Consider the following 212666-nt stretch of genomic DNA (forward strand, 5'->3'; position numbering starts at 1 on the left):
ATGCCATGGGCCTATGCCGCGCGCATCAGAGCCTCACAATGAGCTCGTCAGATACTCTTCGGTGAGCTCATTTGACGGCCCGTAGATCAACCGAAAAATCTATGGGGCGTGGACGTCGCATACGATTCAATCACGAGCCGGGCGGTCTCAGTCGAGATTAGTGATGTCTAGCGCTCGAGGATCAGAGTTGTGGCGCTATCGAAATAGGAAAACGCGAAGCTCGAGTTTTGCTGCTGTCGATAAGCTTTTTCAGACGCGAATCGCGTGCGGCGCGCGCACAGGTCAATAGCCTAACCATCCGCCGCGGCGCCCTTTGCGCCAAGGTCCCACAAGTAAAAGAGCGAGGGCGGCGAGCAGTGGCGCGGCGCCCATCACCAGAAATACCAGATCCGACACAGTCGTCTCTCCTGCAGAGCTCAATTAGAGCTCAACAAGGAGCGTGACTATTTGTTCCGCCTTGGGGTCGCGAAATTAGAGAATCAAGGGGGAACAGAACCTTCAATGCATGATTAGGCTTCACGTCGACAAACGTGCGACGGTTAACAGGAGGAAATACCGATGACTAATCAGCAACAAGGTGGTCAGCAGGGTGGCGGCCAAGGTGGTCAGCGTTAGCCTCGAGGTTCATTCGAGCAAGTTCTTGAAATGCGATTAAAGCTGTGGGATTAGCTCTCGCCGAGATCGGCGAGAGCTAGGAGGCGGCTAGTTGCCCGAGTTACTCGACAGAACAGACGCATTGCGCTTGATAATATCGAGCTGTGCCTGCGCCGTTTCCACTCTTGTCCGACCTGCCCGAAACGCTTCCTCTTGAAGGTGTTGAACCTGCCGTCCAAGGCATCTACCCAGGCATCTACGCAATCGAGCAGTCGCCTTGCGTACTGACCATTAATCTCAGGAGATTTCACCGGATGCGTATCAGAAGATCTTTGCCAGAGTTCGCAATTCCCTTTGGATTTAAACGCTCACGAAAGTAACCTCGCCTCACGCGCTGCGCGCTCGAAGACACTGCGGGCTTCTTCAACCGGGGTGACACCCTCTATCGCTTCCATGCAGGTTTCCTTGCACTTGGCGTATAGTTCGGTCTGACTCGTCGGCCAGATATACAACAGGTATTCAAGAGCTTCCCTGGGACCGGTTACCAGCACCGTTCCGCTGTCAGCGAACACCAGTTTAACTGGCTCTTCCCAACTATTTGTCATAGATACTCCATGGGTTGTTGCATTGATCGCGTGGAGCCGTGCCATCAATGCAGCAGCTTTGCTTCCTTCGCCGCGACGACGAAAATTTTGCGGGCGTCCTCGGCATCCTTATGGCCTGCGACGGCAGCGCGGCACATACTGCGGGCTCTGACATAACCTGATCCTCGGAGGTCCGGCCATTCCTCCAATAAAACAATCAGTGCTTCGAACGGGCCGTCGACGCGAACATCCCCGCTCACCGGAGCTTTGATATTTACGGGTTCGCGCCATCTTACTGGCATTATCGTCTCTCCCAACACCAAGGTATCTGCAACGGGCCTCCAACTTGTACATAGAGGTTTTGTTCCAGGAGTGGACATGAATCTTCGTTGGAGGGGCCGGAACGTGAACTGCGCGAAATCCTACGGTAACCGCACGAAACCTGTAAGGTGACCGGTTCTTGTTGGATTGATGCCAAGCACTGGGGGAAGGGACGCCATACCAATTAAATAGAAATGACGATGCGTCCGGCAATGTCAATTTCGAAGTATAGCCGGGGAGATGGCTGCGAGACTGCTGACAGAGCGGATAAAGTCTGTTTGGCGAGTAAGCCCCGTCTTCCGCAGCAGGCTTTTTACATGGGTCCGCACGCTCGAGACAGACGTGCCACGAACCCGCGCAATGTTGCCGACGGTCAAACCGCGCGACAGGTGGGCCGCAACTTCTGCTTCCGTTGGTGACAGGTCGTACAGCCAACGAAGCCACTCGGGATCAACGACAGAATTGTCCTTGGGCTGGGCGAGAACCAGAAACGTACCGCCCTCACCAAGTAAGTCACGAGCGTGATGGCATGCGGGGATTGCATGAAGCACTCCAATAACGCCGGCGAAACTATTGATCGGGATCGAGCGCACAGTGGTCGCAGCTCGCCCGTTGTCTGCAAGCGCCTGCTTGAGCCAACGATCGGCCCGAGGATCACCTAACGAAAGGCGGCCAAACGCCGATGCAATAAAGACCTCACCAATAAGGTCCTGAAATAACGCGTTTGCTGCATACAACGTGTGGTTTTTGCGCAGGACAGCCGCAGGGATGCCGATCATGGCGAGGGCAGCGGTGGCCGTTGCTGCCTGCTCCATTTTAAGGCGACCGGAAAGTGCAACAGCACGGGCGAGATGCGGACGAACGCGGTCGAGAAAAGCGATATCACCTGGCGTGAAATATCCGCCAGCGCGGCCACGGTCGATCGAAAAAACAGCAAGGTCGTCCCGGGCGCCCTTTATGACTGTAGCAGCGGTAAAGAGGATATCGCGTGGACGCAGGAATTCGGTAACAATCGGCAGACTGTCGTACTCTTTACCGGCTATATCGCGGTCCTGAATGAAACCTGGATGTGCACGTGCGAGAAGCGCTGAGAGGCGGGGGTTTTTCTTATCCCAGCCGCCTGCGACATATTCTTCCATGACGCTGTGGGTAGCCGGCGGCGCAGCCCATGACAATTGCCCATCCGCAAGGAGGAAGAGTGACCCGCCGCGTCCAGCCATTCGATTTGACAGGCGGTCGATCACGCCGGCCCACTGCTCGGGAATAACACTTGCTGTATAAATTCGTTCGATGAGATCGACATCGTAACTATCCATGAGGCCGTCTACCCCTACGCTTGCGCGACTGTACCGCCAAATCGAGCATCCGTGAGCTCATTTGGATGCAATATCCTTCTATATTGATTGCATTACCTTTAGCGTTACCTAATGCCGGCACTTGAATTGTGTAACAGCTTCCAAAATCAGCAATGTCACGTCGTTTACTTTTGAACCTTACGGCGTAAGAGCCCGAGCTCCATCTGAAAGGAGCAAAATGCTGGGGCTTAAGCAATATTATTTCCTGCAGTCCGAACCGGTCGCCGTTTGTCTCATCAATATTGGTGAGGCCGCTGACCTGAGACCCGAAACTTCCTCCAAATTTTGGTAGAGTCCGTTACTCTGAGGAGACGGACAGCATGAAGCATTCACGGTTCACGGATGAGCAGATCAGCTGAAGGCTTTGGAAGACGAGAACGCCAAGCTGAAGAAGCTGCTGGCCGAGACCATGCTGGACAATGCCATTTTGAAGGATGTCGCCTCAAAAAAATGGTGACGCCCGATGTGAAGCGGGACGCTGTGGCTCATGTCTGCATGCAGCATGGGGTGAGCCAGCGTCGGGCGTGCGAGGTTTTGTCCATCGACCGGTCAAGCGTGCGATACCGCAGCGTCCGGCCTGATGACGCTGATATCCGTGAGGCTATGAAGGCGGTGGCATCCGAACGCCGTCGTTTTGGGTATCGGCGTATCCACGTCATGTTGAATCGGCAGGGGATTGTCATGAACCTGAAGAGGCTTCGACGTCTTTATCGCGAGGAGAAGCTGACAGTGCGCAAGCGGGGCGGGCGCAAACGGGCTTTGGGAACGAGGCGGCCTCTGGCACTGCCCTCGCGCGCCAATGAGCGCTGGAGCCTGGACTTCGTCAGCGACGCCTTCACGGATGGTCGTCGCTTTCGGGTCTTGGCCGTTGTCGATGATTTTACCCGCGAATGCCTGGCGCTGGTCGCCGACACGTCGCTCTCAGGTCGGCGGCTTGCACGAGAACTCGATGCACTCATCGCCCGGCGAGGAAAGCCGCGAACGATTGTTTCCGACAATGGCACGGAGATGACGAGCATGGCGATTCTGGAATGGTGCCAAAATACTCACGTCAACTGGCATTACATCGCGCCGGGCAAGCCGATGCAGAACGGCTTCGTGGAAAGCTTCAATGGCAGCTTCCGCGACGAATGCCTCAACGAAACCCTTTTCTCTTCGTTGACGCATGCCAGGACGGAAATCACCGCATGGAAGGAGGACTATAACCGAAACCGCCCACATTCTTCGCTAGGCAACATCACACCCAGTGAATTTGCTTCGCAAATCGCTCTGGAAAAACAGGCCGCATAAGGCCAGATTGAAAACCGAAGACTCTCCTGAAAACTGGAGGGAAGATGGGTCTCACGTCACGAAAATAAATCTGTCTCGTGCTTATCTGTTGCGATAGTCTAAGCTAATGAAACTCGGGCAAACCATAGGTTTCTGCACGTCGGCGGATGGCACGCGCATCGCGGTTGCCTCTTGTGGGAAGGGGCAGGTGATCTTGCGCGCCGCCCACTGGCTCAGTCATGTCGACTACGATGTCCAAAGCCCGGTCTGGCGGCCTTGGCTCCACGCGCTTTCAGCCGGCAACCGGTTCGTGCGCTACGACCCTCGCGGCTGCGGCCTCTCGGATCGTCATATTGCCGATCTTTCGGTCGATGCCTGGCATGCAGACCTTGATGCCGTGGCTCAATCGATCGAAGAGCCTCGCTTTGTTCTTCTCGGCCTGTCCCAGGGCGGCGCGCTCGCCATCGCTTTTGCCGCGAGGCATCCCGAGCGCGTGTCGCATCTCGTTCTTCTGAATGCCTACGGGCAAGGTGCTCGGGTGAGAGCGCAGACGGACGTTGAGCGCCTTGAAGCTGAAACGCTCGTCAATTTCATCCGCGTGGGCTGGGGACGCGACAATCCAGCATTCGCCCAGTTCTTCACCAATCTGTTCATCCCGGATGGCACACCCGAGCAACATCGCTGGTGGGGCGATCTGGAACGCTTGACGGCAACGGGTGACGTCGCTGCGCAACTGCTTTGGAACATGCAGGGGATCGATGTTCTGGAATTGGCTACGTCACTGCACGTTTCAACGTTGATCGCGCACTGCCGTGGAGACATGCGGGTTCCTTTTGATCAGGGCCGCAAGCTCGCGGCTGCGATTCCGGGAGCGCGCTTCGTACCATTGGAGAGCAAGAACCATGTGCTTCTTCCCGATGAACCCGCCTGGCCGATCTTTCTAGCCGAACTGTCAGCTTTCCTGGGGCAGGACCGGTCCATGCTGCCGCGGGCGGTACGCGAAGCGGGTTTGACACCCGCGGAGACGGCACTCCTCGACCTGGTCGCAGAAGGGCTGGACAATCTCGCGATCGCCGCCCGGGCCGGCAAAAGCGTGAAAACTGTCCGCAACCAGCTGTCTGTTATCTTTGGCAAGCTTGGCGTGCGCAGCCGTTCGCAAGCTATCGTCGTTGCTTTGTCCGGATGAGAACTGTTGAGGAGTCTAGCCACCGTCCAGAAGAGCGGGACATTTGTCCTCCGGGGCGTTTGATTTACTTTCTGTCCTGGGACCCTCGCCTCATGCCGTCTGCTGGAACGGAGTTCATCCTTTGGCCGGGGGCGACAGAACGCCGTCGACATCAGGAGGATTGGAGATAACTGAACTGAACGAAGGAGCGCTGAATGAACTTGTGGGCCGCGTGCTTGGTGATCTTGGCGGCGCGGTCAGTGTGCCGCTGGTGCGGATCGGAGATGCTCTCGATCTATATAAAACCCTCAAGGACGTTGGACCGGCAAAAGCCGATGATCTTGCCGCAGCGGCGGCTTGCTCGCCGCGCTATGTGCGTGAATGGCTCGCGGCGCAGGCAGCTTCAGGTTACGTGCGTTTTGAGGACGGAAGGTTCTCGCTCACGCCCGAGCAGGCATGTGTATTTGCGGAGCCCGACAGCCCAGTCAACCTGATCGGCGCATTTGACACAGCGGCCGCTATGGTTGAAAACCAGCTGAAAGTGCAATCGGCCTTCAAAACCGGGCGCGGCGTAGCCTGGGGCGAGCAGGCGGGCTGCATGTTTTGCGCCGTGGCGCGATTGTTCCGGCCGGGCTATGTCAATGCTCTCGTGCAGACTTGGCTTCCAGCGCTGAACGGCGTCGTCGAAAAACTGAAGGCGGGGGCTGATGTCGCGGACGTGGGTTGCGGGCACGGCCTCTCCACTATTCTGATGGCACAGGCTTTCCCAGCCTCACGGTTCACCGGCTATGACTTTCACCCGGGGTCTATTGCCGCGGCGACCGCACATGCCTTGTCGCATGGATTGACGAACCTGCGCTTCGAAATAGGCCGCGCCCAGGATTTTGGCGCGCAGGATCTTGATCTAATCACGTGTTTCGATTGTCTGCATGATATGGGCGATCCGGAGGCCGCGGCAACCCATATTCGCAGCGCGTTGAAGAAAAGCGGCACGTGGATGGTGGTCGAGCCGATGGCCGGCGATAATCTGGAAGACAACATCAATCCGGTCGGACGGCTCTATTACTCGGCTTCTACGATGATCTGTGTCCCCACTTCGCTTGCGCAGGAGACGGGCCTCGCCCTAGGCGCTCAGGCCGGCGAAAGGCGGCTGACCGAGGTAATTCGCGCGGGTGGTTTCACCCACGTCCGGCGGGCGGCGGAAACACCACTCAACATGATCCTAGAGGCGACTTGATAGGATACCGGTGAGCCCGAATGAACATCACTGTCTAAGGCAGTGTGATCGGAGGGCACAAGTGAACGTCAAATTCGGTAGCGCGATTACTGCAGACGCGAGGGCCTACCGGATGCCGCGGTGACAATGGTGCCACCGCTAATAGAACATGTATTGGGTAACATGCTAAATTGTGGGCCGTGTGCTTTGCTTTTTCGCACGCGTTAGGTTCGGGCGGGTGCTTCTGGATGCTATGCGTTTATGCCTGCCCATGACGCATCCGCGGTAAGCAAACATGATGGTATGGAACCAACTATTGAAGTGGAAGTTATTTAGCTGCGAGAATTACCAAGGGATTGAAACATGAAAAAAATCGTCATCACCCTGCTACTCTCCCTCGCTGCGACCCCATCGCTTGCCATAACGCGCTTGAACCCGCTTTCGATGAGTTGCGAACAAGCTCGAGCGACGGTCCATCAACGTGGTGCTGTCATCTTCCGCTGGACTTCACCCCGAGGTCTGCCGCTCTATGATCGTTTCGTTCGCAACAGCCGTTACTGTGACACAAATCAGTATGCCGAATGGAAGAATATTCCCACACGCGACGATCGCAGCTGCCCTGTCTTGAATTGCCAAAACATCGACAACTACGATGGGTTGTTCATTGTGCCGGAGCATTCATTGTAGGAATTTTCACACACTCTAGAACGAAGTCTTCGTTGACCTGGGGGCAACGTCTCGGTTGGCGCTCGTCTTGTCCTATGAGAGGACCCGCTCCAAAGCGCAACTGTTTTGCCCCTTCAGGTTAGATGTAACGCAGTTGTGTGACCGGGGCCGCAGCCACTGCAATATCACCATCGGCACGAACTCGGCTATAGACAGTTGGGTGATGTCAGTTTCACTCACGGAGGACGCTCATCTTTCCGGAGTTTCAGCCATCGGCCCCACCAATGTCACCCCCTCTTTCAACCCGATAGCGTTGCGAACACCTTCTGCAACAGATCTAATGGGATGGGCTTTGTGAGATGGAAATTAAATCCGGCCTCCGTCGCCAATTCCCGGTCGCGGTCTTGCCCCCAACCTGTCTGTGCGATGATCGGTGTATCTTGAAACATCGCCTCCAAGCGAAATGCCCGGCAGACCTCATACCCGTTCATACCCGGGAGCCCGATATCAAGGAGTATGACGTCGGGCTGGTAATATTTTGCAGCGTCCAAAGCCTTGCGGCCGTCGTGAACAGATTCGAATTCGTGGCCGATGTCTTCAAGCATCATCCCAAGTGCATCGGCAATGAGTGGATTGTCGTCGACGACAAGGACCTTCAACGGCCGGAAAACCGGGGTTTCGGGTAGCGATTCCTCTGCTAATTGCGCAGTTGGCGATGGAGAGCTTAACGGAAGCCTGATTGAAAAGCGGCTGCCCAATCCCGGACCGGCGCTGTACGCATCGACAGAGCCGGCATGCATTTCGACAAGCCGCTTGACGAGAGCAAGCCCGATGCCAAGCCCACCCTGCGCGCGCTGTAGGTGGTCATCGATCTGGGTGAACAGCTGAAACACATTCGTCTGCATGTCAGTGGGCATCCCGACACCGTTATCGGTGACATCAAGGACAACATCCATCCCTTCCGTTCGAACGGTCAGACCGATTTGTCCGCCTGCCGGCGTGTATTTCGCTGCATTGTTGAGAAGGTTGGACACAATCTGAGATAGTCTAATTTGATCGCCGGCAACCCATAATTTGGCTTCAGTGCCCTCAATCGTCAGTGTATGCCGCGCCCCGTCTATCAACGGCAGGCTGGCCTCGGTCGCCGAACGGATGATGTCGTTGATGCCAACGATGTCATTCCTGAGTTCAATTTTTCCCTGGCTAACGCGTGAGACATCGAGGAGGTCGTCGATTAGCCTGACGAGATGGACCAGTTGGCGGTCCATCATGTTGCGGATTTCAGCCGCGTTCTCCCTATTCGGATTGTGCTTTAGGATGTCCAGACCATTACGCAAGGGCGCCAGTGGATTGCGTAGTTCGTGGGCGAGCGTGGCAAGGAACTCATCTTTCCGGCGATCGGCCTCCTTCAACGCTTTGGTGTGAAGCTGAAGTTCATCACGTTGTGAAGCGATTTGTTGCCGTTGACAATACAGCTCGAAAAAGACATCCGCCTTGCTGCGCAAAACATCCGGTTCGATCGGCTTTTGTATAAAATCCACCGCGCCAGCTTCATACCCTTGGAAGCGCCATCTGCTTTCGGTGCTACCTGCTGTTACGAAGATGATCGGCACGCGCCGCGTTCGCTCGTTGCCCCGCATCAGCTCAGCAAGCTCAAAACCATTCAATCCAGGCATCTGAACGTCGATCAGCGCCAGAGCCACGTCATGCTCGAGAAGCAGCTCCAGTGCTTGATCGCCCGAGCGCGCTTTGAGTAGGGTCAAGCCTTCCCGGCGCAGGAGCGCCTCAAGGGAAATAAGATTCTCGTCAAGGTCGTCGACCAAAAGAAACGTAACGTTGCCCATTCAGGCAATCCTCCTCAAATATTCGGATATGCCACCTAGCGACATAACCATCGCATCGGGGCACAATGCCAGGGCTGCTTCAGGCATCGCAGCTGCAAAGGCAGTGCCGGGGTCTTGTATGATCAGTTCTCCGCCCGCTCTGGCAACGGCTAACATTCCCTTCGCCCCGTCCTGATTGGCACCGGTGAGAAGGATCGCCGTAAGCCGGGGGCCATAGACATCGGCCGCACTTTCGAACAGGACGTCGATCGATGGCCGAGAAAACAGCACCGGGTCCTCGCTGGATAGTCCGAGCGTATTGTTGGTTTCAACCAACAAATGGTAATCCGGCGGCGCAAAATATGCGGTGGATGCCTCAAGCGGCTCCTTGTCTTCTGCCTCCAGGACATGGACATGGCATTTTGCCCGAAATAATTCGGACAGGACGCTGCGTTTGTCGGGCGGGATATGAACGACGATGATGATCGGCAGGGCGAAATCCTTTGGGAGCGAAGGCAGAATGACGGAAAGTGCCTCCAATGCTCCCGCGGATGCACCAATTACGATTGCCTCGGGCGCCGACCTATTCATTTGGCCGTACTCTGGTAGATCTTTTCCTCACGCACGAACTCTTTGAAAGAGTCTGCGTGGCTGCAGAAGCGAAGGCTCTCTTTGGCGCCGATACCGAGAAATCCTTTGCGGGTCAAAGAGTCCCTGAACAAACCAACAGCCCTGTCTTGCAGGGGCCGGTCGAAATAGATCATGACGTTGCGGCACGAAATCAGATGCATCTCGCCAAAGACTGCGTCGGTAACAAGGCTGTGGTCGGAAAATACAACTCGTTCCCGCAACGTCTTGTCAAACGAAACTCTGCCATAATCGGCGGTGTAGTAATCGGACAAAGAGGACTTGCCTCCGGACATGCGATGATTTTCCGTGAAATGCTGAATACGGTCGAGATCGTAGACTCCAGCCTCCGCAATCCGCAGTGCGTCCTGATTGATGTCGGTGGCATAAAAGATCGTCCGATCTTCCAACCCTTCCTCTCGAAAAAGGATAGCGAGCGAGTAAAGTTCCTCGCCCCCACTGCAGCCAGCGATCCAGATCTTCAGGGACGGATAGGTCTTTAGATGGGGCACTACCTTTTCTCGTATGGCGCGAAAGTATCCGGGGTCGCGAAACATCTCGCTTACCTGAACCGTCAAGTATCCCAAAAGGCGCGGCAGCATGGCCTCGTCATGAAGGACACGCTCCTGCAAGGCCGAGATAGTGGAAAAACCCATCTGCTCGCGCGCCTGCCTGAGGCGCCGCTTCACCGAGGCCATCGCATAATTGCGAAAATCGTAATGGTACCGGACATAGAGCGCTTCCAGCAGAAGCCGGATTTCAATCTCTTCGATCTTTTCGGATGGTTCGATCACCGCGGCATCCAGACACGTACGAGTGACAGCAGCTTTTCCACGTCCAGAGGCTTTGCCATATAGTCATTGGCACCAGCATCGACACAGCGCTGTTGGTCGTCCGGCATCGCTTTGGCCGTCAAGGTGATGATTGGCAACTTTTTCCAGTCCGGGTTCCTGCGGATCGCCCGGGTAGCAGTCAAACCGTCCATGACCGGCATCATCACATCCATCAGGACAAGATCGATCCCGCTTGATGGTTGGCTCTGGGTGTGTTCAAGCTTGTCGAGAGCTTCCTGACCATTGCGGGCAATTTCGATAACCGCGCCCCGCGGTTCGAGAATGTTCGTCAACGCATAAACGTTTCGGACGTCGTCTTCGACGATCAGAATCCGTCGGCCTTCAAGCAACGAATCCCTATTGCGCGCCCTGCGGATCATCTTCTGCTGCTCGTCGGGCAAATCGGAAACCACTTTGTGCAGGAATAGAGATACTTCGTCTAATAGGCGTTCTGGCGACTTGGCGCCCTTAATGATGATAGATTTGGAATAGCGGCGCAGCCGTTGCTCTTCGTCCGCGGACAGTACCCTGCCCGTATAGACGATGACCGGCGGGAACGAATGGCTGCTATCCTGGCTGATCGTTTCAAGCAGAGAATAACCGGATGCGTCGGGGAGGGAAAGATCGAGCACCATGCAGTCGAAAGTCTGTTCCTTGAGAAGCGTCAGGCACTCGGCCGCCGTGCCGGCGCTAACCGTTTCGACATCGTGGGATGTCAGCAGTTTGGCGACGGCATCGCGCTGGATCTCGTTGTCCTCAACGATCAGCACGCGATGGACGCCCTGCGAGAATTTCGCCTCGAGCTTTTGCAGGACCTCGACAAGCTGCTCTCGTTTAACAGGCTTCATGACGTATCCGACCGCCCCCAACGAAAGTGCGGTTTCGGAATAGTCGTTGGCTGAAACGATATGGATGGGAATATGACGTGTCCGTACGTCGCGCTTCAATCTGTCGAGCACTGACAGACCGGATTGATCCGGCAACCCGACATCGAGAACGACTGCATTTGGCATGAATTGTTTTGCAAGCTCCAGGGCATCATGAGCGTTACCCGCCACCAAAGCACGGAAGCCCATCTCGCGGGCGAGGTCGCGCAGGATCGCCGCAAAAGTGTCGTCGTCCTCGATCACAAGCAAGGTGCGTTTGCCATCGTTGGGCGTTGCCCGGTCGTCCTCAACGATCCGGTGGCGTTCCGCGCGTGCCGGGCGTTCGTCCACAATTGACGGCTGCGACGGCGCAACCATCCGATCTGACGGAGTCTCGCGGGAAGCAATTCTCGAAGGATCGTAGGCCTCAGGAATGACAACCGTGAAGATGCTTCCTTCCGCATCACGGCTGGTGAGATGAATTACGCCACCGAGCAAGCGCACGAGTTCTCTCGATATGGACAGGCCAAGCCCGGTACCACCGAACCGGCGGCTGATCGTGCCATCGGCCTGGTGAAAGGCGTCAAAAATGCTGCGCTGCTGCTCCTGCGGGATTCCGATTCCGGTATCGGAGACCGCCAAGGCAAGCTGACCATCACCGGCACTGCGAAGGGTCAGCGCGACCTTGCCCTTCTCGGTAAACTTGAAGGCGTTGGACAACAGGTTCTTGAGAACCTGTTCCAGGCGTTGAGGGTCGGTCTCAATAATTGCGGGGACCTGGGGGGCGATATCGATATCAAAGACAAGTCCCTTGGATTTTGCCACGGGCTCGAAGAGCTGCCGAAGTCCGCTGGCCAGTCTCTCGACGGCAACCGGCTCGGGCCTGATATCGACATGACCGGCCTCGATCTTGGACAGATCGAGGATGTCGTTGATCAGATTGAGAAGATCGTTCCCGGACGATTGAATTGTCTGGGCATACTTGACCTGCTCGGCTGTAAGATTGTCTTCCGGGTTGTCGGCCAAGAGCTTGGCGAGGATGAGCGACGAATTAAGCGGCGTACGCAACTCGTGCGACATGTTGGCAAGGAAATCCGACTTGTACCGGCTTGCCAGTTCGAGCTCACGCGCCTTGAGTTGGACCGATGCGTTAACCCGTTCAAGATCATCCCGTTGACCCTCCAACTGCTGCGTCTGTTCTTCCAGCTGCGAATTCGTCTGCTCAAGTTCGACCTGCTGCTGTTCAAGGCGGGCTTGGGATTCTTTCAGCGCGCGTCCTTGTTCTTCGAGTTCCTCGTTTGAAACGCGCAGCTCTTCGCCTTGGACCTGAAGTTCTTCCGCCTGCCGCTGGGTTTCACGCAGGAAATTCTGGAGGTCGCTGCGATACTTTGCCGAACGCACCGCCGTCGCGATTGATACAGATGCCTGCTCAAGAAGTGCCAGGATGTTTTCGTCGACCGGACGCAGGAAGCCAAGTTCGATGACGGAATTGACAGCTCCATCCACGCCTCCAGGGGAAATTACCAGATGCCTTGGTTTGTCGCTTCCAAGGGACGAACCAAACGCCAGATAACCTTCAGGCACGTCTGTGACGAGTATTGGCTTTGCACCAGCAACTGCCTGCCCCAGAAGGCCTTCCTTGGGTTGAAAGCGCAGCGGGACGTTTGCATTTGCTGGAATCCCGTAGGTGGCGGCGCGCTGAAAGGTATCCTCTTCCTTGACGAAAATCGCCCCTGCGACAGCACCCGAATAGTCTGCAAGAAACTGGAGAATTTTGTCGCCAAGTTCTTCGGTGAGGCGATCTCCCGCCACGGCCGAGCTCACTCCGACCTGCCCCTTTTGCAACCAGTCTTCCCTTCGCCTAGAGAGCGTGGCCTGGCGCATCAGAATTGCCATTGCCGCGGTCAGCAGGATACCGAGAAGCCCCGCCAAAATGCTGCTGACAAACGCGGTCGAATAGGCATTGGCCATCTCCGTCAGACGCTCTGTCCGGAGACGGGTTTCTTCTTGCCGCATCGTCGTCAGTTGCGAGCGAACGGCGTCCATTTCAGCCTTGCCACGGTCCGAATTGACCATGGCAAGCGCAGCGTCGGATCCCTGCGCGCGCCTCAAGTCTATCGTCTCGCGAAGTTCCCTTATTTTTGCATCGACATGCGACTTCAGGATCGCGAGCCGCTGCTCTTGCGAAGCATTGTCGCCGATTAACCCTGCTATAGATTCAATGCGGGCCGGAATAGCGCTGACTGCGGCGTTATACGGTTCGAGATATCGCTCACTGTTTGTCAGCAGAAATCCACGTTGTCCGGTTTCTGCATCCTGAATGTTGGAAAGCAACTCGCCAAGGCCGACGATGACTTCATGGGAGTGAACGACGCGCTCGTTGTTTGAACGCAAGGTCTCAACATTGTAGAAAGACACAGCCCCACTAGCGATGAAAAACAGCACCGCCCCCGCAAGACTGATAGCAACAGCCGGATCCAGCCCCAGGCTGCGGCGGGAAGGCGATGCGATATCTGTAGTGGTCATGAAGGTCTCGGCATGAGAGGAGGCGAATTGATCGCAGGCGCTGACCCGCTGTTCTCAGGAATAAAATGATCGCGGGAGCATTTGAGGGCAGGCATGCCTTTAGGTAACACCAAGTGGGCGGAAAGGCGGCCTGAGACAGCGGGGAATCCTGCAGGAACTCCCTTTGCATATGGGCCCGGGTTCGCCTGCGACTACATACGATTTAACCGGAAGACGGTTCCCCGCCCCGGTATTCAGGTTCACCTGCAGCATCAAGACGCGCCGTTCATTCTACATATCTGCCCCACATCGAGCCCGTAAACGCTTGGCCACGAATGTTGTTCCGTCGCCAAAACAAAATAATTGAATGCGCAAAGTGGGAACATATTGGCGTTCTAGAGGTTCGTGACAGTCGTCTTGGTGCCCATCCCCTCGATCGTGCCGGAGATCATGGCGGTGGGGCGGCAGCGCTAGGCATTCCATACTGCCGGTTTTCGGCTCGATGGTTATACTGTTTTTGAAAAACAGTATAGCGCCGGAGTTGAAATATCAAGTCGATCGACCTCATGTAGGGGCCGAGAGTTCGAATCCGTGCAACTGCACTGATATTGCCCGAGGGTCGTCTGCAGTCGGCGCAAAGACGCCATCATCACGCGTCCGGAGTGGATTGATAGCGCCCCAGCACAGCTAGCGCCTTTAAACTGCTAGAATCCTCAACAAAGGACAATAGCTTGTCGTCTGGTCTTGCAAACTAGCGGAGAAGGCCGTCACGGCCGAACTCATTCCAGGCTTCCAGCTCGGATGTCGTGTCATCGTGTTTGGTCGCAGACGATGATTGAGCTTTCGCGTGCTGTGTTAGAGACCTCGTCAATTTCGCCTTATACGCCGCCCGACGTCTATTTTCTGCCGCAGCGGCGGCGTCCTCTTCCCGCCATTCGTCAACGACACCCCTGTCAAGCAAGTCTTCAACGACGCGCGGATCGAAGACATGAAAGGTAATTTGCCGGGCGCGCCCCCGTAGGCGGACCGTTCGCGTGCCGGCACTGGGTAGGCGACCGTCGGCGAGCCAACGGCGCCTCTCGCTTTGTTTGATCGTGAGAATGTCCTGTATCTCGCGAGGGACGACTGGCAAGCGTTCGATGTTTGTGAGGGCTTCGGAGACGACGGCCACTGCGGAGGGGAATTCAGTCTTCACGGCCGACGGCATTGCCAGCACGATTTCCCCACTTTCGAGAACCAACGACTTCCTGGACGAAAGAGGAAGTTGCGCCCGCAGTTCCAGAAGGATGCCTTGGGCGCGCACTGCCGAACCTAGTGTCGCAGCGGAGGTCAAGGTCCACGTCTTCAGGAGTGCAATGTCGCTAACTTCGTGTTTCGGCATACGGATCAAATGGGAGCGGATCCAGTCGAAGTCAACGACAGGCCGCCGTGCTTTCGGGAAGCCGAAGAAGCTCTCGGTGAGTATTGAGGTCAGCACTGTTAATGTTTGCGGCCTCGCCCGGGACCCGACGCTTTCAGCGATTCTTTTGCGGAGTCGGAAAAGCCTGGATGCTTACCTTTTATCCATGCCACAAATTTCTGGATGGCGGGGTCCTCGAGGAGAGAGGCGATCGTGGAGAATTTCTTCGCAAGCTGAGAATCTGTGAAACTCGCGTGTATTTGATCGCGGCAAACACGATGCAGGGAAACGGTTTTCTTTCCGCCCTTGGTCTTGGGAATGAGAAAGTACTCTTCCCTCTGATCATCCGGGATCACGCGCTTGCACAACGGGCAAACCGCTAATTCCTCCGGTTCCACGTCCCACGAGGACGCGGATTCTCTGTTTTTGCGGGACATGGGTTCTCGATCTACCTCGACGTTTGTGCGGCGGCGCTTTTGCCATCATGGCATCGTATCACGGACCTCTTACAGAAGGATCGAGCGGAAGGTGTCAATCGTAGGCATTTTATTAAGTTTGTTGGCAAAGAGTCTTGATCGTGCCCGATCGAATTCGTGGGGAGCGCGTTGATAACTTAACGAACCTCGGAGGCAAGCATGTGCCCGCATACGGTCCTAGTCGTAGACGATGAGCCATTGATCAGGATGTCACTGGCAGACTGCCTTGCAGACGAAGGTTACGCGGTGTTGGAAGCAGCGAATGTCTTGGAGGCTGTCGCGGTACTCGGCCGACATCGCATCGACGCGCTGATTACTGATGTGGACATGCCAGGCGCGCTTAACGGCTTTGATCTAATGAGGTTGGTCACCAGCTACAGTGCAGGGGTCGCTGTGATCGTTACCTCCGGTGGCCATACGGCTGCCGAGATCGAGAAAGAACATGTCGGCTTTTTGGCAAAGCCATACAGTTTCGAAACGATCCTGATGGAACTCGCGAGCAGGATTTCGACAATTAACAACTCTATGCCGGAAGCACTGGGGAGCTGAGCCTCGGACTGGAATTGAATGGACACCCACAACGTATGGCGCGTCTTCACCGTCTCGCCGGATATGCTGACCAGACATGTCGATGTAGGGATCGAAATTCTGCCTACTGCCCATGATTGATGACGTTTTACACGTGATGCAATTCACCTCAGTGAAGTGACAGCAATCCGCCACGGCTCGTTCCCGTATCAGGACGGTAACAATGGGATCGCAGTTGGTACAGGATTTCCGGGTGACAGCAAGATGTTGGTGACCCGGCCTTTTATCGGACTGCGGAATTGCTTGCCGCATCAGAGATTGTCTAAAGCGTAAATCGGGACCCAGCATTATGCCGCGCTTCTTTTTTCACATGTGGACAAACGGTCACCTTGAGCGCGACGCAGAGGGGATAACCTTTGGTACGTTGGAGGCAGCGAGACTTGACGCAGAGGCGAGCCTGTTCGAGATGACACGCTCGTGCGGGGAAAGAAACCCGACACTCTAACGATCGACATATCGGACGAAACGGGCACGATCCTTGCGCACGTGACAGTCGATGCGGGGTCTTGAATTTTGCCGGATATTGCTCGCAAGGCATATTAGAACGTTTGAATTTAAATTAGTTTATTGACGTGCCCGTCAATCAGACTACCCTTCACTCATCGGTCTCACGAAGCATTTTCTCGGCAGTGACCGCTTGGGAGTTGACTGCTCTTGCCCAACTAGGGAGCGGAGCCGTCATGACCCTGCACAATATCTCTATGCTTAGACCTAACCTGGTCCTCATCGTTGAGGACGAACCCCTGATCGCGTTGGATGTCGAGCTAACGTTGGAAGAGGCCGGGTTCTCTTGTGAAATCCATACATCAAATGCCGAAGCCCTGCGGTGGCTTGAACACAACATTCCCGCCGCGGCTATTTTAGACATCGGCCTGAAAGATGGTCCCAGCGAGCAGGTTGCACGCTTGCTGGCCAATCAGAACATCCCCTTTATCGTCTGTTCAGGTTCTGCTCCAGAATATGCTGCTAGCGTCTTTGCCCATGCCACCTGGTTGCCAAAACCATTTGAGCCGTCGCGCCTTTTGGCGACACTGGCAGATGTGATGTCGCACCTAGAGTTCCAGGATGAATTGGCGCAACGGGCATGAACGTCGAGAAACATGAACGTCGTCCACGTGGCTCGTCTCCCCGCGGAGATTTTGAAATCTCCAAATCTTTCGCAACGACCAGCGAGGTCGCGCGAGTGGCTGCGGACAAGCGGAAGACCGAAGAGCTTCGGGAAGCACGGTTGAGGCGTGATGCCACATCTAAGCAAGCCTCAAGCTAGTGGGCTCATCAGCTATCGCGACTATGTACTAAGCCCTGGGACCACTTTTTGCGCAAACTACCAGCTGCCGCCTGCGGTGGCCCGAGCTGATCGCCGGGACCGCGGGCGACAGTTGGGGCCTCTACTTGGCTTAATGGACCGGCTGCTTCTCCGAGGGGGCAGTTTCATGCGCGTGCATGAATTGAATCCCTTGTTCCAAAAGAAGGCTAGCGGCCTCGACGTGCTCATCCGAGCGATCCGCCGCACAGCCGATAATCGAGTAAGCGATCGACACTGCATTCGCAGCTAATCTGGCGTCCCCCATCTCCATCGCATCAAACGCCATTGCGCGCAGGGCATCGACAACGCTTGTCATCATGCCGGCTCGTTCTATGGAACTCATTTCAATCAAGGTTTTCGGTATCGTCTGCATGACGTCTCCTCGCGCGCACTGGCTCGCACGGCATGAAGCTGCGGAGGCGCGTCAAAATTGGATGTTCAGTGAGTTTGCTTGCATCATGATATGGGGTTGGATGTTGCACCGTGCAATCAGCGCTGCGTGCTGCCTCCGCAAGGCTGCATCGCTTTTTCTGCAGGGCTACGACGATACGCTCGCGCAAGCAGTGCAACAGGATCGTCTGAGTGCTCCACCCCGGAAATCATTGGGTTGCGGTTGAGCCAAGCGAAAACTATTCTATTTCTAGCAGCGCGGACTGCCCAGGATAAGGAACCAAGATGGCTAGTGGCACGGTAAAATTCTTCAACGAAGACAAGGGATTTGGCTTCATCACCCCCGAGAATGGCGGAACCGACGTGTTCGTCCATGTGTCTGCACTTCAGAACGGTGGCTCGCTTCGCGAAGGGCAAAAGGTGAGCTATGAGCTCGGCCAGGATCGCAAGACTGGTAAATCAAAAGCTGAAAACGTCCGCCCGGTTTAACAGCAGGATGTTCGCGTCTGTATTTTGAAACCGCACAGCGGTGGAGAAATGCACACCCCATCAGCTCGGTCGTGAAAGCGGTTCAGGCAATCTCCAATCGCGACAAGGCACTAAGTCGATGGCACCTGGTTGATTGGAATATGAACCTTCACACAGTTGCGGCCGCTCTCCTTCGCACGGTAGAGAGCACCGTCTGCTCTGCGCTGGATTTCCTCCGGCGGGATATTTTCGTCCCTCATGGCCGCGACACCAATGCTCAGCGTGACATACGGCAAGACCCTAGAACTGGGATTTGGTAAAGATGCCGCTTCCACCCGACCGCGGATGTGCTCAGCTATGTCAAGCGCCCTGTCTTGGTCAGCGCCTGGGAGAAAGACAAAAAACTCTTCCCCACCGTAGCGGGCAACATTGAACAGCTCGTCGCTCATGCAGCTTTGGATAATTCCGGCGATTTTCACCAGACACCGATCCCCTTCAGCATGCCCCAGACTGTCGTTAAGCCGCTTGAAATCATCCACGTCACACATCAAGACAGCTGCGCGTTTTTCTTGTATGTGACCGTCTTTCCAGAAGCGTTCGAGTATTTCCGTCATCCACCGTCGGTTCGCAACGCCAGTCAGTGGATCGGTGCGAGCTAGTAGCTCGAGGCGGGTATTGGCATCGGCGAGATCTACAAGCCGACTTCGATCCCGTAATTCAAGAAGAAACGCTTTCTGTGCGAGGAGGGTTGCTGTACGCCGGGCGACGATCGTTGCGGCAACTCCGCTGGCGAAGAACAATGAACCCGCAAACGCACTTCCGGCTTCAATGGCTGGATTTCGGAGCTGGAACACCAGGTAAAGTCCAAGCGCAAAAGCCGCAATCGCCATCGCCCAACCGATTGGGACTGGAAAAATCACAATGGCAGTGACGGCAACGAAGAGCATGATCGTCAAGTGCCGTTCGTAAAACTCACCACCTGCATTAACACCCACGAGAGCGACGGACAGCAGGATCAGAAACATACTGGTGAGAACAATTGCGGCTTCCAGCCACAATTGCCGCTGCTTGCGAAATGTGATTACGGTGACAAGAGCTGCCGGCGGAAGGATCAAGCTTGGAAAGAGCATCGACGTTATCGCTTGGCTCGGCAGCAAGATAGCGTTGAGGCTTAAAGTTAGAATATCGAGCACAATTACCCACGTCATCCAGGCACGAACGATCTTGGCGGTTTGCCGCCAGGATCGATCACGGAAGAGGTCAGCCAGTTCGCCATTGAGACGGATATTGCGCGTCCGGTCATTCAAGAGGCGCTCGACCTGCTCGACCACAACGGGGTTCAACCGCTCTGGAAATTTTCTAGAAGCAGATGCCACCGGAAGGTCGGAATAGCTGGTGCGCTCAAGGGCCATACATTGAAGTTAGAGAGGGAACATTCTTCATCAAGACCCACTGGCCTAGCCTTCAAAAATGGTCTGACGAGTTCGCTACCGACATGAATGCCGGTGCGATCAAAATGCTGGCGGCCAGATGCCCCGCTGAAGCGCGTTGCCACGGCGGAAATTGCGAGTGGTTCATATCGTGCAAGCCCCGGAGCGCGTTTCAAGCGTAGGATTCATTCTGGGCAAGCGCGTTTCGGCGCTCAGCCGCTAACGCTTGCCCAGACGATGTTTTCGCCAGATGGCGTGCCGTCCAACTCGGTTGACTATTTGATGCGTCAACGAAGCACGGTTTTTGGTTCGAGAAAGGCAGAGCCGCAGATTTCGGTAACCCGTTATTTCGTAGGCCTCACAAGCGATACGACGCGAGGCTTAGATGGAGCATCCAACCACTCGATCCACTTGTCTCGCTCCTCGATCGTGTCGAAGAAACGCCAGCGTTTGAACTCTTCTTCAGTGGATTCCAGCATCTCGCCGATTGAAGCCAGTTCCAAAGGCAGCGGCACCTCGTTTCCGTCGAAACGGATAAAGTAGACGCCCTCGGCAGCAAGGCGAATGACCTGGCCTGTGCCGTAGCTTCCATCAGGATCATCAACCGTGAAGTACATGCCGGTCAGAGTGTCGAATACAGGTTTGCTCATAGGTTCAAATGCCAGTCGATAGAAATGCTCGGCCTTCAAAATTCGCTCAGGCACCCGTCAAATGCAATAGATCAATGTGGGAACTTAACCCGCAGTCCTCAAATGAACAGCTGGCTTAAGAGCCGGTTTGCCGATGCCCTCTGTTTTTAGATGAGAGTAAAGGTCGAAACATAATCAAGGAAAGCGCTCGTCGATATGCTCGACCGATTGGGCGATCACATTATCGATGACGACGTGCGATAGTAGGCGTGGTCCGACGTCCCAAAGTTCACGCATATGATCCGTGTCTTCGTGTCGACGGTGTGCCTCCTCGCTGGTGAAGGCCTCGCCGAGCATGATAGTATCTGGTCGATCAGGCATGGGTAGCAGTTCTATGTAGAGGCAGTCAGGGTCGAGGCGGCTCTTTTGCAAATGGTTTTGAGCCGCCGCCAGATATTCGTCTCGCTTGCCGGGTTTGGTGGTGAAGAACCCTACAATGACTTTCATCTCATTCCCCTCCCAAGGTGAGCCGCCGCCAGTCCTGAAAAAAACGCCTGGCACGAGAAGTTTGCACAGTTGCTAGCACAAGGCAAAACAGCCGACGATGCTTATGCACGGGCAGATTTTAAAGCGAACAGGGGAAATGCTGCCACTTTAAAGCAGAAACAAAGCATTCAAGAGCACGTAACGCAGGGTTTGGAATGGGAACAAACGGTGGAGCGCAAAGCCACCGAAAAAGCCATAGAGCTGCTTTTTGAGGGTGGATCGGGGCTATGTCTTGAGAATCATTAACTTCGCCGTCCGAAAATTATTAAGCGATAACCGCGATGCAACAGGCTCTATCGTAATTATGCCTGGGACAAGCCACCGGGACGACCGTTTTGATGACACGCTTCACTCATCTTAAGCTGGTAGCACCAGCTATCATGCTCATCTCTGTATTGATCGCCGGCCTGGCCGCCATCCCGTACTATGGCGTCGCAAGTCTGGACGGAGAAATACGCGAACGGCAAGAGACGTTGGTCAAACGCAACATTTCGATTTGGATCGCGGACGTTGAGTTCGCGTTGACCGCCTGGACGATCTGGGATGAGTCGATTGCCAAAATTGATAATGCATTCGACCCGGTATGGACCGACCGAAATATCGGCAGCTCCCTCATCGGGACGTCGCGCACGCGCTTTGTCGCCATTCTCGATGCCAAGGATGGCTTGATCTACCAGAAGACTGCGCCGGAAGTTCAGGGGCGGGTGTTTTTTCAACGCGGCGCCAAAACCATCGCAAATGACTCCCGCGCGCTTGTCGATCGCATACGCCAAATTGAACGCCGGGAAAGAGCCCGGGGTATCCCTGAACGCATCGCTGTCAGCAAAATTGAGGTGGTTGGCAACGACGCGGTTCTCCTGACGGCAAGCCTGTTCCAGCCCGACTTCAAGACGGCAATGCCTCGCGGGGACCGTGCACCGATCCTTATTTCAGCAATTCCGATCGCTGGTAGCCTCCAGGAGTTCTTTGGCAGCCGCTTCCTTCTGGACGACGCAATGGTGGGACCTCTCAACGCGGTCAGGTCGGGTCGGGCGCGCGCGGAGATTGCGGTCGGGCCGGATGGGAAAAGCGAGGTTTTGTCGTGGCGTTCTCCGACCCCGGCAAGAGACCTGTTTCACCAGTCTCTGCCTCTGGCAGCAACAGTTGCTATGGTTCTCATTGCCGGAGGCGTATTTGCCATGCGAACCACGCGTCGCGCACTGGCGTCGTTGGTTGAGGCGGAGCAGCGTATGCGTCACGCAGCCACGCACGACTTTCTCACCGGGCTCGCAAATCGGTCTCTTGTAGCCCCAGAGTTCGAGAGACTTTCTGCAAACGGGAGTGTGATTGTTGCCTGCATCGATCTGGATGGCTTCAAGTTGGTCAATGACACTCACGGCCATGCGGCAGGCGACGAATTACTGAGACAAGTGGCCGGACGCCTTAGGGCTGGCTGCTTGGACAGCGATGTCGTCTTTCGTTTGGGGGGAGATGAGTTTGTGATCCTGATGGCTGGAGTTCCCCTTCGTGAAGCCGAGTGGCGGTGTCGGCAACTGTCGTCGGCTCTGTCCCAGTCCTACTCTTTGGGGCATACGGTGGCAGTTGTGGGGGCCTCATTTGGGGTAGAAGAGATCGTGGCCGGCTCCGCCGAATCATGCGACGCCGCCCTGCGGAGGGCGGACGAGGCGCTTTACCTGGCGAAGGCGAAGGGCCGTGGTAAAGTTGTCGCAGCGCCCCACCTGCAAGCTGGCGCGATCCGCTCATGCGGTTGATTGCTGCGCCGGCAATCACGTTTATTTACTCCATCCCGGCTTTGCTATCTCTCCTTCAATACGCCAGGCATTTCATCGGCTTAGCGACGCAACAGCGCCATCCTCACCAACGTAGGCTTCAGCGGAAGGGTCAGTGCTGTGGCGATGCCTGGTTCACCACCCGTTCGCTTGAGCGGCTTATAAGCTATCAGCCTTCAAGGCAAAAAATGCCGGGTTTCGCCGAACTCGTCTTGGTCTAGCGACGGGTTTTAAGGTCACTTCCCTTGAAGGCGAGCGATAAAAACCGCTGCATCAAACTGGCAAGGCCGGTTCTTGATGCGGACTGGCCGGAAATTAAAGAGTCCGTCGCCAACTGCCCGGTGTTACGCCGACGATTGTCGAGAACACCCGGGTGAAATGGCTCTGATCCGAGAAACCGCAAGCGATCGCTACCTCGGCCAGCGAGCCGTTGGATGCCCGAAGAAGTGCCTGGGCGCGGGCCACGCGCTCGCTGAGAAGCCATTGGTACGGGGTCATGCCCGTCGTTTCACGAAACGCCCGAATAAAATAACCGCGGGATAGATTGCAGGCCTCAGCGACTTCAGAGATAGAGACGTCTCCCTCGAGGTTTTGGAGCAGAATCTCCTTCGCCATATCCTCGTGGACACGGGACAAGGTTCCTGTGCGGCTCGGGGTCGCCGGCGGTCGTCCGCCGTAGCGTTGAACGAGATAGGTCCCGATCGCTGTCGTCATCTGGTCGACGAACAGCGTGTTTGCTTCCTCCGGTCTTTCGAGTGACGGGATGAGTGCACGGGCAAGATTAGCAAGCACGATATCCTTGGACGCGGTTTCGGCGGATATGGTCGTCACGCCGCTCAGGTCGGCTTCATCGGCGAACCGGATGAGCGACGCTTGCGAAATCTCGAACATCAAAAAATCGAAAGGCGTGCTGAGGTCCGCCTTGTAGGCCTCGGAGAGGTCGCGGACATAGATCGTATTCTCGGCGAAATCGTGGGTTGTCGCGTGATGGGGATGGAAGATGCGGCGCCTGTGGCCGGCGGCCGACGAAACCCCGACGACGAAGCCACGATTACTTGCCGGTGTCGCGACCTGATCGAGACGAATGAGGTTCGTTGCCTTGCGGAAGATGGCGATGTCCGAGCCGGCCAGAGCTTGATTGACTGACAATTGCGAGAGGGAACACCCGAACCCGTCTTTCGCCTTTCCAGCGGGAGATTTGACGGCACGGTTGGGAGCCTCGATCAAAACGTGTATCTCCATATCGAATGCTGGATGCTCAATCCGGACCACCGCGGTTGCCCGGAAAGTTCCGCCAATTTCCTATACCCGTCAAATTTCCTCGACGAGGATGCTTTTCTACAAGATAGACGCCCGATTGACGGATAGATACATCCAAAAAGCGGAACTGAAATGCAATTATACAATCTCCAGTTCAGCTGATCGAAATGGGTGTGAGGGAACCGTTGGAGGCCGGCGACAGAATTGCGGCAAGTTTTGGTGTCGGGACAGCGAGGGCTCTTACGATCAGGCCGCTGCGGGAAGCGCTGCTGTCCGTCGTTCATCTCTATCACGACTATGAAGACGGCGGCGATCCGGTCGTCCTCGCCCCTGACGACGCGTTTCTGGTGATGCTGTATCTTATAGATGTCGATCATCGCGACATCTGGCCGGACCGCGCGCCCACATCCTTGAGGCGATACGCCAAGGGCTCGATCTGCCTGATTAATCTTAAAGACGGTGCATCAATATCCGTTCAGGGACGTTTCGAGGCGTTGGCATTTCATATCCCAAGTACCCATCTCGGCGAGCTTACGGAAGCGGGCGAGCCGCGGATCGATAGCCTTGTGACCTGCCGCGGCGCTGACGACCCGGTCATCCGCGATCTTGGTGCAGCACTGATGCCCATGTTCGACATGCCGGATGAGGTGCGGGATACGCTGCTTCCGCATGTGGGGCTGGCCCTCAACGCCCATCTCGCGCATCGCTACGGGCGGTCTCCTTCACAAAGCATTTCGCCGGCAGGCAAGCTAACGTCGATGCAGGAAAAACGCATCAAGTCGTACATCGCCGCAAACCTGTCGCGCCGGATCGATATCGACCAGATTGCCAAGGCGAGTGGATTTGACGTGGATGAACTATGTTCCGGCTTTATGGCGACAACCGGACAATCGGTACTCGATTGGATTTCGGCCTGCCGTATCAGCAAGGCAAAGTTGCACCTCAGCAGGACCGGCGACGCAATCGTTCGCGTGGCTGAAACCTGCGGGTTTGCGGATGAGAACGAATTCATCGAAAACTTCAAACAGGCCGAAGGCATCACTCCAGACATCTGGCGCTGGCGCAACCGGAATTGACCGATTTGATCCGATCCGGCTGAAAGCCGCCATATCCTGATTTTTCAGCATTTTCCGGTGCCGGCGGCGGGATCGTCGCCGGCACCATTTTGTTCGATCCGTTAAGCCTGGATGAAGGCGAGCAGGTCCGCATTCAGGACGTCGGCGTTGACGGTCAGCATGCCGTGAGAGAAGCCGGGATAGGTCTTGATGGTGCCGTTCTTCAAGAGTTTGATCGATTTGTGCGCAGCATCTGCGATCGGCACGATCTGGTCGTCTTCGCCATGCAGAACCAGCGTCGGTACGCTGATCGCCTTCAAGTCGTCAGTCTGGTCCGTTTCCGAAAAGGCCCTGATGCCGTCGTAGTGGGCGTTTGCGGCACCCATCATCCCCTGGCGCCACCAATTCTGGATCACGCCTTCATGCACCGTCGCTCCTTCGCGATTGAAGCCGTAGAATGGGCCTGCGGGAACGTCGCGGAAGAACTGTGCGCGGTTGACGGCGAGAGCCGAGCGGAAACCGTCGAAGACCTCGATCGGCAGTCCTTCGGGATTGGCTGATGTCTTCAGCATCAATGGCGGGACTGCGGAAACCAGGACAGCCTTTGCGACGCGGCCAGCCGGCTCGCCATGCTTGGCAACGTAACGGGCAACTTCACCACCCCCTGTGGAATGGCCGATATGGACGGCGTTCTTCAGGTCGAGTGCTTCGGCAACGGCGAAGGCGTCGGAAGCGTAATGGTCCATATCGTGACCGCCGGAAACCTGCGCCGAGCGGCCGTGGCCGCGGCGGTCGTGAGCAACGACGCGATAGCCCTTTGCCAAAAAGAACAGCATCTGCGCATCCCAGTCGTCGGACGAGAGCGGCCAGCCGTGATGGAACACGATTGGCTGCGCATCCTTCGGCCCCCAGTCCTTGTAGAAGATGTCGGTGCCGTCTGTTGTTGTAACGAAGCCCATTTTGTTTTCTCCTGTTTGTGCCGGGATGGCGGTCGAAGCGGTTGCGGCGAAAGTGGGCCGGATCGGTAGTGCGATGCCGGCGGCGAGGATAACCCCCGCACGAAGTGCGTCACGGCGGCTGATTGGCAAGGGTTGGTCGGTCATGTTGAATGAACTCCAGTTTCAGGTCGCCGTTCCGGGCTTGTTGATAGACAGCAGGTGCCGGACGGTAGGCTTGTCAGGTCCGCTGTGGAGGACCAGAACCTTGCTCTGCAGATCGGCGTCGGCTTTCGAGACGCGCTTATGCTGTCGCAGATGCTCTGCCCAGGATTCGACCATGAACCACTCGGTGATCTTTTCAGGATCGGCGGAGTCCTCTGTTACGCCCCAGCCATAGGCTCCGTCCCGCCGCCGCTCGGAGGACATGTCGTCGAGAGCATGCAGGAACTTGGCGCGATTCTGCTTCTCGACGCGATAGTCGATCAGGATGAGTACGGGGCCGCGGTCGTTTGCGACCGGTTCTGCAACGAGAGGCTCGGGCCAATGGTTGGACGACACCAGGTCGGCCTCACCGGACGGAAGCTTGATCCGGTGCATTATAAAGCCTGCCACCAGCAGTCCGGCCGCTCCGATCAAAAGGGTGCCAGGCACGCCGGCCGCTTCACCGATGGCCCCCCATCCAAGGCTACCGGCCGTCATCGCACCGTTGAACACGGTTAAATAGACGGCAAGGCCACGACCGCGTACCCAGTTCGGCAGGACGGCCTGAGCCGCGCCGTTCAGGGTGGTAAGGGCGGTAATCCAGGCAGCGCCGAGGAACAGTAGGACGACGACTGCCAGCCATTGCGGAGGAGCAAGCGAGAGTGCGGCCATGACGAGCGCCGTCACGACTGCCGAACCGAGAAGCAGTCCGTCGGCATCGAAGCGCTGGCGCAAACGCGGCATCACCAGGGCTCCGCCGATGGCGCCCGCCCCAACCGAACCGAGTAGAAGGCCGTAGAAGCTTGCGTCCCCGCCCAGAAGCTGCCGGGCGACGAGCGGAAGAAGCGCCCAGACCGCGCTGGCGAAGGCGAAGAAGATCGCTGCCCGCAGCAGCACGACGTGAAGCGGCCTGCTGGCGCGGGTGTAGCGCAGTCCGGCACGAAAGGCGCCGAGGAAGTTCTCGGACAACGCGTCATCGGCGTTCTTGGCGCGTGGCCACCAGAGGAGTGCGGCGATGACGAGGATGTAACTTGCAACATCTGCACCATAGGTCACGGCGGCGCCGAACGCGGCGAGCAACAGGCCACCGGCGGCAGGGCCAATCGAGCGCGCGATGTTGATACCAAGCGAGTTGAGCGCAACCGCGCTTTTTACGTCCTCGCGCGGTACCAGTTCCGGCACGATCGCCTGCCATGTCGGCCCCATCAGCGCCGCGCCGATACCGCCCAGAAAGGTTAGTCCGATCAGCGCGCTGACAGAGAGCATGCCCATATAGGAGAGGAGCATCAGCGATATGCTGACGCTGGCGAGCAGGAGCTGGATGGCGATCAGGAACTTGCGTCGGTCAAGGATATCGGAGAGTACGCCGGCCGGGATCGCCAGAAGAAAGATCGGCAGGGTACCGGCTGCCTGAACCATGGCAACAGCTGCGGGCGCCGCCGAAAGATCGGTCATCAGCCAGGAACTGGCGACGTCGCGCATGAAGCTGCCGGTATTGCCCAGCACTGTTGCCGCCCAGAGAACGGCAAAGACGGACTGGCGCAGCGGGGCGAAACTGCCGCCTGAAGGTTTCGTGGCGCTCATTTGGCTGCTCCCTTGGTAAGGTCGATGATGGCGACAATGACAAAGGCACCGGCAAGGCCGATATGCTCGAAGAAGGCGTTGGTCGCCATCATCCGTTCCACGCCGGAGGGCATTTCCCAGAACCGCAATGCGATGAACGTCGCAAGAAGGGTGAAGACGGCGAGCGCCAGCGCGCCAAGCCAACGCAGGAAACCAGAAACGATCATTGCGGAGGCCGTCAGTTCAAACACAATAACGGAGACGCCGACGAAGGCGGCCGGATGAAGACCGAAATGCTCCATTTCGCCGATCGCACCCTGGAAATCGAAAAGCTTCGTCAGCGGTCCCTGGATATAGGCCGCGCACAGGGCAAGCAGCGCAAGGGTCCGGGTGAGCGGCGCGGCGGCGATCCCGGCGAGGCGCTGGCGCCAACCTTTCGCGGAAGGTGTGTGATCAATCATGTCGGCTCCTGCAATGTTGGCCGCTTTCTCTATTCGGCGGCGTTGCTTCCATCTGATGGAGCGATTTTGGCCGCAAAGATTGGCGTCAACAATTGCATCAAAAATTGCGATTCTATTGCGATGTGCGCAATGGTCTTCTCTGGGGCAGCGATCTGATGCTGCCCCTCGACTAGGTTGAAAATTTACACCGCCCAGCAGGCGCAGCCCAGCGCGCCGAAGAAACCTTTAAGATCGGCAATCGGCAGCTTCGACGTCCAGGCGCCGGCGTGGTCGTGGCCGTGGACGTTGCAGGAGCTGGCACAGCCGCAGGTCGTGATCGCCGTCCGGCGTAGGGAGTTCAGACCTGCTCCCTGTGGTTCACCCCATGCTGCATAACCACCGAACGTGCGGACCGGCGACCAATCGGGCATGGCGGGCGGGACGTCGTTCTCATCGAGACCTGAGAAGTCGCCAGCACCGTAGACGATTTTGCCGCCAACCATGGTCAACTCTGAGGACAGGAACGAGATCTCATCTTCGGTGCAGGCGAAAAAATCCTTGTCCGGCACGACGACGTCGGCGAACTGGCCTTTCTCGATCCGGCCCTTCTTGCCCTCCTCATTGGAGAACCATGTGACTTTTTCCGTCCACATGCGCAAAGCCGTCTCGCGATCGATGCAATTGGCGCGCGGGTAGAGTTGCATGCCGCCGACCGTCTTTCCCGTCACCATCCAGGCAAGGGAGACCCATGGATTGTACGAGGCGACGCGGGTCGCATCGGTCCCTGCGGAGACGTTGACGCCCTTCTCAAGCATGCGCTTGATTGGGGGCGTGGCCTCGCCAACACCATGGCCGTAGCGTTCAACAAAATACTCACCCTGATAGGCCATGCGGTGCTGCGTGGCGATACCGCCGCCGAGCGCTGCGATCCGGTCGATGGAACGCTCGGAGATCGTCTCAGCATGGTCGAAGAACCAGTTGAGGCCTTCGAGCGGGATGTCCTTGTTGACCTTCTCGAAGACATCGAGCGAGCGCGAGATGGTCTCGTCATAGGTCGCATGCATCCGCCAGGGCCAACGGTTTTCGGCGAGAACGCGAACCACTTCCTCAAGTTCGCCTTCCATCTCCGGCGCCATTTCGGGCCGGGGCTGACGGAAATCCTCAAAATCAGCGGCAGAGAAGACGAGCATTTCGCCTGCGCCGTTGTGCCGGAAGTAATCGTTCCCCTGCTTGTATTTGACCGATTGGGTCCAGTTTAGAAAATCCTGCTTTTCTTCCTTGGGCTTCTGCGTGAACAGATTGTAGGCAAGACGCACTGTCAGCTGGTCTTCATCCGAAAGCTTCTGGATGACCGCATAATCGTCCGGATAGTTCTGGAAACCGCCGCCAGCGTCGATCACGCCGGTGATGCCCAGCCGGTTGAGTTCGCGCATGAAGTGGCGGGTGGAATTGACCTGGTATTCGAAGGGAAGTTTCGGTCCCTTGGACAGCGTCGAGTAAAGAATGCCCGCATTCGGCTTGGCGAGCAGAAGGCCCGTGGGATTGCCGTTGACATCGCGGGTAATCTCGCCGCCTGCAGGGTTTGGCGTGTCTCTGGTATAGCCGACGGCGCGAAGGGCGGCACCGTTCAGCAGCGCGCGGTCATAGAGATGGAGCAGGAAGACCGGAGTATCCGGTGCGATCGCATTGATCTCGTCGATCGTCGGCAAGCGCTTCTCGGTGAACTGGTGTTCCGTGAAGCCGCCGACGACGCGAACCCATTGCGGCGCTGGCGTGATCGCCACCTGCCGCTTCAGCATGTCCATCGCATCAGCCAGCGAGCGGACGCCGTCCCAGCGAAGCTCCATGTTAAAGTTGAGGCCGCCGCGCACGACGTGCGTGTGGTTGTCGATCAGGCCCGGCAGCATCCGCTTGCCCTTCAGGTCGATGATCTTCGTATCCCGTCCGGCGAGCGCCATCACTTCACTATCGTTTCCCACCTCAAGGAACAGGCCGTCTTTGACGGCGACAGCGGTGGCGTTCGGATTTACGCGATCGAGTGTCGTGATCAGCCCGTTGTGAAAAACAATATCGGCGTGCATGGAAGCGGCTCCGGTCTTGATGGGATCGGCGGCATTGGCCGGTGAAAAAAGGTTCGTAAAGGCGAGGCTCGATGCTGCGCCCAGGAATGTGCGGCGCGTGGTCATCAGCTTTTCTCCGATGCTGGATGTTCGCGGGGTGGGCTCACCGCCACCACGTTTGTTTCGCCCTTTGGAAGATGTCCGAACATATGCGGCTTTACCTGGTGAAGCCACGAGATGGCGGCCGGTTCGCGCGCCCAGATGCTTTTTGCCAAAGGCACCAACTGCTCGCCGACGAGAATTCCAAGCAGACCGATGAGGGCGACCACGGGCGGAGCGGGTGAGCGGACATTGAGCAGACTGTAGATCACGCCGACCAGCAGACCGGCGCCGAGGGACAGGAGATAGATTTTCATCGCTGATCACCTTCTTTTAGAGAAGCAATTCACTCCAGCAGATGGCGGGCTGCTGGAGTGATGACGATTTTACTTCGCGGGGTTGGGGCCGATCCGTTTGCCATGGTTGACCCGCTCTGCGCCGCCGTGGACGTGGGTGACGGCATAGTCGATGCCCATGCCGTAGGCGCCGGAATGCTCCTTCACCAGCGACGTGACGGCGTCATAAGTTTCCTTGCGGGCCCAGTCGCGCTGCCATTCTAGAAGGACCTGCTGCCAGGTGACGGGCACGACACCGGCCTGCACCATGCGATCCATCGCATACCTATGTGCATCGACGGAGGTGCCGCCGGAGGCATCGGCGACCATGTAGATTTCATAATCGGTGTCGTTCATGCAAGAGAGCGCGAAGGTCGTGTTGCAGACCTCGGTCCATAGACCGGCGACCACGACCTTCTTACGGCCGTCAGCGGCATGCTTGGCCAGCGCGTCGCGGACGTTCTGGTCGTCCCACGAGTTCATCGACGTCCGTTCAAGGATTTCGTTGTCGGGGACGACGGCGAGCAGTTCGGGGAAGGTGTTGCCCGAGAAGCTGTCGGTCTCGACGGTGGTGATCGTGGTCGGGATGTTGAAGATCCTGGCAGCCTTGGCAAGACCAACGACGTTGTTCTTCAAGACTTGGCGGTCGATCGACTGGACGCCAAAGGCCATCTGCGGCTGCTGGTCGATGAAGATGATCTGGCTGTTCTGTGGGGTGAGGACCTGAAGCTTGCTGGACATCTCGTGTCTTCCTTTGATTGGGTTGCAGGTAGGTAATGGGGCAGGCAGGGCGGCACGTCTTGAAAGTTATGCCGCCGTATTGTTGGAAAGCGACCTCAGGCGGCGAGCGGTGTCAGCCCGGCTTCGATCTGGTCACGATAGGGCTCGTAGCGAGCCGGCAGTTTCAACACCTCGCCGAGGTGCGCTGTGTCTTCGTCGTGGTCGAAGCCGGGTTCGTTCGTGGCGATTTCGAACAGGACGCCGCCGGGTGTGCGGAAGTAGATCGCCCAAAAGTAATCACGGTCGATGACAGGTGTTACCTGGTAGCCCGTATCCATCAGGGCCTTGCGGACCTCGAGCTGCTTTGCACGGTTTTCAACCGCAAAAGCGATGTGGTGCACTGATCCCGCGCCTTGCCTTGCGAAAGGCGTGTTCGGCAGGGCTTCGAGGTCGATCATATCGGCACCATTACCGCCGGGAATGATAAACCGGGTGACATTACCATCCGTCTCGGCGCGCTGGTAGCCCATGAAGCCGAGCAGTTCGGACGTGGCGACCGTATCATGCAGGCGGAACCTGGCTCCCGTAAAGCCACGGATACCAACGCTTTCGTCGATGCCCGCACCACTCCAGGCCTTGCGATTGTCGTCTTCCGCTTCGACGAGGGCAAACTCTTCACCGTCCGGTCCCTTGAAAAGCAGGCGGTTAGCGCCGAAGGCAGTATCCGCCCCTAGACTGCCGGCTCCCTTCGCCGACAGGTGATCCCGCCAGAACGATAATGAGCCCTTAGGAACAGCGAACTGGGTCTGGCTGACCTCGCCGACGCCGGGACGGCCGCGCATCACGTCGGGAAACGGGAAGTAGGTCATAACGGAGCCGGGGGTACCGGCCTCATCACCGTAATAGAGGTGATAGACGTTGGGATCGTCGAAATTCACGGTCTTCTTGACGCGGCGCAAGCCAAGCGTGTCGGAGAAGAAGGCATTGTTCTGGCGGGCATCCGACGCCATCGATGTGATGTGATGCAGTCCCTTGATATCCTTGATCATGATGCTGGCCCTTCTGCGGCTGCGCTGGTTTGTTTGGTGTGATTGAAAACCTAAGCCCGTTGATCCAATGAGAGAATTGCAATAATAATTGTCAATGAATTGTGCTGGGTGAAATAATCAATGAACGACTACAGGCTGCTTCGAACCTTTCTGATGGCCGCCGAGAAGCGGAACTTCGCGCACGTCGCACGCGAGCTCGACATGACCCCGGCCGCCGTCACACGGGCGATCGCTGCGTTGGAGGAAGATCTCGGTATGCAACTCTTCGTGCGGACCACGCGCCAGGTGTCGCTGACAACCGACGGCGCGATCTTCGCCGCCCAGATCCAGCCGGCGGTGCAGGCGATCGACACTGCGCGTAAGGATGTGATGAATACTCACAAGGCGGATCATGGCCGCTTGCGCATCAGCGCGCCGACCTGGTTCGGCCAGCAAGTCCTGCCGCCCATCCTGTCCGCATTCCGAGAGCGCTACCCGAAGATCAGCTTCGAAATTTCACTCGCCGACGGGTTAGTTGATATCATCGACGGCGATTATGATCTGGCAATCCGGATTTCCGCGGCCCCCTCGGACAAGTTCACGATCTGGCGCAAGATCAGCGTCGTTAACCGCATCCTCGTCGCAGCGCCTGGTAGTCGGTTCTGCGCTATGAAGCATCCGAATGAACTTGTTCCCGATGATTGCCTGGCCTACAGCGGCGAGAGCAAGCGGGAGGCCTGGATATTGTCGGATGGTAACGGCAGTGCCACGATTTCCGCGGGCCGCGTTTTCAGCGCCAACAGTGGGGAGGTGCTGGCGAGTATGGCGGCCGATGGCGCAGGGGTCGCGATGTTGCCTAAATTCCATGTGGCCGAGCATCTACGGACCGGACGGGTTGTCCATGTCCTGCAAGATTGGGCGCCGCCGGATCTGTGGCTGACCCTCTACTACCCCCCATATCAAGCACTGCCACCGCGTATCGCGTCGTTCTCGAAATTCTTTGAACAACAAATCCCAGCGTTTTTGTCGGCGATTGAATGACTCTGATAGGAGGGGCGGACGCAGCCGTTCTTGCTCGTTGTTCAAAAAAATCACAACACCCTTGAGGCCGATTTATGAGACAGCATGCAGGCGGTCAAAGAGGCCGATAGCTCGTAGCTCTTCAAGGCGAACGAATAAGTGTCGGACGACACGGCGCTATTATGAAGCCTGGGCTTGCGGCCAGCTTTTTGCGCTTCAGGAGGTGTGTCGTCGAGCGGCGGGTCAACGAAAAACTTCGCGATATCCACGCTGAGCGCTGTCGCTCAATGATCTAAAGATCCGCCGACATGTTGTGTTTTGTTCGTTCCAAATCACTGAAAACGGTCCGATCGACCTGCGCATCGACAAAAGGCTTTATTTCTCAATCGCAGGAGTTATTCTTTTCTCGAGCATGCGTGGGGAGATGCGCCGTTCAAGTTCTTTTCGAGATATCTTAGGGCACGTGAACGCCAATGAGTAAGTGTGCAAATCGTCAATCCGGCAATGTTGAAGCCGATCGCCTCCAGCAGCTGGAGGAAAAGCAAAGAGCTGCCCAGCCTGCGCACGATGCCGCACCATTCCTCGCCGCTATCGTTGAATCATCCGATGATGCGATCGTTAGCAAGTCGCTTCAGGGTATTATCACCACTTGGAACCGGGGAGCTGAACGGCTGTTTGGCTACACCGCGGAAGAGGCCGTCGGGCGGCCGATCACCATCCTTATTCCTGAGGATAGGCTCCAGGAAGAGCCCGCCATTCTCGCCCGCATTCATGCAGGCGAACGTGTCGATCATTTCGAAACAATACGGCGTCGGAAAGACGGCAGCCTCCTCGACATTTCGTTGACGATTTCCCCAATACGCAACCGCGACGGCAAGATCATCGGTGCATCGAAGATAGCAAGGGACATATCCGAGCGAAAGCGTGCGGCTGAACACCAGGATCTTCTGCTCCGCGAAATGCATCACAGGGTCAAGAACCTGTTTGCCATAACCGGCAGTATTATCACGCTCGCAGCTCGCACTGCGCAAACATCGAACGAGTTAGCTTCAGCGATGAAAGACCGTCTGGTCGCACTCTCGCAAGCTCACGAGATGACAATGCCGAGCTTTTCGGGGGAGGGTGCTTTTCAAGAGAAATCGACGTCACTGTTCCAACTTCTGTCTGGCCTACTTTCGCCATACGAAGAGCACGACGGTGGACGATGGCACCTGCACGGTGAAGACACCGCTGTCAGTGCCGAACGGGTGACCACCCTTGCACTGCTTTTTCACGAGTACGCCACCAATGCCGTCAAGTATGGATCGTTATCCGAGGCAGGCGGCCGACTGGACATCACCCTCAATGCGCGACCGGAAGTTTTCGAAATCCTATGGCTTGAATCTAGGGGCCGGGTTTCAATCAGCGCCTCACCAACGGATACTGGCTTTGGTACCAGGCTGGAAGAGATGGTAATCCGTTCACTCCACGCCGAAGTGTCCAGAGATTGGAAGCCTGAGGGGCTGCTGATTAGGCTTTTAATGCCACGTGACGCGTTCGCAGCGCCCGCTAAAGCGTAGGTTCTCGAGGGATGCTCGCTCCACGCGAATTGGGCCGTCGGCGCAAGAATTAGTCCACTATCAAGTGCCACGACGACTGACGGCAGAAGTCAGATCCAAACAGCCCACTCTCCATCCAGGATCCATCCCTTCAAGGCTCACCTAGTAGTGTATCGCCTCATTGAGGACGGCACTACATTCGTGATTCGTATCCGGCACAGCCATGAAGACTGGGTGGGATATTTCTTCTAATCAATCCGTTCGCCGAAATTATAACGCTAGTCGCGAGTTCGAATGTCGAGCGGCGACAGCGTTCAAAGCAGAACTTCACTTCGTCCCAAGTCTTTGCCCACTTACGTCGCCATTTGAGCGGCCGGCTGCAGGACATACACGTTTTAGTGGGGAGGTCCGTCTTTTTCACCAGGTCGGCCATCAGGGTGACCTTTCCAGTAACCGGCATCACAGACTGTCAAACCCGTCTCTTCCTGCATCTAGTTTCCGCAGGGATGACGCCGCACGTTTGCGATTTGCCGGCTCCTTGTGTGGTCCGTGCGGTGCGGGCTCCGCGAAAATTCCATCGCGCGCGGTAGTTCTGGATGCCGGAATCGACCGGCATGCCGTACAAGCACTATGCGCCCTGGGCACCGGCCAGCAATTCAATTATGTGCCGGGCAACCAGGCGCTGAGTTGCGGCGGGCTGAGACGCAAGCCAGCAAAATTGCGACGGCAAGTCTGTCCATTGAACTGGGCGGAGCTTGTGAAGAGCTTCATATACAAATGGCGTGGGCTAGCACCTGTCAAAGCGCACTGCGGCAACTATCTAATCGGTCTGGTGTATGACACCAAATTGAGTAGACGATCGAGGGGACGCAAATGGTAGGAAGTTCAAAGGCCAGAACGGGCGTTACCGGGCTCGACGACATCCTCGGGGGAGGTCTTTCAAAGGGCCACGTATTCCTTCTTGAAGGCAACCCCGGCACCGGAAAGACGACGATTGCCTTGCAGTTCCTGCGCGACGGGGCGGCCGAAGGCGAACGTGGTCTGTACATAACTTTGTCGGAGACCGACCAGGAACTGCGAGAGGGCGCGCGCTCGCACGGGATGGACATTCCCGACCTTATTGACGTGTTCGAACTTGTGCCGCCCGAAAGCCTTCTTGATGCCGAGCACCAACAGAGCCTCCTGTATTCCTCGGATCTTGAGCTCGGCGAAACCACAAAGCTGATTTTTGACGCATTCGAGCGGGTCAAGCCTGTACGCGTCGTGCTCGACAGCCTTTCGGAAATCAGACTGCTTGCGCAAAGCTCCCTGCGATACCGTCGCCAGATTCTGGTCTTAAAACACTACTTTGCCCGTCAGGGAGCCACAGTGCTGCTGCTTGACGACCTGACGGCCGATGTTCTTGACAAAACTGTTCACAGCGTTGTCCACGGCGTCGTCCATTTGGAAGAGCTTGCGCCTGATTACGGTGCGGAGCGCCGTCGGGTGAGGATCGTCAAATATCGCGGCCAAGCCTACCGGGGTGGCTACCACGATTTTACCATCAAAACCGGTGGCGTGGCGGTATTCCCGCGACTTCGCGCCAACGAACATTACACCAGCTACGACCGTCATCAGGCCAAGAGCGGCATAGCAGAGCTCGATGCCTTGTTGGGCGGCGGGATCGAGCAGGGTTCGAGCACGCTTGTGCTCGGCCCAGCCGGAACAGGCAAGACGATTTTTACAATGCAGTTTGTTGCAGCAGCGATCGCCCGCGGAGAAAAAGCTGCCTTCTTCGGTTTCGACGAAGAGCTTGGGCTTCTGTTTAATCGCATGCGCGGGATCGGGATTGATGTCCAGGCGATGTGTGAGAGCGGAAGGCTGCATATCGAGCAACTCGATGCATCAGAGCTGTCGCCCGGCGAATTCGCGCACCGGGTGCGCGAGCGTGTCGACAAAGCGCAGGCCAAGACGATCGTCATCGACAGCATCAATGGATATCAGGCGGCGATGCCGCAGGAAAATGCGCTGATCCTGCATATCCACGAATTGCTTCAATACCTCAACCGGCAGGGCGCCAACACGTTTCTGACCGTTGCGCAGCACGGCCTCGTCGGCGATATGAAATCGCCTGTCGACGTCACCTACCTCGCCGATAGCGTGATCCTGCTGCGCTACTTCGAGGCCAGGGGCAAAGTCCACCGGGCGGTATCGGTCGTCAAGAAACGCACGGGCCGTCACGAAACAACAATTCGCGAATATAACATCGGAGATGACGGCCTGATGCTCGGCGACCCGCTTGCCGGTTTCCAGGGTGTTCTGCGCGGAGTGCCGAATTTTGTCGGGGAGCAAAAAACCATGCTCGATATGGGAGGAAGTTCCAATTCTTGACCGAGAAAGCGTCGCGCTCATCTACGCCCCCGATGGTCGGGACAGTGCCGTGGCAGCCTCATTGCTGCTCGAACGCGGGATCGCGTCGCTCGCAATGGCAAGCCTTGACACGGTCGCAGCGCGTCTTGGGGAAGACGTCTTGTTTGTCGTGATGGTCGAGGAAGTTCTGCGCTACGCCAATCTCGGTCCGATCAACGCTTGGGTGATGGCCCAGCCAAGTTGGTCGGATCTTCCCTTCATCGTGCTGACCCACAAAGGTGCGGGACCTGAAAGGAACCCTGCGGCCAGCCGGGTTGCGGAGGCGCTCGGAAACGTCTCATTTCTCGAGCGGCCGTTTCACCCGACAACGTTTGTGAGCGTCGTGGAATCCGCACGCAAGAACCGACGGAGGCAACTTGAAGCGCGTAACCGGATTATCGAGCTGCATGAGAGCGAGCTCATCCTCAAGACTGCACTGCTCGCCGGGCATCTCGGTACATGGAGCATTGACCTTACGAGCTGGACGCTGGAATCCTCGCCAGAGTTTCGCCAGATATTCGGACGCTGCACAGACAAGGAACTGACTTACGACGAGCTGACCGCATCAGTGCATCCCGACGACAGGCAGGCGAGAAAAGACGGTCTTCGGCGCTGCCTGGACGTAGGTGACGACTACATTGCCGAATATCGTGTCATATGGCCCGATCAAAGCCTGCATTGGGCCGAGGTTCGCGGACGTCTTATACTTAACCAGCTAGGTGAGCCCGTCCGTCTGATCGGGGTTGGATCTGACATAACGCCCCGCAAGCATGCCGAGGCGGCACTTCGCTCGATGAACGAGACGCTGGAACGGCGGGTTGAAGAGCGGACAGAGGCACTAAAGGCCGAAATTGCGCAGAGAGAGGACACCGAGCGTAAACTGCTGCAGTCGCAGAAGCTCGAGGCGATCGGTCAGTTGACGGGCGGGGTTGCACACGACTTCAACAATCTGCTGATGGCAGTGCTTGGCAACCTGGATCTCGCCAAGAAGCATGTAGCTCACGACCCGAGACTGGCACGTCTGATTGACGGAGCGCTTCAAGGCGCCCGACGCGGCGCGTCCCTGACCCAGAGACTTTTAGCGTTCGCACGCCGGCAGGATCTTGAAGTTGAGCCCACAGATTTGTCCGAACTCGTTGCCAACATGAAAGAACTACTCGCAAGGTCGGTCGGCTCTTCTGTCGAGATCACCACGAAGGTCGCTAACGGCCTGCCTCTGGTTCTGGTCGACGGTAACCAGATCGAACTGGCTCTTCTCAACCTCGTGGTCAACGCGCGTGACGCCATGCCGGAGAGCGGCAAAGTGTTCATAAGCGTCCGCGCCGAGGTAGGTGTAATACCAGCTGACGGGCTCGCTCGTGGCACTTACTTGTGCCTCGCGGTTAGGGACAACGGGTCGGGTATGGATGATGAAACGATCCAGCGCGCGATCGATCCGTTTTTTTCCACGAAAGAACTTGGCAAGGGTACAGGGCTGGGCTTGTCGATGATTCATGGCCTGGCGGTCCAGCTCAACGGTGCGCTGACACTTACCAGCAAGGTAGGTGAGGGCACGTTAGCCGAACTCTGGCTTCCGGCGACCACAGAGGCTCGCCGTCAAGCACCTATGTCAGACATAGTCATCAAAAAGCAGCGAGGTCCAGCAACGATCCTGCTGGTCGACGATGACGCTTTGATTGCGATGAGTTCCGTCGACATGTTGGAGGACCTGGGCCATCGCGTGCGGGAGGCAAGTTCGGGGCAACAGGCCCTGGAAATAATCAGGAGCGAACCGGCCATCGATCTCCTGATTACGGATTTCTCGATGCCAGGCATGAACGGTGCCCAACTGGCAAAGGCCGCACGCGAATTGCGTCCGACCCTGCCGATCCTGGTCGCAACAGGTTACGCGGAACTGCCGGCAGGTACGGAAATGGATCTACCCCGGTTGGGGAAGCCCTATACACAAGAACAGTTGGAACGGGAAATCGCTCGCATTCTGTCTTGAGAGCAGACCGAAGCAGGAGTTCTCGCGACAGCGAGTGCTGGCCTACACCCGTGCGGCTGCGCGGGGAAGCTTGACCATTGCGAAACGCTGAGACAAGGGCAGTCCATTAGTTCCAGCGCAGCGCCCGCCATCGTTGCCGATGTTCGAGTAGGTTCAAGCATTTAGGGTGGAAGTGGCGTATGTTGATGGTTCGATTCCAGTCAAGATCTTGTAGGTTCACTGAACCAATGTCGGTGGCGTCGTTAGCAAATTCGGCAGCTATCGGATGTATAATCCGGCGAGGCGCATCATTGGCCCGGCTTTCTTTCTGAACGTTTTTGGAAGTCAATCAGGAGAAGTTTGCATGCTGTCGCGGCGTTGGCGGGTGATTTCCTTGGGTATCCTGTTGGCCTTTATCGGCGCCGTTCTTCCGGTCGCCGGAATGGCCTGGATGTCGCGTCAGATCGCGACCGCAAAAGAACTCGACGAACTGGACACTTTTGCGCGCAGAGCGTTGCTTCGCGCGACGACCACCTTCCAGGACGCGAAGAAGGTGTTGGATGCCATCGAAGTCTCCGGCTTCGAAAGCTGTTCACTGCAGCATATCGAACAGATGCGAGCGCTGACGATGAGCATCTCGTCCATCGAGGAGATCGGCTTCTTCGACGGCGGCATGCTGAAGTGCACATCCTGGGGAGAGATTGCGCAGCAGATCCACAAGCAGCCCGGCGACTACGTCACGAAGGACGGGATGGACGTGACTATGCGCCTTCGGCCAATTGCCAGCCGGGGGAGCGAGGTGACGGCCCTCTATCAGGGGAAACACAATGCTCTCGTACTGCCGAGCCGATTCACCGACATTGTGGCTAACGACATTTCTGTCGCCCTTTACGCAGACGGAGATAAGCTGCTCAGCAGCCTAAACGGTCCGGATCTGCCATTCGCAAACCTGCATCTTGCGACGGCTGGCCGTGGGATGGGGGAAGAATACCTTTTCGTCACGGCCAAACAGGAAGACATGACTGCGGTCGTGACCCGTTCGAGATCAGGCCTCAGATCGAAGATCACCGATGAACTCGCAGTATTTCTGCCGGTCGGCACCTTCATCGCGCTTTTTATCGTCGGCGTCGTCATCTGGCTGTCGCGGAAACGCCTCTCTCCCCATGCGGAGCTTGAGATTGCAGTCCGCAACAAGGAGTTCATCGTCTACTACCAGCCGATCGTCGAGCTGGAGACGGGCATATGCATCGGCGCGGAGGTGCTGGTTCGCTGGAAGCGACCGGATGGCTCGCTCGTACGGCCCGACCTGTTCATTCCACTCGCCGAGGAAACCGGACTGATTAAGCCGATCACCGATCAGGTCGTCGCGGCCGTGGTTGCCGACTTGAATGTGATACTTGCAAAAGACCGCACCTTGCACATCGCGATCAATCTGTGTGCCGAGGACGTAGAGACCGGACGCGCCGTTGAAGTCATTGATGAATGTCTCAAAGCGACAGGAATCCGGAAGGAGCAGATCTGGCTTGAGGCGACGGAACGGGGCTTCGTCAATGTGGAGGCGGCACGCGTTACCCTGAAGCAGGCACGTGATATGGGGCATTCGGTTGCCATCGATGATTTTGGCACGGGATACTCAAGCCTACAGTATTTGCAGGGGCTGCCGCTAGATGCGCTGAAGATCGACAAGTCATTCATCGATACGATTGGCCGCAACACCGCAACCAGCACCGTCATCTTACACATCATCCAGATGGCAAAGTCGCTCGGCCTTTTCTTGGTGGCGGAAGGCGTGGAGAGCCAGTTGCAGGCGGATTATCTCACCGAGCATGGCGTTGATTTCGGTCAGGGATGGCTGTTTTCAAAGCCCCTGCCGGCGGATGAGTTTATAGCCTACCATCGCAACTCGAAGACAACCAGCGGCGAAGCTCCGGAGATTATACAAGTTGCGCGGTAACCTGACTGTCCTATAGATGCCCGAGTGCTTGCCAGAAACGAGCATCTGGAAGAGGATTGAAACACCGCCTTGGGATGACAGGTTTCATCTGCTGCACTCCAAAAGAGGACAGGCGGCTAACGGCTCCTTACCGGCCGTTCGGCAAAGCAGGCAATTGGCCGGATTGGAAAATATAAGCCGCTGAACGACAGGTCGAAGGTTCGGATCCCTTCAAGGCGATGGCAGCTTTGCACCGTCATTCCAGCAGTCAGGCTTCATGATTGGACTCTGAAAGCGAAATTCGGTGGAGCGCGGCTAAACGACCGTTTTGCAGTGAACTTGAAGATCTATTATTCGCCGCTGAGATTTTCAGCCGTCCGCCTCCAGTAGGGATCTCGAGCGAACTCTTTGGCAAGAAATCCCATCAGTAGCGATATTCTATGTATGCCTCGAAGGTCTGGATGGGTGAGCACCCAGAGCGTGTTCGCGGGTGCCGTGTGATAGGTAAAACACCGCTTCAGGTCTGAACGGCGCAAATCGTCCGGCAAGAGCGCAACACCGCAGCCCTCCGCTGCCAGACGCGCCATGGCGGTGAGATCATCGCATGAGATCGCCGTCACAGGCGGGTCACTGTTCAACACGTCACGAAAAGCCGGATGACGCAGCAATTGTCCTGCCGGTGCGGCCAATTTATGGTTTGAAAGGTCGGGTGGGCCATCCAGCCGTGCAGCGGTATCGAGGTAGGAGGGAGCCGCGTAGACAGCCCAATCGATATCGAGAACACGCCGCCCCCAAAGATGGTCAGGCGGATTATGGGCGACTCGTAGAGCGACGTCCGCACCCCGGTCGGACATGTTCATTTCCTGATTTGAAACCAGAAGTTCCACCCGAACGTTGGGATGCGCCTCGCTGAAATTCATCAGATAACGCGGCAACACGGTGTCGGCAAAACTGCGTGGCGCGGTAAGGCGGACAATGCCCTCGGCATTTCCGTCCCTGCCGTTTACACGCCGGTCGATCGCCTCGAAAGAGCGGGCGATACCAAGACCAATCTCCCGCATTTCATTGCCAGCGTCTGTCAACACAAACCGGCCTTTGACACGATCGAACAAACGCGTGCCCATCTGTCCTTCAAGCAGGGCAATGTGCCGGAAGACCGTCGCATGGCTCAGTCCGGTAAGCTTGGCGGCGCGAACCTGAGAGCCCGTTTCGCAAACCGCGAGAAACACTTTGACGAGGTTCCAGTCCAATTCTGGCCAACTTCATTTCAAATTTGCAAGAGTATGTTTCACCAACGCATATATCCATCGTTTTTGCAACGTAATATCCTCAACTCGTACCGACACCAGCAATGAAAGATATGGATATGATTGGATACACTTCGCTTGGCACGGCCGATCTTTCCCGCGCGGAAAGCTTCTATGACGCATTATTGGCGGAGTTCGGCGCAAAACAGGTAATGCACATGGACGATTTCATCGTCTGGGCAGTCGAAAATGGCGGCGCGGCCTTTTCAATTCATGTTCCTGAAAACGGAAAAGAATACTCGGTCGGCAACGGCGTCATGATTGCGCTCGCGGCATCCGACCAGACACAGGTTAACCTGGTGCATGAGAAGGCTTTGAAATTGGGAGGCGTCGATGAAGGCAAGCCCGGCTTTCGGGCCGAGGCCTTTTACGCCGCCTATTTCCGCGATCTGGACGGCAACAAACTCAATGTCCACTGCATGGTTAGTTGAGCCATGGTGGTGGAACCCTACAAGATCGTAGGGCACAGATTGTGCCCCTATGTGCAAAGGGTCGTTATCGTCATGATCGAAAAAGGCATTGACTTTGAACGGATCGATATCGACCTCGACAATAAACCTGCATGGCTCGGCGATATATCGCGGGGCCGTCAAGTGCCGGTATTTTGGGCTGGGCGCGACGAATGGCTATTCGAATCCGGTGTTATCGCCCGTTATCTGGATGAGGTGACAGGAGGAGGTCTAACGCCCAGCGATCCTTGGGCACGCGCTTGTCATGAAGCCTGGATGGACTATGCGGATGGCATGCTGAATATCGTCGCCCGCATTATCTACCGCGATGTCGACGCATCCGCTTTCGCAATCTCGTTGCGAGAGCTTGAGGAGCGGCTGTGGATTGTAAACGGCCGATTTCAGCCGCACAAATACTTAGCGGGTGATGCTTTCGGCCTTGTCGACGGGGTGTTTGCAACACTTTTCCGGTATTTTTCTGTTTTCGATAGAGTGTCGGAAACGAAACTGAGTGACGCGCTACCACCAAAACTCACAGAATGGTGGGCTCTAGTAGGCAGTCATAAATCGGTGAAGAACGCGGTACCGCCAACCTACGAGGCTGAACTCATACAGTTCATCGCCCAAAAGGAAAGCCACGTCGCTCGGGTACTAGGCACGACAAGTGGGTAGAACTGTTGCTGCAACAATCAACATCTTGGATCACGCAACAATCAACATCTTGGATCACGCAACAACAGTATATTTCCCGAAGACGTGCAAGTTATCATGGTTTTCATGACAATCATCACGCGCGATCCTGCTGAAGAGGACACCCCTCCCGCGAAGTAGTTTAGGTCGGGGGTCGGTCTTAAGCATCTAACCTCAGTGTCGCCACACAGCGCGAATCGGCGCTAGTAAAGAACAGAACAGAATAGAAACGAAATTGGAGATTATGCATTGACTACGACCAAAGCCGCCATTGCTAAATTGGAGGAAATCACTGTTCTCGCAGATGACGTAGCCAAGCTCGCGACCTTCTACCGTGACGCGCTCGGCCTTCGCGTTGACATCATGGAGCAGGACTACGTCGCCTTTGGAGGCGAAGGCATCCGCCTTGCCATCTTCTCTAGGATCGGCATGAGCCCCAATACGCACGATCACCCTGAGTACCGCACGCAGTTCACTGGCCAAGCCTTCGAGCTCAATTTCGAATGTGCATCGACAGATGATGTCATCGAACGGTTTAACCACATCGTGGTGAATGGTGGGCGATCCATCGCCGACCCCACGAAGAAGCACTGGGGACACTTTGCCGGCTTCTTTGCCGATCCGGAGGGTAACATCCACAGCCTCTTCGCTGTACTAGCGGAATAGGGGTTCCGTATGCACAGGGTAACACCTTCTCAACAAGGCCCGGCGATCTCAGGGCAGGCATCCGCGAAGTGGTGATTAGCTTCATTAAGCCCTGAGGTCGGGAGGGGTTCGAGGTAATCAATCCGTCCGTGCTCAATCTGCTCAACGCCGTGGCGCGCGGCGCGCCGGATAACGCCGTCGACATGATCGAGGGGGCGGCGCGTTTCGGGCAGGTCACCGCATTTCAGATTCTCCAGCCTGCGTTCTGACGTCGGATAGTGTCCACCGGGGCAGACACGTAGTTGGCGAAGGTTCTTTTGTCTGAGCCCAAGGTGAAGGCCCAGCCGTAGCAATAGGAACGACCTGACGGCTTCGGCGGCCGGTCGTGGATATTTGCTCTCATCCGGCATACGCCTTACGATCTCGTCCGTGATCTTGCGATACTCAGCCAGCGGACTGTCAGCTTCAAGTACGCAATGTTGCCCCTTGCGAAATTGCTTTACATAGGCTGGGCCGAACTTCCGTCCTCATCGCCGGATTGTGTCATAGGAGACGACGATGCTCCAGGTAACGTTAATAGAGGGTAAATAAGAAACTCGTCATAAACCGTGTCATTCTGGACCTGTCGAGCGAGTGCTCGAAGCATTTGAGCACCTAAAACTTTGGCCCTCGCTGGCAGCGGGGGCCTTCGATTTTATCATTGTAGCCTTCTTACGCGAGCGCCGAACAGGATCAGCAATCAGTGAAAATTGTCCCCGGGGGACATCGCGATCGGCCCCGTTGCCAATTGTTGCTCGTCTGTCCAGCCGAGATGAAAGAGTTCCAACAATTGGCCGGCGGCTGAGTGGGCGGCAGCACCATCAGGACTTATGCCCAAATACTTGCATCGACGAATAAGGGCACGCTTAAGCAGCTCGATATCACTATCCGACAGAATACGATGGTTCATATCGCCTCACAGAAAATGTGAGCCCATGTGTCGGCAGTCTGCAGCGAATTTCAATATGCTTAATCTAGCCTACAACCGGGCGAGGTACATTTTCCACAGCAATAGTGCTTGTAAGTTAGAATGTGTTCACGCACAGAGCGATCACATACGCCGCCTCGATCTTTTTCCCAAACGGGTGACGACTTGAATAGTTTTTTCGTCGATTGGTAATCTTTAAAATGAGGGGGCGATTGTGACGGAAAAAGATCAATCAAAAATCAAATTCGACATACGATTTGATAAAAGCCTTTGGGTGGTCACCATTCTCAATAATGGTTCCACCGAACACCGGTCGTTTCGCCAGGAAAATGATGCTCGCGCCTATGCCGGCGCACGGGTTGATTATCTTCGCAAGCAATGCGGCGAGATCCGGATAAGCACCAAAGTCGACAAAACAGTTTAGAAAAACCCTCCCGCATTTCCGCAGGAGGGTCTGGGGTATATGTTTTCAGCCGCTTGAGAGTTCCGTTTTCAAGCTCACGCTAATATTGCCAGCAGGTAGTTAATGAAAAATTAATGCGATCAGTCGAAGACCTCCGCGTTTCCGTCAACCTTCGTCCACGTCAGCGACCATTCATCGACGCTACCTTCGTTGTGGATGTAGGTGCCGTGGTCGTGCACCTCAGCATCGAGCGTGACGAACTCCGGCGGCGCCACGCCGGGAAGATCCATGACGCGCAGATAATCGCATAGCTCAGCGAATTCGGTGACGTGCTGAACATCCTGGTGGCCCGGCACTTTGATGGTCCAAGCATAGATGGTCATGGCTTATCCTCATTACGTCGCGTGCTTGTGCAAAAACAAGCGGGCATCCATGATGGGTTCCTCTGCCGGGTCAGGATCTTCGGCGTAGGCGAGGCGAAGGTGTTTCATAACCTCGTCTATCGCGTCCATTGTCTCGACCGTACCCCAGCCTCTCATATTCGCTTTGTCGATAAGCTCGACTAAGTCGCGTTCGACTGCTTCTTGGCACGAAAGGTGCCGGTCCGGGTGGCTCACTAAATACCTTGCGGCTTCGATCGTCATGACGCAGTCCTATGGGAGAGAATAATGCGGTATGGCTCAGCGTCTCGAACAGCAACCCAATCGGTTAACGGCTGCTCTTGGTCTGGTTCTTTCCTTCAAGGCTCTTCTTCAATGCAGCCATGAGATCGACGACGTTGTTCCTGGACCCAACCGGCGCGTCTTTGGCCTTTGTCCTTGCGGTTTTTCTCATCTGCTTCTTTTTCTCGGCGATGAGTTCGACATACCGCTCCTGAATGGGATCAGTGATCGGTGACCATTTTTTTGTCTGCTGATTGATTAGCTGCTTCATCAGTGGCGCAAGACCTCCTTCAGGCTTCGCCTTGATGCCTGAGAAGTACTCTTCTTCCGGCCTCACCTCGTCGCCATAACGCAACGTCCATAGGACGATGCCCTCGTCACGGGGTTCCAGCATCACCGCACGCTCCCGCTGGCCGAACACCAGGCGGGAAATCCCGACTACGTTCTCCGCGCGCATAGCATCCCGAATGACCGCGAAAGCGTCCTCTCCAACCTTGTCGTTCGGAACGAGATAGTGCGGCTTCTCAAGCCAGATCCACTCGACGGAGTCGCGCGGCGTAAACAGCTCGATCTCGATAGTCCGGACGCTCTCAAGCGCCACCGCATCCAGTTCTTCCTCTTCAAGAATGATGTAGTCGCCTTCACCGCGCTCGTATCCCTTGACCTGATCGTCTGGCTCGACCTCCTTGCCGGTGAGACTGTCGACGTACCGCGAGGCAACACGGTTGCCGGTGGCACGGTTCATCGTGTGAAAGCGCACCTTCTCGGTGTCACTGGTGGCGGGGGAAAGGGCCACGGGGCAGGTGACGAGCGAAAGCTTCAGGTAACCTTTCCAGTATGGTTTGACGGCGGCCATGGCTTAACCTGCCTTCTTGCGTGCAGCCGGCCGTGGGGCAAGGGCTGCGCGCGCTGCTGCGGTGCGAGGTTTAGAGGCCCGAGCTGACCCAAATCCCGCACTCATCCGCAGCGCTTCCATGAGGTTTGTCGAAGGCTCGACTTTTGGCTGCTTCGTCACCTTGACAGCACGCCCCTCGATCTTGGCCTTCACCAACTCGGCCAGAGCGGCATCATAACGATCGTCGAAGGTTCGAGGATCGAACACTCCAGCCTTCGTCTTGATGATATGCTTTGCCAGATCGAGCATCTCGCCCTCGATCTTCAGTGCCGGAATGTCCGCAAAGGCATCTTTTGCAGAGCGAACCTGGTAGTCGAAGTTGAGGGTGGTCGCGATCAAGCCGTCGCGGTGAGCCCGGATCAAAACCGTTCTGAGCCGGCGAAAGAGCACCGCCTGCGCAAGCGCGCCAACATTGGATTCGCGCATCGCATCCCTGATCAACACAAAAGTTTCCTCTCCGAGCCGATCGGGCAGGAGGTAGTAAGGCTTGTCGAAGTAGAGGTCGTCGATCTCCTGGAATGGCACGTAGGACTGGATCCTGAGCGTTTTGTCGCTCGGGGGCACGACGGCAGACAACTCGTCAGGTTCGAACAGGATGTAGCGATTATCATCGACCTCATAACCTTTGATCTGGTCCTCTTTCTCAACCACTTTCCATGTGTTGATGTCGACGTACTCTCGCCTGACGCGGTTGCCGGTCATGCGGTTGAGGGTGTTGAAGCTTACGCGCTCCGAAGTAGAGGCTGCGCTATGGAGCGCTACCGGACAGCTGATCTCGGCAAACTTCAGAAAACCCTTCCAAAGAGCACGTCCCGCCATATTGGTTTCTCCCGATGAGCGCCGATTCAACGGAGGGAGAGTACGTTTGTTCCGGCTAATACGCGAATCAATTGTGGCATTTAGCACCTTGTCTATAGTAAGGTGAACTTATCCACGAGTTTTGCGTTGCGGGATTCTATTTCGAGTAGTCCCCTGACAGGAGGGTGATGCATGAATGCGCAACTCCATATCGACGGATCGTTTCAAGCTATGCGTCAGGCGCTGGACGAGGCCAATCGTGAATTCGCCAACGGGGGCGCCGATCGTCACAGGGATGCCCTGCAACAGTTTGGTCGCGTCATGATGAACGCCATTGCCGAAATCATCGAGACAGATGGCGGGACGGACGGGTATCTTTATGACGCGGACGGCATCGCCCAGGATATTGGCGATTGCTACCAAAAGGCAGTCATGGACGAAGATGCCGCTGAGCCAGACATGACGCCCCGGCAGTCGAGCCATGGAACGCTAAATCTCCGCCAGCAAGGGGTAGGGCGATGATCACTGGAACGGATCTACTGCATATTTCGCTTGCCCGCGTGAACATGGATCGCACCGATTTGGAAGCGGCCGGCGTGATAGATCGCGGCGAAGCCGGTGACAAGGCGTGGTCGAATTTTGGGCGAGACATGGATACGTTCATCTTGAAGCTGCCAGCGGTGCGCCGGGCCGCGCTAGCGGAAGCCATACAAGAGCAGGCGCGCCGCCAATACCGCGTGTCGCATTAGTTTAGAAATCGCGGTGGGCTGTCCCAATGTCGGCCGCTAAGTATTCGCTGCACCGCCACTCGGTGACGCCACGGCGATCCTTCCCAAATGTGCCCCATTATTTGCAGCCCTCATAACCACACCAATGATCACGTCTGAGGGGCGGCGTCCGGACAATGTAAATTCTCTCATCGCTCATTGTTGGTCCGCCCGTGATTTTGGTCGCGATTAACCACTCAGTTCGGCCAGCACTCGCACCCGATTGTCCGGCAGCAACTCAATGATCTTCTTCCGACCCAACGAGATTAGTAAGTTGACGATCTCGTCTTCACTGAGGCCCTTCGCGAGCATGGGCGCGCCCACGGAGTAAAGCCCTTTGGCTTCTTCGCCAAATCCCCGTAGAATCTCGGTCAGTTCAGCCTTGCTTTCCTCAAAGCAGCCCATTTCAATCCTGTGTGATTTGCATATTCAAGATGATACGCCGGGTCTGCAGTGCATCTTCGAGGGCGCCGATGGCGTCGTGCTCGCCCATTCCCTGCGCCATTAAGCTATCGATGGCTTCTGCGATTAGTATGGATGCCGTACTCCGGCTCTCCCACTGTCGATCCACGAACTCAAGGCTGTCCGGCATGACCATTCTCCTCCACGACTCCACGCTCGTAGCTTGGCTCCCATCCACGGGTGAAACCAATGCTCATCCCACTCTGTGTAATGGCGAGCTGTTGCTTCAAGAACCTTACGTCTGCCAGCAAGGTTCCAATCGTAGCCCGCGGGTCGCCGTCGTGAAAAGCGAGGGCAGCGGCGATCTCATCAATTGGGCGGGAATATTGGATGTCATACGCGGCTGCGCTGATCGTAGGCATGGCTTTTCCTTTTCCATCGCACCGAGGCAATGGATCAAACTTGCATTGATTTTCAGATTGGCGTTCCGCATCCGCCGTGCAAGTTCTTATTATGTTCTCGTCCGAACGAGAGTCAAGCCCAATGGAAAAGATGCTGGCCTGAGTTACCGCGACAGCTGCATGATGTTTCGGATTTCGAATTAGCGATCTGCAGCGTTTTGAATCCCCCAGTTGTTCTTGCGCTTCCAGAGCCTTCAGACGCGTTGCTTGCTCGTTCATGTCGGCGTCAACCAGGCGGCGCCTTTGTCAATAGTGTCTCTGTGAAACATCTGCAGATGCCTGCATGGATCGGGCATGTGACCGAAATGCAACCATCAAGGACGGGCAGATTGTGTACAGAACCTTACATCCGAGCTATTGCGGTGTCAGCTTGCCGTCGGGATCGACATCGGACCGCTGGGTTCCCCTATAAAAGTTTGCCAGTTTGGTCGTTGTCTCGAAAGGTGCCGGATCGCGGTATGACCCGAACTTGAAATACTGCCTGAGATGAGTGCCTTCTTTTTTGAAGCCGATCCTGCCGCTGGTCTTTCCAACGCGAGCGCCATCGGCCCAGATTTCAATTAACGCCGAACCGTTGGGCGTGAGTTTGAGATGGTAGACCATCGTCGTCCATCTCCCGAATGGATCGGGAAGTCGTCCATATTGCTGGGGAATGATTCCAACTGCGCAACCTTTGTCTTTTGCGACGACGGGGCTGTCGGTCGCTGAGTCAGCCAGGAGTGTAGCCACACTTAGAGGAGGCGGTGTTTCCCTGTCGCCATGCGGCGATCCCGCGGGCTTAGATGCTAAAGATGCCTGGTCTGCGATCAGCACTCGGCAGAGATTGTCGGCGTCGCTATGCCCCGAAGCTAAATTATCTTGTTCCACTGTCACGGAGAAATTCCGGCCGTTGAAACGCTGTGCCAACAATGGCGCATCGCGACCGGATCCTTCCTCTTTCCATTGGCCGATGACGAAGCGGCCAGTCGAGGACGTAATGCTGTCGTCAACGAACATGTCAAAACGATACCAGACATTGCTACCCAGTCCGACCCATCTGTCGCTGGCTTCCCAAATTTCGGACCGTTCGTCGCCGTCCGGCGTATGGTCGTTTGTATCTTCATCGATGCAACCGGTGTGCTTCTCTCGCAGCGCATGAGTCTTGGCCAAAGGAGCCACGACCGAGGTCATCGTTGTACGGCCATCGCTCACGTAGCCGAATGAAAATTTGTTCTCCGGTCTCTTGCAAACAAACCAGTGCTTGTCCGGAGTCTTGCTCGAGAAGTCATCCTGTATCGCTGCAGCGGAAAGGTCCGGCGCGATCCTGAAACAGCTCGACAGCAACACGAGTGTCAGAATGAAGCTCATTTTTCTTTGCTTGACATCCTCATTTCATTGGGGCTTCGCGCGCGGAAGTGTCTCATCGGAAAATATGAGAATGAACATGGATACGTGAAATAAGCCAAATGACAAATGCAAGATTAAAGTGTATCTCTAGGCTGTCAAGGCGACTTAGTATTTGTGCGGGTTATTCGAAAATTTGGCAGTTCGTGTGTTCAACGTATTCGTATCATTTACCAAAGAGCATCTAGTCTCGTGAACAAGATTCTTCCTCGTAGTTGAAGCCGAGCTCACAACATCTGTGCCTGTTTCTTTTGCAATTGTTCTCTTATTTGCCAGGGGGGCCGCATGCCTTGGTGGCATGGACCTACGACAAGCACCTTGATGGATGTCTTGGGTTTGCGGTTATTCAGATCGACGGAGAGGGAAAAGAACGCACTCTTCCCGCGATCGTCCGATTCAAAGGGCAGGATAAAGACCGTCCACGGCTGTGGTTCGATCCGAACACTGCGCCGAGGTACACGAGCACGATTGAGATTGATCTTGCCAGTGTCGAACCCAGCTTGGCAGGGCCAACCCGCACGCAGGACAGGTTGCCGGTGAGCGGCACGAAAGCTGCCATCGCTTCGATGAAGAAGAATGCGATCTCCATTCCGGACCAGCCAAACGATGGCGCGGTAGCGATTGCAGCCATCACTAGCTGCGCCAACACATCCGACCCGAGGCTGGTGATCGCGGCAGGGCTACTTGCTCGAAAGGCCCGCGCCTATGGTCTGCATCCCCCCCACTGGGTTAAGTCCTCGCTTGCGCCCGGCTCGCCGACGGCGGAGCGCTATCTTCGCCGAGTGGGTCTGCTGAGGATCTGGAAGCCGTCGGTTTTGGCATCGTCGGCTACGGCTGCACGACCTGCATCGGAAATTCCGGCCCGCTGACAGAACCGGTTACCAAAGCAATGAGTGAACGTGGCATCCTCCCTGTTGCGGTTTTCTCCGGAAACCGCAACTTTCCGGGCCGGGTTCATCCCCAGCTCGAAGCCGGTTTCCTAGCATCACCTCCCATGGTGATCGCCTTTGCCCTGGCCGGGACCGTCGAGATCGATATCATGAGCGACGTCATCGGTTATTCGTCGGATGCGGAGCAGTCACGCTGGCAATGCTCTGGCCGCAAAGTGCGGAGATCGACGAGGCAGCCGCACTTGCAACCGACAGCAACGATGTCACGCCGGCCTACGCCGAAGCAGAGGCCAGCCGCATGTGGCGGGACCTCGATGCGCCCGAAACAATGCTTTTCCCCTGGGATGACAAATCGACCTACATTCGCAGGCTGCCTTTGCCAGCTTCGGCAAAGGCAGCCTGCTCGGACACTACACGGCCCACCCATTGCTCGTCCTCGGCGACGATATTACGACGGATCATATCTCTCCGGCCGGCGCGATCCCGGCCGCGAGTGAAACGGGCAGATATCTAACCGCGACGGGCGACAATCCGAAGGACCTGAATGTCTACGCCTCCGGGCGTGGCCACTGGGAAGCCATGGTCCGCGGACTGTTCACCAACCGGGCTGTGCGAAACAGGCTGGGAGATGACATTCCTCCCGGTTTCACCATCCACTGGCCATCGCAGGAAATCCTGCCCTTGTGGGATGCGGCACAGCGATATGCCGTGGAAGGCCAGCGCGTCTTCATCGTTGCAGGCAATCGATACGGAATGGGCTCTTCACGGGACTGGGCGGCCAAGAGAGTTTCGCTCCTCGGTGTCAGTGCCGTCTTGGCCCTGAGTTTCGAGCGCATTCACCGCTCTAATCTTATTGGCATGGGTATATTGCCGCTGCGGCTCGCTCCAGAGTTCGGACCATCGATGCTTGATCTTAAATCCGGAGACACTCTGGAAATCGACGCGGACATTGATCGCGTTTTCCCCCGGAGCGCGATCCGTGTGACGATCCGGCGCGTTGGCCGCGGAGTTCTCTCCTTCGTCGCAACAGCCGCAATCGAGACAATGGCAGAGGTGGAGACGCTGAAAGCCGGGGGAATACTACCTGTCATCGTACGTGATAAAATGGCTTTATCGAAGCGCAAGGCGGAACATCAACTCGACACCGTTCCATAATTACGGCGACGTCTCTGGTTTAGATATTTCCACGATTTGCCTATTTTGAAATTATGGGTCGCGCTTCAGCACCTAATTACTAACCGATCCGGTATCTGAAACGTGTCGCAGGAATTGGGCCTGTGCTGCCGTCGGCATCCAGTTTGTTCGCAAGGTCAGGCCGATTGGCCGTGCTGTGTGCTTCAAATCAAAGGCGAGAGGCTTGAGAAGGCTACGCCGGAGTTCAGCCTCTGCTTGCAGGTAGGATAAGTGACAAACTTCCACAGCGCGATAAGGGCTTTGCGCGCCAGGGCAACTATCGCGGCTTTCTTTAAGCGGTCTGCACGCTTGCCAAATCTCTGATCCGACTGGCTCCAAAGTTGCTGCTGCCGCCGTAAGGTTTGCGGAAATGGATGATGGCGGTGGACAGGATTTTCTTCCAGGCGCTCTCTCGTGAGATGACGACCGTTTTGGAGTCCCTCCAGGTCGATACCATTCTTGTTGTCGAGGATGAGCCTTTTATCGCGATCGACATCGAGGCGACACTGAAGGATGCGGGGTATGCCGTGGAGGTCCACTCATTAAAAGCTCACGCGATGGGGTGGTTAACCGTCCGAAGTCCTTCGGTCGCTGTCCTTGACGTGCATTCTTCGGGATGGGGAGGGGACGGCTATCGCCACCATTTTGCAGGTGCGACATATCCCGGTTATCTTTTGCTCGGGCGGACATCCCGCCGATCTCCCAACAGATTTTCGGGCGGCTGCCTGGGTGCGAAAACCCTTCATCGAAGGAGAGCTCGTAAGGGCCGTGAAGCACTGCCGCTTGGCGTCCTGTTGGCTAGGCTAAGGTCCGGCGAGCGCGATCACCTTGTCGCGGTATTCGATCAAAATAGCCTTGCTTGCGACGTCATAAATGATGGCGGTTGAGTTTCCAGCCATGCCTAACTCCCTTCAATGCAGCACCGTGAGAAAGCCGCAGTGAAAGCCGGTGAGCAGTTCCCAGCGTGACATACGGATAGGCCAATGCAATTGTTCCACCCGCTGCCCAAATACGCCAAGACTTCAGCCCCCGCCATTTGCGACGGGAGCCTAAAGTCCTGGGTACTCAGATGCAGGGTCTGCACCCGGCATGATTGTTATGCCACACCGATCCACGGTTGTGTGAGAAGTCGAATATTAGGGTTATGTGGCAGGGTCAATCCGAGACGATCTCGGCTTAGATTATGACTGAGATGCGCGAGCCTGATGATTGATGATCGCTGCGCTTTGCAGCAAGGTTTCATGAGAGCAGGCGGGCAGCTTTTCCACTGCGTCGCGTTGCGTTGTTGTAGTAGCCTGACGCCTGTTGCAAAGAGCGATGTCTGGACTGCTCCATCGCCTCGGGCAGGGGAACGCCGCGATTGGCGGCCTCCGTGAGATAACCCGACCGAAGACCATGCGCGGAAAATTCACTCGGATCGAGCCCGGCCATTCCGGCCCGCAGCTTGACGATATCATTGATCGCCTTCGGATCGAGCGGCCGGCGGGAGACGTTTCCCCAGCGATCGATACCGCGAAACACGCTGCCATTTTCGATCTTTGCCGCGGTAAGCCAAGCATTGAGCGCCTCGACGGGGCGACCTGTCAGATAGACGATTTCATCGTCTTCCGTCCCGCTGGTCTTGGTGCGGCCGAGATGGATCGACAGGGAGGGCAGGGGAGGATCGTCCTCGACAGAGACCGGCTGCTCGACAGTCAATTGCTCTCTCCTCAGCCCAGCAATCTCGCTCCGCCGACGGCCGCCGGATGCGAAGCCCAGCATCAGGATTGCCCGGTCGCGCAGATCACGAAGTTCGGCGCGGGCACAGGTGGCGAGCATTTTCGCGAGGACATCGCCGGTGACAGCCTTGGCGCTCTTGCGCCGTCGTTTGCGCGGCGTGGCGCGAATTGCGAGGCGGATGGCGGACTTGACGGCGGGGGAGGAAAACAGGCCGTCGAGCCCCCGCCATTTCGTCAGCGTTGACCAACTGGCCAACCGGCGCTGCACGGTCGCCGGTGCATGCGGTCCGTCGTTTCGCAAGAAGCCCTGCTCACGAAGGCTGCGTTCAACGTCCGGCGGCATGCCGTGATCCGGATTGAGCTCTCGCTGCGCCCGATCCCACAGGTGATGGGCAACGAATTTGAGCAGCAGTGCTTCCGGCGCCGGCCATGGCAGGGCATTATGGGTGGCGGCGAGCGACCAGGTCTGCAGGTAAGCCAAGTCCGAAGTCAAGGCCCTGAGTGTGTTGTCGCCCATGCCTTCGTTGACCAGATGCCGCAGCGTCTCAACATCCTGGTCGGTCAGCAGCTCCGCCAGCTCTTCACGCCGCTCGATCGGCAGCACGGCGGCGATCGTATCAAGTTTGTGAGCACGGCGATCGACAGGATTTCGTCCGGCGCTTTTCATGTCATCGACGACGCGGGATGGAGTTTCAGATCCGTCTGCCCGAAACCGTGCCCTTTGAACAAGAGCGGCGCCTTGGCGATAGTGGCGATGGCGTAAGAGTAGCAGTCGCCCATGTTGAGGCTGGCCGGATGGCGGCCCTTACCAAACTGTTCAAATGCCTTCTCAGCGGCGTGATAGTGACGCTCTCCGAACGCCACTGCGGTCACGTTTGGCAGAGCAACGAGTTGCTCAATGATTGCCGAAGGGTTGGAAAAACCTCTACCGGCGAGCACCATTCTGGTTTCCAGAAGCGTCGGCCAGCCGATAACAATTTCCTCGCGGGTGACGAGCGAATGAAAGCGCTCGGCTTCAGGTTCACGCAACGAAGTCGCCAGGATCACCGACGTATCGATGGCGATCATTTCGGCAGGCCGAATTCGTCGTAGAAATCGTCATGGGCGGATGTGGTACCTGGGGGCACGGACCGGCGGCCTTCCGCCATCAGGTCCCAGAGAGCGTCACCGGGCGTTTTCGCCAGCTCGTCGCTCAGCTCTCGTTCATAACGCTCAAGCGCCAGTTCGACGAGCCGGTTGATCGGCTGGCCGGTGCGACGGGACAGTGCGTGAGCCAGATCGCGGGCCTTGCTGCTGCGAATGGAGAGCTGCGGTTCGGACATGGTGAGCCTCATCGGATTTCTGTGTCCAAGATAGCGATCGCGTGCCGAGATGGCAAGGATTTCGACGAAGATGGCTTATTTCCGATAAGACGTAGTTATCGGTAGTGAGCGATCCCGGAGTAACATGTGGCGGACAATAAATGTGTTGCCGCATGATCGCTGCCGGAGTTGACAAGCGGATTTGAGGTCAAATTTCGCCACCCGTTCCGACACTGTATGAAACGACACTTTGATCCCGCGTTCGGCAAGCAGGTCTTCGATATCGCGAAACTCAGCGGAACTCGATAATAAAGCCAATCGGCATCGGCGATAATCGCGGCTAGAAAACGACGGCGGTGGTGACGGGTAAGCGGTTTTTCGGTCATGCTGGCCAAATATCACCTCGATCGTCGTCCAACCATCGACAGGTCGGTTATGTTGACGGTGCGGTGCAGGGCGGTTTGGAGTATTCAATTGAGAGCGGCGCAATCGATGTCAACTTTTGCATGCTGAATAATCCAGAAAAGCTTGTGACAAACCTTTTTAACAATTCACTCCCCGCAATCCGGTGATTTAAGGGACGGTGACGTAAGTTGCTAAGCTGGAGTTGCCTGCCTTACCCGAACTCGTTATTCGAAGAATGCGTGGTTAGGAGTGTGCTGGTTAATGCCAAATCAATCGGAATTTCTAGACGACGATCTAGAGAGGGCGCGTGTCGCCTGGCTCTATTTCATCGGCGGACAGACCCAGCAGGAAATCGCCCAACGCATGAACATCACGCGTTTGAAGGTCAACAAGATCATCGGCCAGGTGCGTGAGTCCGGCAGCGTGCAAGTGAGGGTTTCTCTGCCTCTGACAGACTGCATTGATCTGGCGGAAAAGGTATCCGCACGTTATGGACTCAGAGATGCCGTCGTCGTACCGGATCTGGATGATTATCTCGAGCAGAAGCGCGTTATTGGGGAAGCGGCCGGAGCGCTTGCGAGTGAACTCATCGAAGATCGAGACATGGGGGTCGGCATCGGTTCCGGGCGAACCTTGAGCTTCGCCGTTCGCGCTCTTCGCGCCCGGCCGAGGACCGAGAGCTGGGTCGTGGGGCTCACCGGCGGCGTTACCAGCGGGTCATCGACCAACACTTTCGAGGTGGCGACGGCCTTTGCTCGCGCACTCGGCATCGAATGTCACTATCTGACAGCGCCGATCTATTGCGCCAATCCCGAAAGTCGCAACGCCCTATTACTCAATGACGAGTTGACTGACGTCCTTGCGCGTACGGAGATCGCCGATGTGGGCATCGTTTCCTGTGGTTCGCTAGCGCAGGACACCTCGCTCACCCAGATCCGCGTCGTGAAGGACAATCTCGATACAGTGCTGAAACGTGGCGCAGTGGGTGAGTTCATGGGATGGTTTCTGGACGCGCGTGGTCAGGCGATCGATCATTTCCTGAATGAATCTATCATTGCGCTTCCGCCGGACAAGCTCAAACTCAAGCCGATTTCCGTGCTGGTCTCTGGCGGAATCCGCAAGATCCCGATCATCCGCGCCATTCTTCGCGCCGGCTACGTCAACCGGCTGGTTACCAATGAAGGTGTTGCGCGGGCCCTCTTGCAAGGCCCGCGCTGATATCGGTCAGACGAGTGCCTTCTCAAGCGCCGCCGACATGGCGCGCAGCGTGAGAAAGGTCGAGGCAGCACCGGGGTCAATATGGCCAACGGAGCGCTCGCCGAGCTTGGCGGAACGGCCGCGGCGTGATTCCAGCGCAGCCGTTGCCTTCATACCCGCCTCGCCGCCGTCTCTTGCCGCGACCAGCACAGCAAGGGAGGAGCCACCATTGGCGGCGGCCTTTGCCGCGGCTTCGACGGCAGGCACCCATGCATCGATCATCGTCTTGTCGCCAGGTTCGGCTCGGCCACGGTCGCGAATGCCCTGGCAGGCGGCGTTCAGCCATTCCGCCATGCCGACGCCATCGAGATTGAGACGGTTGCCGACCGCCGTGCCCGCGCGCAGGAATGCCGTGGCATATAGCGGGCCGGAGGAAGCGCCGACGGCATCCAGAAACGCTTTTGCCATACGCTTGCAGATTGATTCGATCGTCTCGTCTTCTTGGGCATCCTTCAAAGCCAGTTGCACTGCTTTCCAGCCTATTTCCATAGTAATGCCGTGGTCGCCGTCGCCGATCACGCCATCGAGTTCGGAAAGCCAGTTCTTCTCGGCGATGATTTGCTCGCCGACCGTGTGCATCATCGCTTTGAAAATCGCAGGGGTCACGTCGCCTTCGGTGATGAGGATACGCGGCTTCTCTTGGGACGGCGCTGCGCCTTCAGCAGGTTTGGCTGTCTGGCGGTTACGTGAAGGGGTACCGCGGGTCTTCTCGAAAGCGCCGACGACGAGAGCCTGGGTGTGGCAGGGATGATCCAGCAGCGCCTGCAGCGTGTCGTCAAGCTTGATGAGCGTAACCGACGCGCCGGCCATTTCCAGAGATGTCGCGTATTCGCCGACCCACGAGGCATGGATATCGACGCCATGTGCATCCAGCCGCTGCTTGACGCGGCGGAAGATGATATAGAGCTCGATTTGCGAGGTCGCACCGAGACCATTGACCAGAACCGCAACCCGTTCACCCGCCTTGACCTGAAGTTCCTTCAGAATGGCATCGACAAGCTCATCGGTGACTTCATCGGCTGTTGCGAGCTGCTGGCGGCGAATGCCAGGCTCGCCGTGGAGCCCCATGCCGATTTCCATCTCGTCGTTGCCGATCGTGAAATTGGGTTTACCTGTCTGCGGCAGCGAACAGGGGCTGAGCGCGACACCCATGGAACGGGTGGCATCGTTTGCGGCATGAGCAAGCGCCTCGACGCGCGCCAGCGGTTCACCAAGGTCGGCGGCGGCACCGGCGATCTTGAAGACGAAGAAGTCGCCGGCAATACCCCGGCGTTCGGACTTGCGGTCGATTGGAGCGGAGGCAACATCGTCGGCAACAGCCACATGACGCACGGGAATGCCGACCTGCTCTAGCTCTTCCGCTGCCATGGTAAAGTTGAGAACGTCACCGGTGTAGTTGCCGTAGAGCATCACGATACCGACGCCGCCATCCACGGCGCGAGCCGCTTCGACAATGTGCGACGGGGAGGGGGAAGCGAAGATGTTGCCGACAGCCGCGGCATCGGCAAGACCACGGCCGACGTAGCCGGCGAAGGCAGGCTCGTGGCCTGATCCGCCGCCAACGACGATACCGACCTTGCCATCACGCGGACCATCGACTGCAACGACCGCGCGGCCGGTTTCCCCCTCGACGCGCAATATGTCCGGATGGGCGCCGACCATGCCCTCGATCATCTCGGCGATGATGTTTTCCGGCGCGTTGATCAGTTTCTTGGTTTTGACTTCCTGGTTCATTCTTTTTTCTTTCGTCAGAGCGAAGCAGCCGGATGCGTCATGCGTCGCGACGGAGATAGCGGCGGGAAATGGCGTCGAAGGAAATGGCGAGTACAACGATGGCGCCCGAAACTATACCCTGCCAGTAGGGCGAGACACCGAAGAGCACGATGATGTTTTCGATGATGGCGATGATGCCAGCACCGAAGATGGCCCCGATCGGGCTGCCGATGCCACCGGTCGTGGCGACGCCGCCGATGACCGAAGCTGCGATGGGAGCCAGCACCCAGGTCTCGCCGATCGACGGTTGCGCCGTGCCGAGACGGGCGACCATCAGTACGCCGGCCAGGGCAGCGATCGCGCCGGCGACCCCGAAGACGAGTAGGCGAACTTTGTCGACCTTGATGCCGAGCATGCGGGCGCCGGCTTGGTTGTTGCCGATCGCATACATGTAGCGACCGAAGGGCGTCTTCAGCATGACGAAGGTGGCGACGGCGAGCGCGACGAGCATGATCACGAAGGGTACGGGCATGCCGAGGAAATCGCCACGGCCCAGATAATGCACGTTCTTCGGGATGCCGGTGATCGCGACGCCGCGTGTAAGAACAAGGTTGGCGCCACCGAAGATGCCGGCTGTGCCGATGGTCAGGACCAGCGAGTGAAGCCGCAGCACTGTCACCAGAAGGCCGTTGAGAAGGCCCAGAAACGCGCCGAGCAAGATGGCGAGAAACATCGCTGAATAGGGCTCAAGCCCGAGCCGCACCATAAGGATGCCGGAAATGACGCCACACAGGCCACCGATTACGCCGAGCGACAGGTCAAGTTCGCCAAGCACCATCAGCATGGACTGTGCGATTGTGATAAGGCCGACGAAGGCGAGACCGCGCGCAATAACCGAGAGGTTATAGGGCGTGAGAAAATAGGGGGAGATCAGCGCCGAGAGCGTGAAGATGACAGCGAGCGCGACGAAAACGCCGGCAAGCGGGCTGCGCGTCAGGAGGGACAGGGAATTAGTTTGCATCGGCTTTCACCTCCGTGCCGAAAATGGCGCCTACGAGTGTTTCATTGTTCGTTCCGGCGGTGTCGAATGCGCCGGTGATGCGACCGTGGTGCATCGTGATGATGCGGCTGGCGCACTTCTTGAGTTCGTCGAGTTCCGAGGAAACGAGAATGACGCCGACGCCTTCTTCGGCCAGACCCTTCATGATCCTGTAGATCTCGGTCTTGGTCCGGATGTCGATGCCCTTCGTCGGCTCGTCGAAGATCAGCACGCGCGGCCGTGTCGCCATGGCTCTGCCAATGATGGCCTTCTGCTGGTTGCCGCCGGACAACTGCGAGATGCGCTTGCCCATGCCCGACGTGCGGATGCCGTAGTCGTCGATGATCTTCTGGACGGCCTCGCGCTCCCGCCCGCCGCTGATGCCGAGGGAACCCCTGGTCAGCGACAGGATGGAAATCCCGATGTTTTCGCGCAGCGAAAGCAGCGGGAAGATGCCGTGATGCTTGCGTTCTTCCGAGAGGTAGAGCATGCCGCCATCGACCGACGAGGCCGTATCGTTGAGCGTCCAGGGCTTTCCCTCGACCATCACAGTGCCTGCCTTGGCTTTTAGGAAACCGAAAATCGTCTGCATGATTTCCGAACGGCCGGCGCCGACGAGGCCGGCAAAGCCAAGAATTTCTCCACGGCGCAACTCGAAATTGACATCCCGGAAGCGGGACCCGGAAAGGCCGCGCACCGTCATGATCGTGTCGGTGGCAACACCTTGGGGGCGGAAATGGTCGTCAAAAGCGATGTCGCGGCCGGACATGGCGCGGATCAGATCCGCTTCGGAAATATCGGCGATCTTGCCACTTTCGATCTTTTCGCCATTGCGCAGCACGGTGTAGTCGTCGCCGATGGAGAAGACTTCGTCCATCTTGTGGCTGATGAAGACGATGGCGTGGTCGCGGTCGAGCAGGCCCCGGATGACCTTGAAGACCCGGTCTACCTCGACGCGCGTCAGGGATGACGTCGGTTCGTCGAGAATAAGCACCTTCATATCCGCGTTGGTGCAGGCGCGGGCGATCTGGAGGAGTTGCTGGTCGGAGACCGAGATATTTGCCACGAGCTCGCGCGGGTCTGCCTCGATGCCGAACCGTTCAAGATAGCTGCGGGCCTCCTCGACGAGAGCACTGCGGTTTACGAGAAGCCCGCCGTGACCTGTCCGGCTGAACGGCATAAACAAGTTCTCTGCAACGCTCATCTGCGGAAAGAGATTGAGCTCCTGAGGAACGTAGGCGACATTCTTGTAAAGAGCGGGATCGTCGACAGGGTTGCGGCCATCGATCAGGATATCGCCGCGCGAAGCCCGGTCGGTGCCGGTCAGGATCTTTACGAGAGTGGATTTGCCGGCACCGTTCTCGCCCGCGAAAATGTGCGTGCGGCCAAGTTCGATCGAAAGATCGACCCCGTTGAGTGCGGTGACGCCGGGAAAATCCCGGCCAAGGCCGCGGGTTTCAAGATAAGCCATGGGGCACCTCAGCGTCGTAGTGAGATGGAAGAGGCACGGAAATCCCGTGCCTCACGGCAGGTCCGGTCTTACCGGATCACTTGCCTACGTTTTCCTTGGTGAGGAAAGCGTTGCCGGTGTCGAGGTAACCCGGCACCTTGGCACCGGTTGCCTGCGCCCAGAGCAACATGACTGACCAATAGCCCTGCAGTTCCGGCTGCGAGGCCGACGAGCTGTCAGCAACGCCGTCGCGGATCATGTCGAGCATTTCCGGCAGGTTGTCGAGCCCAACGAGAGTAACCTTGCCCTGCTTGCCGGCTTCGACGATCGCCTGGCCGATACCGATCGGGCCGGCGGCATCGGATGCGACCCAACCCTTGAGGTTCGGGTTTGATTGCATGATGGCGGCTGCCTGCTGCTGCGCCGTCTCGATGCTGTCATTGTCGATGCCTTCTGCAACAACCTTGATGCCTGGATGTTCGGCAAAGATCTGGCGGTGGCATTCGGCACGGATTGAGTGGTTCGGCGCGGTCGGAACGCCCTGCATGATGGCGACTTCGCCTTCACCGCCGAGAACCTCGACGAGGCGACGAGCGGCAATCTTCGCCTGCTCGCAGAAGTCCGAACCAATATAGGGAATAGCCATGCCTTCCGGGGGAATAGAATCGAAAATGACCAGAGGGATATTCTGGTTCTGTGCTTCTTCGAGTGAAGCGCGGTTGCCAGAGGGATCGAGCAGGTCGAGCGCCAGTCCATCGGGTTGCGTCGCAAGGGCGCTGTCAATGATCTGGTTCTGCTGAACGACGTCCGCGGACTGCGGTGCGGAATAGATGACTTCGACGCTGGAGCCGGTCTGAGCCTTGATGGCCGCGGCCGCGGCCTGCGCGCCTTCATTCACCTTGTCGAACCACGGATGCACGACCTTCGGTACGACGACAAAGCGGTATGCGTCTTTCTTGATGGTGCCTTGCGCATCCTGAGCAGACGCGGTGACAGGCAGGGCAAGCGCGGTGGCGCATGCCAGCAATATGGCGAGTTTCTTCATGCTGATCTCCCTTGAGCTAGGCGAGGTCTCCTCCCGCCTGGACGGTGCGCGAGTGCTTCGAATGGATCTGGGTCCGGAAAATTCAAAGCCTGCGAGATGCAGATACACATGTAATGCAAAAAATACAAGAGTAAAATCGAAGCCTCGCTTCAGCTTTCGCAAGGGACTGTACGTCTCATAGACACTCATCTGCACGGTCCCGCGAGCCACCGGCAATTAAATTGGTCTGCAAGTTCCCATGCGGTGGTTATCCGGCCCCATTCATTTCAAGTCTTGCCCGAGAACGGCTTTCGCAGGGCCGGCTGTTGCCTTGACGACGATGTCGGCATCCTCGCGGATAAGGCAGAGCGGGGGGCCAAAGGCCGGAATATCGCCCTGCGTCATGGCGCGACCGACGTCTCGCTTTAGTAGGGGGGCAGGGCCTGCGGGCCGATTTCCTTGATGGGGTCGAAAAAGGCGCGGTCGCCTTTCTCTGCGACGAATCCGATGGCGGCTATCAGGCCGTCGCCACGCCGCCAGGAACGGGGCGCGAACTGAGATTGGCGACGACAAAACGCGCCTGGAAACTTAGCGCGCGGTAGGTTCAATCATAGTTGCGCTCACCGCCGACATTGTCGCGCGATTGCTCATGGAGTCCAATCCGGGCCATCGACAGCAACGGATACACGGTCGAGTTCTGGCTCAGCGAGCATCGTGACCTTTCTGCGCCCAAACGCTTCTTCAAAAAAGCGTTCGCTCGGCATGGCCGACGGGAACGCATCATTATCGACGGCAGTCAGACCAACCGGGAAGCGATCATTTTCTGTCCATCAGCCACCTCCAGGATCGGTCGCGCCGCCGGCTTGAACCCGTCCGCATCCGACAAAGTTCAGTATCTGAACAACCGCATCGAGCAGGATCACCGGCGGATCAAGCGACGCGTCAGACCGATGCTCGGCTTTAAGTCTTTCAGATCCGCAGTTGCAACATTGTCTGGTATCGAGATGATCCACATGCTGCGCAAGCACCAGCTACAAGATGCTCACACTGCCAGCTTGTCGATCGCCAAACAGTTCGAAACCCTCGTCGCTTCAATCTAAGCAGCCGCAGAAATCGCCCAGCCTCGCGGATATCTCAAGTTTTGCAACAGAACCATGGATGGTCGTCCGATCGCAGGCTACCAGCGTGAGGTAGCGGGAAGCCTTGCTGGTCATGGCGATGTTTTCCATGGCTCGACGCGCGGCTGTTCGAAGAACTTTAACAGAGCGGGCGCGCAGGATCGTGGCACCACATGTGGTGCGTGCTCGCTAGTGGCGAGGATAATAAGGGCCGAAAGTTTGTATCTCATCAAGAACGTGGGCATCTCAATTTCTCTGCACGGTTCCTTCAAGCTCAGTTGAAGGACGCCATCATGGCGTCCTCTCCGACTGCCTCGACGAGGAAGTCCAGCACTGTCCTAATGCGCAAGGGGAGATTACGGCGGGACGGATACACGACACTGATCGGCAGGCGGGTAGGTGGAAAGTCGGGCAAAAGCTTCACAAGACGTCCTGCCTTCACGTCGCCTTCGACCAGAATGTGGGACAGCACTGCCAGCCCAGCGCCCGATAGCACCGCCCGATGGACGGCCATGGCATTGTTGGCAATCAGCTTTGGGGCGATCCGAACTTGAAGCTCGTCCGCGCCGTTGGAAAAGGACCAGGACCGACCGTCGCCGGCACGTCTATAGCATATACAGTCGTGGCCGGTGATGTGCTCTGGAAAGTGTGGTGGCTGACGGCTTGCGAGATAGGTGGGAGAAGCGACAAGGGATGCCGTCGTCCAGCCTATCCGCCGGCACACGAGGCTACTGTCGCCAACCGATCCGATGCGTATCTCTAGGTCGATCGCCTCGGCGATCAAATCCGAAGGTTCCTCGCGCAAGATCAATTCGATCGTCAGATCGGGATGGCAATTGAGAAGTTTGTGCAGGCGGTCGCTCATGTAGAGACCCAATGGCGCCGGCAGGCTTAATCTGACTTTTCCAGAGGCGCGACCACCTTCCACACAATTTGTTCCGCCAATTGCATCGACGGCCTCAAGGACTTTCCGCGCCCGTGGGATCATCTGTTCGCCCTCGACCGTGAGAGCAAGAGCGTTCGTCGTACGATGCAGAAGACGGGTGTTCAAATGTGTCTCGAGCGCAGAAACTTGGCGAGACACAGCCGGTTGCGTGAGCCCGAGGTCGATAGCTGCCGCCGAGAAAGAGCCAGTGTCCGCTACGCGCAGGAATGTTCTCAACGCTGAAACGATGTCCATTCAGCCCCTCCCATATTTTTCGACATAAGGCTTATGTCGCGAGCTTATGCGGGAAATACTTGCCTGTCGAGATATTAAGGATATTGTGAGTCCATAAGGACATTTATTATCCTTAATAATGGAGCCAGTTATGACACAGCGACTGAATTATGCGCAGCAATCACCCGAACTGTTCAAAAAACTCATGGACCTTAGCGCCGCCGCAAATGGCGGGGTCATCGAACAGAAAATCCACGACCTCGTTCACATCCGGGCATCGCAGATCAACGGCTGCGCCTTTTGCCTTGACATGCATGTCAAGGAAGCAAAGATCCACGGGGAGAGCGAGCTTCGCCTCTACCACGTTGCGATCTGGCGTGAATCGAACCTGTTCATTCCACGGGAGCGCGCTGCTCTGGCATGGACGGAAGCGGTTACGAAGCTCCCCGAAGGCGGCATTCCCGATGAATTTTACGAGCGGGTCCGCGGCCAGCTTTCGGAAAAAGAAATGAGCGAACTGACGTTTTCGATCATGACGATCAACGCCTGGAACCGGGCCAGCATCGCTTTCAAGGCGGTGCCCGGATCCGCGGACAAGGCCTTTGGCCTCGATAAAGCCGGCCTAAACTAAGCTTTTCACCCCGACAGATCGATCAGACAACGCGGCGCGCTGGTGTCCGCGAACGGAGAAGACATATGAAAATCGTTATCATCGGCGGAACCGGCCTCATCGGTTCGAAGACTGTCGAGCGTCTTCGCAACCGTGGCCACGATGTGATCGCCGCATCTCCGAACACGGGCGTCAATACGATCACCGGGGAGGGGCTTGCAGAAGCGCTCGGCGGCGCTGAGGTGGTGATCGATCTCGCCAATTCGCCATCCTTCGAAGACAAGGCTGTTATGGACTTCTTCGAGAGATCTGGCCGTAATTTGCTAGCCGCCGAGAAAACAGCGGGCATCAAGCATCACATCGCGCTTTCGGTCGTCGGGACGGAGCGCTTACAGGAGAGCGGTTATTTCCGCGCCAAACTTGCCCAGGAGAAGCTGATCAAGGAATCGGGTTTACCCTATACGATCGTGCATTCCACCCAGTTTTTGGAGTTCCTCAGCGGCATCGTCCAGTCCGGAACTGTTGGCGACAGTGTCCACCTGGCACCGGCTTATGTCCAACCCATCGCCTCTGACGATGTGGCCGATGCGATGACAGACGTGGCGCTTGCTGCGCCGATCAACGGCACAATCGAAATTGCCGGGCCGGAGCGTTCGAAATTGACTGATCTTGTCGCCCGCTATCTCGTCGCGATGGGCGATGCGCGCAAGGTCTTTCCGGATGCAGAGGCTCGATATTTCGGCGCCCGTCTCGACGACGGCTCACTCGTTTCCGACAACAACCCCCGCCTTGGCCGGATCACGTTCGAGCAGTGGTGCCCAACATCGGCACGCAAGTAGATCGCAACACATGCGTCGCTTTCCGCAGCGCATTATCTCTCGATAAATAGGAGTTTTCGACATGATCAGATCAGTTTTCACAGCAACGGCCATACTGGCCGGAATGATTGGTACGGCCTCGTCCCATGACAGTGCCGGTGGCAAGGCCGCGACGGTTACCGTGGTGTACGAGCACGAACTTCCGAATGTTCCAGGCAAGAGCATCAAGGGAATTCTGGTCGAGTACGATCCAGGCGGTTTCTCAGATGCGCATACCCATCCAGATAGCGCCTTTATCTATGCGACGGTTCTGGAGGGCTCGATCCGAAGCCAGGTGAACGATGAACCGGTCAAGGTCTACAAGGCGGGCGAAAACTTTTCCGAGATGCCAGGCGACCGTCACGCAGTCAGTGCGAACGGCAGCACGAGCGAAAAGGCAAAACTTCTGGCGGTCTTTGTCGTCGACACAGTTCAAAAGGAGCTGACCTTTCCGATCAAGAACTGAACCTTCCAGACCGGGCGCTGTCAGCAGCGTCCGGTTGTTTCGAATTTGGATTTGGAGAAATGGTCATGCTTGACGATCCTGCCTTTCTGTCGCTTTCAGCGATCAATCTTCTGGGCATTGCCGGGATTGTCGTATGGCAAGTTCAGGGCCGCAATCGACCCAAGGCAAGGCTGATTATCCAAATCGTCTTCTTCACGGCTATGACGGCCGTGCTGGGTTTTGGCGATATACTGCCTTATCGGGTGGGCGAGACATATGCGCATAATGTCCCGGCATTCCTTGCCACCTCAGCCAGGGTTCTCTGGTGGATCCATCTTGCGTGGTCAATGATCGGCGTCGTGCGGATCATCGTGCTTGACCGTCGACCGACGCAAGCAAGGCTGCTGCAGGATCTCATGGTCGCGGTGGTCTATATCGGGATTGCGCTATCGATCCTTGCATTCGTGTTCGACGTGCCAATCGGAACACTTGTCGCCACGTCCGGCGTCGTTGCTGTTATTTTCGGCCTTGCACTGCAAAACACGCTTGCCGACGTCTTCTCCGGCATTGCTCTCACGCTCGGGCGGCCATTCTCAATCGGTGATTGGATCCAACTTGCCGACGGAACCGAAGGTCGCGTCGTTGAAAACAACTGGCGTTCCACGCAAGTGCTGACGCCTGCCAACAATCTGGTGGTCTTGCCGAATAGTGTGCTCGCGAAAGTCGGGTTGACCAATCTGACGCGCCCCGATGAAACGCATCTAATCATCCTCACAATGCGGGTCTCATCCGAACATCGACCTGGTCTTGTGGAGGATGTCATGCAGACGGCGCTGAAGGGCTGTAGCTGCATAGTCCAGCATCCACCACCTGTCGTCGCCCTCAAGTCCATAGATGCGGTGGCAATCGAAGCCGAACTGCAGTTCCGGGTGACAAGTCCTTCCGGGCGCACACCTGCAAGGAACGAATTGATCGACACCATTCAACAGAGTTTTGAGTCAAACGAACTGGCGTTTGCTCCGCCTGCGCAAAGCTATGTCCACATTGGCAGTTCCGGCCTTCGAAAACATGCCGATCTCGCAGCAATCCGCTCAACCGGCACGCTTTAGCACCCAGTCAAAGGTGCCAGCCCAGATGGCGGGATCGACTTCTTTTGACAGGGTCATCCCGAGGTCTGCCAGCGTCACGCTACGCAAGCTGGACCGCCAGGCCTCATCGGCCTTCCACATGACCCGCGCGATGGCACATGGACTACTTTCGCAAAAGCCCTTGGGTCGGCAAGGATTGTTGGCACGGATGTTGTTGCACACAAACGTCCTGCTGCTGCCTTCCACTGCCTCAACGATATCCAGGAATGTTAGGTCGGCGGACGGCTTGGCCAATCGGTATCCACCTGAGGGACCAAGTGTCGTGTGTACGAGGCCCGCTTGCGATAGGCTTTGCAAAGCCTTTGAGAGATATTCCTTGGGCAGGCCATGAAGCTCTGCCAGCGCTTTGGTCGAAAGGTAGCGCCCTTCGGGCAGGCCGGAAAGAATAGCGCAACAGTGAAGCGCCCATTCGACTTGGCTTTTCAGGATCATGGATAGCGGCTCAGCGTGCGACGTTAACAAATAAGGATATTTTATATCCGTATTCGAGCATCGTGTAAATCCGTTTCGTCTATTCTGGCGATTGGGGGAAGCCTCGGAGGCCGTCAAGGCGAGCGGCCATATTCCCGTCTCTACCTCCCTCGACAAAATACTGGAAAGGGAAAAAGCACTTGCTGGTGGATCGACCTGAGTAGGCTCGTAACCGAGCACTTCACTCACTCTCTCTAAAGGTTCGGTGGAAGCAACGATGAAATATCCGCGAAGCGGGTTACGTCTGCTCCAAATATTAGCAAATATGTTATTATACTATTTTTACAGGCGCTCCGTAATGCCAAGTAATTTTTTTCCGGCCCTTTGGGGCAGGTGTATAAATCAATGGGATCTTGGAAACCCTTTAAACGATAGCTTCCTTCAAAATCGGTCGACGTCTCCACTGCTTCGCTAAACACCTGGGACATCAACAAAGGAAGCTTCAAATCCCCGCAAGTACCTTGGATTCGGCTCAACATGTTCACGTCGGGGCCGATCAAGGTGAAATCGAGACGTCGGACAGAGCCAACATTGCCGTAGCAGCATGCAGGACGCCCGCAATCTTATCCGCCAGGGCGGCATGCGGTCCGATCGCGACTGGCTGCAATTCGACTGCGCGCTTTCGTACGGTTTGGTCGAATACCTGCGCACACTCGACATGCTGAAGGCCCACGGCTGGTCGCCCTCGCGCTGCATTCCGCACGGTGGTCATCAGATGTCGCTCAACTTCGCAGCCGGCCTCGGCCTTGGCGGCAACGAAAGCTATCCGGACCTGTTCCAACCCTATGGTGGTTTTCCAGATGGGGTGAAGGTTGAGGACGGCCACATCATGATGCCTGACATTCCGGGCATCGGCTTCGAGGGGAAATCCGATCTCATTCGCGAGATGCACGCCCTGTCTGCATAAAAATAACCAGCGCAGCCTCTCACAACCCATGAGAGGTTGCTTTTACATGCGTAGCGGCGATCCAACGGACGTTCGCCCAAGATGATGTTTCGCCAGATAATCAGTTGCCGATTGAAGCGACGCTGAGCGTGTCGCGTGTCCTACAAGGCCCTAAACGCTTGCCTCCCTGCGTTAATCCCGTGACTTCCGGGTTCCCCTTGGAGCAGCCCTTAAAACAGGCCATCAGCGATTTTGACCAGATGGGCGACCGATGTGGCTTTCATCTTCCCCATCATGTGGCCCCTGTGAAGTTTCACCGTGGGCTCCGCAAGGTGCAGCTCTGTCGCAATTTGCTTATTCAGTTTGCCGGTGATCACCAATTTCATAATCTGCCGCTCACGCTCCGTGAGCGTGATGTATCTCGAACGAATGGCAGCTTTCGCGGTTCGCTCTTCTCGACGAGCGGCGTCATTGGCGATCGCGCGGTTGACGGCTTCCAGCAAATCCTGCTCCCGAACCGGCTTGGTGAGAACGTCAATTGCGCCTGCTTTCATTGCCCGTACCGCCATCGGCACATCGACATGGGCGCTGATGAGAACGACGGACCGAGGGAGATTACTCTTTACCAATGCCTCCTGAAATTCAAGCCCGCTTTGCCCGGGAAGGCGTATGTCAAGAACGATGCACCCAGCCTTCTCAGGATCATCTGCTTCCAGAAATTCTCTGACGGAACCATGTGTCTCAGCGATTAATCCCACGGACTCGAACAGCCCTTTAAGAGCTTCGCGGACGCTTTGGTCATCATCGATCACGATGACAGTTGGCCGCCTGTTCTTCTTGTCATCAATCAACGGCTGTCTCCTGGAAGCGAGAAAGCGTGAACCTGAACGAGCTTCCGCTAGGATGATTGGTTGTTGCCCAGATGCGCCCTCCATGAGCTTCGATGATGGAACGGCAGATAGAGAGACCAATCCCGATCCCATCGGACTTCGTGGTGAAGAAGGGTTCGAATACCCGGTCGAGCTGTTCGGGCGGTATTCCTTGCCCCGTATCGGAAACGCTGACCTCGATTTCGCCCTCGTTGCCGAGCGCGCAGCCGACCTTGATCACTGCGTCTGCGCCTCGACGCATTGCCTCGGCGCCGTTCATGATCAGATTGAGGAGAACCTGCTGAAGCTGAGTGCGATCACCAAGGACATCGACAGTTTCCGGCGTGATATCCGTTACGACCTGCAAGCCTCGGGACTGCAGCTCTTCCCGCAAAAGAAAAAGCACGTCGCCAAACGCTTTTTTGAAGTCGGTTTTCTCCATTCGTACAGGAGATCTTTGGGCCATTGCACGTATGCTGGCGACGATTTCGCCGGCGCGGTGCCCATCATTTACGACGCGCTCCGCAGCCAATCGAGCTTGATCGAGATTGATATGCCCTTCCTGCAGCCAACGCAGACATGTCCCGGCATTGGTCACGACTGCCATGAGAGGTTGATTGATCTCGTGCGCGATGGAGACCGCAAGTTCGCCGATCGTTGTAACGCGGGTGACTTGCGCGAGGTGGCTTTGGCTTTGTCGTAGGGATTCCTCGGCGCGTTTTCGGTCTTCGATGTCAACGACAACGCCGTACCACCGCACGACATTCCCCTGAGCGTCAAGCAATGGGCTTTGCTGCAGATTGAACCACCTGTACTCACCGTCGAACCGCCTGATGCGGGCGTCTACTGGATCGGGGCGTTTGGTGGCAACGATCTCCTCCCAACTTATGCGCATACGTTCGACGTCGTCAGGATGAAATACGCGATAAAAGCCAAAGCCCTGGAGCTCTTCGATAGGCAGGCCGACAAAATCGATGAAAATTTTGTTCCAATACTCCAGCTGCCCATCCGGCGTGCAGGACCAGGCCATGGCGGGGATGGTATTAATGATGAGGTTGAGCTTGTGTTCGCTTTCTCTGAGAGCTGCTTCACTCGCCCGCAGAGCATTTTCGGCGTACTGCAGATTTTCAATGTCGATGTTGACGCCGAACCAGCGAACAATGCCGTTGGCATCGGTGAGCTTGCGGCCTGAGAAATAGAACCAGCGGTATCGCCCATCTCGACCGCGAATGCGACCTTTCAGGTGAGTGTGGTCAGAATGTTCGAGGTCGCGCTTCCAGATTTCCACCATCTCCGGAATGTCGTCGGGATGGTAAAGGTCGAGAAAGCCCCATTCGAGGATACTGTCGGCCGGTAGCCCGGCATAATCCAGCCAACTCTGGTTCACGAAGTCAGCGCTCCCATCGGGGCGCGCAGACCATACGAGAACAGGAAGCGAATTGATGATGAGCCTCAGATTCTCTTCACTGGCGGCGAGTGCCGACTTGGCCTCTTTTAGCGCATTTTCGGCTTGTTTTCGGTCTTCGATATCGAGGACGACCCCATACCACTTCACGACGTTTCCCTCAGTATCGAGCCGAGGCTTCTGTCGAAGGCTACACCAGCGATAGTCGCCGTCGGCACGACGGATCCGACCTTCAACTTCCCTTCCTATCTTGGAAACCATGATGCGTCGCCACTCCGAGCCCAGGTGGCTGACATCATCGGGGTGAAAAAGCCGGTAGAAGTTTTCACCGGCAATCTCGGCAAGCGGCATGCCGATATATTCAAGAAAGTGCTGATTGGCGAAATCGAGCATACCATCAGACGTTGTCGACCATGCCATTGCAGGGATCAGGTCGATAATCGCGTCGAAGTCCCTCTGTTTTTCCAAGTCGATTCCCTCAGATATTCGCGCCGCCTGCAACTGACTGGAAACTACGCCTTTTCTCGCCGAGGCGTTAGGCGAGATTGATAGACGAAAGTCTATTTTTACAGTGCCTTCGGCTAGTTGCCTGTGACCTAGATCGCAATTGCGGACGGGCTTGAACCAACCTACCCATAGCCTGAAGCAGCGCTTGAGCGCCGGCGTATGACCGAAGAAGCGCAAAGCTGACGATATTATCAATCGATCACAAGGACGACGTCATGCCTCAGCTCTCACGCCGCGCTTTTGCCGGCGCTTTGCCTCTCGGCCTCATCGGAGGAAGTCTTTTCGGTGGAAACCTGCTAGGCAGCGCTTCCGCCCATGCCGCAACGCAGGCCGCCGCCGCTGCGCCGTTTACGGTAACTCCGTTCGCACAGATCCGCATCGGTCGCTTCACCGTCACGGCATTGACGGACGGGTATGCCGATATGCCCTTCGACTACTTTCCGGGACGCTCAGCGCCGGAGGTAGAAAAGGCCGCGAACGCGCAGTTTACCGCTCGGCCGAGTGGGGTTCGTTTCCTCTTCAACCAGTATCTGGTCGAGGATGGTCAACGCCGAGTCCTGATCGATGCCGGGGCGGCGGGTTCGATCGGGCAGACGGGGCAACTGCCCCAGGCACTCGCCGCACTTGGTTTGGAGCCTGATCAGATCGACGCGGTCATCGTGACGCATATGCACCAGGACCACATGGGCGGACTGGTTCTCGGAGGCAAAAACAACTATCCCAACGCTGAGGTCTATATCGATCGTCGCGACGTTAACCACTGGACTGATCCTGCAAAGCGCAACGGAGCGCCTGATTTTCTGCAGCCCAGCTTCAAGATGGCGGAGGAGGTCGTGCGGTTGTATCCGAGGCTGCAGGCGATCGACGGGCAGCGCGAGATATCGCCGGGCATTTCGATTGTCGACCTGACCGGCCATACGCCCGGCCATATCGGCGTGCGGATCGAAGATGGCGGCAAGAGCCTGATCATGGTTTCAGACATGATTTTCCCCGTCGTGCATCCGGCCGCAACCGATGTATTCTTCCTGTTCGAGCAGGACCAGGCCGCTGCTAAAGCTATGCGGGATCGTTTCTTTCCGCTCGCTGCGTCCGAGGGTGCGCTGATCGCCGCCACGCATATGCCTTTCCCCGGGCTGGGACGGGTCGTTGCAGATCGCGGGGAAATGCGTTGGCAGGCTGCAGACTGGGCATTGCAGGACTAATGCCCGCTTTTCGCGAATTAGAAATTTTCCTGGCATTGAGTTCGGCCAGCCCAAGATAGATCAGGCCCCGCACCGGGAGACACCGACGCGGGCCTGACGAAGCACGGAGATCAGACATGCCCTATCATTTCCTTGAGGTGGCTGTGACGCCGAGCGTCAGAGCCGCTCAGGCCGCAATGGGCGTGGACCAAATCTGGTTGGGCGCAGAGAACCGGCCTTCCGAGACCTTCACAGAAGAAGAAATCGCCTTTATTGCCTCACGTGACAGCTTCTATATCGCATCCGTCTCCGAAACCGGCTGGCCGTATGTTCAACATCGTGGAGGAAAAGCCGGCTTCCTCAAGGTCGTCGATCAGCAAACATTGGCCTTTGCTGATTACAGGGGGAATCGTCAGTATATAAGTGTCGGCAATTTCGCCACCAACGATCGGGCCTGTCTCTTTTTGATGGACTACGTGCGACGGGCCCGGCTCAAGATATATGTCCATGTTGAGCGGCTCGCTCTCGGTGTTGACGAGGGTCTCAGCGCACTCGTGTCCGATAACAGCTACAAAGGCAGGGCAGAGGCGATTTTCAGGCTTCGGCTTGAGGCGTACGATTGGAACTGCCCTCAGCACATCACCCCCCGCTACACCGAACAGGAGGTTGAACACGCAGTCGCTCCTCTTCGTGAGAGACTGCAGCGATTGGAAACTGAAAACGCGACGTTGCGAGCTCAACTGGAGGGACCTAGAAGATAACCGAAGCTCAGCGACCACCATTTCCCGTATTCACGCTCGAAAGCGCAGTCGATAAAGAAGGCTTGCCGAAGACGGATGGAACAGCCGCGACCCAGCTAGGGTTGCGGCATATAACAACTCTATGAAACATTAGGAGACGCATGATAACCAAGAGTTGCTGCTGATTGATTTCTATAGCGGATTGCCTTTTGACCTCGGCCTGTTCTCGGCATGTTTAGCGGTTTCAAGTTGTAGGAGGGGCATAGTTTGGCTGCTCCCAATGCGAGTAGCCATAGTCATCGGCTTTGCGCGAAGTTGGCCACAATGAGTTCGGCCAATATTGAAGCAGTTGTCGCGTCAGATTAACGGCAACATGATTGCGGGCTTCGCCCTGATCGCGATGCCGATACGATATAGAGAGATTGGCGTTCACACCTTTACCGTAAACGCCAACGGAACGGTCCACCAAGCTGATCTCGGAGACAAGACCGAGGAGGTGGCCGCAGGAATCCGGACATTCAATCCAGACGACAGATGGGATATCACTGAAGATTGAGCGATGCGCCAAGCATCGAGCGCCGGACACGCGGCTGCCGGAAGCACCAGAAACGCTTTAACTGAATGCTAAGCTTTTGCGCAAACTAGACCTGCTAGAGTCAGGTCCACCTATTTTTGCGGACGGCTGCGTGACCGCTCCCGGCCCCATACCCGTCGGCACTGAAAGCGGAAATTATTTCCGCTTCGCACCTGCATGTGGGTTGTTTTTACTGATAGCTCGACTTCCCGAAAGTTGACGGTCCCCTTGGCTAGCAGCTCCCTCTGGGGCGCGCTGGATTGGCAACGATCGCCTGCGGCGGCATTTGCGGCCTATCCACGCGACATCATCTTTGGTGATAGCGAGGCGGTTATCGGCATTCCGCGCGAATATGTCGCCCAAATTGCCGAGGAGTCGGTCGCGATGGAAGAGCAGGAGGAATTTCTGAAATCCGAGATCGAGTCTGGCCGGAAAGGGGGGTGAGGTCGATTGAGGATAGAGCTGCATTTGGATATTGATCGCACCGATTCACAGGTCGTTGAATTCGCATCCGATCGGCGGTTCTTGTAATCGCGGATGCCGCAGGCCGTTACAAGGTTATCGCCTGCATCAAAATTCCGGTATGTTTTCCCGGAAGATCACCTGCAGGCGTGGTGGATGGTAGTCGAATTTTCGGCCCAAAAGCGTGTTTTTCAGCATGGACAGCGCTTCTCGCGCTTCAACCCGCGGGTTCTGGTCGATGACGGCGTCTATGGTGCCGTCAAGCAGGAAACGTTTGGTGCTTTCGGTCAATTCGTGGCCGACGAAAATGACGGACTGGGCGAGCCCCGCTTCCTGTAGCGCTTGCCCGATGCCGGCATTGCCGGCTCCGATATTGTAGATTCCTGAAAGATCAGGGTGACGCTTTAACAGCGACGTCGTTTCTTCAAAGGCGCGCTTTCGGTCGTCGCGAATCTCGCGCAGTTCGACGACCTCCAGATCACGAAATTCCTCGGCGATGACATGGCGGAAACCCATCTCCCGTTCCTCATGGCCTCGATAGGAGAGGGAGCCGGCAAAGAGGGCGATCTTGCGTTTTGCTCCCCTGCCGAGAAGGCGCCCGAGCAAATAGCCCGCCAGCCGCCCGGCGGCGCGGTTGTCGATGCCGACATAGCCGAGCCTCGGGACATGCAGGATATCAGAAACGAGCGTCACGATGGGGGCGCCTGAAGCCGCTAGCCGCCGCATCGCCTCGCGCACCGTCGGATGGTCCAGCGCAATGACGCCCACGCCTTGCGTAATGCCGCTCAGGGCATCGAGTTGTCTTGCAAGGCTGTCGGGGTTGAAGCCCTCGATCGAATGCGTGTGGACATCGATACCCTCCTGCAATTCGCCCTGGCTGGCGATCTGCTCTAGCAGCTTGGCGATGAAGGTGTTCGTTCCTGCTGGCAGGACGAAATCCAGCCGAAGGGACGCATCCGCGCCGGCGGGCTGGTTTTCCGGCTCCGAAACGTAGCCCAGCTTGCGGGCTGTTTCGAGCACGACCTTGCGCGTGCGCTCGCGCACACCCTCGCGATTGTTGAGGACTCTGTCCACCGTCGCCAAGGAAACGCCGGCTTCGCGTGCAATGTCCATCAAAGTCGAACGCAAGGCATGTCCTTTCTCAAAATGATGGGAAATGATGTATTTCGATGGTGGTCAAATACAAGGGCTTGCCCGAGCTTCTTCCCTATTATCCTCAGAAAACGAACTAGGGTGGCCTAAAGCCATCAAGTTTCGTCATTTAAACGTGATTTCTGCGCTCCCAACAACAGAATGCTCAAATAGCCCGGCCAAAAGATGTAATATGACGTGTTTTGATGTTGACATAAATCAAACGTAACGTCATTACTCCTCACGTTGACGAGGTGTGGAGGCCTGTTGACGAGGGAGGATATATCAATGAGCGACACTTTTACGGTCTCGCGCCGTGGCCTGCTGGCCGCTGGTGCAAAAACCTTTGCACTGACGGCTGCAGTCGGTATTGCGCCGCAATTCATTCGACCTGGCCGGGCCTTTGCGGCCGATGCCCTGGTGCCGGGAATGATCGGAGGGCCGACCGGATTTGATGGCGCCGAGCGCTATCAGTACGGCGCGGAAACACCCGAGGGACGTGCCATCGAGGCGGCCAAGGCGCTGAAGGCGGCCGGCAAGGCGCCGGAGCGGATCGTGCTGGGCCTTTCGGATGGATCGATCGGCCAGTTAACCCAGCCTTTCCCGGCCGGTGCGCCATCGATCAAGGATCTTTGGGAAAAGGAAACCGGTATCAAGCTTGATATCGTCGGTGTCCCCAACGGCCAGGAATTCACCAAGACGATGCAGGATATCTCCACCAAGGGTGGGGCATTCGACATCTATGCCGTCGAGTGGAACCGCCTCGGTGACCTCGCTGAAACCGCAGGGATCATCAAGCTTGACGACTATGTCGCGGCTCACAAGCCGGAATGGGACGATCCCGAGCGTGGTTATGTGAACGGCGCCAAGGGCGTCTCGCTGCTGAACCAGTATCGCGGTTCGACCTATGGCGTCTCGCTCGATGGCGATTTCCAGACCTGGAATTATCGCACCGATCTCTTCAATGACGAGGCCGAGAAAAAGGCGTTTGCCGACAAGAACGGCTATGCGCTTGCGCCGCCGCGCACATGGAAAGAGCATTCCGATATCGCTGCCTTCTTCCATCGTCCGGACAAGGGCCTGTTCGGCTCCACCGACCTGCGCAACCAGGGCTGGGGTTACACCAACTGGTATCAGCGCTTCGTGTCCACGGGTTCGCCCAACCAGTTCCTGTTCGGCGACGATGGCAAGCCGCTGATCAATTCCGACGCCGGTTATCTGGCGACGCAGGAATATGTCGATAGTCTCAGCCATCATTCGCCTGATGCGATTTCCTGGGGCTGGCCGGAACAGTACGGTAACTTCGCCGCTGGTGGTGCAGCGATGACCTGCGCCTTCTCTAACCTGCCGAAGTTTCTCGATAACAAGGCGAATGAAGGCTCCAAGGTCACCGGCAAGATCGGTTCCATGCTGCCGCCCGGCCGCGAGGTCGATGGCAAGCTTGTGAGCCGTTCGGTTCTCTGGCTGAACCTTTCGGCCTGCGTCTCGGCCCAGAGCAAACACCCGGAAGCCTGCTACCTCCTGCTGCAATGGCTGGGTTCGAGCCGCATCTATTCCTGGATGACGGCGAACCCCGGCGGGTATTTCGATCCGTTCCAGCTGGCGAATTTCTCGGACCCCTTGGTGCGGCAGACTTACCACGACTACCACATGGACATCGTGCGCGAGACGGTTGCCCGTACGGTACCGACCATCAATTACCCGGGCGCGACCGCTTTCCACAACGCGCTCGACGAAAACCTGATGGCGGCGCTAACCAAGTCGAAAACGCCGGAGCAGGCCATGGCGGATACGGAACGCCAGTGGCAGCGCATCGCCCGGCGAACCGGCGAGGAAAAACTGCTCGAGGCCATCAAGACCAACAAGGAAGCCTGGCCGACGGTGCTCGATCCGCTGGCCGGCTGACGCGCCCCGCTGACATGATTGCCCGGCGGAGATCCCGCCCGGCGATCATCCTGTTTTCGAGAATGAAGTTTTCCCTGTCATGAAGCGCTCATTACCCTTTGAGGTTTTCCGTTACGCCGCCATCTTCCTGGCGCTCGCCGTAACGCTCGTCCCGACGCTCTGGATGGCCTCGATGGCCTTCAAGCCGATTGCTGAATGGTCGGCCACCGGTGCGGATCTGACGTGGTGGCCAAAAGCCCCCACGCTCGACAATTTCCGCTTCATTCTGGGGACATCTACCTCCGACCTCATCGTCGCGCTCGACCGGACCGCCGGCAAGCCGATCCTGGCGTCGTTGCTCTCGGCCGTTTTTGGCACGCTGATTGCCATGACGGCAGGCACGGCCGGCGCCTACGGCTTGTCGCGTTTCGGCTCGGGGCAGAACCTGCCGCTGGCGCTGATCCAACTCCGGCTGTTTCCTCCGATGGCGGTGATGATCCCGGTCATGATCATGTGGGCCTTCTTCGGTCTCGTCGATACCTGGTGGGGGCTGGCGCTGATCTACGGCATCGTGACGCTGCCGTTCGCATTCTGGCTGATGAAGACGTTCTTTGACGACATGCCGCGCGAAATCGAGGATGCAGCTCTGGTCGAGGGCTGCTCGCGCATGCGCGTGTTCCTCAAGATCACGCTGCCGATGATGCGCCCGGCGCTCGCAAGCTCGGCTCTCTTTGTCTTCATCCTCAACTGGTCGGATTATCTCATCGCCCTGCTTTTGACGACCCGCGAATGGGTAACGATCCCGGTTTACATGGCGTCGCTGTCGTCCTCGATGACCGGCCAGCTTTATGGCGCGAAGGCCGCCCTTGGCCTCATCGCCGCCGTGCCGCCCGTCATCATGGGTATCGCCATCCAGAAACATCTGGTTCGCGGCCTTACCTTTGGAGCGCTCAAGCAATGAGCAGCTTTGCAATCGAGGAGAAGCACTCCGTGCCCGGCGATCTTACCACGCCTGAAACACGCACCGAGGATGGCGGCCGTCGTCTCGGCTTTATGTTGACGCTGCCGGCGCAGCTTCTCGTGCTGTTCATCGCGGTCTTCCCGCTGTTGATGCAGCTCTACATCAGCCTCACCGACTGGTCGCCGCTCGAGGGCACCGGCTGGTGGCAGGCCTATGAACTGTGGAACGGCTTTGTCAACTACACCGATCTTGCCGTCGACAGCCGCTTCTGGGATGCGCTCGGACGTACAGCGCTCGTGATGCTGATCTGCGTGCCGGTCGAGTTCCTGCTGGGTCTGGGGCTTGCCATCCTGTTCATGGACAATTTCATCGGCAAGCGCGTGTTCTATTCGATCATGCTGATCCCGATGATGGTAGTGCCTGCGGTGGCCGGCTACATGTTCTTTATGCTGTTCCAGTCGGGTGGGCCGGTTAACGACATTATTTCTACGCTGATCGGCCGACCCTTCGTACTCGCGTGGCTGTCGAGCCCCGGAACCGCTCTTGTAGCGGTGATGATCGCCGATATCTGGCAGTGGACGCCGCTGATGTTCCTCATCCTGCTCGCCGGTCTCGTCGGCGTGCCGGACGACCAGATGCGCGCGGCGACCTTGCTCGGCGCCAGCTGGTGGCAGCGGTTTTACACGATCGCACTGCCGAAGATGAAGACGATCATGATCATCGCCTTGTCGATCCGCATCATCGAGAACTTCAAGATCTTCGATACGCTCTTCATCATGACTGGGGGCGGGCCGGGCGTCGCGACGGAAACCATCTCCGTCTACATTTACAAGGTAACGCAGCAGGACCTGATCTGGGGTTATGTCGCAGCCATCGCGCTGGTCATTCTCGTGGTGCTGTCCATCGTCGTGTCGCTGGCCATCAGCCGCATGAATGCAGCGAAGGAGGCCTGAGCCATAACTGCGATCCATCTTGAAAATCTGGTGAAGCGTTTTGGCGCCTTCACGGCGCTGAAGACCATGGACCTCGAAATCCGCGACGGCGAATTCATGGCGCTGCTGGGGCCATCCGGCTGCGGCAAATCGACGACCATGAACATGATCGCCGGCATGGAAAGCCCGAGCGAAGGCCGCATAACCTTTGATGGCGCCGATATGAACGGAGTTGCCATGGGAAAACGCGGCGTCGGCTTCGTGTTCCAGAACTATGCGATCTTCACCCACATGAGTGTCTATGACAATCTCGCCTACGGGCTAAAGGTACGCGGCACGCCGGCAGGCGAGCTGGATCGGCGGGTCAAGGCCATGGCCGATTTCCTGCAACTGACACCGATGCTCGACAAGCCGTCCGCCAAACTTTCGGTCAACATCCTGCAGCGGCTGGCGATCGGCCGTTCGGCGATCGTCGAACCGGCGATTTTCCTGCTAGACGAGCCGCTCTCCAATGTCGATGCCGCCTTCAGGGCAGTGATGCGCACGGAGCTGAAACATCTCCAGCGCCAGTTCAAGCAGACCATGGTCTATGTCACCCACGATCAGCTCGAGGCCATGACCATGGCCGACCGCATCGCCGTCATGGATCATGGCGTGTTGCAGCAGGTTGGAACGCCACTGGAAGTCTACAATGATCCCGTCAATCTCTTCGTGGCCGATTTTATCGGCTCGCCGGGCATGAACCTCGCGAAGGGCATGCTTGCCGACAGCGACCATGGCATAGTCGTCGATCTCGGTGTCCTTGGCATCTCCGCACCGCTGGAACCCGCCATTGCTGCCGCCGCCCGCAAGCAGGCGGCACGCGATGTCGTCTATGGCTTCCGGCCCGAGCGTGTTGCGCTGGCGGCATCGGGGGCGGGGCTGGCCATGCCGGTGACCTTTATCGAACGCATCGGGGCGCGGACCGTGGTGCACTTCGGCGATGGCGAGAAGCGGGTGAAAGCCGTTTTCGACAATGACGTTGCCATCAGCACCGGCGAAACCGCCCATATTGCCATCGAACCGGGAGCTGCGCGTCTGTTCGATGCAGTGACCGGCAATGCGATCCGGGGAGCCTGACATGGCCGGCATTTCCTTCCGCAACGTCACCAAGCGCTTCGGCAAAACCATCGCGTTGAAAAACGCGAGCTTCGACATTCAGCCGGGCGAATTCTTCTGTTTCTTCGGCCCGCCGCTGTCGGGAAAATCGACGGTCCTGAAGCTGATCCTCGGCCTGGAAACGCCGGATGAAGGCGAAGTTCTGATCGGCGGCTGGCCCGTCAATCATGTGTCGCCGGCCGATCGCAACGTGGCGATGGTGTTTCAGAACCTGGCGCTCTTTCCGCATATGACGGCGGGGGAGAATGTGCGTTTCCCACTCACCGAGCGGAAGATTGCCGAAGACAAGATCCGGGCTCGGGTCGAGGCGGTGTCCGCCAAGCTGCATATCGCCCATCTACTGCACAAGCCGCCAGCCCAGCTTTCAGGCGGCGAGCGTCAGCGCGTCGCGATTGCCCGCGCCCTCGTGCGTGACCCGGTCGCCTATCTGATGGACGATCCGATTTCGGCCCTCGATGCTCGGTTGCGCGAAGAGACGCGCGTCGAGCTCAAGCGCATCCAGCGCGACCGCGGGCAGACGCTGATCTACGTCACCCACGATCAGGAAGAGGCGATGTCCGTCGCCGATCGCATTGCCATCATGGAGCATGGCGAAATCCGCCAGGTCGGAACTCCGGGCGAGATCTACGATACGCCCGTCAGCCGATACGTCGCGCGGCTGCTGGGTGCGCCAATGATGAACATCATGTCGGCCGTTCGCGGCGACGGGGTGAAGGCAGCCGATGGTACGATCACGCTACCGATCGACGCCGTGCCGGCTGATGTCTCGGAAATCGGCGTGCGGCCGGAAGACCTGAAGGTCGAGCCATGGAGCGCGGCGCATGCGGGACGTCCGGCCAAGGTCTATGAAGTCGAACCGCTCGGCGGCTATACGGTCGTGACTGTCGATACCGGCGCGGAGAAGCTCAAAGCGCTGATGCGCGGGCAGCCGGATATCCGCATCGACAGCGCCGTGGCGCTCAGCTGCAATCCGGCGAGAGCCCATTTCTTCAACCAGGCGGGGGAGGCGCTCGGCCTGTGAACGAACAGATAAAACGGGAGGTCATTATGAGCGAAGCCAACGGTTTTGCACCGGATCCGCAGGTGAGGGTGCGGGATGTGAAAATTGGCTGCATCGGTGCCGGCATGATCATGGCGGAGTGCCATCTGGCAGCCTACAAGGAGGCGGGCTTTCCGGTCGTCGCCATCGCGTCACGCACGCGGGAAAAGGCGGCGGCCGTTGCCGAGCGCTGGGCTATTCCGACAGTACATGACACACCGGATGCGCTGATCAACGACCCGAACATCGAGATCCTCGACATCGCCTTTCCGCCGGACCAGCAGCCTGCTCTCATCCGCAAGGCGCTGGCCCAGCCGCATATCAAGGGCATTCTGGCGCAGAAGCCGCTTGCGCTGACGCTGGAAGAAGCGATCGAATTGCGGGATGCCGCCGCCAAGGCTGGCAAGGTTCTCTCCGTCAACCAGAACATGCGCTACGACCAGTCGATGCGCGTGCTGAAGCAAATCCTTGAAAAAGAGGAATTGGGCACGCCCGTTCTGGCGACTATCGAGATGCGGGCGATACCGCATTGGCAGGCGTTTCTTGAAGACTACGACCGGCTGACGCTTTCCAACATGAGCGTACATCATCTCGACGTGCTGCGCTTCCTCTTCGGCGATCCCGACACGATCACCACGCTGACGCGAAAGGATCCGCGCACGACGTTCGAGCACAAGGACGGCATCACCGTTTCCACGCTCAATTTCCCGAGCGGTGTGATGGCCGTTTCGATGGAAGACGTGTGGTCCGGCCCGCGCGAACAAGGGTTCGACAGCGACATCTATATCAAGTGGCGCGTCGAAGGCACCGATGGCGTGGCCCAGGGCACGATCGGCTGGCCGGACGGCTCGCCCTCGACGCTGTCCTACGCCTCGAAAAAAACCACGACCGGCAAGTGGGTCTCGCCGACATGGGAGACGATGTGGTTCCCCCATGCCTTCATCGGCGTGATGGAGCAGTTGCAATATGCCGTGAAGACCGGCGACGCACCGGCGCTCTCCGTTGCCGACAACGTCAAGACCGTGGCGTTGATCGAGGCCGGCTACAAGTCGATTGCTGAGGGCCGGACGGTCCGGCTTTCCGAAATTTCTATTCATTCATGAACAACGAGGGAGGATTCTCATCATGATGCAAACCGGTATTTTCACGGGCTATTTCCCGTACGCCCTTGAGGAAACGGCGCAGAAGATCCGCGCGCTTGGTTTCAACACGGTGCAGCTCGATATGCACTTCAAGGACATCGATCTCTCGGCGGGCCAGATCACCAAGGACAAGTGCGTAAAGATCCGCGAGACCTTTCGCGATCGCAATCTGCCGATTTCCTGCATTTCCGGCTACACCAACATCATCCACCCGGATAAGGCGGAGCGCGATCGCCGCGTCGGTTATCTCAAGGAAATCATCAAGCACGCCCAGTATCTCGGCACGCCCTATGTGATCTCGGAAACCGGCACCTACAACACGGAATCGGACTGGGTGCATCACCCCAAGAACAAGACCGAGGAAGGTTTTGAGGAGTGCCGCAAGGTCATCGCCGATCTCTCGCAATATGCCTATGATCACGGCGCGGTCTTCCTGCTCGAAACCTACGTCAACAACGTCGTCGGTTCCGTCGAGGAAACGGTGAAGATGTTCGCGCAGGTCGATCATCCGGGCCTCGGCCTGCTGATGGACCCGACCAATTACTTCGAGACCCACAACATCGACCGTATGGATCAGATCCTGAACCAAGTGTTTGACACGCTGTCCGACAAGATCAAGATCGGCCATGCCAAGGATGTGAAGCGGTCCGGCGACGACAAGTCGGAAAAACATGCCGACATCGGCGATGCGGATGCGCTCGAAAGCCACACGTTCCGTGGCGTCGGCGAAATCGAACTGCCGGCTCCCGGTCTCGGATCGCTGAATTACGATCTCTACCTCAAGCGTCTGGCGCAGAAGCATCCGAACATTCCGATGATCATCGAACATCTGGATGAAAGCGATGTGCCGCGCGCCAAGAAGTTCCTTGACGGAAAGCTGCGGGCGCAAGGCCTTTGACGACATCGCGGCCGGGCTCGCCTCGGCCGCTCCTTAGACAGCATGGCCTGCTTCCGGCAGGTGAGAAGGAACATGACGATGGTTGAACTTTACGGGGAAGCGAAGTCGCGGCGCGACCTCGCCGCCAGTGCAGGATCGTTTTCGCAATTTGCCGGCGTCCGGCTGATGACGCTTGGCGACGGGCTGGAGCGAGGCATTCGCCTGCTCGAGTTCAGGAGTGGCACGGGCCTGCGTTTTACGGTGCTGGTGGATCGCGCGCTCGATATCGCGGATTGCGACTATCGCGGCATGGCGATCGGCTGGCATTCCCCCTCCGGTTTCCGCCATCCGGGTCTGCATGAATATGAAAGCGAGGGCGGTCTCGGCTGGATGCGATCCTTCTCCGGCCTGATGATCACCTGCGGCCTCGACCATATCCTTTTCATGTATGACGAACCCGCCGATCACTATAACTACAAGCCGAAGCAGACTGTCAGTCACTCGATCCACGGCCGTATCGGCACCATTCCGGGCAAGCTCGATGGTTACGGGGAGCGGTGGGACGGTGACGAGTGTTATCTGTGGTGCGAAGGCACCGTCACGCAGGGCGCGGTTTTCGGCGAACACCTGGAATTGAAACGCCGCATCGAGATCAAGGTCGGCACCAATGACATCCGTCTCTCGGACAGGGTCGTCAATCGCGGTTTTTACCGCACGCCGCATATGTATTGCTATCACATCAATGTCGGGCATCCGGTTTTGAGCGAAGGGTCGCGGTATCTTGCACCGCTCCGGGACGTCGTCTGGGCCGCCCATGCAGGCAACGATTACCGGAAGCAGAATGTCGGCTACCGCACCATGCCCGCGCCACAACTCGGCTTTCACGAGCAGGTCTGGCAACACGAGATGGCGGCAGACGCGAATGGCGAAGTTCCGGTCGCGCTCGTCAACGACCGCCTGGGCCTCGGTTTTGAAGTCGTGACGCGCAAGGACCAGTTTCCCTGCATGTACGAGTGGCAGAACCTGCAGGCCGGGCAATATGCGCTCGGCATCGAGCCCTCGACCAACCATGTGCTTGGTCACGGCGCGGCGCGCGATCGCGGCGAACTGATCTGGCTGGAGCACGGGGAGGAGCGCCGCTACGACACCACATTGCGTATTCTCGGCGATGCCGCCGCCATCGCGGCCAGCGAAGCACGAATCACGGCGATCGCGCGGCAGCCGGGCGAAGAGTATCCGGCCCCGTCCGGCAATCACGTTGCCCTTGGGGGCCGCTGATGAACGTCCAGATAACTGCCGTTGCAGAAGAAGGAAAATCCGCGATGTCCGTTGCCGGCAAAGTCATTCTCTATACCGGTGCCGCAGGCGGTCTCGGTGTCGAGACGACGCTCGCGTTTCTGAGGGCTGGCGCCCGGGTCGTGGCCATCGATAACGACCCGGCAAAGAATGCCACGCTCGAAGCAGCGGCCATTACGCAGGGCTTGAACGGGCTTGTTCTGGAGGCGCTTGATCTGTCGGATCTTGCCACGCTGCGCAGTTCGCTGGAAGAGCTCGCGCGGCAAGTCGGGGGCTTCGACGTCGTTATTAACAATGCTGCGATCTACCCGTCAAAACCGTTCGAAGACTATTCGATCGAGGAAATGCAGCGTGTCCAGCGCATCAATGTCGATGCAGGGATCGTCTGCGTGCAGGTCGCCTTGCCGCATATGCGTCAAAAAGGCTGGGGGCGCATCATCAACATCGCCAGCGTCACCGCCTTTGGCGGCTGGGCAAACCTTTCGCCCTATGTCCAGTCTAAAGGGGCGCTCATCGGTCTCGCCCGCGCCTGGGCACGCGAGTTCGGCGTTTATGGTATCACCGTCAACGCCGTCGCTCCCGGCGCATTCCCGACGGATGCGGAAAAGATCCACCCCGATCCCGAAGGATACACCCGCTTCGTGCTCGATCATCAGGCGGTCAAGCGCCGCGGCAGCGCCGCCGACATCGCTAATGTGCTGATGTTTCTGGCATCCGATGCGGCCGGGTTCATCACCGGCCAGACACTCAATGTCGACGGCGGCTGGGTGATGAACTAGCGCCATCGCCGAGAATGTGCCATTCGTCCGTCTCATTCGCCAACAGGGGAGCTCCGGGTGGCTCAGCAGGTCTATCTCGCCGTCGGTTCGCTCAACAGGGAAGCACCGTATTTTCAGGGAGCGCGCGGCGAAGGGCTGACCATACTCGCGTTTGACGAAACAACCCTGGAATACGAAAGGCTCGTCACCACGAACAGCGTCGATAACCCGACATTCCTCGCGGTTGATTCAGCGTCCGGTGTGGTCTACGCCAATTCCGAAGTTTTCGGCTGGCACGAAGGCACGGTGAGTGCCTTCCTCTTCTCTCGCGAGACGAACACGCTCGCCTATCTCGACAAGCAGCCGACGCTCGGCAGCATTGCCGCCCACAATATGGTGACGCGCGACCGGCGCTTCGTGCTTGTCGCCAATTACGCCATGGGCTCGGGCGGCCCGGACAAATCGGTCGCCGTGTTTCCGATCCTCGCCGATGGTGGTCTGGGCCCTGCCGTCTCATCGCTGCGGCTAGATGGCGAACTTGGCCCGGTTGTGGACCGGCAGGAGCGTCCACATGCGCATATGGTCACGGAGACTGCGGAAGGCGGCAGCTTTCTCATCGCTGACCTTGGTCTGGACCGTGTCGCGGAATACAGGCTGGAAGAAGATGGCGTCCTGTCGTTCGTCTCGGATGTCGCACTTCCCGCCGGCGCCGGCCCTCGGCACGTAGCGCAGCATGCAGACGGGCGCTTTGTTTATGTCTCGAACGAGCTTGGTTCGAGCGTCTCCTTCATATCGAGGAAACCGGGCGTGTTGACGGTTGAGCAGACCCTGCCGACCGTCCTGCCCGGCGTCGAATCCCACACCGCGGATATCCATCTATCCCCCGATGGCCGTTTTCTCTACTGTTCCAACAGAGGTGACGATAGCATCGCCTGCTTTATCGTGGATCAGGAGACTGGCATGCTGACCCTTCAGGAGATCGTCCCATCCGGCGGCGCGACGCCGCGAAATTTCGCGCTGTCTCCGAGTGGCCGACACCTAATGGTCGCAAACCAGAATGGCGATGCGATTGCCATCTTCAGGCGCAATGAAGAAACGGGCATTCTCACCGACAGCGGCAAGCGCATCGAAATCGGCACCCCTGTCTGCGTGAGGCCCTTCATCCTGTGACATCAGAGAAACACCCTCCGCGAAAAGGCCGTCGCAAGGGTGGCGGGGTGACGATGGCGGATGTCGCCGCTGCGGCCGGTGTCTCCATGCAGACCGTATCGCGGGCGCTGCGTTTTCCCGATACGGTGACGCCTGAAAACCGCAAGACAATCGATGATGCGATCCGCAAGACGCACTACGTCCACAATCTCGCGGCAAGCCATCTGGCGTCGCACAAGAGCAATACGGTCGCCGCCGTTATCCCGACGCTTTCGGCTTCGGTTTTCGCCGAGACCATCCAGCATTTCTCCGATGTGCTTCATCGGGAAGGTTACCAGATCTTCCTTGGAAATACCGACTACCAGTCGGATCGGGAAGAGGAGGTTATCCGCAGCCTGCTCGGCCGGCGGCCGGATGGCGTGTTTCTGATCGGGGCGCATCACACGCGCACGAGCATCGCGCTTTTGAAGCGTGCCGGCATTCCTGTGGTCGAAGGCTGGGATATGACGGACAAGCCGATAGACCGGCTCGTCGGCTTCTCCAATGCGGCGGCAATAGCCGAGATGGCCCGCCATCTTGCACGCTCCGGCAGAACCAACATTGTTTTCGCCGGCGTCCTGCGAAAAGGGGATAGTCGTGCCGCAGAACGTCGGGATGGTTTCTCCGAGGCCATGCAGGAGCTTTTCCCCGGCAAGACGCCACGCATCGTCATTTCGCGGGAACTTCCGCTGACCATGGCGTCGGGTGCCGATGTTCTGCGCAAGGCCCTTGCCCGGTATCCGGAGGCGGATGCGGTCATGTTTTCGTCCGACATCATCGCTTCGGGCGCATTGCAGGAAAGCATCCGCATCGGGCTGAAAGTCCCGGAACGGCTGGCAATCACCGGCTTCGGCGATTTCGAACTTGCGCGCCACCTGATCCCGTCCCTGACAACGGTGGCGGTACCCTCGGCCGAAATCGGCCGTGAAGCCGGGCGCCTGCTGCTTGAAGGCATGCGTGGCATCGAATCCGATGAGACGCTGATCGACATGGGCTTCAAGCTGATGATCCGCGATAGTGGCTGATCAGGCTTAAAAGTCCGGCCGATGCTCGAAATCCGTTAGGATTTCGCAGCCGGTCGCGGTTACCTGAAGCATATATTCCAGCCTTACGCCGCCGACATCCGGGTCGAGAGCGGTAGGTTCAACCATGATCACCATGTCCTCCTTCAGCGTCTCCCGCTCGTAAACGACGATGCGCGGCCATTCGTGGACACCGGTGCCGATCGAATGGCCGGAATGATGCGCATAGCTGTAACCATTGCTGTTAATGACGGCTTGAAGCGCCGCGTCGAGGTCGCCGATGACCAGGCCGGGCCGGATCGTCTCGATTGCAAGGTCAAGCGCCGAGCGTGCGCTCGAAAAAAGCTTTTGGAAACCTTCCGAAGCTTGCCCGATCATGGCGGAGGCGCAACTATCGCCCCAATAGCCCGCCACACGCGGCGCAAGATCGCAGATCAGTGGGTCGCCAGTCTCGATGATGCGGTTGTCGGGCCAGCCCATGAACCGGGAGGTGCGCTCCCGCCCGGAGATCAGATCGCCGGTCATCGGTAGGCGCACGCCTGCACGGGTTTCCATCGCCAGCCGGATCGCCGCAAAAACCTCAAGCTCGCGCATGCCGGCACGGGTGCTGGCCAGAAATGCCTTCTGTCCGGCGGATGCTGTCAGGGCCGCTTCGCGCAACAGGCCGATTTCGGTTGCTGTCTTGATGGCCCGTTGCCGGCGAAATGCCGGTTCGATTGGAAGCGCGACGCTCCCGTCAAGCAGGCTGGCGATCGACGCGGGTAAAGCGTGTCGTTCGACGGCAATGCGCCCACCGACGCCGAAACGGGCGAGGAGCGCTTTCGTTTCCGTCAGGTAGTTCTCGAAGATGTCGGTCGGCTCCTGGTAGGAGAAGCCTGTGTAGGTGACGATGGTATCTGCCCAGCTTGCCGTCTCCATCTCAAGGTTGGTGATGAGCAGGGCGGTTTCGCCGCTCGTGCCGACAATGCCGAGGCTGGGGCCACCTGCAAAGGGGGAAGGCCCCGCCTCGATGCCGCAGACATGGCCCAGTGCATAGGCGATACCATCCGGGCTGGTGAAGAGGCCCCAGTCGGCTCCCGATTCCTTGATGGCAGCGATGGTCTTAGCGAGCCGTTCCTCCATTGATACCTCCTCAGATTAGGTTGCGAATATGCTGATCGCGGCCATAGGCAGCGACAAGAGCCAGGATCAGAAGACCAAGCGCCGACTGGACGAGGGCTTCGGAAAGGCCGAGGCCAATCAGCAGCGTGCGCAATTCCACCAGCACGATGGCGCCCGCAACTGTGCCGGGGAAACCGCCGCGTCCGCCAATCAGCGCCGTGCCGCCAATTACGACAGCCGAGACCGTTTGGAAGAGATAAGGCGTGCCGACGGTGGCGCTGGAGGAGCCGGTGAAACCGAGAAGTAGAATCCCGGCGAATGCCGCAAACACCGCACTGAGAGCGAAAGTCGTCATCCACATGGAGACGGGCCGTACAAGAGCGAGTTCGGCCGCCTTCAGATTGGAGCCCAGAGCATAGAGGCGACGGCCATACACCGTTCGCTGCAGCACGAAAGAGCAGCCGAGCGTCAGCATCAGCGTGAACGGGATGAGCCAGGGGAAAGGCAATGGCCCGATCGTGCCGCCTAGTGACACGAACTCGTTGACGAAGGGCGGAGCCGACCCGGTCGGCAAGCCGCGCGTCCACATCTGCACGCCGGCCTGAACCAAGGTGCCGACACCGAGCGTGACGATCAACGGATGGATTGACAAGGCGGCCGACAGACCGCCGGAGATGGCGCCGATGCAGGCGGCAAGCACGATCACGATCAGCAACGCTACGAGAGCCGGCGTGCCGCTGCCGTAAAGGCTGGCGAAAACGACATTGGCAAAGCCGATGACGAAGGGGATCGACAGGTCGATACCGCCAAGGATCATGACCAGTGTTTGGCCGAGAGCGGCAATAGCGAGCAACGACGCCAAAATAAGCATGGCACGGACGGAAAACACGCTGCCGAAACCGGGAATGATCAGCGTGCCGAGCAGAAAAACCAGCACCACGCCAAGGAAGGCGATCAGGGCGCGATTCGATGTCAGGGAGGTTTTCATCGGCTTTCCATCCAGATTTGGAACCGTGCCTTAAGTTTTTCGGAGTTCAGGCAGACGGCCAGCACGAGCACGATGCCGTAGGCTGCCTGCAGCACGAACGTGGAGACGTTGAACGATGTCAGCATGTTCTGCAGCAGGAAGATATCCGCTGCGCCGATAAACGCCGCCGCTAGTCCACCGATGCCGCCGGCAAGGCTGACGCCACCCAGAGCCGCAGCCGCAACGGCGATAAGCGTATAGCCCGGCCCGATATTGGGATCTCCCGAACCGATCAGTGCCGTCAGCGCCAAGGCCGCCATGCCGGCGATCAGGCCGCCGAAGACATATGAGAGGAAACGCACGGCCGGCACATTGACGCCGGCCGTATAGGCGGTGCGGTCGTCACTGCCCACGGCCATCAAAAGGTCATAGAGCGGCAGCCGCTTGAACAGGAGCCAGGCGACGATGATCAGGCTGACGGGAATAAAGGACAGCGGCCCTGCAAAATCCGCGAGCCACGAGGGCACGCTGCCGGAAGGCGAGGGCAGGATCGACAGGGCAAGACCACTGTAGATCAGATAGGTCGCCAGCGTCGCGACGATCGGCTGGATGCGCAGGACGGCCGCGAGAAATCCGTTGATCACGCCCGACGTAATCCCCAGCAGCAAGGCGGCAGGGATGATGACCCACGGCGAAGAAATGCCGGCATCGCCCATCAAAACCTTGATGATGATCACGTTGATGAGCCCCATCAAGGGGCCGACAGAAACATCGATCGAACCGCGCCCGGCCAGAAATGGCAAGGTGGTCGCCAGCGTCGCCAAGAGCAAAGGCGCCGCAAGCCCGAGGACCGTCAGCCAGTTGCCTGGCGAAAAGCGCACCGGATTGAGAACGACGTTGATCACGATGAGGACGACGAACAGGATCGCCGCAAGCCGCGTTTCGTTTCTCGCCCAGAAAGCAGGTTTGCTTGAGGTCTTGGGGGCGGTACTCATGGATGGCCTCCTTCCTGCCCGAACATGGCTGCCATCACGCGGTCCATCGTCATTGATGTGCGATCGAGAACGCTGCTGCACTGGAAATCCCGAAAGATCGAAACGGTGTGGCAGAGCTGGAGGATTTCCTCGATCTCGCTCGACAGGATGACGAGCGCGATACCGTTTTCCGCAACCAGCTTGCGAAATGCTTCGTAAAACTTGAGGCGCGTGTTGAGATCAACCCCTCGGGTGGGGTCGTTGAGCAGCATCACGCGGGGTTTCAGGGCAAGCAGCCGGGCAAGCAAGACCTTCTGCTGGTTGCCGCCGCTCAGCGCCGAGATCGAAGCATCTGCCGAGGGGTAACGGATCGACAGGAAGTCGGTGTAAGACGAAAGCTCCTGTTTCAGGCGTTTGCGATCGAGAATGCCCGCAAACGAGAACCGCGGCATGGACGGGATCGCGAAATTGTCGAGGACGGATAGCACCGGAAAGATGCCGGTGGCCCGCCGGTCGCGCGGCAGGTAGACAACGCCGTTGCGCGCAGCCTCGTAATGGTCTTTGTACCTGGCTGAACCTGCCGTGCCGCCTTCGACGGTGACAGAGCCATCGCGTGAGCGGCCGAGACCTGCCAAAGCCAGCAGGAACTGTTCCTGACCATGGCCTTCGAGGCCTGCAACGCCGGCGATCTCGCCTGCGCGGATAACGCCGGATAGCGGCTTTCTGCCGGCCGAGAGCACAAGATTGTCGTAGCGCAGAACGATGTTCTCATCCGACATGCAGTGCGGCCTCCGGAGCCATGAGTTTGAGGAGGCGCGGAGCAGTGATGTCGTCACGTTCGAGCGTCTCGATAACCTTTCCGCTGCGAAGGACCGTGACGCGGTTCGACAGGCGGCGGACCTCTTCGAGGCGATGGGAAATGAAGATGACGATGTTGCCGGCGCCGGCATAATCCTCGATGGCATCGAAGACGAGATCTCGGTCGGCGTAGTCGAGCGCCGCCGTTGCTTCATCGAGCAGCAGGATCGACGGCAGGCGCAAAAACGCACGCGCCAGCACGACGAGCTGCTGGCTCGCGAGCGGCAACTCACCAGCGGCTGCGTAAAGCGGGATGGGGAAACGTGAAATCTGCGCCAGCAGGGCTTCGGCAAGGGCCGCGCGCTTCGCCTTCGGAATGCGCCAGATCAGAGGGCCATCATAGCCGAGAAAGATGTTTTCCAGCACGGTGCGGTGCGGTGCGATCAGCACCTCCTGGAACACTGTGGAAAGACCGAGATCGTGCATGTCGCGCGGGCTGTGGGGCGTGACCGGGCGATCGTTCAGCAACACGCTACCCTCGGTCTGCGTGACCACGCCGGACAGGATTTTCAGCATAGTGCTCTTGCCGGAGCCGTTTTCGCCGAGAATGGTGTGAATTCCCGGACGGAAATCGACGGAGGCATCGCTGAGAGCCAGTGTTTCGCCGTATCGCTTGGTCAGGCCAACGGTCTTCAGTCCGACCGGTTCTGTCCGCAGCGGAGGAAATGCGCCACTGTTGTCTATCACGACGCGATGGATGCGCGACGGGCCAGCCGTCTTTTCACCCTGCGTCTTTGTCATCTCATGCATTCATGTCAGCCTTCTGGCGGGCGCATCGATCGATGAGCCGCTGCCGAAGATCGGCAGCGGTCGTTTCCGTTCGGGTTACTTGGTGCAGGACGCCGGAACCTTGGAGAAGTCATAAAGCGGAGTTGCTTCGCCGTTGGTGAAGTAGGCGTTCAACAGGTCTTCCTGGAACGGATCCTGCGGCGGGATCGGGAAGATCGCGGCGGAGTCCGGCTTCATGCAGTCCTTGTACCATGTCGGCAGATCGGCCTGCGTAATGGTCGGCATCGGAGCGATGATTGTGTTGACGATCGGCTTCTGGCCGCTGACGACGCGAAGAGCGACACGGAAGGCATTCTGTGCGGCGACGTGAGGCGAAACTTCGCCGCCGTAGAACTTGAACGCCTCCTGGTTCTCGTGCCAGTAGCCCAGCGCATCGCCGGAGATGGAGGCTGCGATCAGCGGCAGAGGCCTGCCAGCCTGCTGGAACGCTTCGGCAATGAAGCGGGCTTCCGAGCCGGTTGACCATACGGCATCGATCTGCTGCGGCGTCGTGGCGAGCGCCTGCAGAACAGCCGATTTCGTCGTGGTGCCCGTCCATTCGCCGCTGACCTTGCGGGCGACCGTCAGGTTGCCGCTTTCGGCAACGGCCTTCTCCAGTCCGGCATTTTCCTGCTGGACCAGCGGATGGCCGGAGATGCCTTCGACCTGCAGGATGGTGCCGCCGTTGGGCAGTGCCTGCGCGATGCCCTTGCCCATCTGGTATCCCCAAAGGTTCTGGTTATGCATCACGTTGATGGCGGTCGGGGTCGTGACCGCGCCGGCTGACGTGATGACCGGAATGCCGGCCTTGTAGGCATCCTCGATGACGGTATTGAGCGCTGTCGAGGAGCCCGCGATGGTCGTGATGACCGAGCAACCCGTTTCGATAAACGAGCGGATCTGCGAGATCTGTTGCGTGGTATCGCCGTTGGAGTCTGAAACGATGAATTCCGAGACGTCGCCGGCTTCCTTGGCGTCGTTGACGAGACGGGCGAGTTCGTCGTTGAAGGTCACGCGCCACGGATTGCCCATGTAGGATTCCGAATGGCACCAGCGCCATGGCTTGGCCGGCGCCTTGAAGTCGGCAAACTGCGCGGGGCCGACATCGACGGCTTCCGTATAAAGGGCGCGCGCATTCTCCGGCAGCGCCTGCATCGCGTCGGAACGGGCGTCTGCATAGGCCGGAAACGCGGTAGATGAAAGCAGGGCAGCCGCAAGCAGGGTCAGGCCGGGGCCGGATTCAAGTCTGTTCATGGATTTTCTCCTCCGCGGCCTCCCGTGCCGCTCTGGTTTACCAGTGAATTTCTTATTCATCAGGATCGCGATGGTCAACGTAAAAGTTAGCGCTAACCCATAAATCACGTGAATCACGCCAAAAGGCTTCATGGTGCCGCAATGCAGCAACAGAATGGTTAGCGCTCACTCTGGACAAATCGAATTTTGTCGATATGTTCGCGGCCAACGTGAACGGACATTCGAAGGGCGATTTCTATGGGTATCTTGTCGGGTATCAGGGTGTTGGACTGCTCAATTGCCATGGCCGGCCCCTTTGCAGCCCAAAGGCTCGGGGATCTCGGCGCAGACGTGATTAAGGTCGAGCCGACAACCGGAGAATGGCAGCGCCATGTCGCGGCCGGCGGTGCAACAGGCAATCGCGTGAACGTCTCCTTCCTCTCGCTGAACCGGAACAAGCGCTCCCTTGCCGTCGATCTGAAATCCGAGGGCGGCAAGCAAGTCCTGCTCGATCTGGTGAAATCGGCCGACGTCTTCCTGCAGAATTACCGTCCCGGCGTCGCAAAGCGTCTTGGCGTCGATTACGAAAGCCTCTCAAAGATCAACCCGCGTCTGATCTACGTGTCCATGTCCGGTTACGGCGAGGATGGTCCGTATGTAAACCGTCCGGGACAGGATCTCGTGCTGCAGGGCCTGTCCGGCGCGATGCTGTCGGCGGGACGCGAGGGTGAGGCGCCAACGGCTGCGGGCCAGTACCTGGTTGATGCCATCACGGCATACACCGCCTTCGAAGGCGCGCTTGCCGCCCTGTTCCACCGTGAGCGTACCGGCGAAGGACAGCTCGTGCAGGTCAACATGCTGGATGCGATCACCACGATCCAGATGCAGGAACTCTCGGTCTTCACGGTCGGCAAGAAGCTGCAGCAGCGCTCTGCCGAGCCGCATGCCCATGTCTACATCCGCGCGCCTTACGGGGCATTCGCGACCAGCGACGGCTTCATCACCGTCGCGTTCCCGAAGCTGAAGACGCTCGGCGAGGTTATCGGCGAAGACAGCTTCCTGACGATGGACGACGAGATCGATACCTGGAAGCGGCGCGATGAAATCTTCGCCAAGACCCGCGACAGGCTGAAGGTCAAGACATCGGCCGAATGGCTGGAATTGCTGCGGGCAGCCGATATCTGGTGCGGCCCGGTCTATGGTTACGCCGACCTCGTTGAAGACGAGCAGGTGAGACACAACGGCACCTTCGTCGAATACGAGCATCCGACGGAAGGCAAGGTGAAGACGCCCGGTTTCCCGATCAAGTTCTCAAAGACGCCTTCCACCGTCGAGCGCGGTGCGCCTGTCACTGGCCAGCACACGGAAGAGGTGTTGCGGGAGGCCGGTTACGACGAAGCGACGATTTCATCGCTGATCGCAGCCGGCGCCATCGCCAAGGGAAGTCTCTGATCATGACGACGATCAAGGCACTGACCTGGGACCACCCGCGCGGCTACACCGCGCTTGCCGCCGCTGCAAGGCGCGAGGATGTGATCGCCGCCGGTCTGGATATCCAGTGGGACAAGCAGCCGCTCGAAGGTTTCGAATCCCATCCGATCGCCGATCTTTGTGCCCGCTACGACCTCGTCGTGCTCGACCATCCGCATGTCGGCGAAGCCGTCGGCGGCGATTGCCTGCGCTCGCTCGAAAGCGTTTTCGGCGAGGATGTCTTGCAGACGCTCAGTGTCGACAGCATCGGGCCGTCGCTGTCGAGCTATCGGTACGCCGGACAACATTGGGCGCTTCCGCTCGATGCCGCGACCCAGGTTATGGCGCTGCGCGCCGATCATGTTGAGGGTGGCGCACCGGAAACCTGGGATGCCGTACTCGATCTTTCGCGCCAGACCGGCAAGGTGGCGCTGTCGCTGGCCGGGCCGCATGCGGCGCTGAGCTTCCTGTCGATCGCCGCCGCTTTCGGCGAGCCACCGGCCGAGGCCGATCCGGACGTGCTGGTTTCCGCAGACACGGGCCGGGCTGTCTATGCGCTCATGGCCGAGCTTGCGTCCCATAGCCCTCGCTCGGTCCTTGCCAAAAATCCGATCGGTATTCTCGGGCATATGGCGCAGGAGAGCGATGTCGTTCTTTGCCCGCTCGTCTACGGGTACGTGAATTATGCGGCGCCGGTGGAAGGACAGGCCATCACGTTTGCAAATGCGCCGCGCCGCATCGCAGGCGGCCGTCCGGGCTCGACGCTCGGCGGAACCGGCATCGGCATCTCCAGGCGTTGCGAGCCGACGCCGGAACTGAAGGCGCATCTGCTCTGGCTGATGGGCCGAGAAGCGCAGATCGGGTTCATTCCCGCTCATGAGGGGCAGCCGTCACGCCGCGAAGCGTGGCACGATGTCGGCGTGAATGCCCGCTGGGGCAGCTTTTACGAAAACACCGCCGTCACCCTGGAGCAGGCGTATGTGCGGCCGCGCCATGATGGCTACATCGCCTTTCAAAGCAAGGCGTCGGCGCTTTTACGCGAGGCGTTCGAAACCCGGGCCGATGCGTCCAGCGTGCTGAACCGCCTGCAGGACCTCTATCAGGCCCACCGTCGGGCCGGCGAAGAGCGATAGGAGAAGATCATGACGGAAGAGATCACATTCGAGGTGGATGGCGCGATCGCGACGATCACCTTGAACCGCCCGGCCAAGCTTAATGCTGTGACGCCGGAGATGGCGGATGCCATCGTCGCGGCAGTCAAGGAATGTAACGACAGCGACACGATCCGCTGCGTCATTCTGACGGGAGCAGGGGAGCGCGCGTTTTGCGCCGGCTCCGATATCCGCGAACTCGATACCTATGAGACGCCGTGGCAATTTCGCAATCGGCCGGACTATTGCGACGCTTTTCATGCCTTGCTGAAGCCGACGATCGCCGCCGTGAACGGCTACGCATTTGGCGGAGGCCTTGAAACGGCCATGGCCTGCGATATCCGCCTCGCCTCTGAAAACGCGCAGTTCGCGGCCCCGGAGATCAAGCTCGGCTGGATCGGCGGCGGCGGCATGGCGGCGGGGCTCGCCCACTCTATCGGCATGTCAAATGCCGCGATGATGATCATGACCGGGGATCCGATCTCTGCCGAAAAGGCGCTGCAGTGGGGCCTCGTCAGCGAAGTCGTGGGGATTGAGGAGCTTCTGCCGCGCGCCCGTGCCATCGCCGAGACGATTGCCGCCCGGGCGCCTATCGCAGCGGAAACAGCCAAGCTCAATCTTAAAGCCGCCGTCTCGATGCCGCATGACAAGGCCGTCGAATACGAACGGGATCTCCAGACGATATGCTTTGCGACCGCGGATGCGAGGGAGGGTCGCCAGGCCTTCAAGGAAAAGCGTCCACCAGTCTTCCTTCGACGTTAAGCGTGAGCATGACCGCGAGGATCGACCTGTTGGTACGCTCGACCGCGAAGACATGACCCAAGACAAGATATTGATACCGGCTTTCAGGGAGAATTGATGAAGATGAGCGGAATTTCGAGTTTTGAGACGGGGACTTTCGTCGGACGCGTATGGTCTGCGGAGGCAAAGGGCCCGGTCGTAGTTACGATCCGCGATGGCCGTGTCTATGACATTACCTCCCAGGAAAACGCGACGATGCGTGATCTGCTCGAGCGTGAAAATCCCGCATTCTTTGTACGCGGCATGCAAGGTGCGGATATCGGTTCGCTCGAAGAGATGCTGGCCATCCGCGAAGCAGACCTTTCCCAATCGCATCTTCTTGCTCCCATCGATCTTCAGGCGATCAAGGCTTGTGGCGTTACTTTCGCCCGGTCGATGATCGAGCGCGTGATCGAAGAGCGCGCCGCTGGAAGTCCGCAGCGGGCTGCGGAAATCCGGGGAAAGGTCTCGCAGATCATTGGTGCGAGCCTTCGCGACCTGAAAGCGGGTTCCGAAGCTGCCCAGAAGGTCAAGGCAGCCCTGATCGAGGAAGGATTGTGGTCGCAGTACCTTGAAGTCGGTATCGGCCCGGACGCTGAGGTCTTCACCAAGTCGCAGGTGATGTCGTCGGTCGGAGTCGGTGCTGCAGTCGGGCTTCACCCTATTTCTAAATGGAACAATCCCGAGCCGGAGATCGTACTTGCGGTTGACAGCCAAGGCCAGGTAAAGGGCGCGACGCTCGGCAACGATGTTAATCTTCGCGACGTGGAAGGACGCTCTGCGCTTCTACTGGGCAAAGCCAAGGACAACAATGCGTCCTGCTCGATCGGCCCCTTCATACGTCTGTTCGACGACACGTATTCGATCAATGACGTTCGCAATGCAGAACTCGACCTCGTCGTCGAGGGCGAGGATGGGTTCGTGCTGCGTGGCAAGAGCTCGATGAAGGAAATCAGCCGCGATCCTCTCGATCTGGTGGCGCAGACGCGTGGCCGGCATCATCAATATCCGGATGGCTTCGTGCTTTTCCTGGGCACGCTTTTCGCCCCGGTTGAAGACCGCAATGCTCTTGGGCAGGGGTTTACGCATAACGTGGGCGACGTGGTGACGATCTCGAACAGCCAGTTAGGTGCTCTCGTCAATCAGGTCAAACTTTCCACCGAATGCCCGCCGTGGGTTTTTGGAGCATCACATCTGATGCGAAACTTGGCGGTTCGTCGGTTGATTTAAATTTTCCGATGCAGCGACGGTTGGAAATGAGCGGGGGTAGCTCTGCCGCAGTGAAGTATTCGGGCGCGAATACCCAGTCGAGTTCCATAATTCTGTTATGTCGACCGTTTAACGATGTTAACGCTTTACCCGGAAGCAGGGGTCGTGAGTTCGTATCCCTTCACACCAGGATTTTTGTCAATTGTTCATTCAAGTGGCATCGAATTTCTCCTTTGTAGGCGGATCCAAGGTCTGAGCCCATAGCAATTACCGGCCCGGTTCTCGGGCCTATACAACCTCACATCCGGTCGCCGCTCTCACGCGGCTGCACCATTATCCCGCTTTCGACCGGCACGGGCTCATGAGAACGGGACCAAACTCAAGGTCGGCGTTGAAAGCCAAAAGGATTCCCGGTCCGTTCACCTGAATCCGTCAGGGCTGATCAGGCCCTGGGGATTAGAAACTGTGTTTCGCAGCAGTTTGTCTTTCAGGCGGTTTTCATGATTGCACCTTCGATGACGCCGCCCGAGCTCACATACTTCCAAAGGGCCACGAGCAGTTTACGCGCGAGCGCAACGATCATCGGCGTCTTTAAGCGGCCGGCGTTCCGCGCGATGCGTTCCTTCAACCATAGCGTTAAAGTCGATCTCGGTTGGTGGCGCAGCCATAGCCAGGCGAGGTTGGACCATCGTTGCCCGCAATCGCGGATTTCCCGCTTTCCAGACCCCTTGTTCGCAATTGACGTTGCCGCTTTGTCAAGGGGAGGGCGCAAGGCCGGCATAGGATGCGATTTGCCGCCGATTGTCGAAGTGTCGGAACAAGCCTTCCGTGTAAAGTATCGCAGCGAACTCTGGGCTTATTCCTTTGATGCCTAAAAGCGCGGTCGCCTCTTTCGGCGTTTCCGGCGTCTCCTGAACGATCAAGGCATCTCGCTCGGCTTCAACAGCCTTGATTGTGTGAGCAACAATTCGAGGCGATCGAGTTCTCTGCAGATTTCCCCTTTCAAATGCTTTGAGAGTGGCCGACCAACGCCAGTCCGAAGTTCTTCCAGACGTTGGCGGCGATCTCGATTGACAGGTTGGTAATTCCGAATTCCTTGCGTGAAGAGCAGCCCCTTTATGCGGTTGATGTGGAAGACACGTTCCGCAATCAGAGTTTTTCGCTCCCGTCTAATCCGTCGATTGTCGTCTTCCTCGGGTGAGAGAAGTTTGACCATTGAGCACGCGCGAGGCTCGCCACGTTTGCATGCCATCAATGCGCCGATCAGCGTTTCGCCGTCGATGCGGTCGGTCTTCGCCCGGCGATGCCGGCGCGGCATGGCAATTGATGCGGCTTCTACAATGTGGCTCTCGATCCAAGCTTCCTTGCAGAGCACTCGTCCCAGCCAGAAGGCATCCAGCCCGGCCTCCTGGATCACTACCAGTGGGTAAAGTATGTTCTTTCGCCGAGTGGCTTTCTGACGAAGCGCTGCAAAGCATGCGAACAAGCCGGCAATCTCCCTTCCGGTAAAGGAGTGGCGGGACATTCTTTCGCTGCCAGGTGACAGAGCTGTCACCAGCCACGTCGATTCACTCAATTCCAACGAAACGAATATTGCGCCAAGATCGACGGGGGTAGTGGTCTGCGCTTGAGTTTGATCTGCTGTTATCGGCGTGATTGGCCTCCAGAGAGTTTTCTAGCGACCTCACTCTGCCACGGTGCAGGCCGCTACTCACCCCTGATGGGATCTCAAGAGCATACCTATTCAGATGGGCCTGACACCCGTTCATCAGGAGAGACCGTACCAGGCACCGCGACCGGCACCGTGCAGAACGAGGTGCCCTTGATCCACGAGTGCCTTAAAATGATCCTTGATAGTATGACGGCTTGCATGGGTGACCCGGGCAGCCTCCGCGACCGTGATCCGCCCGTGCTCGCGCGCCAACTCGAGCAATGCGGCGGATAATTCCGGCATGTCGGCGAGGATAATACGCTCGCGCTCCATTTTCTTCTCAAGCCGGGCCTTCTGCCGATGCAGGGCTCTTAAAAAAGAATTCGATCCAGGGATTCCAATCAGGCTCGTCGCTGCGGATCGTTCCCTGCGTACGGCGAAGCGAGATGTAATAACTCTCCTTGCTTTGTTCGATGATGCTTTCGAGCGAGCTATAAGGGACGTAAGCATAACCGGCCCGCAGGAGCAGCAAGGTAGTTAGAATACGTGATAGGCGGCCATTACCATCCTGAAATGGGTGGATTTCTAGGAAAAACACAACGAAGATGGCGACGACCAAAAGTCGATGGAGCCGTTTTTCACGCCCTGCTCATCCAGCCAGGCGATCAGTTCTTCCATTCGACGCGGCGTATCGAACGGCGATGCCGTTTCGAAACCGATGCCGAGGCTATCGCCGTGCTCGTTAAACGCTTCCACGTTGTTGGAGAGGGTTTTGTAGGCGCCGCGATGCCTCTCATCCCTTATCGAATGCGCAAGAAGGTCGCGGTGAAGCTGACGGATATGATTCTCGGTGAACGAGATAGCTTCGTAAGCACTGAAGATGGTCTCCATCACCTCCGTATAGCCGGCGACCTCTTGCTCGTCGCGTGTTGTAAACGACCCCGGGCGAATGTTTGCCAGCAGCTTTTCGACCTCTCGGTGGAGGAACCGATGCTTTCGATCGTGGCGACACGCTTCAGGCTGGACAACCGCTCAGGCGCGATCCGGCCGATCGCTCGCCAGGCACCTTTGAATTCGTCAATTTCGGCGATCAGCGACAGGATTTCGGGCGTGATCCGGATGGCCTCCGTGTTTAGAAATTCGATTCTTTCATCCATTCCCATCCAATTCCTGAAGCGCTGTTTTGCGCCATTTATTCATCCGTTTCCATCCAATTTCCACCAGCGAGAAGATTTGCGAGGAAAGATTTCAAAAACTCGAGACGGTCTCCTCATGTGGTTGGCGAGGCATTCGCGAACGAGATCGAGGACTGTGATTTCTAAGTCTCTGACGTTCCGGAAAGTCCGGATGAGATCGACGCGAAACAATAGCGCGGTCGTAGGTTCGACTCCGGTCAAGGCGATAGAGCCAGCATTCCATCTTGCTGATTACCGTCTCGATGGTTATACTGTTTTTCAAAAACAGTATAACGCCGGAGTCGAGCTTATGAAGTCAATCGACCTCATGTATCAGACGATGCTGGCCGAGCTAGGCCAGCGCTCGCTCGACGCCGCTTGGACTGCTGATTTTCCCTCGGAGGGTCGGTTTACTCCGGCGAACATCAAGGGGCGCAAGTACTGGTACTTCGACATCCCGGATGGACATGGTGGTACGAAACGCCGTTACGTCGGTCCTGCTGACGATCCGGATATTGCGCAGCGCGTAGCTGATCATAAGCGGGACAAGGACGATCTACGCGCCCGCAGGCGCATGGTCAACACGCTGACCCGCGAAGGCGGGATGGTCGCTTCCGATGCCATGTCGGGCGACATCGTTGAGGCTCTTGCCGACGGCGGTCTTTTCCGGCTCCGGGGCGTTCTTATCGGCACGGTGGCCTTTCAGTGCTATTCAGGACTGCTGGGCGTCCGCCTTCCCATGGCTGCAATCTTGACCGGCGATGCGGACATTGCCCAGGACTATGCCATCAGTCGGGAGGTAGAAGACAGCCTGCCTTCGATTGTTGAGCTGCTGCAGAGCGTCGACGCCAGCTTCCGGCCAGTTCCACATCGATCTGGCTCCGCAACTTCGTCGGCGTTTCAGAATGCCGACGGCTACAGGGTTGAATTCCTGACGTCGTACCGTGGTTCGGACGACTACATCGACCAGCCGGCGAAGATGCCCGCCCTCGGCGGCGCCAGCGCGGATCCCCTACGCTTTCTCGATTTCCTCATCAGGGAGCCCGTCAGGACAATGCTGCTCCACCGAAGTGGTGTCCCAGTCGTCGTCCCTGATCCGTCCCGCTATGCGATCCACAAGCTCATAGTCGCCAGCCGTCGGCACACTGACGGGCAGGGGCCAGCGAAGCGAGAGAAGGACGTTCGTCAAGCTGCGCTGCTCTTTGAAGCCCTGCAGCTGACGAGGCGGTCTGCCGACTTGGCACTCGTCTACAACGAAGCGTGGGAGCGCGGGCCTGCTTGGCAGGAAGCCGTTCGAACCGGGGCAGGAATGCTGCCGGTACAAGATGCCGAGCGGTTCAAGACGGTCCTGGTCGAGGGAGCAAAGAAAAACCGCGAAGCCATTGAGCTCCCGTTTTGAGTATAGGCTGCCTCCGCTTCGAAAGCCAAGTAGCTGATTTGAATCAAACTCGCGAAGACAAACAGGGTGCCGAGAGTTCGATTCCATTCAAGAGCTGAGATGAGCAAAGCCATGGCAGATTCGCGCCCTCATTCCGGCCGTAACAGGAGACTTTGCACCCGCCCGAAAGCAGACATTATTTGGTATCACGGAAATGGCATGTTTGTGCCGCCGATAGCGGAAGTAAGCGACGTTGCCGCTTTGTCTCATCGAAGCTGCTTGAATGTTTCACAAAACATGGTCTTTCTTCTGATGAAGGGTTCAGCACTACCATGATGCGTGGCCGTGCAGCGGAAAGTCATGCGAGACTCCGGCTGAATGACGCGTTTTGTCGCACTGCGATCCGCACCGCCGTTCACGTGTAGCGCATGTCTCTCGATCAAGTCCTCGAACGCGTCGGGATTGTCTCCGCCCGCTGTCACATCTCCGGAAGGCCAGCCTTTCGGAAGCCGTCGACAAAGTGGTCCCGTACAGATGCATCACGCAGCGGCTGGGAGCTGAGCCAATGGCCGATCGTGAAATGAGGGTGAGCGATCAGAAACAATTCCGCCTCTCGCCGTGCCTCCTCACGGTGCCCTCCCTGCGCAAGCGCAGCGGCCAGGAATTTGCGTGAGTTGGTACGATACGTGTCTTCCCTGCGGAGGGTCTCGGTTGCCGCCTTATAGTCACCTGCGGCGTATTGCGCCTGCCCAAGATGACAAAGATACCAGCAGGCTGGATAGGGATTGAGCCGTAGAGCTTTTTCGATCTGCGCCAGTCCGTCGGCAACCCTGCCATCCAGCACGGACATGTCCGACATGGCCGCCCAGGTATCGGCGTGGTTGGGATCTAGTTCCAGGGACTTGGCGAAGGCGGCTTCCGATTCCCCCCATCGCCGCTCATAAGCCAAAATGGTGCCCAGGACGTAACGGCAGCCGGCATCGTTTGGATCCAGCCCGACCGACTTCTGCGCGAACGTCACCGCCATCCGACGATGGGGATCTTCGGGCTCTCCGAAATGAGTCCAGGCGAGCCAACGGTTATAGGCGAGCAGACCGAGTGCCTCGGCATATGATGGCTCGAGCTGAACCGCGCGTTGGAGCAAGATGTAGGCCTCACGGCCGGTTTGCGGCGACTCTTCTGTCAGGAGACGAGCACGCACACACAGATCGTAAGCCTCGATGTTCTTCGGCCGATTGCGATGCGTCGGGACGATCAGCCGGCCGACGAGGGCTTCAACAATCTTGGCGTTAACTTCGTCTTGCAGTTCGAAAACATCTTCCACCGTCCTGTCGAACCGGTCGGCCCACAAGTGCTGGCCGCCAAGCGCGTCGATCAATTGGGCATTGATGCGGACCCGGCCCGTTGCGCGTCTGGCGCTTCCCTCGAGGACATAGCGGACACCGAGTTCCTGGGCGACCAGCCGTATGTCGAGCGGCTTGTCCTTGTAGCCGGACACGGAATTGCGCGCGATGACAAAGAGGCCAGCCGTGCGGGAAAGGTCTGTGATTAGGTCCTCGGTCAAGCCGTCGACAAAAGGGGCATCCGCTTCATCCCCGCTCATATTCGTGAACGGCAACACAGCGATCGAGGGACATTCGGGCAGCGGCAATGTGCTCTGCAGTGCATCCGGCCAATGCCACACGTGGACCGGGCGCGTGAGGTTCTTCAGGTAGCGTTCGCCTGCATCGAAGAACCGGTCGCCGATCTTGCCGACGATCTCGCTGTGAACTTTGTCTGAAATGCAGATGCCGCCCGGTGCGGCCTGAGTTTCGAGGCGCGCCGCGACATTGACGCCGTCGCCGAGGACGTCCAAACCGTCGTCAATGACATCTCCCAGATTGACGCCGACCCGCAAAAGCAGGCGCCGGTCTCCGGAAGTTTCAACAGCGCTGATGGCCCGTTGCATTTCCAACGATGCTACGACCGCGTCCACCGCGCTGCCGAATTCGACTAGAAATCCGTCGCCCACGACCTTGAAGATACGACCGTTGTGGCGCTTCACAGCCGGCTCGATAACGCCGGAACGGAGTTCCTTGAGATTCGCCAGCGTTGTGAACTCATCTGCCTCCATTAGACGCGCATATCCCACCACATCGATCACGACGATGGCGGCAAGGCGACGATGAAGAGATCGGTCCGTCATATGAGGATAAGCCTAACGACTGAATTAGAAAATTATTATTCAACCTCGGGTAAGTCAACCAGTGCTAAGTGGAATGCCCAAGCGACCTCCACCTCGCGACGGGCAATCTTCGTGTGATCCAGATTCTGTTCGGACACACGAAGATCGAGAAACACAGTCCGGTATCTTGGGTGGACATAGAGGATGCCCTGGAACTTGCAGTGCTCTCGGTACAATCTTCGCCACTAACAAAAGAATTCAGGAAGGTAGGAGGTAGCGAAAGTGATCTATCCTGACTATCGCAAATTATTGCGACCGCGCATTTCGAAAATTTCCAACGATTATTGTACGAATTGATCTCTTCCGGAGCCGGTTTCGAAGGGTGGCCAATTTGATTGGAGAAGTAGAATGAAACGTTTGCAAAGTCTCATAAGCGCGAGTGGACAATGGTCCTCTCCCGGCGTTGCCGTGCGAACCGCGATGCTAGCAGCTACACTTGCTGCTGCGACGTTCCTCAGCCCACTGAAAACTTCGGCCCAGGACGGTGCGGCAACTCCCGCCGACCAGCCAAATATCCTCGTGATGTTTGGCGATGACATCGGGCAGACGAATATCAGTGCCTATTCCATGGGTATACTTGCTATTAGACCCCCAATATTGATCGCATGGCGAAGGAAGGCATGATCTTTACAGATTACTATGCCGAGAATTTCTGCACGGCGGGACGTTCCACCTTCATAACGGGTCAGGTTTGCTTGCGCACCGGTATGTGCAAGGTCGGGATACCTGGTGCGACCGTCGGCCTCCAGGCGCGCGACATAACGATCGCTCAGGCATTTAAACCCTTGGGGTATGCCACGGGACAGTTCGGCAAAAACCATCTTGGCGACCGTGATGAGTTCCTGCCGACCAATCACGGCTTCGACGAATTTTACGGAAATCTCTATCACCTCAATGCCGAGGAAGAACCGGAGCGTCCATACTACCCTAAGGACGACGCGGAGTTTGTCCGCACCAACGCCCCGCGCGGTGTGCTCAAGGCATCGGCTGACGGCAAGATCGAAGACACCGGTGCTCTGAACAAGAAGCGCATGGAAACCATCGACGATGAGGCCACTGCCGCCGCGATAGATTTCATCCAACGGCAATCGAAGGCCGGAAAACCCTTCTTCACCTTCGATCTCCCTCTTCTTGCCGTCGCCGAGAAAGGTTTCGATCGCGGATACCGTCGCCTGAGGTTGCTCCTCCATCATGTTCATCAGGGATCGTTTCCCGAAAGAACGGTCTCCGTTGTCGATCATTGGCAGCGGCCCAAGGCAAACCTGCTCAGCGCCTTCGACACAATCATCTTCACAGTCCCGCAATCCGCTCTGAATGAGGTCGCCCGAGGAGCAAGGCGTTCGACGTGTCGAAACGCTTGTCTGCGAAAACCAGGGACGTCTGGACGACACGATCTGGAGCCTTGCCCATTCCCTTCTCCCGGCTCTCGATCGGCCCGACGAGGTGGACTCGATATATGCCGAGCGCGTGCTCCTGGCCAGCACTGCTTACTTCGCTCACGTTTTCGGCGGCATGCGTGCTCCATCAGGAGGCGGGCATGGGTTATCCGCGAAGCAGGTCAACTGGGCAATTGACCTGATGCACAGCCAGTACCACACGGATAGTTCATTGTCGGTTCTGGCATCCGAGATGAACATGACGGCAAGTCGGTTTGCCGGGGCCTTCAGGCGATCGACGGGCAGGAGCCCCGATTCGTGGATGCGCCTTCACCGCATCGAGCAGGCCAAGGCTATGATGCGCTACAGCTCAATGCCTATTTCGCATATTGCTGCGGTATGCGGATTTAGCAGCACCCAACATTTTGCAAGGGTATTCGCTTCAATTGTAGGTGTAGCTCCAATCGAGTGGCGGAAACAAGTTCGCAACTAATCCCGCACTCGTCAAATTAAAGGAAGGTGGTCCAGGTCCTCCAATGGGCTACCGTTCTGTCCAAAGGTTAAGCTCCGTGGCCGAATTGCGCCCTTATATCGGTCATAGTGGCTGTTATCGTGCCTGCCCAAAAGCTGACGTCAGTTTCGCGGCCTCTTCACGTCGGGTAATCCAGCAGAGCGGCCTTAGTTTCAGCGACGCTATACTGCCGAGCGTTTGGTCGGACAGCGTGAGCCAGAGTTTTGAATGGGACCGGCAACATTCAGGTTACCGTCAGTTTGACCGTCTAACGGATAGGCACCTCAATCGCGAAAAGGTGATTTTTTACATGACATGCATCCGGAACTTGCTCGCCGCTGTAGCCATTGTTTGCATTAGCACTCCCGCCCTCGCCGGGAGCATCATTAAAGTCATCGAGAGCGGCGAGGGCGGCGGGTCCATGACACTGAGAACAGACCAGTCGACAATCAAAGCAGGTGAGACGACGTTCATGGTTCACAATGATGCTGTGACCGAAGAGCACGAAATGGTTCTGGTCAAACTGAAGTCAGCCGACCAGTCGATCGTCGTCGATACAACAAAACACCGTATCAACGAAAAGAAGCTGAAGAGCCTCGGCGAAGTGGCCGAACTGAAACCCGGCAACGACGGCGAGTTGAAAACCGAGCTCACACCGGGCTCATACATCCTGTTGTGCAATATCAAAGGCCACTACGCGGCGGGCATGCACGCGATGCTGACTGTCACGAAATAACGCTCACCGCGAGAAATAGCCTATCGATCTCGGGGGCGGGCACCCTGCTGTTTCCGGGATCGGCAACGTCACATTTCAAGGTCGATGCCGCCAATGCCAACTCCAGGCTCGTTTTCCTTGTCGCAGCGTGTTCTTCACTGGCTGACGGCAGGACTAGTTTTCTTCAACCTCCTTCTTCCCGACGGCATGGAAGAGTGGAACCGAAGCGTCAAGCGGACGGGTTCGGCCACAACCGATCAGGTGGCCAGTGCGAATATCCATGCCTATGTCGGGATGGCGATCCTTCTTCTGGTTATCTTCCGGCTTGCTCTTCGGGCTACCCGAGGCGTGCCAGCGTCTCCTCCTCGAGAGCCCACGTTCTTCAGTCTCGTAGCCAAGGCGACACACATGCTTCTGTATATCCTTCTTGTTGCGATGCCTTTGACAGGGATGGCTGCCTACTATTTCGGCTACGGGACCGCCGGCGACATCCATGCCGACATTTTAAAGGTCGTGTTTTGGGCCCTGATCGCCGGTCACGTGGTCGGAGCACTGGCTCACCAGTTCTATTGGAAGACCAACGTCGTCCGCCGCATGACATCGGGCTGACTGCTGTTTTCGTACCCCATCTGGCAGACCTACGGCTGGAATCCGGGGCAAAGGTGAGGCGTTGAAACACAGCACCGCGGATGCTCAGCGCAGAATGCGCATCTGGACCGCTTGAATGTCGACGACCCCGCTCCACCTCTAAAGCGTATCGAGTGGAAACTGCATGATCAAGATTACGACCCTGTCCGAACTGACGATCGACGGGAAACTGTCTTTAGGGCCAAAGGCATCCAGCAAAGATCTGTTCGATTTTTACGGCGACGACCTGCGTAGCTGGTTCCACGCGCAGAGGGCATCGAATGATGCAATCATGGTCGGCTCCGGAACCGTCGTCGCGGATGATCCCGAACTGACCGTGCGCCATGCACCCGGTCCAAATCCCTTGCGCGTCATCCCATCGTCAAGAGGCAAGGTGCCTCTGGATGCTAAGCTTCTCAACGACGGATTGCCGACGATCGTTGCCGTTTCCCGCATGGCGGAGCCGGCCGACGTGGCCGCCTTGGCGGCTAAACCCAATGTCGAAGTGCTCGCGTGCGGCGAGCACTTCGTCGATCTGGCGGCGCTCATGAGTATTCTTGAGGATCGTGGCGTAAAGAGCATGATTGTCGAAGGCGGTAGCCGTCTGCTCCACAGCTTGCATCAGGTTGGGTTGGTGAACCGTATCATCATAAAACATATCCCGGTGATCACTGGATCAATGCAGGCTCCGAGCTATATGTACCCCTATGAACCGGGAGGTGCGTTCGACTTGACCAGATGGCGGCTCGTCGACTGCTTTAGCAAGAGTGGTGTGGCCGTGACGATCTACGAGCCGATGACGGTGAGAGCATGAACGTAATTTCGCGCCAGATGCTGTCGGATATTGGAGAACGTCTTTCGGCGCGCGCAGGCGCAGCCCCTCCTTTGGTCTACGACGTGAGGACGGACGCAGCTTCGCTCGTGACGAGTGATAACGCGGAGCTTCAAAAATATGTTCAACATCAGACGTTGATGCGAAGCTATCAGGGCCGCTATGTTCTTCTGCCGAGCGCCGCGCCGAGCGAGTCAATTGTGGCGCGCCTGCACCGCCACTACGACCCGCGGGAGATTTCGCGTGTCGATGTCATGCGAGCTGATCTTGAAGATTTTCTAATCGTCCCATTGGTCGAAAGCGCACGTAAGATCGCGGCTGGGCAGGACTGCGCCGCTTATGTGAGCAATCTGGTACCGGCACTTAAGGAAAGTCTGCCGAGTGCATTCCTGGCATTTCTGGAGCAATCGCAGTCGCGCACGCACCATTATCGTAATTTCCTCATCCAATCGTCGGTTGATCTGCTGGCGGAGGCGTCCGCCTCCGCACTCGGCGTGATCGGCGAATACGGCGAGCCTCAATCTGCTCTGTTTCGAATTCTCATCGATGAGTTCGGATACGGCACCCACGGCAAGAAGCACAGCGTGCTTTTTAGATCGACAATGCGTGGCTTCGATCTGAGCGAGGAATACAACACCTATTGGGCGCTGTTCGATACGCCGACATTGGAGCTGCACAATGTCATCCATTTCATGTTCCAGAGCCCCCGCAATCTTTTTCTTCAGATTGGTTTCCTGCTCTACGCAGAAGCGAGCTACCAGCGATCGACGGAGGAGCACTTTCGATACTTGAAGCGTTTTCATCCCGGTGTCGATGCTCACTACTTCGGGGAACATGCCCATATCGACATTCATCATTCGGCAATGGTGGCGGATGAAGTTGTTACCCCCTTGGTCTCGAAATTCGGGCCAGAGGTCGGAACAGAAATCGTTGTGGGAGCAGAATTGACGCGGATGGCATTCGAGCGCTCCGGACAACACATGCTTGATGTAACGACGGCATTTGAAGAAGCGTTGCGCGACGGAGTAGCAGAGTTCGGAATGCGCGCCGACCTGACCGCGACGGGCGGCTGCACGGTACCAACCGAAGCCGTCATAGCGCGACGAGCGCTTCAGATCGGTGGGATCGGCATCATCACCGACCCAGCCGCGTTCAAGCGTTTTCCTCTTTCAAGCGTTGCGCGCGAGGTTTGAAAGATGGGCGAGAACACAAGCTGGATCGGCCAGGACCTTCCACCCATTGTCAGGAGCGGTGTTGAGTACTTTCTGCTTTCGCATCGTGACCAACTCTACCTCGTTCCCAACACGTGCCCCCATCGCGGCGGCCCTTTGAAGTTCGGCTACATCAACGAAAAGGAGCAGATCGTCTGCCCGATGCATCATAACGCCTACTCGATCGAGCGGCTGATTGCACGCGATACCACGTTGAGACTTTGCGTGGACCGGTCATGAGTGTTCCTTACAGCCAGATCGTCCTGGAAGAAGGGTCGTTGAAGCTCGCCAATGTCGTGACGGTCAGTCGTGGCCTGTTGATCGTGCCGATCCTTCTGCTGGAAAGTTACCGCTACCTCGGTTTCGCCATCTTGCTTTATCTGGCCGCATCGCTGACCGACCTGATGGATGGGTGGCTGGCGCGGCGGTCTGGACGAGCATCGGAATACGGCGCTCGCCTCGACGCCATTGTCGACAACATTTTTTCCGTCGCCATCCTGCTTTTCCTGTTCCTCTCCTTTCCTGAGATCGCTTTACGCCATTCGATAGCGTTGGCAGTTCTGTTCGGCGGCCCGCTCTTGTATCTCATCGCCTCCTGGTTTCTCACCGGCAAGCTGATGATGTTCCATTTCTGGTCAGCCAAGGCAGGGGCGCTTCTCCTTTTCGCTTTGTGGCCAGTTCTTTATCTGACCGGTTGGGAAGACATGATCGGACTGGCCGCAGCCGTCGTTGGCATCAGCAGGATAGAGCAAATTGCCTTCATTCTGCGTGGAGGAACGAATCTCGACGCGCCCCACATATTTGCAACGGTCAGCGCGCCATGAGAAATCACAGTCCCATTGCCAACACCATCTCGGCAAGGCACGAAACAAAGGCGCATGCGGCTGAACGACTGTTTCCGCCGATCGACCTCAACTGGAACGCAGCGTCGCCTCAAGAACGGGGCCCGATCCTTGCGGGCTCACAGCCAGGACGAAACGCCATTGGAGTTCATGCCGGGGCGTTTTCCGCCTACAGGGCCATCGCGACGGCATCGGGAGCGTTGTCTGCGTCTCACGCTCCAGACTTTGGCAATACGACGCCATTCGTACCCATCGGGCCGTTCCCCCAATGGTCCGATCCCGGCAAGATCGTCACACTTGATCCTTGGGGGCACCGGGTTGCCGGCGATTTTGCCGCTGAAATCGCATCCGGACGCAAGGTCCAGCCGACGATCGCGGTGACTGACGGCCGGCTGATAATGCCAGAGATCGCCGATGCTCTGCGGGCTGGAAGACTTGCGGCGGATGGGCGCATTGTCGATAGCCTCGGAGGGGTTCGGGTAACGAAGATAGCTATCGAGCCTGTGTGGTGGCTGCCTGGCATCGCCGACCGCCTCAACATGCCGGAAACCGCCCTACGACGTGCATTGGTTGATGCCAGTGGAGGGATGTATCCTGATCTGGTTGCTCGGCCTGAATTCAAGGCATTTCTCCCGCCCATTGGCGGGACAAGCGTCTATCTGTTTGGTGACCCTTCGTTGCTTGGAAAAGCGGATGCCAAGATCGCATGCCGCGTCCATGACGAATGCAACGGGTCCGATGTCTTCGGATCGGACATGTGCACGTGTCGATCGTATCTCGGTTTTGCCGCGGAGGAATGCGTTCGCACTGCGCAGCAGGAGGGGTTAGGCATCATCGCCTATAATCGCAAGGAAGGGCGCGCGTTGGGCGAGGTCGTCAAATATCTGGTCTACAATGCGCGGCGCAACGCCCGATCAGGTGACAGAGCCGACGACTATTTTTCGCGGACGGAGGAAGTGGCGGGAGTGCGCGACATGCGATATCAGGAACTTGCCGTCGACGTGCTGCATTGGCTGGGCGTCACGCGGATCGACACCTGGTTGTCAATGAGCAACGAGAAGCGAGATGCCGTCGTTTGTGCAGGGATCGATATAGTGAAGCAGGTGGAGCTTCCCACCCGTCTGATCGGATCTGGAGCGGCAGTAGAGATATCTGCCAAAAAAGCGGCCGGCTATTTCACTGAGACAGAAGACTGAGGCTATTTCCGTTTGAACGAAAACCGTGAGGTTGTCCGGATCTTGCCCTCGACCTTGTCGATGACCGTTTGCTCGAAGCTGTCCTCGCCCGTCCGCGTGATCACCATCTGAGCGACACGATCTCCGTTAACTGGAGCACCCCAAGTGACATTGAGAATGAGTTTATCGCCGCGCATAGTTCCACTTAACTGGGCGGGTCCGGTCCTGGCACCAGTATACGTTCCTGTCACGCGGTTATTGGCAACCTTCACCAACGTCAGGCCGAGAGATTGACGGAACAGCAGGAATCGGCAACTTCCATTCATTGCCGCATTCTTGGACGAGCCGCTGACCGAGACCGAGCATCCAGCCGTCACGTCTCCTAGTCTTTTTAGATATGCCTGGCCCGATCCAGCCCATTTACCAGAGAGATCGGTAAAGAACTCGCGCGGGAAGGCTTCCGAAGTATATGCAAGAGGCAGCAGAAGCAGAATGGCAATGTGGTGGACGCGCATGGTTATCCTCCCAAATGTGCTTTCAAAACTTTTAGGCTAGTCAATTGTTCCTTCCATGGGGCCTGCAGAGGTGACGTGGATAGCGGCTGGATATTAACCCGGTCCTCGAAGCCATTTTCTAACATTTCACCTATGAAGTCGGCTTCGGCGATGTCCACTACCGCCTTATTCAGGAGTTAAAGCTGACAGCTACTCCCGGCCCCGTAATCGCCGGTAGGCGAGAGCGGAAATTATTTCTGCTTCGCGCCTTCATTTCAGTCGTCCACACCCCTCGCCAGAGTTTCTGGAAACAGTCGGTCTGCTTCGCCAGTCGCCGCGTCGCCTAAAGACCCTGGCCAATCCAACCGGGGCTGAAAGCAGGAATCTTTAGACATGACAACAGAATCCATTCAAGCAGTCGCTGGCAAAGCCGACGTCTTCCGCAGACCGACGGCGCTCCCTGGGACCGACAATCTGTCGACCGGGCAACCGGCGACCTCGAAGAACTGCCCCTGATCTCCTACCGCTGTAGAATCGAGGCTGACGCGCAACGACGGGAGGATAGCCGGAAGACGAGGCCTCTTATCAGGGCAATCGACCAACGTTCATTCCTACGCAAGGTAGCCGAAAGTTGTGTTCTTCCCCTGCTGGAGAAGCGACGCATCGCGGCAACCTTGCGTAAAAGAGGGAAATCCTTCGCCTCCTATGAGATCCGTTTCACACCGGGCGGCTGCCATGTTCCTTCGCCCGCCGGCAAGATCGAAGGCTGCGTGGGCTTCGGCCAATAGAGGCGCATTACGAGATAGATTTTGTCATCTGGGGCTGGAAGCCAGTTTGCTTCCTTGTCCGCACCGGGACTGTCTTTCTGGATGTACAGCGTCAGCGAGCCATCCGCGTTCTTTTTCATCGCCGGTAACATCGGAGAGTTGATGAGGTAGCGATCGATCGGGTTCTTGACCAGAAACTGGCTCTTGCCGTCATACATCGTAACGGACCAAAACGCGTTCACTGGCGGCAACTGGCCGGGAGCGAAGGTGATGGTGTACTTGTGCTTGCTGCCGTCGAGCGGCTGACCGGTCGAGTCTGTTCGGGTATAGGGGTACATGGCTTCTATGGAGTCGTTGCCAAGGAGACCGCCTTTGGCAGATCCGGCCCGCATCACCCAATCGCCGTTGTAGAAGGCCTCGTCGCCAAAGAACGAACCGACATTCCAGCCGTTAATGTCCTTGTTTCCGCCGGCCAGCCATTTGTCGACTTTGCTGTTGCCTTGCTTCATGGCCATCAGGATTTCGGCTTTGTGCTCGAACGACAGATCCTTGAACGCGAAGGTCTTGCCAGGACCGATGCCAAGCTTGGCAAGTTTCGCGCGAATTTCCTTGTCCCTTGCCGTCTCGGGGACGAATTGCAGGGCTGCGTCGAGGTACTGGAAGAAGTTGTCCTTGATCCCGGCAGTGGTGGCAGGAAGGAACTCGATCGAGGGCGCAGCAGACGGAGCGGCTTGTTTGAGGTACGCAGAAAGCATCTGCCCCTTGTAGCCGGCCTGAACTTTTTCGACGTTCGGCATGTCGCCGGGGTTAAAGAGTTGTGTGCGGAAAATCGCGAGCGGAAATGGTGTCGTCGATTGGAAGACCTGCTTGATCCCGGTGGGCGTTTCCCCTTTCCAATCGGGACCAACCACCAGATAGTCGCCCGGCTCGTTGCCCGTGGCGCGTGCTCCAATATAGCCGAAATTGTAGGTGTTTCCGTCGATCAACTGAACCGAGTAGTAGCGGTCCTTTTCGACCGCCGGCACCGAGATAACTATCGGCTCAGCGCGCAGATCCATCCAGATGAACGAGTAAGGGGTGTCGCTGTTCGGGGTGATGATTGCCGTATCCGCCGGGGTGGCGACATGGTGCTGGTTTTCGACTTCGTTGAACGGTGCCTTGAACTGCCCTGAGTTCCTGTCAACGGCGAACTCTTGCATGACCGCATAATACATCACGAGCGGCAGGCCGTAGATGAAGCCTTCTTCGGCGATGTCCTTGGCCTCCAACAGGCTCGGCCATTCGGTATTGTTTTGCTCAATGACCAGAGGGGAGAGCGGGTCGGCCTTTGCCGTCGTGGCGACAAGTGCCACCATCGCAACAGAGCGAAGCAGATCGCGTTTCGTCAGCATTTGAACTTCCTTTCGGTTCGCAGCGTGTGATGCATAGGTAGCACGAGAAGGGTATGCGTCTGCGGACATCGATCGAACTGCGCCGATCGAGTTCCGGTTATGAGTATGTGCCGTAGATGTCTCTTCACGGTTCTTTGCGCCTACTTCGGAAACAGGAACGTCAGACCGAGCCGGACGCCAAGCCCTTCGGGACCGTTGTCCGGAGCTGCCGCCCAGTATCGAAGCCCGGCCGTCAGGCTGATCGGCTGTTCGTTCACCTTCACCAGCTTGGAGACGGTCAGATTGATAGGCACCGACCATTCATTCGCCTTCCAGTCGTAGGTGGATTCCGTGTTCAGCGCGAACGTCCAGGCGTCCGGGGTGGTGTAGGATACGAACGGCTGCATGAAAGTGCTGCTGATGTCATTCCGCTCGTCGCTGCCCGCGAAGGACCAAATGTGGTTTGCAAGCACGCCGACCGTCCAGGGGCCGTCCTGTTTGAGGGCGACGATCGTCGGGCCTGCTCCCCACTTTTCCCCGCCGAGCAGATCGTCCGTCGCGGTGGGGATCAGGAACACCGGACCCGCACCCCAGATGATGCCGCTGTCGGTCGGTTTTGCCGGAGACAGGAAGAAGCTTTGGACGGTGTCGCCGAGACCGAACTGCGTTCCGGATGGGCCTGCGATGTCGTCTTGCCAGGTCACAGGCAGGATCGTGCGAGAGATAAGGTTCCAGTTCTCGTTTAAAGAGATTGGGATGACCGGTTGAATGTTGAGCGTCGTCTTGTCGCCGTCGAGCGGCCCGTAGCCGTGGTCGTAGTTGAACTGGAACGGCACGCTGATCAGCGACGCGATCGGGTTCGACAGCTTCTTTGCCAGGTCGGAACTGGACTCCTGCGCTTTCAGCGGACTTGCGATTCCAAGCAGCATCAGTAAGCCGAAGACTTTCCTGGATACGGATAGTGTCATGGTCGAACCCCCAAGGTTTGTGCGAAGGCGCTAGAACTTTATCGAGACGCCGAGGATCGGACCCTGCTGCACGGCGTCGAAGAGGAATCCGTCATCGCTATAGTCGACGCCAAGGGCGCGGTATCCGGCGATCGCCGATATCCGGTCATTAAAGTCATATCCCAGGCCTAGCGCGACATCCCAGTCGAGGTCGGCCCCGCCCGCGCCGATCAGACCCCAGCCCGTCAGGTAGATTTCCGGCGTAAGCGAATATTTTCCTCGCAGCCCGACCATCCCGTCCACCCATGTTGCGCTGTCCTCGCGCTCGATGCCTCCGAGAATGCCGCCGTTGAACGAAAGCGTCGTATCGACTGACCAGACCTTCACGCCGCCGACTACGTCGAGGTGCCCTTCGGGACCGTCCAGGACGGCGTAACCCAAACCAAGTAGACCGGAAAAACTCGATGTCGTCACATCGACATCGTCTGCCAAGACCCCGAAAGGCGTTTCGCCATTGGCGGATAGCTTCGTGTAGATGACATCGCCGATGACACTGAAGCTGCCATTTCGCACTTCTCCTGCGGCCATGAACGCGAAATCGAGGTTGCTCAGGATGTCACCGAAATCGGAGTCCATGTGAACTGTGGGTAGACCGAACTGCGAGGTATCGCCGGAGAGCCCCGCCATCCAGAAGTACGGCGCAACATTGAATTCCCAGCCAGTCTCGGTCACGGCCGTCTGAGGCTCCTGTGTCAACAGGGGAGAGACGTCCGCCGCATGAGCGCCGCCACACACGATCGCCCCGACTGCCACGGAGAGCGCGAGTGTCCTGTAGTTTGTCATTGCCTGCTCCTTTTCGTTTCGCGGGCGCCGACGCCCGACCGCCCCCTTATTGCCGCGGCTCACGGCACGGCGCCGTTGCAAGCGCCGTGCCGTTCATACCACATGTTCGATTCGTTGCTTGTTTTGTCCCGGTCAGGTTGCCTAGATGATGGCCTAAGTGATCGCGCGTATGCGGATCGATGACGGCCACCGGGGCGGCGAGGATGAGGCCCGCCGCACTGCCGGCAGCCGCGGCAACTCCCGTGGTCCCAGCGATCAAATGGTCACCGAGGCCCATTCGGCTGTCGGTCAGCGACTGACCTTCCGAGATGCGCGCACCGATGAGCTGGACGACCTGGGGAGATTCGGCAAACTTGCTGTGATGGAGCCCATCGCCGGCCTTCACCTTTGTTAGGTCGATGACGGTAATCTTGTTCGTCACCATCTCTTCCTTGTAGGGCGTCAGCTCTGGATCGATCGATCCGAGCCGAGGGATGTCACCCCAGATTCGACGGGAGAAGGCCAGCGCCCGGTCGTCGGCAGATACGAACAGGGTGAACCGCGGTCGACGTTCGCCCATGTCCTCGATCTGCGAGCGGAAAACGTCAACGTCGACATCTGGGGCTGCAAGCATGACGTTTTTGAATTTCGCGGGCAGACCGCCGTTGCGGATCGCCATCTGCCGAAGGCCTTCGAGTGCAAGCCAATTGCCCATCGAATGGGCGAGGATGGAGACTTCTTTCACCTCGGGATCCGCGGCGAGATATTGGAAGATCGCCTCAAGCGTATTGCGGGTGTAATTGGTGCTTTCCCGGTCGTATCCATAAGCAAGCAGGCTGCCGCGCGACGGCCACGTCACCAGGACGGGTGCGCTCTTCACCCCCGAGTCGTGTACGATCTGCGCAAAGCGATAGACCGAATCTTCGAAACGATTGTTGAACCCATGAATGAAGACGAGGACGCTGCGGTCGGGGCTCTTCATGACAGTGGCGTTCAACCACGACTTGGCGGCATCCTTCGTGAGTGGCTCTGCATTCAGGGTGGCAAAGTCGGTCGCCGGATTGGAAGGCAGCTTTTTGGGCCATGCGACGTCCCCCACCTTGCGTTCAGCCGGGATCGACACCGTCATATCCACAAACGCAGGAGCGCGGGCTCTTTCCCCTGTGAACATTTCCCCGGCATCCTGAGACCGACCGCGCGTCGTCGCGACAAGCATCGTAACACGGTTGCTCGTGGGAACCGTGTCCGCGACTGGCGTCAGTACGTTCTTCGGATGACCGCCGCAGGCTGTGACGAAGATCAGTGTGGCGCAAACTATGAAGCCTCGCGCCACTCGTGATTGGGTGTTGCCAATGGGGATTTTCCGGTCGCTCATTTGCTGTCCTGACTTGCGGCTTGCAGTTGCCGCACGAGTTCTGCGACCTGTTGGTTATCTGGCTGCAGACCAGCCAGCGCGGTTGCAAAGATCAGCGTCTCCGGATAGCGCCGAAGTTTCAGACCCATTTGAATGGCTGCGCCGAGCGAGCTGGCGTCGGTTGCAGCGGCTGCCTGCGCAGGATCGAACAACGCAAACGCTTGTTCCGTTTTTCCGACCGAGTCCAGCGCGACGGCGGCCGTCATCCGGTATCGCGTGTTGGTGGGGTCTAGTCGCATGGCCGCTTCCAACTCGCCTATTGCCGCGTCCATTGCCTTCTGGCGAACGAGAGACAAACCATGGCCAAAGCGTAGGTCCGCCCGGTCGGGGATGGCGGCGACGGCCTCAGCGTAGCTTTGTTCTGATTTTCCACCGTCGCCGATGGCGCGATAGAGTTCGGCAAGGTTGATGCGCGCGCCGGGCAGGGTAGGGTCAAGGACGATTGCTTGCCGGAGCGCCTTCTCCGCTTCCTCAGGCTTTCCCTGTTCCAGAAGGAAGGTGCCGTGGGTGCTCTGGATTTCGGCCACGTCCGCATTGGCGTCGACATACGCCTTCAAGTTCGCCACCGCCCGTTCGAAGTCGCCGCGCTGATCGCCGAGGAAGTCGAGCGACTGCGTTCTTCCAAGCGCCTTGGCTGCGGCCACCCGAACCGCGCGCGTCTCGTCGCCCAGGAGTATGCCGACAGCGTCGAGCCGGACCTCGGACGGCAGATTTACAGCGGCCTCTGCCGCTCCCAACCGAACGAGCGGATCCTCGCTCTGGGTGGCTGCCTTCACGTCTGCAGCGACATCCGCTCCAGCGATCCTGCTCAACTCGGTGACCGCGCTCCCTCTGACGATCCCTGACTGTTTCCCGTCTTTGATAAGCGCACGCAAAGCCTCCAACGATGTGGCGTCGCCATTAGCCGCGCCGCCGAACGCATGGGCAATCGTTGAACGGTCGCGCCAGCTAGTTCCAAACCATGTGTCGAGGTTCTGCGAAGCCCAGACATTGGTTTTGCCGTCGTGACACGAGGTGCAGGCATTCGGCGTTCCATATTGGTCTGAAAGGTCCGGACGGGGAATGACGAAGGAGTGGTCGCGGCGGGGATCGACCTTCATATAGGCTCGTTCAGGCATATGGCAGTTTGCGCAGAGAGCGCCGCTCGAACCCTCCGGATGATGGGTGTGCGCGGGCGTGTCAAATTGCCCGCTCGGATCGTTTGCTGTGAAGCGCTCTTGCTTCTCCGGCATGTGACATTGGGTGCAGAGCGCGTTTCCGACAACCTTGACACTGCCTTCGTGCGGGCGATGGCAGTCGAAACAAGTCACGCCCGCGCGCGCCATCTTGCTCTGCTGGAACGAACCGTACTCGAAGACCTCGTCAAGGATCTGGCCGTCGGGGAAGTAGAGGTCGCCGCGCAGCATCGCTGGGGAGAAGTTGTCGAGGAACGCCCCTCCCGGCTGGTAGTCGCCGACGAGCCGTGTCCGCCGCGAGTGACAGGCAAGACAGGTATCCATGCCGACTTCTGACAATCCCGCTCGTGGTAGGGACGTCTTTGCGGATGCCTGGGCTTGCGGTGTCGCCCATTCGACATGTTTTGCGCCGCCGCCGTGACAGGACTGGCACCCGATGCTTGTCGCGACATACGACGATTCATACGTGTTCGTCTGCGGCCGGAAATTGGTCTGCGGATCGGTGGAATGGCAGGCGATGCAGGTGCGGTTCCACCGGTAGAAGGGACCTGTCCAGTGAAACGTCGATCCGGGTTTTGCTGCCGATCCCGCACCAAGCCAGAACCACGCGTGCTTTTTCGTATCCCAGGCGATGTCGAGCACCTGCAGTTTGCCGGCGCCGAGATCGATCAGGTATTGTTGCAGCGGCTCGTAGGCGAAGGTATATTTGACCTCGAAGTCTGCCTGCGTGCCATCCGCTCCTTCGGTGCGGACGAAGAACTGTCGATTCTTGCGGAAGAACGTCGCCTCCACGCCGTGTCCCTCGAAGCTGGCGTTATTGAAATCGCCCCGCACCGTGGTGTCGCTGGCAACGGCCATCGCTTGCGCATGATGGGATGTCGCGAACGCCACCGTCTGACCGGCGTGGCACGAAGAACAGATTTTCTCATCGACGTAGCCAGGGTGGGTGGTGATCTGTGGGTCGGGAACGTCGGACTTCACACCTTCGGCTGCGGCGGTCGCAGGTGCGAGCGCGAGCATAGCCCAGATCAGCAGGGCGGCCCAAACCATTGCTATTGGAGAGAGATGCACTCGCAATCAGGCGCTCCTGCTATGCGTACCTCGCATCCACATCAGTAGCACGGCGGAAGGGGATAGTATCCGCACTGCGGCTGGTCGTAGTACGAATTCGCAGCCGCCGCTCCGATTACGGCACCCGCCGCCACGCCTGCCGCTACAGGCGCGCCGTACCAAGCCCCGTGATAGGCTGGCGCGTGATAATAACCTCCTCCGACATGGGCGACACTGACGTCGCCGACGCGCGCATAGCCACCGTGAAAACCACCGCCGCCAAAGCCACCACCACCGAAGCCGCCCCCTCGGAAGTTATCGATAAAGAGCGCGGCCGGCCCCGACGATCCGGCAAGACTTCCTTCCAGAACCGCGATGTCGAAGGTGAGTGTGGTTCCTTCGAGCTTCGGCGACTTCAGCGTGACGACGGCATCGTTAACGTCCGATCCATCGCCGCCGAGCACGGACACAGTGGCGTTCGGTGGGTCGACGGCGAAGCTGTCTTTGCCCTCGTCCCACTGCATGATGAACTGCTCGGTAGAGACGTGGCCCGCCGCCCGCACAGGTCGATCCGCGAAGACGATCGAGCTTGCTGCCACCCCGGTCAGAATCAGCTTGTCGCCTTCGATCTTCGCGCCCGCCGCGTTGATGACGGCAAGCGAAGGAACCGGACCGGTCTGTTTTACAGCGCCGATCGTCTTTTCCAGCGGAACGTGCGGTTTCTTAGTGACATCTTGAGCAAGCGCTCCAGTGGCCACTACCGCGACGCCGAGAGCCAATGTCATCAATCCAATGCGTGCGTTGGTCATCGTGATTTCCTTGCCGTTGGGCATTCATTCATTTGCCAGGAAAAATCTGCTTCCAGTCAGCCTTCATGTCGACCACGGTCCAGCCGTTGTCTGCGGCAACGTCGAGCGCCTTGTCGAGCTTGCCGAACGGTGTGTCGCGATCGTATGCGTATTCGCGTTCGGCATCCGTGTGGTGCACGATCAGACCGAAGCGCGGCATGGTGCCCCCCATTGTCGTCCACTGAAGCATCTCCAGGTCGCCGTCCGAGTTGCCGAAGGCGGCGATCGGGCGACGACCGATGTGCTGGTTGATCCCCACAGGCTTACCCACCTTGTCATCGATGAAGTTGACTTCGGGCAGTCGCAACAAGGTAGGGACGTCGTCCCGCATCACGAACTGTGTCTTGATCGACGAGCCGATGACCTGTTCCGGCGGGATGCCATAGACCTTCTCGGCCCAGGGCCGCATGAACTCGACGCCGCCGCCGGAGACGATGAATGTCTTGAAGCCGTTGGCGCGTAGATAGGCCAGGAGTTCGAGCATCGGCTGGTAAACGAGTTCGGTATAGGGTTTCTTGAACTTCGGATCACGGGCGCTGGCGATCCAGTCGTTGGCGATCTTCGCAAACTCATCGCTTGTCATTGCCGAATGGGTCGCCATGATCAGCTCGATCAGTCCCTTTTCGCCTGCAGCAGCCAGCGCCTTCATGTCATTGTCGAGGACGGCCTTGAAGGGTTGCGTGTCTTTCCATTCCGGGTGCTCCGGGGCCATTGTCTTGACACGGTCGAGCGCGAAGGCGAGCTGCACATACATCGGATGCTCGGCCCAAAGGGTGCCGTCATTATCGAAGACGGCGATACGCTCTAGTTCGGGTACGAAGTCGGGCGTGTTCTCCTTGGTCACCTTCTCGACGAAAGCGACAATAGCCGTCTTCGAAGCGGTGTCGTTCCACGATGGGAGCGGATCTGTCTGAGCGAATGCGGGCACTGCAAAAACCAGGCAGGCAAGAAGTGCCAGCATTGCTTCTCGGTTTGCCTTCACTGGATTGAACATCGAAATCATGGCAGGCCTCCGGCTAAGGGTTTGCACAGCGCGTGGAAGCGGACGGCTCCGGTTGTCCGAAGCCGTCCGCAAGTCGTCAATTGCCTGTTGGCATAGGGATGCTTATGCCTTCTTTTGAAAGGCTATCCCTAACCCATTGGTATTTCTCATAGTTTGAGAGGGTGAGCGGGCCTGTGTAAGTAAGGCTCTGTTGCTTGCGCGGGGGGTACTTCACATATGTCGCCATGATCGTCTTCAGCTCTTCGCCCATGACGACGCCCATCCACGTCCGCTCGGTGAAGTTGTTCATGAAGATGTCGTAGCGTTCCTGCGGGTCCTGCCACAGATCGAACACCTGCGGTACAGTCGCTACGTATTTTTCTGGGCCCTTCCACCCGAGGTTGGCATCTACTGCCAGTCCACCAGTGTGTGCCCCGTCGTCACCACGAATGTTGAAGGCGAACTTGTAGTTGTTGACGCGGATCGCGCCCGGCGAAAGCTCGTTCTCGGTAAAGTAAAACCAACTTGTGCGGTCTGATTTTCCTGTGCCAAGCAGGACTGGTGTCATGTCATAGCTGTCGAAGATGATCGGCTTGTCTTCGCGGTCATTGGTTGGTAGCGGAACACCGCCTGTTGCAGCGAACGTCGCCATCAAATCGAGACCGCCGACGATGTCGTGGTTTTTGCTGCGAGGCTTGATCTTGCCCGGCCAGACGGCGATGGCTGGAACGCGGTTGCCGCCTTCGCGCAACGTGCCCTTGGTGCCGCGGAACGGGGTGTAACCTGCATCCGGATAGACGTCCTGCCAGGCACCGTTGTCCGTCGTGTAGAACACGAGAGTGTTCTTGTCCTGGCCTGTTTCACGCAGCTTGTCCATGATCCGGCCGATGCGTGTGTCGAGTTCCACCACCGAGTCGGCATACTTGCTCTTCGACAGGGATTTGTGCTCGAACTCGGGTGCCGGAAGGTTCGGCTGATGCACCTTCATGAAGTTGACATTGATGAAAAAAGGCTCATCGGGCTTCTTTGCGGCCTCGTCGAGGAACTCGATCGCTGCTTTCTCGACATAACCGTCAAAGAACGGTATGCCGACGACACCTTCCTTGCCGTCGATCACCGGAGTATCGACGTACTGGCCGTTGATTTTGAAGTCTTCCTTGACTTCGCCACCGGCCTTGCCGGACAGCGAGCCTTTCGTCACCTTCTGGAACATGGCTCGCAACTTCGGGTCCATGTCCGGGAACCAGGTCGGGTCGGCGTAGGTGTAGGCATTGAGATGGTAGAGGCCGACATGTTTCATCTCGTCATAGCCCTGCGCGATCGGCAGCGCATAGTCTGCCTCGCCCAGATGCCATTTGCCGGTGAAATACGTGTGGTAGCCACCGCGTTTCAACACCGAGGCCAGCGTCCACTCGGCAGCGGGCAGACCGCCGCCCTGGCCCTGGAAGGCCACGGTGGTCATGCCGCTGCGGTTGGGAATGCGACCCGTCTGCATCGCAGCGCGTCCGGGTGTGCAGCTCGGCTGTGCATAGAACGAGAAGAAGGTCATGCCTTCATCGGCCAGCTTGTCGATGCTCGGCGTCGGCATGCCGCGGCCTTCGCCACCGCCATATGGCCCAAGATCCCCGTAGCCGGTGTCGTCGGAGACGATGAACAGTATGTTGGGCTTGGATGTGGACTGTGCCAGCGCGGGGGACATGGCCCCCACGAGAAACGTCGAAGCCGCCAAGGCCCCAAACGTGTAGACGAGACGAAAATTCATCCTGAAATCCTCCAGTGAGGTTTGGGGCCAGAGCCACCAAGCGCGCGAAACGCTTCCGGTACGTGCCCGTTTTTTTCAATTCACTAAAACAATAAATCTGCACGCCAATACGGTGACGCTCTTCGGGGGTCTCAGGCGTCACTGGTGAGCAGCCGGATTGGCCTGCCCACTCAGGCGGGGAAGGTATCCGAGGTCTCGCACCAGCGATATTGTCCTTTTGGGCAGAATCATCATTTTTCGACAGAGTCGAAACTTAAAGCGCTGGTTGTATTAGTGATTGCCGCTTGCTAGGTTGCGCTACCTTTTCGGGGGAAAAGTGATGGGCGTTCTGCGTAACTCGACCTGCCTGCGGCAGTGGCTCACAAGCGTCGGCCGACTCTGCCTCCTCCTGTTCGTGATATATGTCCCGGCGGCGGGCGGTCAGGCATTGACCGAAAACCGCTCTCCACGCGTTTTGGTCCTTTACCCCTATGATGAGCGGATTGCAGCTACGACCGTGGCCGGCGAGGCGATCCGCGCGCGGCTGCTGGATGCGACGGGCGGCAAGATCGATCTTTTCTCCGAATTCCTCGATCTCGCGCGCTTTCCCGAAGGCGAATACGTCGAGCGCATGGCGCAGTTCCTGGGCGAAAAATATGTGCGCCACCGCCCCGATGTCGTGGTCGCCCTTGGCGAGCAGTCGGCAAAATTCATCGTTGAGCATCGTGCCGCCCTTGCCCGAGACGCGAAGATCATCGTCGCGGGTTTCAACAAATCGACTGCGCTGAAGATGAAAATGCCGCCCGATGTAATCGGTGCGTTCACCGAGTTCAACATAATCAAGACGGCGGCACTCGCCCGGCGTCTTCACCCAAGCGCCCGACATCTCTTCGTGCTGGGCGGGTCATCGGAGTTCGATCGATGGTGGTTGGAAACGGCGAAAGCCGAGCTTGCCGAGTTTTCGAAGAACTACGACACTACTTATCTCGAGGACCTGACCATCGAGGAATTTGTCGCTAAGGCCGCTGCGTTCCCGGCGGACAGCATCGTTCTGGCACTGACGATCTTCCAGGACCGCAGCGGGCGAAACTTTATCCCGCGCGACGCTGTCAAGCAGATCACCGCCACGGCAAGCGCGCCCGTCTTCGGCCCGTACTCGACTTATATCGACTACGGATCGGTTGGCGGAAACGTCGTGACATTCGAGGCGCTGGGAGAGAGTGTCGCGGATCTGACCCTTGACGCCCTCGACGGAAAGCCCATCACCCACGTCCAGGCTCCGCACTTCGATGTCGTCGATGCCCGGCAGTTGAAACGCTGGGGACTGTCCGAACAAAATCTGCCGCCCGGTACCTTCCAGATGTATCGACAACCGACTTTTCTGGAACAGTATTGGTTGACGGTCCTCGTGGTTTCGGTAGTGATCACTCTGCAGAGCGTCTTCATCATCATCCTTCTATTTGAACGACGGCGGCGTCGCACGGCGGAGGTGGAATCCCGGCATCGCCTGCTCGAAGTCATTCACCTCAATCAATCGGCCACGGCCGGCGCGCTTTCGGCATCCATCGCGCACGAACTCAATCAGCCGCTCGGTGCGATCCGCAGCAACGCGGAGGCCGCTTCGATTGTCCTGAGGTCCGCGTGTCCCGACCTGAAGCTGATCGAACAGATTCTGACGGACATACAGGACGACGATCAGCGCGCTCACGACATCATTTCCCGCATGAGAGGCCTTCTCAAGAAAAGAGCGGAAATCGAATGGCAAGAATTCGATCTCAGCGAACTAACCGCAACGGCGATCAAGATCCTGAAAGGGGAGGCGGTTCGCAGGGGCATCGAGGTGCGCTCGAAGCCCGCTAGAGAGCCGTTGCTCGTCCGCGCGGACAAGATCCATGTGCAACAGGTGGTTCTCAACATCGCCATCAATGCGATGGATGCAATGACGAAAGCGGGTAACCAAAGAAAGCTCACCCTTGAGACGCGGTTAACGAAAGACGCCAAAGCGGAGCTTTCGATCTCGGATTCCGGCGACGGCATCCCCGACGACAAGTTCGCCACGATCTTCGAGCCATTTTACACGACGAAGGCCTCTGGGACGGGTCTCGGTCTCTCAATCGCCCGCACGATCGTGGAGACCTATGGGGGAAGGATAATGGCCTCCAACGGAGGCGACGGCGGCGCCGTGTTCCGCGTGGTATTACCGTTAGCAAGAGCGGAGACCAGATGAACCCGATCATCCACATTGTCGACGACGATTATTCATTCAGGACTGCCGTGGGGCGGCTCTTGTCAGCGTCCGGATATGGGACCGCTCTGTACGGGTCGGGCGAGGAGCTTCTTGCACGCATCCACGACATCGTGCCCGATTGTTGCATTTTGCTCGACCTTGATATGCCGGGTTTGGACGGGTTGGCGCTGCAGGAACAGCTTATGCAGCAAGCACCGCTCCTCCCTGTCGTATTTCTGAGCGGACATGGGGACATCAAAGCGAGCGTCCACGCGATGAAGGCGGGTGCCGTCGATTTCCTGGAAAAGCCTCTGAATGGCGTGGTCTTGCTCGAGGCCATTCGTCGGTCCTTGCAGCGCGCCGTCGCACGACGAGAGGAATTCGAACGGAACCACGCCGCCAGAACAAGATTAGCCAGCCTGACGCGACGTGAAGTCGAAGTTCTACAACTGCTCGTCCGTGGAACACTCAACAAGCAGATCGCTCACGTTCTCGGCACGTCGGAACGGACGATCAAGGCGTATCGACACAATCTCATAGAAAAAATGGGGGCGAGGAATATCGCCGAAGCGGTTTCCATTGCCGAGAGGCATGGGCTTATCGCGGCTGCCGAGGAACGCTCGCAGCTTTGAGCTTCCCCAAAGGACAATAGCGGCAGCTTCACACTCGTCATAGGATAGCTGAAGAAACGGGGCCGGCTCAGTGTCGATTTGACCCCCGGAAAGGCATGCCTTTGGAAACTTCACCCCGTGTCGTGGCTGTGGTCGACGACGACCCCAGCATGCTCAGGAGCGTCCAACGCCTCCTCAATGCCAATGGTTTCTCAACGGAGGGCTACCCTTCCGCAGAGACCTTCCTCGCCCAGGCTCCACTGCAAAACCTGGGCTGCACGATTTTCGACATCCAGCTTGGCGGCATGTCGGGCGTCGAACTTTGGCAGCATCTGAAAGAGAGCGGGAGGGACCTTCCGGTGATCTTCATCACGGCACTGGAAGACGAAACGCTGGAGCGCGCTGCGCTCGAAGCCGGGTGCGTCGCCTATCTCCGCAAACCATTCGCGGCAAAATCATTGGTCGCGGCGGTCAACACCGCGCTTATTATCTTGCCTCGGGGCTGACCGCAAATGCGAGAAATGTGCCCCGACTTCCCCAAAGGACAATAGACGAGACTTCGATCTTGGCTCACACATCAGCACAGCGCGGACGTTTCGTCCGGCAGAGGAATGCACTCGACCCACTCAATTCGGATCGGATACCAGCCTATGTCCACTCGTCTTTCATTCGTGGCTGGAGCCACACTTCTGGCTCTTCTTTCCTTCGCCTCAACAAGTCGCGCAGAAACCATCAGCTTTGCAGACGCTGTCACCACTCTCGCAACCGATTGCGGCAACGACATCAAGAAGCACTGCAAAGGGCTCAATCTCGGAGGTGGAAAGATTCAGGCCTGCCTCGAGAAAAACGCTGGGAAGGTCTCGCCGACCTGCACCGCGACACTCGCGAACGTCACCGCCTCCATCAAGCAGAGACTTGCGGCCCAATCGTCGTTTGCAAAGGTGTGCGAGCATGACGCCGCGCAATACTGCAGCGGCTTAAAGGGGGAGGGCAACCTGCTTTCCTGCCTCGTGAAAGCCAAGCGCGTGAACGAGCGCCAGTGCGGCCAGGTCATCACAGACGCCGGTTGGCGTTGAGCGTCCAGACGAAGGGAACGTCCACATGAATAAAATCCGTATCACCGCGATGCTCTCCGCAGGCCTGTTGTTGATGGCAGGCCAGTCGTTGGCCCAGGATCTGGGCGACAAGCAGCTTGTACGCACGCTAGGCCGTGTCGAAGGCGCGGCGCCGGCAATCGACGTCGCCATCCTCGTGGAGGAAGCATCCGCCAGCGCAGGCAAGGGCGCCGCCAGCCTTCCGCATTGGCAGGAGCTGTCAAAGCTGTCGCAGATGATTGTCGAGATCAATTTCGAAAACGATTCCGTCGCCATCGAGCCGAAATCTTATAGGACGGTAGGACTGATCGCTGACGCCCTCCATCATCCGAACCTGCGACGCTACAAGTTCCTGATCATTGGCCACTCAAGCTCGACGGGCGATGCCCAGCATAACCTGACGCTCAGCCAAAAGCGGGCAGACGCGATCACCCAGGCGCTGTCCACCACGTTCGCCATCGCGCCAGATCGCCTCTACGCTGTCGGCGTCGGGCAGGAATGGCCGCTCGATCCCAACAATCCGGAAGCTGCCGATAATCGTCGTGTTCAACTCATCAATCTGGGGCTCGTGCGCTAGAACGCGGTTTAGATCCTGATCCCATAGGAGGAAGCAATGGCTTCGAAATCCGTAATGACGTTCATACTGATCGCGTTCGCCGTGCTCACAGGGTGCGCGAGCACGGCGTCTGACAATACCACCTACGCGCAATCGCAGGGCCTCGGCCCCGACGCCACTGTCGGCGGCGACCGCAGTTCGGGCCTGGATCCAGGACCGGATCAGATTGACTGAGAGTAGAATCCACAGGCTGACGAAGGTGGCGCTCGGACTATTTACGAGAGAAGATTTCAACGCGGCTAATGGAAGGAAATCCCTTTGGTGGCACGCATGCCGTTTTGGACCTGGGCGGCGCCCGCAGCGGCGTGGCTTGTTCTTCTCTTGCCGGCATCGTTGACAGGAAGCGGCGTTCACGCGACGGCAGCCGGGCTGGCACTGATCGCCACGGTCTTTGCCGCCGTCTACCACGCCGAAGTCGTCGCTCATCGCACGGGCGAGCCGTTCGGTACCTTGGTTCTGGCCGTAGCGGTCACGGTGATCGATGTGGCGCTGATCGTCTCGGTCATGATCTCCGCTCCGACGGAAAAGATGGGACTTGCGCGCGATACCGTGTTCGCAGCCGTGATGATCGTGATGAACGGCATCGTTGGGCTTTGCCTGCTTCTCGGCGGCATTCGTCATCACCAGCAGGGGTTTCAGGCTCACGGAGCAAACGCCGGACTGGCGGTGCTCGCGGCCCTTACCACGTTGACGCTTGTCCTGCCTAATCTTGTCGCCACAGCTTCCGGGCCGATGTTCAATACATCTCAGCTCGTCTTTGCGGGGTTTGTGTCGCTGGTCTTGTATTGTGCCTATGTCTTCGTGCAGACCGTGAGCCACCGCGACGATTTCCTCACCCCTGAAACCGGTGACCAGCACCAACATGCGGCATCTCCATCGAACAGGGCGGCAGTGATAAGCGGCTGCTTGCTGGTTGTCGCCCTCGTCGCGGTCGTAGGGTTGGCGAAATCCCTGACGCCGGCGGTGGAGGGGGCGATACGTTGGTTCGGGCTCCCGGAAGCCGTCGTCGGTATCGTCATAGCAGCAGTCGTGCTTCTGCCTGAATGCGTCGCGGCTCTTCGGGCGGCGAACGCCAATCGATTGCAGACCAGCCTCAACCTGGCTCTGGGCTCCGTCCTCGCAGCGATGGCCTGACGATCCCGGTCGTGGCGCTCGTGTCTATCGTGATAGGCCAACCACTTGCGCTGGGATTGGACGACAAGGATCAGGCCCTGCTTATGCTGACGCTGTTCATCAGCGTCATTACACTTGGAACTGGCCGGACGACGATGTTACAGGGCATCGTCCATCTTGTCGTTTTCGTCGTATTTCTGTTTTTTGCGATCGCTCCTTAAGAAATGACGTCGTCCTTTGACATGCGGTTCTTCCATCGCTCGACCAAGCCTATCCAGCTCCAGTGAGACACAGAACAGACCGAACAAGACTGCGACCACGTACAGGGCCTTGGCGACCGCCTGCCAAAGCGGCGGGAAGACTTCCAGTTCAGGAAAGTGCCGGAAGAACACCGCCGAGAACAAAGCTCCGCCGAAGAAGAAAGTGACCCGGCTGGCGAACAGGAACGGGTGCGCAAGCAGGATGTTATGGCACGGGGGGACGATCTCGACCCAGGCCAGTCGAGACCAGTGAAGCAATGGAGCAGCATGGAAACGAATACGATCAGAATTTGATCGGCGATCCGAATGTCCTGACGCTCGCCGAGATGGGTCACAAGGAAGTAGAATATCGGAAACACGAGCCAGACAAGCATCAGTGCACATAGGATCTGCCCGAGTAGCAAGATGGCGTAGCAGTATCCGCTGTTAATCTTGCCCCGACCGCTCATTCGTCTATTGCCTTCCAAGGTGCGCCAGCGCTTCACGGAGCGGAGCATCCAACACGTGAACCCCCGATGTACGGATGTGCCATGTCAATGACAAGGAAGACCGCTTCAGCAACCGATAACGAACAGACTAGCATGACGCCGATGACCGTCGGATTGGCTGGGGCCTGCAGGCCAAACGTCGCGAACAGCCATGCGAGGCAGAAGACGAGTATGACAAGGAAAGCGGTAGGTAGCCCTTCCGACCTGCTTTCCACAAGCATCCATCGAGCTTCGGCAAGTTGGCGGCTCACTTCAAGCGCACGCGCCTGAAGGAGCCGCTGGGGATCGGTTCCTGGGACAAGATCGCGAAGTTCTGCCTGCACAGGCTCGATGCTCTGGGATGGTCGTAGGGATCGGCGCCGGCTTCTCCCGAGGGCGAATCCCATCCCTGTTCGACCCTGTTTCCGACGATACGATTGAGATGGTCTCGGGCCAGTTTTGTCTCGGGGCCATAGTGGGCCATGACTCTGTCGAGGAGGAGCACGCGCGCGACAGAGGTGCGAAGCTCGGTTTCCGCGTTGTCGAACACGTTTTTGGCCGATGATATGAGGAGCCCCAAGGCCAGTGCCGAAAGCGTTCCCACGACGGCGGTGGACAACCTTATAACCTCCTTGCTGTCGATATCGAGGTGGTAGGATGGGATGCGACTGCGGATGAGGATGCCCACGAGGGTGGCGCCGAACAGACAAACAAAAGACGATTGCATCAAGCGTTAATGATCCCAAAGTGTGGCCTCCGATTTTTTATGCGCTTGATGTAAAGCGCAAAAGATCACGATGCACTTTCACAGCGCGACAGACACCCGACAATGGAAATTTTGGCGGATTAAAGGATGCCGCGCTGAAGCTACACTTGAGCAGTCGGAGAAGTTTTGACTGCTAGGTGACCTGCCGCGTTGATCGCTAAGTCGAGATCGGTCTGGTCGCAGTAGCGGCCGAGCCACTCGCTTGATGCCATCGTTGAGTGAGTGGCCGTTACCCTTTATGATTCACCAGCTCGCAGCATCCTGCAAGTTTAGGAACGTGGACGTCTGCTTTCCGCATTGAGCGTATGGCAGCCGACAGGCCGCATGCGGCCCCTTACCGGCCGCTCCGAAGAGCAAGCTGTTGCCCGGATTGGAAATTATTTTGAATGTGAGCCGCTGAACGACAGGTCGAGGGTTCAACCCCCCTCAAGAGCCTAGGTGGGTTCAGTTTTACGACTCGAGGTTCACGTTGGGATGTCTCTACTTCTTAGCAAACAACCCTTTTATGCAGCGCTATCCGCATGATGACAGGCTGTGAATAGACTAGGCGATGCTGTTCTTTCGATGAGCTGCGGCTCTTGCTCGGCACAGATCGACGTCGCCTTCCAGCATCGGGTGCGAAACCGGCAGCCACTCGGCGGATTGGCCGGGCTTGGCAGGTCGCCTTGCAGGACAATACGCTTGCGCACGCCGCGCAGTTTCGGGTCCGGCGTCGGAACAGCAGAGAGCAAGGCCTGCGTATAGGGATGGGCCGGCGCGTTGAAGATCGCGTCCTTCGATCCGGTCTCAATGATCTTGCCGAGATACATGACCATCACCCGGTCGGACACGTGCCGGACGACGGCGAGGTCGTGGGCGACGAACAGCATTGCTAGATTTCGTTCACGCCGCAATTTCGCGAGAAGGTTCACCACCTGCGCCTGAACCGATACGTCGAGCGCGGAGACGGGCTCGTCGCAGACGAGCAAGGTCGGATTGAGAGCAAGGGCGCGCGCAATGCCGAGGCGTTGCCTCTGCCCGCCTGAAAACTCCGAAGGATAGCGCTCGGCATGTTCGGCCCGCAGGCCGACGGATTCCAGAAGGTTGATGGTCTCGTCGCGCCAGCGGGACTTCGGCAGAACATCCGGGTGAAGCGCCCAAGGCTCCGAGATCAGGCGATCAACCCGCATGCGGGGATTGAGCGATTGGTACGGATCCTGGAACACGACCTGCATCTTTCGGCGCAGGGCATGAAGCTGTTTTCCGCTCGCGGTCGTTATGTCAACGTCATCCAGAAGCGCGCGGCCGCTCGTTGCCGGACCGAGTTTCAGAAGTGTGCGGACGAGCGATGTCTTGCCGCAGCCGCTTTCGCCGACAAGGCCCAGCGTTTCACCGCAAGCGATTTCGAAGCTGACATCCTCGACGGCGCGAACCGGTGCCTGCGAACTGCCGAAATGGCGAGAGAGATTTTCGACCTTGAGAAGCGGCTTGTTCATGCGGGTACAACCGGAAAATGGCACGCGACCTGCCGGCCGGGACCCATGGATTGAAGGGCGGGAACTATTTCGGCGCAGATATCCGCCGATCTGGGACAGCGCGTCCTGAAGGCGCAGCCCGAGGGAAGGGCGGCCGGATTGGGGGCTGAACCCGGGATGGGCAGGAGTTCGGCCTCCTCGCTGTCCATGCGCGGTTGCGACGCCAGCAATCCATTGCTGTAGGGATGGCGCGGGTCTTCGAACAGTTCGAAGACATCAGCCGTTTCAACGATGCGACCCGCATACATCACTGCGACGCGATCGGCGAGTTCGGCAACGACGCCAAGATCATGGGTGATGAAGATCATGCCGGCATCGCTACGCTTGCGCACACGGTCGAGAAGATCGACGATCTGCGCCTGGATGGTCACGTCGAGCGCCGTTGTCGGCTCGTCCGCGATGATGATGTCGGGCTCGAGCGCCACCGCCATGGCAATCATGATCCGCTGGCGCATGCCACCGGAAAATTCGTGCGGATATTGCTTGGCACGCCGTGCCGGATCCGGAATGCCGACCGCGGTCAGCAGATCAAGGACGGCCTTGTCGATGCCTGCCTCCGGCGTGCGGCCGTGGATTCGGAACATCTCTGCGATCTGCCATCCAACGGGATAGACGGGATTGAGGGCGGCAAGCGCATCCTGAAAGATCAGGGCGATGCGGCTTCCGCAAAGATCCCGGCGTTTGTTTTGGGCGAGCCGGAGAATATCGGCGCCGTCGAAATGGATGCTGCCTTCATTGATTGCACCCGGCGGATCGGGGATGAGGTCCATGATCGCGGCGGCGGTCACGGATTTTCCCGACCCGCTTTCGCCGAGCAGCGCCAGAACCTCACCGCGCTCCAGTGAGAAGGAGACGCCGTTGAGAGCGAGGATGCGCCCCGCCGCAGTATCGAAACTGACCTGAAGGTCCTTGATTTCCAGAAGCGCCATTATCGTCTCCGGCTCACGAGACGCCAATGCTGCGAGGGGTCGTTGACGATCCGGAACCAGTTGGCGAGGAGATTGAAGGACATGGTGGTGAGCATGACGGCAAGACCGGGGAAGAAGCCGAGCCACCAGGCGGAGGAGAGATAACCCTGGCCCTGCGCCACCATCAGACCCCAGCTCACCGCCGGAGGCTGGATGCCGAGGCCGAGATAGCTGAGACCGGATTCGAACAGCATGACCATGGCGAGATTGACGGATGCTAACGTCAGCATGGTCGGCGCGACGCTCGGGAGAATGTGCACGCGCAGAATCCAGAGCGATCCGCCACCAAACACCCTGGCCGCATCGACGAACAGGCGCTCGCGAGCCTCCAGCGTTTCGGCTCGGGCCACGCGGATGTAGGCCGGCATGCGCGTGATCGCCAGAACCAAGATGAGATTGAGCACACTCGGTCCGAACAGGTAGAGGCCGAAAAGCGCAACGAGCAGAGTCGGAAAGCCGAGGATGATATCGGAAATGCGCATAATGACATTGCCGATGAACCCACCGAAATAGCCGGCGATAACGCCAAGCAGGGTGCCGCCGACGAGACTGGTCAGCACGGTGAGAAGGGCAATCCCGATCGTCGTCGAGGCCGCCTGTATCAGCCGCACGAGAAGCGGCCGCCCGAGTGCATCGGCGCCGAGCCAGAGTGTCCAGGCCTGGCTGAAATCGAATGGCGGCATGTTGCGCGCCTTCAGCGAGATACGGTTTTCACCCAGCAGGGAGAGCGCATCCGCCAGAATGGCGAGAACCACGATCATTAGCCAGATGGTGGCCGCGACCGCCATGGGGTCTCCGCGAAGGGCACGGAGGAACCACGCGAAGCGTCCGCTTGCCGCCTTGCGTTCGTCAAGCAATTCTGAAAGCGCCTCGGTCATTCCACCCTCACGCGCGGGTCGATCCACGCGTAGAGCATGTCGACAAGGATATTGATGATGAAGATCACGACGGCGACCGCGAAGATCGATGCCTGCACGATGGCAAAATCACGCTTGAGAATACCGTCGATCAGCAGCTTGCCGATACCGGGAAAGCCGAAGACGACTTCGACCACACCGCCACCACCGGCAAATTGCGCGGCGAGGTCTCCGGTCACGGTCACCGCTGGCAGGAGTGCGTTTCGCAGCGCATGCACGAAGATCACGCGCTTGCTGCGAGCCCCTTTCGCACGCGCCGTGCGAACGAAGGTGGCATTCAGCGCCTCGATCATCGATCCCCGCACGATCTGAACTAAAGTTCCGAACGGCCGGGCGAAAAGACAGGCAATCGGTAGGACCCAATAGACAGGACCGCCGAAGCCGGATGTCGGAAGCAGGCGGAACGTGACGGCAAAGAGCAGCACGCCCATGAGACCGAGCCAGAAATCCGGCACGCTGGCAGCAGCTTGGGACAGCACATTGATGCCGCGATCGATCCAGCTGCCGGCGTTGACGGCGGCGATCGAGCCGGCAACGATTGCCGCAAGGAAGGCAAGCGTCAAGGCAATGGCGCCGAGCGCAAGCGTGTTCGGCAGAGCTTCGAGCACCACGTCCATTGCCGGCCGGTTGTGCCAGAGGGACATGCCGAAATCGAGGCGGAGCATGTCTCCGGCCCAGTCGAGGAACTGGGCCAGAAGGGATCGATCGAGCCCGAGGCGCGCCCGCATGGCCTCACGTGCCGCATCGGACGCATCGACCGGCAAATAGAGGTTCACAGGATCTCCGGTGAGCCGCACGAGGATGAAGGCGGAGGTCATCAACGCCGCAAGCGCAAGCGCGGCGAAGATCGTCCGTCTGACGAAATAGGCGAGTGACATCCGTTCTCCTCGGGTACCGAGCGGAGGAAGGATCAGCGATAGCTGATCGTCTTCAGTTTGATCTCGTTACCGGCCTGAACATCCGGTGTGTAGTTCACATCCGGTGCGACGCGCGCGATCGTGACCATATGGAACAGCGGCACGATGTTGATCGCGTCGACGGCGAGATATTTGAACGCTTCCTGGAACAGGCGCTTGCGTTCACCACCGGTTGCCTTGGACGCATCGGAGATCAATGTATCAAGCTTCGGGTCGGCGATCGAAGATGTATTGCCATCGCTGGTAAAGCGGTTTGGAAGCGTGAAGACCGCGTCGCCTTCGGTATTGTCGATCTGTGTCTGCAGGATAGACGGCTGGCGGCCGGCATCCCAGGGCTTAAGGAGTTTCTTCAGCCAGGGGCTGGTTTCCAGCATTTCGAGACGAACATTGAAGCCGGCGTCAGCGAGCATAGCCTGGATCGCCTCAAGGCTTTCGGACGAATTCGGATAGATGCCGATGCGTCCATAGATGACGATTTCCGTATCGACGGGGACACCGTCGGCGCGTGCTGCTTCCAGCAGGCTGCGGGCTTTTTCCGGATCGTAGGTCCAGACCGGGATATCGGGGTTGTAGCCGAAAACCGAGGGCAGGACGACCTGCATCGCCTTCTGGGCCTGCGCATGGAAGATCGTGCCGATCAACCCGTCACGATCGATTGCAAGGTTCAGCGCCTCGCGGACGCGTTTGTCGTTGAGGGGCGCGATCTCCTGATCGATACGCAGCAGGGAGGTTTCGGCATTGGGGAATGCGTGGTCGTTTGCTGTCGTGCCGTCCTGCGGCGCGATCTCGTAAGAGATCTGAGCCTCTCCGGTATCGACCATAGCAGCGCGAACTGCCGATTCCGCCCGCCAGAGAACGGTCGCGTTCTGGATGGCGGGCTTGTCACCCCAGTATTTATCGAAAGCCGTCAGCGTGATCGACTGGCCCGGTCTCCAGGCTGCGAGCTTATAGGGGCCGGTGCCGATCGGTTCACGCGACTTGGCGTCGGCAGGCGTATCAGGCGATCCGATGTCGAGGGCAGCCAGTTTGCTGGGCAGGATGGGCTCGACGATATCGGTGCGAATGATGAGCGTCTTCGCATCGGCGGCTTCCGGGGTCAGGACAAGCGCTTTCAGCGTGGCAAGGCCGACTTCGCAGGCAAGCGCGGGATTTTGCGCGCGTGTCAGGGCTGCGGCGACTGCGGCTGCATCGAAGGGCTTGCCGTCGTGGAAGGTCACCCCTTCGCGCAGTGTGAATTTCCAGGTGAGGTCATCTACCTGCTCCCAAGCGGTGGCGAGGCTGGGCTGGACCGAGCCGTCTGCGGGGCTCAGGTTGACCAGCGTTTCGGTGATGTTGTTGCGCAGGACGCGGGCATTGCCAGAGAGGTCCGTGTCGCAAGGGTCAAGAGACTTCGGCTCGTCAGTAACGACGACCGTCAACGTGTCGGGTGCAGCATGGCCGGGCATGGCCACGCCGGCAGCCAGATACAGCGCAAGAAGGCCGATGTTTGCCGATCTGCCGATAGAAATGGTTGTCACGATATCCTCCTCCCGCAAGGCCGCGCCATTGCTGTGTTGTATCAGGTAGACCTTGCCGTGAAAGCTGCTGGTTCTTCGCGTTGGGCATAACCGAGCCGCTTTACTTCCTCCCGCAAGCGCGTAGTGTCATATGTGACATTCGCTGGGCAAAAATGCGCATACCGACGACAAATGTCAACATAGATATTTCAAATAAGGAATAATTGGTTCATGAATGAACTCAAGCATGGTTCGCCGATAGTCGAAAAGACCGCGCATCTTCTGGAGGCGGTTGCGGATGCGCGGACAGGGATTTCGCTTGCGGCTCTCGTCGAGCAGCTGGGTGTGCCGCGGTCGACGGTGTACCGGATCTTGAATTCACTGAGTGCGCATGGGCTTGTTGCACGTGTTAACGGCGGCTCGATTTACGAGCTCGGGCCGAAATTTGTCGAGCTGGCGCGTCGCATTTCTCCTGGCGCCGACAAGGCTTTCTTGGTTGAGGCGGCAAAGCCGATCTTGACGGCTGCTGCCGACAAAATTCTGGAATCCTTCAAGCTTGCTGCACCCGAAGGTCATGAAATGATGACCATATTTGCTGCTCCAAGCCCGGGCGACTATTCGCTTTTCATCAAGGTCGGCGGGCGTTCCCGCAAGCATGTCGGGGCGGGCGGCAAGCTTGCGCTTGCGTTTTCCGACTATAGCGAGGTCGAAGCATATTGTGCTGCCGGTTTGGAGTCGAGCACCCCGTACACAATCACCGATGCGGACGCGCTGAAGGAGGCGCTCGCCGACATCCGGCGCAACGGATATGCGGAGGATAACCAGGAATCCAACTTGGGTGTGCGGGCAATTGCGACGCCGGTTTTCGACGCCGGCAGCCAGCTTGTCGCAACCGTTAGCGTTCCATTCATCGGTGAGGCAACGCCGGATCGAGCGCGGTCAATCCGGCGTGAAGCGCTCGATTGCGCAGCCCTTTTAACCAAGACGATTGACGGCCGCCACCCTTTGTTCAAATAAGAAATTCTAATTTCTATATTGAACATGTTTATTTTGCCTGTTAGATGCTCCTTCGACACGCAATGGAGGAGCTTCATGACAACCTTGGATTCTTCGGTTCTGGCAAAGCTTGCACGGACAAATTCCGCAAGCCTAAGCACACTGCTTTTGAAGCGGGGCTTGCGCAACACGGCGATCCGCGGTGTGCGTCCGCTTTCAAATCTGGACAAGCCGATGATCGGACCGGCCGTAACCGTGCGCTACATTCCTGCGCGCGAGGATATTGACGGGTCAACTTACAGCTCTGATCCTTCGAACCATCAGCGCAAGGCTATCGATACCATTCCGAATGGCCATGTCCTGGTTTTCGATTGCAGGGCCCTTGCCGAAGTCGCCGGGATCGGCGCCATGCTTGCGCGGCGTCTCGTCTACCGCAACGCCGCCGGCATGGTTTTGGATGGCGGCGTGCGCGATACCGCAGATATCGCCTCTCTCGGCTTCCCGACTTATTGCCTCGGGCCGGCTGCGCCCGCCAACCTGGTTGCACATCATGCGTCCGATATGAACCAGCCGATCGCCTGCGGGGGCGTCGCCGTGTATCCGGGCGACATCATTTTCGGCGATAGCGAGGCCGTCATCGTCATTCCGCGGGAATATGTTGAAGAGATCGCCGACGAAGCGGTTGCCATGGAGGAGCAAGAGGAGTTTCTGAAGGTTGAAATCGAATCCGGGCGCTCGACGCTCGGGGTTTATCCACCGAATGAAGAAACACTTGCCCGCTACGCGGAATGGCGCAAAGCTAGGACCGCCGTGGGCTGATCGTGAGAAATCTGAGCGCCGGGCGATTTCGCCCGGGCTCGCTTGTTGGTGATGTTCGTTTGGCGCTTGCTACCGATATTCGAGAGGCTGCCAATGAAGGGCCCCAAGCTTTAGGTCGGCTTTATTCTCCATGTACTGATGGCCGGTCGTTTCGAGATCCAATGGTCTTATCCCTGACAATGGCATCCTCGTCACTCCGGGTATCGAGCTGGACATTCAGACCGAGTACAAGCCTTATCGCTTGGACTCTCTCGTGAACAAATGGCTTGTCGTCGAGGTAGATGGAGCAGCTTGGCATTCATCCCCGGAGGCTGCTGAGCGCGATGGAATACGTGACGAATTCTTTGTCGCAAAGGGATTCCGTGTCCTGCGTATCCCGGCGAAGGTCGTCTTCAACACGCCGGCCAAGGCAGTCGAAATGGTTTGTGCCGCTGTCGCCCGCTGCAGACCGCCGGCGCCGAAGGTTGTGACGAAGTCGCCGCCGATATCGGTCGCCAAGACCTTCACGAATTCGATGAACTTTGTCGATGAATTTCTGGATCATATGGACGCTCACGTCACCAAAGAGCGTGCCATTCAAGAGGCCCTAGGGCCGTCGAAGCAGACATTCGATACCGAAAAGATGGTGATCGCCTCCGCGTTGGAAAATGCCAAGAAGTCGATAGCCCTCGAAGAGCAGCTATCGGCGAATGCCAATCTTCGGAAGCACTATGATGCGGCGCATGCTGAACTCGACCGGCTTATGCGAAGCACTCGGTCTAATCATGGCAGAAGCGATGCGACGACAATCACGATCTCGCCGATGTCGTGGCCACCGGTACATCCGGATCCTGACATCAACGCCGCGATCCTGGCCAAGAGTTTCAATCTGCACGGCAACCGCACGCACTACTTCGACGGTGTTAGGCAGCAGCTATCAAAGGATCGGCGTCTGTCTCCCCACGTCCAGAGTAATCTTGAAAGGCTAGGATGCCACGCGGTGTGGATGAGATCTCGAGGAAAAAGAGCCTTTCCCGCTTGGAGCGTTTGTGAAAGAGCTGGAAGCCAAGGGCAAAGGCGGCCCTTAAACGAAGCCCGCTGTCGAGGGGTAAGCCGGGCGGCGGTCGTGTGAGGCAAATACGGACGTCATGCCACGCGATGAGTTCTCGAAGAGCTTCCAACAGGGATTCGTCGCGATCAACCATCGGCGTCTTGCCGCCGACCGTGATGTCGATGCGAACCTTTCCGTCGGCGGTAGCCCGTGTGTCGATACCTGCCGTGACTCATTCATCGGCAGTGGTGATCTCGAAGGGGTTGGAGTCCGGCTCATAATCCTCCGGCAGCGTGGTCCATGTGCAAGGCTGGATGCCCTCGGCGGTGACTTTGTCGGCGACATGCTGACAAGCCCGGTGATAGAAGGCTGCGTCTTCGAGCTTCTGACAAACCTGGCCACAAGCATTCTCGGCATCGACCTCCACCAGATCGGCACACATCGCTTCAACGACGTCTTCTCGGCTGAGATTACCGGCCTCGACGGCAGCTACAGCGGCCTCCATGGTCATCTTCGGGCGAAGCCGTCCATATTCGTTATGAAAACAACTGCGGCGACCCCGATCTTTCTGCGGAGAGCCAGGCGAGCTCCACCATGATCCTTCTGGCTGCATTGTTCGTCAGGCAAATCCTGCCGTCCTCTAGGAATTACGTGAAGCCATCCCAGCGCTTGAGCATGTAGTCGATCGCCTCTGCGACCGGAGAACTGCGCGACAGCTTTGCCCGCTCGATTTGAAGCCAAACCTGCAGACCATCGACGAGTGGCAGGCTCACTTTCCGGCGACGCTCCAGGCGTTGGTCGGCGGTGTGGAATGCAACTCCGGGGACAGTCGGTCCCGATTTCCGCCGTTTCGGCGGTGCTATGCTAAATCTCCTGCGGCTGCCCCAGGAACCGGAGTTGCATGCGCGAATTCCCGAACCGTGGCTTTGCCACCGCTATGCTCGGTTCTCCGATATGCTCTTTGCCCGTTGGCCAATGTTCGCTCATGGCGAAACTAGGCTTCATTGTCTTTCGCCAAGGTTTGAAGCCTGCGGATTTCATCTGCGCATTCAAAAAGCAGGTGCGCGGCAACAAGATCCGGGCCGTTGTTGAGCTCTTTCGTGATTCGCTTGATCTGCGCGAGAAATGCGATCGGCGATCGTTTCAAGGGCACGTTCAATCAATCTGCGGCGCTCAGACGGTGGCAGCTTAGCCACCGGGTTTGCAGCAGCATAAAGTTCACTGAGAAAACTTGTACCTGACGACATCCCTTATCGTGAGGGCTTGCGGAAGCGACGTCAATGATGCTGGTGCGTATCCGGGCCCGGCTTTGGATGGCACGCAGTGACCTTCAGCATATTTCTGGCGGAGCCGGACTATCAATGCGGGCGCGAAAACGCGTTCATGTGGTAGCAGCGGCTATCAAGTAAAGGCGATGCCGCGGTAGACAGGAGCCATGGCAGCACAGATCGACATGTTTTCGAATGAACCGGATGATATCCCGGCGGCACCGGATCGCGATCCCAAACCGAAGAAAGCCACTTACGCAGTAATCAACGAGGCTGAGATAGTGCAGCATCTGATCGACACCGGCCGCTATCGTGTTGTGACCAAACTCAGGCACCGTCGCCCGCAATTTGGCCTGAAAGGGGTAATCATCGACACGGAAACGACGGGACTCAACTGTGCCTCATCATAAATGAGAAATCTGAGAGCGAATTTCTCAAAAAAACCGCCATCCGTTTCCAGATGGCGGCGCAAATCCGGTTAAATTATGCACACCTCAAATATAAACTGCATTAGACAATGCATTTTCGTCAGCGCTTATATACCAACAGATTTTTTGGGGGTCTTTCAATGCACATTGTTGGCCGAATTGTTCGCTTGTATAACAATGCGTGATCGAAGCCTGCTGCCGCGTCCGTCAGCCGGATACCGCTGTGCCTCATTCGAGGATGTCCGCATCGAGGCAAGCCGTGATGAAATGCGCACGGGATAGTGCCGTTCCGACATGCCCGCGCAGAGCGTCCTGGCAGGATTTGCGGGCTATCTTGTAGGACGGCCCTTTAAGCCCTCTCCAGCGCGTCACGAGAAAAGCCAGCGCATCTCCAGGACCAACGATGGTGTCTATCCGCTCATCGGCTGCGATCACCCGTACGGGATCCTCCCATCTTGTTCGAAGATTGATGCGAATGATCTCTGTCATTGGCTATGTAACGAGGATGTCGGCTTCCACGCATGCCGCAATGAAGTCGTCGCGAATTGCCGCGGCTGAGATCCGCCTACCAAGTGTTGCCATGCAGAGCTTTCGTGCGCGCTCGAAGTGTTCGCCGCGTTCCTTCGGCCATCGTTGCGTCATGGTGTTCAAAGCCGATTGCGGGCCGCCTATGTCGATGGAGACGCCATGTCCGATACGGACCCGCACGGGCTCCGCCCAGCTGATGTTGCTGCAGTTCATTTCTGTTTCGATAATCATTTCGGGGCTCCTCCCAGAGCTGCTCGAATAACTCAAAATGCTAATGTTTGTTCCGTCGTTCTGCGTCGAGATAACTGGGAACCAATCGGCCTGCTGTGTGTTTAGAGCCGCCGGACAGTTGGTTCCTCTGCTGCCGGCCCCATTCACTTTCAGGAGTTTTTTTATGAATCTTCGTCCGATCGCTGCCGGCCTTGTTTTTTCTCTCCTCGCAGGCGCCGCTGTCGCGCAGACTGCCGCAGCATCCGGAGCTGACGCCGCGCTCACGGGCCCTGGCATAACGATGGGCACTGCCGCCACCATTCCGCTCAAGTACGTGAACATTCAGGATACCGACCTGATGACCTCGCGTTTGATCGGCATCGACATCTACAACAAGCAGAATGAGACGATTGGTGAGATCTCAGATGTCGTTATCGGCGACGGAAAGTCGGTCATCGGTATCGTTGCCAGTGTCGGTGGCTTCCTCAGCATCGGCGAGAGCTATGTGGTCCTCGATCCGGCATCCGTTGCCCTTGCCGAAGTCGAGGGAACCTGGAAAGCCTTTGTCGACACCACGAAGGACGATCTCTCGAATGCCCCCAAGCTCGATTATTCGAAATTGAAGAAGTAACGATCGTGGCTGGTTGGGGCGCGCTTTCGGGCTCGCCCCAGCCTGCTTTTCTGGCCTCGTTTTCCCTGCAGCGATCCGCACCGCCCGGCAAGCCCGTTTCATGTGCAAGCCGGACACGTGCATCCATCGATGGAATAGCCAATGATCGACCAGATTTCTGCCATCGGCCAGTCATTCAACGTGCTGCCGCATCTCGGTGCGCTCGTTGTTGCCTATCTCCTCGCGCTGCCGATCGGATGGGATCGCGAAAAGAGCGAACGGAGCGCCGGTTTGCGTACCTTCCCTCTCGTTGCGATCGCCAGCTGCGGCTTCATCCAGGCGACGGAAAACCTGACGGCAGGCAATCCTGAGGCGACCGCCCGTATCGTCGAAGGATTGATCACGGGCATGGGCTTCATCGGCGGTGGTGCGATCCTGGTGGTGAGCAAAAGTGTCCGGGGAACCGCGACGGCTGCCAGTCTTTGGGCTACGGGCGCAATTGGAACAGCTGTTGGATTGGGCGCCTACGATATCGCGCTCGTCCTGTCGATCATGACTTTCCTGACGTTGCGGATGACGGCGAGTTTCAAACCATCGGACGACGCGGCTGGCCAACCTGCATCAAGTCCTGGCGATGCCACCAAAACAAGGAATTCCGATCCCGTCTGATCGTTTCCTGTCTTCGGTCGTCCGTGGCGTGGCTCTCCCGATAGACCTACCGCGACAGCCGGATATCGCTTGTGACGATTGGGCGGCCGGTCTTTGGGTCCTTGTCGATCGTTTTCAATCTTAGGCCCCTGGCGCCGATCTTTTCGATGGTCATGTGCGCCGTTCGGTCGCCATTGATCACCCGGCTCCAACGCACGGTGAAGTTGATTGCGTTGCCGTTGCGCGAGCCCGTCAATTGGGATGGCCGGCCCGACGGTCCGACATAGGTGCCACTGTATCTCGTGCCGCTGGCCTTGATGTCGGCGGAGACGGCCCGCCTGGCCACCACCAATCCACGGCACTGACCAGACATGGCAAGAGACGTGCCACGCGCCCTGCTGTCGAACGTGCATTTGACGTTGAGCGGCCGTGAGCCGATTGCGGTCGTCACCAAGCCATTGCCGGACCAGTTCCCACTGATCGACTTCAGAAATCCTGTTTCGTCGGCCAGAGCGGAATCGAAAGTGAGGAATAGCGCCAGCCCGAAGGCAATGATCGCGGAAAGTTTCATTTGGTCGCCTCCGGGCCTTGGAAGCCATCTCCAAACAGCTCTTGCCCACAACGCGCCGCCAGCCGCCCGGTTCCCGTGCGTTCGTGGGGGACGTCACCGGACAAGCTATTTGGCCGTGAAGAACGTCAGGAGCACTTTTCCCTTTTCCCCGACGAGGCAGACGAAACGATCGGCCTTTCCGGCAGCGCCCTTCCGCTCGATATAGGCTTCCCCCAGAATGACCGTTTTGACAGCAACGTCCTCGACCTTGGTGTCAGCTGCGCTGATTGCAATACTTTCGGCGTCGAAAACCAGGCCGGTAATCTCTGATGACTGTGCTTGCAGGGCGACAAGACCGGTCGACCTGCAAGCGGTCACTGCCGGACCTTCAACGGTCTGAGCCGGCGCTGGACCGGTCAACAAAAGAGACGACATCGCTGCCCCCAGGTATCGCTTGAATGCCATTGGGTTTCCCTTCGCTGCCAAAAGAGTACCGGCGGGGCAGGTCCGCGGCACCAAACGCATCCGGCGCCACACTGTTCCCTCGTCGATACGGGCAACAGAACAATTTGGGCAGGTCCCATGCCGACGTTTGTTCCCAGGGGCCCGCTAAGGTCGCCAACATCCCATGGCCAAGGGCGTGGAGATTTTCAGAAATTACCCGCTCCCAACAGATAGCCATCATTGCGAGCCGCGCTATCTGGAATAAGGGAATAGGACAGAGCATGGAGTAAACCGGGATTATGCCATCAGCGTCGGACGTCGAAAAGAACAAACCTGGCCGTGGCCGCGATGCCGAAACCCCCAATGAAATTCCGGCGAGGGGACTTCGGGATGTTTTCTGGCGCGTATCCACTGAAGTCTTGGAAGACCGTGTAACCCTTATTGCCGCCGGAGTGACGTTTTACATCTTGCTGTCTCTTTTCCCCGCACTTGGCGCCCTGGTGTCGCTTTATGGCTTCATCGCCGATCCCGGCACGATGGCCAAGCATATCACCTTCGTTGCTGACATCCTGCCTCCCGGGGCCTTCGACATCATCCTCACGCAGCTCAACATTCTCGTTCAAGCCAAAACGTCCACATTGAGCGTAAGTTTCCTTGCCGGCCTGGCGATCGCCATCTGGAGCGCCAACAGTGCAATCAAGGCATTGTTCGACGCGATGAACATCGCCTACGGCGAAGTGGAAAAGCGCGGTATCGTTCGCCTCAACCTGATCTCGCTTGCCTTTACGGGGATCGGCCTGGTGCTCGCCGCTTTCTTTATCGCGGCGCTGGGCGGGGTTCCCGCCGCACTTTCGTATGTCTGGCTCGATCGCTGGCAGGAAACTCTGATCAGCGTTCTTCGCTGGCCGGTCGTCCTTGTCGTCATCGCCGGTGCCGTTGCATTGGTCTATCATTTCGGGCCAAGCCGCGAGCCTGCAAAGGCCCGTTGGCTAACGTGGGGAGCCGTGTTCAGCACGCTCCTCTGGCTCCTGGCTTCGATCCTCTTCTCCTATTATCTGACGACATTCGCCAACTATGACGCAACCTATGGCGCGCTCGGCGCGCTGATCGGCTTCATGATCTGGGCGTGGATTTCCGTAATCATCGTCATTGTCGGGGCCGAATTGAATGCGGAACTCGAGCACCAGACCGCCCGCGATACGACGACTGGCCCCCCAATGCCGATGGGAAGCCGGGGTGCATATGTCGCCGATACTGTCGGCGCTTCTCTGGATTGATGGCACCGGCTACCTGTTCGGGCTCTTGGAGAAACGGCACGGCGGGAACATTGCGGACCGTTGCGGGTTTTCAGTCAGGATCATTCATCCCAAGACATCGGGGCCGTGTTGAAGATCGCCACGTACAATGTGAACGGCGTCAACCGGCCGTCTCGACGTCCTCCTGCGCTGGCTTGAGGAGGCGGCACCGGATGTCTCTTGTCTGCAGGCGCTGAAAGCACCCGATGAAAAATTCCCCGCAAAAGAGCTTGAAAGAGCCGGGTATGGAGCGGTCTGGCAGGGGCAAAAATCATGGAATGGCGTCGCCATCCTGTGCAAGGACAGGGAGCCGCTTTTGACCCGGTAGGGACTTCCCGGCGGCGCCGATGACGCGCAAAGCCGCTACATTGAGGCGGCGATAAGCCGTATGGCGATCGGGTGCATCTATGCGCCGAAGGCAATCCGGCGCCAGGCCCGAAGTTCGACTACAAGCTTGGCTGGCTTGACCGGTTGAGCCGTTATGCCGGCGAACTGTTCGCACTGGATGTACCTGTCATCCTTGCAGGGGATTATAACATCATCCCGACGGACCTGGAAGTCTATAAGCCGGAGCGCTGGCGAGACGACGCCCTCTTCAGGGTCGAGGTGCGCCAAGCCTTTCACAAACTCGGTGCAATGGGCTGGACTGATGCGTTGCGCCACCTTCATCCTTCAGAACGGATCTACACGTTCTGGGACTATTTCCGTAACGCCTATGGGCGCAATGCCGGTCTTCGGCTCGATCATTTTCTTATCAGCCCCGATGTGGCGAAAAGACTGAGTGCTGCAGGCACCGACAAGCATGTTCGCGGCTGGGCGCACACGAGCGACCATGCGCCCGCGTGGATCGACCTCGAAGACGGTTAGGATCGTCCGCAAAAGTGCAGACAGATATGGCCCAGGATTTGCGCAAGCATATCGGCCAGTCTTGGCATCGGCTTTGCCCGCAATGGACGAAGGAGTTTGCCAACCGAAACTTAGCTTCTAAAGGTGAGGGGAGTGGACTTCAGGATCGGCAGGAGGGTCGCGTGGAAGATGGCGGATCCAACGGCATCGCGAGATGGTATGGTCAGGCCGTTGAAGAATGGTGCGGCGGAGCGTGTCCATCCCCGGATTGCTATCGAGGACGACTGCCAATCTCCTGCTGTCCCTAACGTTTACTTGTTGATCTCAACCCAGACGTCGTAGCCACAGTGAGAGCAACAATCGGTGGGAACCTCCGTCACCATTCCACACTGCTTACACCCAACAGACCCTTCAAGGGTCGTGCCCCGTTTAACAAATTTCGGCGGATCAATTTCCCAAGGCGGAACGATGGGTAGTCCCGGTTTGGGATTCTTTGCCAAGAAGATGCTTAAACCGCCATTGGTTTCGACATAGGCGCGGGCGACCTCACCGAGGTTTTCTACGCCCTGCCTGCGTAGCTGCTGGAAAAGCTCGCTTTGACTAAACGTCGTGCTCGCGATAAACGCCTTGCAAACCACACCATCACGGATGGCCTCCTCTGGCACGCCATCGATCACAATTTCGGCCCGCGCGCTCTTCGCGATGAACAGATCCAGCGCTTTATTCGCCAAGACCACCATCGTGATGACAAGCAATGCGTGAAGAAGCGGGACGTCCGGGTAAAACATCGAGTCGCCCACCGCCGATCCCAATGCGATAACCAGCAGGAATTCAATAGTTGAAAGTTGACCGATCGTACGACTGCCCAGCCAGCGCAGAAGGGCAAGGCAGTAAACGTAGATAATGATGGTTCGAAATGCGATTTCAAATAAGAACTCGAGCGGAGCGTCGCCCACCAGCATCCGGTTCCAATCAAACGCCTGAATCGCTTCTTCCATGTCTTCCCCCAATGGTGGAGGCGAAACGTTCAAAGTCTATATGTGTTCCTTCTGCTCTGTTAGTTATGTGCGTGAGGTCGCAGGATCGGGTGCTGTGCGATCACGGTAGCGTATTTGTGGGGTAGCAGCTCTCTGCTTTTGCCTGGTGGGAATGGCACGATTCGTCCTCCTACCCTGACACGACGTCTGGAACGCCGACCGGGAAGTCACAGCCACGCGCGTTCGATCTTCCGATACGCAGCTAATTCGGCTCTGCAGCGGGCGCGATTTCTGTTTGAGCCGGTTGCGGCAAAGGTGCAGCCTGTCGCCCGTCATCTGATGGTGTCGAAGACGAAGTGGTATCTCCGTTTGCGGGGCCTTGTGTCATCGTGCCAGCGCCGGCCATTTGATCGGTCCCGACGGGTTGAGGCGTCACCGCGCCATCTGCAGCTGTAACCCGCCAGACGGTGTTGCCGGCATCGTCTGCGATAAGCAATGCGCCAGTGCCGTCTATACCCAGGCCGACGGGACGACCCCTGGCCTGATCACCCTTGATGAAACCGGTGACGACATCTTGCGTCTTGCCGGCCGGTTTGCCGTTTTCGAAGGGAATGAAAGTGACCCTGTAGCCGTTGAAGACGTGACGGTTCCAGCTGCCATGTTCGCCGACAAAAGCACCGTTGGCGTAAGGCGCGGGCAGGGCGGAGTTCAGGGAGAAGGTGAGGCCCAGCGCGGCAACATGGCTTGAGAGCGCATAGTCTGGCTTGGTTGCCTTCTCAACCATGTCGGGCCGCGGCGGGTGAACGCGGGCATCGACATGATTTCCGTAATAGCTCCACGGCCAGCCATAAAACCCGCCCTCCTTGACCGAAGTCGCATAGTCAGGGACGAGATTAGGCCCGAGCTCGTCACGCTCGTTGATGACCGCCCAAAGCTGCCCGCTTTCGGGGTTGAAGGCAAGCCCGTTCGGATTGCGCAGGCCTGAGGCAAACACGCGGGCAGCACCCGTCTGGCGATCCACCTGCCAGATCGCGGCGCGGCCTTTTTCCGCCTCCAGGCCGTTCTCGACGATATTGGAGTTCGAACCGACCGACGCGTAGAGAAATCGGCCGTCCGGGCTCAAGGCAAGATCCTTGGTCCAGTGATGGTTGATCGGGCCGCCCGGCAGTGGGGCAAGCACTTTCGGCGCGGCGGTGATGGCGGTTTCGCCAAGCTTGTAAGGATAGGCAAGAATTGCGTCGCTCGCTGCAATGTAGAGCGTGTCATCGATCCAGGCGAGACCGAAGGGTGAGTTGAGCGCTTTCAGCAGATCATAGCGTTCATCGACCGCACCATCCCGATTGATATCGCGCAGCAGCGTGACAATGTTGCTTTCCTTCTGTTCACCGCCACCGCCATGGGCCATCGCCATGATCCAGCCGCGGATGAAATCCTTAGGTCGTGATTGAATTTCACCCTGCGGCGCGCGAGATTGAACGATTAGCACGTCGCCGTTCGGCAAAGTGTGAACCGCCCGCGGATTGGCGAAATCCTTCGCATAGGCTGTAATTTTCAGACCGGCTGGTACCGTTGGCGTCTCGTCTTGCCTCCAGCCGATGACCTCGGCCACTTTCATATCCGGTAAAAGCTCGGAAGACGGCTCGGGAAGAACGGGATCGGCACCGATTTGCTGGGCGGTATCGAACGCCTCGGGAGCCTGGTTGCAGGCAGAAAGTGCCATTGTCGAAGCGGCTAGGAGAAGGATCGATGAACGGAGCGAAAGGTGGGTCATGGCATTCTCCAGTTCAAAGCGCGTTCCGATCGGGCCGCGAAGACAAGCGTCAGCAAGATGATGAGAAACGTTGCGGCCGAGAGCGCCAGACCGTTCGGCACGACGGCCGTCCAACCGTCGCCGGCATGGACGAGACTGTTGAGAACGGCCAGCGCGAGAATAACCAGAAAACCGAGTGTCTCCGGTAAGCGCGGCCGCAGCAGGCGGGTCGAGGGACGCAGGAGATCGATGAGGCCCGCGATGATCCCAATCGCCCCACCGATCAGCCCCGCAAACAGCAGCCACGCGGAAAAGTTCTGCCACATGAGATTAACCGTTTGCCAGAACAGGATATCGGTCGCGAGTGCCAGCGCGAAACTGACCAAGGGGATGGGAACGAACAATCGCTGAAGCGGATAGCCTCTGGAGTATGTCTGCGAGCTTTGCATGGATATCCCCCGCTCATTCGGAACCGATCCAGCCATACGGTTGAGAAGCCGATTTGTTCCAAGGGGATGCGTTAATTCCGGCTGGCGCCGTAATAGGCTGCGAGCGCCCGGATATCCTCGCCACTCAGGCCCGCCACCGCCTTTGTCATGACGTCAGCGAAGGGACCGCCGCCGCGGATTCCAGCTTTAAAGAGGCTGAGCTGGTTTTCGAGATAGGCTGCGGGCTGCCCGGCAAGACGGGGGTAGGCGGGATTGATGTCGGCTCTGTCGTGACAGGCACCACAGGCGGCAATACCCCGGGTCTTATCTCCTACTTCCGCAAGCGTTCTGCCGCGATCGATTGTCCCGGAAAATGGTCCGGACCGTTCCGGCGTGGTGTGGCGGGCAAAATAGGCAGCCAGGTTTCGACGGTCCTCATCCGATGTCTGCGACAGCGCGGCCTGCATGACCCCACTTGGCCGTTTTCGTGAGACAAATGCCGTGAGGCTGTCGCGAAGATAGCTTTCAGATTGACCGGTAAGCTGCGGGATAAGACTGGTCTGGTCGAGCCGTTCGGATGAATGACAGCCCTCACAGGTTTTCAAGAGATGTGCAAAGTCTCGAGACTGGGTGGCGGAGAAGGCGGCAAGGCGGCGATAGGTAGTCGTGTTCATCTGTGGGTAGGCCCGCACGAAGGCCACCATCGCCCAGACCTCATCTTCCCGCACCACTGCCGGCCAGGCGGGCATGCCGGTATAGCGTACGCCATGCCGGACAATCTCGAATAGCTCTGCATCGCTCCAGCTTCCGGCGACGTCTTTCAGGTCTGGTGGCGGTGGTAGCATGTTTTCAGCCGCGGCCGGGCGCGGCATGGCGGGGGAGCCGTGACAGCCGGCGCAGCCGATCTCGTAATGACCGGCGGCAAGCGGCAACATGGCCGGCGTGAAGGCGGGAGGCTCCGTTCCAAGCGAGGCAGTGCGTACCGATGATCGCATGACCCAGTGCAGGAACCAGTCCGTGACCCGCCAATGCCCGGTGCTGGCGCGAATATCGAGAAGGCCGGACCATGCGAAGAGCATGCCGGCTGCGGCCAGTGCCAGAATTGCGGCGGTGATCCGCTTCCAATCCAAAATCATCGGCAGTGCTCCGAGGATGTGGGCTTCAGGATATCGGCAAGCAGGATGACGGCTCCGAGCAGATAGGCGGCGGCGCCGACCATCAGCATGATCACGCCGCCGAGTTGCTGATCGGCTTCCCGGCTGAGCATGATCCCCAGACAAATGACATCGCCTGCGCCATAGAGGGGGCGAGGCGCAAGTGTCAAAAGGACGCCAAGCAATGTCATATGGATCGAGGTGAACAGCAGACCGACAATGCCCGCGAGCCGCCGAGGCCCCTCAGCTTGCAGCCGGAAACACGCGGCCCAGAGCAGAATACCGGCGAGGAGGAAACTGGCCTGCTCCGCAATCATGGCATCAGCGCCGGTTTCCGCCAGTTTTCTCATGGCTGGCACATGCCAAACCCAGACCACCACCAGCTCGATTAGCGAAGCGAGGATCGGTCCGGAACGACCGAGATGTGGGGTCGGATCAAACCGGGTGGCCCTGATCGCCACGGCCAGGAATGGCGCTGCTATGGTAACGGTCGTCATGTGCACGATCATGTGGGCGACCAGCGAGCCGCTGCTCCAGCTCAGTGCAAGAAGCACAAGGGCGAGCAACAGGGCGGTTATGCCTGCTGTGAGAGGCGCTGTTTTCATCGGGCGCAAACCTCGATGAACAGCAGCGGAACCGAAACGAAGATGACCGCAATGAAACTGAGGCCGGAGAGCAACAGCGTTGCAAAACCCTGAAACAGCAATCGGTCGTGGCGTGTGGGCGCGTCATGGGGCGGATCACCACTGCCAAAGCCCCATTGCCGCCACGAAAGCCAGGCTGCGGCGAGAATGGCGACCAGTGCCACGACCGTTATGGCAAACAGGCTCAGGCGAAGCCCGTCAAAGGAGAAAGGAGCCTCTGATGCCTTCGCGCAATAAATTGCCGCTGCTGCATAACAGGCCAGGAAATGCAGCGCCCAGACGACCGGCCCGGTAAACAGCGTCCACAGCGTTTCTACTTCCCTGGGGATCAGGCGCATCACCGCACCTCCGGAAACAGGCCAAGCACCCCAAAGGATATCATTGCCGTGATCATGAGGAAGTGCCAGTAGAGCATGACATTGCGCAGATCGGCATCGTAGCTCGCCGTCAGCCGCCCGGCAAAGCTCCCGGCCAGGCAGTAAAGTTGCATGATGATGGCGACGAGGCCGTGCAGAACGGTCCACAGGGAAATGACCCAGACGATTGCGGGATAGACATGGACGGTCGGCTGCATGTCATGCAGGTAGGGCCCGGCCAGCCCGGCGAGACAGGCCGCAAGCGTGATAGGGACAGAACCGAGAAGCGATAGTCGCGCCATCCACACCCGATCGTTCGCATTGGCATGACGGGCAAGCAGCATGGCGAGCCAGGCAACGGCGAAGAGCGCGACCGCCACGATCGGCCAGCCCGCACCCGGGCCGGGCAGACCTGCGGTGAAATCCGGATGGATCGTCCAGTAGAAGAAATAGCCGAACATCAGGCTGGCAAAGGCCGTGCCATCCCCGGCCATGGTGATGAACATCGCCCACCAGCCGACGGAGGCCGGGCCGGAAACATAAAGCGGCAAGGTGACACCGAGCCCTATATCTCTCTCGTTCCGTTTGGGGATTTCGCTTGTTCCCGTCCACAGCCATATCAAGATTGCGCCAAGTGTCACGATTCCACACAGCACTGTCAGCAGCCACCAGTGAAACGTGAGCGCGATGAAGACGCCTCCAAGCGAGAGCGCCGAGATTATCGTGAGGTAGGATGTGCCGCCAACGCGCAGGCATTGCACTGGCTCGGCATCGAGCACGGATGTCACAAGCGTTTCGCGCCGGCCATCCTGCGTCTCCGGAAGATAGAAGCGGCCCTTGTTGACGTCGTCGATCAGTCCCGGCTGGTCCCAGAGCGGGTAGCGGCTCCTGATAATCGGGATGGAGCGGACGCCCCAGTTTTCCTCCGGCTCGCTGATCCATTCCAGCGTTCCGGCATTCCACGGGTTCATCTTCCCCTTCGGTTCGCGGTGCTTGGGGCGCAGGATGTCGATGACGATGAGGGCGACACCGGTGGCAAAAATGAAGGCGCCGACGGTGGAGATCAGGTTCAATAGGTCCCAGTCGACCTCGGCGGGATAAGTGAAGACCCGGCGCGGCATACCGCGCAGGCCGGTCAGGTGCATTGGAAAGAAGGCGACGTTGAAGCCGATGAACATGAGCCAAAAGGCAATCTTGCCCAGTCTGTCGGAAAGTTTGCGCGCGTTGATCAGGGGATAATAATAATAGATGCCCGCCACGACTGGAAAAAGCATGCCGCCAATGAGCACGTAGTGCAGGTGCGCGACGACGAAGTATGTGTCATGCGCCTGCCAGTCGAAGGGCGCGAGCGCCACCATCACGCCGGTCAGCCCGCCGATGACGAAGATCGCAAGTCCACCTGCGCCGAACAGCATCGGCAAGGAAAAAATTACCCGGCCAGCCAGCATGGTGGCGATGAAAACGAAAATTTGTACGCCCGTGGGAATGGCGACCGCTTCAGACGCAGCCGAGAAAAAGGCGAGCGAGATCTGCGGCAGGCCAGTGGTGAACATGTGATGCACCCAGAGACCAAAGCTTAGGAAACCGGTGCCAACCGCCGCAAGGACGATCCAGGAATAGCCGATGATCGGACGCTGGGCGAAGGTCGGAACGATCATCGCCATGAGGGCGATGGCGGGTAAGAAGATGATGTAGACCTCCGGGTGGCCAAAGATCCAGAAAAGATGTTGCCACAGCAGGGGATCACCGCCGCGCTTCGCATCGAAGAACGGCCAGTCGAACATCCTCTCCATTTCGAACAGGATGTCGCCGGCGATCAGCGGCGGAAACGCAAAAAGGATCATGCCCCCGACGATCAGCAGATACCAGGCAAACAATGGCATCATGTTGATGCGCATGCCGGGCGCACGGCACTTCATAATACCGACGATGATTTCGACTGCTGCAGCGATCGAGGCGACCTCGATGAAGGAGAGGCCGAGCAGCCAGATATCGGCGCCGATGCCGGAATATTCCTTGTCGGTCGCAAGCGGCGGATACATGAACCAGCCGGAATTGGGGGCCGCGTTGAAAAAGATCGATCCGCAGACGAAGACACCCCCGAGCGCGAAACTCCAGAAACCGAAGGCGGAGAGCCTGGGGAAGGGCAATTCGCGTGCCCCCAGCATCGAGGGCAAAACGAAGATCGCCACAGCCTCGAAGATCGGCACGGCAAACAGGAACATCATGACGGTGCCATGCAGGGTGAAGGCCTGATTGAACATGTCCGCGGACAAGAAGTCGTTGTCGGGCACGGCGAGTTGCAGTCGGACCAGAAGAGCAAGTACGCCCGCAAAAAGCATGAAGATGAAAGCGGCCGATCCATACCACAGGCCGATCTGGGTGTTGTTGACAGAAGTCCAGTAACGCCATCCTGTGGGATTGGCCCAGACGCGGCGCAGCTCCTCCTCCTGCACGTGGGCTGTTCTTTCCGAGGATGCCGCGTTCGTCATTTGAGCCCCCCGAGATAGCGGGCCATGTCGTCGATCTCGCGCTGAGGCAGCATGTCGAAGGCCGGCATTTTTGCGCCGGGCTTGACCGAGACAGGCGAGCGGATGAAGCGGGCGATATTCTCCGCCGTATTGGCAAGCGCGCCGGCGCCGATCGAGTGGCGAGCGCCGACCAGGGTTAGGTCAGGCGCGGTTGCTCCGCCGATTTTCTCACTGCGCAGAGAATGACACCCGAGACAGCCGTGCCGTAGCATCAGTTCCCAGCCTTGATCGGCGGATCTTTCGTGGCCGGAAATCTGGCGGCGGCGCCAGACTTCGAAGTCCTCCTGTTCCATGACAACGACGGAAAAGGCCATGTAGGCGTGGGACGTACCGCAGAACTCGGCGCAGGGCGCGCGGAAGATGCCGGTGCGTTTCGGTGTCAGTGTCAGGAAATTGGTTCTGCCGGGGATCATGTCCATCTTGCCGCCGAGTGCGGGGATCCAGAAGGAATGAATGACGTCTGTCGCATCGAGTGAAAACGTCGCCGGCTGCCCGACGGGCAGGCGGATTTCGTTGGCGGTCTCGAACCCTGGATTGCCGTTGACGCCAGGATATCGGATGCGCCACCAGAACTGCTCGCCAGTCACCTCGATCGCCCCATCCGTACCCGCGAGCGGATTCCATGGACGAATGACCGGCATCAGCCAGACCGCGTAGACGAGCAGGGCGAGAAGCACGACCACTGGAAAGGCGACGCCGCCCCAACCGATGAGGGCGCTGGCCCATGCCGGCGACCACGATGTTTGTCGATGCCGCGCCGCGTATGTGTAGAGAGCCGAGACGCCGAGCCAGATTGCAACGCCGCCGATAACCATCACGATGAAGAGGCGATAGACCGCTTCCGATTCTTCTCCGGCGGGATCGAGGGCGGATTGTTGTCCGCCGCAGCCTACCAGAATGAGTGCGGTGAAGGGGAGGAGATATCGCAGGATTGTCGGAGCCCCCCTTGTGTTCGACCTTCTAAGCTTTCCGATATGGAGCGGCGTAAGCCGAGGGCAAGGTCCCTTACAAAACCCAGCTCGCCGGGAACCATTGCGATCCATGATCGTTCGCCTCCCAAAGGAAGGAGCACATCATGTCAATCGAAGACTATGCAAGGTCCTTGCTGGCCGAAATGGGAGCGAAGTCCGATACGAAACCGGCCGACGCAGCTGAGCCAGCGGAAGACAAGCGGCAAAAACCCGAGCCGAACAAGCCTGATCCTGAGGAGGTTCAGTACCCAGGTTACTTCGAAGGAAGCGGCAGCCTCTGACTGCCAGCGCAAACCAGAAGCATCTCCTCGGCCCAAGGTCCTTGCGTGCGCGCCGCCTAGATCAGGAACACATCCTCGACTGCTCATGTGTTGAAGCTGATCGAAGAAGCTTTCGGCTCACCCACGATACAAAGCCCCGCATCAGCCGGATGGCGGCAAGGTGAATGCGTTGTCGGTACACCGCGGAAAATCGTGGCTGCGCCCACGTCGATCATGAGGAGTGACGCCTGAGGAGCTGATTTTGCAGTTCAGTTTGGGCCGGCGTGGCGCGTCTTCGATCCTGACGCTGGTCAGCCGTGTCCAAACGGGCAGCTCACCGGCTCCGTCACCGGCGTAAGGTTGCGTTGAGAGCGAAATGCTGCCGATCTCTCGTGGGCCAGCTTTCTGAGCCGCATAATGGAGCCCAGAGGTTGGTGCGCTGCAACGCCGTTCCAGGGGCTAAAGCGCATGCCATCATCGACAGCTTCCGCACGTTCCTCATTCCACGCGGGCTGCGGCCCTGCAACGATGCGAGCGACGGTGACGAATGGGCTCTTCGCCTCATCCCAGGCATCCACACCTTCGATCGGCATGTTGTCGAGGTCAGTGCAGAGTTGCGCCCGCAGATGCCACACGGCTGTTTCGCTTTCAAAAAACGCCTGGACGCCGTGCCGTATGACCTCTGCGTCTTGCGACGTATCAACTTTGCGGTCAGCCAGGACCTTGAGATTGTCTGAGGCAGGAACGATAGCGTATTTGGCGATGTAGCGGCCGTGGCGTAGCGGCAGTTGGGTAAAGAAGCTATCGCCGAGAATATGCGTCTGGGGATTGCCGCCGAGCGCCTTGAGCAAGGCGCTTTCGGTGCCAAGCGTTTCAAGTGTGCCTTCGACCTTCTTCAGAATGCTGGCAAGAACTTCCTTCGTGCCTTCCAGGCGGTCGGTCGTGGCGGCGAGCAACTTGAGATTTTTCAGGAAGGCCTTTCTACTCGGGGAATTGAACTCCTTGCCGGTCACCATCACGAAATCCTGGCTTGTCGAGTCTTCAGAACCGGCCAGCCGCTCGCCATCGACATTCATGACCTTCAGCGCCATGCCACGCGGCGTCGAAACGCTGTCATGCCGAAGGTCGCCGGGTGTCGTTGAAAGACGGATGATGGCCGCTTGTGTACCGGGCGTTGCAAATACGCCCTGCGCCAGCTCCGGCGCCAGGTCGTTGAGGATTTCAACTTTTGCTTCGATCAGTCCGTGGCTCTTGGCATGGACCGAGCGCATGGCATGACCGCTATCGGCATAGGTCTTTTCCGCAATCGACAACATGGTCGTCGCCAGTTCTCGCGCTGTTTCAGGTTCATCCGGCTGAAGAGCCTCGACATCAGGCGAAAAGGGAAGAGGTGTGACTGGCATTTTGCTGATCATTGTTCTGTCCGTTCTGTAAGAATTTTGTCCAGCGTGATCGGGAAGCTGCGGATGCGTTTGCCCGTCGCGTGGAAGATGGCGTTGGAAACGGCGGCCGCGACGCCGACGATGCCAATCTCACCAAGACCCTTGACGCCGATCGGGCTTGCCTTGTCGTCGTCCTCATCCACGAAGATCACGTCGACATCCTCGATATCGGCATGGGCGGGAACATGATACTCGGCGATATTGTGGTTCATGATGCGGCCGGTGCGGTGATCGACCAGGCCTTCCTCATGTAGCGCAGAGCCGATGCCCATGACGACGCCACCCAGGATCTGGCTGCGTGCCGTCTTCGGATTGAGGATGCGCCCGGCGGCAATGGCGCTGACCACCCGGGTCACCCGCACCACGCCCAGCTCATCGTCGACCCGGACTTCCACGAAGACCGCCGAATGGGTGTAGGCAGCAAACTTGCGCATGGTCATCATGTCGGGACCCACCTTGGCATGTTCCTCGATGCCGGAAAGGCCCGCGCGTTCCATGATCTCCGAAACGGGCATGCCGATCTGATGGTTCGCTTCCAGCACCAGCCGGCCATCGGCGATTTCAACATGTTCTGCCTTAGCTTTCGCGAGTGGAGAGGTTTCCAGTTTCTGCGCATGTTTCAGCAACGTGGCAATCACCGATTTGGAGGCTGCCTGTACCGCCGAACCTGTCGAGGCTGCCGTCCAGGAGCCGCCCTGCACTCCCGTTTTCGGGAGGGTAGAGTCGGCAATCCGGACTGTTACATCGCGCAGCGGAATATCGAAAGTATCGGCGCTCAGTTGGGCAAGGATCGTATAAGTCCCCGTGCCAATATCTGAGGCTGCCGCCGATACCGTCACCTTGCCATCGCCGGAAAGCCGGACGCTGGCTTCGGCCGGCGACATCGTGGCCTCCCATATGCCGCTTGCCATGCCCCAGCCGATCAACTCATGTCCTTCACGCATGGATCGGGGCTCGAGGGATCGTTTCGACCAGCCGAAGCGGGCTGCACCCTCGCGGAAGCAGGCGTGCAGAGCCTTCGAGGTAAATTCCTTGTCCTGCATCTGGTCTCGGTGAGCGAAGTTTTTGACACGAAGCTCAAGCGGGTCGATGCCGCAGACGTAGGCCAGCTCGTCCATTGCTGTTTCCAGCGCCGTTACCCCGGTTGCTGCACCAGGTGCGCGCATGTCTCCCGGCGTCGATACATCGAGCTTGGCTATCTCATAGCTGATCTTGACGTTGTCGCATTTGTAAGCGAGCGCCGACCAGTTGGCGACGTTCTCCTGATAATCCTCGTAGCGCGACGTTGCATGAACCGCGTCGTGCATGACGGCCGTCAGACGCCCTTCCTCATCGGCTGCAAGAGAGACGGTCTGAAAGCTTGATGGGCGCCAGGTCAGATAGAACATCTCGCGACGGCTCATCTCGGCCTTGATCGATCGCTTCAAATCGAGACTGGCCATAACCGCGAAAAACAGCTGGTGCTTTGGCCGGAGTGCTTGCCCGAAGGCGCCACCGACGAAGGCATTCTTGACGACCACTTTATCCGGATCGAGACCAAAGACCTGACAGATATATTCGTGCGAATTCTGCGACCCTTGGGTCTTGTCGTGGATTGTCAGTTCGCCGTCCTTTTTCCACAGAACCGTTGTGGCGAAAAGCTCCATCGGGTTGTGATATTCACCGCTCATCTCGTAATCGGACGAGATGCGATGCGGCGCTTCCTTAAATGCCTTTTCGGCGTCACCGCGCGGCGGCGGCGGTACGAGCTGCTTCATGCGCGGAACCGGGGGCGCATAACGGTTGGGAAGCTCGCTGCGCAAATCCGTGTGCGGACGAGCGGCCGCGTAATGGATCTTGATAAGGGCCGCGGCATCGCGCGCCGCCTCGAAGGTTTCGGCGACCACGAAGGCAACCGGCTGACCGTCGAAGAGGATGCGGTCGCTTTCCAAGGGGCGCAAAGGATGGCCGGGGAGGGCCACCTCATCTTTCCATTTGCTGTCGCGCCATGCCGTATCAGGCCTGTTTTCGTGGGTGTAGACCTTGATCACGCCCGCAAAACGTTCGGCATCGGTCGCATCGATCGCAAGAATTCGACCCGTGGCGATGGTCGCCGGCAGGACATACCCGAAGAGCATAAATGGCTCATAGTGCTCGGCAGCATAGGGCGCGCAGCCGCTGACTTTCAACGGGCCGTCGATGCGGGCTGTCGGCACGCCGACCACTTTGGATGGATTGAGCATGGTCTGGGCTCCCTGTTATTGTATTGCTTTTACAGCCTGGTCCTGCGGCGTTCCCGCCGCAGCTTGGCGCAGCGCCCGGATGATCGCGTTGCGGGCGAGCAATATCTTGAAATCATTCTGCCCTTGGCCCTTGGCGTCGATCAGTAGCCGCTCGGCGATTTCCCGGAACGTGGATTCGCCTATCGCTCGATCGGCGAATTCGCGCTCCGCAAGCGTGTCCCGCCAAGGCTTGTGGGCTACGCCGCCAAGCGCAACACGAAGGTCGATGATGCGGCCCTTGTCGATTTCGATGGCTGCGGCAACGGAAACGAGCGCGAAGGCATAGGAAAGGCGGTCGCGTATCTTCAGATAGGTGTGGTTTTGGCCGAAAGGATTGGGGGGCAGTCGCAGGCCAGTAATCATTTCGCCGGTCTGCAAGGTGTTGTCCCGTTGCGGCTCATCGCCTGCAAGCCGGTGAAAATCAAGAAAGGCGATTTCTCGCGCGCCCTGCGGCCCTTCGACCTCAACCACCGTGTCGAGTGCAGCGAGCGCAACACACATGTCTGAAGGATGAACAGCAATGCAAGCCGGGTTAGCCCCGAGAATGGCGTGGATGCGGTTCACACCGCCGATTGCAGAACAGCCCGATCCGGGAGCACGTTTGTTGCAAGGCGCAGCAGTGTCGTAGAAATAGTAGCAGCGGGTGCGCTGGAGCAGGTTTCCACCTGTCGTGGCTGCATTTCGAAGCTGCGGCGACGCGCCGGCAAGGATGGCGCTGGACAGTAGCGGAAAGCGAGCTTTCACGCGCTCGTCGTACGCGACAGCCGAGTTGCTGGCGAGGGCTCCGATGCGCAAGGCCCCATCGGGAAGATCGGTAATCTCCTTCAAGGGCAGGCTGTTGATATCGATGATCATGCCCGGATGCGTGACATCGTATTTCATCAGATCGATCAGATTGGTGCCGCCGGCAAGTAGTTTTGCATCCGGGTTTTGTGCAAGCGCCGCAATGGCTTCCTTTACGGTTTCAGCGCGGTTGAAAGAAAAGGGTCTCATTCCGCAGCCTCCTTGACGGGCCGGATTCTTTGCGTGTCCATGACCTCCTCGATGGCATCGGCGATATTGGTATAGGCGCCGCAGCGGCAGAGATTGCCGCTCATCAGTTCGCGGATCTCGGCACGGGACCGGGCGTGGCCTTCTTTGACCAGGGCCACGGCGGAACAGATCTGCCCGGGAGTGCAATAACCGCACTGATAGGCGTCATGTTCGACAAAGGCTTCCTGCATCGGATGCAGTCCGTTTGGCGAGCCGAGGCCTTCGATGGTGATGATGCCAGCGCCGTCGAGAGATACGGCGAGCTTCAGGCAGGAATTGATGCGCTCGCCATCGACAAGAACCGTGCAGGCGCCACACTGTCCATGATCGCAACCCTTTTTTGTGCCGCTGAGCTCAAGGGGACCGCGCAGAAGGTCGAGCAGCGTTGTCCACGGGTGGAGGGTAAATTTCTGTCTTTCGCCATTAATCGAAAGCGAGATCTTGCAGACCGGAAGATCGGGGGAGCGCGCATCGGCCATGGACAATTCCTTTCACATGTGAAGGAAGCGTAACGGCAGCAGATGCACATTGTTCCTGACGGGAGGGCACACTTGGCTCCTCCCAGCTCTTTCACTTCTTTCAGTCGAAGAAAGGAAGCATCGTGAAAGAGAAAATTCTGACCTCCGCCGGTGGCGGGAGGACATACATTCTCGTACTGGACGAGGGCGATGAAGCGCTCACCAGCATTGTGGCCTTTGCGGAAAAGAACGAAATTTCGGCTGCCTCCGTGACGGCGATCGGCGCGTTTCGTGAGGCAACTGTCGCCTTTTTCGAGTTTGAGGCCAAGACGCACCGTGAAATTCCAGTCGCTGAGCAATCCGAAGTCTTGAGCATGATCGGCGACATCGCGGTTGACGACGCCGGCAAGGCCAGTTTGCATTTGCACGTGGTTCTTGGGCTATCCGATGGCAGTACGCGTGGCGGCCACTTTATCAGGGGCTGTGTGCGGCCGACATTGGAGGTGATCGTGCGGGAAACAGCCGCCAATCTTCGCCGCAGGAAAGACGAAAGTCTGGGTATTGCACTGATCGATCTGTCGGCAGAAGCCTAGGGGTATTATCTCAGCGCTCAAGCCGCGAACTCTAAAATGACGGAGAGCCCCAGGGTCTGTGCATCCCGTGCATTTTCGACGAGCACGATCGGTGCATTGATCCGATAAGGCTCCGCTATGGAGAAGCAAAGAGACCAAAGTCTTTGCATCCCCGCGAACGGTTTTGGGGCGGGGACTTCGGTCGCGTCGCGATCGATGCGAAATCACGACGGATCTTCGCGGTATAGGAGGGCGAAATGGGTGCCTCAGGATACGGGGTTTGGGTGTTTGGTTCGCCCCCTGACAGCAACGCCTTGCCCAGAAAATCGCAACCAGGGCGTTTGCAATTTCCGCCTTTGCCCAGCCCGCGCGGACTGCCTCTTCGATCGGTCACTCGACTTTACCCTCTGACGCATCTTTGCAATCCATCACGTCCTTCGCGATGTCGTCGCAAGCTGTCTGCTTCATCAGAGCCGCGAACGTCGTCCGCGCCTCCATCGCAGCCGTTCAGACTACCTGCATCGCGCTCCGAAGCGATCGGTCTGCCAATGAAGTGATTATGTCCGGAACGCTAGGTGACATTTGTGTTGTGCGGGAATGTGGTCCATACCATCCCTAGATCGCGCTGCGTTGGGATTCGACCAAGTTCTTCAACATTAGCGGCAGAATTCCACCCGCCTTCAACGTGTCGAGCTCAGCGGCCGTCTCGATCGCCGCGACAGCTTTAAATGTGGTGTTCTCGCCCCCATAACGTTTAATGACAATGCCGATTGGACAACGCGGCGAGATCAGGTCTTCCTTGGCATGGATCTCAATGATGTCACCCGACTTCATAGCGAGCTCATCTGGTCCCAAACCCTCCGGCAGTCTCATTGGCAGAATGCCCATACCGATAAGATTGGAACGGTGAATTCGCTCATAGCTTACAGCAAGGACCGCGCGTGCTCCCAGAAGCGATGCTCCCTTCGCTGCCCAATCTCGCGACGAACCCATGCCGTAGCGTTCGCCAGCAACAATCACCACGGACTGTTTGCTCTCGGCGTAGCGATTGGCGGCCAACCAGAGTGGGAGGACTTCGCCTGATGGCGTATGAATTGTCGATCCCGGTGGAATATCGCTCCCCAGGAGATTTTGAACAGTTCGGTTTGTATATAAGCCGCGAACCATCGCTTCCCAGTTGCCCCGCCGCGAAGCGTGAACGTTAAGGTCTGTTGGGACTTCTCCTCGCTCGACGAGATACCGGCCCGTTTCACTTTGCGCCGGGATCGCTCCAGCTGGCGAAATATGGTCCGTCGTGATGTCGTCACCGACAACGATCAGCGGATGCGCCTCGTACGTGCCGAGCAAGCTGCCTTTTCCGAAGCCTGCGAACGGCGGCCTGCGGATGTAGGTCGACGTCTCGTCCCACGGAAACAATGCTGTCGCGGGCGCCTCGACATCATGCCAAGCCTTGCTGGCCTCGGCTTCGTCATAAGCTGGTTTGAAGTCCACCGCATCGGAGGCAAGTGTAACGGCTTCGTCGATCTCCTCGCTCGTTGGCCACAGCATCGACAGGGTCACCGCCTGCCCATCGGGCGACCAACCGATTGGGTCCGTCAGAATATTCAGTTCGACGGTTCCTGCCAGCGCGAAGGCCACGACAAAGGGAGGCGATGCGAGGAACCCGGCCTCAAGCTGCGGGTGTACGCGTCCCGGAAAGTTTCGGTTACCCGAGAGAACAGCGACCGGGAGTATTCCTCGTTCCGTCATTGCGACGGCGATCGGTTCGGTCAATGGTCCGGAATTGCCAATGCAGGTTGTACAGCCGTATCCGACAATCCCGAATCCGACCGCTTCAAGATCCTCCAATAGCCCCGACCGCCGCAGGTATCGCTCTGCTGTGGGCGATCCCGGCGCGAGCGACGTCTTCACCCAAAGCGCCGGATGAAGACCAAAAGACCGCGCCTTTCGCGCCAGTAAACCCGCCGCGATCACGAGTCGCGGATCGGAGGTGTTGGTACAGCTTGTAATAGCCGCGATGGCGACCGCACCATCGTTTGGTTCGGAAGTGTCGGCGCCAACCACCGCTCCGCGTTTCATCGACGCGATCGCCGCAGCAGTGTCGCCCACCGATATCCTGTCCTGAGGACGGGTCGGTCCGGCAAGGCTGGGCTCAATTGCCGATAGATCGATCTCGACCACATACGTGTAGCGGGGTGTCTCCTCCGGATCGAACCAAATCCCGACGCGCTTTGTGTAGGCTTCGACCAGATCGACCTGCTCCGACGTTCGTCCCGTCGTCCGGAGATAGTCAATCGTGCGGCCATCGACCGCAAAGTAGCCGGAATTACCGCCAAACTCGGGCGTCATGTTAGCGACCACCGACCGGTCGCCGGCCGTCAGCTCCGACACGCCAGGCCCAAAGAATTCGACATACTTGTCCTGAAGGTCGCTCTTGCGAAGGATATGCGTCACAGTCAGCGCAAGATCGGTCGCAAGCACCCCATCGCGTAGACGTCCAGTCAGGCGAACGCCGACCACATCAGGCACCCGGAGCGACACGGGCATGCCGAAGAACACGCTCTCCGCTTCCAGCCCGCCGACGCCCCATGCGAGAACGCCAATGCCGTTGATCATCGGCGTATGGCTGTCCGTACCGATCAACGTGTCGGGCGCGGCCCAATGGCGACCGTCCTTCGCGATGGTCGACACGACCGTCGCGAGGCGTTCGAGATTGAGTGTGTGCATGATGCCGGTACCAGGCGGATGTACGCGAAACCCGGTGAGCGTATTGGTCGCCCACTTCATGAAGCGATACCGCTCGGCATTGCGCTCGAACTCGCGTTTCATGTTGAGTTCGAGCGACGCAGACCCGCCATAGGCATCGACCGCCAGGGAGTGGTCCGTCGAGACGTCCACCGGGACAACGGGATTGAGAAGCGCGGGATCATAACCCGCTTCTGCCAGCGCCGACCGCATTCCGGCGATATCAACCAATGCAGGACCGCATGTGGTATCGTGCATCATGACGCGATTGGGAAGAAAAGGAATCTCCAACTCACTCGAACCCGTCGCAAGCCAGTCAATGATCGCAGCCTTGGCTCTCGCAGCGTCTTCGCCTGCTGTTCGAAGAACGTTCTCCAACAGGATGCGGTGAATATAGGGGAGCGACCGAAGCCGGTGCCCAACCTCCGCTGGCAGGTCGATGACGTCGTACGCCACCCCGTTTACCGTGAGTTTCGATATGATGGTCATCCCAACTCTCTCAATCGCATGTCCGTTTTGGAAGAGGATCGTCAGGAACGAAGTCGCAAGGTCATCTATAAATCACATTTTATCGTAACAAAATGTAATACGCCTTTGGCCGCGCGAGTTTTCCTCCCGGTCCCCCTTCTGATTACACTTTCGGTGTCTTGATCCTGCTGGCACCCATGATGTGGGTGTAGAGGAAGGCAGCCGCCTCTGATCGTCGATCACTCTCGAGAAGATCGAGGATATGCAAATGCTCTGCCGTCTGTTTTGGCAGGCGGCTGCGATCGATGGTGATCTGGTACTCCAGAAGGCGTCGCAGTCTGTTGATCCGCTTTATCGCGTCCAGGAAAAATTCGTTTCCGGAACACGCGACAAGCATTTCGTGGAAGTCGTTATTGGCTTTGAAGATTTCGACCCGTGACCAATGTTCGTATCCGCCGTTTCCAAGTTCCGTCTGTGTCTCGCGCGCTCTTCGAAAACCGTCCGCATCCGATTGGAACGTCGGCAGCAGCATCGCCTGCTGCTCGATGACGGCGCGAAATACATATCCTTCCTCATAGCTCTTCTTCGACATGAGTGTCTGCTTGAAAGACCATCCATTGCCCGGAAGACGCTCGATCCATCCCTCGTCGGCAATCCGGTGAAGGATCTTCAACAGCCGGGTTCTTGGCACCTCGTAGATACGCATCAACTCGCTTTCGCTGATGCGCTCGGCAAACTTACCGGACAGGCGATCGTCCGCGATCCTGAGATAAATCGCATCGTCGCCCGCGCCAGTCTGCCCATTCTCAGACTCGAGACCGTCGATTGCCTCGCCGTTCACCGCAAGGAAATATCCGCGGTTCGGCTCAGCTCGCACGATGCCTCTCTCTTCGAGCTTTTGAAGAGCGCTTATGATTGGAGCACGCGACACGCGGAAATTATCGGCCAACATCTGCAGAGGCAGATGATCTCCCTTTCGCATCGCGTTGGATTTCACGAACTGGATGATGTCCGTGCTGATCCGGGGTGAGAGGCTGTTTCTGGCCATGGCTTTTCCGTAAGACCTGTTCTTTCAGTCAGAATTTCCACAGTGATATGCGCCGGCTGGCGCAGTCAAACAGATTTGCGCCGTCAGTCCTCGTCTTGACGGAACTTAGAGAGACCTCTGAACACGAACGGTGCGACCAAGGCAACAAGGGCTATGCCGATCATGGTCGCCGAACTCGGGTGCTGCAACAGGATCATCGGATCGCCAAGGCTCATCTGTAGGGAGCGACGCAAGGCACTGTCTGCGAGGGGCCCGAGGATCAGACCGACAACTGCGGGAGCGATAGGATAGTCATAGCGGCGCATCACAAATCCGACGACCCCGAAACCCGTCAGCAGCAGCAGTTCCGTCACGGATGGGTTTGCCGCAATGGTTCCCATCGAGGCGAACACGAGAATGCCAGCATAGAGCCAGGGCAGCGGAATTTTGAGCAGCTTCACCCACATCCCGACCAGAGGCAGGTTGAGGACAAGCAGCATGACATTGGCGATGAACAGGCTGGCGACCAGTCCCCAGACGAGGTCGGCGTGCTGTGTGAACAGCAGGGGACCCGGCTGGATGTTATACTGCTGGAAGCCAGCGAGCATGACAGCGGCCGTGGCAGACGTCGGCAATCCCAGCGTCAGCAATGGAACCAGCGTGCCAGCTGCGGACGCATTGTTCGCAGCTTCCGGACCGGCGACGCCTTCGATCGCCCCGTGGCCGAATTCTTCCGGCTTCCGGCTCAGCTTGCGCTCGATCGTATAGCTCAGGAATGTGGGAATTTCCGCGCCGCCGGCAGGAAGTGCGCCGATTGGAAAGCCTATCATCGTGCCGCGGAGCCATGGCTTCCATGATCGCTTCCAGTCTTCTCGGGTCATCCAGATCGAGCCCTTCACTGGGATAGGCTTCTCGGGCTTGTAGAGATGACGCGACGCCACGAAGAACGCTTCGCCGATCGCGAACAGACCGACGGCGAGTGTGGTCACTTCGACGCCATCCAGCAGTTCCGGAACACCGAATGTCAGGCGAGCTTGCCCCGTTAGCTGGTCAATGCCCATCAGTCCGAGCCATAGGCCGAACGCCAGACTGGTCAGTCCCCGCAGAGGCGATGACCCAAATGTTGCCGACACCGTTACAAACGCGATCAGCATTAGGCCGAAGTAATCCCAGGGACCAAATTTGACGGCGATCTTCACCAAATAGGGTGCGAGAACGGCCAACCCGGCTGTGGCGATCAAGGCCGCCACGAACGAGCCGATCGCGGCGGTCGCGAGCGCAGGTCCGCCGCGTCCGGCTCGTGCCATCTTGTTGCCCTCGAGCGCGGTGACAACCGATGCGCTTTCGCCGGGCGTGTTGAGAAGGATCGCAGTGGTCGAGCCACCGTACATGCCGCCGTAATAAATTCCGGCGAACATGATGATCGAACCGCCAGGATCCAGCTTGAAGGTCACGGGAAGCAGAAGTGCCACCGTCAGTGCCGGCCCGATACCTGGCAGAACACCTACGGCCGTTCCAATCAGGACGCCGATGGCGGCGTAAATAAGGTTCGCAGGCTGGATAGCCAGCGCGAAGCCATCGATCAAAAAGGAAAGTGTATCCATCAGAGCTTCCTCAGAAGAGCCGCTCAAGCGGGCCTTGCGGCAACGCGAGCGTCAGGAGCTTATTGAAGAGAAGAAACACCAGGATCCCGATGACCGCTCCGAGACAGAGATCGACGAGAAGGGCCTTGCGACCAAACGCCCGCGCGGTCAGTGCGAAGAGAAGCGTCGAGCCCAGGATGAAACCGCCACCGAGCCAGATCGATGCGATCAGCCCTGCAAGAGCAAAACCGATCCAGCCGACAGCCATCCAATCCGCAGCCTCGACTTCGATGTCGGATGGCTTGAACGCGCTGATCAGATGGCCGATCGCAAGGACCACGAACAAGATTGCCACAAAATAAGACGCCGCGCTGGCGCTCATCCCGTAAGTTGCTCGAACCTTCATGTGGCTGGCATCCCAATACGTGATGAAAGCCATGGTGAACAGGACGACAGCGATCACCGCCGTTGGACGGTTGGGAATGCGAAGAGTTTTCTGGGTCATGGTGTCCTCGTCGCACGCGGAAGCGGCACTTGGCGGCTTCCGCGCGCTTCGTCAGGTTAGTTTGCTAGACCGATCGAAGTGAGGATGGTCTTCACACGCTCGGTTTCCGAGCCGATGAAGGCCTTGAACTCGTCGGAGGGCGCATAGTAGTCGGTCCAACCGCGGGCTTTGAGGACTGCCTGCCATTCGGCGGACTTCACCGTTTTCTCGACGGCAGACTTGAGCGCGTCGAGATCAGCGCCTTCGACGCCCGGACCCGCAAAGATGCCGCGCCAGTTGACGAGTTCGATATCAAGGCCCTGCGCTTTCAATGGTTTTGCCTCAATGCCTTCGATCGGCTCCGGATAGGAGATCGCCAGCGCTCTAAGGTCGCCGGAGTTGATCTGGCCTTCCCATTCGCCGTAACCCGACACGCCCGCAGTCGCCTGACCACCGAGCATGGCTGCAAGCGACTCGCCGCCGCCGGAATAGGCGACGTAGTTGATCTTGCTTGGGTCTGCACCCGCTGCCTTGGTGACGAGCGCGGCAAGGATATGATCCGCACCGCCAGCCGATCCGCCAACCCAGATTGTCGTAGCCACGTCCTTCTTAATCGTCGCCAGCAGATCGTCCATCGTCTTAATCGGCGAATCCTTCGGAACCACTATCACGAGCGGGTCGCCGGTCAAGCGAGCGATCGGGGTGACCTGGGTCAGATCGATCGGCGACTGGTTGGAGATGCTTGCGCCGACCAGCGTGATGCCTGCGACCAGAAGCTGGCTAGGATTACCCTTCGCGGAGCCGATAAACTGGGCAAGACCGACCGTGCCACCTGCGCCGGGGACGTTGATGACCTGGACGCTCTTTGCATTGCCGCTCGCCATCATGGCTTCCTGCATGGAGCGGGAGGCCGAATCCCATCCGCCGCCAGCACCGGCGGGCGCCATGATGGTCAGTTCCAGATCCTGCGACGAAGCCGGCAGCGGTCCCAATCCTAAAGTGCCGCCGACGAGGGCGGCGAGAAGTCCGACTTTAAAATAATTGCGCACAGCGATTTCCTCCTGCTGGTAAGGCTCACCTCCTGAGCCGCGTGCGGAATTTGCATTATATAATTATAAAAGTAAATATGGGTGGAAGCCAGTTTTCCATCCGTTTCCAAATTTTTCGGTGATAGCCTGAGTTGTTTCAAACGGCAGTGGCTTTGATGGGATAGACGGTTTGTCTTCGAATTGGCCGCCAATGCTTGAGTTTTAGGACGTGTGCTCCATTTGATCTGCCCATACGCCGAACATCACGGAGGAGCTGATCGAATGACGCGGAACATCATGGCGCTGGTATTTGCCGCCGTCTGCGGACTCTGCAGTGCGGGAGTGACACATGCCGAGCAGGTGGCAGTGAGATCGACCACGAGCATAAAGAACGATCTCAGTTATCTTATGTATACGCCCGACGACTATGCGTCGTCCGACACGGTGTATCCACTTGTCGTGTGGCTTCACGGCGGCGATCAGGGCGGGACAGATATCGAGAAGGTGAGATCGAGCGGCATTCCGAAACTGATCGAAGATGGCAAGAAATTTCCCTTCCTGGTGTTTTCACCCCAGAACCCAAGTGAAGAATTGCTGTATCCGATCGAGAAAGTGGCAGCTGCGCTCGACGAGGTCATGTCGAAGTATCGTGTCGATCGCACACGGGTCTATGTCGTGGGCTTCAGCCGCGGCGGCTTCGGCACTTGGGCGATGGCGGAACAGTTTCCCGAAAAGTTTGCCGCTTTCGTTCCGATCGCCGGCGGCGGTAATCGTCACTACCTGAGCAGGACGAATGACAAGGCGTCCTTCTGGGCGTTCCATGGCACAAGCGATGACGTCATTCCCTTGTCTGATTCAGTCGTGCTTTACGAACGCTTAGTCGGTCTGAAGCGGAATGCTCGTTTGAGCGTTCTGGAAGCCGTGGATCACTCGGGCGTCGAGTGGGCTGCTCTGAACGATCCGGAACTTTGGGATTGGCTTCTGAAGCAGCGCCTTGAGGCCGCGCCACAGTAGATGTCTGAATCTTTTTTCCGTACCACGAAAGGGCAATGGCGAGGCGTCAGGTTGGCGCCGCGTTGTGGTCATCGAGCCTGGAAGGAGTGGAACCATGTCATGTATGGAGGTATCCCTCGAAAGGCCCCCATATACAATCGGGCCAAAGTCCGCCAAGCTCGGCACGACGTCATTCAAGCTCGGCACGACGTTATTCCAGAGATCGGCCTCGAGGTTGAAGCCCAGTACGAGAAGAATAGGACATGATTTCTCCCGGCCCCGACCCCAGAGGGACCGGAGGCGAATGGACGCAATATCCAACGATCACGCCGATAGTGGCACGAAGCCCTACACCAGCCCCCGTCCGACTGAGCCGGAGAGGCGGTAAAGAAGATATCCGGCCGGGGCGCAGACCAACGGCTATACAGTAAGCGAGAAAAGAAAGAGCGTTTGTCTCCACGTTAGCAAGACACGACCGATCGGCCAAAGGTGCTGCTTATCTTGCCAACTGAACGCCACAAAGTTTTTGCGGCTGATATCTCAAATATGACTACGCGCTTCACTGCCTTTAGGCAGGCTTTGCGGCTATGAAAAGTGTGTGCAATTGCAATTTTCAGGTTCGTAAGGTCCGGGGCAGTTAGGCGATCCACGAAATGTCGGCGTAAGGCGCAACGAGCGTGTTCGCATCACGCTGTCGCTGGTTCGAGTACTCGTAAAAGAACCAAGAGTTGCAAGCCAATCAAGCGGCAGGCAAGGTCGTTATCGTAGAGAACAACAAGCTGCCGGATTTCGACCCCGCCGCTTGTCTCCGTTTCGGTCTTAGTGCCGATGCTCCGGCATGTCCTTCAGCTGGTCCTTTGTCCATCCGGTAACGGCATGGACGTCGCCATCGTCATCCCGCATGAACTCGAGATCCGTCAGCGGGACCGAAACCGGTTTGGCTCCAATACCCAGGAACCCGCCGACATCGATGATCGCAGTGCTACCAGCGCCTGCACCATGTACGTGATCGACTGTGCCCACCTTAGAGTCGTCTGCGCCATAGACTGTGGCGCCTTCGAGAATGTCGGCGGTGAGCTCGCCAGCCGCGAGGCGGACGTGGTTTGTATGATCCATTGCTTCCTCCATTGATTACTTTCGTGTGCGAGAACAAACTCGACGCCGCACAAATTGTTCCCGTGAGAGGTGCCTGCAAGGACCATGTGTGCGAAGGTCGGGGTCGGATCGCGGCGCCTCGAAGCATAGTTCTGCTCGCACCGCGCTAGAGCGAACGTCGGAGCCGTGACTGGCGGAACATTGTCGCTTCGCATGTGTTTTCGGGGAGTCTTCTGTGTTTTTCGCTGTTAGCAGGGTGGGCATCGCTGACGCTGGAGCAGGCCCATGCCTGCGGGTGCGGAAAGCCCGTGGCGGTCAGGTACGTCTGGTTGCTCTGCGGGTAAACAGGACGTCCCTAAGGAATGGAGGCAAGTATGATGGAGGCGAACATGGCCGGGGACCTGCACAACGATGTCCGTGAGAGGCTTGAAGATTTCGTCGACACTTTCGTCGTCAAAGGCGCACGGGCGGGCGATGTTATTGAAATCATCATTCAGGAGGCCGTTCGTCTGCGCGAAGCCTATGATCGTGATCCAGACCCGGCGGATGATAGCGGCACCGACCTCGACGCCGAACCCTCGAACGACTGGCCGTCGGCGGGCAGCCAGCCGAAGCCGGGCGGTTCGTAATCGTGGCGCATACCGGAAAGGATAAGAATGCTCTCAGGGCAATCCTTGAGGACGTTGTGGCCCGTGTGCGCAAAGCGACACCAGACCTCCTGGAAGAGGCAGCCGCAAAGGCTGAAGTAGCCGGCAAAGTGGCGCCGGTTAAACGGGACTTCGAGCAATTCGGCATCGCTGTGTTCCTGCAGGACGGGCAAATGGCGGCAGCTGGCAATTCCAAGACACCCTTTCCAATCCAATCTATTTCCAAAGTCTTCGCGCTTGAGGTCGCTCTTGATGCGATTGGTGAGAGAGTTTGGGAGCGCGTTGGCCGTGATCCGTCCGGCGACCCGTTCAATTCGATCATCGATCTGGAACGCGCAAAGGGCGTGCCGCGCAACCCGTTCATCAATTCAGGCGCACTGGTCGTCTGCGACATCCTTGCCGGTATCGGTGGGCGTCAGGGGCCAAACAAGCACGTCGTAAGGTTCGTTGAACGAATGCTGGACGATGAGACAATGACGCTGGACCAAGGCGTCATGGACAGCGACCGCACCGGAGGGGATCTCAATCGATCGCTGATGTTCATGGCGAGACATCACGGTAACCTCAAGAATCCTGTAGAAAAGGTCATGGACGCTTACATCCATCAATGCGCCATCACACTCGACTGTTGCGGGCTTGCCAAGGCTGGCCGCTTTCTCATTCCGGGAGATCGCACGAGCGGAAACACCGTCAAACTCAAGGCTGCACGCAGGGCACGCCGCATTTTGTCGATCATGATGCTATGCGGTCAGTATAACGGTTCCGGCGATTTCGCGTATCGCGTCGGCCTTCCGGCAAAATCCGGTGTGGGCGGTGGGATTCTTGCGATCGCTCCCCACCAGGCATCGATCGCCGTATGGTCACCCGCGCTGGATCCCATGGGGAACAGCTGGCTTGGAACCCTCGGCCTCGAAATTTTGACGTCGAAAACCGACTGGTCTGTGTTCGGTGCAACCCGGCGCTGATGGTGTTTCGCAAAGCAAGGGCAAGGGTACCTCTTAGCGGGAGGCCAGCCTCGTTATCCGCGGCGGCATGGCTCTTTCAACGAGCGCCTCGATTTCCGTCTCGTTGCCGGCCGTCAATCGGTCCCCAAGTGTCATAGTTAATTGCGCCGGATCGGGCACCGGCTATTCTTTGCAAGCGTTTGGAGGTTGAGATGGAAAATGGAAAGCGCCACCGTGGTTCCTCTCCAAGAGGAGAGTTCGAGCAGTCGAAAGCAGTCTCAACGGCGATGATCGAAGACCAGCGAGCGGCAGACCGGCTGAAGACGGAGAGCCTGCGCGCTGCGCGGCTCCAATTGAAAGCAAGCCAGTCCGGCCCAATACCCGTTAAGCGCTGACCGGCCATGCATTGGCCGGGAAATGACTGCGGCGACTGTCGGGAAATGCAGCCGCACGTGGGAACCTACTTCGACCGCAATCGTTTTGGGAAAGTGACGGAGGCAGGTTCCAATGAAGACGACCCACACAGAAAAGACTGACGATCTCCACGAAATTATCGATCAAAAGATAACGGCACTCGTGCTGGAGATGGAAAACGCGGATTGGCCAACGAGTGACATTGCGCGTGCCATCCATGACGTCGTCAAAACGCGATGGCTCGACACCGCTTCGTCGCTGGAGGAGGCAAGCCGGGCGGTCTCCAAAAATTTCGTATCGGATGGAAACGAGGGCTAGAACCCCGCTCGCGGCAATTTAAGAGGAAAGCCCTGCAATGACGACCCAGTTTCAAATCGTTTGCCTCAGTGCGCTCGACCCGGCCGGGGAAGACCGCCGGGACGAACCGGAGCTTTCCTATTCCGAGGCATTGATGAGGGCAGAGCAGCTCAAGTTCGAGGGCATCGCGTTTCGTGTTTACACCGACGCAGCCCTGACCGCAGAGCAAACGCAATCTTTCCTCGATCTTGGAGCATTGATGTAGGACTGCAGCCGCAGGGCGCTATTTCCACATGCCCCGCATCTTTTCCGCCACATCGATGCGGATCTGTTGTGCGCTCCGGCCGGAACGATCGGGTGTCACCAGTGGCCAGCGGATAACCTCGAAAAACTGCAGAAGGGTGGCCGGAATGAAACGTGTCCTTGAGGCAAAGACGTGACGATCGCCCTGCGGGTTCTGGTTGTGCGTGAAAAACCGCAAGGGCGTCACAAGCGCCAGATTGTCCTTGGCTCGCGTCATGCCGACATAGAGCAGGCGCCGCTCCTCTTCGAGTTCATGGGTCGTGCCCGCTCCAAGATCGGAGGGGATGCAGCCATCGACGACATTGAGCATGAACACTGATCGCCATTCCTGGCCCTTTGCCGAGTGAATGGTCGACAGGATCAGATAGTCTTCGTCAAGCAGCGGCACGCCCGCCTGATCGCTTGTCGCATCCGGCGGATCAAGGGTCAGTTCCGTCAAGAAGCTTTCGCGCGATGCGTAGCCGGCAGCGATCTGTTCAAGCTGCAGCAGGTCGGCCAGGCGGGTTTCTGCATCCTCATGGATGCGACCAAGATGGGGCTCATACCACAGACGCGCCAGGCCAAACTCTGCAGGCCAGCCGGCTTCGGCTTTGCGCAGCGTCTGAAGCATGGAGACAAAAGACGGCCAATCCTGTGAGGATCTCGGCGGAGCCGGGATCTCTCCCAAGGCAACAAGCGGCTCGGGATCGGCGGCGATCGCATCGAGGATTTTTCCAGCCGTCTGCGGTCCAATCCCGGGCAGCATGTTTAAAAGACGGAAGCCGGCGACGCGATCGCGTGGGTTCTGGGAGAACCGCAGCGCTGCCAGCATGTCCTTGACATGGGCGCTGTCGAGAAACTTGAGACCTCCGAACTTGACGAAAGGAATGTTGCGGCGGGTCAACTCCACCTCAAGCGGCCCGCTGTGGCTCGATGTGCGAAACAGCACGGCCTGTTGCTTCAGCGTCATGCCGCCCTCACGGTTTGCGAGGACCTCGTCAACGATGAAGTTCGCCTGATCTATTTCGTCTTTTACGGTGACAAGCTTCGGACGCTGTTCAGATTGGCGCTCGGTCCAGAGATTTTTGGTGAAACGCTCGCGCGCCAAATCGATCACCCCGTTGGCGGCGGCAAGAATCGGCTGTGTCGACCGGTAATTCCGGTCGAGCGTGATGATATCGGCGGCCGGACTAAATGAGCCTGGAAAATCGAGGATGTTGCGGACGGTGGCTGCGCGAAACGAGTAGATCGATTGCGCATCGTCACCCACGACCGTTAGGCCATGACCACCCGGTTTCAAGGCCATCAATACGGATGATTGAAGCTTGTTGGTATCCTGATATTCGTCGACCATGACATGGTCGAAAAGGTTGCCGATTTCTTCGGCCAGTTCCGGATCGGCGACCATTTGCGCCCAGTAGAGCAGCAAATCGTCGTAATCGAGGACATTCTGCTTCTGCTTGGCCTCGACATAGGCACTGAACAGAGATTTCAGCTGTTCTTGCCACATCGACGCCCAAGGATAATGGTTGCGCACGACCTCGGCCAACGCAGCCTCGGAATTGACGGTCCGCGAATAGATCGACAGACAGGTTCCTTTTGTGGGAAACCGTGTTTCCGTTTTCGAAAATCCGAGTTCGTGCCGCACAAGGTTCATCAAGTCGGCACTATCCTCGCGGTCGTGGATGGTAAAATCGGCATTCAAGCCAATCTGTGCTGCGTGCATGCGCAGCAGACGCGCGCCAATGCCATGGAAGGTTCCCGCCCACGAAAGCGCGTCTGTCAACAGGGCGGCATTGCTGCCGATCACCTGTCTGCAAATGCGTTCCACCCGCCGTGACAATTCCGACGCTGCCCGGCGTGAAAACGTCATCAAAAGGATACGCCGGGGGTCGGCGCCGTTGACGATGAGATGGGCGACACGGTGGGCAAGCGTATTGGTCTTGCCTGATCCCGCGCCCGCGATAATCAACAACGGACCCGCGATCGAGGCTTTCGGCAGGCCAACGCCATACTCGACGGCACGGCGCTGTTGGTCGTTGAGTTTTTCCAGATAGGCTTGTGCCATAATGCGTCCCGGTTGGCTGGGAATGGTTTCGGCAGGGGGTTTAATCTCCGAACAAAAACGGAACATATCGTTTTGAGGCGCCGTTGGAAACCACGATTTGGGTTTTGTGCGTTTCTGTTTCAAATCCAGGCACGGAGCCTCGCCGCATTGTGGAGAAATGCATCCGTTTGCCCGCCGTCTGCGTTGTTATACCAGCGCAACAAAACATCTGCTTCTTCCTGTGGAAAATAGAAGGACCGGTATCGCCTTCGGGTTGGTTGGCTTGACCAACGCGTTCGCGTCGGTGGTCAGGGAGGCAAAAAGGTTTTCGGAGGTTCCCCGTCTTTCGCTTTCCGCCCTATGTTCCAATGACCGACGTCGATGCCTGCAATGAAATCGAGGGATTTCATCGGGTCGCGGGCCAACCACGCATTGAGCCTCTGGCCATGGTCCGTCTTGAACGCAGGATCGGGTTAGTCAAAACTGATAGCGGGGACCAGACACCGACGCTCGGCCCTGAACCAGCGCTTCCAGTGCGGCAGTTTTAGGTTTCGAGATTGGTAATGCTACGATCAGGCTCGGCGCGCAAAGCACTGAGAGATCCGCCGGCTTTCCTTGGCCTGTAAGTTTTCCACCCGCTCTGCTCTTCCATCAGGACGCGTGCGCTTCCAAGGCGCAACGCCAAACGAGTGGCCCGATATCAGTCGGGGGGATCGTCTATGCGAGCGAACCAGTTGTGATTTGGGGAGCGGCATCACATGCCTGACCAGAGTAGTCCGCGGGCGTTACAGTGATGAGGACGGGACATATCCCGGGTTTTGCAGAACATGCGGTGTCTGTTCCAAATGCTGGTTTCGAAGGCGCTCCACGGCCCTTCTGACTTCATGCTCGTCCCACCCGGCTTCAACGGCCGAACTTACCAGTTTGGCTTCAATGCCAATGTCGTCTTCTGGCGGCACGGCGTCATGGAGATGCAGGAAAGCCGAGGTCAAACACTGCTCGCAATCTTCCGCGCGGTTCGGGGAATCGGATGCAAATTTTGGAGAGGCTATGTAGGTCAATTGGCTGTCCTTTTTGCCAGGTCGGTTTTCGGCAGGTCTGGCCTTTTCGGGCCGGAGCTTGACTGATTGTTGGCGAACTCATCTGCTATCGAGATAAACGGCATGCGGCGTAAAAGGTTCATGTCGAGAAGGATATGTGATTGCGGCGCATTCGGTCAGTGCTTGCTGGCCACCGGCCAGGTTACGCGAAGGATGCCGAACCGATGGAGCCCGAGCGAGGGCGCCTGCCGCATCGTCTTGCATTTTCCTGTGTCGGGCAGACGAATGGGGCCGGAACGAACCGGCCCTTCATCGTTTCGCGTGTCAACGGGATCAAAGGGTGCGGCGGGTGTAACGCTCCCGCTCGCGGTCAATTTCGTCAGGACCGTAAGGAGCTGCCGTTTCGTCGAACCGTGTCCAACCCTGCGCTGCATAAGCCTGGCGGCGTTCGACAGGATCCACCCAGTTGGTCTGCTTCAAAATCGCCTCTGCTTCCGCGCGGCGTGTATCGTCGACTTTAGCAGTGACTAATGTTCCGCCGCGGCGCACACCCTCGGCAAAAACGTGGGCATGTTCTTCGGGCACGCCGGAGTCAGTCAACGCTCCGATCAGGCCTCCCGCAGCGCCGCCGGCAAGGGCGCCCGCTGCAACGCCGGCCGCGGTCGCCGCAAGCCAGCCTGCCGCAACAACCGGACCGACCCCCGGAATAGCCATAATCCCAAGGCCAGCCAGGAGGCCGCCAGCACCGCCGACGACAGCACCGATGCCCGCGCCGGTCCCAGCACCTTCGGCAGCATTCGTCTCGCCCTTGGTATGCTTGTCGCCCGCATTGTTGGAGACGATACTGATGTCGTCCGACGGGATACCGCTTGCCTCGAGCGCACTGACTGCCGTGCTGGCATCGCTGTAGTTGTCAAACAGTCCTGTTACAGTTTTCATTGTCTTCAACCTTTCAGAGCTTTTTTTTCAGCCGCGTTTTGCACGTTATTTCGAGACGATGTTCCCCTGGTAGTCCATGGAAACGGCGACCGGTTTGCCGTCCTTTGTGCCCATGGCCTGCCAGACGCCTTGCTCGTCGAGTTTCAGGTCGCTGACGGGCGAATATCCTGCAGCTTCCATTCGCTCCTTGGCCTGCGCTTCAGTGAACGAGTTTGCTCCCTCCACCGGCGCTGCGGGATTTGCCGTGTCGGGGGTAGCAACGGCTGGCGTATCACCGGCGGCGGCCGGCGCTGTTGTAGTCTGTGCATGAGCTGCCAGTGCAGACGCGCTCAGAAGCGCTGTCGCGAAAATCAATTTTTTCATGGTTTTTCCTCAACTTAGGCCATTCCGTCAGCCTCGCAGCAGGAACTAGCCAAACGCGATAAAGTTCCCCAGCTTTTCGACGAAGTGCTGAAGTCTGTTTGCTGGCGCCAAAATTCCGGCCGGCGGTCGCTGCGACCGTTTCTTTCTAAAGCGAGAAGATGGAACGCAGCTTCGGGGCGGCCGATCCGTTTTGCCGCCGCTATGCTAAGCCTCTTGCGGCTCCCGGGGGACCGAGCAAGCATGCGCGTCGATCGAGCTCAACGATCTTGGGCAGGAAGAAAGCTTACCAAGGCGAGGATCCGTTTGGACATCGCAGTGGTGAGCCGCATAGCGTTGATCAGCGCGGCAAAGAAATCTAAAACGGGCTTGTTGAGCGGCGAGCAGCTCCATGAACATGCTCTGATTTGTGAATGTTACGTTCGCGAAAGCTCTAGGAGACTATTGCTGTTTTCTCGCTTTGACACCACGCGTGCATAGGATCCCATTAAGGACATACCCATTCAACGCGACGTCGGTGCTCCAATGCCTCCTTTGAAGGACCGGGAGCGATAACTGCTGCGCGGCAAAGGTAATTTCCTATCTCAAGGATCGCCTCGTGGCCTTTCTGCCTCTGCGAAAACCCCAATGAGTCTGATGCCAAACGCCCCCGGATTATCCTCAATAGGCCCGGGAGCGGGGAGGGATCACATACATCCGTGAACCGGCAGACATGACTCTCCTTGTCAGTCAAACGATCTGCGGCTTGACTGGCGGCGATGACTGCGCTTTGCCGTCAGGATATCCGTCTTCGTCCGCGTCGAACGGCAGTTGCCCGTCCGGTGTTAAGTCATCGACAGCCCTGGGCAGGTCACGGCTGAGACGGCTCAGAATTTCCTCACGCGACAGGCCCGTTTTGTTGGCAAGGTCGTCAAGGATCTCCGGCCCAAGCACCTCCGAAAGCTGATTGTCATCGACCTGCTTGTTCGGCCCTGGCTCGACCCAAGACTTGGCCGTTTCGCCCTGGCCTTTTTGCTCAAACTGCCTGAGCAGGTCTCCCAGGCCTCCACCTAGTCCACCCGCGTTACCGCCGCGGAAAAGATCACCAAGGCCGCCCAATCCTGTTCCGGACAGGCCGCCCAAAATATCACTGAGCCCCCCAGAGGATGCCGTTCCATCAGAGCTTGGCTCGGGTGGATTGCGAAGCCCTTTCAGAATCTCTGAAATCTTGTCCCGGTTCTGGTAGCCGGCGACCGCCAGCACGCCCAGAAGCGCCTTCAACGCATTGCTTGCCATGGTCTTTTCCCTGTTGCAAAACGGACGGCTGCGCAATTGCATCGTCCAAGTCAAAGAACCTAGGGCCCGCTCGCAGTAATTCATCGGGTGCGTGACGATATTGATGTGCCGGATCGCACGGAGTGGTACCAACACATTCCGGCGACGCGCGGTGATGCGCTTTGGGTATCGATGGATCCTACATCGCGAGACCGAGTTGGCGCCGTAATGAAGACTGCACGCTTTGTCGATCGAGCATTTCGCCTTCAATTTCCGATGTTTTCACTGCCTCGTCGCTAAGCAGTTCAATGCGTAAGAGATCACGGTCCTCATCTTTGAAATGGCGTACCGCTCCGATAACTTCGCCAGAAGACAGAAGAAATTGGTTCTCTAAGGGGCGAGGGAAGCGGCGTCATATGTGAACTGCGGCCAGTCTGGTTGCGTCCAATTCCATATCATGAGTTATAGAGCACCTCTTCTATAGCTCATAATGCCCAAAATGGTGAGCAATAGCAACACATTCTATCGATCACGCGCTTGTCGAGAATGAGGAGGGGAGGGGCGTCTATCCATCGCTGAGGCGTATCGACCTACATGATGGCTCTGCTGATAGCCACTCAGTTTTACATGTCTATTATGGCGAGCTGCGCGTTCGAGAGTACAAGGGCTGAATACGAATCGTGCCCACGTAATAGGGGAGGCGCACTTGACGAAAAGGAGTGAGGTCCCCTGGAGCGCGGGACAATGGCGTCAGACCGAAAAGTCGTTTAGCCCAGCGCTAGAGATTGCGGTTGGCGCAATGTGCGCTCTCTGTGTTCCTGCGTTTACGATTTTGGAAGCGCAGGCGCCTAGCGCGACAGATAGGCAAGAACCGCCTCAGGACCCGCGAAAGGCGCCTTCGCATAGACCACCCAGCATTTCTTTCGGACCGGCGATAGGTGCTGCAAGAATGCCTGCCGCTCGGCGAGATGAGCAAGTGCGCGAAAAGAGCTGAGCCGCCCGCCTCGTGCAGAGCGACCAGCCGGGTGAGGAATAGTCGTTGAAACAGTTTGCTGAGAACGCGTACTGGAAGCAGGAAGGCCGGGCGCGATGATATCCATCGGCTGCCGTCTGGCGTGATCCCGCCGCCCGGAACGATCATGTGCACATGCGGATGGTGCGTCATCGCCGATCCCCAGGTGTGGAGCACGGCGGTGATGCCGATGCGCGCGCCGAGAGCTCTGGGTCCGCCGCGATGGTCAGTATCGTCTCCGATGCCGCCTTGAACAGCAGGTTGTAGACTACCGGTTTGTTCTGGAACGCGATGTCGGCGACCTCGGCGACCTCGGCGACCTCGGCGGGCAACGTGAACACGAGGTGGAAGTAGCCGACCGGCAGCAGGTCGGCCTCGCGCTCGGCAGGCCATGCCCGTGCCGCTGCGCCCTGGCACTTCGGGCAATGCCGATTGCGGCAGGAGTTGTAGGCGATCCGCCACTGGCCGCAGTCCTCGCAGGCCTCGACGTGACCGCCGAGGGCAGCAGTGCGGCAGTTCTCGACCGCCGACATCACCTTCAGTTGCGGCAAGCTCAGATGTCCCGCGCGCGCACGCCTGTACGCCGCCCCGGTAGGACGGAAGATCTCGGCGACCTCGGCAGAGGCGCGCACGGCTCAGCCGTCCGGCGATATCTTTGCCGGCTTGAACAAGCCGAGCTTGTCGAGCGGGCTTGTCACTGTTCGCACCGTGCGGGTCGCGAGCACCGTCATCTACTCGGTGGCGGCGTGACCGTGAGTTACTTTTGCTGGTTCCATGCAGGGAAAATGCTTTTCCGCCACTGTCCGTTCGTCCTACCTACTCCGCGAAGAATGTGCAGATGTTATGTGATTGAACGAAACTCAAAGCCGAAGGGCAGTTTCAGCAGTTGTTAATGCTCAGTCATTGAAGCCACTGATTCACAATAAATCATGTCAAGCGGGCGACTGAGAGGCTGCCTCAAAAAGAGGTGGGTGATTTCAACAGGTTATGATTCCTTCGGATTTGCAAAGATTCGATGGAGTTCACGATGGTCTGGACTGAAATCACCCGTCGGCACTATGCCCGGCGAACGGCACGCTACGCAAGTGACATGACGGATCGGGAATGGGAGCTGGTTGAGCCCTTTCTGCCGATGCCGCGCCGCTTGGGCCGTCCCCGCACGACCGATTTGCGCGAGGTCGTCAACGCTCTGCTTTACATCGCCACGACCGGTTGCCAGTGGCGCATGCTGCCGAAGGATTTCCCGCCCTGTTCAACCGTCCAGCGTTATTTCTACGAGTGGAGGGCGCTGGGGCTTTGGGCACGCATCAACCATCATCTCGTAATGGAGGCCCGCGAGTTGGAGGGCAAGGAGGCAAGCCCGACGGCCGGTGTGATCGATAGCCAGAGCGTCAAAACCACGGAGAGCGGCGGTATACGATGCTATGATGCAGGCAAGAAAACCAAAGGGCGCAAGCGCCATATCATCGTCGATACGCTTGGTCTGATGGTCGGTCTCATGGTTCACAGCGCCGACATCCAGGATCGCGACGGTGCTCCCGATCTCCTGAAGTCCATCCGCCACAGGTGGCCATGGTTGCTGCATGTCTTCGCCGATGGTGGTTACGCGGGCGACAAGCTGAAGCGGCGGCTGAAGAAGATCGGGCGCTGGACGATTGAGATCATCAAGCGATCAGACAAGGCGAAAGGCTTTCAAGTTCTGCCACGGCGCTGGGTGGTCGAGCGGACTTTCGCGTGGCTCGGTAGATGCCGAAGATTGGCCAAGGACGTCGAGCGCTCCATCGCCTCATCAGAGGCATGGATCATGATCGCCCACATTCGCCTGATAACCAGACGGCTCGTAAGGTATCGATATCGTTGAGGGCTTTTCGAGTCCGACTCTGAGGGGATCATGACCCCGACAGCCCCAAATGTGGCTAGGTGATCAAGCGATTGGAGCGGGCCAACAGGGAAGGGCGGAAGGTGGCATTGAGATCAAAGCCACTGCCAGTGAGGGAGGCCCAATTAAATTGGGGCATGCGGTGGCCCTACTGAGAAGACAGAATGCCATACATGGCGATAAACGCATAGAGTATGAATGCGCCAACTGCGATGCTGGCAATCACCATGACGATGCCGCGGCCGGCAAAGACCTTGCGCCGTTTCTGCGCGGGTGGATCAGCAGATGGCGCCAGTCCGATTGGAGTCTCTCTGTCTTCCACAATGATATCCTTCCACGGTCAATCGGTTAGAGTTCCGGTCTCTACTGAGACTGATCGATTGCGTGAGGCGATGGTTGTCCAGGGGTCGTATCGCCATGGCCTGGTAGTAGCAGCACAAGCGCGAACAAAAGGGCCAAGGCGACGATGATCGCTGCTATGATTGGGCCGTTACGCATTTGTAATCCTCCGACTGCCTAACTGAGGCTTCAAAGGAAGGTTCCGTGGCAGGTTGGCGGGGTAGCGGATAAATTCGTCAGGCATGAGAACGGAACCCACCACGCCTCTCCATGAAAGCGCGCCCCGCCCGATCATGGGATGCGCCCGAGGCACGATCAGCGCACCAAGCTATTTTAATAGAGATCCCAAGCTGGATACACAGCTTCCGTCAGTTCCGCTGGAGTACAGGGCTGCACCCCAGCGGCCGTGGAGCATTCATCAGGCCTGGCAGATTTCATTTCAACGATGCGTCAGGCTCGGGCCGGTAATAAATCCTTCTTGAATCACGCTGTCGTATGGTGCGCCAAGGAAGGGTGTCAGTGCTATGGCCGACGAGCAGCGTCAGCAAAGCCGCGCAATGGTGATCCGACTGACACGACAGGCCGCATGCAATCGCTGTTCCAGTAATATGCGATGCTGTGGACACGTGTTTTCCACGACGTCTCAAGGTGAAACCTCGCGGGGGCTCCCCCATAATCCGGGTGCGCTCATAACATACGCTCTCGGTCTCGAATATTTAATCGATTTGAGTTGGAGCACGGATCTTGATGCCAGACGCAATCGCACGATATCCATTTCGATGCCTCCGGGAAGGCAGAATAGGAGCTGAAGCATGCAGAAAGACGTACACTGGAATGTGCCCTTGAATGCCCGCTTGCAGTCGGGGGTGACCCGGATGTTTTCAAGCGTTTACGAAGCATTGGACTTTCTTGAAAACGAATGGCCCGTGAAGACTGGAGACCGCTACAAGAATGCTGTGGCGAGCTGCCGGGGTGCCCTGAACAGAACCACGCCTGTCGCCGTGGCGCGCGACGCCTTTGTGGCGGCCTGCTACGAGGCTGGTGTCGGCGTCACCTCGGCAATGCCGACGCATTCTTGGCCGAAGGATCACCGGCCGGGCTTTCGATAGCGACACTTCGACAGGGATTGTCGATGGCTGCCGCTCCCACACGATAGGGCGGCGGCCGATACATGATCCAGAGGCGACATGCCAGCATATCACTTCATCGAGTCGACCACCTCGTCGCCGTGTGGAAACTGCTCATACGGAGTAGTTTTTCGAGATAGGTCTAGTAATTGAGCCGCGTTATTGATGTTCGCTGCACGGAACTGAAAATACCCCACCCGGATAGCGTCGAGACGCAGATGGTCGCCAACCAGCTGTTACGTTTATTCCAGGGCGGCGTTAGCGACGAACGGAAACTTTTAACGCGCCCGGTCTCGTTGGAAGTCGTCCAGCTACATCGGTCATGGCAAGGGCGGCGGGAACAAAAAACCGGCAGGAGAGTTGACCCCTCAGTCTCTTCCTCTTTTCGAAATTGGCCTCGGTTTTCCGGGGCCTTTTTTGCGAAATTTGCTCGACCGGTGGAGCCCTCTTCGCCGAAGGCGCGTTGCTTTCGAATGAATGCCAGTGTCCATCTTTACTCGGACGGAACGGGGGAGACGGAAAATTCACGCGGATGAGAGCCGCAACCCATTCGAAATACAATGGCCGCCGGTGAACGTCAGGCTTCACGACGGCATTGAGAAGACCGGTTGCCTCAGGTCCTGCGAAAGCACGCCCGTGGAGCTACAAACACAGTCTTTCAACGATGGCTAAAATCATCAGCGCGATTTGGGCATTACCACAGACGCTGCGATGAAACGCTCGCCGTCTTCTTTCTCGTTGAAGTAGTAAACGCAAAGCAGCGAACCGTCCGGTTTTACCACCACACGAGGATATCCTAGATCAGGAGACCCACCGTCGCGGCGAATAACGGTTTCGCGAGACCATGTACGACCTCCATCATCGCTCATGCGTAGTCGGATTCCGTAGAGCTTGTCGCGATATCCGTAAATCAACGCAAGCCGTCCATCTGGCAGGATTTGCAATGCCCCCGGATTGCCCCCGAACCCAGTCGGTACGGGACCGCCCACTTGCCTCCAGGTGATACCAAGATCATCGGACATGAAGATGTCGATCCAGCCTTCTTCTCCCGCTCCCATTCGACGAGCGGCCGTGACGATACGTCCTTCAGGCAGCCGCACCGATGACGGCATGATGGCGTAGCCTTTTGTCTCCTCCATCAGGAAGCCTTGAAAAGAGAAAGTTCGTCCGCCATCCGTCGTGCGCGCGCAAAAGATGCGTCCTTCATTGCCATCGGACTTCGATGAAGTAAGCATGAACAATGCTTCGTTTGCCGAGACTGGAATGAGGTCGGTACGCGCCGATATCCCCGGCAATCCGAAATCGCCGAAAGCGTACGGCCCCTGCCAGGTTCGTGCGCGATCACGGCTGACGTAGAACCAACTAACCGCGCGGCTTATTCCCGTCCTCGCCGCCATGACAATCGTATCCAAGTCAAGAAAATCTATTGGAATGGTCAAGGGCTGGAGGTCGCGCCCTGGAATGATGTTGCGGCCAGCACGCAGCCCTTCGACCACATGTTCGTCCGCAGAGAGTGTTTCAGCGCCGGGAACCTGCCCAAGGAAAGGTTCAACTGCCCATGTCATGCCACCATCGTGACTGCGTGCCTGAAGCGGGCGAAACGGGTGGTCGCGATCGCGCGCATGGATCTTGCCTTCGCGTCCCAGCAGACCCTGCGCGAAAACAACCACGACCTCATCGTCCCAGATCCACAAGCCATAGTTCGCTGGCCATCCGGCAAACTCTCCAGCTTTGCGGTAGACCTCGACATGTTGCGGACGTGCGATAACACATCGGGATGGATCGGGACCCAAATCAAGTATCATCTGCTCAGCTTCTTCAAGAAAATGCAGCCCGACAGGCAAAAACAGATCGTATTCGTCAAGATGATAGGCCATTCGCCGCGGATCAATCCGAACACCGACCAAAGAGCGAAGCCTGATACAGTCAAGGCATACATCCGGGCCGAGATGGCAGCGGTGTCACCCGTCTTGAAGACCTTCCAGACTTGCGGGACGAAGCTCGTCACGGAGCACAGAGAGGCTAGATAGCCTATCACAAGCGCTGTATCCATGTTTAGTCCTTGACTGTGTGACCGGGATGGCCACCCGTCAACTCACCGACAAGGAGTTGGTTCCCAAACATCGACTGGCTTACGTGGTCTGCGGAAGGGGTCTCCGGCTGCCACGCGCCACACCTTTGTTAGATTTTGTTCGGCGGATTACCCGGTGCAAAATAACCACCGAACGCGCGCAATTGTCAGACATCTGTCAATTAAAACGGTTTTTCGTAACGTTCGGATGCGAAAACCCGCTGCGTTTGGGCCGACCGGTTCAAGGGGCCAGGAAACAATGGAAGCAGTCGTCTATTTGCGCACCAGACTGAAGGTGAAATGGCTGCCGCGGTGATAGTCAATTGCATAGACAACCGGCATTCCCGCTATATTGAAACATGTTTCGGTGATTAGGAGGGCAGGGCCAAAATCGCGCAGATCGTTGCGCTCGACGACGTCATCAGGCAGCATCACAGCCGTGACGGACGCGGCCGACATGCGCGGACGCTGCTTGTGCTGCTCAAGCAACGAAAGCAGTGATCCGCTCCAGTCGATATCGTAAAGCCGAGCCGGGATGATGCTGCGCGGAACATAGTCCAGACAGTACATGATCGGTATATCATTTTCGAGGCGGAGCCGCTCGATGCGGATCACGCGCTCCCCCGGCTCAAGGCGCAACTGCTTGGAAATCGTATCAGTGGGCGTCTCCTCGGAGATCGATAGAACCTTGTTCTGCGGCTTGTAACCATACTGGCGTGCCATGTCGGTCACGCTCTCGAAAGCGGTAATCGGCCGATCTACCTGCACCGCCGAAATCGCGGAAATGAACCGGCCGCGACCGTGCTCGACATAGATGATGTCATCCTGCTCGAGCAGCTTCAGCGCCTCACGCAGGGCTGGTCGCGAAATCTTGAACCGCGTCGTCAGCTGTGCTTCCGTGGGCAGCTTGTCGCCGGGTTGGAGTCCCTCGTCCCGTATGAGTTCGGCAATGCGATCACGAAGCTGAATTACTAGGGTGCGCGTGTCGCGAAGGGGCTCGTCCAAGGCAATCCTCGTATCTATCCTAATGCTCATTTTCTTGTCTGACAAATCTGCAAAGGTCAAGCGAAGGAATTTCAGAGAAACGGTACGTGGCGTCGTCTCGGGACACCGTTTTCAATATCTCTTGACAGTCCAAACCATAGATGTCAGTTGTCTTACAACATTGTCGGGAGCGACAAGTTGGAGAGGCGATCCTGGGCAGCCATGATCATGACAACAGAGAGTTTTCCATGCTGAACTTTGACGAACACAGATACCTGCGCATCCAGTCCGGCGCTGCCGGCCTTGCAAAGCGCTTTGACGACGTGATCGCAGGCTGCATAGCCGCGGGATCCGATAACGTATTTTTCCTGGGAACCGGAGGGGCCGCGATACTGATGCAGCCCGCCTACCAGCTGCTTCAGCGCAACTCGCGCTTCCCGTCCTTTTTGGACCTCACAGCTGAACTCGTCATCACCGGCTCGGCAAACCTTACGAAGAAATCGATCGTCGTGATGCCGTCGCTTTCCGGCACCACTAAGGAGAGCGTCGCTCTGCTTGCGAAGATCAAGGAGATCGGGGCAACTGTCCTGACGCTCGTCGGCCATGAGGAAACGCCGATGGGCAAGGGTGGCGATCATGTCTTTGTTAATTTTGCAGAAGACGACACATCCTGCGAGTCCTTCTATTTGCAATCGCTGTTCGTGGCGCTTTCAATCATGAAGCAGCGCGCCGAAATCGCCAACTACGACCAACTGATCGGCGAACTGCAGAGCCTCCCCAAGCTCCTGCTCGAGGTCAAGCGCACTTACGAGAGCAAGGCTGAAGATTTTGCCAAGATCCTCGCTGGCTCCGACTACCACATCGTCACCGGTGCCGGTAACGTCTGGTCGGAAGCTTTCTACTACGGTATGTGCATTCTCGAGGAGATGCAGTGGATCCGCACCCGCCCGGTCCATGCGTCGGACTTCTTCCACGGCACGCTCGAGTTAGTCGACAAGAATGTCAGCGTCATCCTGTTCAAGGGCGAGGACGAGTGCCGTCCGGTCGCCGACCGGGTCGAGAATTTCGCGCCGAACTACACCGACAAGCTCGCCGTGCTCGACACTGCGGATTTCGAGCTGCCGGGCATCTCGCCGGAAGTGCGCGGATTGATTTCACCGATCCTGCTGGCAACGGTACTTGAGCGCATCAGCGCCCATCTCGAAGTCATGCGCAATCACCCGCTGACGACGCGCCGCTATTACAAGAAGGTTGCCTACTAAGAAGCCATCGGCATTATGCGCAATCGCCAGCCTCAAGAATTCCGGGAGCTGGCCGCCAGATACAGGCCGTGATTGTCGCAATGATAGTCGCGGCCTTGCCATTGACAGATCATTCGAGGTCCCATGTCCCGTTACCGTTTCGCCGTCGTCGGCGACAATTGCGTCGATCGTTTCCAGCCTCCCGTCGGGCAGTCGCTGATTGGTGGCAATGCCATCAATGTCGCCGTCCAACTCGGCATGCTGGGCCACGAGGTCTATTATTTTGGTGCCGTCGGCCGTGATGCCGACGGCGCGCGCACCCGCGACCTGCTGGCGGAAAAAGGTGTGCGAGTCGAACACATGCAGGTGCTGCCCGGTGAAACCGCCTATACGAATATCGACATTACCGAGGCCGGCGATCGCATCTTCGCCTTTGAGGATTTTGGTGTCTGCCAGGACTACATCCCGAGCGAAGAGGATTTTGTGGCTCTCGCTGGCATGGATCATGTCCATATCGGCTGGATCGCCGATCGGGGCACCGTGCGCCGCAGGCTGGCGGAGGCCGGCATCAGCGTCTCGCAGGATGTCTCGGTCAACAACCAGCCCGCTCACATCGGAGTCGACAACCTGCGCATTGCCTTCGGCTCGGCGGGTGAAGATCGGCAGAAAGCCGAAGCTATGATGCAGGTGTGCCTTAACGGCGGGGCCAAGGTGGCCGTTGTCACCCGCAGTGGCGATGGTTCGGCCGCGATGAGCCGTGAGGAATATGCGGAAACCGGCATCACGCCCGTCGCCGTCGTCGACACTACCGGAGCAGGCGACAGTTTTATCGCGGGGTTTCTCCACGCCTTCGTCGCTGGCGGCAGTCTCGAAACGAGCCTCGTCTCAGGACGCGAATGCGCAGCGCGCACCTGCACCCATGTCGGCGGTTTTCCGCAGGAACCGAAGCCACTCTGAAACAAGCCGAGCCGGAAAACAGGAGACCGGCAAAATGTCGCCGGTCGCGTTTTCGTGTGGCTCTCAGTGCAGGAGCTGACTGAGAAACAACCGGCTACGCTCGTGCTGCGGGTTGTCGAAGAAATCTACCGGTGCGGCTTCTTCCACCACCCGCCCCTGATCCATGAAGATCACCCGGTCGGCCACCTGGCGGGCAAAACCCATTTCATGGGTCACGCAGATCATCGTCATGCCTTCTTGCGCAAGCGACACCATCGTATCCAGCACTTCCTTAACCATTTCCGGGTCGAGCGCCGAGGTTGGCTCGTCGAACAGCATGACCTTGGGGTTCATGCACAGCGCACGGGCGATCGCCACACGCTGCTGCTGGCCGCCGGAAAGTTGGCCGGGGTATTTGTTGGCTTGTTCCGGAATCTTGACGCGCTCCAGATAGTGCATTGCAATCTCCGTGGCCTTGGCTTTGCTCATCTTGCGCACCCAGACCGGTGCCAGGATGCAGTTTTCAAGAATGGTCAAATGCGGAAAAAGGTTGAAGTGCTGGAACACCATGCCGACTTCCCGGCGCACATTCTCGATGTTCTTCTCATTTTCCGTAAGTTCGACCCCACCAACGACGATCTGCCCCTCTTGGTGCACCTCAAGCCGGTTGATGCACCGGATCAGCGTGGACTTTCCCGAGCCGGACGGACCGCAGATGACGATGCGCTCCCTCTTTGCTACATCGAGATTGATGTCGTCCAGCGCGTGATATTGCCCGTACCACTTGTGCACGCCGGAAAGCTTGATCTCGGTGAGGTTGGACGATTGCTGCATCAATTTCCTCCAGTTATTTCACGAGCACCCAGCCGGATGCAATGATGATCGCGGCGCCGGCCAGTGTATGGATTTCGATAGGAGCGCCAAACAGCAGGGCGCCATAGAGACAACCCCAGATGATCTGGCTGTATTGAAAAGGCGCAACCACGGACGCATCGCCGATACGAAACGCACGCACGAGCAGCGCATGACCGGCAGACAACAGGAGACCGGCGACGGTTACTGTCGCAAGATCGATAAATCCGACCGGCTCAAAGCCGCTACCAGCAAGCGCAACGACGAGGGAGAGCACGCTCAGCACGACCAGCAGGCTCGCCACCAGGGCAGCGTCGGATTCCGTCGTCTGCGTACGGCGCAGTAGAACAAGCGACACGGCAAAGAGCAAGGCAGACCCGATCGCGGCCGCATGACCGAAATTCATTGGCACGACACCGGGGCGAAGGGCAACGATGACACCTGCAAAGCCGAGTAGAACGCCGGCCCAGCCCGCCCTCGACAGGCGCTCGCGCAGGAAGATAAAGGCAAGTACCGCCACCAGCACAGGCGACAGGAACGCAACCACATAGGCTTCGGCAAGCGGCAATGCGGCAAAGGCGTAATAGATCAGGATCGTATCTCCGGCGAGCAACCCGGCGCGCACGAATGCCAACCGCGGGTGACGGGGCCAGAGCGTGCCGGCGCGGCCGGAAGAAACCGCAGAGCCGACGACGACGATAAGCGCTGTGACCGTCACCATGAAGGTCACCTGGGGCACAGGAAAGCTTTGCGCCAAGAGCTTTGCAAGCGCGTCCGTGCCGGAAAAGACTGCAAAGGCGCACAGCACGATCAAAACGGCGCGCAGGTTTCGCGGCGACATTGCCCCGACCGCTAATACTTCAGCGGGCATTGAACCGACCGAAACGGGCTTCGATGCGCGACTGAAGCAGCTCTAGCACGATCGACAGCGCCCAGTAGATCATCGAGGCTGTGATCAGCATCTCGATATGGCGGAACTCCGTCTGCCCCTGGGTGCGGGCGAGATACATGATCTCCCACACGCCAACCACGGACACGAGCGAACTATCCTTCAGCATGGCGATGAACTGGTTGCCAGTCGGCGGCACGATCACCCGCATCGCCTGAGGCAGGATCACGAGGAACATTGTCTGGTTCGGGCTGAGGCCAAGCGCGGTTGCACCCTCCGTCTGGCCGCGGTGAATACTTTCGATCCCCGCTCGAAAGATTTCTGTCATATACGCGCCATAGCAGAGCGAGAGCGCCAGGATGCCGGCCGGGACCGCGCTGATCACGTATCCGACCTGCGGTAGGCCCAGATAAATGATGTAGATCTGCATCAACAGCGGCAGGCCACGAAACAACGAGGTGTAGAAGGTGGCAAGACCGTAGATCACGCCGTTCTTCGACAGTTTGGCGATCGCACCTACCAACGCGATCACTGTGGCGATCGCAATCGAAATCGCCGAAATATAAAGCGTCGTCACCACGCCCTGCGAGATCATGAAGCCGATCTTGCGGATGATAAAGCTGATCGACAGGTCGAACGAATAAAAGAACAGCATCAGCAGCGCGAACAGTTCGATCCAGACGGCCACTATCTGTTGACGGCGAGAAAGAAGCTGCAGCAGCTTCCAGTTAAAGGCGATGATAAGCGCAATCGTGATCGACGATACGATCCGGCCAAGCTGCCTGTTCTCCTTCAACCAGTCTATGGCCGAGGGGAAGAGCTTGCCGATCCACGCTGAGCTGATGCCAAGTGCGTAAAGTGAGGCTGCAACAAGCGCGAAGATCAGCACTATGCCGATGCGACGGGCCGCCGCGGGGTAAGTAAGTATCAGTTTTCCAATCATCGATGTTCCTCCCCCGTCTCAGGCGCCGCGCTCACGCCACCAGTCCTGCGCCTGTAATTTCCAATAGGTAAGTTGTGCCGTGGCGAGCCCGGCGGTTCCGCCGGCCCAGACGAGGCCGAAGGGCTTTAACAATTTGTAGCGACCCGATTGACCGAGAATACCTTCTGCAATGAGCTTGCCGCCGATCGCCGTCGTATTAAGGCCATGCCCGCCAAATGCGGTGCAATGCCAGACCCCGGCCTGCATCTCGCCGATCTGGGGCATGAGATGACGGGCATAGGACATAAGGCCTGACCAGGCGAGTTCCGTCTTCAGCTCGCTTAGTTGCGGATAGGTACCGATCATCTCGCGCCGCAATTCCTGGGCGAGGGCTGCAGGCGAGGCGGCGCGGGTGGTAATACGGCCACCCCAAAGAATGCGTTTGCCGTCTTCCACCAGGCGGTAGTAGTCACCGGCCCGGCGATTGTCGCCGATCGCGTCACGCGTGGCGATTGCTTCGCGAATGAGCTCGGGCGCTTCCTCGGTCAGCATCACATAGGTGGCGATCGGGAGGTAGGACCGCTTGAGTTTACCGACCAGCGAGCCGGTATAACCGCCCGTGGTGAAAACGATGTGGCGGGCCTTCACCTGGCCGTTGGCAGTTTTGGCGCGTTTTTCCGCGCCATTGACGTCGCAGCGCGTCGCGGCGGAGTTTTCGTAGATACGCCCGCCGAGACGTTCGATCTCCTTGGCCACCGCCCGCAGATAGTTCAGCGGATGCATGTGAAAGGCCTTGGGATCGCGCAGAGCCTGGAAATAGCGTGTTGATTTCAGCCGGCTGCGAACCGCATCCGTGCCAATATATTCGTATTCGTAGCCGTATTCCCTGCGCATCTCGTCGGCATGCTGCTTCAGGCTGCCGCCTCCATCGTGGCGCAACACGCTCATGATGCCCGGCTGCGGCTTCGCGTCGGTGATGCCAAGATCACGGATCGTGTCGCGCACGAAATCGACACCCTCGATCGAGAGCTGATGGATTTTTCGCGCGGCATCTTTGCCGGTGGCCCGTGCGATCGCATCGCCGCCGGTTGCAAAACCGGGGCTGACGAAGCCGCCGTTGCGGCCGGATGCGCCGAAGCCGATGCTTTCTGCCTCTAGCACAACGACGGAAACGCCGGCACGGGTAAGCTGCAATGCTGTTGTCAACCCGGCAAGGCCGGCGCCGATGATCACGGTATCGCAGTCGATGGCGCCGGAAAGGGTCGGCCGCTCGGCGCCATTGGCCATGGTGCGGCGGTAGTAGGTATCGGGATATGTCATGTCGGGCTCGCTTCAGGCAGGATAGGTAATGCCGGCCCGGGATGTGATCCCGAACCGGCATTACTTGTGCGTCTTAGTCGGCGCTGTAGTCCTTGCCGTACCACTTGGCTGTGAGGGAGGCGAGCGTGCCATCCTTCTTCATGTCGGCGATGATGCTGCCGACCTTTGCCGTCCATTCCGGATCGACCTTTTCGCCGATGACGACGAGAGGTTCGCGGAAGGCGTAGCCGCCATCGAGGATACGCAGCGGATAGCCGTTCTTGATGGCGTTCATCGCTGTCTGCTCAGGCGCGATCACTGCATCGAGGCGCACGCCCGGGCCGAGGCGCAGGTCATCGAAGGGGAGCATGGAATCGGCAAATGTGCGAATTTCACCCGGTTGCAGCTTGTATTCCATCGGCGGCAGGCCCGGCGCATCGATTTCGAGCTTGCGGTTGATGAAGTCTTCGGAGGTGGTCGCCGTCTCGACGCCGATCACCCTTCCGTTGAGGTCGTCAACACTCTTTGCCGTGCTGTCCTTGTGAACGACGTAGACATAAGGACTGTAATAATAGATGCCGGCGAAGTCGATGACCTGAGCGCGCGCTTTGGTCGGGGTGACCGAGCCGACGCCGATGTCATAGCGCCCCTGCCAGCGACCGCCGGTAAGCGTTGCCCAATCCGGGGTCTGGAAGCTAACCTCGACGCCGAGGCGCTTGGCGATCTCGCGCGAAACGTCGATGTCGAACCCGACCATCTCGTTGTTGTCATCCAGGAAACTCTGCGGAGGCCAGCTGCTGTTGGTCGCGACGACCATAGCCTTGTTTTCCAAGACGCGGTCAAGCGTTTCGCCTGCAAAGGCAGAATTTGTGGCAGCCAGCAGCGCAGCGCCGGCCAGAAGCTTCGAAAAGATATTCATGGTGCCTCCCAAAGACAGTTTGACGACATTTTGTAAGATGTCTGACAACAATAATTGATGGGAAAGCGGCCACTGTCAACGGTGCAATGGGGAGAGTTAGTGAGTAATTGCGATGAGCGAATGCGGCGGGATCACCATGGTGCATTGCAATATTGCAAAAAGAGGACGCCAGTTCGCCGGTCAATCCAGTAATCGTAATGTCCGGTGTTTAGTTTCTGCGCCATGCAAGACCTCGGCGCTATTATGCGGTGCCGTGTGACCGTCTGCCCAGATGTTATTCGGCTGTACGGCATGGGATTTGCGTACTGCCGGATTTAAAACCGGTTGGACCGGCTCATCGACACCGGCACGCTATGACGGTTCAGGGTTTGAGTTAGTGAAGATACGAGGATAAGAAGATCCCCGCTTGAATCTGTCGGCAAAACAACAACTCACGTGTGTGTTCACCAAGAGCTGGATTGCTTTTTCGCCAAAGACGTCCTTGTACCACGAAGTACCTGCCGGCGGGTGACAAGGTGGACTTTGGATCATCGCTTATAACAGCGACCTCTGTTGCGGTTCGGCAACCGTTGGAGTTCCAAGCTCACCCCGCTTTGTCAGTTCTGTCTGGGCACTGAACCGGACGTCGGCGTCTCGGTCGCGGAGCAATTCACTGAGCGCTTCCGTGCCGACACGGTCCCAGCTCTTGCCGCGCTCCGGGCCGGCAGGCACGCGGGGCAGAAGCCCGGGCTCGGTGCTCCACACCAGTAGCTGTTCGAGCGATGCAGCGTTCAACAGGTCTCGCAGATGATGAGCGGTCACGTACGCGTCCGGCATGGCCCGATGCGCTGGCAATCCGATCTCATGGACCAGACCTTGTGGCATACGCTGATAACGCAGCATCTGATTGGAAAACCGGGGCAGTTCAGGCCAGACGCGCAGCGAACATTTCCAGGTGCAGATCCACGAAACCTCACCGGTCAGTCGCGGTGTGCAATATCGCTGCTCGAAGGCAGCCCGATGAGCGGCGAGGGCATCGATCCTGCCGACGGGTCGCAAGACCGTCGAGGCAATCTCTTTCCAGAAGGGCGCGTTAGCGACCTGTTCATCGAGAATGTGATGAATGGCCATCGTTTCAGGAGAGATCGGCCGGCCTGGGTTGACCAGTAGCGATCCGCGCTCCTCGCTTACGATCCAGATGCCATCAACTTCCTGGACGACATCCTGCCAGCCAATTTCGCAGACGTCGTTTGGTCCGTTTCCGGCGGTCTCAAGATCGATGACACGAATGCGGGCTTTTGACACGAGTTTTTTCTCACTGCGCTAATTTCTATCTACAAAGTAAGCCCGAGCTGATGTTGTTCCCCGTCACCGATCAAGCTGGCGGTCAGGATATGCAGGATCGCGCCTCAGCGGTTAAACGCGAGAGCTGTGAGTTGCAGCATTTGTGTTTCGGCTCCCACAAAGGTTGTCGCACTTCTATCTCCGAATGCGGCACTGTGCCACTCGCTGGCATAATGGACCCGCGCGCCGGGCTGTCGGTCCCGGTTTCCGGCATCGCTATGCTGAACCTCCTGCGGCAACCCTTTTGACCGATCGTGCGGGAGGCGAACGGCTTTCGCGGTTCCCGCTCCAGCTGATATGCCCACTTTTTGTTTTGGCCATTTCGCACAAGCACCTGTGGACTGAGATTGGAAAAATCGCGAGGTTGCGAACTTTGCTGGAAAGCCTGCCTGAAATCGCACCCCACCAACAAGGTTGATCTGCCGATCGTGCCGTGTTTTGAAGGGGGCAAATTGGCGGCGGGGCTTTGACAACAGCAATGGCAGAACAGTTTGACATGTTTTCGGAGCGGGGCTCCGCTCGGCCAGGTGGTCACGCGTGGCTCGTCCAACGCCGCCAAACCCGACAAGACTGCCATCCCCATGAGTGAGGAGGACATGGTCCGTCATCTGTCGCAGACGGGTCGCTATCGGATCCTGCAGAAACTTATGCCGCGCGCAATAGCTCCAATTGCCCGGCCAGCGTACCCCCTCAAGGGCGTCATTCTCGACACCGAGACCACGGGCCTCAATGCGCGCAAGGATGAGATCATCGAGATTGGCGTGATCGCTTTTACCTTCGATGCGACAGGAAGTATTGGTGACGTGACCGGCATCTACGGTGGACTTCAGCAGCCAAGCGTTTCCATTCCCATCGAGATCACCAGGCTCACCGGGATTACCGACGTTATGGTGGCCGGGCAGTCGATCGACACGGCAGCGTTGCGGGCGCTGATCGGGCCTGCCGATCTGCTGATCGCCCACAATGCCGGTTTCGACCGGCCGTTCTGCGAGGCGTTTTCTCAGCTGTTTTCCGGCAAGGCCTGGGCTTGCTCCAACTCCGAGATCGACTGGTCGTCGCGGGGATATGAAGGTACCAAACTCGGATATCTTGTCGGGCAAGCGGGATATTTTCATGAGGGACATCGTGCGGTCGATGATTGCTTTGCGCTTCTGGAGGTCCTGGCAAGGGAAGTGAATGGGTCGGATTCCACCGCTTTCGCTGAGCTTTATTGCGCAAGCCAAAGGTCGCGCGTGCGGATCTTTGCGGAGAACAGCCCCTTCGACATGAAGGATCACTTGAAGACGCGAGGCTATCGCTGGTCCGACGGAAGCGACGGCCGTCCAAATCCTGGTGGATCGAGGTTGGGGAAGAAGCGCTTGATGATGAGCTCCGCTATCTCAGGGCCGAAATCTACCGCTATCCCGATGCAGATCCCCCGATCAAACGGCTGACTGCCTTCGATCGTTTCCGAGCCTGATAGCTCCGTCCGTCGTTTGATTGGACCCATGCTTTGAGCGCATGGCCGACCTGAGACCTTGTGCCTTATCGATGGGCCTCCAAGAGCCTATATTCCAATCATCGAATTGACGTTGGAACCAAAGCAAGGTTGCTGGCGTCAAGAGACCTCACGAAAGGGGATCATCATGAACGTAGCACGCTCTTTCCATAACTGGCGCAAGTATCGCCAGACCGTTACCGAACTTGGCCGCATGAGCTCGCGCGAACTGCAGGATCTAGGTATCGATCGTGCCGACATTCACAGCGTTGCCCGCCAATCGGTCGCTCGTTAAGCGACTGTTTGCAAGCCGACTTGAATGACACGACGCCCGCTGATGACGCGGGCGTTTTTTGTATCTGGCCCACAGCGAGGCGCTGTGCTGGAGATTTCTTTCGTCACGGATGAGGTCCTGCATTCTCTGCATAGCTGCACTGCAGCAAAGTCTATTTAATGTGCGGCGAGAATGGGTATTCTGGTTTTCATCGAAGCGATGCACCTCCTCCCGCAGAGCTTCGATTTCAGACGGCCCACTCCTCCCAGGGGACGTCTGTCGGAACGGCGACACTCCTCCTCCCAGTCGCTGTTCGGTTCTTTTCGAAAAGCCTGCCGCACCTCCTCCCGCGGCAGGCTTTTTCGTTTCGAGGCCCGGCTGCATTAAAGTCCCAGATCGAGCTGCGGTTCTTGCCCGCTCTCTTCGGTGTTGAGCGACGAAAGGGTGATCCCTAGGAGCCGCACCGGACGTTTGAACGGGAATACCGAGGCAAGCCGGGTCTCTGCAATCTCCAGCATCTGGTCGAGGTTGGAGACGGCTCCCGGCACTGTCTGGCTGCGTGTCGCCTGGCTGAAATCCGAATATTTGATTTTGACCGTCACGGTCTTCCCCGTGATGTCGTGCGCTTCGCAGTACCTCCGGACCTTCTCCGCCAATGGCCGCAGTTCGCCTTTGGCGAGATCGAAATCATCAATGTCCTCGACGAAGGTGTCCTCGGCGCCGACGGACTTGCGGATGCGATCGGGCGTGACCTGTCGTTCGTCGATCCCACTGGCGATGCCGTAGAAATACGGACCGGACTTGCCAAAATGCTGCTGAAGGAAGGCGAGAGACTTCGACTTCAGATCAAATCCCGTCTCGATTCCGTGCCGTTTCATCCGCTCCGCTGTCGCCGGCCCCACGCCCTGGAACTTCTTGACAGGAAGCATCTCGACGAAACCCGGTCCGTTCTTCGGGGTAATGACCGCCTGGCCATTCGGCTTGTTGAGATCGCTCGCCATCTTCGCCAGGAACTTGTTGTAGGAGATGCCAGCCGAGGCGTTGAGGCCGGTTATATCCTTGATCTTCGCACGGATCTCCAGCGCAATCTCGGTGGCAATCTCCATCCCCTTCAAGTTGTCGGTGACATCGAGATAGGCCTCGTCGAGCGACAGTGGTTCGATCAGCGGCGTATATTCGGCAAAGATCTCGCGGATTTGCAGAGAAACCGCTCTGTAGACGTCAAAGCGCGGCGGCACAAAGATCAGCTCGGGGCATTTGCGCTTGGCGGTGACCGACGGCATGGCCGAATGCACGCCGAAGACGCGCGCCTCGTAACTCGCGGCCGCCACCACACCACGGGCCGCCGATCCGCCGACGGCCAACGGTAGCCCGCGCAACGCCGGATTGTCGCGTTGCTCGACAGACGCATAGAAAGCATCCATATCGACATGGATGATTTTGCGCACAGATTGCACGCTCCCCATTACGTCGGTTCCAACATGGTACGCGGGCATTTGGTGTACAGGCACCTGACTGCTCTGGTCGTGCATGGTGCCGGTGATCAAAGCAACAGACCTTCCTCGTCTGGCTTCGGTTTGGCCTGTGGCGGCACGATCACCAGCATGTTGCCTGGGAGCGGACGCTGGAGGTGGCGGGCTTCATCCCACGGTGCTGTCAACCAGGTCTCGACTTCTTCAGGCGTGGTCAGGATGGAGGGCATGGCCTTTTGATGAATCGGCGAGACCGCACGCCCTTCCACGGGGTCCAGAAGCCTGCGAAAAACATCAGCGGCCGCTCTTCGTTGCCCGCGAACCAGGCATTAGGCACCCGTCCGCCCTCAATCTTGCTGGCTGGATCCGGCTCGGCAAAGGAGGTGAACGGCACGACACAGCGGCTGGTCGGACCAAGCCATCGGCGCCAATGTGGGGAGTTTACATTGCGAATGTTGGTGACCCCGGGAACGTAGTTTTTCACATAGGCAGGCGGCGACGGCATTCCCCAGGTCGCCCTGGCAATCTCGCGTTGCCCGTCCTCAGCAACGCGGACAATCGGCGCTTGATAGCCTGGATAAACATCGAAGGAGGCTTCGTTCCAGCCGGCCCGGTCCCGGAACGCCTTTGTGAACTGCAGGACCGCATCGCGGGTGGTCGTCACATTGTAGAGATTACACATTGCCGTCCTCCTATCCAATGTCGGTCAAGGCGAAGTTTCCGACCCTTTGGGATCGTAATCAAGCTTGGAGAGCTTCTCCGAACACGTGGACGCTTGCATCTCAACAGCCACGCCTGCCTCCAGCAAACACGGGAATTGCGTTCCGCATCTATCGCGCCCATCGGAACAATGCATCTTGTCGCAGCCCATCGCCATCCGGCGGCGCAGATCCACAAAACGCATGCTGGCGCCAAACTCTCTCACAAGCGCCTTGCGATCAAGTTCTCCCTGCTGACCGCACGGCTTGCATTGGACGGTGATCACCGGTCCCTTGAAATCTCTAAGCGTCAGCAGGCCGGGCATATCTCTATTTTCTCATCCACGAATTTTCGTCACATTCTGCATCAAATTGAATCTGCTTGATGAATCGACTGGGCAACAACCATCTCATGATGTTGGCCGCCGTCCACCCGATTCTTGCCCGTTGACTCATCGTCAGTTAAGGAACAAAAACAGAACATATCAGCTTTTTTTGGGTGTGCAAACACCCTCTCGACGTATGAGATCATGCCAATCACCGCCGCCAACCCCGTTATTTCCGAGCTTCAGGACCGCATCCGGCGGCTTGAAGGCGGAGCTGCGCGCAAGGGCGAGGTGCTGTCGTTCGGAATTGCCGAGATTGATTCAAAGCTCGGTTGAACAGGAAGTCGAGCACCCAGCAGACGTAGAGATCTTTCTCGATATTTCGGTCCGCGTTTCCAGATCGGACGCCGCGGCGGAGAATAGTGCTCTCCGCTCGTCAGCGCTTGAGCGAAGGACTTCAATGAAGCTCTGGCGCATGTCCAGCCTTCCCATCCTGACCTGTTGGAGTGTCTTCATCCACCGGGGGCCGCGGGTCGCGTGTTATCGTTTTTATCGCCTGGTACATCCAGGCAGGGATGGCGTTGATGTTTTCGCGCAGATCCTCGACAATCGGTTGCCTGTGGGGGCTTCGTGCCAGGTAACGGGCGATACCATCGACAACCGTCTCCAGATTGGATCGCTCATCGCGAAACCAGTGGAGGGCCTGGATCACCCGCATTGCCGGCCGGCCGGCCCAGAAAGCGGTCTTTGCCGAAATTCGCTTGAAGTCCAGGATATAGATGACTGGTTTTGTGGCCTTAGCGTCGCCGGCATTGGCCTCGATTTCGATGGTTCGGGGATAGGTATCCGCATAGATCGTGGACCGGGCCGGAACTGCCGTCGTGAGGCCCAAATCGTTGGCAGCCGTCATGCCGTCAACGCACACACGAAGCTTGTCGCGCCGTGCAATCGCATCGATGAATGAGGCGCGTGGCGGAAACACCATCTTGCCGGTCAGCTGACTGATACCCGGCTTGTCGTATAGGCCGCGATGAGGCCGGCGGATGTCGCCGCGGATGGTTAGCCTCTGCAACGCCTTTTCGACGGCGTTCGGTGTCGCGATATCGAGGAAATCGGCACGCGACCAAACGCCCGAAGGTGCCGCGCCGGCAATCCGTTGGTGGATACGTTCGAGAGTGTCCGATCTGGGATCCGGCATAGTTGTCCGTCCTTCTGACCGAAGATTATATACAAACTTTGGTCACTGGCAATCGATCCTGTCCTTCTGACCAATTTTTATGTCTAAAAATTGGTCAGTGATATGACTGGTCAGGCTTTCATATAGTGCTTTTGAAAAGCGGTGGTCAGGCCCTTGAACGCGTCATGAGAAAAGGAATCCGCAACGAACATCTGGATTGTTGGCCCAACGTTTCGCAGGGGTCGCAACGAGTGGCATTTTTGAAGGAACGGCCGGATTCCCCCAACACCTATCTTTTCGCCAAGCAGAATGTCGCAGGCGAGAAACCCTGGCTTCTGTTTGTCGCCATCACTCTTCGTTAGAAAGCTTCGGTAAGAAGGAGCAGTGAGATCCCACGCAAATGTGCCAACCCTTGGGATTTGCTCTCCATCGCGTGTGGCCACCTTTTCGTAGCTGACGAGACCGAGTTTTCTGCTCCAGTCGCTGATGGCCTTCAACAGGACGGACTCTGTGATCAGTCTGGCCCGGACATCTTGAGTCAGGGACTCGTAGCGGCCCTCGTATTGGGTGAACACGATGCATTCTCCCAGTCCGCTCACAAGGACCTTGTCCAAGAGTGGGCTTGCCTTAGCCGATTGAAGATCGTGTCTGGTGACAGATGCCGTGCCTGCATGATCGGCGCGCCACGCGCGATCGGGAAGTGCTTTACTGGAATGAGCCCGCCACGTAGCAAAATCGACTCGATTGCCAATCCATATGCCGGACGTGTCCTGATGAGAGCTTCGATGAGGTTCTCCCAGTATTGCGGAGAGCCGTAGTGTTGCTGCAAATAGATGAAGCGAGCCTTGCGCGGGAAAGTGATGTACGCGAGACGTTTGACAGCGGCTCTGGTGCGAGACACACGCTGCCTGGCAGCGTCCGGTTTCAAGCCATGAGCGTCGATCAGGAATTGCGTCACGTCGCTTGTAAGCGACGGGCCTGTGCCGACAAATAAAACAGAACCACGTCACCTGCGGATCGCGTGGTTTTGAGCGCGTTTATCGTTTCATTCGCTCCGGCCATCAGCCAGCTAGAAGGGATAGATGCTCGAAGATCAGTCTGATCCCTTGCGCGATCCTGTCTCCACGTTCAGCGAGCCGTCCGAAAGCGGCACAGCACCTGCAGGTCGCCTGATCAGCACGCGGCAGCGTAAACAGGCCGAGCGCAATGATGCTCCACCCATCGGCGTTTCCGATTCCCGCTCTCTTGTCTGGCATCCCTAATCCAGTCCCGCCCTTGGACGGTCAACCCACAAGGGGTTCGCGAGCGAGCTGCGACGTCTCTGGCTGCGCCGCCGAGGTGACCGCGGCCCGGCCTAGATCGAACGGGCGCCATCGAGCGGGGATCGGCCCCGCCAATGGATGGAGCCTCACATGTCGGATCTCAGCCTCGCACAAAACCACGCACTCGATCTTGCCCGGACCCTCATGGTCCCGGTCACCCTCTTTGAAATAGATGGAGAGATCGGCGTCATGCCTTCCGCCGAGTATGACGGCGATGAGGACGCCATCATCAACGAATATGATCCCTTTGCCTATGGATCGGCTCATTGAGCCGATCACCCCTTCCGGGGAGCGCGTGCCGCTCGCGCTGAGGCGCGCGCAAGGGAGGCTTCGCCGCGAACTTGTCCGGCAGATCTGCACATTGCGAACCGCGCCCTTGCGCGCTTCCATCTTCGCGGCCTGGGCGCTGCCAGTCCAAAAAGTAAGGAAAGCAGAGGAAGCGAAATGAATAAGAATGACATTGAGGAACTGCGAGCCCGGGTGGGCTGCGCAGCCGTCCTTGAGTATGACGGCTTCGCGATAGACAGGAAAGAGAGCACGCGCCGGGCGGTAAAATTCCGTCGCGACGACGACATCATCATCGTCATCCATGACGACAGAGGCTGGTTCGACGCTCGTTCGGATGCCAAGGGCGATGTGTTCGCTCTTGCAGGCTATCTGCATGGGTTCGGATTTGCGGAAGCGCTGGCGGTCGTTGGCGATCTTGTCGCGTTTCAGCCTACCGCACCGACCTGGGAGAAGCCTCTCCGGCAAGCGCACACAATGGCTTCGGTCGCTGACCGCTGGAACCATAGAGAGCGTCCGTGGCGCACATCGGCGACGTGGAGATATCTGCATCAATACCGCGCCCTGCCATGGCAAGTCATCTCCGCAGCGATCGAGGCAGACGTTCTTCGAGAAGGCTCATATGGCTCGATGTGGGCAAAACATGTCGATAAGACTGGCGCCGTCATCGGCTGGGAAGAGCGCGGCCCCGACTGGCGCGGGTTTTCAACCGGCGGCGCCAAGGCGCTTTTCCAGTTTGGTATGAATGACGCTCATCGGATCTGTGTGACGGAGGCGGCGATCGATGCGCTCAGCCTGGCCGCGATCGAGCAGACACGATCCGACACGCTCTATGTCAGCACAGGTGGCGGTTGGTCGCCGTTGACCGCTCAGGCTTTGGAAATCCTGGCTTCAGGGAAAGGCGCGTGGCTGGTGGCCGCGACCGACAATAACGTCCAGGGTGAAGTCTTTGCCGATCGTCTGCGCCAGATGGCAGATCGCGCCAGTTGCGATTTCTCGCGGCTGAGGCCGCGGTGTGAAGACTGGAATGAAGAATTGCAACAGAGGAGGGAAAGAGGAGAGCTGCCGCATACGCGGACAGCGCATCAAGGGTGAAGCTGCCGCCCGCCTGACGGCGGCCCTTGACCCGCTGCCCGCGAAGCGCCGGCTGTGGAGGGGTGATCAAAGGACTGAACAGAGAGGTCGATCAGGCTTCGCTTCAATCGCAACCCCAAGGAGCCGCAGATGTTTAATCCTCCCACCATCCGCAAAGTATTCGAAGGCGTCGCTACCCGCCACGAGATGTACACCCTGTTCAACCGCCATAGCCAGTCGCCATTCGACGATAACAGGATAAATGGCACTCGTTATGTCGGCGAGTGGTTCGAGGTATCCGAAGCCGATCACGACCACATGTTCGAGATCCTGCCGCCGCTATTTTACCGCGGTGACATGTTCGCCATGCGCGAGTTTCTGGCCGCCAGCGTCACCAGCGTTTTCTTCGCCCTGCGGATCGATGATCGGTCCAGATGGTTTCACGGATATTGCGACCTGGGCGATCGTCAGTCACCTGTTCGGATGCGTGCCGCAATCATCACCCGCGAAGCCCGTCCCGTCCGCGCCATGAACCGACAGGAAAGGCTCGATCATATCTGGAGCGCGACTGGTCCGGATTTTCGCGGCTATGCCGATAACCGCTTTCCAGCCGATCTGTGCAATCGCCAGATCGTGCTCGTCTATCCCTCTGCACAAGGCAAAATCTGGAAGCTGCTTGATGATCTGACCGACGAGGAGATCGCCGTCAAACTGCCGGTGCAGTTCCGCCTCCTGCCGGAAACTATCGCTGCCTGACGGCAGCCTTCACTTCCAACCCTCCACCATCCGCATCCTGGCAACACCCGCAGTCAACAACGAGTGTGCCTCGACGCGCCCACTCACAGGAGTTTACCAATGGCGCGTGACGATCCCTCTACATCGACCTGTTCGGCAATACAGCGCTCGCATCCGGCTTCGATCTCGGTATGCCGGGTTTCGCAGCAGACTTCGGGAACCACCTCAACGACAACCCGACGCCATCGACGCCGGCGCCGGCACCGGCCGTGCAAACGGTAACCCCGGCCAGTCGAAGATGGTAGGGGCGCTGAGCGAAGCGCGGAGCCAGGGAAACAGGGCAGCCGGCTTGTACCGAAGTCTGCTGGGTCCGAGATTTGTCAGTGCTCTCTGATGACGCGGCGTTACCATGGTCGGATCGCTATGCGATTGCATCATCCTGTCGTGGACCAGATTGTGGGCCGGCACAGCACCTCGGTTTTGCTGCGGTCTGACATGGGCGCGTCCCGGTCAAAGGCCGTGTGCCACGCCGCGTTGCGGCAGGATCACCGCCTCGTCGCAAGGCAGGCCCGCGTCTGTCACAGCCCGCTTGGGCGGGCCGCACCATCCGCAAACCTTCCCCGCTCCTCTTGGCGACGCCCTGACCTTGGGCCGGACCGCTGACGCCCCTGTCCTTTTGCCCGCACCCGAGGGGATGAGCCGGACGACAAACGGCACCCCGGGCTTTGCTGAAACATCGCTCATAAAGGATCCGATCATGGCACCGCTCAACCGCTCCACCCAAAAGAACCGTCCGGCAAAATCCCAGCGCGCCACCACACTCGAAATGGTGAAGCACGCCTGCCCTGACCTGAACCAGGCGCTGCGCATCTCGGAAAGCTTCGGCCTTGCCCTCATCGATAGCGACGGGATCCGCGATCTCCATCGCCGCCAGTTGATCGAAAGCGCCGATGCCCTGAAGGAAGGCCTTGCCGAAAAAGCCATGCAGATCCACATGCAGCGCATCGCCGGATCGTTTGTGGGCTCCGCCTACGGCGCCGGGCAATTCTACAGCCGCTCGGTCACCGAGGCCCGTGACCTGACGACCAAGCTCTCGAACGACGATCGCGACGAAGATCTCGACGGTCCAGTGGGATTCGATAGCCGCGCCCAGCGCAAACGCGAATTTGCCGCCGACATGGGCCTGCAGGCCCACGTGCTCCGAATGGCAGCCGAAGGCGCCATCTGCGCCTACGAAGACATCACCGGCGAAACCTGGAGGCCTTACGAGCGCACGGTCGAGCAATCTGGCACATCCGTCGATCAAAAGGCCGCCAGCGCCCAGATGGCAGCTTTCGAATAGCACGAACGCGGGGCTCCGGCCCCGCATTTCTCTTCCCCCGGTCGAAACGGTCGCCGCCACAAGGCGCCGGCTTTTGTGTGTGGACATATCGCGCCCATGCGGTCCGTTCCGGATCGCGGTCTAGCTTCGGCCGGCTGGTGCCGGCACAACGGCAAGCCGTCCTCCACTTCGTTTCGGCCCGGATCTCTCCACTCGCACTTTTTCGGATTGATGACGTCGGGTGCGCCGTCGCAGGCCTGCGCTCTTCGACCGCCGTGACGGACCGCGATGGGCGCGGTCTTCGAAGCGAGGAGAAGAAAATGAGACAGGAAAGCCGGAAGAGCGGTCAGGAAACGCGCGTCGACATCTATTCGAAAATCACAGACCGCATCATCGCCTCGCTGGAGGAGGGCGTCCGGCCTTGGGTGCAGCCCTGGAACTCGGGGCATCTAGAAGGTCGCATTTCCCGCCCAATGCGGCACAATGGCGAACCCTATTCCGGGATCAATGTTCTGCTGCTCTGGTCGGAAACGGTCTCGCGTGGTTTCCGTTCTCCGACATGGATGACGTTTCGTCAGGCAGCCGAGCTCGGCGCTCATGTCCGCAAGGGTGAGACCGGCTCGACCGTCGTGTATGCAAACCGCGTCACCAAAACCGAAAGCGCTGCCAACGGTGATGAGGTCGAGCGTGCAATTCCGTTTCTCAAGACCTACACTGTCTTCAATGTCGAGCAGATCGATGATCTGCCTCGTCACGATCAGCCGGTGCCGTCCGATCGGGCCAACCCGGTTGTAAACCGCATCGCCGAGGTCGATGCATTCTTCGCTGCTACGGGCGCCGTGATCCGTCATGGTGGCAGCAAGGCTTATTACGCGCCAGGTTCCGATACGATCCAGATGCCGCCGATCGAGGCGTTTCGCGATGTCGAGAGCTATTACGCGACACTGGCGCATGAAGAAATTCACTGGGCCGGTGCATCCCACCGGCTGAACCGCGATCTCTCGCGCTACGCCAAGGATCGGTCAGAGCGCGCACGCGAGGAACTGATCGCCGAGCTAGGAAGTTGCTTTTTATGCGCCGATCTCGGGGTCGTCCCGGAACTGGAGCCGCGCCCCGACCACGCCTCATACCTACAGTCGTGGTTGCGTGTACTTGCCGATGACCGCAAAGCGATCTTTCACGCGGCAGCGCATGCGCAACGGGCAGTGAATTATCTGTACGGCCTCCAGCCTCTGGTGTCTGAAGAGAGGGAGGCAGCTTGATGACGACGCTCCATTCCTCCTCCCGATTACGGCACTCAACCTTGAACCTGGGCGGGTAAGGAGGCCGGCCCGAAGCAGATCTAAATCCAGCATATACAGAAATGCTGTATATGCTGGATTTTCAGTCGGTAAGTCTATTACACTTCCTTCGATGCGACACCTCAGGAGATCAGCATGCGACACACGCCAGGCTCTTATACGACCAGCGATCTCTCACGAAAGTCCGGCGACATCATCGCCGAGGCACTTCACCATCCCGTGACGATCACCCAGCGCAACAAGCCGCGTCTGGTGCTGCTCAACATCGAGGATTACGATCGGTTGATGCGCCAGTCCGATGCCCGGTCTGCCATGACGCTCGCAACCATGCCAGATGAATTGTTCGACGAGTTCGAGACAGCGGTTGGCGCGTATGCCGAGAGCGACGAGGCTGGCCGGTGAGCGGTTATGACGACATCCAGACCGCGGCGATCGTTCGCTATCCCTATCTCTGGGCGCGAGAAAGCGGCAAAGGCGAGACCGAGGCCGGAAAAATCGGCCGGTTGCGGTCGGCGTCCGGATTCCCCGGCCCGACGGCGATCTGGCGTTGTTCTTTCCGATCACCACGAAGCAGCCCGACAAGGCTCGCTTCGCCACTGAAATTCCCTCGATTGAAAAACGACGAGCAGGGCTGGATGCCGATCTGCGGCTTTGGATTATCCTCGATGCGTTCAACAGCGATGTGATCGGGCGCTCGTTTTATCTTGAACCAGAACCGCCGCTCGGCCGGTTCCGCAAGGCATTTTTCCTCCCCCTGCTTCGGGAGTTCGTCGCACGCCGGAAATCCCTGATAGAAATCAGCCGCTTCCGATAGCGCCAGTAACCGCCCGGCACTTTGAGCTCACTCGATAGAGCGGTACTGCCAATTCCCTTCACATATCTGTTGTCGCTCTTCTGCGAACTCGATGGGGCATGTCTGACCGGGTAGCGGCTTCCCGCAACGGCCGTTGGTGACTTTCTTCCCCTGTCGGCTGCGCCGCCATTCTTGGCGGTAGGCCTCATCCTCGCGGCTGGATGGCTCGTGGTATGGAATCCGCTTCGCAGTCAAGCAACTTGCTGAAGCAGCACAGGACGGTGTTGGCGAGGCTGAATAATCAGGGGATTTCCGTCGCAAACTTCATCGTAATATTCGAATTTTGCGGCGTATTTGACGTCCGTTTGGGGCCAGACGCCGCCTTTGATCCTTGACTGTCAGGATAAATCGCGGAGCTCGGGGCGGTGTTTCTGGCGGCCGACCTCGGCATCGTGCCCGAACTGGAGCCTCGCCCGGATCATGCTAGCTATTTGGCATCGTGGCTTTCGGTGCTGCAGAACGACAAGCGCTTCATCTTTCAGGCCGCCGCCCAGGCACAGCGCGCGGTCTCCTATCTGCATGATCTGCAACCATCGGCTGGCCGGACAGCCGCCTGATCCACGGCGAAACTGACCCTGCATGGCCCCCTCAACAGGCGGCCATGCACATAGCGGCGTCGTCACCGAATGGCGTTACGGCACTGATCAGGCTTCAACAGGCGAGTGCGATCATGACGGAACGTATCGAACGGGACGGCTCGAACACGATTGCGATTGCTGTACCGACCTTTGACGGGTCGCCCCAACGCGGTCTCGAAGGCGCATGTCTGACCGAAGACCGCCTCGCACACTCGGCTCGTTCGGCTGGAGCAACGGCCGGCTCGTTTTCTTCCCCTGGGCGCTGCGCGCCCATTCCTCGCGAGACAAGAAAGCCTCGGCCCATGGCCGTCCTTCACTTCGTTGCGGCCCAGCGGGTGCGCACCGACCGTCCCCGGTCTTATCGACAGCCATCGAGGCCGCGATAGGCGTGGCCCGAACAACAGAAGGACTGCACCAATGGCAACCATCGGCTCTTTCACCGCTTCCGAAAACGGCTTCTCCGGCACAATCAAGACCCTCAACCTCAACGTCAAGGCTAAGATCGTCCGCGTCGAACGCTCTTCAGAAGACGCCCCCGACTTCCGGGTGATGGCAGGCACAGTCGATTATGCTGAGAACGTGATTATGCAGAGTGTCGGTCGCTGAAGGCCGGATTTGCCGGTGATTGCGGCGGATTCTGCTCCGCATAATCCCGGAGGCTGAGATGGATAGTGCGTCTTAAAAAACGGACGCCTTTGGCCTATGCTGATCCCCACGATCATTTTGGCGAAAGCTGCAAAGTTGGCGGAAAAGAATGATGCATGGGAAAACATTGCTCGCATTCGACGGCGGCTGGCTGATCTGAATGATGAGCGGAAGGCGCTTGAGCGTGAACTGGAAGCGGTTGAGCAACAGCTGATTTCCGATAGCCAGGCCGACGCAGAGAAGCCAGCCTTCGCCGACGCCCCTGTTACCAACAGCTCAGCGTCGATGGAGAAGGTGGAGTTATTCCGGCAGCTGTTTGCCGGGCGCCCCGACGTCTTCCCGGTTCGCTGGAACAACAAGAAGGACGGACGCTCCGGCTATTCACCGGCCTGTTCTAATGAGTGGGCGAAAGGAATCTGCGGCAAGCCGAAGGTGAAATGTGGGGACTGCCCGCATCAGGCTTTCATCCCATATTCCGAAGATATCATCGAAAAGCACCTTCGTGGCGGAGATGCCCGTTCAAGCGACTTTGTTGCCGGCGTATATCCATTGCTGCAGGACGAGACATGCTGGTTCCTTGCTGCTGACTTCGACAAGGAAAGCTGGGTAGACGACACCAGAGCTCTGCTGGCCACTTGCCGTGCAAAAGGAATTTCCGCTGCCCTCGAACGGTCGAGGTCTGGAAACGGTGGCCATGTCTGGATATTCTTCTCCGAACCCGTTCCCGCAAAGATCGCACGACAACTTGGTGCCGCGCTAATAACGGAGACGATGGAGAACCGTCCCGAGATCGGCTTCACGTCTTACGACCGTTTCTTTCCTAACCAGGATACGATGCCACTTGGCGGCTTCGGCAATCTGATCGCGCTTCCTCTGCAAAGGAAAGCCCGTGAAAATGGCAACAGCGTTTTTGTCGATGGCGACCTACGACCTTACGATGACCAGTGGGCATACCTGTCGTCTTTGCCCAGGTTATCGGCGGACGAAGTCTTCAGGATTGCCGACGAAGCCGAATTGTCGGGGCGGGTCTTGGGCGTCCGGATGCCAGTCGATGACGAACATGCCGATGAGCCGTGGAAGATGTTGCCGTCACGTCGTAGCGAGCCGCGGCGAATAGAGGCTGCGATCCCGCAAAGCATCAAGGTCGTGATCGCTGATCAGGTTTACATTGATAGGACCGAGCTTCCGTCCGCGCTGATTGCGCAGTTCGTGCGCCTGGCAGCATTCCAAAACCCGGAATTCTATCGTGCGCAAGCAATGCGATTGCCGGCATTCGGCAAGCCTCGGATCATCTCATGTGCCGAACTTCACCCACGCCATGTCGCTCTGCCACGAGGCTGTCTCGATGAAACAGTTGAACTCATCAAGAGCCATGGCGCGACCGCCATTTTGGAGGATCTCCGCGAAGATGGGGTTACGCTACCTGCCGGTATTGCGTTCCAGGGCGAACTGCGGCGGCCCCAGTCGATGGCCTTTAATGCTCTTGTCGCCCACGACACCGGTGTGCTTGCCGCGACGACGGCCTTTGGCAAGACGGTTGTCGCAGCCGCGCTTATCGCACATCGGGCGCGCAACGCGTTGGTTCTTGTCCATCGCCGGGAACTTCTGACCCAATGGGTGGAGCGCCTGAGTTCATTTCTGTCCATTGATCCAAAGCAGATCGGCATCATCGGGGGCGGGAAAAGAAAGCCAACTGGGATCATCGATGTGGCGCTGATCCAAAGCCTGGTACGGAATGGCGAGGTCGATGACATTGTCGGCAATTACGGTCATCTGATCGTCGATGAGTGCCACCATCTGTCCGCTGCAAGTTTTGAACTTGTCGCTCGCAGGTCCAAGGGGCGATACGTCGTTGGTCTATCAGCGACGGTCGCCCGAAAAGACGGCCATCATCCGATCATCTTCATGCAATGCGGCCCCGTTCGCCATCGGGTTGATGCAAGAGTTCAAGCTGCCGAGCGTGGTATTCGCCACCGTGCCCGCGACCGTTCGACGAAGTTTGAGTTGCCAGCGTCGCTCGCCTCGGCCGAGCGCCCGTCAATGCCAGCGATTTATGCGGCCCTTGCGCAGGACCAAGGCCGAAATGACCTGATATTTGATGACGTGCTGAAATCCCTTGAGGCCAGACGTTCGCCCATCCTGCTAACGGAGCGGAAGGATCACCTCGATTATCTCCAGCAGAAGTTCGAGCCGTTCGTGAAAAATCTGGTGGTGCTGCGCGGTGGCATGTCGGCGAAGGATCGCAAGCAAGCCAACACGGCGTTGAATGTCGCAGACGATGATGAGCGCCTGATACTTGCGATAGGGCGCTATATCGGGGAAGGCTTCGATGACGCCCGGCTCGACACATTGTTCCTGACCATGCCGATCGCCTGGAAGGGAACTCTGGCGCAGTATGTCGGCCGTCTGCATCGCCAGCATGATGGTAAGAGAGACGTCTTGGTCGTCGATTATGTCGATAGCACCGTTCCCGTTCTGGCCCGGATGGCCGCAAAGCGACGCGTGGGTTATCGCGCGCTGGGCTATGTGATCGAATGAGGGCGCCCCGCTTTGAGCGGAGCGCCGTGGTGCTGGTCAGCGTGACCAGATGAGCTTGTGCTCGCCCTTGTCGCCCTGGACGAGGGAGGCGTAGACCGGCGNGAAAACATTACCGAGTTATGCACCGCCTATCCACAGGAATGAGGGCGCCCCGCTTTGAGCGGAGCGCCGTGGTGCTGGTCAGCGTGACCAGATGAGCTTGTGCTCGCCCTTGTCGCCCTGGACGAGGGAGGCGTAGACCGGCGCCGTGAAGGACGGATCGTCGAGCTTGAGCGAGAGGTATTCGGCGCCCGTTTCGCGGGCGGTCCGGCTCCAGCCTGCTCCGAACTCGACACCCGTTGCTGTGACCCGGAAGTCGGGTGCGCGGTCGTTGTCGCGGTCGCAGGGCTTGATGGATGCCTTGACGTTGAGGGTGAGGGTCTTGATGGTGCCGTTGTAGGCGCCGGTTTCGTCGCGGGTGAAGGTGCCGATCTGGGCCATTGTCTTGATCTCCTGAGGTTGTTCGAAGCCGCCCGATGCGGCCTCGATGGCGGTCGAGAGGCGACGGATTGGACGGAATGCATCCGCAGGACCGCAGCGTTAGCGAAGGACGGTGGCAGCCGAGCTTGTTGGCTCGCGAGGAATGACCGCCTGCGGTCAGGGGARGAAGGTCGGCGGAGCCGTTGCAGGCCAGGGCCGGTCCGGTGCCARACCAGCCCAAAAGAGAGGCCGTATGGGGGGCTTCGCGCCGTCAGCAGAGAACGACGTGAATGATCGATGTCTCCTCATCAGCATGATCAGCGCCGCCGCCGGTGCGTTACCCCTCCCGCCGTCCCAGCCGCCGTCTCACCAGATTCAAAACACGCCGCGC

General features: G+C 58.1%; 199 protein-coding genes and 24 pseudogenes. 103 read left to right on the forward strand and 120 right to left on the reverse strand.

The window, feature by feature from the left end; genetic code table 11:
- Positions 1 to 962: 962 nt before the first annotated feature.
- The 3 genes from ASC96_RS03465 to ASC96_RS03475 form a co-directional block, all read right to left on the reverse strand.
- Positions 963 to 1199, reverse strand: coding sequence for a DUF982 domain-containing protein (locus ASC96_RS03465; RefSeq protein WP_162246314.1), 237 nt, complete (start codon positions 1197 to 1199; stop codon positions 963 to 965).
- Between the two features lie 44 nt (positions 1200 to 1243).
- Entirely contained in the window at positions 1244 to 1558 is a 315-nt protein-coding gene (locus ASC96_RS03470) for a DUF982 domain-containing protein (RefSeq protein WP_348270786.1), read from the reverse strand.
- Between the two features lie 156 nt (positions 1559 to 1714).
- Entirely contained in the window at positions 1715 to 2815 is a 1101-nt protein-coding gene (locus ASC96_RS03475; RefSeq protein WP_060501458.1) for a helix-turn-helix transcriptional regulator, read from the reverse strand.
- A 385-nt stretch (positions 2816 to 3200) separates the two neighbouring features.
- Here ASC96_RS03475 and ASC96_RS03485 point away from each other — a divergent pair.
- From ASC96_RS03485 to ASC96_RS31460, 4 genes and pseudogenes are all read left to right on the forward strand, one after another.
- A pseudogene (locus tag ASC96_RS03485) lies at positions 3201 to 4144 on the forward strand (IS3 family transposase); the annotation flags it as partial.
- Positions 4145 to 4250: 106 nt separating this feature from the next.
- Positions 4251 to 5309 (forward strand): alpha/beta fold hydrolase, encoded by a 1059-nt coding sequence (locus ASC96_RS03490; protein ID WP_060501462.1) that lies wholly within the window; start codon positions 4251 to 4253, stop codon positions 5307 to 5309.
- Between the two features lie 166 nt (positions 5310 to 5475).
- The gene (locus ASC96_RS03495; RefSeq protein ID WP_060501790.1) at positions 5476 to 6525 is read left to right on the forward strand and encodes a class I SAM-dependent methyltransferase; all 1050 of its coding nucleotides are present in this window, start codon (positions 5476 to 5478) and stop codon (positions 6523 to 6525) included.
- 342 nt (positions 6526 to 6867) lie between these two features.
- Entirely contained in the window at positions 6868 to 7191 is a 324-nt protein-coding gene (locus tag ASC96_RS31460) for a hypothetical protein (protein WP_082511923.1), read from the forward strand.
- 278 nt (positions 7192 to 7469) lie between these two features.
- Here the strand turns inward: ASC96_RS31460 and ASC96_RS03500 are convergent, their stop codons facing one another.
- From ASC96_RS03500 to ASC96_RS03525, 6 genes are all read right to left on the reverse strand, one after another.
- A complete protein-coding gene (locus tag ASC96_RS03500) occupies positions 7470 to 9014 on the reverse strand; it encodes a response regulator (RefSeq protein WP_060501464.1) in 1545 nt (514 codons plus the stop codon).
- Complete coding sequence (locus ASC96_RS03505) at positions 9015 to 9584, reverse strand: chemotaxis protein CheB (RefSeq protein ID WP_060501466.1); 570 nt, start codon at positions 9582 to 9584, stop codon at positions 9015 to 9017.
- Positions 9581 to 10426: a CheR family methyltransferase gene (locus ASC96_RS03510; RefSeq protein ID WP_060501468.1), complete on the reverse strand. Its 846-nt coding sequence runs from the start codon at positions 10424 to 10426 to the stop codon at positions 9581 to 9583. The genes ASC96_RS03505 and ASC96_RS03510 overlap by 4 nt, the downstream gene beginning before the upstream one ends.
- Positions 10411 to 13845, reverse strand: coding sequence for a response regulator (locus ASC96_RS03515; RefSeq protein WP_060501470.1), 3435 nt, complete (start codon positions 13843 to 13845; stop codon positions 10411 to 10413). Before ASC96_RS03515 ends, ASC96_RS03510 begins: the two co-directional genes overlap by 16 nt.
- Positions 13846 to 14575: 730 nt before the next feature.
- Positions 14576 to 15205 (reverse strand): hypothetical protein, encoded by a 630-nt coding sequence (locus ASC96_RS03520; RefSeq protein ID WP_060501792.1) that lies wholly within the window; start codon positions 15203 to 15205, stop codon positions 14576 to 14578.
- Positions 15206 to 15303: 98 nt separating this feature from the next.
- Positions 15304 to 15660, reverse strand: coding sequence for a hypothetical protein (locus ASC96_RS03525; RefSeq protein WP_060501472.1), 357 nt, complete (start codon positions 15658 to 15660; stop codon positions 15304 to 15306).
- Positions 15661 to 15858: 198 nt separating this feature from the next.
- Here ASC96_RS03525 and ASC96_RS03530 point away from each other — a divergent pair, with 198 nt between their 5' ends.
- Both ASC96_RS03530 and ASC96_RS03535 read left to right on the forward strand, forming a co-directional pair.
- The gene (locus ASC96_RS03530) at positions 15859 to 16248 is read left to right on the forward strand and encodes a response regulator (protein WP_060501474.1); all 390 of its coding nucleotides are present in this window, start codon (positions 15859 to 15861) and stop codon (positions 16246 to 16248) included.
- 719 nt (positions 16249 to 16967) lie between these two features.
- On the forward strand, positions 16968 to 17375 hold the full coding sequence (locus ASC96_RS03535; RefSeq protein ID WP_060501476.1) for a response regulator: 408 nt from the start codon (positions 16968 to 16970) through the stop codon (positions 17373 to 17375).
- Between the two features lie 309 nt (positions 17376 to 17684).
- Here the strand turns inward: ASC96_RS03535 and ASC96_RS03540 are convergent, their stop codons facing one another.
- Positions 17685 to 17966: a hypothetical protein gene (locus tag ASC96_RS03540; protein ID WP_060501478.1), complete on the reverse strand. Its 282-nt coding sequence runs from the start codon at positions 17964 to 17966 to the stop codon at positions 17685 to 17687.
- 302 nt (positions 17967 to 18268) lie between these two features.
- Here ASC96_RS03540 and ASC96_RS03545 point away from each other — a divergent pair, with 302 nt between their 5' ends.
- Positions 18269 to 18472: a cold-shock protein gene (locus ASC96_RS03545; protein ID WP_060501480.1), complete on the forward strand. Its 204-nt coding sequence runs from the start codon at positions 18269 to 18271 to the stop codon at positions 18470 to 18472.
- Positions 18473 to 18582: 110 nt separating this feature from the next.
- Here the strand turns inward: ASC96_RS03545 and ASC96_RS03550 are convergent, their stop codons facing one another.
- The 3 genes from ASC96_RS03550 to ASC96_RS03560 all read right to left on the reverse strand — a co-directional run bounded on the left by ASC96_RS03550 (position 18583) and on the right by ASC96_RS03560 (position 21017).
- Positions 18583 to 19863 (reverse strand): diguanylate cyclase, encoded by a 1281-nt coding sequence (locus ASC96_RS03550; RefSeq protein WP_060501482.1) that lies wholly within the window; start codon positions 19861 to 19863, stop codon positions 18583 to 18585.
- A gap of 362 nt (positions 19864 to 20225) precedes the next feature.
- Positions 20226 to 20531, reverse strand: a complete 306-nt coding sequence (locus ASC96_RS03555) for a hypothetical protein (protein WP_060501484.1) — start codon at positions 20529 to 20531, stop codon at positions 20226 to 20228.
- Between the two features lie 174 nt (positions 20532 to 20705).
- The gene (locus ASC96_RS03560) at positions 20706 to 21017 is read right to left on the reverse strand and encodes an antibiotic biosynthesis monooxygenase family protein (protein WP_060501486.1); all 312 of its coding nucleotides are present in this window, start codon (positions 21015 to 21017) and stop codon (positions 20706 to 20708) included.
- A gap of 69 nt (positions 21018 to 21086) precedes the next feature.
- Between ASC96_RS03560 and ASC96_RS03565 the strand changes: the two genes are divergently transcribed.
- The gene (locus ASC96_RS03565) at positions 21087 to 21302 is read left to right on the forward strand and encodes a hypothetical protein (protein WP_060501488.1); all 216 of its coding nucleotides are present in this window, start codon (positions 21087 to 21089) and stop codon (positions 21300 to 21302) included.
- 92 nt (positions 21303 to 21394) lie between these two features.
- Positions 21395 to 22807, forward strand: a complete 1413-nt coding sequence (locus tag ASC96_RS03570; protein WP_060501490.1) for a diguanylate cyclase — start codon at positions 21395 to 21397, stop codon at positions 22805 to 22807.
- A gap of 333 nt (positions 22808 to 23140) precedes the next feature.
- On the opposite strand, the gene ASC96_RS03580 is transcribed toward ASC96_RS03570, so the two are convergent.
- The gene (locus ASC96_RS03580; RefSeq protein ID WP_060501494.1) at positions 23141 to 23974 is read right to left on the reverse strand and encodes an AraC family transcriptional regulator; all 834 of its coding nucleotides are present in this window, start codon (positions 23972 to 23974) and stop codon (positions 23141 to 23143) included.
- 278 nt (positions 23975 to 24252) lie between these two features.
- On the opposite strand from ASC96_RS03580, the gene ASC96_RS03585 reads away from it, so the two are divergent.
- The gene (locus tag ASC96_RS03585; protein WP_060501496.1) at positions 24253 to 25161 is read left to right on the forward strand and encodes an AraC family transcriptional regulator; all 909 of its coding nucleotides are present in this window, start codon (positions 24253 to 24255) and stop codon (positions 25159 to 25161) included.
- A gap of 101 nt (positions 25162 to 25262) precedes the next feature.
- Here ASC96_RS03585 and ASC96_RS03590 read toward each other — a convergent pair whose 3' ends face one another.
- From ASC96_RS03590 to ASC96_RS03620, 7 genes are all read right to left on the reverse strand, one after another.
- Positions 25263 to 26099 carry an alpha/beta hydrolase gene (locus ASC96_RS03590; protein ID WP_060501793.1) on the reverse strand — a complete coding sequence of 279 codons (837 nt, stop codon included), beginning with the start codon at positions 26097 to 26099 and terminating at the stop codon, positions 25263 to 25265.
- A 162-nt stretch (positions 26100 to 26261) separates the two neighbouring features.
- Complete coding sequence (locus ASC96_RS03595) at positions 26262 to 27863, reverse strand: MFS transporter (RefSeq protein ID WP_060501498.1); 1602 nt, start codon at positions 27861 to 27863, stop codon at positions 26262 to 26264.
- Complete coding sequence (locus tag ASC96_RS03600) at positions 27860 to 28303, reverse strand: DoxX family protein (RefSeq protein WP_060501500.1); 444 nt, start codon at positions 28301 to 28303, stop codon at positions 27860 to 27862. The genes ASC96_RS03595 and ASC96_RS03600 overlap by 4 nt, the downstream gene beginning before the upstream one ends.
- Positions 28304 to 28485: 182 nt before the next feature.
- A complete protein-coding gene (locus ASC96_RS03605) occupies positions 28486 to 30468 on the reverse strand; it encodes an amidohydrolase (protein ID WP_060501502.1) in 1983 nt (660 codons plus the stop codon).
- Positions 30468 to 30758, reverse strand: a complete 291-nt coding sequence (locus tag ASC96_RS03610) for a XapX domain-containing protein (RefSeq protein ID WP_060501504.1) — start codon at positions 30756 to 30758, stop codon at positions 30468 to 30470. The genes ASC96_RS03605 and ASC96_RS03610 overlap by 1 nt, the downstream gene beginning before the upstream one ends.
- 69 nt (positions 30759 to 30827) lie before the next feature.
- Positions 30828 to 31517 carry a hydrolase gene (locus tag ASC96_RS03615; protein WP_060501506.1) on the reverse strand — a complete coding sequence of 230 codons (690 nt, stop codon included), beginning with the start codon at positions 31515 to 31517 and terminating at the stop codon, positions 30828 to 30830.
- A gap of 95 nt (positions 31518 to 31612) precedes the next feature.
- Entirely contained in the window at positions 31613 to 32545 is a 933-nt protein-coding gene (locus ASC96_RS03620) for a VOC family protein (RefSeq protein WP_060501509.1), read from the reverse strand.
- 120 nt (positions 32546 to 32665) lie between these two features.
- On the opposite strand from ASC96_RS03620, the gene ASC96_RS03625 reads away from it, so the two are divergent.
- The 3 genes and pseudogenes from ASC96_RS03625 to ASC96_RS31470 all read left to right on the forward strand — a co-directional run.
- A complete protein-coding gene (locus ASC96_RS03625) occupies positions 32666 to 33565 on the forward strand; it encodes a LysR family transcriptional regulator (protein WP_060501510.1) in 900 nt (299 codons plus the stop codon).
- Positions 33566 to 34017: 452 nt separating this feature from the next.
- On the forward strand, positions 34018 to 35103 hold the full coding sequence (locus tag ASC96_RS03630) for a PAS domain S-box protein (protein ID WP_060501511.1): 1086 nt from the start codon (positions 34018 to 34020) through the stop codon (positions 35101 to 35103).
- Between the two features lie 111 nt (positions 35104 to 35214).
- Positions 35215 to 35316, forward strand: a pseudogene (locus tag ASC96_RS31470) (type II toxin-antitoxin system RelE/ParE family toxin); the annotation flags it as partial.
- On the opposite strand, the gene ASC96_RS34345 reads toward ASC96_RS31470, so the two are convergent.
- On the reverse strand, positions 35276 to 35542 hold the full coding sequence (locus ASC96_RS34345) for a DUF2256 domain-containing protein (RefSeq protein ID WP_348270787.1): 267 nt from the start codon (positions 35540 to 35542) through the stop codon (positions 35276 to 35278). The pseudogene ASC96_RS31470 and the gene ASC96_RS34345 sit on opposite strands and share 41 nt — an antisense overlap.
- Positions 35543 to 35955: 413 nt before the next feature.
- Between ASC96_RS34345 and ASC96_RS03635 the strand changes: the two genes are divergently transcribed.
- The 3 genes from ASC96_RS03635 (at position 35956) to ASC96_RS03645 (ending at position 41390) form a co-directional block, all read left to right on the forward strand.
- Positions 35956 to 37452, forward strand: coding sequence for an ATPase domain-containing protein (locus ASC96_RS03635; RefSeq protein WP_060501513.1), 1497 nt, complete (start codon positions 35956 to 35958; stop codon positions 37450 to 37452).
- 49 nt (positions 37453 to 37501) lie between these two features.
- On the forward strand, positions 37502 to 39457 hold the full coding sequence (locus tag ASC96_RS03640) for a hybrid sensor histidine kinase/response regulator (protein ID WP_244481837.1): 1956 nt from the start codon (positions 37502 to 37504) through the stop codon (positions 39455 to 39457).
- 343 nt (positions 39458 to 39800) lie between these two features.
- Complete coding sequence (locus tag ASC96_RS03645) at positions 39801 to 41390, forward strand: EAL domain-containing protein (protein WP_060501518.1); 1590 nt, start codon at positions 39801 to 39803, stop codon at positions 41388 to 41390.
- 329 nt (positions 41391 to 41719) lie between these two features.
- On the opposite strand, the gene ASC96_RS03650 is transcribed toward ASC96_RS03645, so the two are convergent.
- Complete coding sequence (locus tag ASC96_RS03650; RefSeq protein WP_060501520.1) at positions 41720 to 42619, reverse strand: LysR family transcriptional regulator; 900 nt, start codon at positions 42617 to 42619, stop codon at positions 41720 to 41722.
- Between the two features lie 101 nt (positions 42620 to 42720).
- Between ASC96_RS03650 and ASC96_RS03655 the strand changes: the two genes are divergently transcribed.
- The 3 genes from ASC96_RS03655 to ASC96_RS03665 all read left to right on the forward strand — a co-directional run bounded on the left by ASC96_RS03655 (position 42721) and on the right by ASC96_RS03665 (position 44481).
- Positions 42721 to 43107, forward strand: coding sequence for a VOC family protein (locus ASC96_RS03655; RefSeq protein WP_244481839.1), 387 nt, complete (start codon positions 42721 to 42723; stop codon positions 43105 to 43107).
- A gap of 3 nt (positions 43108 to 43110) precedes the next feature.
- A complete protein-coding gene (locus ASC96_RS03660; RefSeq protein ID WP_060501522.1) occupies positions 43111 to 43797 on the forward strand; it encodes a glutathione S-transferase family protein in 687 nt (228 codons plus the stop codon).
- Between the two features lie 267 nt (positions 43798 to 44064).
- The gene (locus tag ASC96_RS03665; protein ID WP_082511924.1) at positions 44065 to 44481 is read left to right on the forward strand and encodes a VOC family protein; all 417 of its coding nucleotides are present in this window, start codon (positions 44065 to 44067) and stop codon (positions 44479 to 44481) included.
- 209 nt (positions 44482 to 44690) lie between these two features.
- Here the strand turns inward: ASC96_RS03665 and ASC96_RS33635 are convergent.
- A pseudogene (locus ASC96_RS33635) lies at positions 44691 to 44936 on the reverse strand (hypothetical protein); the annotation flags it as partial.
- A 705-nt stretch (positions 44937 to 45641) separates the two neighbouring features.
- Here ASC96_RS33635 and ASC96_RS03675 point away from each other — a divergent pair.
- On the forward strand, positions 45642 to 45851 hold the full coding sequence (locus ASC96_RS03675; RefSeq protein ID WP_060501526.1) for a hypothetical protein: 210 nt from the start codon (positions 45642 to 45644) through the stop codon (positions 45849 to 45851).
- A 119-nt stretch (positions 45852 to 45970) separates the two neighbouring features.
- Here ASC96_RS03675 and ASC96_RS03680 read toward each other — a convergent pair whose 3' ends face one another.
- From ASC96_RS03680 to ASC96_RS03695, 4 genes are all read right to left on the reverse strand, one after another.
- Positions 45971 to 46213, reverse strand: coding sequence for a hypothetical protein (locus ASC96_RS03680; protein ID WP_060501528.1), 243 nt, complete (start codon positions 46211 to 46213; stop codon positions 45971 to 45973).
- Between the two features lie 12 nt (positions 46214 to 46225).
- Entirely contained in the window at positions 46226 to 46474 is a 249-nt protein-coding gene (locus tag ASC96_RS03685) for a hypothetical protein (RefSeq protein ID WP_060501530.1), read from the reverse strand.
- Between the two features lie 64 nt (positions 46475 to 46538).
- Positions 46539 to 47348, reverse strand: a complete 810-nt coding sequence (locus ASC96_RS03690; RefSeq protein WP_060501532.1) for a Ku protein — start codon at positions 47346 to 47348, stop codon at positions 46539 to 46541.
- A 3-nt stretch (positions 47349 to 47351) separates the two neighbouring features.
- Positions 47352 to 48206 carry a Ku protein gene (locus ASC96_RS03695; protein WP_060501534.1) on the reverse strand — a complete coding sequence of 285 codons (855 nt, stop codon included), beginning with the start codon at positions 48204 to 48206 and terminating at the stop codon, positions 47352 to 47354.
- A 171-nt stretch (positions 48207 to 48377) separates the two neighbouring features.
- Between ASC96_RS03695 and ASC96_RS03700 the strand changes: the two genes are divergently transcribed.
- The gene (locus ASC96_RS03700) at positions 48378 to 48707 is read left to right on the forward strand and encodes a hypothetical protein (protein ID WP_060501536.1); all 330 of its coding nucleotides are present in this window, start codon (positions 48378 to 48380) and stop codon (positions 48705 to 48707) included.
- Positions 48704 to 48934, forward strand: coding sequence for a hypothetical protein (locus tag ASC96_RS03705; RefSeq protein ID WP_060501538.1), 231 nt, complete (start codon positions 48704 to 48706; stop codon positions 48932 to 48934). Before ASC96_RS03700 ends, ASC96_RS03705 begins: the two co-directional genes overlap by 4 nt.
- 207 nt (positions 48935 to 49141) lie before the next feature.
- Here the strand turns inward: ASC96_RS03705 and ASC96_RS03710 are convergent, their stop codons facing one another.
- The 4 genes from ASC96_RS03710 to ASC96_RS03725 form a co-directional block, all read right to left on the reverse strand.
- A complete protein-coding gene (locus ASC96_RS03710) occupies positions 49142 to 49357 on the reverse strand; it encodes a hypothetical protein (protein ID WP_060501540.1) in 216 nt (71 codons plus the stop codon).
- 1 nt (position 49358) lies between these two features.
- The gene (locus tag ASC96_RS03715) at positions 49359 to 49544 is read right to left on the reverse strand and encodes a hypothetical protein (protein ID WP_060501541.1); all 186 of its coding nucleotides are present in this window, start codon (positions 49542 to 49544) and stop codon (positions 49359 to 49361) included.
- Positions 49528 to 50034 carry a hypothetical protein gene (locus ASC96_RS34350; RefSeq protein WP_348270788.1) on the reverse strand — a complete coding sequence of 169 codons (507 nt, stop codon included), beginning with the start codon at positions 50032 to 50034 and terminating at the stop codon, positions 49528 to 49530. The genes ASC96_RS03715 and ASC96_RS34350 overlap by 17 nt, the downstream gene beginning before the upstream one ends.
- A gap of 135 nt (positions 50035 to 50169) precedes the next feature.
- On the reverse strand, positions 50170 to 51162 hold the full coding sequence (locus ASC96_RS03725) for a heparin lyase I family protein (protein ID WP_060501545.1): 993 nt from the start codon (positions 51160 to 51162) through the stop codon (positions 50170 to 50172).
- A gap of 461 nt (positions 51163 to 51623) precedes the next feature.
- On the opposite strand from ASC96_RS03725, the pseudogene ASC96_RS03730 reads away from it, so the two are divergent.
- A pseudogene (locus ASC96_RS03730) lies at positions 51624 to 53243 on the forward strand (aconitase family protein); the annotation flags it as partial.
- 395 nt (positions 53244 to 53638) lie between these two features.
- Positions 53639 to 54148: a response regulator gene (locus ASC96_RS03735; RefSeq protein ID WP_060501547.1), complete on the forward strand. Its 510-nt coding sequence runs from the start codon at positions 53639 to 53641 to the stop codon at positions 54146 to 54148.
- Positions 54149 to 54500: 352 nt separating this feature from the next.
- Here the strand turns inward: ASC96_RS03735 and ASC96_RS03740 are convergent, their stop codons facing one another.
- The 4 genes and pseudogenes from ASC96_RS03740 to ASC96_RS33640 all read right to left on the reverse strand — a co-directional run.
- Complete coding sequence (locus tag ASC96_RS03740; protein ID WP_060501548.1) at positions 54501 to 55646, reverse strand: site-specific integrase; 1146 nt, start codon at positions 55644 to 55646, stop codon at positions 54501 to 54503.
- Entirely contained in the window at positions 55643 to 56047 is a 405-nt protein-coding gene (locus ASC96_RS03745; protein WP_060501550.1) for a type II toxin-antitoxin system VapC family toxin, read from the reverse strand. The genes ASC96_RS03740 and ASC96_RS03745 overlap by 4 nt, the downstream gene beginning before the upstream one ends.
- Positions 56044 to 56301, reverse strand: a complete 258-nt coding sequence (locus ASC96_RS03750) for a type II toxin-antitoxin system VapB family antitoxin (RefSeq protein WP_060501551.1) — start codon at positions 56299 to 56301, stop codon at positions 56044 to 56046. Before ASC96_RS03750 ends, ASC96_RS03745 begins: the two co-directional genes overlap by 4 nt.
- A 144-nt stretch (positions 56302 to 56445) precedes the next feature.
- A pseudogene (locus ASC96_RS33640) lies at positions 56446 to 56666 on the reverse strand (IS6 family transposase); the annotation flags it as partial.
- Positions 56667 to 56946: 280 nt separating this feature from the next.
- Between ASC96_RS33640 and ASC96_RS03755 the strand changes: the two are divergent.
- On the forward strand, positions 56947 to 57903 hold the full coding sequence (locus tag ASC96_RS03755; RefSeq protein WP_060501553.1) for a sugar-binding domain-containing protein: 957 nt from the start codon (positions 56947 to 56949) through the stop codon (positions 57901 to 57903).
- A 6-nt stretch (positions 57904 to 57909) separates the two neighbouring features.
- Here the strand turns inward: ASC96_RS03755 and dhaL are convergent, their stop codons facing one another.
- The 5 genes and pseudogenes from dhaL to ASC96_RS33645 all read right to left on the reverse strand — a co-directional run.
- Positions 57910 to 59676, reverse strand: a complete 1767-nt coding sequence (gene dhaL, locus ASC96_RS03760) for a dihydroxyacetone kinase subunit DhaL (protein ID WP_060501555.1) — start codon at positions 59674 to 59676, stop codon at positions 57910 to 57912.
- 37 nt (positions 59677 to 59713) lie between these two features.
- Positions 59714 to 60676 carry an ABC transporter permease gene (locus tag ASC96_RS03765; RefSeq protein WP_060501557.1) on the reverse strand — a complete coding sequence of 321 codons (963 nt, stop codon included), beginning with the start codon at positions 60674 to 60676 and terminating at the stop codon, positions 59714 to 59716.
- Entirely contained in the window at positions 60666 to 62165 is a 1500-nt protein-coding gene (locus ASC96_RS03770; protein ID WP_060501558.1) for a sugar ABC transporter ATP-binding protein, read from the reverse strand. Before ASC96_RS03770 ends, ASC96_RS03765 begins: the two co-directional genes overlap by 11 nt.
- Positions 62166 to 62241: 76 nt before the next feature.
- Positions 62242 to 63189 carry a substrate-binding domain-containing protein gene (locus tag ASC96_RS03775; protein WP_060501562.1) on the reverse strand — a complete coding sequence of 316 codons (948 nt, stop codon included), beginning with the start codon at positions 63187 to 63189 and terminating at the stop codon, positions 62242 to 62244.
- Positions 63190 to 63450: 261 nt separating this feature from the next.
- Positions 63451 to 63701, reverse strand: a pseudogene (locus ASC96_RS33645) (aspartate aminotransferase family protein); the annotation flags it as partial.
- A 117-nt stretch (positions 63702 to 63818) separates the two neighbouring features.
- Between ASC96_RS33645 and ASC96_RS03780 the strand changes: the two are divergent.
- Positions 63819 to 64268, forward strand: a pseudogene (locus ASC96_RS03780) (DDE-type integrase/transposase/recombinase); the annotation flags it as partial.
- Positions 64269 to 64560: 292 nt separating this feature from the next.
- Here ASC96_RS03780 and ASC96_RS03785 read toward each other — a convergent pair.
- The gene (locus tag ASC96_RS03785; RefSeq protein WP_060501564.1) at positions 64561 to 65466 is read right to left on the reverse strand and encodes a LysR family transcriptional regulator; all 906 of its coding nucleotides are present in this window, start codon (positions 65464 to 65466) and stop codon (positions 64561 to 64563) included.
- Between the two features lie 130 nt (positions 65467 to 65596).
- Between ASC96_RS03785 and ASC96_RS03790 the strand changes: the two genes are divergently transcribed.
- From ASC96_RS03790 to ASC96_RS03805, 4 genes are all read left to right on the forward strand, one after another.
- Positions 65597 to 66076: a carboxymuconolactone decarboxylase family protein gene (locus ASC96_RS03790; RefSeq protein ID WP_060501565.1), complete on the forward strand. Its 480-nt coding sequence runs from the start codon at positions 65597 to 65599 to the stop codon at positions 66074 to 66076.
- A 65-nt stretch (positions 66077 to 66141) separates the two neighbouring features.
- Positions 66142 to 66894: an SDR family oxidoreductase gene (locus ASC96_RS03795; RefSeq protein WP_060501566.1), complete on the forward strand. Its 753-nt coding sequence runs from the start codon at positions 66142 to 66144 to the stop codon at positions 66892 to 66894.
- 61 nt (positions 66895 to 66955) lie between these two features.
- A complete protein-coding gene (locus ASC96_RS03800) occupies positions 66956 to 67378 on the forward strand; it encodes a cupin domain-containing protein (RefSeq protein WP_060501568.1) in 423 nt (140 codons plus the stop codon).
- 65 nt (positions 67379 to 67443) lie between these two features.
- Positions 67444 to 68466 (forward strand): mechanosensitive ion channel family protein, encoded by a 1023-nt coding sequence (locus tag ASC96_RS03805; RefSeq protein WP_060501569.1) that lies wholly within the window; start codon positions 67444 to 67446, stop codon positions 68464 to 68466.
- On the opposite strand, the gene ASC96_RS03810 is transcribed toward ASC96_RS03805, so the two are convergent.
- Positions 68449 to 68937: an Rrf2 family transcriptional regulator gene (locus ASC96_RS03810; protein ID WP_060501571.1), complete on the reverse strand. Its 489-nt coding sequence runs from the start codon at positions 68935 to 68937 to the stop codon at positions 68449 to 68451. The genes ASC96_RS03805 and ASC96_RS03810 overlap by 18 nt on opposite strands.
- 586 nt (positions 68938 to 69523) lie before the next feature.
- Between ASC96_RS03810 and ASC96_RS03815 the strand changes: the two are divergent.
- Positions 69524 to 69883, forward strand: a pseudogene (locus ASC96_RS03815) (enolase C-terminal domain-like protein); the annotation flags it as partial.
- Positions 69884 to 70092: 209 nt separating this feature from the next.
- On the opposite strand, the gene ASC96_RS03820 reads toward ASC96_RS03815, so the two are convergent.
- Complete coding sequence (locus ASC96_RS03820; RefSeq protein ID WP_060501576.1) at positions 70093 to 70713, reverse strand: response regulator; 621 nt, start codon at positions 70711 to 70713, stop codon at positions 70093 to 70095.
- Positions 70706 to 72604 carry a PAS domain S-box protein gene (locus tag ASC96_RS03825; RefSeq protein WP_060501579.1) on the reverse strand — a complete coding sequence of 633 codons (1899 nt, stop codon included), beginning with the start codon at positions 72602 to 72604 and terminating at the stop codon, positions 70706 to 70708. The genes ASC96_RS03820 and ASC96_RS03825 overlap by 8 nt, the downstream gene beginning before the upstream one ends.
- Positions 72605 to 72858: 254 nt before the next feature.
- Between ASC96_RS03825 and ASC96_RS03830 the strand changes: the two genes are divergently transcribed.
- The 5 genes and pseudogenes from ASC96_RS03830 to ASC96_RS32405 form a co-directional block, all read left to right on the forward strand.
- Positions 72859 to 73845 carry an MBL fold metallo-hydrolase gene (locus ASC96_RS03830; RefSeq protein ID WP_060501581.1) on the forward strand — a complete coding sequence of 329 codons (987 nt, stop codon included), beginning with the start codon at positions 72859 to 72861 and terminating at the stop codon, positions 73843 to 73845.
- Positions 73846 to 73961: 116 nt separating this feature from the next.
- Entirely contained in the window at positions 73962 to 74585 is a 624-nt protein-coding gene (locus tag ASC96_RS03835; RefSeq protein ID WP_060501583.1) for a pyridoxamine 5'-phosphate oxidase family protein, read from the forward strand.
- Positions 74582 to 74691: pseudogene (locus ASC96_RS33650) on the forward strand (DUF1348 family protein); the annotation flags it as partial. The gene ASC96_RS03835 and the pseudogene ASC96_RS33650, both read left to right, overlap by 4 nt.
- Positions 74692 to 74925: 234 nt before the next feature.
- A pseudogene (locus tag ASC96_RS03840) lies at positions 74926 to 75120 on the forward strand (DUF2950 family protein); the annotation flags it as partial.
- 306 nt (positions 75121 to 75426) lie between these two features.
- Positions 75427 to 75570, forward strand: a pseudogene (locus tag ASC96_RS32405) (ribonuclease activity regulator RraA); the annotation flags it as partial.
- Positions 75571 to 75708: 138 nt separating this feature from the next.
- On the opposite strand, the gene ASC96_RS03850 reads toward ASC96_RS32405, so the two are convergent.
- Positions 75709 to 76728: a LacI family DNA-binding transcriptional regulator gene (locus tag ASC96_RS03850; RefSeq protein WP_060501589.1), complete on the reverse strand. Its 1020-nt coding sequence runs from the start codon at positions 76726 to 76728 to the stop codon at positions 75709 to 75711.
- Between the two features lie 291 nt (positions 76729 to 77019).
- On the opposite strand from ASC96_RS03850, the gene ASC96_RS03855 reads away from it, so the two are divergent.
- The 11 genes from ASC96_RS03855 (at position 77020) to ASC96_RS03905 (ending at position 88991) form a co-directional block, all read left to right on the forward strand.
- Positions 77020 to 78636: an extracellular solute-binding protein gene (locus ASC96_RS03855; RefSeq protein ID WP_060501591.1), complete on the forward strand. Its 1617-nt coding sequence runs from the start codon at positions 77020 to 77022 to the stop codon at positions 78634 to 78636.
- A 79-nt stretch (positions 78637 to 78715) separates the two neighbouring features.
- Complete coding sequence (locus ASC96_RS03860; protein ID WP_060501593.1) at positions 78716 to 79576, forward strand: carbohydrate ABC transporter permease; 861 nt, start codon at positions 78716 to 78718, stop codon at positions 79574 to 79576.
- 92 nt (positions 79577 to 79668) lie between these two features.
- The gene (locus tag ASC96_RS03865) at positions 79669 to 80529 is read left to right on the forward strand and encodes a sugar ABC transporter permease (protein ID WP_244481863.1); all 861 of its coding nucleotides are present in this window, start codon (positions 79669 to 79671) and stop codon (positions 80527 to 80529) included.
- Between the two features lie 3 nt (positions 80530 to 80532).
- Entirely contained in the window at positions 80533 to 81627 is a 1095-nt protein-coding gene (locus ASC96_RS03870) for an ABC transporter ATP-binding protein (protein ID WP_060501595.1), read from the forward strand.
- Between the two features lies 1 nt (position 81628).
- Positions 81629 to 82687: an ABC transporter ATP-binding protein gene (locus tag ASC96_RS03875; RefSeq protein WP_060501597.1), complete on the forward strand. Its 1059-nt coding sequence runs from the start codon at positions 81629 to 81631 to the stop codon at positions 82685 to 82687.
- A 26-nt stretch (positions 82688 to 82713) separates the two neighbouring features.
- On the forward strand, positions 82714 to 83808 hold the full coding sequence (locus ASC96_RS03880; RefSeq protein WP_060501599.1) for a Gfo/Idh/MocA family oxidoreductase: 1095 nt from the start codon (positions 82714 to 82716) through the stop codon (positions 83806 to 83808).
- A gap of 22 nt (positions 83809 to 83830) precedes the next feature.
- Complete coding sequence (locus ASC96_RS03885) at positions 83831 to 84745, forward strand: sugar phosphate isomerase/epimerase (RefSeq protein WP_060501601.1); 915 nt, start codon at positions 83831 to 83833, stop codon at positions 84743 to 84745.
- A gap of 78 nt (positions 84746 to 84823) precedes the next feature.
- Positions 84824 to 86002, forward strand: a complete 1179-nt coding sequence (locus ASC96_RS03890; RefSeq protein WP_060501801.1) for an aldose 1-epimerase family protein — start codon at positions 84824 to 84826, stop codon at positions 86000 to 86002.
- A complete protein-coding gene (locus tag ASC96_RS03895) occupies positions 86002 to 86799 on the forward strand; it encodes an SDR family oxidoreductase (RefSeq protein ID WP_060501603.1) in 798 nt (265 codons plus the stop codon). Before ASC96_RS03890 ends, ASC96_RS03895 begins: the two co-directional genes overlap by 1 nt.
- Before the next feature lie 57 nt (positions 86800 to 86856).
- Complete coding sequence (locus ASC96_RS03900) at positions 86857 to 87948, forward strand: lactonase family protein (RefSeq protein WP_060501604.1); 1092 nt, start codon at positions 86857 to 86859, stop codon at positions 87946 to 87948.
- Positions 87949 to 88001: 53 nt separating this feature from the next.
- A complete protein-coding gene (locus tag ASC96_RS03905) occupies positions 88002 to 88991 on the forward strand; it encodes a LacI family DNA-binding transcriptional regulator (RefSeq protein WP_112834712.1) in 990 nt (329 codons plus the stop codon).
- 6 nt (positions 88992 to 88997) lie between these two features.
- Here the strand turns inward: ASC96_RS03905 and ASC96_RS03910 are convergent, their stop codons facing one another.
- The 6 genes from ASC96_RS03910 to ASC96_RS03935 all read right to left on the reverse strand — a co-directional run bounded on the left by ASC96_RS03910 (position 88998) and on the right by ASC96_RS03935 (position 94910).
- Complete coding sequence (locus tag ASC96_RS03910) at positions 88998 to 90110, reverse strand: Xaa-Pro peptidase family protein (protein WP_060501608.1); 1113 nt, start codon at positions 90108 to 90110, stop codon at positions 88998 to 89000.
- Positions 90111 to 90120: 10 nt separating this feature from the next.
- On the reverse strand, positions 90121 to 91077 hold the full coding sequence (locus ASC96_RS03915; RefSeq protein ID WP_060501610.1) for an ABC transporter permease: 957 nt from the start codon (positions 91075 to 91077) through the stop codon (positions 90121 to 90123).
- Positions 91074 to 92051, reverse strand: a complete 978-nt coding sequence (locus ASC96_RS03920) for an ABC transporter permease (RefSeq protein WP_082511927.1) — start codon at positions 92049 to 92051, stop codon at positions 91074 to 91076. Before ASC96_RS03920 ends, ASC96_RS03915 begins: the two co-directional genes overlap by 4 nt.
- Positions 92048 to 92809 carry an ATP-binding cassette domain-containing protein gene (locus ASC96_RS03925; protein ID WP_060501613.1) on the reverse strand — a complete coding sequence of 254 codons (762 nt, stop codon included), beginning with the start codon at positions 92807 to 92809 and terminating at the stop codon, positions 92048 to 92050. Before ASC96_RS03925 ends, ASC96_RS03920 begins: the two co-directional genes overlap by 4 nt.
- Positions 92799 to 93629, reverse strand: coding sequence for an ATP-binding cassette domain-containing protein (locus ASC96_RS03930; RefSeq protein WP_082511938.1), 831 nt, complete (start codon positions 93627 to 93629; stop codon positions 92799 to 92801). Before ASC96_RS03930 ends, ASC96_RS03925 begins: the two co-directional genes overlap by 11 nt.
- An 84-nt stretch (positions 93630 to 93713) precedes the next feature.
- Positions 93714 to 94910 (reverse strand): substrate-binding domain-containing protein, encoded by a 1197-nt coding sequence (locus ASC96_RS03935; RefSeq protein WP_060501615.1) that lies wholly within the window; start codon positions 94908 to 94910, stop codon positions 93714 to 93716.
- Between the two features lie 237 nt (positions 94911 to 95147).
- Between ASC96_RS03935 and ASC96_RS03940 the strand changes: the two genes are divergently transcribed.
- The 4 genes from ASC96_RS03940 (at position 95148) to ASC96_RS03955 (ending at position 99520) form a co-directional block, all read left to right on the forward strand.
- A complete protein-coding gene (locus ASC96_RS03940) occupies positions 95148 to 96341 on the forward strand; it encodes a CoA transferase (RefSeq protein WP_060501617.1) in 1194 nt (397 codons plus the stop codon).
- A gap of 2 nt (positions 96342 to 96343) precedes the next feature.
- Entirely contained in the window at positions 96344 to 97492 is a 1149-nt protein-coding gene (locus ASC96_RS03945) for a hypothetical protein (protein ID WP_060501619.1), read from the forward strand.
- 9 nt (positions 97493 to 97501) lie between these two features.
- The gene (locus ASC96_RS03950) at positions 97502 to 98272 is read left to right on the forward strand and encodes an enoyl-CoA hydratase/isomerase family protein (RefSeq protein WP_060501621.1); all 771 of its coding nucleotides are present in this window, start codon (positions 97502 to 97504) and stop codon (positions 98270 to 98272) included.
- Between the two features lie 102 nt (positions 98273 to 98374).
- Positions 98375 to 99520, forward strand: coding sequence for a fumarylacetoacetate hydrolase family protein (locus tag ASC96_RS03955; RefSeq protein ID WP_060501808.1), 1146 nt, complete (start codon positions 98375 to 98377; stop codon positions 99518 to 99520).
- Positions 99521 to 99986: 466 nt separating this feature from the next.
- On the opposite strand, the pseudogene ASC96_RS03960 reads toward ASC96_RS03955, so the two are convergent.
- From ASC96_RS03960 to ASC96_RS34225, 4 genes and pseudogenes are all read right to left on the reverse strand, one after another.
- Positions 99987 to 101024: pseudogene (locus ASC96_RS03960) on the reverse strand (IS110 family transposase).
- 243 nt (positions 101025 to 101267) lie between these two features.
- A complete protein-coding gene (locus ASC96_RS33655) occupies positions 101268 to 101483 on the reverse strand; it encodes a DUF977 family protein (RefSeq protein WP_244481842.1) in 216 nt (71 codons plus the stop codon).
- 7 nt (positions 101484 to 101490) lie between these two features.
- The gene (locus ASC96_RS34355; RefSeq protein WP_348270791.1) at positions 101491 to 101748 is read right to left on the reverse strand and encodes a Fic family protein; all 258 of its coding nucleotides are present in this window, start codon (positions 101746 to 101748) and stop codon (positions 101491 to 101493) included.
- The gene (locus tag ASC96_RS34225; protein WP_280140004.1) at positions 101736 to 102041 is read right to left on the reverse strand and encodes a Fic family protein; all 306 of its coding nucleotides are present in this window, start codon (positions 102039 to 102041) and stop codon (positions 101736 to 101738) included. Before ASC96_RS34225 ends, ASC96_RS34355 begins: the two co-directional genes overlap by 13 nt.
- A gap of 594 nt (positions 102042 to 102635) precedes the next feature.
- Here ASC96_RS34225 and ASC96_RS03970 point away from each other — a divergent pair.
- Positions 102636 to 103724 (forward strand): GSU2403 family nucleotidyltransferase fold protein, encoded by a 1089-nt coding sequence (locus ASC96_RS03970; RefSeq protein WP_060501810.1) that lies wholly within the window; start codon positions 102636 to 102638, stop codon positions 103722 to 103724.
- Between the two features lie 457 nt (positions 103725 to 104181).
- Here the strand turns inward: ASC96_RS03970 and ASC96_RS03975 are convergent, their stop codons facing one another.
- On the reverse strand, positions 104182 to 105888 hold the full coding sequence (locus ASC96_RS03975; protein ID WP_060501622.1) for an adenylate/guanylate cyclase domain-containing protein: 1707 nt from the start codon (positions 105886 to 105888) through the stop codon (positions 104182 to 104184).
- Between the two features lie 459 nt (positions 105889 to 106347).
- On the opposite strand from ASC96_RS03975, the pseudogene ASC96_RS31490 reads away from it, so the two are divergent.
- The 9 genes and pseudogenes from ASC96_RS31490 to ASC96_RS04020 all read left to right on the forward strand — a co-directional run.
- Positions 106348 to 107045, forward strand: a pseudogene (locus tag ASC96_RS31490) (sulfatase-like hydrolase/transferase); the annotation flags it as partial.
- Positions 107046 to 107241: 196 nt separating this feature from the next.
- Positions 107242 to 107796 carry an AraC family transcriptional regulator gene (locus ASC96_RS33665; protein ID WP_060501628.1) on the forward strand — a complete coding sequence of 185 codons (555 nt, stop codon included), beginning with the start codon at positions 107242 to 107244 and terminating at the stop codon, positions 107794 to 107796.
- A 328-nt stretch (positions 107797 to 108124) separates the two neighbouring features.
- The gene (locus ASC96_RS03990) at positions 108125 to 108550 is read left to right on the forward strand and encodes a plastocyanin/azurin family copper-binding protein (protein WP_060501811.1); all 426 of its coding nucleotides are present in this window, start codon (positions 108125 to 108127) and stop codon (positions 108548 to 108550) included.
- A gap of 84 nt (positions 108551 to 108634) precedes the next feature.
- Positions 108635 to 109138, forward strand: a complete 504-nt coding sequence (locus tag ASC96_RS03995) for a cytochrome b/b6 domain-containing protein (RefSeq protein WP_082511928.1) — start codon at positions 108635 to 108637, stop codon at positions 109136 to 109138.
- Between the two features lie 163 nt (positions 109139 to 109301).
- Positions 109302 to 109970 (forward strand): dihydrofolate reductase family protein, encoded by a 669-nt coding sequence (locus ASC96_RS04000; protein WP_060501630.1) that lies wholly within the window; start codon positions 109302 to 109304, stop codon positions 109968 to 109970.
- The gene (locus ASC96_RS04005) at positions 109967 to 111181 is read left to right on the forward strand and encodes an iron-containing redox enzyme family protein (RefSeq protein WP_060501632.1); all 1215 of its coding nucleotides are present in this window, start codon (positions 109967 to 109969) and stop codon (positions 111179 to 111181) included. The genes ASC96_RS04000 and ASC96_RS04005 overlap by 4 nt, the downstream gene beginning before the upstream one ends.
- 3 nt (positions 111182 to 111184) lie before the next feature.
- Positions 111185 to 111439 carry a Rieske (2Fe-2S) protein gene (locus ASC96_RS04010; RefSeq protein ID WP_060501634.1) on the forward strand — a complete coding sequence of 85 codons (255 nt, stop codon included), beginning with the start codon at positions 111185 to 111187 and terminating at the stop codon, positions 111437 to 111439.
- The gene (locus ASC96_RS04015) at positions 111436 to 112023 is read left to right on the forward strand and encodes a CDP-alcohol phosphatidyltransferase family protein (RefSeq protein WP_060501636.1); all 588 of its coding nucleotides are present in this window, start codon (positions 111436 to 111438) and stop codon (positions 112021 to 112023) included. The genes ASC96_RS04010 and ASC96_RS04015 overlap by 4 nt, the downstream gene beginning before the upstream one ends.
- On the forward strand, positions 112020 to 113237 hold the full coding sequence (locus tag ASC96_RS04020; protein WP_060501638.1) for a GTP cyclohydrolase II: 1218 nt from the start codon (positions 112020 to 112022) through the stop codon (positions 113235 to 113237). Before ASC96_RS04015 ends, ASC96_RS04020 begins: the two co-directional genes overlap by 4 nt.
- 2 nt (positions 113238 to 113239) lie before the next feature.
- Here ASC96_RS04020 and ASC96_RS04025 read toward each other — a convergent pair whose 3' ends face one another.
- The 9 genes from ASC96_RS04025 to ASC96_RS04065 all read right to left on the reverse strand — a co-directional run bounded on the left by ASC96_RS04025 (position 113240) and on the right by ASC96_RS04065 (position 124847).
- Entirely contained in the window at positions 113240 to 113731 is a 492-nt protein-coding gene (locus tag ASC96_RS04025) for a hypothetical protein (RefSeq protein WP_060501640.1), read from the reverse strand.
- Between the two features lie 682 nt (positions 113732 to 114413).
- Positions 114414 to 115868: a DUF1254 domain-containing protein gene (locus ASC96_RS04030; RefSeq protein WP_060501642.1), complete on the reverse strand. Its 1455-nt coding sequence runs from the start codon at positions 115866 to 115868 to the stop codon at positions 114414 to 114416.
- A gap of 140 nt (positions 115869 to 116008) precedes the next feature.
- The gene (locus tag ASC96_RS04035) at positions 116009 to 116776 is read right to left on the reverse strand and encodes a transporter (protein WP_244481864.1); all 768 of its coding nucleotides are present in this window, start codon (positions 116774 to 116776) and stop codon (positions 116009 to 116011) included.
- A 69-nt stretch (positions 116777 to 116845) separates the two neighbouring features.
- Complete coding sequence (locus tag ASC96_RS04040; RefSeq protein ID WP_156397353.1) at positions 116846 to 117637, reverse strand: hypothetical protein; 792 nt, start codon at positions 117635 to 117637, stop codon at positions 116846 to 116848.
- Between the two features lie 46 nt (positions 117638 to 117683).
- Positions 117684 to 118991, reverse strand: a complete 1308-nt coding sequence (locus ASC96_RS04045; RefSeq protein ID WP_060501646.1) for an alpha/beta hydrolase — start codon at positions 118989 to 118991, stop codon at positions 117684 to 117686.
- Entirely contained in the window at positions 118988 to 121225 is a 2238-nt protein-coding gene (locus ASC96_RS04050) for a tetratricopeptide repeat protein (RefSeq protein WP_244481866.1), read from the reverse strand. The genes ASC96_RS04045 and ASC96_RS04050 overlap by 4 nt, the downstream gene beginning before the upstream one ends.
- Before the next feature lie 92 nt (positions 121226 to 121317).
- The gene (locus ASC96_RS04055; protein WP_060501815.1) at positions 121318 to 122064 is read right to left on the reverse strand and encodes a hypothetical protein; all 747 of its coding nucleotides are present in this window, start codon (positions 122062 to 122064) and stop codon (positions 121318 to 121320) included.
- Positions 122065 to 122092: 28 nt separating this feature from the next.
- Positions 122093 to 123106 (reverse strand): HAD family hydrolase, encoded by a 1014-nt coding sequence (locus tag ASC96_RS04060; protein ID WP_060501649.1) that lies wholly within the window; start codon positions 123104 to 123106, stop codon positions 122093 to 122095.
- Between the two features lie 76 nt (positions 123107 to 123182).
- Entirely contained in the window at positions 123183 to 124847 is a 1665-nt protein-coding gene (locus ASC96_RS04065; RefSeq protein ID WP_060501651.1) for an arylsulfatase, read from the reverse strand.
- Between the two features lie 319 nt (positions 124848 to 125166).
- Here ASC96_RS04065 and ASC96_RS04070 point away from each other — a divergent pair, with 319 nt between their 5' ends.
- From ASC96_RS04070 to ASC96_RS04095, 7 genes are all read left to right on the forward strand, one after another.
- Positions 125167 to 127053, forward strand: a complete 1887-nt coding sequence (locus tag ASC96_RS04070) for a sensor histidine kinase (protein WP_082511929.1) — start codon at positions 125167 to 125169, stop codon at positions 127051 to 127053.
- Entirely contained in the window at positions 127050 to 127685 is a 636-nt protein-coding gene (locus tag ASC96_RS04075; RefSeq protein WP_060501653.1) for a response regulator, read from the forward strand. The genes ASC96_RS04070 and ASC96_RS04075 overlap by 4 nt, the downstream gene beginning before the upstream one ends.
- 95 nt (positions 127686 to 127780) lie before the next feature.
- On the forward strand, positions 127781 to 128170 hold the full coding sequence (locus ASC96_RS04080) for a response regulator (RefSeq protein WP_060501656.1): 390 nt from the start codon (positions 127781 to 127783) through the stop codon (positions 128168 to 128170).
- A gap of 144 nt (positions 128171 to 128314) precedes the next feature.
- The gene (locus ASC96_RS04085; protein ID WP_060501658.1) at positions 128315 to 128740 is read left to right on the forward strand and encodes a cysteine rich repeat-containing protein; all 426 of its coding nucleotides are present in this window, start codon (positions 128315 to 128317) and stop codon (positions 128738 to 128740) included.
- A 25-nt stretch (positions 128741 to 128765) separates the two neighbouring features.
- On the forward strand, positions 128766 to 129335 hold the full coding sequence (locus tag ASC96_RS04090; protein ID WP_060501659.1) for an OmpA family protein: 570 nt from the start codon (positions 128766 to 128768) through the stop codon (positions 129333 to 129335).
- A 36-nt stretch (positions 129336 to 129371) separates the two neighbouring features.
- Positions 129372 to 129548, forward strand: a complete 177-nt coding sequence (locus tag ASC96_RS32410; RefSeq protein ID WP_156397354.1) for a hypothetical protein — start codon at positions 129372 to 129374, stop codon at positions 129546 to 129548.
- A gap of 96 nt (positions 129549 to 129644) precedes the next feature.
- The gene (locus ASC96_RS04095) at positions 129645 to 130508 is read left to right on the forward strand and encodes an ionic transporter y4hA (RefSeq protein WP_244481849.1); all 864 of its coding nucleotides are present in this window, start codon (positions 129645 to 129647) and stop codon (positions 130506 to 130508) included.
- A 137-nt stretch (positions 130509 to 130645) separates the two neighbouring features.
- Here ASC96_RS04095 and ASC96_RS33265 read toward each other — a convergent pair whose 3' ends face one another.
- The 7 genes and pseudogenes from ASC96_RS33265 to ASC96_RS04130 all read right to left on the reverse strand — a co-directional run bounded on the left by ASC96_RS33265 (position 130646) and on the right by ASC96_RS04130 (position 137741).
- Positions 130646 to 131005, reverse strand: coding sequence for a hypothetical protein (locus ASC96_RS33265; RefSeq protein ID WP_200956611.1), 360 nt, complete (start codon positions 131003 to 131005; stop codon positions 130646 to 130648).
- A 195-nt stretch (positions 131006 to 131200) separates the two neighbouring features.
- Positions 131201 to 131960, reverse strand: a pseudogene (locus tag ASC96_RS04105) (DUF4239 domain-containing protein).
- 523 nt (positions 131961 to 132483) lie between these two features.
- On the reverse strand, positions 132484 to 133455 hold the full coding sequence (locus ASC96_RS04110) for an oligopeptide/dipeptide ABC transporter ATP-binding protein (protein ID WP_060501661.1): 972 nt from the start codon (positions 133453 to 133455) through the stop codon (positions 132484 to 132486).
- Positions 133452 to 134423 carry an ABC transporter ATP-binding protein gene (locus ASC96_RS04115; RefSeq protein ID WP_060501663.1) on the reverse strand — a complete coding sequence of 324 codons (972 nt, stop codon included), beginning with the start codon at positions 134421 to 134423 and terminating at the stop codon, positions 133452 to 133454. The genes ASC96_RS04110 and ASC96_RS04115 overlap by 4 nt, the downstream gene beginning before the upstream one ends.
- On the reverse strand, positions 134423 to 135340 hold the full coding sequence (locus ASC96_RS04120) for an ABC transporter permease (protein WP_060501665.1): 918 nt from the start codon (positions 135338 to 135340) through the stop codon (positions 134423 to 134425). Before ASC96_RS04120 ends, ASC96_RS04115 begins: the two co-directional genes overlap by 1 nt.
- Complete coding sequence (locus ASC96_RS04125; protein ID WP_060501667.1) at positions 135337 to 136257, reverse strand: ABC transporter permease; 921 nt, start codon at positions 136255 to 136257, stop codon at positions 135337 to 135339. The genes ASC96_RS04120 and ASC96_RS04125 overlap by 4 nt, the downstream gene beginning before the upstream one ends.
- 32 nt (positions 136258 to 136289) lie before the next feature.
- Positions 136290 to 137741, reverse strand: coding sequence for an ABC transporter substrate-binding protein (locus tag ASC96_RS04130; RefSeq protein ID WP_156397374.1), 1452 nt, complete (start codon positions 137739 to 137741; stop codon positions 136290 to 136292).
- Positions 137742 to 138023: 282 nt separating this feature from the next.
- On the opposite strand from ASC96_RS04130, the gene ASC96_RS04135 reads away from it, so the two are divergent.
- From ASC96_RS04135 to ASC96_RS04145, 3 genes are all read left to right on the forward strand, one after another.
- Positions 138024 to 138809, forward strand: coding sequence for an IclR family transcriptional regulator (locus ASC96_RS04135; protein ID WP_060501671.1), 786 nt, complete (start codon positions 138024 to 138026; stop codon positions 138807 to 138809).
- Between the two features lie 75 nt (positions 138810 to 138884).
- Entirely contained in the window at positions 138885 to 139607 is a 723-nt protein-coding gene (locus ASC96_RS04140) for a ribonuclease activity regulator RraA (protein WP_060501673.1), read from the forward strand.
- Between the two features lie 184 nt (positions 139608 to 139791).
- Positions 139792 to 140718: a DUF559 domain-containing protein gene (locus tag ASC96_RS04145; RefSeq protein WP_348270792.1), complete on the forward strand. Its 927-nt coding sequence runs from the start codon at positions 139792 to 139794 to the stop codon at positions 140716 to 140718.
- 151 nt (positions 140719 to 140869) lie between these two features.
- On the opposite strand, the gene ASC96_RS32415 is transcribed toward ASC96_RS04145, so the two are convergent.
- Both ASC96_RS32415 and ASC96_RS31500 read right to left on the reverse strand, forming a co-directional pair.
- The gene (locus tag ASC96_RS32415; RefSeq protein WP_156397358.1) at positions 140870 to 141142 is read right to left on the reverse strand and encodes a hypothetical protein; all 273 of its coding nucleotides are present in this window, start codon (positions 141140 to 141142) and stop codon (positions 140870 to 140872) included.
- A 145-nt stretch (positions 141143 to 141287) separates the two neighbouring features.
- Positions 141288 to 141443: pseudogene (locus ASC96_RS31500) on the reverse strand (transposase); the annotation flags it as partial.
- 95 nt (positions 141444 to 141538) lie between these two features.
- Here ASC96_RS31500 and ASC96_RS32420 point away from each other — a divergent pair.
- Both ASC96_RS32420 and ASC96_RS04155 read left to right on the forward strand, forming a co-directional pair.
- The gene (locus tag ASC96_RS32420) at positions 141539 to 141829 is read left to right on the forward strand and encodes a hypothetical protein (protein ID WP_156397360.1); all 291 of its coding nucleotides are present in this window, start codon (positions 141539 to 141541) and stop codon (positions 141827 to 141829) included.
- A 243-nt stretch (positions 141830 to 142072) separates the two neighbouring features.
- Positions 142073 to 142315, forward strand: a complete 243-nt coding sequence (locus ASC96_RS04155) for a hypothetical protein (RefSeq protein ID WP_060501678.1) — start codon at positions 142073 to 142075, stop codon at positions 142313 to 142315.
- A gap of 246 nt (positions 142316 to 142561) precedes the next feature.
- Here the strand turns inward: ASC96_RS04155 and ASC96_RS04160 are convergent, their stop codons facing one another.
- Positions 142562 to 142768 carry a DUF982 domain-containing protein gene (locus tag ASC96_RS04160; protein WP_162246317.1) on the reverse strand — a complete coding sequence of 69 codons (207 nt, stop codon included), beginning with the start codon at positions 142766 to 142768 and terminating at the stop codon, positions 142562 to 142564.
- A 57-nt stretch (positions 142769 to 142825) separates the two neighbouring features.
- On the reverse strand, positions 142826 to 143092 hold the full coding sequence (locus ASC96_RS33165; protein ID WP_060501682.1) for a DUF982 domain-containing protein: 267 nt from the start codon (positions 143090 to 143092) through the stop codon (positions 142826 to 142828).
- A 163-nt stretch (positions 143093 to 143255) separates the two neighbouring features.
- Here ASC96_RS33165 and ASC96_RS04170 point away from each other — a divergent pair, with 163 nt between their 5' ends.
- Entirely contained in the window at positions 143256 to 143702 is a 447-nt protein-coding gene (locus ASC96_RS04170; protein ID WP_060501685.1) for a PRC-barrel domain-containing protein, read from the forward strand.
- Positions 143703 to 143843: 141 nt separating this feature from the next.
- The gene (locus ASC96_RS04175; RefSeq protein WP_060501686.1) at positions 143844 to 144350 is read left to right on the forward strand and encodes an MgtC/SapB family protein; all 507 of its coding nucleotides are present in this window, start codon (positions 143844 to 143846) and stop codon (positions 144348 to 144350) included.
- Between the two features lie 46 nt (positions 144351 to 144396).
- Here ASC96_RS04175 and ASC96_RS04180 read toward each other — a convergent pair whose 3' ends face one another.
- Both ASC96_RS04180 and ASC96_RS04185 read right to left on the reverse strand, forming a co-directional pair.
- The gene (locus ASC96_RS04180; RefSeq protein WP_060501688.1) at positions 144397 to 144900 is read right to left on the reverse strand and encodes a hypothetical protein; all 504 of its coding nucleotides are present in this window, start codon (positions 144898 to 144900) and stop codon (positions 144397 to 144399) included.
- 105 nt (positions 144901 to 145005) lie between these two features.
- A complete protein-coding gene (locus ASC96_RS04185) occupies positions 145006 to 145344 on the reverse strand; it encodes a hypothetical protein (protein ID WP_060501690.1) in 339 nt (112 codons plus the stop codon).
- Positions 145345 to 145622: 278 nt separating this feature from the next.
- On the opposite strand from ASC96_RS04185, the gene ASC96_RS04190 reads away from it, so the two are divergent.
- Both ASC96_RS04190 and xth read left to right on the forward strand, forming a co-directional pair.
- Positions 145623 to 146600 carry a YihY/virulence factor BrkB family protein gene (locus tag ASC96_RS04190; RefSeq protein WP_060501692.1) on the forward strand — a complete coding sequence of 326 codons (978 nt, stop codon included), beginning with the start codon at positions 145623 to 145625 and terminating at the stop codon, positions 146598 to 146600.
- 108 nt (positions 146601 to 146708) lie between these two features.
- Positions 146709 to 147485 (forward strand): annotated as a pseudogene (xth, locus tag ASC96_RS04195) (exodeoxyribonuclease III).
- Positions 147486 to 147775: 290 nt separating this feature from the next.
- Here xth and ASC96_RS04200 read toward each other — a convergent pair.
- From ASC96_RS04200 to coxB, 8 genes are all read right to left on the reverse strand, one after another.
- The gene (locus ASC96_RS04200) at positions 147776 to 148462 is read right to left on the reverse strand and encodes a YetF domain-containing protein (protein WP_060501694.1); all 687 of its coding nucleotides are present in this window, start codon (positions 148460 to 148462) and stop codon (positions 147776 to 147778) included.
- A 241-nt stretch (positions 148463 to 148703) separates the two neighbouring features.
- Entirely contained in the window at positions 148704 to 150212 is a 1509-nt protein-coding gene (locus tag ASC96_RS04205) for a sorbosone dehydrogenase family protein (protein ID WP_060501696.1), read from the reverse strand.
- Positions 150209 to 150640, reverse strand: coding sequence for a DUF2231 domain-containing protein (locus tag ASC96_RS04210; RefSeq protein WP_244481853.1), 432 nt, complete (start codon positions 150638 to 150640; stop codon positions 150209 to 150211). Before ASC96_RS04210 ends, ASC96_RS04205 begins: the two co-directional genes overlap by 4 nt.
- A gap of 71 nt (positions 150641 to 150711) precedes the next feature.
- Positions 150712 to 151755 carry a c-type cytochrome gene (locus ASC96_RS04215; protein WP_060501697.1) on the reverse strand — a complete coding sequence of 348 codons (1044 nt, stop codon included), beginning with the start codon at positions 151753 to 151755 and terminating at the stop codon, positions 150712 to 150714.
- Entirely contained in the window at positions 151752 to 152378 is a 627-nt protein-coding gene (locus ASC96_RS04220; RefSeq protein WP_060501699.1) for a cytochrome c oxidase assembly protein, read from the reverse strand. Before ASC96_RS04220 ends, ASC96_RS04215 begins: the two co-directional genes overlap by 4 nt.
- Positions 152375 to 152755: a hypothetical protein gene (locus ASC96_RS04225; RefSeq protein WP_060501701.1), complete on the reverse strand. Its 381-nt coding sequence runs from the start codon at positions 152753 to 152755 to the stop codon at positions 152375 to 152377. The genes ASC96_RS04220 and ASC96_RS04225 overlap by 4 nt, the downstream gene beginning before the upstream one ends.
- The gene (gene ctaD, locus ASC96_RS04230) at positions 152755 to 155265 is read right to left on the reverse strand and encodes a cytochrome c oxidase subunit I (RefSeq protein WP_060501704.1); all 2511 of its coding nucleotides are present in this window, start codon (positions 155263 to 155265) and stop codon (positions 152755 to 152757) included. The genes ASC96_RS04225 and ctaD overlap by 1 nt, the downstream gene beginning before the upstream one ends.
- Complete coding sequence (coxB, locus tag ASC96_RS04235) at positions 155262 to 156347, reverse strand: cytochrome c oxidase subunit II (protein ID WP_082511931.1); 1086 nt, start codon at positions 156345 to 156347, stop codon at positions 155262 to 155264. The genes ctaD and coxB overlap by 4 nt, the downstream gene beginning before the upstream one ends.
- 32 nt (positions 156348 to 156379) lie before the next feature.
- Here coxB and ASC96_RS32425 point away from each other — a divergent pair, with 32 nt between their 5' ends.
- Positions 156380 to 156556 (forward strand): hypothetical protein, encoded by a 177-nt coding sequence (locus ASC96_RS32425; RefSeq protein WP_156397364.1) that lies wholly within the window; start codon positions 156380 to 156382, stop codon positions 156554 to 156556.
- A 290-nt stretch (positions 156557 to 156846) separates the two neighbouring features.
- On the opposite strand, the gene ASC96_RS04240 is transcribed toward ASC96_RS32425, so the two are convergent.
- From ASC96_RS04240 to ASC96_RS04255, 4 genes are read right to left on the reverse strand one after another with little or no spacing between them, the layout of a single operon-like run.
- A complete protein-coding gene (locus tag ASC96_RS04240; RefSeq protein WP_060501707.1) occupies positions 156847 to 157950 on the reverse strand; it encodes a catalase family protein in 1104 nt (367 codons plus the stop codon).
- On the reverse strand, positions 157947 to 160199 hold the full coding sequence (locus ASC96_RS04245) for a xanthine dehydrogenase family protein molybdopterin-binding subunit (protein ID WP_060501709.1): 2253 nt from the start codon (positions 160197 to 160199) through the stop codon (positions 157947 to 157949). The genes ASC96_RS04240 and ASC96_RS04245 overlap by 4 nt, the downstream gene beginning before the upstream one ends.
- 15 nt (positions 160200 to 160214) lie before the next feature.
- Positions 160215 to 161231: a xanthine dehydrogenase family protein subunit M gene (locus tag ASC96_RS04250; protein WP_060501711.1), complete on the reverse strand. Its 1017-nt coding sequence runs from the start codon at positions 161229 to 161231 to the stop codon at positions 160215 to 160217.
- Entirely contained in the window at positions 161228 to 161749 is a 522-nt protein-coding gene (locus ASC96_RS04255) for a 2Fe-2S iron-sulfur cluster-binding protein (protein ID WP_060501713.1), read from the reverse strand. Before ASC96_RS04255 ends, ASC96_RS04250 begins: the two co-directional genes overlap by 4 nt.
- A 122-nt stretch (positions 161750 to 161871) precedes the next feature.
- Here ASC96_RS04255 and ASC96_RS04260 point away from each other — a divergent pair, with 122 nt between their 5' ends.
- Positions 161872 to 162321 carry a PPC domain-containing DNA-binding protein gene (locus ASC96_RS04260; protein WP_060501715.1) on the forward strand — a complete coding sequence of 150 codons (450 nt, stop codon included), beginning with the start codon at positions 161872 to 161874 and terminating at the stop codon, positions 162319 to 162321.
- A 594-nt stretch (positions 162322 to 162915) separates the two neighbouring features.
- Here the strand turns inward: ASC96_RS04260 and acnA are convergent.
- The 5 genes from acnA to ASC96_RS04285 form a co-directional block, all read right to left on the reverse strand.
- Entirely contained in the window at positions 162916 to 165534 is a 2619-nt protein-coding gene (acnA, locus tag ASC96_RS04265; protein ID WP_060501717.1) for an aconitate hydratase AcnA, read from the reverse strand.
- A 142-nt stretch (positions 165535 to 165676) separates the two neighbouring features.
- Positions 165677 to 166561 carry a GntR family transcriptional regulator gene (locus ASC96_RS04270; protein WP_060501719.1) on the reverse strand — a complete coding sequence of 295 codons (885 nt, stop codon included), beginning with the start codon at positions 166559 to 166561 and terminating at the stop codon, positions 165677 to 165679.
- A gap of 83 nt (positions 166562 to 166644) precedes the next feature.
- The gene (locus ASC96_RS04275) at positions 166645 to 168144 is read right to left on the reverse strand and encodes a tripartite tricarboxylate transporter permease (protein WP_060501721.1); all 1500 of its coding nucleotides are present in this window, start codon (positions 168142 to 168144) and stop codon (positions 166645 to 166647) included.
- A 10-nt stretch (positions 168145 to 168154) separates the two neighbouring features.
- Positions 168155 to 168628 carry a tripartite tricarboxylate transporter TctB family protein gene (locus ASC96_RS04280; protein WP_060501723.1) on the reverse strand — a complete coding sequence of 158 codons (474 nt, stop codon included), beginning with the start codon at positions 168626 to 168628 and terminating at the stop codon, positions 168155 to 168157.
- 56 nt (positions 168629 to 168684) lie between these two features.
- Positions 168685 to 169656, reverse strand: a complete 972-nt coding sequence (locus ASC96_RS04285; RefSeq protein WP_060501726.1) for a tripartite tricarboxylate transporter substrate-binding protein — start codon at positions 169654 to 169656, stop codon at positions 168685 to 168687.
- A gap of 276 nt (positions 169657 to 169932) precedes the next feature.
- Between ASC96_RS04285 and ASC96_RS04290 the strand changes: the two genes are divergently transcribed.
- Positions 169933 to 170649, forward strand: coding sequence for a prolyl oligopeptidase family serine peptidase (locus ASC96_RS04290; RefSeq protein ID WP_244481868.1), 717 nt, complete (start codon positions 169933 to 169935; stop codon positions 170647 to 170649).
- A 798-nt stretch (positions 170650 to 171447) separates the two neighbouring features.
- On the opposite strand, the gene ASC96_RS04295 is transcribed toward ASC96_RS04290, so the two are convergent.
- Positions 171448 to 171744 (reverse strand): PRC-barrel domain-containing protein, encoded by a 297-nt coding sequence (locus tag ASC96_RS04295; protein ID WP_060501730.1) that lies wholly within the window; start codon positions 171742 to 171744, stop codon positions 171448 to 171450.
- A 353-nt stretch (positions 171745 to 172097) separates the two neighbouring features.
- Here ASC96_RS04295 and ASC96_RS04300 point away from each other — a divergent pair, with 353 nt between their 5' ends.
- The 5 genes from ASC96_RS04300 (at position 172098) to ASC96_RS04315 (ending at position 174290) form a co-directional block, all read left to right on the forward strand.
- Positions 172098 to 172352: a hypothetical protein gene (locus tag ASC96_RS04300; protein WP_082511932.1), complete on the forward strand. Its 255-nt coding sequence runs from the start codon at positions 172098 to 172100 to the stop codon at positions 172350 to 172352.
- 2 nt (positions 172353 to 172354) lie between these two features.
- Entirely contained in the window at positions 172355 to 173335 is a 981-nt protein-coding gene (glsA, locus tag ASC96_RS04305; RefSeq protein ID WP_060501732.1) for a glutaminase A, read from the forward strand.
- A 191-nt stretch (positions 173336 to 173526) separates the two neighbouring features.
- Entirely contained in the window at positions 173527 to 173709 is a 183-nt protein-coding gene (locus ASC96_RS32430) for a hypothetical protein (RefSeq protein ID WP_156397366.1), read from the forward strand.
- Positions 173710 to 173821: 112 nt separating this feature from the next.
- Entirely contained in the window at positions 173822 to 174046 is a 225-nt protein-coding gene (locus ASC96_RS04310) for a hypothetical protein (RefSeq protein ID WP_060501733.1), read from the forward strand.
- A 37-nt stretch (positions 174047 to 174083) separates the two neighbouring features.
- Positions 174084 to 174290: a hypothetical protein gene (locus tag ASC96_RS04315; RefSeq protein ID WP_060501734.1), complete on the forward strand. Its 207-nt coding sequence runs from the start codon at positions 174084 to 174086 to the stop codon at positions 174288 to 174290.
- Between the two features lie 18 nt (positions 174291 to 174308).
- Here the strand turns inward: ASC96_RS04315 and ASC96_RS04320 are convergent, their stop codons facing one another.
- The 6 genes and pseudogenes from ASC96_RS04320 to ASC96_RS04350 form a co-directional block, all read right to left on the reverse strand.
- The gene (locus tag ASC96_RS04320; RefSeq protein WP_060501736.1) at positions 174309 to 176375 is read right to left on the reverse strand and encodes an ATP-dependent helicase; all 2067 of its coding nucleotides are present in this window, start codon (positions 176373 to 176375) and stop codon (positions 174309 to 174311) included.
- Positions 176376 to 177727: 1352 nt separating this feature from the next.
- Complete coding sequence (locus tag ASC96_RS04335; protein WP_060501741.1) at positions 177728 to 178333, reverse strand: general stress protein; 606 nt, start codon at positions 178331 to 178333, stop codon at positions 177728 to 177730.
- A gap of 45 nt (positions 178334 to 178378) precedes the next feature.
- On the reverse strand, positions 178379 to 178696 hold the full coding sequence (locus ASC96_RS04340) for a hypothetical protein (RefSeq protein ID WP_060501743.1): 318 nt from the start codon (positions 178694 to 178696) through the stop codon (positions 178379 to 178381).
- 726 nt (positions 178697 to 179422) lie between these two features.
- Entirely contained in the window at positions 179423 to 180217 is a 795-nt protein-coding gene (locus tag ASC96_RS04345; RefSeq protein ID WP_348270789.1) for a YidB family protein, read from the reverse strand.
- Positions 180156 to 180406 (reverse strand): annotated as a pseudogene (locus ASC96_RS31510) (DUF4172 domain-containing protein); the annotation flags it as partial. The gene ASC96_RS04345 and the pseudogene ASC96_RS31510, both read right to left, overlap by 62 nt.
- A 395-nt stretch (positions 180407 to 180801) precedes the next feature.
- Positions 180802 to 181564, reverse strand: a pseudogene (locus tag ASC96_RS04350) (transposase zinc-binding domain-containing protein); the annotation flags it as partial.
- A 422-nt stretch (positions 181565 to 181986) separates the two neighbouring features.
- On the opposite strand from ASC96_RS04350, the gene ASC96_RS04355 reads away from it, so the two are divergent.
- Complete coding sequence (locus ASC96_RS04355) at positions 181987 to 182820, forward strand: IS5 family transposase (protein ID WP_060501823.1); 834 nt, start codon at positions 181987 to 181989, stop codon at positions 182818 to 182820.
- A gap of 166 nt (positions 182821 to 182986) precedes the next feature.
- Here the strand turns inward: ASC96_RS04355 and ASC96_RS33270 are convergent, their stop codons facing one another.
- Positions 182987 to 183160, reverse strand: coding sequence for a hypothetical protein (locus tag ASC96_RS33270; RefSeq protein ID WP_200956613.1), 174 nt, complete (start codon positions 183158 to 183160; stop codon positions 182987 to 182989).
- A gap of 829 nt (positions 183161 to 183989) precedes the next feature.
- Here ASC96_RS33270 and ASC96_RS04360 point away from each other — a divergent pair.
- On the forward strand, positions 183990 to 184286 hold the full coding sequence (locus ASC96_RS04360; protein WP_060501747.1) for a DUF982 domain-containing protein: 297 nt from the start codon (positions 183990 to 183992) through the stop codon (positions 184284 to 184286).
- Between the two features lie 695 nt (positions 184287 to 184981).
- On the opposite strand, the gene ASC96_RS04365 is transcribed toward ASC96_RS04360, so the two are convergent.
- The 3 genes from ASC96_RS04365 to ASC96_RS04375 all read right to left on the reverse strand — a co-directional run bounded on the left by ASC96_RS04365 (position 184982) and on the right by ASC96_RS04375 (position 187380).
- On the reverse strand, positions 184982 to 186181 hold the full coding sequence (locus ASC96_RS04365) for a sialidase family protein (RefSeq protein ID WP_348270790.1): 1200 nt from the start codon (positions 186179 to 186181) through the stop codon (positions 184982 to 184984).
- On the reverse strand, positions 186106 to 186357 hold the full coding sequence (locus tag ASC96_RS04370; protein ID WP_060501751.1) for a SemiSWEET transporter: 252 nt from the start codon (positions 186355 to 186357) through the stop codon (positions 186106 to 186108). Before ASC96_RS04370 ends, ASC96_RS04365 begins: the two co-directional genes overlap by 76 nt.
- 291 nt (positions 186358 to 186648) lie before the next feature.
- The gene (locus tag ASC96_RS04375; protein ID WP_060501753.1) at positions 186649 to 187380 is read right to left on the reverse strand and encodes a GntR family transcriptional regulator; all 732 of its coding nucleotides are present in this window, start codon (positions 187378 to 187380) and stop codon (positions 186649 to 186651) included.
- Positions 187381 to 187607: 227 nt separating this feature from the next.
- Here ASC96_RS04375 and ASC96_RS04380 point away from each other — a divergent pair, with 227 nt between their 5' ends.
- A complete protein-coding gene (locus ASC96_RS04380; protein ID WP_060501755.1) occupies positions 187608 to 188621 on the forward strand; it encodes an SIS domain-containing protein in 1014 nt (337 codons plus the stop codon).
- 123 nt (positions 188622 to 188744) lie between these two features.
- Complete coding sequence (locus tag ASC96_RS04385; protein ID WP_060501757.1) at positions 188745 to 189557, forward strand: PfkB family carbohydrate kinase; 813 nt, start codon at positions 188745 to 188747, stop codon at positions 189555 to 189557.
- Between the two features lie 63 nt (positions 189558 to 189620).
- Here the strand turns inward: ASC96_RS04385 and ASC96_RS04390 are convergent, their stop codons facing one another.
- The 6 genes from ASC96_RS04390 to ASC96_RS04415 form a co-directional block, all read right to left on the reverse strand.
- Positions 189621 to 190370 carry an amino acid ABC transporter ATP-binding protein gene (locus ASC96_RS04390; RefSeq protein ID WP_060501759.1) on the reverse strand — a complete coding sequence of 250 codons (750 nt, stop codon included), beginning with the start codon at positions 190368 to 190370 and terminating at the stop codon, positions 189621 to 189623.
- 13 nt (positions 190371 to 190383) lie between these two features.
- Positions 190384 to 191229 (reverse strand): DMT family transporter, encoded by an 846-nt coding sequence (locus ASC96_RS04395; RefSeq protein WP_244481855.1) that lies wholly within the window; start codon positions 191227 to 191229, stop codon positions 190384 to 190386.
- Positions 191230 to 191248: 19 nt separating this feature from the next.
- Complete coding sequence (locus tag ASC96_RS04400) at positions 191249 to 192220, reverse strand: amino acid ABC transporter permease (RefSeq protein ID WP_060501763.1); 972 nt, start codon at positions 192218 to 192220, stop codon at positions 191249 to 191251.
- Positions 192221 to 192238: 18 nt separating this feature from the next.
- The gene (locus tag ASC96_RS04405; RefSeq protein WP_082511933.1) at positions 192239 to 193519 is read right to left on the reverse strand and encodes an FAD-binding oxidoreductase; all 1281 of its coding nucleotides are present in this window, start codon (positions 193517 to 193519) and stop codon (positions 192239 to 192241) included.
- Between the two features lie 73 nt (positions 193520 to 193592).
- Positions 193593 to 194417, reverse strand: a complete 825-nt coding sequence (locus ASC96_RS04410) for a transporter substrate-binding domain-containing protein (RefSeq protein WP_060501764.1) — start codon at positions 194415 to 194417, stop codon at positions 193593 to 193595.
- Positions 194418 to 194951: 534 nt separating this feature from the next.
- A complete protein-coding gene (locus ASC96_RS04415; RefSeq protein ID WP_060501766.1) occupies positions 194952 to 195701 on the reverse strand; it encodes an exonuclease domain-containing protein in 750 nt (249 codons plus the stop codon).
- Positions 195702 to 196321: 620 nt separating this feature from the next.
- On the opposite strand from ASC96_RS04415, the pseudogene ASC96_RS04420 reads away from it, so the two are divergent.
- Both ASC96_RS04420 and ASC96_RS31515 read left to right on the forward strand, forming a co-directional pair.
- Positions 196322 to 197199 (forward strand): annotated as a pseudogene (locus ASC96_RS04420) (3'-5' exonuclease).
- Between the two features lie 166 nt (positions 197200 to 197365).
- Complete coding sequence (locus tag ASC96_RS31515) at positions 197366 to 197512, forward strand: DUF1127 domain-containing protein (protein ID WP_082511934.1); 147 nt, start codon at positions 197366 to 197368, stop codon at positions 197510 to 197512.
- A gap of 362 nt (positions 197513 to 197874) precedes the next feature.
- On the opposite strand, the gene dinB is transcribed toward ASC96_RS31515, so the two are convergent.
- From dinB to ASC96_RS04435, 3 genes and pseudogenes are all read right to left on the reverse strand, one after another.
- Complete coding sequence (gene dinB / locus ASC96_RS04425; protein WP_060501768.1) at positions 197875 to 198957, reverse strand: DNA polymerase IV; 1083 nt, start codon at positions 198955 to 198957, stop codon at positions 197875 to 197877.
- Between the two features lie 77 nt (positions 198958 to 199034).
- Positions 199035 to 199645, reverse strand: a pseudogene (locus tag ASC96_RS04430) (SOS response-associated peptidase family protein).
- 24 nt (positions 199646 to 199669) lie between these two features.
- The gene (locus ASC96_RS04435) at positions 199670 to 199987 is read right to left on the reverse strand and encodes a hypothetical protein (protein ID WP_244481857.1); all 318 of its coding nucleotides are present in this window, start codon (positions 199985 to 199987) and stop codon (positions 199670 to 199672) included.
- Between the two features lie 204 nt (positions 199988 to 200191).
- Between ASC96_RS04435 and ASC96_RS34230 the strand changes: the two genes are divergently transcribed.
- On the forward strand, positions 200192 to 200323 hold the full coding sequence (locus tag ASC96_RS34230; protein ID WP_280140008.1) for a hypothetical protein: 132 nt from the start codon (positions 200192 to 200194) through the stop codon (positions 200321 to 200323).
- Here ASC96_RS34230 and ASC96_RS33675 read toward each other — a convergent pair.
- From ASC96_RS33675 to ASC96_RS04445, 3 genes and pseudogenes are all read right to left on the reverse strand, one after another.
- Positions 200316 to 200464, reverse strand: a pseudogene (locus ASC96_RS33675) (nucleotidyl transferase AbiEii/AbiGii toxin family protein); the annotation flags it as partial. The gene ASC96_RS34230 and the pseudogene ASC96_RS33675 overlap by 8 nt on opposite strands.
- Complete coding sequence (locus tag ASC96_RS04440; protein WP_060501770.1) at positions 200445 to 201185, reverse strand: DUF6088 family protein; 741 nt, start codon at positions 201183 to 201185, stop codon at positions 200445 to 200447. The gene ASC96_RS04440 and the pseudogene ASC96_RS33675, both read right to left, overlap by 20 nt.
- A 110-nt stretch (positions 201186 to 201295) precedes the next feature.
- On the reverse strand, positions 201296 to 201739 hold the full coding sequence (locus ASC96_RS04445; RefSeq protein WP_060501772.1) for a hypothetical protein: 444 nt from the start codon (positions 201737 to 201739) through the stop codon (positions 201296 to 201298).
- Positions 201740 to 202246: 507 nt separating this feature from the next.
- Between ASC96_RS04445 and ASC96_RS04455 the strand changes: the two genes are divergently transcribed.
- From ASC96_RS04455 to ASC96_RS04510, 11 genes and pseudogenes are all read left to right on the forward strand, one after another.
- Complete coding sequence (locus ASC96_RS04455; protein WP_060501776.1) at positions 202247 to 202426, forward strand: hypothetical protein; 180 nt, start codon at positions 202247 to 202249, stop codon at positions 202424 to 202426.
- A gap of 150 nt (positions 202427 to 202576) precedes the next feature.
- A complete protein-coding gene (locus tag ASC96_RS04460; protein ID WP_020046815.1) occupies positions 202577 to 202756 on the forward strand; it encodes a hypothetical protein in 180 nt (59 codons plus the stop codon).
- Between the two features lie 174 nt (positions 202757 to 202930).
- Positions 202931 to 203866 carry a DUF3991 and toprim domain-containing protein gene (locus ASC96_RS04470; protein ID WP_060501779.1) on the forward strand — a complete coding sequence of 312 codons (936 nt, stop codon included), beginning with the start codon at positions 202931 to 202933 and terminating at the stop codon, positions 203864 to 203866.
- Between the two features lie 129 nt (positions 203867 to 203995).
- On the forward strand, positions 203996 to 204601 hold the full coding sequence (locus ASC96_RS04475) for a DUF1419 domain-containing protein (protein ID WP_060501780.1): 606 nt from the start codon (positions 203996 to 203998) through the stop codon (positions 204599 to 204601).
- Between the two features lie 736 nt (positions 204602 to 205337).
- Positions 205338 to 205922, forward strand: coding sequence for a hypothetical protein (locus ASC96_RS04480; RefSeq protein ID WP_060501827.1), 585 nt, complete (start codon positions 205338 to 205340; stop codon positions 205920 to 205922).
- A gap of 299 nt (positions 205923 to 206221) precedes the next feature.
- The gene (locus ASC96_RS04485; RefSeq protein WP_060501781.1) at positions 206222 to 207163 is read left to right on the forward strand and encodes a zincin-like metallopeptidase domain-containing protein; all 942 of its coding nucleotides are present in this window, start codon (positions 206222 to 206224) and stop codon (positions 207161 to 207163) included.
- A gap of 174 nt (positions 207164 to 207337) precedes the next feature.
- On the forward strand, positions 207338 to 207604 hold the full coding sequence (locus tag ASC96_RS04490) for a type II toxin-antitoxin system prevent-host-death family antitoxin (RefSeq protein ID WP_060501782.1): 267 nt from the start codon (positions 207338 to 207340) through the stop codon (positions 207602 to 207604).
- Positions 207601 to 208016: pseudogene (locus ASC96_RS34360) on the forward strand (hypothetical protein). The gene ASC96_RS04490 and the pseudogene ASC96_RS34360 overlap by 4 nt, the downstream one beginning before the upstream one ends.
- Before the next feature lie 386 nt (positions 208017 to 208402).
- A pseudogene (locus tag ASC96_RS04500) lies at positions 208403 to 208612 on the forward strand (zincin-like metallopeptidase domain-containing protein); the annotation flags it as partial.
- 438 nt (positions 208613 to 209050) lie between these two features.
- Positions 209051 to 209203 (forward strand): annotated as a pseudogene (locus ASC96_RS04505) (DUF736 family protein); the annotation flags it as partial.
- 132 nt (positions 209204 to 209335) lie between these two features.
- The gene (locus tag ASC96_RS04510; protein ID WP_244481860.1) at positions 209336 to 211816 is read left to right on the forward strand and encodes a DEAD/DEAH box helicase; all 2481 of its coding nucleotides are present in this window, start codon (positions 209336 to 209338) and stop codon (positions 211814 to 211816) included.
- A 180-nt stretch (positions 211817 to 211996) separates the two neighbouring features.
- On the opposite strand, the gene ASC96_RS04515 is transcribed toward ASC96_RS04510, so the two are convergent.
- Complete coding sequence (locus ASC96_RS04515; protein ID WP_024318408.1) at positions 211997 to 212296, reverse strand: DUF736 domain-containing protein; 300 nt, start codon at positions 212294 to 212296, stop codon at positions 211997 to 211999.
- Positions 212297 to 212666 lie beyond the last annotated feature (370 nt).

Origin of the sequence: Rhizobium sp. Root1204, from assembly GCF_001424965.1 — a bacterium.
In the GTDB taxonomy this organism is placed as follows: domain Bacteria; phylum Pseudomonadota; class Alphaproteobacteria; order Rhizobiales; family Rhizobiaceae; genus Pararhizobium.

What these genes read in the sequence shown, in the direction of transcription:
- ASC96_RS03570 (WP_060501490.1), top strand. Translation starts at nt 21,395, where the DNA reads ATGACACGCTTCACTCATCTTAAGCTGGTAGCACCAGCTATCATGCTC.
- ASC96_RS03795 (WP_060501566.1), top strand. Translation starts at nt 66,142, where the DNA reads ATGAAAATCGTTATCATCGGCGGAACCGGCCTCATCGGTTCGAAGACT.
- ASC96_RS03630 (WP_060501511.1), top strand. Translation starts at nt 34,018, where the DNA reads ATGAGTAAGTGTGCAAATCGTCAATCCGGCAATGTTGAAGCCGATCGC.
- ASC96_RS03535 (WP_060501476.1), top strand. Translation starts at nt 16,968, where the DNA reads ATGACCCTGCACAATATCTCTATGCTTAGACCTAACCTGGTCCTCATC.
- ASC96_RS04490 (WP_060501782.1), top strand. Translation starts at nt 207,338, where the DNA reads ATGCGACACACGCCAGGCTCTTATACGACCAGCGATCTCTCACGAAAG.
- ASC96_RS04300 (WP_082511932.1), top strand. Translation starts at nt 172,098, where the DNA reads ATGATGGAGGCGAACATGGCCGGGGACCTGCACAACGATGTCCGTGAG.
- ASC96_RS03735 (WP_060501547.1), top strand. Translation starts at nt 53,639, where the DNA reads ATGGCGGTGGACAGGATTTTCTTCCAGGCGCTCTCTCGTGAGATGACG.
- dinB (WP_060501768.1), bottom strand. Translation starts at nt 198,957, where the DNA reads ATGGGGAGCGTGCAATCTGTGCGCAAAATCATCCATGTCGATATGGAT.
- ASC96_RS04410 (WP_060501764.1), bottom strand. Translation starts at nt 194,417, where the DNA reads ATGAATATCTTTTCGAAGCTTCTGGCCGGCGCTGCGCTGCTGGCTGCC.
- ASC96_RS04010 (WP_060501634.1), top strand. Translation starts at nt 111,185, where the DNA reads ATGGGCGAGAACACAAGCTGGATCGGCCAGGACCTTCCACCCATTGTC.
- ASC96_RS04355 (WP_060501823.1), top strand. Translation starts at nt 181,987, where the DNA reads ATGGTCTGGACTGAAATCACCCGTCGGCACTATGCCCGGCGAACGGCA.
- ASC96_RS04110 (WP_060501661.1), bottom strand. Translation starts at nt 133,455, where the DNA reads ATGAACAAGCCGCTTCTCAAGGTCGAAAATCTCTCTCGCCATTTCGGC.
- ASC96_RS03525 (WP_060501472.1), bottom strand. Translation starts at nt 15,660, where the DNA reads ATGTCCCGCAAAAACAGAGAATCCGCGTCCTCGTGGGACGTGGAACCG.
- ASC96_RS04370 (WP_060501751.1), bottom strand. Translation starts at nt 186,357, where the DNA reads ATGGATACAGCGCTTGTGATAGGCTATCTAGCCTCTCTGTGCTCCGTG.
- ASC96_RS03905 (WP_112834712.1), top strand. Translation starts at nt 88,002, where the DNA reads ATGGCGGATGTCGCCGCTGCGGCCGGTGTCTCCATGCAGACCGTATCG.
- ASC96_RS04255 (WP_060501713.1), bottom strand. Translation starts at nt 161,749, where the DNA reads ATGGCCGATGCGCGCTCCCCCGATCTTCCGGTCTGCAAGATCTCGCTT.
- ASC96_RS32420 (WP_156397360.1), top strand. Translation starts at nt 141,539, where the DNA reads ATGCGCGAATTCCCGAACCGTGGCTTTGCCACCGCTATGCTCGGTTCT.
- ASC96_RS03790 (WP_060501565.1), top strand. Translation starts at nt 65,597, where the DNA reads ATGACACAGCGACTGAATTATGCGCAGCAATCACCCGAACTGTTCAAA.
- ASC96_RS03810 (WP_060501571.1), bottom strand. Translation starts at nt 68,937, where the DNA reads ATGATCCTGAAAAGCCAAGTCGAATGGGCGCTTCACTGTTGCGCTATT.
- ASC96_RS03475 (WP_060501458.1), bottom strand. Translation starts at nt 2,815, where the DNA reads ATGGATAGTTACGATGTCGATCTCATCGAACGAATTTATACAGCAAGT.
- ASC96_RS33665 (WP_060501628.1), top strand. Translation starts at nt 107,242, where the DNA reads ATGAGGTCGCCCGAGGAGCAAGGCGTTCGACGTGTCGAAACGCTTGTC.
- ASC96_RS03680 (WP_060501528.1), bottom strand. Translation starts at nt 46,213, where the DNA reads ATGACCATCTATGCTTGGACCATCAAAGTGCCGGGCCACCAGGATGTT.
- ASC96_RS03855 (WP_060501591.1), top strand. Translation starts at nt 77,020, where the DNA reads ATGAGCGACACTTTTACGGTCTCGCGCCGTGGCCTGCTGGCCGCTGGT.
- ASC96_RS04090 (WP_060501659.1), top strand. Translation starts at nt 128,766, where the DNA reads ATGAATAAAATCCGTATCACCGCGATGCTCTCCGCAGGCCTGTTGTTG.
- ASC96_RS04435 (WP_244481857.1), bottom strand. Translation starts at nt 199,987, where the DNA reads ATGCCCGGCCTGCTGACGCTTAGAGATTTCAAGGGACCGGTGATCACC.
- ASC96_RS03800 (WP_060501568.1), top strand. Translation starts at nt 66,956, where the DNA reads ATGATCAGATCAGTTTTCACAGCAACGGCCATACTGGCCGGAATGATT.
- ASC96_RS04175 (WP_060501686.1), top strand. Translation starts at nt 143,844, where the DNA reads ATGATCGACCAGATTTCTGCCATCGGCCAGTCATTCAACGTGCTGCCG.
- ASC96_RS03560 (WP_060501486.1), bottom strand. Translation starts at nt 21,017, where the DNA reads ATGAAAGTCATTGTAGGGTTCTTCACCACCAAACCCGGCAAGCGAGAC.
- ASC96_RS03785 (WP_060501564.1), bottom strand. Translation starts at nt 65,466, where the DNA reads ATGGACATCGTTTCAGCGTTGAGAACATTCCTGCGCGTAGCGGACACT.
- ASC96_RS04140 (WP_060501673.1), top strand. Translation starts at nt 138,885, where the DNA reads ATGACAACCTTGGATTCTTCGGTTCTGGCAAAGCTTGCACGGACAAAT.
- ASC96_RS04270 (WP_060501719.1), bottom strand. Translation starts at nt 166,561, where the DNA reads ATGGCCAGAAACAGCCTCTCACCCCGGATCAGCACGGACATCATCCAG.
- coxB (WP_082511931.1), bottom strand. Translation starts at nt 156,347, where the DNA reads ATGGATCGCAATGGTTCCCGGCGAGCTGGGTTTTGTAAGGGACCTTGC.
- ASC96_RS03470 (WP_348270786.1), bottom strand. Translation starts at nt 1,558, where the DNA reads ATGTCCACTCCTGGAACAAAACCTCTATGTACAAGTTGGAGGCCCGTT.
- ASC96_RS03520 (WP_060501792.1), bottom strand. Translation starts at nt 15,205, where the DNA reads ATGCCGAAACACGAAGTTAGCGACATTGCACTCCTGAAGACGTGGACC.
- ASC96_RS03925 (WP_060501613.1), bottom strand. Translation starts at nt 92,809, where the DNA reads ATGTCGGATGAGAACATCGTTCTGCGCTACGACAATCTTGTGCTCTCG.
- ASC96_RS03995 (WP_082511928.1), top strand. Translation starts at nt 108,635, where the DNA reads ATGCCGCCAATGCCAACTCCAGGCTCGTTTTCCTTGTCGCAGCGTGTT.
- ASC96_RS03610 (WP_060501504.1), bottom strand. Translation starts at nt 30,758, where the DNA reads ATGAAAATCTATCTCCTGTCCCTCGGCGCCGGTCTGCTGGTCGGCGTG.
- ASC96_RS03755 (WP_060501553.1), top strand. Translation starts at nt 56,947, where the DNA reads ATGCCAAATCAATCGGAATTTCTAGACGACGATCTAGAGAGGGCGCGT.
- ASC96_RS03500 (WP_060501464.1), bottom strand. Translation starts at nt 9,014, where the DNA reads ATGGGCAACGTTACGTTTCTTTTGGTCGACGACCTTGACGAGAATCTT.
- ASC96_RS04475 (WP_060501780.1), top strand. Translation starts at nt 203,996, where the DNA reads ATGTTTAATCCTCCCACCATCCGCAAAGTATTCGAAGGCGTCGCTACC.
- dhaL (WP_060501555.1), bottom strand. Translation starts at nt 59,676, where the DNA reads ATGAACCAGGAAGTCAAAACCAAGAAACTGATCAACGCGCCGGAAAAC.
- ASC96_RS03975 (WP_060501622.1), bottom strand. Translation starts at nt 105,888, where the DNA reads ATGACGGACCGATCTCTTCATCGTCGCCTTGCCGCCATCGTCGTGATC.
- ASC96_RS04075 (WP_060501653.1), top strand. Translation starts at nt 127,050, where the DNA reads ATGAACCCGATCATCCACATTGTCGACGACGATTATTCATTCAGGACT.
- ASC96_RS03465 (WP_162246314.1), bottom strand. Translation starts at nt 1,199, where the DNA reads ATGACAAATAGTTGGGAAGAGCCAGTTAAACTGGTGTTCGCTGACAGC.
- ASC96_RS03895 (WP_060501603.1), top strand. Translation starts at nt 86,002, where the DNA reads ATGAACGTCCAGATAACTGCCGTTGCAGAAGAAGGAAAATCCGCGATG.
- ASC96_RS03690 (WP_060501532.1), bottom strand. Translation starts at nt 47,348, where the DNA reads ATGGCCGCCGTCAAACCATACTGGAAAGGTTACCTGAAGCTTTCGCTC.
- ASC96_RS03865 (WP_244481863.1), top strand. Translation starts at nt 79,669, where the DNA reads ATGTTGACGCTGCCGGCGCAGCTTCTCGTGCTGTTCATCGCGGTCTTC.
- ASC96_RS03775 (WP_060501562.1), bottom strand. Translation starts at nt 63,189, where the DNA reads ATGAAGAAACTCGCCATATTGCTGGCATGCGCCACCGCGCTTGCCCTG.
- ASC96_RS04485 (WP_060501781.1), top strand. Translation starts at nt 206,222, where the DNA reads ATGAGACAGGAAAGCCGGAAGAGCGGTCAGGAAACGCGCGTCGACATC.
- ASC96_RS04050 (WP_244481866.1), bottom strand. Translation starts at nt 121,225, where the DNA reads ATGCTCGCGCTCGCACCTGCGACCGCCGCAGCCGAAGGTGTGAAGTCC.
- ASC96_RS03590 (WP_060501793.1), bottom strand. Translation starts at nt 26,099, where the DNA reads ATGGGCTTCGTTACAACAACAGACGGCACCGACATCTTCTACAAGGAC.
- ASC96_RS03930 (WP_082511938.1), bottom strand. Translation starts at nt 93,629, where the DNA reads ATGACAAAGACGCAGGGTGAAAAGACGGCTGGCCCGTCGCGCATCCAT.
- ASC96_RS03595 (WP_060501498.1), bottom strand. Translation starts at nt 27,863, where the DNA reads ATGAGCGCCACGAAACCTTCAGGCGGCAGTTTCGCCCCGCTGCGCCAG.
- ASC96_RS04515 (WP_024318408.1), bottom strand. Translation starts at nt 212,296, where the DNA reads ATGGCCCAGATCGGCACCTTCACCCGCGACGAAACCGGCGCCTACAAC.
- ASC96_RS04000 (WP_060501630.1), top strand. Translation starts at nt 109,302, where the DNA reads ATGATCAAGATTACGACCCTGTCCGAACTGACGATCGACGGGAAACTG.
- ASC96_RS04280 (WP_060501723.1), bottom strand. Translation starts at nt 168,628, where the DNA reads ATGACCCAGAAAACTCTTCGCATTCCCAACCGTCCAACGGCGGTGATC.
- ASC96_RS04025 (WP_060501640.1), bottom strand. Translation starts at nt 113,731, where the DNA reads ATGCGCGTCCACCACATTGCCATTCTGCTTCTGCTGCCTCTTGCATAT.
- ASC96_RS04250 (WP_060501711.1), bottom strand. Translation starts at nt 161,231, where the DNA reads ATGAGACCCTTTTCTTTCAACCGCGCTGAAACCGTAAAGGAAGCCATT.
- ASC96_RS04225 (WP_060501701.1), bottom strand. Translation starts at nt 152,755, where the DNA reads ATGCGCCTGATCCCCAGGGAAGTAGAAACGCTGTGGACGCTGTTTACC.
- ASC96_RS03875 (WP_060501597.1), top strand. Translation starts at nt 81,629, where the DNA reads ATGGCCGGCATTTCCTTCCGCAACGTCACCAAGCGCTTCGGCAAAACC.
- ASC96_RS04480 (WP_060501827.1), top strand. Translation starts at nt 205,338, where the DNA reads ATGGCACCGCTCAACCGCTCCACCCAAAAGAACCGTCCGGCAAAATCC.
- ASC96_RS04210 (WP_244481853.1), bottom strand. Translation starts at nt 150,640, where the DNA reads ATGCAAAGCTCGCAGACATACTCCAGAGGCTATCCGCTTCAGCGATTG.
- ASC96_RS04080 (WP_060501656.1), top strand. Translation starts at nt 127,781, where the DNA reads ATGCCTTTGGAAACTTCACCCCGTGTCGTGGCTGTGGTCGACGACGAC.
- ASC96_RS04155 (WP_060501678.1), top strand. Translation starts at nt 142,073, where the DNA reads ATGGCAGCACAGATCGACATGTTTTCGAATGAACCGGATGATATCCCG.
- ASC96_RS04400 (WP_060501763.1), bottom strand. Translation starts at nt 192,220, where the DNA reads ATGATTGGAAAACTGATACTTACTTACCCCGCGGCGGCCCGTCGCATC.
- acnA (WP_060501717.1), bottom strand. Translation starts at nt 165,534, where the DNA reads ATGACCATCATATCGAAACTCACGGTAAACGGGGTGGCGTACGACGTC.
- ASC96_RS04405 (WP_082511933.1), bottom strand. Translation starts at nt 193,519, where the DNA reads ATGACATATCCCGATACCTACTACCGCCGCACCATGGCCAATGGCGCC.
- ASC96_RS03695 (WP_060501534.1), bottom strand. Translation starts at nt 48,206, where the DNA reads ATGGCGGGACGTGCTCTTTGGAAGGGTTTTCTGAAGTTTGCCGAGATC.
- ASC96_RS03740 (WP_060501548.1), bottom strand. Translation starts at nt 55,646, where the DNA reads ATGAAAAGCGCCGGACGAAATCCTGTCGATCGCCGTGCTCACAAACTT.
- ASC96_RS04295 (WP_060501730.1), bottom strand. Translation starts at nt 171,744, where the DNA reads ATGGATCATACAAACCACGTCCGCCTCGCGGCTGGCGAGCTCACCGCC.
- ASC96_RS32430 (WP_156397366.1), top strand. Translation starts at nt 173,527, where the DNA reads ATGGAAAATGGAAAGCGCCACCGTGGTTCCTCTCCAAGAGGAGAGTTC.
- ASC96_RS31460 (WP_082511923.1), top strand. Translation starts at nt 6,868, where the DNA reads ATGAAAAAAATCGTCATCACCCTGCTACTCTCCCTCGCTGCGACCCCA.
- ASC96_RS03830 (WP_060501581.1), top strand. Translation starts at nt 72,859, where the DNA reads ATGCCTCAGCTCTCACGCCGCGCTTTTGCCGGCGCTTTGCCTCTCGGC.
- ASC96_RS03955 (WP_060501808.1), top strand. Translation starts at nt 98,375, where the DNA reads ATGAGCGGAATTTCGAGTTTTGAGACGGGGACTTTCGTCGGACGCGTA.
- ASC96_RS03645 (WP_060501518.1), top strand. Translation starts at nt 39,801, where the DNA reads ATGCTGTCGCGGCGTTGGCGGGTGATTTCCTTGGGTATCCTGTTGGCC.
- ASC96_RS03805 (WP_060501569.1), top strand. Translation starts at nt 67,444, where the DNA reads ATGCTTGACGATCCTGCCTTTCTGTCGCTTTCAGCGATCAATCTTCTG.
- ASC96_RS04015 (WP_060501636.1), top strand. Translation starts at nt 111,436, where the DNA reads ATGAGTGTTCCTTACAGCCAGATCGTCCTGGAAGAAGGGTCGTTGAAG.
- ASC96_RS32415 (WP_156397358.1), bottom strand. Translation starts at nt 141,142, where the DNA reads ATGGAGGCCGCTGTAGCTGCCGTCGAGGCCGGTAATCTCAGCCGAGAA.
- ASC96_RS03555 (WP_060501484.1), bottom strand. Translation starts at nt 20,531, where the DNA reads ATGAGCAAACCTGTATTCGACACTCTGACCGGCATGTACTTCACGGTT.
- ASC96_RS03655 (WP_244481839.1), top strand. Translation starts at nt 42,721, where the DNA reads ATGAAAGATATGGATATGATTGGATACACTTCGCTTGGCACGGCCGAT.
- ASC96_RS03710 (WP_060501540.1), bottom strand. Translation starts at nt 49,357, where the DNA reads ATGGGCTGCTTTGAGGAAAGCAAGGCTGAACTGACCGAGATTCTACGG.
- ASC96_RS03635 (WP_060501513.1), top strand. Translation starts at nt 35,956, where the DNA reads ATGGTAGGAAGTTCAAAGGCCAGAACGGGCGTTACCGGGCTCGACGAC.
- ASC96_RS04115 (WP_060501663.1), bottom strand. Translation starts at nt 134,423, where the DNA reads ATGGCGCTTCTGGAAATCAAGGACCTTCAGGTCAGTTTCGATACTGCG.
- ASC96_RS03950 (WP_060501621.1), top strand. Translation starts at nt 97,502, where the DNA reads ATGACGGAAGAGATCACATTCGAGGTGGATGGCGCGATCGCGACGATC.
- ASC96_RS04060 (WP_060501649.1), bottom strand. Translation starts at nt 123,106, where the DNA reads ATGATTTCGATGTTCAATCCAGTGAAGGCAAACCGAGAAGCAATGCTG.
- ASC96_RS04510 (WP_244481860.1), top strand. Translation starts at nt 209,336, where the DNA reads ATGCTGATCCCCACGATCATTTTGGCGAAAGCTGCAAAGTTGGCGGAA.
- ASC96_RS04390 (WP_060501759.1), bottom strand. Translation starts at nt 190,370, where the DNA reads ATGCAGCAATCGTCCAACCTCACCGAGATCAAGCTTTCCGGCGTGCAC.
- ASC96_RS04125 (WP_060501667.1), bottom strand. Translation starts at nt 136,257, where the DNA reads ATGTCACTCGCCTATTTCGTCAGACGGACGATCTTCGCCGCGCTTGCG.
- ASC96_RS04185 (WP_060501690.1), bottom strand. Translation starts at nt 145,344, where the DNA reads ATGGCATTCAAGCGATACCTGGGGGCAGCGATGTCGTCTCTTTTGTTG.
- ASC96_RS03660 (WP_060501522.1), top strand. Translation starts at nt 43,111, where the DNA reads ATGGTGGTGGAACCCTACAAGATCGTAGGGCACAGATTGTGCCCCTAT.
- ASC96_RS34350 (WP_348270788.1), bottom strand. Translation starts at nt 50,034, where the DNA reads ATGAACGAGCAAGCAACGCGTCTGAAGGCTCTGGAAGCGCAAGAACAA.
- ASC96_RS03910 (WP_060501608.1), bottom strand. Translation starts at nt 90,110, where the DNA reads ATGGAGGAACGGCTCGCTAAGACCATCGCTGCCATCAAGGAATCGGGA.
- ASC96_RS04200 (WP_060501694.1), bottom strand. Translation starts at nt 148,462, where the DNA reads ATGGAAGAAGCGATTCAGGCGTTTGATTGGAACCGGATGCTGGTGGGC.
- ASC96_RS04065 (WP_060501651.1), bottom strand. Translation starts at nt 124,847, where the DNA reads ATGAATTTTCGTCTCGTCTACACGTTTGGGGCCTTGGCGGCTTCGACG.
- ASC96_RS32425 (WP_156397364.1), top strand. Translation starts at nt 156,380, where the DNA reads ATGTCAATCGAAGACTATGCAAGGTCCTTGCTGGCCGAAATGGGAGCG.
- ASC96_RS03915 (WP_060501610.1), bottom strand. Translation starts at nt 91,077, where the DNA reads ATGAAAACCTCCCTGACATCGAATCGCGCCCTGATCGCCTTCCTTGGC.
- ASC96_RS04180 (WP_060501688.1), bottom strand. Translation starts at nt 144,900, where the DNA reads ATGAAACTTTCCGCGATCATTGCCTTCGGGCTGGCGCTATTCCTCACT.
- ASC96_RS34345 (WP_348270787.1), bottom strand. Translation starts at nt 35,542, where the DNA reads ATGCCGGTTACTGGAAAGGTCACCCTGATGGCCGACCTGGTGAAAAAG.
- ctaD (WP_060501704.1), bottom strand. Translation starts at nt 155,265, where the DNA reads ATGACGAACGCGGCATCCTCGGAAAGAACAGCCCACGTGCAGGAGGAG.
- ASC96_RS03685 (WP_060501530.1), bottom strand. Translation starts at nt 46,474, where the DNA reads ATGACGATCGAAGCCGCAAGGTATTTAGTGAGCCACCCGGACCGGCAC.
- ASC96_RS03490 (WP_060501462.1), top strand. Translation starts at nt 4,251, where the DNA reads ATGAAACTCGGGCAAACCATAGGTTTCTGCACGTCGGCGGATGGCACG.
- ASC96_RS04385 (WP_060501757.1), top strand. Translation starts at nt 188,745, where the DNA reads ATGTCCCGTTACCGTTTCGCCGTCGTCGGCGACAATTGCGTCGATCGT.
- ASC96_RS03860 (WP_060501593.1), top strand. Translation starts at nt 78,716, where the DNA reads ATGAAGCGCTCATTACCCTTTGAGGTTTTCCGTTACGCCGCCATCTTC.
- ASC96_RS03935 (WP_060501615.1), bottom strand. Translation starts at nt 94,910, where the DNA reads ATGAACAGACTTGAATCCGGCCCCGGCCTGACCCTGCTTGCGGCTGCC.
- ASC96_RS04055 (WP_060501815.1), bottom strand. Translation starts at nt 122,064, where the DNA reads ATGACCAACGCACGCATTGGATTGATGACATTGGCTCTCGGCGTCGCG.
- ASC96_RS03940 (WP_060501617.1), top strand. Translation starts at nt 95,148, where the DNA reads ATGGGTATCTTGTCGGGTATCAGGGTGTTGGACTGCTCAATTGCCATG.
- ASC96_RS04245 (WP_060501709.1), bottom strand. Translation starts at nt 160,199, where the DNA reads ATGCTCAATCCATCCAAAGTGGTCGGCGTGCCGACAGCCCGCATCGAC.
- ASC96_RS03890 (WP_060501801.1), top strand. Translation starts at nt 84,824, where the DNA reads ATGGTTGAACTTTACGGGGAAGCGAAGTCGCGGCGCGACCTCGCCGCC.
- ASC96_RS04290 (WP_244481868.1), top strand. Translation starts at nt 169,933, where the DNA reads ATGGCGCTGGTATTTGCCGCCGTCTGCGGACTCTGCAGTGCGGGAGTG.
- ASC96_RS04030 (WP_060501642.1), bottom strand. Translation starts at nt 115,868, where the DNA reads ATGCTGACGAAACGCGATCTGCTTCGCTCTGTTGCGATGGTGGCACTT.
- ASC96_RS04120 (WP_060501665.1), bottom strand. Translation starts at nt 135,340, where the DNA reads ATGACCGAGGCGCTTTCAGAATTGCTTGACGAACGCAAGGCGGCAAGC.
- ASC96_RS04440 (WP_060501770.1), bottom strand. Translation starts at nt 201,185, where the DNA reads ATGCCGGATCCCAGATCGGACACTCTCGAACGTATCCACCAACGGATT.
- ASC96_RS03770 (WP_060501558.1), bottom strand. Translation starts at nt 62,165, where the DNA reads ATGGCTTATCTTGAAACCCGCGGCCTTGGCCGGGATTTTCCCGGCGTC.
- ASC96_RS03600 (WP_060501500.1), bottom strand. Translation starts at nt 28,303, where the DNA reads ATGATTGATCACACACCTTCCGCGAAAGGTTGGCGCCAGCGCCTCGCC.
- ASC96_RS03625 (WP_060501510.1), top strand. Translation starts at nt 32,666, where the DNA reads ATGAACGACTACAGGCTGCTTCGAACCTTTCTGATGGCCGCCGAGAAG.
- ASC96_RS03585 (WP_060501496.1), top strand. Translation starts at nt 24,253, where the DNA reads ATGGGTGTGAGGGAACCGTTGGAGGCCGGCGACAGAATTGCGGCAAGT.
- ASC96_RS04240 (WP_060501707.1), bottom strand. Translation starts at nt 157,950, where the DNA reads ATGATCAGCAAAATGCCAGTCACACCTCTTCCCTTTTCGCCTGATGTC.
- ASC96_RS03750 (WP_060501551.1), bottom strand. Translation starts at nt 56,301, where the DNA reads ATGTCCGAACCGCAGCTCTCCATTCGCAGCAGCAAGGCCCGCGATCTG.
- ASC96_RS04170 (WP_060501685.1), top strand. Translation starts at nt 143,256, where the DNA reads ATGAATCTTCGTCCGATCGCTGCCGGCCTTGTTTTTTCTCTCCTCGCA.
- ASC96_RS03715 (WP_060501541.1), bottom strand. Translation starts at nt 49,544, where the DNA reads ATGCCGGACAGCCTTGAGTTCGTGGATCGACAGTGGGAGAGCCGGAGT.
- ASC96_RS04130 (WP_156397374.1), bottom strand. Translation starts at nt 137,741, where the DNA reads ATGCCCGGCCATGCTGCACCCGACACGTTGACGGTCGTCGTTACTGAC.
- ASC96_RS04340 (WP_060501743.1), bottom strand. Translation starts at nt 178,696, where the DNA reads ATGAAAAAATTGATTTTCGCGACAGCGCTTCTGAGCGCGTCTGCACTG.
- ASC96_RS03920 (WP_082511927.1), bottom strand. Translation starts at nt 92,051, where the DNA reads ATGAGTACCGCCCCCAAGACCTCAAGCAAACCTGCTTTCTGGGCGAGA.
- ASC96_RS03945 (WP_060501619.1), top strand. Translation starts at nt 96,344, where the DNA reads ATGACGACGATCAAGGCACTGACCTGGGACCACCCGCGCGGCTACACC.
- ASC96_RS04190 (WP_060501692.1), top strand. Translation starts at nt 145,623, where the DNA reads ATGCCATCAGCGTCGGACGTCGAAAAGAACAAACCTGGCCGTGGCCGC.
- ASC96_RS04395 (WP_244481855.1), bottom strand. Translation starts at nt 191,229, where the DNA reads ATGTCGCCGCGAAACCTGCGCGCCGTTTTGATCGTGCTGTGCGCCTTT.
- ASC96_RS03545 (WP_060501480.1), top strand. Translation starts at nt 18,269, where the DNA reads ATGGCTAGTGGCACGGTAAAATTCTTCAACGAAGACAAGGGATTTGGC.
- ASC96_RS03530 (WP_060501474.1), top strand. Translation starts at nt 15,859, where the DNA reads ATGTGCCCGCATACGGTCCTAGTCGTAGACGATGAGCCATTGATCAGG.
- ASC96_RS04360 (WP_060501747.1), top strand. Translation starts at nt 183,990, where the DNA reads ATGCAGAAAGACGTACACTGGAATGTGCCCTTGAATGCCCGCTTGCAG.
- ASC96_RS03540 (WP_060501478.1), bottom strand. Translation starts at nt 17,966, where the DNA reads ATGCAGACGATACCGAAAACCTTGATTGAAATGAGTTCCATAGAACGA.
- ASC96_RS04035 (WP_244481864.1), bottom strand. Translation starts at nt 116,776, where the DNA reads ATGCTGCTTGGAATCGCAAGTCCGCTGAAAGCGCAGGAGTCCAGTTCC.
- ASC96_RS04085 (WP_060501658.1), top strand. Translation starts at nt 128,315, where the DNA reads ATGTCCACTCGTCTTTCATTCGTGGCTGGAGCCACACTTCTGGCTCTT.
- ASC96_RS34230 (WP_280140008.1), top strand. Translation starts at nt 200,192, where the DNA reads ATGCCAATCACCGCCGCCAACCCCGTTATTTCCGAGCTTCAGGACCGC.
- ASC96_RS03885 (WP_060501601.1), top strand. Translation starts at nt 83,831, where the DNA reads ATGATGCAAACCGGTATTTTCACGGGCTATTTCCCGTACGCCCTTGAG.
- ASC96_RS04040 (WP_156397353.1), bottom strand. Translation starts at nt 117,637, where the DNA reads ATGACAAACTACAGGACACTCGCGCTCTCCGTGGCAGTCGGGGCGATC.
- ASC96_RS03615 (WP_060501506.1), bottom strand. Translation starts at nt 31,517, where the DNA reads ATGTCCAGCAAGCTTCAGGTCCTCACCCCACAGAACAGCCAGATCATC.
- ASC96_RS04380 (WP_060501755.1), top strand. Translation starts at nt 187,608, where the DNA reads ATGCTGAACTTTGACGAACACAGATACCTGCGCATCCAGTCCGGCGCT.
- ASC96_RS04275 (WP_060501721.1), bottom strand. Translation starts at nt 168,144, where the DNA reads ATGGATACACTTTCCTTTTTGATCGATGGCTTCGCGCTGGCTATCCAG.
- ASC96_RS03835 (WP_060501583.1), top strand. Translation starts at nt 73,962, where the DNA reads ATGCCCTATCATTTCCTTGAGGTGGCTGTGACGCCGAGCGTCAGAGCC.
- ASC96_RS04335 (WP_060501741.1), bottom strand. Translation starts at nt 178,333, where the DNA reads ATGAAAACTGTAACAGGACTGTTTGACAACTACAGCGATGCCAGCACG.
- ASC96_RS04460 (WP_020046815.1), top strand. Translation starts at nt 202,577, where the DNA reads ATGTCGGATCTCAGCCTCGCACAAAACCACGCACTCGATCTTGCCCGG.
- ASC96_RS04320 (WP_060501736.1), bottom strand. Translation starts at nt 176,375, where the DNA reads ATGGCACAAGCCTATCTGGAAAAACTCAACGACCAACAGCGCCGTGCC.
- ASC96_RS03515 (WP_060501470.1), bottom strand. Translation starts at nt 13,845, where the DNA reads ATGACCACTACAGATATCGCATCGCCTTCCCGCCGCAGCCTGGGGCTG.
- ASC96_RS03550 (WP_060501482.1), bottom strand. Translation starts at nt 19,863, where the DNA reads ATGGCCCTTGAGCGCACCAGCTATTCCGACCTTCCGGTGGCATCTGCT.
- ASC96_RS03970 (WP_060501810.1), top strand. Translation starts at nt 102,636, where the DNA reads ATGAAGTCAATCGACCTCATGTATCAGACGATGCTGGCCGAGCTAGGC.
- ASC96_RS04095 (WP_244481849.1), top strand. Translation starts at nt 129,645, where the DNA reads ATGCCGTTTTGGACCTGGGCGGCGCCCGCAGCGGCGTGGCTTGTTCTT.
- ASC96_RS33655 (WP_244481842.1), bottom strand. Translation starts at nt 101,483, where the DNA reads ATGGAGCGCGAGCGTATTATCCTCGCCGACATGCCGGAATTATCCGCC.
- ASC96_RS04310 (WP_060501733.1), top strand. Translation starts at nt 173,822, where the DNA reads ATGAAGACGACCCACACAGAAAAGACTGACGATCTCCACGAAATTATC.
- ASC96_RS03505 (WP_060501466.1), bottom strand. Translation starts at nt 9,584, where the DNA reads ATGAATAGGTCGGCGCCCGAGGCAATCGTAATTGGTGCATCCGCGGGA.
- ASC96_RS03880 (WP_060501599.1), top strand. Translation starts at nt 82,714, where the DNA reads ATGAGCGAAGCCAACGGTTTTGCACCGGATCCGCAGGTGAGGGTGCGG.
- ASC96_RS04045 (WP_060501646.1), bottom strand. Translation starts at nt 118,991, where the DNA reads ATGAGCGACCGGAAAATCCCCATTGGCAACACCCAATCACGAGTGGCG.
- ASC96_RS03605 (WP_060501502.1), bottom strand. Translation starts at nt 30,468, where the DNA reads ATGACCACGCGCCGCACATTCCTGGGCGCAGCATCGAGCCTCGCCTTT.
- ASC96_RS04455 (WP_060501776.1), top strand. Translation starts at nt 202,247, where the DNA reads ATGCTCGAAGATCAGTCTGATCCCTTGCGCGATCCTGTCTCCACGTTC.
- ASC96_RS31515 (WP_082511934.1), top strand. Translation starts at nt 197,366, where the DNA reads ATGAACGTAGCACGCTCTTTCCATAACTGGCGCAAGTATCGCCAGACC.
- ASC96_RS04215 (WP_060501697.1), bottom strand. Translation starts at nt 151,755, where the DNA reads ATGATTTTGGATTGGAAGCGGATCACCGCCGCAATTCTGGCACTGGCC.
- ASC96_RS04220 (WP_060501699.1), bottom strand. Translation starts at nt 152,378, where the DNA reads ATGAAAACAGCGCCTCTCACAGCAGGCATAACCGCCCTGTTGCTCGCC.
- ASC96_RS04005 (WP_060501632.1), top strand. Translation starts at nt 109,967, where the DNA reads ATGAACGTAATTTCGCGCCAGATGCTGTCGGATATTGGAGAACGTCTT.
- ASC96_RS03700 (WP_060501536.1), top strand. Translation starts at nt 48,378, where the DNA reads ATGAATGCGCAACTCCATATCGACGGATCGTTTCAAGCTATGCGTCAG.
- ASC96_RS32410 (WP_156397354.1), top strand. Translation starts at nt 129,372, where the DNA reads ATGGCTTCGAAATCCGTAATGACGTTCATACTGATCGCGTTCGCCGTG.
- ASC96_RS04020 (WP_060501638.1), top strand. Translation starts at nt 112,020, where the DNA reads ATGAGAAATCACAGTCCCATTGCCAACACCATCTCGGCAAGGCACGAA.
- ASC96_RS03620 (WP_060501509.1), bottom strand. Translation starts at nt 32,545, where the DNA reads ATGATCAAGGATATCAAGGGACTGCATCACATCACATCGATGGCGTCG.
- ASC96_RS03990 (WP_060501811.1), top strand. Translation starts at nt 108,125, where the DNA reads ATGACATGCATCCGGAACTTGCTCGCCGCTGTAGCCATTGTTTGCATT.
- ASC96_RS03705 (WP_060501538.1), top strand. Translation starts at nt 48,704, where the DNA reads ATGATCACTGGAACGGATCTACTGCATATTTCGCTTGCCCGCGTGAAC.
- ASC96_RS04205 (WP_060501696.1), bottom strand. Translation starts at nt 150,212, where the DNA reads ATGACCCACCTTTCGCTCCGTTCATCGATCCTTCTCCTAGCCGCTTCG.
- ASC96_RS04135 (WP_060501671.1), top strand. Translation starts at nt 138,024, where the DNA reads ATGAATGAACTCAAGCATGGTTCGCCGATAGTCGAAAAGACCGCGCAT.
- ASC96_RS04365 (WP_348270790.1), bottom strand. Translation starts at nt 186,181, where the DNA reads ATGGCCTATCATCTTGACGAATACGATCTGTTTTTGCCTGTCGGGCTG.
- ASC96_RS03745 (WP_060501550.1), bottom strand. Translation starts at nt 56,047, where the DNA reads ATGATCGCCATCGATACGTCGGTGATCCTGGCGACTTCGTTGCGTGAA.
- ASC96_RS04315 (WP_060501734.1), top strand. Translation starts at nt 174,084, where the DNA reads ATGACGACCCAGTTTCAAATCGTTTGCCTCAGTGCGCTCGACCCGGCC.
- ASC96_RS03725 (WP_060501545.1), bottom strand. Translation starts at nt 51,162, where the DNA reads ATGAGCTTCATTCTGACACTCGTGTTGCTGTCGAGCTGTTTCAGGATC.
- ASC96_RS04070 (WP_082511929.1), top strand. Translation starts at nt 125,167, where the DNA reads ATGGGCGTTCTGCGTAACTCGACCTGCCTGCGGCAGTGGCTCACAAGC.
- ASC96_RS34225 (WP_280140004.1), bottom strand. Translation starts at nt 102,041, where the DNA reads ATGGAGACCATCTTCAGTGCTTACGAAGCTATCTCGTTCACCGAGAAT.
- ASC96_RS03765 (WP_060501557.1), bottom strand. Translation starts at nt 60,676, where the DNA reads ATGCAAACTAATTCCCTGTCCCTCCTGACGCGCAGCCCGCTTGCCGGC.
- ASC96_RS33165 (WP_060501682.1), bottom strand. Translation starts at nt 143,092, where the DNA reads ATGATTATCGAAACAGAAATGAACTGCAGCAACATCAGCTGGGCGGAG.
- ASC96_RS04470 (WP_060501779.1), top strand. Translation starts at nt 202,931, where the DNA reads ATGAATAAGAATGACATTGAGGAACTGCGAGCCCGGGTGGGCTGCGCA.